This is a genomic window from Lyngbya sp. PCC 8106 (genome assembly GCF_000169095.1).
Taxonomy (GTDB): domain Bacteria; phylum Cyanobacteriota; class Cyanobacteriia; order Cyanobacteriales; family Microcoleaceae; genus Capilliphycus.
On record NZ_AAVU01000005.1, the window covers coordinates 1 to 223,844 of the forward strand.

A 223,844-nucleotide genomic window follows, 5' to 3' on the forward strand; every position below is an offset into this window, starting at 1 on the left:
ACCTCCCTACCTCCCCACCCCCCACAAATCAAGTTTTAGGGCTAGAACGAAGCGGCCCTGCCTACAACGGGGGGAACCCCCGCAACGGACTTCGCGCTCTACGCAGGCGTAACCGCGCTTACCGCACTTTGCGCACTTTGCCCGCAGGTGGTGAGTGCAGTGCGTTGGTGAAGCAGCAAGGGGGCGCGCGGGTTTCCCCCATGAGTGACTGCGAGAGGCGGGTTCCCCGACAATCACGCAACTGCGTGCGCCCGAAGGGCGCGGGGTCTGTCCGCTGCATTGACCGTTGGTCACCTCGGAACCCGTCGCCGGTGTTGGGACGGGTTCTTCCTAAAGATATATTTTTCCAAAAATTAGTTAAATCAACCCACCCAGACTAAAAATTTTTCTCTAATTATGATAGAAATCAACTATTTTTGTTGCAAATAGTCGAGTTTCTTTTTCAGGCGACTTCCTGCTGCTGCTATTGCTAATATACTGAGGCTAACCAGGAAAGAAGGTTCGGGGACGCTTGCAATTTTGTCGGTGATTTTTTCACCATTTAGGAGTGTATCTGTTAGATTAACTCCAATCAGGTTAATTCCTGCTAGGTTAACTCCGGTAAGGTTGGCTTTACTGAGATTAACTCCTATAAAGTTACTGTCGGTGAGGTTAACTCCGGTGAGGTTGGCTTCGCTTAAGTTGACTCCCACAAAGTTACTTTCGGTCAAATTAGCCCCTAAAAAATTGGCTCGTATCAGGTCAACTCCCGCAAAGTTTGTATTACTGAGGTTGACTCCCACAAAGTTAGTATCGGTTAAATTAGCCCCGAAAAAATTAGCATCTATGAGGTCAACTCCGGCAAAGTTCGTATTGGTGAGGTTGACTCCCACAAAGTTAGTATCGGTGAGATTAGAACCGAAAAAATTAGCACCTATGAGGTCAACTCCGGCAAAGTTCGTATTGCTGAGGTTGACTCCCACAAAGTTAGTATCGTTGAGGTTTACCCCTTGAAAATTCGCCCCAATTAAATCAACTCCGGCGAAGTTAGCACCACCTAAATTAACTCCAGAAAAGTTAGTATCGCTGAGGTTTACCCCTTGAAAATTTGCACCACCCAGGTTAAGTCCCGCGAAGTTCGCTCCAGCGAGGTTACACCCTACACAGTTATTCCCGTTTAAGACTCGCTCTAAGTCGGCGGGGTTAAAAGCGTGAGCGGGGGCAAAAAGCCCACCAATAAGGACAGAAAAAACTGTCGCTGATGCTGTTAGTATATTTGGCAGCTTCATTGATTTTATTAAGAAACTTCATCTGGGAATTTTTCAGACCAATCCTTGAAAATTTACCGAAATTTTCCCGATTGTTCAAGAGGTCTTTCTGAGTATAACTAAATTGGGGAAATTTGGCAATATAAAAAAATCGGGGCGTTCATTTTTACCCCGAATTTATATCTTTAGATAGATGATCGCACCCAAGACTATCTATCAATTTTTTTTGTTTAAATGTGGGTTAATTAGTTAAAGATTTCTTTAAGAATCAGTTGGCTAATGTCTGTAGGTAACAGAGGGTTTTCTTCTGAAGCTTCTGCTTTTTGAGTGAGAAAAACGGGGTAATCGCAAGTATTAGGCGGAATACAACCGTGAGACCCTTTAACGAGGTTAGCATCAAGGGGAATAACATCGAGTAAATAACGAAAACCTAATTGCTTGCGTAACAACTTCCAGGCAATTTTGACTTTAGGAAAAGGAATTTTGGGGTCAATAAAAAGCTCAACAGGATCATAACCTGGTTTGCGGTGAATATCAACTGTGCGAGCAAAATCTGGGGCGCGTTTATCGTCTAACCAATAATAGTAAGTAAACCAAGCGTGAGGATGAGCGATCGCAACTAAATCACCGGATCGGCTATGATTCAGATGAAATTCTTTTTGACCTTCCTTGTCTAAAATGTAGTCAATACCATCAACATTTTCGAGGATTGATCGCACTTTAGAAATATTAGCTTTTGATCGCACATAAATATGAGCAATTTGATGATCGGCGACAGCAAAAGCCTCACTAACACCTGTATCGAGCAATTCTAAGCCTAATTCTTCCCGGATGGATAATAAACCGTTTTCTCTCAATAATCTGTTCAGATGAATAGGTTGAGAAACTGGAGTAATACCATATTCTGACAATACCACAATATTGGCATTTTTGGCAGTATAATAGTTAATTAAATCTGCACAAACTTGATCAATCGCTTGTAAATCTTCTTGAATATCTTCGGCTTGAGTCCCAACACTTTGCAAACAATAATCAAGATGAGGAAGATAGATCAGTGTTAGCGTCGGATCTTGGCGAATATCCACCCATTTAGCAGAATCTGCTATCCATTGACTAGATGCAATTGAAGTCGCTGGCCCCCAAAATTTAAACAGGGGAAATTGACCTAAATCGGATTGAATTTGCGATCGCAAATCACCGGGTTGAGTGTAAATATCGGGAATTTTTCGACCATCAGCAGGATACATCGGTCGAGGGGTAATTCCATAGTCTACTGATGAATTCATATTGTACCACCAAAACAGATTTGCGGTTGTACAATTGGGGTTAATCTCTTTAGCCATCTCCCAAATTTTCGGAGATTGTACTAAACGGTTAGACTGTCGCCAAAACTTAATTTCATTTTCATCACGAAAATACCAACCATTCCCAACAATACCATGTTCACTCGGCCATTTTCCAGTTAAATAGGTTGTCTGGGCCGAACAAGTCACCGCAGGTAATACAGGTTTAATTGTATTAACTTGTTTCGCCCATTTCGACAGTTTGGGCATGGCTTTTAACAATGCAGATGTCAAACCTACAACATTAATAACTACTGTTTTTTGCATGGATTAATTGAGAATAAAACTACAATTTTCAAAGGATGCTAACTTGAAGCAGAGGAAACAGTCTGTTGTTGGTTTGAATATAGATTAGAATGATCTTGATAATGCTGAAGTACCCATTCATACTCTCTTTGAATAGAAGTGAGTAAATCAGTTTTGAGGTTTTCAGGAAGAACTTGAAAGGTGTAAGTTTCGATCTCTAGATGTTCACAGGGATAATCTTTCAACAAATCTAATACCGTTAAAATATCGTCTTGGGTAGACTGTAAAACGCCGTAAGTTTTGTTAAATATCGGAATGTGAAAATGAGTCCGCCACTCTTGAGCCGTTGTTTCTCTTAACTCTTGAAGTGCTTCGGGTAAATCAATATAGGATTGGAAAGTACCGTCTGGATGAGCAGCAACGACTTGATGAAGATAAGTAGAATCAACAAATTTATGCAAATATTCAGCGAGGTGATCACGTTCAGATTGATCTTGAGGAAGCTGATTTTTAATCGCTGCACTAATTTGAATTTTGCCAACTAAAATCCCGGCTTGTTTAAACTGTTCAAATACCTGAGATGGCTTTTCATAAACAACAGAAAAATGGCAAGTATCGTAACAGATTTGAATATGTTGTCGCAGAAGTTTCTCGGCTGTATTCAAATCAATCCCCAGTGTATCAGCGAGTTGTTTTCCACCGACAGGTAACAGCCAGTTCTCAAAAAAATCAATCACTTCGGCGGAATTCTCAATTAACCCATTGGGTTCGGGTTCAAGGTCAACATGAATAAATTTACCCGTTTTCTGATGTAAATTAACCAGTTCTACAACAACTTTAACCAGGTTAATTGTACTCTGTTTAAACACCTCATTGATATCAGATGAACTGTTAAACCAAGGCTTATAAGAAAGAGGTAGCGTTGAAATACTCCCATTTACACCTTGAGGTAACAGTTCCGCTAATATATAAGCCAGGTGCTGAGTGTAATTCGTTCGCTCTGATGTTGTCCAGTCTGGTGCATAAACTTGATCTTTCACCACCTGGTTATGAAAGCCACCATAGGGAAATCCATTCAGGGTAAAAACATAAAGATTATGTTTGGCTAACCAAGCTTTAAACTCACTCATTTCTGAGGGCTTAAGTTGGGTTGTTGCTTGATGAGAAAGTCTTAAACCAATCCCCAAATATTCAGAATTTAAGCGACTTTTCAAAGCTGGAATATATTGTTTTAAGTTATCAAAAACTTCCAGCCAAGATTCGCCTGGATGAATATTTGTACAGTAGGTCAAGTGAGTGCTATTTTCAGTAAGCTGCATTATAAATCAGCCTCCTTTAACATCATAATCGCTAGACGATATTTGTCTAAATCAACTTGGTGAACTTCTAAACCTTGACCAACGGTTGCAAGCAGCATTAAAGTCAACTCACCGCCCAAATGTTCTTGAAATTCACTTAACCCTCGAAACAGAGAACGGGAATGTTCAGGTTCAGTGAAATGAGAAGAAAGTTCAGCATCATAAAGACGAAATCCTAATGCTTTAAACAGGTTCAAAATTTCATTCAATTCTTGCTTGGTAATCAAACCTGACAAATAAGAATAAGTGCTGTCAAGACAAATTCCAATTGCTACAGCTTCTCCATGATAAAGACGGTAATTGCTGAGGTATTCTATACGATGTGCTGCCCAGTGACCAAAATCTAGAGGGCGAGAACTCCCCATTTCAAACGGATCTCCACCAGCAATATGATCGAGGTGCAACTTAGCACAACGGTAAACAATTTGCTGCATCGTATCTAAATCTCGGTTCACTAATGCTTCTGTATGATTAACAATAAAATCAAAAAAAGCAGCATCTTTAATCAGTGCAACTTTCACCGCTTCAGCCAAACCTGAACGCCAATTTCGATCATCTAATGTGGTTAAAAAATTGGCATCATTTAAAACCAAAGTTGGAGGTGCAAATGTTCCTAAAAAGTTCTTTTTCCCAAAAGCATTAATCCCATTTTTAACCCCAACTCCCGAGTCACATTGTCCTAAAACCGTTGTCGGTACCCGAATTAACCGAATCCCTCGATGGGCTGTTGCTGCGGCGTAGCCCACCAAATCTAACATCGCACCGCCACCCACAGCGATAACGTAGGAATGACGACAAAGTTCGGCTTCTGAAATTATCTTTTGTAAATTTTCAACGAGTTGAGGATTATTTTTCGCCGCTTCTCCCCCGGCAATTAAAGTTGAACCGGGTTTGAGGTTTAACGCATAGGAATGGCAATTACTATAAGCTTGAATTTGAGCCAGAATTTCCGTCTGTTGAGGAAGTCCACTATCAACAAATGCAATCACTTTTTTAACCCCTTCCCCTTTCGAGAGTAGCACATTTGCTAACATTGGATTATCGGGGTTAAATAAATCGCGAGTAAAGTGTACATCGTAGTTAAATGTAACTTTTACCTCTTGTTTTAGGGAAGCATACTCAGTGGATGAACTCTGGCTAGCGGGTTTAGAAGCGGGCTTAGAAAGTGTAAAAGTCATTGAAGTTTATCCTTTTTAATCTGTTTTTTTATGGTCTGTTGCCTGTAATATTAGGTCACTGCAAACAGACGCGCTAATCCCATTGATAACAGCAAGAGTGCTAACACTAGCAAACCGTAAAGTCCGCCAGCAAAGCAAGAAGCGAGTGTTGCATTGACAATCACTAAAGATAAAATTCCTGCTTGAACAGCACTGCGAATATAGTTAGGTTGGGGAAAAGTTGCCGCTCGTACAAACGGGGGAAAAATGCGCCAAGTCAGCAACCCAACAAACAATAAAGCACTAATTATATGAGCAGATGTAATTGCACAGCCCAATAAAATAGCAATGACAATACCCATCAGTACAACCGAAATTTGTCCAGTGCGACGATTTCCCCCATACACTTCACCTTGACTAATGGCGGTAATTGCACCAATATACAAAATAGGAATAATGGCGAGATAGGTGGGATGAATTAATGAAAACCCATTCTCAAAAATATTGCTAAAGGCTGTTGGTAAAACACTGATACCGAGTAATAAATTCCCCGCCCGACAAAACCCCATTGTTAACGGCCCGAACAAAGCATGATGTTTTGCTGTACTATCATAAATAATTGTCGCCGCAGCAATCAGACTGGCTAATAGGAGACTTAAGCCAGAAACCTGACTCGCTGCAAAAACTCCAACTGTTAACAAAAAACCCCCCAATATTGTCGCCTCTTGAGATGAAACAGCACCCCGAGGAATTGGCCGTTCCGGGCGTTCTTCGGCATCTAACTCTGCATCAAAAACATCATTAAAAACCACCCCGCCCCCGTAAAGTCCAGTTGTTGCTAACAGTAACCACAATAAAGAACTAATAGAGGCGCTACTCCCGGCAATGGCATATCCGGCTAAGATATCCGCCCAAGCTGTAGGAATATTGGGGGGACGCATGAGTTGAAAGTAGCCTGCTGTACGATTGCTTAGAATTGTTGTATTCAAATCAATTACCTTTGTGCTAGGACGAATAAATCTATATTTTTGGGGTTCAATCGGTTATTTTTAAGATGAATCAATTAAGATGAACCTGTCTCTAAAATTGGTGACGATTCAATCTATTTCTACTGAATCACAACTGAATCCCGCAGAGTTTTTGCATCTGGATTTTGCCCTCGCAATACGCTATTGCCATCAAACTGTGCTGTATGATCAACAGGTTTAGGTGTGAGCCAATCGCTTTCTTTAAATTGACCACTTTGACTATAAGCTTTGAGTGCATTTTCATAACAAACTGTTCGCACATCCGCCTCATTAATGCCTTCATCTAACATCAGTTGAGCGGTTTTGGGTACGGCTAAGGGATCACTTAATCCCCAGTCAGCACTACTATCAACAATGATGCGATCAGTACCGTATTTTTTAACAACTTCTACCATCCGAGCATTACCCATTTTCGTCATCGGATAAATGGTAAATGCAGCCCAAAACCCTCGCTCTAGAACTTCTTCAACGGTTTCTTCGTTGTTATGATCGATGATCACTTGAGACGGATCAAGACCATGTTCAATACAGCGATCCATACTACGACTTGTACCCGCTTTTTTGTTGCGATGGGGCGTATGAATCAGTACCAACATATCGAGTTCTTTGGCTAAAGCAAGCTGATCTTGAAAGTATTTATCTTCTGTTTCTGTCATGTCATCGTAGCCAATTTCACCAATTGCTACAACGCCTTCTTTACAGGCAAATACAGGCAACAAATCCATCACAAGTTCAGCAACGGTGGAATTATTGGCTTCTTTGGGGTTCAAACCAATTGTACAATAATGAGCAATGCCAAACTGAGACGCCCTAAACCGTTCCCAACCCACAAGACTGCTAAAATAATCTTTGAAACTGCCGGGGTTTGTGCGAGGTTGACCCAACCAAAAAGAAGGTTCAATCACAGCAACAATGCCATACTCTCGCATCACCAGATAGTCATAGGTTGTCCGTGCAGTCATATGAATATGCGGATCAATAAACATGAGATTGGTAGATTCCATAGTGATAGATGATGATAGTTTATTTGGCTGTATGGGTGGGGTTAGAATCAAGATAATTCTGAGTCCAACTGTTCCAAGTTTGCTGTTGGCTAAATGTTTTTAACTTGGGGCGAGACTCTAGCAATGACTTGATTTTTTCTGAATGGGAAATCATACAGGCGATCGCACCTGCTTCTTGTTGCATCGGATCGGGGTGATCCAACACTTTGATTAAATCTTCAGTCATACTATCGGTTGTGAAAGCACCCATTGCCCGCCACAGTTCAGGGGTAACACTGCGATCAGCAGCCCAACGTTCGTGGGCGTAGTCAATTAACATTTGTGACAAAGCGGGGTTAGTCCGATGATCAAGACTGATAATTTTGTGCAGTGGACTATCAATAAAAATCGCTTTTAAAACCATTTGGTTCCAAGCAAGTTCGGAAAGATAATGGGCAGGATAGGGGTTATGAAGTGCCACTGCATTGAATACAACTGACATATTTGTGCGTATTCCTTCGGCTGCCCGATCTTGGTATTTTTCCGGTGAAGGAAGTAGCGGCAACGCTTGATAAAGGGCGACTAGCTCATCGATATCAGCAGCAGAAAAGAGCTGATCAAGAATGCTTTGATAGTCTTCGGAGTTGCCTTTAATTAAGGATAAAACTAACAATGTTCGAGCCAGCCCGTCAACTCGCCAGTGTTGAGGATGCCAACCGGGGCAAATTTCTATTGCTACTTTTAAATCTTCATCGGTTAGCACCAAATTTGCTTTCCCTAAACGACGAGGAACTAAGCTGAATGCAATAAAAAATGATCTCTGGGTTGCTCCCTTCAACAGTTCAGACTGCTTTTGGGTCAGCCAAGCAAGCTGTTCGTTATCGAGTTGATTTGAGAGCCAGTCAAAGATTAGATTGATTGTCCGATTTAAGTGAGTTGATTGATTGATAGATGCAAGAACCATGTCGCTATTTTTCTGGATTAAGCTGTTTGATCTTTTGATTGTTGTTTATTGTATTGTCTATTATACAAACCTTAAAAGCTTTATTTCAAGGTGTTTTAATGTACAACAGTTTTAACTTCAATGAATAAACATCAAGCTTTCTTTGAAATTAATTTTGACATATTTACCTCCCTAAAAAGACGAAAATCTTCTTAGGTCAAAAGATATATTTGAACATTTGCACTTGACAAAATACTGCTTTTAACAGTCGTCTTGCACTTTTCTCAATATCAATTTTTAATCCCCCAATAACCTTCGGCGATTATTAAGTGATTTAGTTTTTAAACTGTTAAACCATGCCCTGTTTGTACAGTTTGACAAATGGTTTTGACTTCCCCAGACTTAATATAGATATTAACAGTTTTTTTAGATGCTAGCTAGAGATGCTATGTGCCTATTATAAACCAAGTTTATTTGAACAACAAATAAATAGCTCAAAAGCCCACACAATCAAGCGGATTGATGGTGAGTCACAGATTACTCCGCCGTTTTACGACGGAGCCTGTCTTGGACAGCATTCCCTTGCGCCGTCAGGCGCAAGGGGTCTGTCCGCTGCTGTGACCGTTGGTCACAACTTTGAGCAGACTTGGCATTTATACAGAAGTGCCTGAATAACAGCTTGATTAAGTTGTATCTGTCAAACACCTCTGCATAAACAGAACGATTAACGAGTCATTTTACGCTTTTTGAGGATCTTCGTTGCCATCAAACCAACCCCTCCCAAAGCTAAGACTGACATGGGTTCAGGTACTTTTTCAGCATCGTCATAATTAATGCTGAGTACCTGTACACGACCTTGGAAGAAATCTCCCACATAGAGTTTGTCATCATTGATTCCCGTGCCACCCGTCCAGTTAAATGCACCCGGTCGCAGGTCGAGTTCGGGTCCAAAAGGCCCAGTAGAACCATCCGGGGGAGGCGGAGGGATAATCTCACCATCGGGAGTGCGGGCAGGTTCACCAAACACAGTTAACAAATTACCTTCTTTATCAAAAACCTGCACACGGCTGTTGATAGAGTCAGCAACATAAATATTTTCTTCCTCATCGATTTCCAAGCCAATTGGTTGTTCAAACTGACCAGGTTCTGTTCCTTGCATACCAAACGCTAGAAGGGGATTTCCGTCTGGGTCTAACACCTGAACCCGGTTATTAAACTGATCAGCGACGTAGATATTACCACTAACCGAAGAAATGCGGATACCCGCAGGGCCTTGAAACTGTCCAGGTTCGCTTCCCGGAGTGCCGATGGTGTCAATGATTTCACCCGATCCGTTAATTTTCAGAATGCGATCGTTACTAAAGTCGCCAACATAAACATTATTCTCGGCATCAAAAGTAATCCCAGAAGGCCCAAAGAAAGCCCGACCTTCAATCAGTCCGCCAAATTCACCATCAGCGATAGTTTGAATATAGTTACCTTCAGGATCGTAAACATTCACCCGCAGGTTAAAAACATCACCCACATAGAGATTACCCGTTGTCGGGCTAAACTCCAACGCTCCAGGTTCATCAAACTCGCCCGGGCCGGTCCCGCCAGATCCGACCCCACCAATATATTCACCCTCGGGAGTAAAGATCGAAACTTCATTACCCACTTCAAAGTTTGTCGTCCCGTCGGGGTTTCGTCCGCGACCATTGCCGACATAAATATTGCCTGTACTCTCTTGAACCGAGACACCTTGAGGCACAAATAATTGACCAGGTGCAAAGCCAGGTTCACCAATTTGGCGCTCAAATTCGAGAGTAACAGCCTTAACTTCAGTTGCGATCGCACCTAAAGAGATTAACGATCCCGCTAATAGGGGTGTGAGGCTGGCGCCGACTGAGAATTTTTTGAGCTTCATAATAAGTCCTTAAGTTAAATTGACAATGGATGCTAGTTGCTTATTGGTCAATCGTCGTAAAGTTTGCCTGTTTTCGAGCCGTCTTGAAAGCAAAAGAAAGCGTTCCCAGAAGACCCCAAACTAAAACGCCATAGGCTGAATTGGGTTCAGGGATATCAACAGCTTCCCCTTCGGGATCGATTTGAAAGATTGTTGAGTTTGGGCCATTACCCCGACCCGCAACATAAACCAGGCCATCTGTTCCGACGGTTAAGTTTACTAACAACTCAACGCCCTCGACCTCGTTACCATCTAAAATCGTTGTAACTTTGCCATCGTTATCGATCTCGACAACTTTTCCGCGATCGCCCCCTAAAGCCAAAGATTCAGTTGCCAAAATAGTCGCGTAAGCCTTGCCACTGGGCGCAAAAGCAATATCAGTAAGCTGAATAAGACCGTTAGCAAATGTTGTTTGTTGACCGTTGGCATCAATTTGAGTCACTTCTGACTTCCCCTGGGGAAACGGAAACCCTCCAAACTCAGCAACATAAAGATTGCCATCACCACCAACCGCAACGCCTGTCGGCACATATTGGAGAGGAAAGAGGGGTTCTTCCGTTTCCGGCGTCTGAGTGGGATCGTTTGGTGCGGCAGGGGGCGGCCCTAACCCTTCCGGAAACTGGAGACTGTCAAAAGCAACAGTTTCCGGGTCAAAGATGGTATTGAGTTGAAGCTGGTTTTCTCTCCGACTGTAGGCAAACAAATTATTAGCGCCCGAGTCGGTGATATAAAGGGTATCGCCGTTGATCGCGAGGCTATTGGGGTTGCTGTCAATATCACCCCCGGTTGGGTTATTTTCCAGTTCATACCGGGCCAAGTCAGCTAACCGAGTCAGTTGACCTGTGACAAAATTGGCTTGGTAAAGGCTACCCAACTCCGAAGTCCCTAAAATCTCGTTTGCAGAGTAAGGATTACCCGCTAAGGCATTCAACGTTTGATCGCGCCTCGCTGGATCACCCACCGATCCATACAGGACGTAGGGCGTACCAAACGCATCAAATCCAATATCTTGTGGGCCGACAGCGTTGCTACCATCTGCCAAAGCTACAGAACTCAAGCCCGTCAGCACAGGCGTAACAGTGCCATCAGGGGAAACTTTACTGACGGCACCCGTATTGCCCAAATACAGGTCAAGACCAGGTATATTTGGCGAGGGGATAGAACTTGATGAAGTCGATCCTCCCCCAATTCCCGCTTCAGCAACGTAGAGTTCACCATCGGGGCCTTCATTGAGTCCTCTGGCGTTTTGAAGACCCTCAGCAAAGCGAGTAAATGTTGCCGCTTGAGCGGTGTTAGTAATTGAAAAGAATAAACAGGTAACTGCTAAAGAGCAAACCGAGTGGTTGATATTCATCTGCGGAGGAAAAGTCGAGACGGTCAAATCGGGCTAGAAATTGCGACAGGATGCAATTAAAAATCACACCCTAACTGCTTCTAATCCGCTTTTTTCAGTCCGTCTCGCTTGCCTTTTAAACCGAAAATGCTGGCACCGCCAAAGAACAATAGACCCAAAATAGTACCGGGTTCAGGGACAGACTCAACATCGTCAAACCGGATCACAGAACCATTGGTACCGATACCATTATTAGCAACATAGATGCCACCATCGGGGCCAACTTGAATCCCTGTTGCTGAGAAGATGCCTTCTTGAGCGATTGTCGTGCGTTTACCATCCGGCGTGACTTTGACCACTGAACCCGGCAAATTTTTTAAGCTTCCTTCGACACTGTTTTTCCACTGGGCTTCATCGGCAAATTGCAGCACTAACAGGTTGCCATCCGCATCAAAAGTCAAATCAGTAATCTGGGTGAAACCTTCTGCAAAGACTTCTGGAACACCAGCTTCATTAATACGGAGAACTCGGGCTTCGCCTTCAGGATAGGGATAACCCGTCAGTTCAGCATAATAAGCTGCTCCATCAGGCCCAATTGTGATTCCGGTCGGTACCGACTGCAAGTCTAACGGGCCTTCAGGAACCTCAAAAGAAGGCATTTCAGGTTCTTCGCCTTCGGGGGGAAGTTGGCTCGGGTCGCCACCCATCACTGGGGTATCTTCACCCGAATTTTGAGGCGGTTCAAAAGGAGAAGCAGGAGGAAATTCTACGTTGTCAACTAACTGAGTCGGGGCGGCAAAAGCATTCCGCAGTTCGCCATCCGCCAAGCCGATATTGTAGATGACGTTAGCGCCAGCATCAACTACAAAAGCGGAATCTTCTTGAATTGCGATCGCAAAGGGGTTGCTAATGTAGTCGCCACCGTCAAGGTTGTTCAACTGTTCGTATTGGGCAAAGTCAAACAGTTCGGTGAATTCTTGAGTGGCTAAATCGACCTTAAACAGTTTACCCAGGTTAGATACATTTAAGAGTTCGTCGGGATCTTCGGTCGGCGGGGCAATAAAGTCTTGTTCTGGGGGAAGTTCGGCATCTTGACTGAGTTCAAACAGACCGATATCTCGGTTGCCTGGATATCCAGCATAGCCACTAACGAGGTAAGCATTACCCAAGAAGTCAAAGGCAATCTCTTGGGGGCCTGCACCTTGCTCTAGAGTCGGCTGAAGTGCCAAGGAATCAAAGTTATCAATTACTCTTGTCTGAGTGCCACTGATTAGATCAACCTTAGTCAGCGATCCCGTCTGACCCGCACAAATATTGGCAAAAGCAGCACTTGGAGAAGGCTGACAGTTTCCGTCGCCGCCTGTACCTGTTTCTCCGACATATAGGCTACCGTCAGGGCCAAAAGTAATTCCGCTTGGATTGTTGAGTCCGCTAGCAACTGTTGTGAAATTTGCTGCTTTAGCAGGAGTTGCCGAAGCGAATACGGTGGTAATAGTTAGAAGTGTATAACCAATTTGCTTAAGTTTCATTGTTCCCGTGAAATAAATAGTCGTAGCTTGTAACCGATGAGAAGAAGACAAAAAATGACAGGGATAGCCATTGAGTGACTGATCATTAATCAATCCTCAAAACTTGGTAATAAATAGAGAGAAAAGTCTGAACTAATCAGAATGAAAGCTTTGGAGCCATGCTGAAGGAGCAGAGTAAAAAAGTTACTCTATACCACTAAGTTTCTCAGACTCTTTATTGCAATGAAGTCTATCTATATTCAAGCTCTAAACCCGTCTAAACTCCCTGTTAGACTTGGTTTTCTTCTCTGACACCCAGATAACTTTAGATAAGCTAACACAGCAAAAGAGGTCAAAAGGTGTCATTTTTTTCGTAAAGATTTGACTTTTTTTACGAAAATTTACGGAGGGATAGAAAAAAAATGTGATCCGTATAACTGCCTATATTTTAAATTGATTTTCTAAAAAATAATCACAGATATCGTAAAAAATGTCATGGTAAAATTGACAAAAATATGAATCCGCTATAGCCGTTCTTTTCTATTTCTTATTGCCTATTCCTTTTGGCATACTTTAATCCTACACCAGGGAATAGTAATCGGGGTAGGGCGGGTTGATCTAAATTTTTCCTCCCAGACCTGGCTATCGGCAGAACCAGCCCCTACAGAACGATCATTAATCGGATGTGATATGATAATTGTTCAAAAATTGGTGTCATGTTTTAGGTGTCAGGTGTCAAAAATTTCTGATGTTCTAATTTAGACGCCTAACAACTTAATTGATCATTGATAATTCATCATTCATAATTAATCAGCAAATTCCTCAGTTTTTATAATCAACTAAAAAGGCAAAACCTGTTTAGTCGGAAAAACCGAGGAACTAAATTTATTCAACTAATCAATGTTTAGCGAGCAGAGATGATCTTCTCTAAACTTTAGCGAGTGCTTTTTTGGGCTGATAACTCATCCCTTGAGCAAATGTTTCGAGATTGCCTGCTTTAGCCTCTAAGAACCGTTTGATATTCATACTTTCAGCCCCAAAGTCTTGAATTTGCAGCTTACCGTGACGTAGGGGTTTGTCTAAAGGCCAGAACGTGATCCGATGTTGAATAAAGCCTTCAGCATCAGGATCAGCAAACGCATAGGAACAAGGGATAATAATAGAAGGGCTGCGTTGAGTAAAGTTGTGATCAGGGTAATAGAAATCCTGCTCAATCAGATAATATTTGCTGAGAGTATGCGATCGCAACTCAACCTTCACGGTTTGATTATACTCATCTAAAAACTCACCCTCTTTCGAGCTAATTTCACCCGCAGGTCTTAGTAAATGCGCCCATTCATCCATCGTTCGCAGATCGCTGAGATACTCATATCCCATCTCTATCGGCGCATCCACAAAGATAGTATCAGTAACAATTTTATAACGACCGACAGCCGCTTCAGTTCGTCCAGCTTGGCGTTCTAAAATCGCCTTGAGTGAACGACATTCAGAAGTATGAACTGTTTCAATCCCCTGCATAATCATCGGCACTCGTCGCTTCGGATCGACAAAACTTAGCCAGTGAAAATAAACCCCCGACTCATCGGTTCCTGGCTCAATATATTCAGGCGGAAACAGCATCACCGGATAAACCTGAAAATACTCTTGGTATTTAATCCCACAATGCCATTCAATCCCCTTAAAGAAACCATTGTCAATTCGTTTGACATGATAATACAAATTATGTTGATAACCTGAAGCTGTTCCCAGCCAAGTATCTTCATCAACTTGTTCGATCATCCGACTAAATAGCGTCCAGTCATCTAAATTTTTCAGACTGCAAAGATAGTCAAAAGCCGTATCAGTATCTGTCGCAATATAAGCAGACGTAGCAAAGGTATTCTGTTCCATTGTTTCCTGTGGTAAAAATTTTCGGGTGTAGTTTTTCCGTATTTCTATTCGTTGAGGTTATGCACTCACCAACATTTGAGCCTGTTCAGCCTGGGTAATACGTTCTTCAGCAAGCTGCATAGAAGCCTTATGAGTCGTCATTCCGGTCGTTTCAGCTTTCTTGAAAAGTTCTAGCAAAGTATCGTAAATACTATGAACATGACTAATTGCTTTTTTCTCCTGGTAGCCAATCAACTCGTGATAAACATTAATCAACCCCCCCGCATTAATCACATAATCCGGACAGTACAAAATGTCTTGAGCCGTCAGCATTTCGCCATGCACTTGCTCGTCTAAAAGCTGATTATTCGCCGAACCTGCAATGATAGACGCTTTCATCTGAGAAATCGTTTGAGTATTGAGAATCGCTCCCATTGCACAAGGCGCAAAAATATCAACATCAAGTCCATAAATCTGCTCAGGTTCAACCGCAGTCGCCCCATATAACCGAGCAACTTTAGAAACTTTGGCTTGATTAATATCACTGACAAATAGTTTGACTTCATTTTGGTGTAGCCAATCACAAAGATGCTGTCCGACATTACCCAAACCTTGAACGGCTACCTTTAATCCCTTGAGATTATCAGAACCAAAGCGGTATTTTGCGGCAGCTTTCATTCCGAGTAAAACACCGATAGCTGTAACCGGAGCAGGCCCACCCGATTTTTCTTGAGTCCCGACAACATACTTTGTCTCCCGATTAATTTGTCGAACATCCTGCGGCGTTAAATTAATATCTTGACCCGTGATAAATCGACCATTCAGGCGCTCAATGAATCGACCATAAGCCTGTAACAATTCGCAGGTTTTTTGCTCAGGCTTGGCGATAATTACCGCTTTACCGCCACCCATCGGAATATTGGCACAGGCGGCTTTGTAGGTCATGCCTCGACTGAGACGCAGAGCATCGGTTAAAGCCGCAACCTCACTTTCGTAGGGCCAGAGACGAGTTGCCCCCATAGCAGCACCCAGTCGGCTGTCGTGAATCGCAATAATTGCTTTCAATCCAGAGGCTTGGTCGTTACAGAATAAAACCTGTTCATGGCCGGCTGTGGCTGTTGTTTCAAATAGTTTCATTGTGGTTTATTTATGCTTGAGTAAAAGGAATAGAAGTTGAGAGTTGGGAGATGGAAAGGCAAATCAAGTCAAAATGAAAGCACTTCTGACATTTGCCTTTTGCCTATTGGCTGTTCCCTAAAATTCTGTTTAAGTCATCGGAAAAGAGACTTGCTCCTTCGATGAACCATTGTTTGAGGTGTAGTCATCTAACGGATAGCCTTTGGGTTCGGGTTTCGGCTCTGCTTTCTCCGTTGAACGATTCGCTAAACTTTTGGTGCGTCCTTTAGAGGGAGCGTGGCGAGAAGGATCAATTTTGACATCAACCACAATCGGCCCATTGGCAGCCATCGCTTTTTGTAGAGCGCTTTCAAGCTGTGATTCTTCCAAGACCTGAATACTTTGGGCGCCCATACCCTGAGCAATCATGGTGAAATCAGTCTGAGGCATGAGTGCATCGGCTTTGAGTCCCAGCATTGCCATCCCTTGATAGCACATATTGTAGCGGGCATCGTTCAGCACAATCCAAACCGCAGGGATTTGGTATTTGACGGCGGTGCTGACTTCACTATTCATCAACATCGAACCGTCACCAACAATCGCAACGGCTTTATGACCTTGACCGAGAGCCGCACCCAAAACCCCTGTTGTTGCATGACCCATCGAACCCACACCTGTACTAACCCGATAACGATTTGACTCAGAAAAGCGTAATAGGTGAGTAGACCAAGTAAATGAATTACCTGACTCTGCTAGTACGACTGCGTTACTGCCTTCAACGATGACTTTTTGAATCGTCTCCATCAAAATCTCGGGACGCACGAGGGTACTGGTCGCCTCTGCAATCGGTTCACGTTCAGGATTCGGTAAATTAACGATTGAGCGAGGATAGTGCGACAGATAGGGTAATAGTTGTCGCAGAAACGTACCGATATCAGCCTGAACTGGATAGGTTGGAACCGTTGGATAGCTGACTCCAATCACACTCGGGTCAATATCGACTTGAATAAATCCTCGACTCGGTACCAAGTCGGGACTCCAAAATGAGGTCGGTTCACCCATACGAGTTCCCAGTACCAATGTTCTTAATGGCTTCACCGTGTTTAAATAGTTCAACACTGAACTGTGACCGCCTAACCCCGTAATACCGACAAACTGAGGATGGTCTTCTCGAAAGAGTCCTTTTGCTCGGGGTGAACACATGACAGCGGCACCTGTGACCTCAGCAAGCTGCATCACTTCTTGAGTGGCTAAACGAGCGCCATAACCGACCCAAATGGCAAAGGGGCCTTCAGAGAGAAGTTGAACACAGTGAGAAATGACAGAATCGGTGACTGCAATTGCGTTCTCTGTCACCGTTGCTGTGGGCAACTCTTTTGGCATCGGCAATGATTGTACCCCTGTCGGAGTGCTGAGATGAGCGGTAAAGCCTCCAGGCTGAGAGACTCCCTGTGTGAGTCGTCTAGCAATTTGAGGGAGTTGCTCGGGGCAATCAATGATAGTTGCGTAGTTATAGAGCGCTCCAGAGCTAAATAATCCATCCGTTGGCAGTGTTCGAGGGCTTGTTTCTTGAATGGCCCAACGCTCTCGTTGTGATGTTGATGTACAGGCCGACAAGTGAATGACTTTGGCTCCTTCGCCTCGGGCGGCAAATAACCCGGTTAATGTATTGGTAATGCCAGGGCCGGCAGTTGAAAAAACAACCACGGGGCGATTGCTGACGAGAGATGCTTCTAGAGCGGCAAAGGCAGCTCCGGATTCGTGACGACAGTGAATCACTTGGATTTGACGGCTGTTAGATAGGGCATCCCATTGGGTTGCCATTGCGCCGCCGGAAACGCCAAAAGCCCATACAACACCCAAATCTTCCAATAGCTTCACGACCGCTTGAGAGACTGAAGTCTCTTTTTTGACGGCTGACAGGCTGTTGGTTAATGGGTCATGAGAACCATTGGCAGATTCTCTGACAGATTGTTTATGAGCTATTTTTGTCTGTTTCTCTTGAGTGATTACGGTCGTTGATTCAGGTGATTTCTTGATCATTGTTGCGTACTATTCTTGCTAGACTTTTAGCTTTAAATTTTTTGTAGCTGGCTGCATCTGACACACATCATAAAGACATTTTTAAGGACATCGCTATGCACATTATTTCGGACGAGGTATCAATTCTTTAGATTTTTATCAGTTCTATTCAATCTCTTAATCGGCTCTAAGTTCACTCTGACAATACAGTGGTGATGCCGAATTGGACTCTCAATAGCCAGAATTTTTTCTGTATAAACTCTTTTTAACTTTTGCCTCTCAGCGCTTTTATGATTTTAATTACTCTATCCTAAGATAGAGTTTTCTTAATCAGTCGATTTGCTGATATTTCAGGTTTAACACAGTATAAATGATGATTTATGAGAAAATCTAAAGAAATGTAACGACGTACCGAAAAAATATCATTGAACTTTCTCTAGCAAGTTCTTTAAGCTCTAGAACAGTAACCCGTGTTTTCACGGACACCGACCGCTAAATCATGGAGATTTTCAAATAATGACCTACAAGCCCCAACAATATCTAACAGATGGTGGTATCGAAATATTTCGACAGGTCGAACTTCTGCCAATGGAGACCGCTCTGGATCGGATTTTACCGAAGTTGGATACTGTACGGGGTGGATTATTGACCAGCAGCTATGAATATCCAGGACGCTACAGACGATGGGCGATTGGATTTGTCAATCCACCTCTGGAAATAGCAACACGAGATCATTGTTTTACCATCACAGCACTCAATGAACGTGGAGAAATTTTAATCAAACAAATTTCGAGCGCTTTGTATGACTGTACTGATCTAAAAAATATTCAGCATAATCGTCAAAAAATTACAGGAACAGTCGCATCCGCCCATCGATTGTTCTCCGAGGAAGAAAGAAGCCAACAGCCCTCTGCATTCTCTGTTATTAGAGCCATTACAAATACATTTAAAAGCGATGAAGATGAACATTTAGGACTCTACGGAGCGCTAGGTTACGATTTAGTCTTTCAGTTTGAGCCAATCCCTCAAAAAATCAAGCGTCCCGACGATCAGCAAGACTTAGTGCTATATTTGCCGGATGAATTGATTGTCGTAGACTACTACCTCCAACAAGCCTTTCAACTTCAGTACGACTTTAAAACCGCCAACAGTTCAACTGACGGACTTCCTCGAACGGGCGAGGTGATCGATTATCGAGGAAAACGTCAGCCCTTAACTCAAGTTGCTGACCATGCAGAGGGCGAATATGCAGACTTAGTAAAAACCGCCTTTGATTATTTCCGCAGAGGAGATTTGTTTGAGGTGGTGCCTTCTCAAAGCTTTTTTGAGAGTTGTGAAACCAATCCTTGTGAGCTATTCCAAACGCTACAAACGATCAACCCCAGTCCCTATGGGTTTATCTTCAACCTGGGCGGCGAATATTTGATCGGGGCTTCCCCAGAAATGTTTGTGCGAGTAGATGGGCGACGGGTGGAAACCTGCCCAATTAGCGGTACCATTGAACGCGGTGATGATGCGATCGAAGATGCTACTCAAATTCGGCATTTACTGAACTCGCTCAAAGATGAAACCGAGTTGACCATGTGTACAGATGTTGATCGCAATGACAAATCCCGAGTGTGTAAACCTGGATCAGTTCAGGTTATTGGTCGGCGTCAGGTGGAAATGTATAGCCATTTAATCCATACCGTTGACCACGTTGAAGGGGTTTTAGAAGATCAATACGATGCCCTAGACGCCTTTTTAACCCATACCTGGGCAGTAACCGTAACCGGGGCACCCAAACGAGCGGCGATCGCTTTTATTGAACAGCATGAACGCAGCGCCCGTCGTTGGTATGGGGGAGCGGTGGGCTATTTTAACTTTAATGGCAACCTCAATACAGGCTTAGTCTTGAGAACCATTCGCCTCAAAGACTCAGTTGCAGAAGTGCGCGTCGGAGCAACGGTACTTCATAGCTCAATTCCAGAAGCAGAAGCCAAAGAAACGCTCACCAAAGCGGCTGCAATGCTGCAAGCTCTAAAACAAACTCAGCGCGATAAACTCAGTCCTAGCGAGTTGATATCCCCCGCTCAGACAACCCAGCGTCGCCGCCCTAAAGTGTTGATTGTTGATTATGAAGACTCTTTTGTTCATACATTAGCAAACTATATTCGTTACTGCGGTGCTGAGGTTGTCACTCGACGTCACGGCTTTCCCCTCGAAGTTCTAGATCAAGAGCAACCCAATCTGGTTGTACTTTCGCCTGGGCCTGGGTGTCCTGCCGACTTCGGCGTGAGCAATATGGTTAATGCTTGTGTTGAGCGCCATATTCCTCTGTTTGGAGTCTGTTTAGGGTTACAGGGTATTGTCGAAGCCTTTGGCGGTACCTTGGGAGTTTTAGACTGTCCGCAGCATGGTATTTCTTCGCAAATTACGGTTGTAGATTCAGATTCGGTTCTGTTTAAAGACCTGCCTTCAACCTTTGAGGCGGGACGATACCACTCACTCCATGCCTTAACTCAAGCGATACCTGCTCAACTCAAAGTAACAGCATTTTCCTCCGATCAGGTGATTATGGCGATTGAACACCGAGATCTACCGATCACTGCGGTTCAGTTTCATCCAGAATCATTGATGACGATGACAGGTAGTGCAGGTTTGAAGATGATTCAAAATGTGGTTGATGCTTATGGTTCAATATCGGGTGATGGCGAGACCACTCAAGTCGAGAATTCCCGAGAAGAAGTTGAAAACAGCTTTATTGAGGCATTTGTTCGCTGAGGTTTTTGGGGTCAATGCTCAGTTTTTTGACCTCAAATCGATACCGGGAAATTAGAACAAGTAGACTTATGAAGATTCGTCGTTTGACAGAACTAAATACGGGTTATGAGATTGCGCCCCAACACTCAATTCCAGACAATATTCTCGAAAAGATTATTTGGCAAAAAGAAGATGAAGTCTTGCAAATGAAGCAGGCGATGTCATCTTTAAAATCGGGTTCTGATTATGAAACATTGTTAAAGCCTTCTTCTGCTTTTAGTAAACGGAGAGATTTTGCCAAAGCACTCAAAAAAGGATCTCCGGCGCTAATTGCTGAAGTGAAAAAGGCTAGCCCCAGCAAAGGTATTATTTGCCCCGATTTTGATCCCGTGAAAATTGCCCAAGCTTACGAACGAGGGGGCGCTGCTTGTTTGTCGGTTCTCACGGATAAAACCTTTTTTCAAGGGAGTTTTGAGAATTTACAACGGGTCAGAGATAGTGTATCGCTTCCTCTGCTCTGCAAAGAGTTTATCATCGACCCCTGCCAAGTGTTGATGGCGCGATCTGCTGGTGCCGATGCGGTGCTGTTAATTGCTGCGGTGTTGAGTGATGCTGACTTGAGTGCGTTCTCAATATTAGCCGATCGCTTGGGAATGGATTCTTTGGTTGAAGTTCATACTTTAGCCGAATTAGATCGGGTGTTAGCATTGCCGGAAACGGGTAAAAGTATTCGTTTAGTTGGCATTAACAACCGCAATTTAGAAAATTTTACCGTTGATTTGGCGACAACTGAACAGTTATTAGCTTCGCGAGGTGAAGAACTAACTGCAAAAAATATTGTTGTCGTCAGCGAGTCGGGTTTGAAGACATCCGACGATCTGGTTCGGGTACATCAAGCGGGCGCGAATGCCGTGTTAGTCGGTGAATCTTTAGTGCAGCAAACAGAAATTTCCCAAGCCGTGCGAGCGATTATTCCTAAACAATTAGAACTACAAAAATGAAAACCAAGACTCAAAGCATTTCTGAATGTTTCCAAACGTTAAAAGGGCGGGGTGAATGTGCATTAATTCCGTTTATTACCGCAGGCGATCCCGACCTGGAAACAACGGCAAAAGCCTTACAAATCCTCGACCGCAGCGGCGCCGACTTGATTGAGTTGGGAATTCCCTATTCCGATCCGTTAGCCGATGGTCCGGTGATTCAAGCCGCAGCAACACGCGCTTTAGCAAAGGGGGTGACATTTGACCAAGTGTTAGAGGTTGTCTCCGATGTGGTTCCGACTCTGAAAGCCCCGTTGATTTTATTTTCTTATTACAATCCCATCCTTTATCGGGGTATTCGGGCGGTTTTAACTCGGTTTGCCGATGCGGGAGTTAAAGGGCTAGTTGTTCCTGATTTGCCCCTAGAAGAATCTCAAACGTTGCTTGATATTGCTGCTGAGGTGGGGATTGAAGTGATCCTTTTGGTGGCTCCGACAAGCCGCTCTGAGCGCATACAGGCGATCGCCCAGAAGTCGCAGGGGTTCATTTATCTGGTGAGCGTGACTGGGGTAACGGGAATGCGATCGCAGGTTCAGTCCCGGGTTCAAACGTTAATTGGCGACCTGAAAGCCAGTACAGATAAACCCATTGGCGTTGGTTTTGGCATTTCCGAACCGAAACAAGCCCAACAAATTGCCCAGTGGGGAGCAGATGCAGTGATTGTCGGTAGCGCTTTCGTCCGACGTTTGGCTGAAAATTCACCCGAACAAGGACTCAAAGAGATTGAACAGTTAGCGCAAGATCTCAAAACAGCAGTTTCCAGTTAAAAGGCGCTCTTGCAAGAGGCAATCTTGCAATAGGCAATCTTGCAATAGGCGATCTCCTCGCCTCCCCACCTCCCCACCTCCCCATCTCCCCATCTCCCTATCTCCCCACCTCCCAACTCCCAACTCCTAACACCTAGAAAAAAAGGATTTTTTGACAATGGTTAGTTTGAATGAACGTCCAACGGTTTCTAACAACACAAATCAACGACCCGACGCACTCGGACGGTTCGGACGGTTTGGGGGTAAATATGTCCCCGAAACCCTAATGCCTGCCCTAAGCGAGTTAGAAACTCAGTTTCATCGCTACATCGGTGATCCTGAATTTAATGAGCGTCTAGACGGTTTGTTGAAAGACTATGTGGGTCGTCCCAGTCCGCTTTATTTTGCTGAACGACTTTCCGAACGTTATGCCAAAGCTGACGGTACCGGGCCGCAAATCTATCTGAAGAGAGAAGACCTCAACCATACCGGCGCCCACAAAATTAATAATGCTCTCGGTCAAGTGTTGCTCGCTAAATGTATGGGCAAACAGCGGATTATCGCTGAAACGGGTGCAGGTCAACACGGTGTCGCCACTGCCACAGTTTGCGCTCGGTTTGGCTTGGAGTGCGTGATTTATATGGGCGTACACGATATCGAACGGCAATCTTTGAATGTGTTTCGGATGCGGTTGTTGGGGGCGGAAGTTCGTCCGGTAGAAGCGGGAACCGGTACTCTCAAAGATGCCACATCGGAGGCTATTCGCGACTGGGTAACGAACGTAGAAACCACTCACTACATTCTCGGTTCGGCGGCAGGCCCTCATCCCTATCCGATGATTGTCCGAGATTTTCACGCAATTATTGGTAAAGAAACTCGCGCCCAATGTCTGGAAAAATGGAACGGTTTACCCGATATTTTAATGGCTTGCGTCGGTGGCGGATCGAACGCGATCGGTTTATTTAACGAATTTGTTGACGATACTAATATTCGCATGATTGGCGTTGAAGCCGCAGGTGTTGGCGTCGAAACTGATAAACACGCCGCCACCTTAACTAAAGGCCAAATTGGGGTTCTGCACGGGGCGATGAGTTATCTATTGCAAGACTCCGAAGGTCAAATTGTTGAGGCTCATTCGATCAGCGCCGGACTGGATTATCCTGGCGTTGGCCCGGAACACAGCTACCTCAAAGATCTCGGTCGCGCCGAATATTATAACGTCACCGACGAGCAGGCGTTGGAAGGTTTTCAAATGTTGTCTTCTCTTGAAGGGATTATTCCGGCGTTAGAAACGGCTCACGCGATCGCCTATTTAGATACCCTTTGTCCGACTTTAACAGGCAGTCCCCGCATTGTTCTCAACTGTTCTGGACGGGGTGATAAAGATGTGCAGACGGTGATTAAAGCCCTCGAAGATCGTCAACAGTAAACAGTGTAGAGTCCGATGAAATTTGCAAAAGTTGTTGGGCGACTGCCCTAACTTAAAAGCGGTAAAGACACAACAACTCACCGATGATAACTGATCACTGTAAAATCCCATGACCACATTAATCTCTCCTAATACTAATCTTGTCAAACCGCAGAGCGCCCCGGAAGCGGCTAAACAACAAAACTGGCCGGAATTATTGACTCAGCTCTTAGATCGGCAGTCGCTGTCGGTTGAACAGGCATCTGTTCTCATGCGGGGCTGGCTAACTGAGGAAATTCCCCCCGTGATCTCTGGCGCCATATTAGCCGCCATTCAGTCAAAAGGGGTTTCTGCCAGCGAGTTAGTCGGTATGGTGAAAGTTCTGCGCCAACAGGCGCTTAAGTCAAATTCCCCGATCGATACCGTCCCGATGATTGACACCTGCGGTACGGGCGGTGATGGTGCATCTACCTTTAATATTTCCACCGCAGTGGCTTTTGTTGCCGCAGCAGCAGGGGTAAAAGTCGCCAAACATGGCAACCGCTCAAGTTCTAGCAAAGCCGGGTCTGCCGATGTGTTAGAAGCATTAGGCTTAAACCTATCAGCCAGTCCCGAACGGGTAGAAGCGGCAGCCTCGGAAGTAGGCATTACCTTTTTATACGCTCCCGGTTGGCATCCGGCGTTTAAGGCGATTATGCCCCTGCGTAAAACCTTAAAAATTCGCACGGTTTTTAACTTGCTCGGCCCGCTCTTGAACCCGATGCAACCCACCGGACAGGTGATCGGGGTTTATGACTCGTCGTTGGTTGAAACCGTTGCCCTGGCTTTGACTCAGCTTAATATCCGTCGGGCGGTTGTGGTTCACGGACGCGAAGGCTTAGACGAAGTGGGTTTAGCCGATCTCACCGATGCTGCTTTTGTCAGCAAAACCCCAAACGGCACAATTGGCGAACACACGGTTAATCTTACCGTTATTTCTCCGACTGATTCTGGCATTGCTACCGTCCCGACGTCCGCCCTCAAGGGTGGCGATGTCAATGATAATGCTGAGATTCTCAAAGCAGTATTGCAAGGCAAAGGTACACAAGCCCAACAGGATGTGGTTGCCCTCAATGCGGCGATGGCGCTTTATGTGGGTGAATCTGTGTCCTACGCCGAAAGCATCTCAAAAGGTGTTGCGATCGCTAAAGAGGTTTTAGCCAGCGGACAAGCTTGGAAAAAATTAGAAGAACTGAGTCAATTTTTACAGGACTAACTGACCGTTTGATTGACCAAAAAACAACTAGCAAACAACTACAAATTACACGCACAGGAGTAAATTATGATCGTTATTCTCAAACCCGGTATCCCCAGTTCTGAAGTTGAAATCATCAGCGAAGCCCTGTCCGAACAGTGGAATGTCAAAGTTGAAAAAAGTGTCGGTCAGCATAAAACCGTTTTGGGTTTGATTGGTGAAACGGCTTTGCTTCATAAAGACCAAATCCAAAATATGAATCCCTGGATTGAACAGGTTTTACGCATTGAAGAACCTTTTAAACGGGCAAGTCTAGGGTTTCGTCATGGGCAAGCCAGTACGGTAAAAGTGTCTACACCCAATGGTGATGTTGATTTTGGTAAAAATCATCCGTTGGTGATTGTCGCCGGGCCTTGTTCGGTTGAAAACGAAGAAATGATTGTGGAAACCGCCAAACGGGTGAAAGCCGCAGGGGCTAAGTTTCTGCGGGGAGGTGCCTATAAACCCAGAACTTCTCCCTATTCTTTCCAAGGTCATGGTGAAAGTGCTTTGGGAATGTTAGATGCAGCCCGTTCTGCCACTGGGTTGGGCATTATTACCGAAGTCATGGATACGGCAGATTTAGAGGCGGTTGCCGAGGTGGCTGATGTCCTGCAAGTGGGCGCTCGCAATATGCAAAACTTCGCTTTACTTAAAAAAGTGGGCGCTCAAGATAAGCCCGTATTATTGAAGCGGGGGATTGCGGCGACGGTCAAAGATTGGCTGATGGCGGCTGAATATGTGTTGTCGGAGGGCAACCCAAATGTAATTTTATGTGAGCGGGGGATTCGCACCTTCGATCGCCAATATACCCGCAATACTCTGGATTTATCGGTGATTCCCGTGTTGCGAACTCTGACTCATTTGCCGATTATGATTGACCCCAGTCATGGTACGGGTAAGTCTGAGTTTGTTCCTCCGATGGCGAAAGCTTCCGTGGCTGCCGGTACCGATGCGTTGATGATTGAGGTTCATCCCAATCCAGCGAAAGCACTCTCTGATGGGCCGCAATCTTTGACCCCAAATCAGTTTGATGCGTTGGCCGCAGAACTTCTGCCTCAACGAGTTCCGGCTCTGGTTTAATCGGGCTTTTAGGAGTTTCGGAGTTTACAAGTTTAGGAATTTAGGAATTTAGGAGTTTAGGAGTTCAGGAGTTTAGGAGTAAGCGCACCAAACGCGGTTGTTGTGCCGACAGGAATTCAGGAATTCAGAAGGAAAGCAATGTTCAAAAACTAACTTACCCTCTCTGGGTACTGTTTCCTGTTTACTAAACCCTGTTTCCTACTCCGTCTTTTGAGTTTCCTAGATTCTATTTCAACTGAGATAGGAGGTAAAGGATTGTGTTTTGTTCAAAATCCCCATCCAAGTTAGCAGAAATTGACCGTCAGCTTGTCAAGTTGCTCGGAGAACGGATCGCAGCAATGGCTGACTCACCGGATGAGATTGATTCTAAAACGCTCAAAACGGAGTTAGCCCGTGCGGGTGTACCGGAGTTTGTTTGGCGGAGTTTATTAACCAGTGCGGCAGCCGCAGCTACAATTACTCAGTCTGATCAGTTAACGTTCTCCAAAACGGATTCGCCTAAGCGGGTGACGCTGATTGGCGGTACGGGTAAGATGGGTCTGTTTTTTGCCGATCAGCTAATTGATGCTGGACATCGGGTAAAGTTGATGGGTCGCGATGATTGGGATGATGCTGAGGTGTTTTTGGGAAATGCTGATCTGGTGATGGTTTGTGTGCCAACTGATCAGGCGGTTAGTGTGATTGAAAAGGCGGCGCCTTTCCTCAGACAGACGACAGCTTTGACGGACATTATTAGTATTAAAGCACCCATTCTGGAGGCGATGTTGACTCATCATTCTGGCCCGGTAATCGGACTACATCCGATGTTTGGCCCGGGTACTCGTTCTTTTTTATCTCAGAATGTTGTGGTTTGTCCAGGTCGAAAGGTGAGTGCTTTTGATTGGTTGTTGAAGTTGATTGAACGCAATGGTGGTAAGCTGAGAACCAGTTCTGCTGCCGAGCATGATCAGATGATGGCGACGGTTCAGGGGATTCGTCACTTTATGACGTTTGGGTTGGGGGTGTTTTTGGCGACTGAGGATGTTGATGTTGCTCGGAGTTTGGAGTTGTCTAGTCCTCTGTATCGGTTGGCGATCGCGACGGCTAGTCGTTTTTTTGCCCAAAGTAGTTCTCTTTCTCTAGAGATTATGATTGGTTCCGAGCAGAGTCGTCGCATTTTACAGCGATTGTCTACAACTTATGCTCAACTTGCTTCTGCGGCAAGCTGTAATGATCTCGAGTGTCTCAAAAGTGCTTTTGAAACTGCTCATCAAACTTTTCAGACGGTAATGCCTCACTCTCGACAAGAAACTGATTATCTGATCGAAAGCCTGAGTGTCTTTTTGGCGGCTTCCAAAGTTGAACCGCTTGAAGTTAATGGTCAACAGGAATCAATACAATGGTCTAGACCAGTAGACAGAATTGTTAGCTGAATTCTTGACACCTATAGGCTTGAAAAGAAGACGAAGATTGTTCTGATCTAAGGGGTAATAACCCTCCCCCATTTCAGAAAATTTTTTACGTCTAGTTTATTAAAATAAAATAAAATAAAATATTTATTTTTTGGGTGAACAAATCATAAATTCAGTAAATCTTAAATCCAAATCTATATTCGTCTATATCTTAAGCTGTTCTTAACTCTAGCTACTATAAACAATTGTGATTATTTTTTATAGAGTTGACTAATTTATGGGTAAAGCGTTACAATAATTAAGGATTGACTTTAGTCGATAGTTTCTGAAGTATTTTTTTAGAAACTAACAATTATTAATCTATTCAACTGAAAGTCGCTTAATTTGAATTGCCTTTGACAGAATTAAGCCTTACTTTCAGGTGCAAACATCTGTCTTTTTTTGACTAAAAATAAGTCGAATTGACTGCTGTTGTAATTAAGTAACTTACCTGAACCCATGACAACCATCCCAGCCAAAATAAGTGCATCTTCTAAAAGTGTATCTTCTCCAAAGGTTTTAATTGTTGAAGACGAATATTATGCTCGACAGCTATTTGTTAATAGTTTGGAAGCTGAAGGATTTTGCCCCATTGAAGCAGAAAATGGCGTGATTGGGCTTGAGCTTGCTCGTAAATATTTGCCTGAAGTCATTATCTGCGATATCATTATGCCAGAACTAGATGGTTATGGTGTTTTAAACTCTCTGCGAGAATGTCCTGAAACTGCAATTATTCCATTTATTTTTGTGACGGGTAAATGGGAGAAAGATAATATTAGGCAGGCGATGGTGCTTGGTGCAGATGACTACATAACAAAGCCTTTTAAAATTCAAGATCTAATCGAAGCAGTCGTCTCACAAATTAAAAAGCGCTCTATCTTACAGGAGGGGTATGCTCTTAAATTTAATAATACTCCAACTAATACTCCAACTAGCAGTGAATCCCAGGATGGAGAAGAATCAGACGAGATTAACTTAGAAGAAACAACAGCTTTTAATTGTCCTTTTGAAGAATCACTTAACAAGGTCTTTAACTTTATTGAAGCCAACTATTGGCGATCCATTACCTTAGCTGAAGTCGCTGAGTATGCAGGCTATTCACCGGCTTATTTAACCAGCCAAGTGGGATCTTTAACCGGAAAAACAGTGAATCGCTGGATTATTGAGCGACGAATGAAAGCCGCACGTTCTCTACTCCAAGAAACCAGCTATACTGTAGAACAAATTGCTCGCAGGATTGGCTATCAAAGCTCTTGTCACTTTTCTCGACAGTTTCGTAAGCATCATGGAGCTGCTCCACAAATTTGGAGAAATCAGCAAACCAATAGTGATCAGTAAAGTAAGTCTGAGATTATTTTAAAGCATTTTCTTCCGTTTAAAACACAGTTTATACCCAAGTTATAGAACCCGTAATTTATCACAAGTTTGGCGATTCCTAAAATTATAACTCTTATTTAAATAAATTGAATAAGTTTTTGTTGATAGCTGTTTAGAGTCTGAGCAAAAGCTCTATTTTCAATCTCAGAATTAAGCCTGAAAATCAATTTGATTTTTCTTTGACTGTTGAGCTATTTTCTTCTCTATAAATAAAAGCTTTTTTTATAGAAGTTATTTTGGGATTTTTTCGATAAATGAGTCATATAGCAATCCGATCACGGTTGTGTAGAATATTTGCTTGTAAAAGCCAAGAGGTAAAATCATGTCAGACTTTTTATCTGTTTTTAGATTTTTCACGCATCATTTAGGATTGCTATAACCACTCAATCTGCGGAATTATAACAATTCTTTTCTTAATCCAGACTTCCCACCAATTGTGTACCAATATTCCCAATGTCCACCGCTAGCAGTAGACCAATCATTCAAATCAAAAGAACCACTTCCTTCAGGATCACCAGAAATTCGATAAACTTTTACAGCTTTCCCTGAGTTATTCCAAATCATTGGCCAGCCCGGTTCCATTTGTTCAGGTAAGGCTCCATTTGTTTGTAAAAAGTAAGCATCTTGTCCAATATGTGTTCCATTTCCAAAAACTTTAGCAATGCCTTTTTCATCAATTGCCAAAAAAGCTCCTTCTTCTACACCAATAGCATAATGATCGAGTTGACCATTATCCTCATAAATCACCTTGGCGAGTAAGCCCAATAATCTTCCATATCTCGTTTCAGGATTAACCGAATTTATCCTATCCAAATGAGTATCAGTAATCACCCGTTTTAGATAGGGAACTTGAACAAAGTTACTGCGATGAATACTTTGAGTATTATAGTGAAAAGGATCATTGAGAATTTCTGAACTGAGTACCCCCTGATGTTCAGGAGCATAATAATAGTCTCCCAGAATAGCCATTCCAGCACTCGTACCCGCTAGGGGAATTTTCTTTTCATTAATCAAATAATTCAGGGCGTTCTCAGTTTCGGTTCCTTCCCAATATTCTTTATATTTATTTTGATCTCCTCCGGCGATAAACAGAGCATCAGCTTCCTGAATATATTCAATAACTTCTGAGTGATTTGCCGCTTCCCGACTATTAATAGAAAGTTCAGCCGCTGAATGAATCCACTCTCGATAATGACGACAAATCCAGTCAGCTTGACCCCCTATTTTTCCAACCCGAAGCACCAAGTATTTACCCCCTTTTGCTCTTTCTAGAAACCATTGATTCGCTTCATGTTCACCTGATTTGTTCCCTTCGGCTCCCCCAATCAATAAAATCCCGGGTTGAGAATTGATTGAAACCCGTTCTTTACTTCCACAAGCTAAATAATAATCAAAATCGGATCGACTTGACATGATTAACACCCCTTTTTTGTTCAACTTTAAAAAAGTTAATATTTTTATATATCATACTCCAAATTCATAACTCTATATGAGTATATTTTATAAATTTTTATAAATCTGAGACATTGAGTTCAGATCTAAATTGATACTGTATCTCAATTTTTAACTAACCTTGTTCTCATGATTTGATATGATGGGTGACGATGTTCAATTTTCAACCCAGAAAATCGCATGAGCGAAAATAATCAAGCTTCAAAGCCCAAAGGTGTTTTTGGTGTAGGAAATGCCTTACTCGATATTTTGGCATTAGTTGATGATAATTTCATCCAAAACCATAGTCTAAATCGAGGTGCGATGACCTTGATGGATGCCCAAAACCAGGGTAAATTATTACAGGAGTTGGAAAATCAATCTCTAGAATTGCGCTGTGGAGGTTCTGCGGCGAATACGATGATTGCGATCGCCCAAAGTGGAGGAACTGGCTACTACACGGGAAAAGTGGCTGAAGACACCAATGGCGAATTTTACCGTCAGGATATGGCGGCGTTAGGGATTGGGTTTGAAATTGCTCCTCATCTTCACCCAGACAACCCCACTGGAACTTGTTTAGTGTTGACAACTCCTGACGCTGAACGGACAATGTGTACAAACCTGGGTGTTGCAACGCAGTTATCGGTTAGTGATATTAATCTCGAACATTTGAGTCAGTGTCAATATAGCTACGTTGAAGGTTATCTTTGGGATGCAGCCGATCCTCGTAAAGCCTGTATTGAAACGATGGAACAGTCTAAACGTCATGGCGTCAAGGTTGCGTTTACCTTCTCAGATGGGTTTTTATTAGATCGCTTTACTGACGATTTTCACAAGTTAACCTCAGAATATTGTGATGTGGTCTTTTGTAATGCCTCGGAAGTGCGTCACTTTTGTCAAAGTGAGTCTTTAGAAGATTGTGCCAGCAAACTGGGTAAAATTGTCGATTTAGCTTTTATTACCGATGGTGACAAAGGCTGTCTCGTTGTTGAAAAGGGACAAATTACGCCCGTTGCTGGATTTCCGGTTAAACCTGTTGATACTGTCGGTGCAGGAGATGCGTTTGCGGGTGGAGTTCTCTACGGACTAACCAATGGTTTAACATTACAACAAGCCGCCCGTTGGGGAAATTATTTCGGTTCGTTAGTCGTGCAAATTCATGGCCCCCGTTTACCGAAATCTCCAGTTGATCAACTGCAAACCGTAATTGCGGGATAATCAACTACTTCCCCCTCGCTTTCTAGGACATAGGGTTAGGGGGAGAGTTTGAATCTTATTCAGCCTTTACTGCAAAAAAGCTAAAGTGATAGGGTAAGGGTTTCCAAGGATGAGCCTGAACTTCATGGAGTACCGTTTTACCATTCCAGGATAGATGAGGAATGCTGAGTTCGATCACGGTTTTGTTGACTGTCGCAGTCTGCATTAACTGAATTGCCTTTTTTTGATCGAGGGTGAGTTCAATAGACTCCGTACCCTGATGACCATACAAGACAGCCGGAATTAAACCCTCACGACGCAAGGCTTTGGGCTTAGTGCCTTCGGCTCGTTTTTGACATTCGATTGTAAGTGCCATTGTTCAGTAATCTCTATAAGCGTTAACATTATACGGGTCAGCCTGTAAAATTGTTTTCTGCAACGATAACGCGATCGCATTTTATTTCAAACAGGCACAACCTACAACTATATCAACAATAGGGGGTCGGTTGCAAATTTCATCGCGATCTCCAGGTCGGGTAGGTCAGACAAGCAAACGATTGGTTTAACCCGAAGGTTAATGTTCTGACGCACCACAGTATTCTAATATGATTCTGCAAACATTAAGAAAGAAATTTGGTAACTATTCCTGTCAAACTCTGCAAATCATTTATATCGGTCAATGCCAAATCTTTAAAAAGTGTTTTAGCCTGCTTATGATAGGTTTTGAATTTTGACTGTAGCAGTTCTTTTTGTTCAAGTTTAGCGCCCTTAGAAAGTATAGAATTAACAGTTGCTAACATAGCCAGAGTAATAACAACTGCTACACTTGCCGCAGCTACATCAATAATTCCTGTTGGGGGAAGAAACGACTCGACAAACAAAAATAAACTTAAACCCACAGTCTGAGACAAAAATGTAGGAAGAACTGCAATAGCTGCCGTTGGAGAGAGAATCTGACCCGTGTATAGATAATACAAAGATCCAATAGCCGCTGCCTGCGTTGCTGTTATAAAAGCAGCACTACCCGGAAGGAATGCTTCAGCCGCTACTGCTACTAATGCTGCTACAATTATTCCAACAGCATAAGGAGTTTTCTCAGCCATGTGTCTTGCGAGCAATAAGTCCTTTCCCTTTTTTTGGAGGAACTCCTCAATATCCTTACGAAGCCAATAAACCTTTCTAATATCCATTTTTGGGAGGCGACTTCTAGGGTCATAACCTTTTGCACAAGTTGGATATATTTTATCAACTTTCAAGTCATTCTTCCACTGATTTATTACCTCATCAAGAACCGTTGGATCGAGATCATCCCACTCATCAATCTTGTTGAGAACTACAAAAATTGAATCACAATGTTTTCTCAAATCATCTAGATTTTTTTTCTGAGAAGCATCTGATGATCCTGTAACGACAAAAACTCCTACATCAATATGCTTGAGGAATTTTCGAGTTACATCACTATTTTCCGCACGCACATCATCAAGTCCTGGTGAATCAATTAGACAGACTTTTTCATCAAGTTTTAAGATGGTTAAACCTTTTGTAACTCCTGAAATTGCCCCCACTTTTGCCATTTCTAAACCTTCTCTTCGGCTGTGTTGTAATAAAGCATTAATTAAAGAACTTTTTCCCGAGCTAACTTTCCCAATAATAGCAATGTTTAAAGTCTGAGATAAATCGGGTGCTTTTTCAGTAAACTTGGCTTTAACTCTATCAAAGAAACTATTCTCATCTAAACCGTCAAAAGCTGAACCACTCATTTTTTGGTAACTCCTACGACTAATGGGGTAGCAAATGACATCAACTTAATTGCTACCTCTACTATCAAGATTAAACTTCAAACATTTGATAGTCAAGAGAAGAATTACTGAACTTTTAGAAATATTTAAGTATCAAGCTACAAGATTGTTCTCCGTAAAAATACTGTTTTTTTATGTCTAGCTTTTAATATAATGGCTTTACAGTGTGTTAGGAAAACTCAAACTCATTGTTAGCAATATTGCGATGAATTTATTCAATTTCTAACGTGAAGTCACTATCCGTTATTCAATTTCTGATCTCAGACTGAAAAAATATTTATCTTTTTGAGGGGGTTTAGGGGAGCTATGAACGAAATCGTACTTGTACTCAGGTTGGTGTTGGGATACATGGACTCCCCCAGTTAAGTTTAGCGCTCAACGTCCGTAAACTTAACATTTAATGCTGTACTATTATCCAGTAAATCTACTATAATACGAGGATGCTGACACTTACTCACCGTTACCGAATCTATCCAGATGCCGCTCAAGAGCAACAAATCATTGAGTGGATGGAAACTTGTCGCAGTGCATTTAACTATGCGTTGCGAGAGATCAAAGATTGGTGTAACAGCCGTAAGTGCTTGGTCGATAGATGCTCCATAGAAAAGGAGTATATCCTCCCTGCTGAGATAAAATTTCCCGGCGAAATTCAACAGCTTAATAACTTGCCAAAAGCGAAGAAAGAATTCCCCAGACTGGGTAAAGTTCCTTCTCAAGTTCTTCAGCAAACTATTAAGCAGTTGCATAGAGGTTGGGAGTATTTCCAAAACAGAGGATTCGGTTTTCCACGCTTCAAGAAGTACGGACAGTTCAAGTCGTTGCTTTTTCCTCAATTCAAGGAGAATCCAGTAACGAACTTGCACATTAAGTTGCCCAAGATTGGAGCAATCCCAGTCAACCTGCATCGTCCTATCCCAACAGGATTTGTGGTTAAGCAGGTGAGAATTTTGAGAAAAGCTGACCGATGGTATGCGTCTATCTCCTTGCAATGTGATGTCAGCGTTCCTGACCCAAATCCACATGGTCATCCCATCGGAGTGGATGTTGGACTGGAAAAGTTTTTGGCAACGAGTGACGGTGTTCTCGTCAAACCTCCTAAGTTTTTCAAGAAGCTGCAAAGCGAGTTGAAATTACTGCAACGCAGACTTTCTAGAAAACAGAAAAGGTCTAAAAATTACGAGAAACAACGCCTTAAAGTTGCTCGACTTCACCACCAAATTGACAACACGAGAAAAGACTTTCATTACAAACAAGCTCATGCGCTTTGTGACGCGGGTGATATGGTCTTCATGGAAGATTTAGACTACCGAATAATGGCTAAAGGTATGCTCAGAAAACATACTCTTGATGCTGCATTCGGACAGTTTAGAGCTATCGTCAAATATGTTTGTTGGAAACGTGGAAAGTTCTTTGCCCAAGTCGATGCAAGGGGAACTTCTCAAGAGTGTCCTGAATGTGGCAGGGAAGTTAAAAAAGACCTGAGTGTGAGAATCCATGATTGTCCTCGTTGTGGATACAAAACAGACCGCGATATAGCCGCAGGTCAAAACATTAGAAACCGAGGAATTGAGCTAATTAGTACCGTTGGACAGACGGGAAAGGAAACTGCCTGTGCAGACGTTCTACCGGGGGCTGTTAAAAATCAGTCTAGGCAAGTGTCGAAATCCCGTAAGGGGAAAACCAGGAAAACCAAGCTGTGAAGTTTGGAAGCCCACACTGTAATTTTCGATTCAGTGTAGGAGGATGTCACTCGTCTTCTGAGCCTACCATAATTCTTTGAAGTAGATTGAGGCCTTTTTTAACGCGACGAGAAACCGTAACCGCACTAATTCCTAAGCGTTCGGCGGTTTCCTTCTGAGTTAAATCGTAAAGGAAGACAAACTCTAGAACTTTGCGAGTTCCTTCTTCTAACTTTGATAACCCTTGTTGTAAGCGAATTTGATCTTCTTGAGCCAGTTGAAAGCTACGGTAGCGGTTATCAGGAACCAGTTCTCCGAGACAGGTGGTGCCTTCGTTTTCATCTTGGACTGGAGCATCTAAACTCAAAAGGGAACGATTATAACCTGCGAGTTTGACTTGACTCCATTCCGTTTCTGAGATATTCAACCCTCGAGCGATTTCAGTATCAGTTGGCTGTCGTTTCAGTTTCACTTGGAGTTCTTGAGCCAGTTTCATTCCCTGTCGTTGGAGTGTCAACCAATGGCGGGGAACTCGGAGCGGAAGACTCTTATCTCTGAGGTAATGTTGGATTTCTCCGCGAATATACGGAATCGCAAATGAACTAAACGCATGACCCTTTGACAAGTCAAATCGTTCAATCGCCCGAATTAACCCAATACAGCCGACTTGTAGTAGGTCATCATAGTTTTCGGTACATTGATTAACCCAGTGGTGGACTTCTTTGCGAACAAGTCCGATGTTAAGCTGTACAAGCTGATTACGGAGTTCTTTTGAGTTAGAACACTGATAGTCACGCAGTAGTTCTAGAGTTTCGCACTTGATGGTGTTGGTGGCTTTGGCTAACATAGGTAGTCCTCTCGTTGGTAGAGCAGGCTTCTGGTAAAGTTTCCAGATGATTTCAGTCTTGTGATAAAACTGATTGGTAAATTATTATTTTTTTAATGTCCGTAAATTTACGGAGATCAACTTTCTAAAGATTAGAAAATATCCATAAATTCACGTAGGTATAACAGTGTGTATATACAACTGTTCAAAAACGGAGTCCTCGTTGATTCCTCCAATGCTAAGTATAAACCAAAACTTCCTCAGTGACAAGGATTAACCCAAGTTTAACAAATGTACACAAGCTATAATTTGACCTGTAAAATTCATAACCTCAAGGGTTAAATGACCCTGAAAGCCATTGATAAAAGTCTAATTTCAAGTAAAGTTTATTGAATTCTCTCGTCAATGAATGGGCAGTGAACAGATAGCTGAATCTGAAAGACTTCAGAGGATTGGTCGGGAGATGGGGAGAGAGAAAAAAACTTCTGACCTCACGACTGGAGAACTGCGATCAAAAAGAGGGACAACTAATCGTCCCTCCCCAACTTGGATTTGATTGATCTACAGATTGAACAGCCAACCCCTTGCACTGGCGCAAAAGGAAGCTATTCAACCCCACTCAAAGCCTTCTCCGACTAGGATTTAGTCGATTCTATACGACCATAAAACAAACCGCGAATCTTAACTTCAACAGCCTCTTTCGCGCCTAAATCTGAATCTGAAGGTTGTTCGCTTTCAAAAACTCCGGCAATTTCTCCGGTTTCTCCATCCACCTTAGACACTTGTAGAGAAATTTTACCTGCATCAATTTGGGTATCTGCAAGCTTGATATTCGCTTCTGCAAAATCTTCCCCATCTGCGGTTGCGGGGAGAGCCACAGCGTTATCATACCCTGTCGCTAAACCTCTGCCTTTGGGATCAAGGAAAGTAGAACCCCGATAGGAAGGAACATCAAATATGCCTTCTAGGTCAGTAGACGTATTAATGCTCGATAAACCCGCTTGACTTTGGGCGACTAATCCTTTAATCGTAAACAAGAAAGGAACTTGTTCGCCACCGGGAAGCTGAACTGTAATGGGCTGAAAATCAATGCCGTATTTTTCTTGAAAGGTGAGAACACCGTTTTTATCAAACTTTAACGTACCACCAACTTGATCAAGACTATAAGTAAATCGAGTTAACAATCGACCCGGAACAAATTCCGCTTCTTTGCGCTTGCTAGTGGGTTCTTCCTTGACAAAATAACTTGTCGGTTGCAAACATAAACCCGAAATTTCATAGGAAGTGCTAGAATCCAGTGCTATCGAACCCCGAGCTGTTTCCGGTAAACTCGGACAGTTGACTGCTAAACCTGTATTCACGATATCATCGTAGGTCAGTAACTCTGGATTTTTTGTTTCTGGCCCTGACGAGCAAGCCGTTAATACACTCAAGCACAACGCTAAAAGTGTAGCAACTAAAGCACGATATTTCATTTTTAACCTCTATATCCCCAATCAATATGTGACATATATTGAGTGATCTGTCACCGTTGCCATTAACTTCTGAGATCACAATTGACACTCTCACCCCCAGTAGAAGGATCTGTATTTTTAAGCTAGAACACTTCTGGTCTGGTTTTTGCAATTTTTCCCGAACAACGGGGAATCTGATCACAGACTTTATCGCTTGTGCAATCGGGACTTTCAATGATCGCCCAATAGAGAATTGTACATGGCTTGTGACTTTTTTTGTTGCTTAGAGTATGAATTTATAACAACCTGAGCTAAACTACTTAAGTTGATTTACTTAGGGCTTTAGGCTCCCAGAAATTTACGGACAAGCCGATCAAGCTGTCGAGATCTTCCCCAAAAACCTGAGAATTGAGAAATAATTGAGCAACCTGTACCGAATCATGGAACACGAAACCGACTTTGAATCAGAACCCTTTAAGTCTCAGTTAGAATCACTCTCGCTGACGATTCGCGACTTGAGCCAAGAAGTTCAAGGAAATACCGTAGCACTGCTGGGGATACTCCGCACCCTAGAACTCTTGCATCGAGAAATTCGAGAGGGCTGGTTTCGAGACGCTTTACCCGATAATCGTCAGGCTCTCTATGCTTTACTCAAAGAAATCGAAACCTATGGAGGCTGGCCCTATATTCCCCGAGCTTCCTTGCGATCACTCTCAGAAAAGCTTTCAGTTGAACCCGAAGATTCCCCGAGTTCCAATCAATGATGATTCAATTAAACCTCGACTCACTCATTAATTATTAATCGTGAATGTAGACCTGATATTACAACGCTTTCAACGCTTTGGGGTGCATCTGGGCTTAGAACGAATTCAAACCTTACTCGCCTGTTTGGATAATCCTGATCACCAGGTTCCGATCATTCACGTTGCGGGAACCAATGGTAAAGGCTCTGTTTGTGCTTATCTTTCCTCGATTTTGACTCAGGCAGGCTATCGAGTCGGACGCTATACTTCCCCTCATTTGGTAGACTGGACAGAACGGATCTGTATCAATGAACAGCCCATCTCTCTGACGGATCTCGAAAGAGTTCTTTTAGAAGTCGAAGCGGCGATTAATCCAGGTGAACCGTCTCCCACAAAGTTTGAGGTGATTACAGCCGCAGCATGGCTTTATTTTGCCCAACAACAGGTGGATATTGCAGTGATTGAAGTCGGTTTGGGAGGACGACTAGATGCAACAAATGTTTGCGATCGCCCGTTGGTTAGTGCTATCGTTTCGATTAGTCGCGAACATTGGCAACGTTTAGGCCCGACTCTCGCTCATATCGCCACAGAAAAAGCAGGAGTTCTCAAAGCCCAATGTCCGGCTGTGATTGGTCAACTTCCCCCAGAAGCAAAAGCGGTTGTCGAACAGCGTATTAATCAATTAAATTGTCCGGCTGTTTGGGTAGAAGCGGCGACTCCCACTCACCAAAAAAATTCAGACGGGTTAACAACTGCAATTTATCAAGAGATTGAGTATCCTTTACCGTTGTTGGGACAGGTTCAACTGATCAATTCAGCCATTGCGATCGCGACGATAAAATTATTACAACAGCAAGGATGGCAGATTTCACCCGCAGCAATTTGGCAGGGAATGACAAACACTCGCTGGTTAGGGCGGTTACAATGGACAAGTTGGCGTGATCAGCGATTGTTAGTTGATGGCGCTCATAATCCGGCAGCCGCTCAAGTTTTGCGTCAATATGTTGATAGTATAGATGTTCAATTTACCAAAGATGCCAACTCTCGACAACCGATTACTTGGGTAATGGGAATGTTATCAACAAAAGATCATGGGGATATCTTTGAGGCTTTGCTACGTTCTGGAGATCGGTTGTATTTAGTTCCCGTCCCTGATCATAGTAGCGCTGAACCGGAACAATTAGCAGTTTTAAGTCGCAGCATTTGTCCGAATTTAGCGTATTCTCAAGCTTATCCTGATTTGATTGTCGGTTTAGAGGCGGCACTTGAGTCTCGAACATCCTCAAATTTAGTTGTTTTGTGTGGTTCTCTTTATCTCGTGGGTTATTTTTTCAGCCTTCAGAATTCGACTGTTTCTTTGGAAAATAGCTCTAAAACCTGATACTTTTGATTAAGTAGTATTGTGTTTATTTCTCTATTTATCCTCATTCTTGGCATCAGTCCAGCATTTATTTATTGGTGGTTTCGACGACAAATAGAAACCCGAACGATTCGTCAGATTTCAACTGTTGGAACGGGTGTTGCGGTTACTCATTGGCGTAGATCCGACTTACCTCCAGATGCCCAATATGTCGAGGGAGTTGGCTATTTAATTGGTGATCTTTCTTGCCAATATAATGCACGTTCTTCCTATGTTCGTTGTGCTGTGAATCCTTCTGGCCCTTGTGAGAATTGTCGTTTTTATCAGGAAGTACAATCAGTTTCAGACGAAAAAAATAAACCTTGAAAGTTAACAATAACAATCAATTTTCGGAAAAAATTACCTGAATGGCTGAAGTCTCTACCTCTAAAAATTTTGTATTTTAAAAGGTGTTCAGACAAAATACAATTTTAAAAAGCAGTAGAGACAGATGAAGAAAGCTAAATCCATTCTGGTATTCACCATACTTCTCACCCTAGCGTTTGTTCAACCGAGTTTCGCCTCTGAACAAAACAGCAATGAGACTTCTAGAGAAACTACAATCTTCGACATCTTCTGGCGAGAGAGTTCCCATACAATACTATCCGCCTCCAAGACATTATTAATGAGATCATTCAATTCAAATTAACTGGGAATGATGAGATCGATCCATTTGAATAATCGGTTCCCAATTCAGTACATCATGGAGTAAGCTTTGATAACCCATTGTGTTTGGGTGTAAACCATCTACACTCAAACGCGATTTCCACCAAGTTTCACCTTGTTTTAGCCAATGTTGAAAAATATCAAGATAGGGAATATTTCGCTCTAAACACGCTAAACGAGTCGCTTCTTTGTAAAGATATTGGTTTTCGTGATTGTAGTACAAACAATCTTGAAATGGCATTTTCATTTCATCAACTGGAACCATTCCCACAAACAAAACCGGACAAAGATTTTGAGCGCTATCGAGTAAACTATTGATTACCGTTTGAAATTGTTCAAAATCAGTGTAATTGCGTCCTTGGGGAGATTGAATTCTCGCGCAGTCATTCACACCAACCGATAAAATAATCACATCAGGAACCCGGTTTCTCAGTTCACCGCGATGACGAAATTCATGTTCTAAGCGATCGCGAACCTGTACGACTCGATTTCCTCGAACGCCTAAATTATAAACCACATGACCCGGACTACCGGGTGACATCCATTGTCGTCGTAGCCGTTCAACCCAACCTCCACCTTCAGGATCACCATAGCCATAAACTAGACTATCGCCCAAAGCAACAAGCCTGAGAGAATGACGATGGACTTGGGGTAAGCGAATAACCGATGATTGGGAACTCCAAGCGACTGATGCTGGCATAGGTAATTTAGATTCGGGTTTAACTGATATACTTCAGATAGCTATATACAACAGAATTGATCAACAGTCTATTACAAAAAGTTAACACTTGCCAATGCAATCTTAAATTAATCAGGAGTTTCAAAGGTATTCACTGATCAGAAAAGGGGATTGAGGTAGTCCGTATCAAATCCTTTAAGTTGTTCGTTAACATAGAGATGTAATCTAGTATACGATTTGCGTTACTTTGAGTGGCTTCAAGGTATTTTCTGAATGTGATACAATCAAAAAACGCGAAAACCAAGCGATTAAAGCATTTAAGGCTTGACATCCCAGAGAATTCTTGTCTAGTGGGCAGCCTGTAAAAAGGTAACTGAGTAAAGCCATCAGTTTTAAATTTCCTGAAAATAGTGGAGTAGAGATCCAAAGTTGTGATTGAAAACTCAATAATAGGTTGGGTTCCAGCCGATTTTAAGCCTGTGGACAGGGTGCTGGCGACAGTCCTGGTTTGAAACAGGAAGCAAACAGTGCAAAAGTGTTGTAATGCGACGTTTTGTACAGGTTTTGTAGAACAGTAGTATGATGATTAACTCAGAGTAAATCAACTGTATGCAAAAACGTTCTACTATCGATTCTACCGAAATTACTTGTCGGGCGGCTGATTTAGTTAGTGCAGCTTCTAACCGTTATCGCATCACAGTACAAGTCGCCAACCGAGCCAAGCGCTGTCGCTATGAAGATTTTGACAGTATAGACGAGAATATTATGAAGCCAGTGTTGCGGGCGATTATTGAAATGTCTGATGAACTAACTCAACCGGAGATTATTGTAGATCGTTAGCTTCTGCGGCGAGAAGCCTCACACCTGAAAACGAAGTGTCAGTGTAAGACGGGGCTTATAAACGCTGGAAATCAATTCCAGCGACAGCCCAAAGATGAATCGCCGACAAGATCTCTAATTTCTCATAATTCCGTTATAATCAAGTACATTCGCTCTAAGTTGTCCAATGAGAAAGGTAGCAAAAGTCAGACTATACCCAACGGATGACCAGAAACAAGCCCTTGCAAAAGCGTTATTCGAGACGAAGGATTACGAGTCATCGCGGGGCGTATAAACTGCCGAAGTCAGCACCCCGCTCTAAAGAGACGGGGCATCATGCTTCTCTTTTTAGGTAGCTAGTACCCGCCTAAGTCCCTTGAGGGCTACGTTATCGGCAAGAGTTAACGTTCCGACCCGGAGATGCGTGGCCAGTCTCCGGCTCTAGAACCACAGCATTAAACAGTCCTACGAGGGGTAAGACAGTGTGTTGTGGAAAGTACCGACCGATAACTTATGCGAGGCAAACATTACCCCAGAAATGGGTGTTGGGGGCAACCATACCCCCATTAATTTTTTTACAGGCGGTTAAAACCGCTCGTGTCGAGTTTCCTCCCCGGTCTAAAGACACGGGGCTTCCACTCTACCGGACTATTTCCCGTGAATTCGGCAGACAGCTCCTTGCCTCTGGGACGGAGGCGACTGCCAGTGGAGGAGGTGTAAGACCAGCCAGAGGGCGTAAATCTTCTGTGCGGCAACTTCTGATCAATGAACAATCTGTTGATGCTTCGACCAAGACTGTTCAAGAAACTGGAAGCCTACGACCGAAAGCGAAGCGTCGGCGTAGGTAGTTCACCTAGTCCTGAATCAAAATGCTTAAGCATAAATTGATAATGGCGATCATTCAATGTTCTCAGCGATGGTATCGTTCTGTACTCTTGGCGTTAGGTTTTGCTGTTCTAACGGTGTTGGCGAGTGGGATAGAATCAAGTCCATTTCAGGGACTAGCTAAAATCAGTGGGTTAACAACTCCTGTGGCGATCGCCCAACAACCCCCAACTCGCGTTGTCAGAATTCGAGATGTTTGGCAACAAGTTTATCAACAATTGCCCGATCTCCCCAAAGAAAATGAATATGTTTCCTTAGAAAACGGAGAAGTTGCCGCCGAGGATACATTAATCGGACGATTGATTCGCTATCATGTATATGTTAAAGGACGTTCTCCCCTGTCTCGATTTGATTGGAAGCTAACATTAGCTGACTATTTGGGTGTGAATGAAGGAATGTTAGAATCTCAGTATCCAGGAGCGGGTTCATTAAAACAAAATCCTCTCGATGGCGATCGCGAAACCGTAAGAACCTTTAACCGCAGCCAAAGACAGGAGTTAGTCGATACACTTGTTAATTCCTTTGATCCCAACTCCTCGGAAAATGCGTCAGATTCTCCCGACCGTTCATCAGAAGAAACGACTCAAACCTCACCCAAAAATAATGGAAGTTCGCCCTTACCTCCTCTCCCTCAACCCGGAGACGCAGAATTATTGCAACTCTAAACAGTAAGGTCGTGAATCAGATTCTCAAAACGGGAGTAGGTTGGCGTCTAGGTTGGAATCCTAATGCTACAGAATATCACGGATTAGTGGGCGGTGACGACTGGGCGATCGAGTTAACCGAGGCGGAGTTAAATGATTTTTGTCGTCTGCTGACCCAACTAGCTGACACCATGACTCAGATGACGAGTGAGTTAATGGATGAAGAAAAAATTACCTGTGAAGCCGAAAGTGAGTTGATTTGGATGCAGGTTGAAGGTTATCCTGATGATTACAATTTGCAGTTTATTCTCAATACAGGGCGAAGAGGAGAAGGAAGTTGGCCGGCTGAAGTCGTCCCCGCAATAATTCAGACAACAAAAATATTAAATGTTTACTAATCAGTATTTATCATGCTATACTAGATAAGTCTGTTCGGGGCGTAGCGCAGCTTGGTAGCGCACCACTTTGGGGTAGTGGGGGTCGTGGGTTCAAATCCCGCCGCTCCGATTTTGTTTGTAACCTTATATTCACGTTGTTTCAAGCTTTTTACTCAAACCTGAGTTACTTGCTTGAAACAATGTAACTGTAAGGGTTTATGTTGAACGGGACTGGCCGGACTCGAACCGGCGACCTAGCGCTTCAGATTGGTGTAAGTTTCCTCACTCTCTGGACTCTCCCTTCACCATTGGCGAAAAGCCTTTAGGTGGTGGCCGTCGAGTCTCTGCACCTTCTTTATCTTCTTCTGAGATAAAGCTTGGCTCAAGATTACCTTATCCTAACATGAACTTAGGCTTCCTTGAATTTGACCACATTCACGCCCAGAGTTTCCTCTGAGGGTGCCCGATCATTCAGGAGGCGCTTGCTCTATCCATCTGAGCCACAGCCCCAAGTTAGTTCTCTCTACTCCATCTTAACAAATGATGTCGAAGTTTTCAGCTTCCCATTTTACAGCAAGTAATGAGAGATTCAATTCACCCAAACTTCTGTCCAGGGATGACCCCCAACTTCTACGCCACACTGATCACTTTTAGCCTCTAAAATGACCTCTTTACCCTGTTTTAATTCTAAGCTGACTTCCGCTTGCATCGTATCTCGACAAAAGAAAATTAATCCATCTTGGGTGGGGGCGCGTAAGGGAGTTCCGGGTTGGTTTGTTGTCGCGGTTAACGTCACTTGAAACTGTTGATTTTTGGCTTGAACTTGCCATTTTCCCCAAGGTTCAATTTGCCAGGAAACTTGAGAATTCCAAGGAACAAATTCATAAAATTGCCCTTGATAATGAATACCAATCATGGCGACAGATTCCATCCAGGTTAATACTCCCCGTCTTCCTCCTCCTGCGGTTAAGGCTAAATCGGGTTCATTTTCAAAACAATTACAATTAATCCAAAACCATTTTTGTGGAAACGCCCCACCCCAATTTTTCTCACTATAAGCAGGTGCATGATTAAACTCATAAATTGTATCATTCCACTCGATCCAACCTGTGGCTAACCCATGCGCCATTAAAATCTGCCAACCCGGTTCAAAAATCGGCAGAAAAGATAACCATCCGGCTGTAGACTGTTGAGATTGACCTAGATTTCCCCATCCATAAATCGGTTGGGTTGAATATTCCCAACGACAGGTTTGTTGAGTTCCAGGATCATGTAAAATACCCTGATGCCAAGTGGTTGTAACTTGATAACCTTGTTGAATATGATGATTAAAAAGTTGAGGTTCGAGATATCCTGGCGCTGAACTTAAATCCGTTTGACCCCAGTGACCCAATTCTAAGGCTTCTGGAGATGCCCAAAACGTCTTGACATCGGGAAAGGTTCGACAGAGATAACCATCATCTGGGCCTAAAATTTGCGCCCCACCGCCACTGTGAAGATTTCCACCAATGGGGTCTTCGATGGAATACATAAATGCAAAGGTTTGACGGGCCTCAAGTAGGGTAACGCGAAAATACCAACCTTCAAAAAAACGATGTTCACTTCCATCCCAGTGATAGTGACTGTGGGGAGTTTGCAGAGGGTTTTGTTGAGACATACAGATGTGAGGAATCTAACCGATATTAGCTGTTTATTTTTGCGAAGTTCCGTTACGTTTTATTATAGTCGATTTCATCTATAAATTCAAAAAAAATCCTGTTTGTTCTCAATAAAAATAGTTGTTAACCTAATATTTTATCAAAAATTTTTACTGCTTTAATAATTGTTTTATTTTCAAACAAATATGATCATATTGAGTGTCTTCCCAAACCGGAATAGAGTTTTGAATAGAAATCGATTCCTTTAACTCAATCCAAGATCGACAACCTCCATAACTCGAATCATAGGGAATTTCATAAATCGAGGATAGTTTATAGGGTTTTAACAGGAGTAAAAACAAGGGAGTTCGGGGTTTAAACTTGACCCGTTCCTGCACAAAATTTTCATTCCAAATTAGAAAAGGCAGTAAATCAGAAATCAACACTTCTGCTTGTGATGTTTCTATTGCTAAAACATCCGTAATTTCTGCCCAACTGCTAATTTTAATCGTTTGGGGATGCCAAAGTGAGGGAACAGCTTGTACTTGAGACGCATATTCAGGTAAAAGTAAATTAGGCTTTTGGTGTTCAAAAGTCGGATATAATAAAACCTGTTGATATTCTACAGAAAACTGACCCTTTTGTTCTCGAATTCCCCCTTTTCGCAGAAGTAAAATCGTGTTCCCTCTCTCTAAAGCATTAACGGCAATATTCCACTCTTTTAACGCTTGTTTGATTTTAACTTCCATAAGATAGACACAGAATTAGCAATTTGTCCTTACAATAATAGAATCAGCACTATTGAATCAGTTAGGAGTCTACCATGAAACAGCGATCTCTGGGTACATCTAATCTTTCAATTACCCCGATCATTATGGGAACTTGGCAAGCGGGAAAACGAGGTTGGGCGGGGATAAAGGATGAAGAAACGAGCAAAGCAATTCGGGCAGCATTTGAAGCGGGAATAACGACAGTAGACACCGCAGAAATTTATGGGGATGGTCATTCAGAACAAATCGTCGCTAAAGCATTATCCGATGTTCGAGATCAAGTCATTTACGCCACAAAAGTTTTCCCCAACCATCTCAAGTATAATCAAGTAATCGAAGCTTGCGATCGCTCTTTAAAAAATCTAGAGACAGACTACATTGATCTGTATCAAATTCATTGGCCGTCTGGGAATTTTAAAAGCGAATTTGTTCCGATTGAAGAAACAATGAAAGCCTTGAATAAACTCAAAGAACAAGGTAAAATTCTCACGATTGGAGTGTCTAACTTTTCTTTAGAGCAATTGGTAGAAGCCTCTCAGTATGGTCGAATTGACAGTTTACAGCCGCCCTATTCTTTGTTTTGGCGTAAAGTCGAAAAAGATCTTCAACCCTATTGCGTCGAAAATAACATTTCAATTCTGTCCTATTCTTCTTTAGCCCAAGGATTCTTAACGGGGAAATTCGGCCCGGATCATCAATTTGCAGAAGGCGATCATCGATCTTCTAATAAGTTATTTGCGGATCAAGAGAACTACGCCCGAGTTCAAACTGCATTAGAAAAATTGCGTCTGATTGCAGACCGAAATCAATGCACATTAGCCCAGTTATCTCTGGCTTGGTTAATTGCTCAACCTCAAACCAGTGCGATTGTGGGGGCGCGTCACGAGGAACAATCTCAACAAAATGCCAAAGCAGGGACAATCAAACTCTCAGAGCGTGATTTAGAAGAAATTGACCATATTGGACGGATTGTAACTGATCCATTGGATGATGATCTGATGATGTGGAATTTCTAGAATTTCAGGAGTATTTTGGGGGGGTTAAAAGTCGGGAGATGGGGAAAAAGAAAAGCACTTTTTCTCCTAAATTTCACAACAATCCTCGATAACGAATAAAAATCAAAATTGCCGCCCATGATCCTAAAGCCACTTTAATCGCTACCAGGATGTTCAGCAAGGGAATGACTCCACCACTAATCAGTGAACCTAATTGTCCGTGTGGTAGTTCAACTCCGGTTAGCGTGATCACAGCCAGGAGAATAAAAACCAAAACCGAAACCTTTTCCCAGGTCGCGGCTTGCCAACGTTGGTAGATATCCTGCATCCACTGATATGATGAGGTAATAGCCACCAATCCGATCGCGGTTCCTCCAGCAACACCCGCAGCAAAACCCCCACCTGGACTCAAATGTCCGCGAATTGCCAGTTCAATACTGACTAATGCGGCAATTGTAGCGCCCAGACGAGCTAAAACAATCGAGGGTTGATCATTAAACTGATAGATTGTGCAAGATGGGCTTTCATTCGCCAGCAGATATTTAGCCCCCATAATTGCGATCGAAAAGACCACAACTTCAAAGATTGTGTCATACAAACGATTTCTAAAGATAATACCCGAAACGGCATTCGGAACCCCACTATCTTGTACAACTAATTCGAGAATTGACGGATCAGATAACTCCAGTTCAGGGTTCGGTAGAACTAGCATTTTAATATAGAGTGCGATCCCGGCGATAACATAAACCCATTTCATAGAAACCTCTTTTTAATTGGAAAACAAAGTAAAGTCTTTAGGCTGGAGTCCGTCTACACAATCTTAGTCTTTCGCTGTGTCGAGGAGTATTAATTTAATTCTCGTCTCCCTTCCAATGCGCGGGCGAGGGTGATCTCATCAGCATATTCTAAATCTCCACCCATCGGTAAACCAAACGCAATGCGGGTGACGCGCGTAAAAGGTTTGATTAGCTGTCCCAGATACAAAGTAGTCGTTTCCCCTTCCACACTCGGACTAATGGCAATAATCACTTCTTTGACCTGATTTTGACTGACTCGCCGCACTAGAGGTTCAATGGTTAATTGTTCTGGGCCAATGCCATCCATCGGGGAAATGACACCCCCTAAGACATGATATTTTCCTCGATATTCTCGGGTTTTTTCAATAGCTATCACATCCCGAGAATCACTCACAACACAAATAGTCTCATTATCTCGCTGCGGATGGCGACAAATATCACAAATCGGTTCAGCCGATAAGTGAAAACACACTTTACATAAGCCCACCTGTTTCTTCGCATCTAACAAAGCTTGGGCAAGGGCTTCAACTTCTGTCTCTGAACGTTTAATAATATACATCGCCAAACGTTGAGCAGTTTTGGGGCCAACTCCCGGAAGGCGTTGCAATTGTTCGATCAAACGGGCAAGGGGACGAGTATAAACCGTTGGACTACCTCCAAGACTGAAAATTCTATTCTAAGATTGTAACTATTTTAGAACTGATATTCCCCACTTCCTATGAATCTCAAAAGGCAAACGATTGTTGCTTTTGTTTCCCCCGCAATTCCCCTGGCTGCACTGGGTTTGCCGATGGTGGTCTACCTTCCACCCTTTTATGCAGAAGAAATGGGACTCGGTTTGTCTCTAGTGGGTACAGTTTTTATGATTACTCGCTTCTGGGATGTTTTCACCGATCCGGTTCTCGGAATTCTCAGCGATAAAGTCACAACCCCGTTAGGAAGGCGACGTCATTGGATCATTATCTCCGTTCCCATTTTAATGATCTGTGTTTTCAAGATCTTTATCCCTCAACCGGGTGTTGGTGGAACTTATCTCCTGGTTTGGATGATACTGCTGTATGTTGGTTGGACTTTATTGAGTATTTCCCATATGTCTTGGGGGGCTGAACTCTCCTCAGACTATTATGAGCGATCGCGGGTGCAAGGGTGGCGGGAGTTTGCCCTAATTTTTGGGATGTTGGCTGTTTTGATCTTGCCTGCAATGATTGAACACCTCTCCAATGGAGGTGCTTCTCAGCAGGTTGCTGCGATGGGTTGGTTTGTGATCATACTTTTGCCCATTACTGTGGCGATCGCTGTTTCTCTGGTGTCTGAACGTCCGATCCCGAAGTCGTCTCCGATTTGTTGGAAACAGGCAACTGTTCTGCTGTTTAAAAATAAGCTACTGAGACGGGTTCTTTTAGCTGATTTATGTACAGGAATTGCCCCTGGAATCACCGGAGCGCTCTATATTTTCTTTGTGGATTCTGTGATGGATCTCGGTAAATGGTCAAGCTTAATGTTGTTGATCTATTTTATTGCCAGCTTTTGTGGGATACCTTTTTGGATTCGTTTAAGCTATCGTCTAGAAAAACACCAAACATTTACCATTGCGATGTTTATATCTCAGTTACACTTTTGGTAATCCTATTGATTGAACCGGGCAATATTTGGTTTTACGGTTTCTGCAATATTCTATTTGGATTAGCATCGGGTGCCGGAGCTTTTCTATTACGCTCAATTATGGCAGATGTAACGGATCAGGATTATCTCGAATCAGGGACACAACGCACAGGCCTCTACTATTCTATGCTGACCATGACAAACAAAATTGGTTACGCGGTTGCTGTGGGTGTTATTTATCCGATACTCGACTGGATTGGTTTTGTTCCTGGCGGAGTGAATACCCCTGAGACGATCGCAACTCTCAAATATATATTCGTTTTTACTCCAATTCCCATCTGGCTTTTAGCAGCAATAATCATGTGGAACTTTCCTTTAGATAGCAAGAAGCAAGAACATCTCCGTCGTCTCCTCGATGAACGAGAGGAGTTGTTATCGCAAGAGTCAGAGGTTTGAAATTAAACTCGAACTTCACTGAGGTTTGACAGAATTTATCTTTCCTAATTGACTTCAAAACCCGGCTTCTTAAATATTTATAAACCGGGTTTATTTTTAAATCAAATCATGGAGGATTTATCGTAAGGCTGCGTCTCTTAGTTCAGCCGGACGTACAGAAATTTGTTGAGTTTGTTCGCCTCGTTGTACCTTAATATTTAAGGGTTGATTGACCCGACTGAGTTCTACTTTCTGTTGGAGTTGATCGGCTGTTGTAATCGTTTCGTCGTCAATTTGAGTAATCACATCACCGCGACGTATACCGGAACTCGCTGCTGGACTATCAGGAATAATTTCAACGACTAATACGCCTTTGATTTCTGGAACTAATAAAGGTGAATTAGGATTGCGATTAAACTCTTTGGCAATATCTGGTGTCAGCGTCACCATCCGCACCCCAATATAAGGATGAGAAATTTGCTCACCTCGGGCTAATTTGTCTTGAATAGATTTAGCTTTATCGATAGGAATTGCAAATCCAATCCCTTGACCATCTGCCCGAATTGCGGTATTAATGCCAATCACTTCGCCTTGATTATTTAATAACGGCCCGCCCGAATTTCCAGGGTTAATTGCCGCATCAGTTTGAATAAAATCTAAGCGTTTGTCGGGAATACCTACTTGAGAACTCGGACGATTTAAAGTGCTAACAATTCCTAAAGTTACAGTGTTATCTAATCCTAAAGGATTTCCCACTGCAATCGCCCAATCTCCAACTTGAACTTCGTCAGAATTTCCTAAAGGAGCAACGGGTAAATTATTTCCATTAATTTTAACAACAGCTAAATCTGAGGGTTCATCAACACCTCGAACCTCGCCTTGAAATTCTCGTCCGTCTTTGAGAATAACAGTTACTTTATCAGCACCTTTGACCACATGAGCATTTGTTAAAATAATGCCGTTGCTGTCAACAATAAATCCTGATCCTTGTCCCCGTTGTTGATATTCTTGCGGGTTTTGAGGGGCAAAGTCTTCACCAAAAAAGCGACGAAAAAACGGATCATCAAAGAAAGGATCAAAGTTGCGTGTTACCGTGCGTTCAGTATCGAGTCGGACAACCGCTGGCCCCACTTTGTTAACCGCAGCAGTCACAAAGTTACTAACGGCGGGATTTGTTGGGGAAATAGCAACAGTTTGGGGTTGAGGTTGAACCGCGACAACTTCTGTGACAGAACTACTATTTGCATTAGCAGGAGGTAGCACCAAAGCGGGAAATACACGCAAGGAGAGTAGGGTTAAACCTACACTTAAAAGAATTGTCAAAACATAGCTACTAATCTGAGAGACTGAAAAACGGGGTTGTTCATAGGATGGCATAAATTCCTCCTTTTTTGTTTCAAATCAATGGATTAATTTTATCTTTTTTTATTTTAACTTATTTGGGGTTTTTATTTCATTTGCTGACTATGATTTTACTATTCTAAAGCTGCATATTTCCGAAATTGGATCGAGGATTGAATTGACTGATTTGGCTGATATTTTGGTAAAGTTCATGTTCTTGAGGACTCATGTTCTTAGGCGTGACAACTTTTAGTTTAATGATCTGATCACTGCGTCCTCCTTTGGGATTAATCCAACCCTTTCCTCGCAGTCGCAAAGATTGACCCGAATCAATTCCGGCGGGAATTTTTACCGTTACCATACCATCAGGCGTAAGAACTTGAATTTGAACCCCTAAAATCGCCTCATCGGGACGAATTGGAACTTCACAAACGATGTTATCACCGTCAAATTGAAAGAAAGGATGGGGCTGTAAATTCACGACTAAATATAAATCACCTCGTTGTTGATTTGAGGGATTAACTCCTCCTTTTCCTTTGACGCGAATTCGAGTTCCAGGTTTCACCCCGGCAGGAATTCGGACTTTAATTGTCTCATCATCTAGTTTAAATTGTTTTTCAACTCCCTTAAAAGCTTCGGAAAAGGTTAAAGTAATTGAAGCTTCAAAATCCCGTTGAGAAACGCCTCCATAACCTCCTCCTCCAAACAAATCCCCAAACGGATCATTGGGTCTAGAAGAACCCGGAGGTGAAGATGTACGATAGCTGTAAGTTCCTCTAGAACCCCCGCCAGCCCCGCCAAAACGTCCGAGTAATTCGTTAATAAAGTCGTCAAAGTTACTATACTGACCGAAGTCGAAATCAAAACCTCCTCCGGGTACACCGCCTTGTCCAGATTGTCTCCAATATTGACCAAATTGATCATATTTTTTCCGTTTCTCGGGGTCAGATAAAACTTCGTTGGCTTCGTTAATATCTTTAAAACGGAGTTCGGCTTCTGTATTTCCGGGATTTAAGTCTGGATGATATTGGCGAGCCAGACGACGATAGGCTTTCTTAATCTCATCGGCGCTAGCATTTTTATTAATTCCCAGAACGGCATAATAATCTTTAAAGTCAGTTTTAGGCATTCATATTCCTCCTGATTTTATCTAAGATAACAGAATTGGGAACTGGGTTGAGAAAATGACTTTCTGCTTCCCCGTTCCCTTGTGGAAAATTATAGTTTATGCTCTGTGTTCAATCTTTGAGCAATCACTTCCGGATGGATCTAGAAGGATTTAAACCTGGGTAAGTTTAACAGTCTTCACCCAATTATAGCCGTTTTCAATTATCCCAGAGACACTTTAACAACTTTATTTTTTTCTTCTTCGGCTTTGGGTAAGGTGAGTGTTAAAATTCCGTTTTTGTAATCTGCTTTGATGTCGGTATTTTGAATGCGAACCGGAAGGGGAATAATCCGACGGAATTTTCCATAACGAAATTCTGTGCGAGTCATGCCTTTGTTTTCAGTTTTGATCTCAGATTTCCGTTCGCCACTAATTGCAACGGCTTCAGTTGACGCTTGAATATCTATGTCTTCGGCTGCGACTCCCGGAACTTCTAATTTCAAATGAACAGCATCCGATGTTTCGTTAATTTCAGCAAGTGGAACAAAGTTTTCTCGGGTTTGATCGACTGAAGTTTCGTTTGTAAAACTATCAAATAAACGGTTCATTTCTCGTTGTAAGCTATCAATTTCTCGTAATGGTTCCCAACGCATTAAAGGCATAGCTGTTACCTCCTCGTTAAATTTGATCAACTTCTAGACTGAGGGTTAATCATTACCCTATACAACTTAAGAATAGTGAATTTAGCTTGAATTGGGGATTCGGTTTTAACGACTCTCTAACTCGCAATAACCCGACTTTGAGTTGAGATATTTCCGGTGTTTAACCGTCCTGATCAGTTCGGTAAACCTCACTTGAGTTATAGTATGAGAGTCATGAATGAATGTTTAAGATCTGATGATCAACGCTTTACCGATACGCTTAAAACCCAACCAGGATCTCAAACTTAGTTTGCAAGAAATCGCCATAACTCATCGAATTCAAGCCGGATTTATTTTAACAGGTGTGGGCAGTCTTAAACAAGCAACTCTACGGTTTGCGGGTCAAGAAACGAGTCAGTGCTTGTCGGGACGGTTTGAAATTATTTCTTTAGTCGGAACGCTATCAATAGAGGGGATTCATCTTCATATTGCGATCGCAGATGCTCAAGGAAAAACTATCGGCGGACACCTACAAACTGGCTGTATTATTTATACAACGGCTGAGATTGTGATTGGCACAATTGAGGGGTATATTTTTCAACGCACTCCCGATGCTGAAACGGGATATTTAGAGCTAGAAATTAACAGGCTTCTAACTAATTTTGAGTGAGGGATTCTGAAATATAATCGGCAGTTGCTTCGACCAGTGCGATCGCATTTTCATACATCATCCGAGTTGGCCCGAGCATTCCGACACTCCCGACAGGAATATTATTGCGGTAATATTGTCTAGAAATCAAGCTGCAACATTGAATCGGTTCGAGGGGATTTTCAGCCCCGATACGAACAGTAACTCGCTGTTCTTGTTCGGGAGTTTGAAAGATTAACGGCCAGAGTTTTTCTTGTTGATCTTCGAGGAGATGAAGAATAGTTTGTACTTGTTGGAGTTGGGAAAATTCGGGTAAACGCAACACTTCTGATATTCCACTAAATTGAATACGAGTATATTCAGGTTTTTGGGTGCGTAAACTTAAATCATCGAGAAGTTTCCGAATTAAATTCGCATAGCGTTCAAACTTACGATCCAACTCACTCCAGTCCAAAGTAGAAAGTTCATTTAAGGCTTGTCCCCGGAGTTGAGTATTGAGAAAGTTAGACAAAATTTGCAGTTCTTGTTCGAGCAGTTCTTCATCTTCTGATAACGAAGAAATGAGTTCGTTCACTGCAACTTCTAACGGGTGATCAACTTGGGGAAATTCCATGATAATCGACTGGGTTTGATAGCTATCGGTAACGACAACTAGCATAATTTTACCCGGTTCCATAGACACCAGTTGTAAATGTCTTAGATTATCGCTGGTGGTTTGGGGCATGGTAATCAGGGTAATATATCCACTCAGGGTTGAGAGGATTTGCGCTGCTCCCCGTAAAATCGCTTCGATACTCCAGTTTTTGGCATCAAGTTGTTCGCGTAGAAGCTGAGTGACTTGACTGGCGATGGTATCTGAAGGGGTGATCATCCGATCAACATAGATCCGATAGCCGGAGTCTGAGGGAATTCGCCCAGCGGAGGTATGGGGTTGATAGAGGAGTCCCGCTTTTTCTAAAGTACCCATGTTGTTGCGAATTGTGGCTGGACTGACTTTGAGGTTAAACTCCTCCACAAGAGCTTTTGAGCCAACGGGTTCTGCGGTGGCGATGTAATGACGGATTGTAGCCCACAGGATATGGTGTTGTCGCTCTGAGAGATTTACTAGCACAGGCATTCGACTCAAATGGGGTTGAACTAGACTGTTATGCAAAGGTTGAAAAGTAGGAATCTGCTGATCACAGATCTAAAGGAATTTTTTATCTACAAAGATAGCAGATACTCGAAATTTCACCAGAACAATGGTTTCATTCTAGTGAGATTTTTGCCTTTTTCCCTAATTTGAAAAAATAGTTAAATGTTCTGGATTTTGAGCCGAAATTGTGCTATATAAACAACTAAAGTTAGGCGATGGTTTGAATTTCCGTCGAGAGTAACCACTGTTGCAATTTTTCCATTAAGGCTAAAGTGTGGCGAGAGGCAGCAAGATTGCCCTGGTTTGTGAAGCATTGACAGGCGGCTTTGAGATCAGCGATCGCTCCTGCATATAGCCCTTGTTGCTGTCTGAGCATGGCTCGATTAAAGTGAGCGAGGGCATGATTGGGGTTGAGGTGGAGTGTGGCTGTAAACTCTTGCAGGGCGGTGTGAGTATTTCCCTGACGGCTACAGGCACAAGCATGATTATAATGCGCTCTGGGGTTGCTGGCATCGTGGTGAATCGCTGTAGAAAAGTTGGCGATCGCATAGGGGATCTGATCGAGCATCAAATAGGCGATTCCCCGATCAATATAGATTTCTGCTAACTGGGAGGCTTCTAAGGATGCAGTGTAGTTTAAGGCTTGGTTATAATCAGCGATCGCATTTGTATAGTCTTGGAGTTCTGAGTAAGCGAGTCCCCGATTGTAGTAGCCTAACACGGCATCGGCTTGATGTTCGATGAGATGATCATAAGCAGCGATCGCATGGGTGAAATCACCGCTTCTGTAGTAGGCTATTCCCAGATTTAGATAAGTATTGTTGCTGTTGCTGTGGGGTTGCAGTTGAGTGGCGTATAGACAGTCTTGGATGGCTTGTGAGTAATTGCCCAGCTGAACCGAGATCAAACAGCGATCGCGATAAGCCTCGACTAAGGTATTATCTAGGTTGATCGCTTGGTTGAGTGCTTGTAAGGCTTGAGAATAATGTTGCTGTTGAATCTGTTCAATTGCTTGAGAGAGGTAATTTTCTGCCTTTGATGGGGAATTTAGGGGAGTTTGAGCAAAAGCAGAAACTGAGTATCCGATCCAGAAAATTACAGCAATGCTGAGGCTGCACAAAACACGGTACAGTCTATTCATACATACAGAAGTCCGAAAAAGCATGAACAAGAGGCGCAACACTTAAGCGAATTGAAGTCGGTTTCTGACTCTATCTTTCGGCTTAAGAGTTCCACCCCGAGTTAAAGATTGAGTTGATTGTGACAAAACTAGAGAGTCAGAACCGTCACATTGATCACAATCAGAATTTAATCAAGAATTTACCAGCCCTTGTCAGCTTTGGAAAAAACATAAGCCGATACATCTTCGATCTGTTGAGGACTTAAACGTCCTTTAAAAGCAGGCATCGCGTTTTTACCCTTGGTAATTTGGTAAGCGATCGCCGCTTGAGGATCATCATTAAAGCCTTTTAGATATTTGGCGAGGTCGGCTTTACTGAGGGTTTTATTTGACATGATAACATTCTTTCCCCCCATGTGACAGGCGTTACAATTTGCGGCAAAGACTTGGCTACCAGTGGCTGGATCTCCATCTGCTAAAGCGGGAGATGGAATAACTAAGCCCAAGACTGCAAAGGCGACTAAAAAGAAAGCAAATAACTTTTTCAATAGAGTTCTCCTGTTGAGATAGATGAACAACATCAATCGTGATTGAATCCTATTATTCTATTCTCATAAATCTGATCAATCTGTCAAAAGACAGGCCGTCAAATATTAAGACTGATTTTCATGCAATCCGATTTGATCGAAACATTGACTCACCGGAAACAGCGTCGGATTTAGTGAAGATATCCATTGAATTCAACGGCGGATATTGAAAATCAGAGATACCTCAGCAACGAGACGACAGATTGGGTTCAGATGTCAGTTGTAAAATCCTAAGCTACATTAGAACTTGAGTTGCTGTTGTCCTCACCCAGATTTCCCCAAAATCACTTTGAATTGCATAATATTTCTGATCAACTCATCACATGATAGATCTACTGATTAACTGGATAACCTCAGCTTGGCAAGCAATTTTCGCGAATATTGGTTGGATGTCGTGGAATTTATTTCTAGCGTTAATCCCTCTGGCTTTAAGCGTCTGGTTGTTTTGTCCATCTGTGATCTCTAAACCGTCTAAAATGCGATTGCGCGGAGCGCACTGGCGAAGCCAATCGCCGATTTTAATTTGGTGTATTGGGTTACTCCTGGGCTTGAGTTTTCTCCCCAATGCCTATCGAGTTGGGCGACAGTTTCACCGTTTGATCCAAACCCTAGATAGTCGCTATCTGTTGATCGCCTTGGTGATCACAGTTACCTTGATGGGAGTAGATATCTGGCAGCGCCGACAACAGCATCAGTCTCACCGTCTGTCAGTGCGATGGTGGTTAGGTGTTTTGGTATTTATCTTATTTCTGCCTAATGCTCCTTATGTTCTCACAGATGTGATTCATTTGATCGATCAAATTCGTCAAGGGTATTCAGTGTGGATCATTTCGTTAGCTTTGATTCCCCAATATCTAGTCTTTATGTTTATTGGGTTTGAAGCCTATGTGCTTTCTCTGATTTACCTTGATCGCTACTTGTTGGATCAGCAAGGTTGGAAACAGAATCGTTGGATAGCAGAATTGACAATACACGCCCTTTGTGCTGTCGGAATTTATCTCGGACGCTTTTACCGATTCAATAGTTGGGATATTATTACGAATCCAGATGTTTTAATGCGGAGTATGGTTGATAATCTCCTCAATCACCGTCCTTTACTCGTGATGTCTGTAACATTTGTAGTTTTGAGTGTTTTGTATGGACTAATGAAGCTGATTACCCTTGCAGTGCTTCCCCCCTCATCCTCTCCCGAGCCTATGTAACATATTTGACAAGTGTATTTGTCATCACCTACTATCAGACTAGAAACTTGCATACTCAAAACTCTGTAGAGACTTCAACACGCACAGCAAATGAACCGATTTGATAATCAGTTGTGGAAGCGATTTTTAGCGATCGCCCAACCCTTTTTCTATCCCCTGGAACCGGGAAGCAGCAAAGTGTTTCTTGGATTGTTATTATTGCTACTTGTTTTCCTCTTTGCTGTTGTTTTTATACTCGTTGCTGGAGTGACTTTAGGAAGTCAGTATCTCTTTCCTGAATTTTTTAATAGCATTGCCCCAGGGTTACTTGAAACTGTAACAGGTTTAATTGAGTCTCCCTGGATTGTGGTGTTTGGCTTGATGCTAATTCTCCCTTTAATCGCTGCATTTAACTATAAGGAGAAATTACTATTTCGCTGGCAACCTTGGAGTTTTTTAGCGATTCTTTTGTTTTTATCCGTGTCAGTGAGTGGCTTAAATGTAATTATTAGCTATGTTTCTAACTTCTTTACAACCGCTCTTTCTGAAAAAAATGAATCAGAATTTTGGCGATTTTTATTTGTGTATGCAGGTGTTTTTGTTGTCGGGATTCCGATTGTTGCCCTCTATGGCTACACTCGTGATCGTTTAGCCAACTTTTGGAGAAAATGGTTAACGGATAAATTTCTCAATAACTACTTTGAGAATCGCGCCTATTATAAAATTGAATCTCAGCGACAAATTGACAACCCCGATCAACGAGTTTCCGAAGATATAAAATCCTTTACTCGAACGAGTTTAGTTTTTTTACTCATTCTGCTCAATTCGATCATTGATATCATTTCATTTAGTGGAATTCTCTGGACGATTTCCAAAAACCTTTCTGTATTTTTGCTCTTTTATGCTGTTTTTGGTACAGTCATCACTATTTTAATCGGACGACGGTTAATTCCACTCAACTTCAATCAACTCCGACGAGAAGCTGATTTTCGCTATGGATTAATTCATGTTCGTGACCATGCCGAATCTATTGCATTTTATCAAGGAGAAGAACAAGAAAATGTACAAATTAAACAGCGATTTTTAAAGGCTTTTGATAACTTTAACCTGTTAATAGGCTGGCAACGAAATGTCGATTATTTTACTACAGGTTATCGCTATATTGTGATTATTTTGCCTTCGTTGATTATGGCACCGCTCTATTTTTCAGGTGAGATTCGATTTGGAGATATTACCCAAGCAAACTTTGCTTTTAGTCAAGTTTTATCAGCGATTTCGATTATTGTGAGTCAGATTGAATCCCTGAGTGCATTTGCCGCAGGTATTAACCGTTTGGCTACGTTTTCAGAAGCTTTAGAACCGGATAATACAACTCCTCAATCGGGAGAACCTCGAATTGATTTAACGATAGATTCTCCTCTAGCCCTCGAACATATTACCCTCAATACTCCCAACTATCAAAAAATCCTTGTTCAAGATTTATCTTTAGTTTTACAACCGAATCAAGGATTATTAATTATGGGAAATAGTGGTGCAGGTAAAAGTTCTTTATTACGGGCAATTGCAGGATTATGGCGTTCAGGAACCGGACAGTTAGTGCGTCCAGATTTACAGGAAATGCTGTTTTTACCGCAAAAACCCTATATGATTTTAGGAACGCTGCGCGAACAATTATTATATCCCTATACTGAACAAGGAGTAGATGACCAGAAATTACATGAAGTTTTAGAACTGGTCAATTTGGGTTATATCCCGGAACAAGTAAGTGGATTTGATGTTGAATTAGATTGGGCAAATGTTTTGTCTTTAGGAGAACAACAGCGTTTAGCATTTGCACGTTTATTACTCAGTAAACCCAGTTATGTGATTCTTGATGAAGCCACAAGTGCTTTAGATCTCAAGAACGAAGAACGCCTCTATCAAAAGCTACAAGAGACTAAAACAACCTACGTGAGTGTGGGACATCGATTGAGTTTATTAAAGTATCATCACCAGGTTTTAGAGTTGCAGGGAGATACCAAATGGCGAGTCGTTTCAGCCGAAGATTATCAAGCTGATCTGAATGTTTTAAGTTAGCTTCTAAGAGACTTCCTCAGTTGATTTTTTCAATCAGATTGCTGAGTATTATTCGGTTCAAAAGAACGGCATTGACTACAAGGCCCGTCAGGATTCACTGCACAACGAACTAATTCTGAATGGGCATTAAAACGACAAGTTGCATCACCGAGTACCCAACGTCCATCCACTAGGCTTCTTTCTTGGGGACGTTCAGCCGATTGTACATAAAGTGAGATTTGATACAGTCGATAACGACCCGATTTTAACTGATAGCGGTGACGACGTTCTAAGACGGCATAAGTTTGACCTTGAAGATCAAGATAATGACCCGGTTGAGGTGTCCAATCAAAGAAAATATTTCCTAAAGACCGTCGAGGATGAGTTAAAATTACCTCAGTTGGTAAAGAATCAGATTCGAGATTATCCATTGATGACTCCGTAGACAAGTATAACTTTTATTATGTCGATTCAGTCAAGGCTTTGTCAAATTTAGAGTGATTAAGTTAAAACATTCCTGTTGTTGAGTGGAATCAACATAAGCTAGTTCTTCGGGTTCTCAAGTGCTGTAATTCTTGTTAAAGATAAAATTGACTTTAAGTTTATTATTCCTTTGACTCAGAACTTCGAGGTTAATACAATGTTTTTATTTTTATCGAAACTTCTGCCCTTATTTATTTATCCTTTAGGATTGACTTCTCTGCTGATGATTGCTGCTTTGATCTTACTCTGGAAACAGCCTCGCTGGGCCGCAGGTGCGATCGCTTTAGGATTATTGGTTCTTCTGACAAGTAGTAACAGTGGGGTTTCTCAAAGTTTAGTGCGAAGTCTAGAATGGCAAAATATTCCTAATGGTGAACTACCAAAAGCAACAGCAATTGTGGTACTGGGCGGAGGAACGAAAGCCCCGACTCCGCCTCGTCCTTGGGTGGATGTGGGTGAAGCGGGCGATCGCATTTTGTATGGGGCATTATTATACAAACAGGATAAAGCCCCGTGGTTAATTTTAAGTGGAGGTCGCATTCAATGGGACGGAAAAGAACCTCCAGAGTCAGCCGATATGAAAGAAATTGCTGTAGAAATGGGGGTTCGGGAGTCGGCTATTTTGCAAGATCCAGATTCACTGAATACCTATCAAAATGCAGTCAATGTTCGTCAAATTTTAGCAGAAAATAACTTAACCGGAAAGGTATTATTGGTTACATCTGCCCTGCATATGCCCCGATCGCTTTTAGTTTTTCAGCGTCAAGGCATTGAAGTAATTCCTGCACCCACTGATTTTTTAGTTTCCCAGCAGGATCTTCAGCCTTCTACAACGATACAAGGAAGGATTTTAAACCTGATACCCGATACTCAATCTTTACAACAATTTACCCAAGCCTTAAAAGAATATATCGGAATGATCGTTTATCGGTTACGAGGATGGTTGTAGTCAGCAATTGTGAGCCATCGAGGAATTGAGATTAAATATGTTAAATTAAGTAAGAAATTAGCAGGAGAGGTTTGATCTGTAATGGACTTTCAGTGGGAGCAAGGTTTTACAGATATTCAACAATCAGAAATTGAGATTTTACAAGCTTATCAAGTTACTCACGAATTTTATCAAGAGGTTCAATATCGCGAGGACTTTGAACAATATTGTCAATGGTACGCTGAAACCGCAGAACGCCATCAACAAGAACTCCAAAAAATGCGAGGTGATATTAATCTCTTTAGTTGGTTTTTGCGGGGACGAGGGACTAATTAGAGACGCGGGAGAGTGATCCACGCGGGGTAATCTGTGTGACCCTAACGCCCCCCGATTTCTGAGTCTGTTGTTTTCTCCTTTCACCTGTTGATGGGTGTCTATTCTGCAATCACTTCAAGTTCCTCCGATTTCAAATGAACTTTAAATTTATCGCTAAATTTGACCTGAATCGGGAGATTGGGACTAATTGGCCTACCATTCCAATCTTCAATGATAGAGGCAATGTCTCCCTCTAAGCCCTTGAGATCAAATGGCTGATTGCGGTGTTCAGGATGTATATAGACAATAACTGATGTTTTGACGCGAACGCGATCGCCAACTTTCATAGACTCTAACCTAGTATTTCCTCTCAAACAACCTGAACTGCACAGGGGTTGATCACCTGCACTAAATCAGGCAGTTTTTCTATATTGACACAGAAATTGCCTCAAAACTCACCCGTTTAAGGATTTACTGTGGTGAAGATTGGAGATTGACAGATCAACTGCGATCGCGTCTTCTGTTGTGACACTGGGCTATAACTGAAGCCGCTTTAGCCCCAGTATTTGGAACCCTTTGAGGCTGAACCGGGGGATTGAGTTGATATTCAATCCCGGCAACACCTGCTTTAATTTCCGATGGGAATCGGTATTCCCCGCACTCCAACCCCTTGTGAATTGAAGGTGGGAGTTAAGGGCAGAGTTATCCCCTGTTGATCTTGTGAGGATGAATTGGAATCAATCATAACTTCCGCTGTCGGTACCGCTTGATTCAAATATTCGGGTTCGTATGCAAACGGTTTATCGAGTGATGGCCCCCCCTGTGGAAAACTAGCACTAGAGGGTTTTATACCCATATCTAAGCCTTTCCCTTCTAAATCTGATGCGGACACAGAGGGCTGTTGATAGGCATCAAGTCGCTGAACTTCTTCTGCGATTCCTCTCGGTATAAGAGAGAAAAAGTTGACCCCCATCACCACACCCCAGAAAATCCCTTGAGCAATCTTCATGGTGGTTTACCTTTCGTAATTCTAAAGCAATTTGCGCCTGAGCTAAACACCTATACAGGTCGCAAGCCTTGTACCCTAACAACTCTATAAATCTAAAGATATTTGGAGATTATAAAGATAAAATGATCTTTTAAATTACTCCACTTTTAGACTAACATTCCCTCTCTCTCAACAACTGTAACTTACCTTACAAAGTATTTTTGTCTCTATGTTAAGAACCCATTCAAAAGCCTGTATTGCTGGGGTCTTCATCACCGATCCGATTCCTTTTTATTGTCATTAGAAGGTAAACAAACGGTAAACACAGTTCCTTGATTCAATTGAGATTCAACCGTGATTGTCCCTTGATGAGCGTGGACAATTTGCCGACAGAGGTGCAAGCCTAAACCACTTCCTGATCGTTTATGATTCCCTTGATGAAAAGCTTCAAATAAAGTAGCTTGGTCTTCTACAGAGATGCCAATTCCCGTGTCTTTGACTTCTATTTTAATCCAATTTGAAGTAGTATTAGACTTAGATTTATGAACTAAACTTAAATTAACTTCGACTATTCCTTGATCGGTAAATTTAATTGCATTGGCAATTAAATTTGTAAAGACTCGACGCAGTTCTAAACGATCTCCTACCAGTTCTTTTGTTGTCGGTTTAGTGGGTATATTTAACTTGATTTTAAGCTCTTTGTCCTCAACTAAAGGCATCAATTCAGCGATAATTTCTTTCAGGAGAGCGTGTAAATCAAACGGAATAAAACTAAGTGTTTTTCGGCCAATATCATAGGCATAAACAGCCAGAAGTGTATTCAACATATCAAGCAAGTTTTTATTACTGCCAATCATGCTAGTAACGGCTTCACTCATAGAGGAATTCATTTCTCCAAATATTCCTTGCTGGATGAGATTTAACACTCTATCTGCGGCTACTAAAGGAGTTCTTAAATCGTGAGTCAAACAGCGGACAAAGTTTTCCCGTTGATCAATACTTTGTTTGAGGCGTAATAGCGATCGCACTCGGGCTTGAAGTTCATCGATTTGAACAGGTTTACGAATAAAATCATCCGCCCCGGCATCTAAACCTTCAACGACGCTAGATTGTTCATGGGCGGTAATTAGCAGAATCGGAATATAAGGATATTTAGGATTACTCCGAATTCGCTTTGTCACCTCATAGCCATCCATTTCAGGCATCATAACATCCAGCAGCACTAAATTTGGAGGTGAGGCTTCGATCTGTTCTAAAGCGGTTTTTCCGTCTTCAACTAAGACAACATTGTGTCCTTCTTGTTCTAGGGCTAATTTTAACAAAAAAAGGTTATCTGGCAGATCATCGACTGCTAAAATATAGTTGGTTTTTGCTCCGGTGATACTAGACATATTTATTTTATAATAATAAAGAGTTTTATCAAAAAAATGGTTTTTATATCAATCTAATTATATTTCAAATAGCGCGGAAATTCAACCTGAAAAATAGAGCCGCACCCTAGCTGACTCTCTACGGTGACTTGACCGTGCATCAATTTTACCAAAGAATCTACAATTGCCAATCCTAAACCTGTACCATAATGTTTCCGAGTATTCGTTTGATTGATTTGTCGAAAAGCCTCAAAAATTTCTTGTAAGTGATCGGAGGCGATCCCAACTCCAGTATCTTTAACTGCAATTATCAATTGATCATTTGCTTGTTCTTGAACATTAATCCAAACTCCTCCTGAGTCTGTGAATTTAATCGCATTAGAAATTAGATTGACTAAAACTTGTCGAATCGAATTTTGATCATTGATAATCATCGGTTCTTCGAGATTGATATTCACTTCTAAAGTTAACTGTTTCTCGACGGCTAATGATCGCAGTTCTTGGGTGGTTAATTCGACAAATTGAGCGAGATTAAATTCTGTGGGTTCTAGCTGAAAATGACCAGCTTCAATTTTGGAAAAATCTAGCACTTCATTCAACATCGTCAGTAGATGTTGAGCATTATTGAAGATGCGTTGTACCATATCCAATTGTTGAGGCACAAGCGGATCGGGATATTGACGCAACAAAAGTTGAGAAAACCCCATAATTGCATTCATCGGAGTGCGAAGTTCGTGAGACATTGTAGCGAGAAATTGAGATTTGAGGCGAGAAGCTTCAGCGAGTTTACGATTTTGGCGTTCGATTTGTTTACGTTGTCGTTCAAGTTCGCGATTTTTGCGTCGTAAGAGTTCATTACTTTCCCAAAGGCGTTTATTGGCGAGTTCTGCTTCCATTTCCGCTTGATGAACCCGAATTGCATTTCGGAGAACTTGCCATAATCTTTCCGGCGAAACCCAAGATTTGGAGAGATAATCGGATGCACCAGCTTTCATTAAATCAACAGCAATTTGTTCATCTCCTTGACCTGTCAATACAATCAAGGGTACTTTAATATTGAGAGAACGGACTTGTTTAACGAGGTCAAGACCATCTCGATCCGGTAGACGAAAATCTAGAAAGACACAATCAAAAGTATTCTTTTTGAGGAGAGTAATCGCACTGTCACAATCTTGTGCTTCGGTTACTTCTAGTTTGACACCAACTTTCCGAAGCGATCGCTGAACAGCCATTCGATCGACTTCATCATCATCAACAATAAGAATACTTAATAGTTCTTCCATCTCCTTCCGTCTACAAAAGTTATTTGGGTAAGGGATGTTGGATTAAATAAAATAACTATCCCTGTCAGATCATTAAAAAAGCAAACATTTTCTCTAGCCAATTGAGAGACAATTTTAATAAATTTTTGCTCTAGAGCTAGCTTTACTATTCTAATCTTTTTTTTACTAAAATTCATTGATCGCAGTCTATATTTTTTAGAGCTTAAACTTATCACTATCAAATTTATAGTGATTAGGGAAATTCGCACAGAGTCCAGTATTGATTTAAGGTGGTAATCACTGATGCAAATTTGGAAAACGTTACAGGCTTGAGAATATAACCTGCGATATTCAAGTTATAGGCTTCTACCAAATCTCGATCCTCGTCAGAAGTAGTTAACACAATTACAGGTGTTGCTTTCAGTTCAGGATCAGAACGTAATTCACTTAAAAATTCCAAACCTCCCATTTTTGGCATATTTAAGTCTAGTAAGATTAGTCGGCGACTGTCTGGAACCTGGGGAGGTTTTCCAGGAGAAGATCGGAGCATTTCTAAGGCTTCTAATCCATTTCCGGCGATAAAAAGCGGATTATAAATATTACTCTTTTTAAACGCCCGTTTGACATTCATTACATCAACCTCATCATCTTCGACAAGCAGAATATTAATAACTTTTTCCTCCATAATTGAGTTTTTCCTCACAGCTCGCTAATGATTGATCTATCCTGCGATATGCTCATCTTAAACTAACTTTGCATACATCTACCTAATCGAGATTATAAACAAAGCTTTAATAATAAACCTCATCTCTAGGAAGAATTTATCATTTTTGGCTTCTCTATCTTAAGGTAGATAACATTAAACGAGAAGACATCCATGATACATTTTCTCTAGACAGAGATTGAAGCCAGATCGCGATCGCAGGTTAACATTTTTAATTTATTTTGGCCAGTTAAAACGGAATGTTGCTCCTTGATCGAGTTGAGATTCGAGTTCAATGGTTCCGCCTAGAGCTTCAATAATCTTCTTGACAATTGACAAACCAATCCCGGTATTTTCAGCTTCATCACGAGCTTTTAGGGTTTGAAAAATAGTAAACACCTTATCTCGATATTGAGGTGCAATTCCAGGGCCATCATCTGTCACTGAAAACTCATAAAAATTCCCTCGATCTCGGCTAGAAACTTTAACCATTCCATCGGGGCGATCGTGATGCTTAATAGCATTACTAATCAAGTTGCTGAACACTTGTTGTAAGGATAAACGCTGAGTTTTTAAAGTGGGCATTTCTCCCTCTATTTCAATGGTGAACGTTGACGGGGGATCGAGTGAGTCAATGATTTCTTCGAGAAGTTCTCTAACTTGAACAGATTCAGATTTAACTTGCATTCGCCCAACCCGAGAATATTGTAAAAGACCATTAATCAGGTTTTCCATCCGATGCACCCGCCCCCGCAATAAACTCATCTGATGACGAGTCTCATCATCAAGTTTATCTTCAAGATCTTCCTCGATCCATTCTGACAAATTTGCAATTGCTCTCAGGGGCGCTTTCAAGTCGTGAGAAGCAACGTAAGCAAATTGATCGAGTTCTTGATTACGCTTTTCGAGTTGTCCGGTTGTTGCGAGCAAAATCCCATTGAGTTGAAACAGTTCATCGGCTCTAGCTTGCAAGATGGCTTCTGTTTGTTTACGTTTGGTGACATCATTAATCGTTCCCCAAACTCCGATCACTTTGTTATCTGTATTGCGGTTGAGTTGAGCATCGATCTCTAACCAACAAAAATCCCCGGTTTTTTTGAGTGAGCGAAATTCAAAGATAAAATTATCTTGCTCAGTCTCCATCAGTCGTCGAAATTGTTCAGTACAATATTGTTGATCTTCTTCAGCGTAAATGTAGTTCAGTAATGGAGAATCTAGACTTTCAGAAACAGAATATTCGGTGATAAATGTCCAAGCCGGACTCAAGAAAACCAAACGACCTTCAATGTCGGTTTGAAAGATCACTTCTTGGACACTATTGAGAACAGATCGATACAACCGTTCACTCTCAGATAAGGCTTTTTCGATGCGTTTCCGGGTTGTAATATCTTCAAAAGCGACCCCTAAACGTTGATTGGGTAAGGGAAAAGCTTTAACTGCAAATAAACTCTGATTAACTCGCCGATCTCCATAACGCACTTCACTAAATGCACAGGGCTGTTGATGACGAATCACCTGGGCGTAAGCTTGCAACAAAGAAATGTTGGTTTCAGGTATTTTGGGGAAACACTCAACCATTTTTTTACCCACTTCCGAGTTGAGTTGAACTCCCAATAAATCCGATGCTGCGGGATTAGAACTCACTAAGCTAAAACTCTGAAGATCTTCAAGATCCTCGAGATGCCAGACCGTCATACCGATGGGAATATTCTCGACAATATCTTCATAGATTTTAATTTTGGCTTGGGCGGCTTCGGCTTGGGTGCGGGCAACTCGTTCTCGTTCGAGTAACTCGTCTTTGAGTTCGTTTAGCACTTCTAACTGTGCGGTTCGTTCTTGGACTCGCTGTTCGAGTTCATCGTTAAACCGAGCAATTTCTTCTTCGGCTTGTTTACGCAGGGTAATATCTCGGGAAATACATAAAATAATCGGTTCTGCTGTCGATGAACTCGAAGAAATGGCGCGACTGGTGGTTTCAAACCAGACATAATCACCATCGCGACGACGAACTCGGTAAGTTGTGGTGTATTCATCGGGTAACTGACCGACAACGGTATAAGTTCTTTGCCAAGCGGCTACATCAGTGGGATGAAAGAATTCGTAGAGAGAACGTCCGAGAAGTTGATCCGGTTCATAGCCGAGGAGATGGCGACTAGCGGGGGAGACGTAGAGAAATACCCCTTCGCAGGTATGAGTCGAAATCATGTCTTTGGCATTTTCTGCCAGTAACCGATAACGGGCTTCACTTTCGGTGAGAGCGTCTTCGGCACGTTTGCGATCGCTAATATCTTGTTGAGAACCGACCATACGCATCGGTTTACCCTGTTCGTTTCTCTGAGCAAGGCCTCGGGCTAAAATCCACTTATAGCTGCCATCTGCACAACGAAGACGGTATTCTTCTGTATATTTTTTGGTTTTTCCATCCAGATGCTTTTGTACAGTGTCTAGAACGCGATCTCGATCGTCGGGGTGGATACGAGAACGCCAAGCTTCAAAGTTACTTTCTAATTCGTGATCCTTGTAGCCCAGATCGGCTTTCAACTGAGCAGACATGAATAATTCTCCGGTGGAAATCTCCCAGTCAAAAATCCCGTCTCCGGTACCTTTTAAGGCGAGTTGCCAACGTTCTTCGCTTTTTTTAAGCTCAATCTCAATTTGCTTACGTTCTTCAATTTCTTGCTGGAGTAAGCGCATTGACTGTTCCATCTGTTTAGGACTCGGAAACGTTAAAATTGCAGGCATTAACATTGTTAAAGCGATCGCGCTCATCAAAGACACTATTGCTGTGAAGGCTCGAATAAAGCCTGAGATCCAATAATTTGGATGCCACAGTGTCCAAATATCAAAGAGATGACCACAACCGCAAGAGATGATAAAGCCAGCAAACAACAGAATTATCCAGTTAAACGGAATATCCTCTCGCTTGCGAACAAGGTATACCAGCCCGATCGGAATAGAAAAGTAAGACAGTGCAATAATGGCGTTACTGACCAAATGCAATCCTACTAATCCAGGTTTCCAGAGATAGCAACTGCCATGAGGCATGAACGCTGTTGTAGCGAGTAAACTTTCTGTTAGCATATATAGTGGTCTTCTACAGCATAAATTGTCAATCTGTCTTTCGGTCAGTTTTTGATAAGACTATTGACAGATAGACTAAGTGAGGTTTTTTAGGTTAGTCTTATGAGGATATATTAAAATCGCTAATATTTCCTCTATCCTATAGGCAATTTTAGAATGAGTAAAATCCGTGTTGTTCTCGTTGAAGATCATAACTTGAGTCGTGTTGGTTTGGTCGCGGCTCTCAAGCAGGTTGATGATATAGAAGTTGTTGGTGATGCTGAAAATGGTCGCAAAGGCTTAGAAATGTTGCGAACGATGCAGCCAGATGTGGGTATTATTGATATTGGTTTACCGGATATTGATGGTATAGAGTTGACGCAACAGTTGCGAAAAATTCAGGCGAATCTGGAACCTGGCGATCGCAGTAAGGTTCTGATTTTAACCATGCACGAGGAGGAAAATTCGGTTCTAGCGGCTTTTGCTGCGGGCGCTGACTCCTATAGTTTGAAGGATGCGAGTTTAGACACACTGGTACAGGCGATCCGATCTACCTATGAGGGTAATGCTTGGATCGATCCGAATATTGCTCGTATTGTTCTCAAGCAAGCCCGAACCTCAGAGTCAGAGAATTCTGCAACTGCGGTTGATCCAATCACCAGCGACAGCGAAGATTTGAAACAGATGGTTAAGATTGATTCGGCTCAATCTGATGTTCAACAGCTTCTCGATACTTATCCGTTGACGGAGCGAGAATTGGAGGTGCTAGAGTTGATTGTGGGTGGATGTAGCAACGCTGAAATCTCTGAAAAGCTCTACGTTACTGTCGGAACGGTGAAAACTCATGTTCGCAGCATTTTGAATAAGTTGTGTGTCGAAGATCGCACTCAAGCTGCGGTTCGGGCTTTACGTTCGGGCTTAGTGAGCTAAAAGAAGTCATCAGATCAATCTGTTTTTACCTCCCATCTCCCCAATTCTCCCCATTGACAAATTTGAGGAAGACTTAGGCAGAGTATAAATCCATCCCAAGAATCATGTTAGTCTCTCCGTCTCAGTTTAAGCTAATATTAGTTTTGTTTCAATTGTGATCGTTAATCGCGACTAAGTTTACACTACTGTTGAATAACTCAGAAGTTCAGCTTGATTGACTTATGAGCGGTAGTCTAAGTGTTTTGGAGGAAACTGATGAATTATCCGACTCGGGGACAACTGGAACGCCATCTTTCTCAGCAGATTCAAGCTTTATATCGTCAAGAGCTAGGACATCAACCCAGCAAGGTGACTTGTCAACTCTTTGACTGTAAATTAGCTGTTATCGTCGAAAATTCGATTACACCTGCTGAAAAACGGTTAGCAGAAGTCGGACAGGAAGATTTAGCTGAAGAAGTCCGAGCGGGACTCAAAGATGCTACTCAACCTAAACTCAAAGCGTTGATTCAAGAGATTTTAGGGGTTGAGGCGATCGATATTTTGAGTGAAGCGAAGCTGGAAACAGGTCGTCTAGGTATTATTGTAATATTAGCCCAATCTCCTCAAGTTCGTAATCCGGAAGCGATTCCTAAGCATAAAGCAAACAATGGAAGTTAGGTTTCTGAGTTCTTCTGGATGGAATTGATGATGACATTACTAGAGAAACTCTATAATGAAACAAACCAATTTAGCCAATGCTGAAGAACTGATTTGTGAACAAATTCAACATATCTACGTTCAACAATTAGAGCAGGAACTTAGCCAAATTAGTTGCCGTATTTTTGATCGGATTCTAATTTTTGTTTTAGAGGGAGTGATTACTCCCCCAGAAAACTTGTTGAACCAAAATAATCATCTCCGTTTAGTTAGTCAAGTTCGATCCGTATTTGATCGAATGATTCAACCTAAAATTCAAGATTTGATTGAACAAACTCTGAATGTAACGGTTATTGACTTCCTGTGTGATACTACGATTGATACCAGTCGGACTGGTGCTATCGTTATTTTTGAATTTCAGTGTCGCAGATCTGACTTGAACATCTCAGATGACTCAAATTACAATTAGATTGGGTCAAATAACGGCAAACTAAAGCTTCTAAATCGCTGAGTAGATAAGGTTTACTGAGGTAATCATCAAAACCTGCTGCTAACAAACGTTGTCTATCTTGTCCTAAAGCTAACCCCGTGACAGCAACTATTGTGGTTTGGTGAATTCGTTGATCGCCTCGAATTTGACGGAGAAGCTGTAAACCATCAATATCGGGTAAAACAATATCGAGTAAGATCAGTTTAGGTTGATAATGTTGCAAAAGGGACAGAGCTTCTTGAGAACTACCTGCGCTTAAATAAGGATACCCCAGATTTTCTAAGACACAACCGATTAGAATTAAATTGTCTTGATTATCATCGACTGCTAAAACATAGGGCTTCCTTTTAACCGACTGGTGAGCTAAACTCGTTAGAGATTTTGTAGTCATACTCAGTATCGTCCATCTGCAAGGGAATACGAAGCATACCCCCAAGTGGCTAAAAGGCACTGCTCTCGGACTGGTTCGCGAGGCTTGCTCTAGGTCAGCTCCCTTCTGCTGGCGTAAGGCTCAGGAGAGGGTTGCATAAGCTAGTGCAAACTTGTTGTATTATACACTATCTCCAAAAAAATTTAAACATTATTTCAACATTTGATACAAACGGTTGGGAAGCTTAAAAAAATTAAACACAAACTCGTGAATTTCTCGGTATAAGCTGAATCAATCTGATCTTCAGGACAGAAATTAGAAGACTGAATAAGTATCTATACTTATTAAATTTTTTAAAGTATAAATCCAAAGACTTTGATTATTTTGAATTAATATTTTGAATAGAGAAGTCTTTTCTGTAATTTCTGATACTGAGATTAAATAAAATCCTGATTTGAGTAAAAAACGTTCCATCCGTGTTGAAAATATAAAAAAGGATCTAATCTAGATTAGCTCCTTTCTCATTTTTAAGTTAATTTATCAATTAGTCAATTGCCTTCTTGATTTCATCTTTGAGATTTTCTACTGTCTGTTCAACTTCCGCCTCAGTTTGCTTGGCTTTTCCTTCTGCTTTGTCCTGGGGATCTCCGGTAAACTCTCCCATCGCTTCTTGAGCTTTCCCTTCTAGATTTTTAGCTGTTGCTTTGGCACGATTTTCTAAACTCATGGTTAAAATCTCCTGGTTTTAGGTAGTTTTTGAGTATTCTGTCTACCTGACTAAATTCTATCAAAATAACCGCCGATGATCGCTCTATCTAAAGATAGATTAAAACCCATAAAATTTATTAAAAATGTCCAAATTTATCCGGTTTAGTTCTTTCTAAAGGGTGAGGTCAAGTGATCCTAAACTCGTTTATTCTTGGAAGTGAAACGTTGAGTTAAAAAATCAACGATTAATACTGAAACTGTTACTTAATCAACAAAGGAGATTAAATTATGCAATTTGCTCGTAAATTGTTTTCAAAATTGTTAGTATTTGTATCACTAGCTGTGTTTTGCTCAGGTTTAATGACCGCTTCATTTTTACCTGTTAACGCCGTCAATTTAAACAGTAGTTCTTCCATCTTAGCCACAAATTCTTCCATGGTTGATGATGTCCTCGGAGAAGGGACAACAAATAAAGTTGAAGGAATGGCGCGTCAGGGTATGGGAACAGCAGAACAAAATATGAAAGAAGCTCAAGCCAAAGCCGAAGGTTCACTCAAACAAGCTCAAGGAAAAGCACAGGAAAATATGGGCGATCTTCAACGTCAAAGCAGTGAAGCTGGCTCTGATTTAGAAAAAGCATCTGATAATGTCGTTGATGCGGTTAAAGATTTCTTCGGACAGTAAAATTAACCCAAAACAGGTTTGAGTCTGAACTAATGACTTGATTTAATTTCCCAGGTTTATTCCTGGGATTTTAGTTGAATAAAACTTGAAAAGATTAGGAGAAAAAAGCTATAATGAAAGGGTTGAAAGGAAAAAATGTATTAATCACTGGAGCGACTTCTGGAATTGGACAAGCCATTGCAGTTCGCTTTGCTCAAGAAGGTGCAAATGTCGCGATTAATTACCGAGGAAATCCTGAAAAAGCAGAAGATACAGAGGAAATGATTGATCAAGTTTGCAATCAAATTCGGGGTTGTGGGGGTCAAGATTTCCCGGTTGAGGGAGATGTTTCTAATGAGCAAGATATTATCAGGATGTGTGAAGAAGTTGTCGAAAAATTAGGCAGCTTAGATATTTTAGTTAATAATGCTGGAATGCAAATTGCTGAAGCTTCTGATCAAGTCAAAACGGAGAACTTTGATCAAGTGATTTCGGTCAACTTGCGAGGGGCTTTTTTGTGTTCTCGCGAAGCGATTAAACAGTTTTTAAAACAAAATAATGGAGGTGTCATTATCAATATTTCTAGTGTTCATGAAATCATTCCTCGACCGGAATATGCGAGTTATTCGATTAGTAAAGGAGGAATGGGAAATCTGACTAAAACTTTGGCTTTAGAATATGCTAGAAAAGGAATTCGAGTTAATTCTATTGCACCGGGCGCTACAGCAACACCGATTAATTCTTGGACAGAAGACGAGGAAAAAAGAAAAGAAGTTGAACAGCATATTCCGATGGGGCGAGTAGGAACGTCAGAAGAAATGGCTGCAATTACAGCTTTTTTGGCTTCTGATGATGCGGCTTATATTACAGGTCAAACTCTGTATGCTGATGGTGGACTGACGCTTTATCCAGACTTTATGAAAGCTTGGTCAGCCGGAGAATAAGTTAGTTATTCGTTAATTTAATAAAAAAAATTTTGTTTAAATTGCCAGGTTTTTGATGAAAATCTGGTTTGTTTTTGTTTTCCTAGAGAAATATATCGCTGGAAATATTCCTGAAACGTTAATCGTTGAAAGAACAATTGAAAATCACGTTAACTTTTGGAATCATTCTAACAATTTTATTTCCGGTTTTAGGGCTTGAGGGAAGTTCTCTTGATTATTGGGCTGAATCGATCCTTTTAGCTTAATGAATTTTTTGAGTATTGTGATTAAAAAGGGACTGATTTTACCGATATTTTATATTCACCTAAATTTGCTTCACAAAAAAGTAGCTCATGTAAAATTTATAGACTGTCACTTAACATACAGAACTGTATAAGCTAAGATACACAACTATAGCCTTCATCTGAATTCCCAAGATTTTTTAGAGTTAGGATATTATTGATGAAAATTTTCAAACCGTGGTACATTGTATTACCGGGGGCTTTAGTTTTCTCTATCCCCTGGACACCTGCCCAGGCTGCGACTTTTTTTAATGATGAAGACATGAAATTTGATCAACCTGTTGTCACCCAGATGGAATTCACTTTAGACAGCAATACGATGTCTGATGTTGATCTTGATCTCAAGAGTATTACATCTGGGCTGGCTGATGATTTTGACAATGGGAGAAACTTAATCGCAACTAATGAATTGATCGACACGGAACTTGAAGTCGCCCAAGAAATTCCTGAACCTTCCACTTTAGTTACTTTATTGTTTCTGGGTTTATTTCCTAAACTCTGTGGGAAAAAGAAATAATAATCATAACGGTTTTCAGTCTACTTAAGTACAACCTTTTAAGTTTAAATTCCCCCTTTAAAGGTAGGGCTGTGCGCGTTGCCCTAAAACTTAATTTGTGGGGAGATGGGGAGGACGGTCGGTAGGGAGGTAGGGAGGATTTTTATTAATAAAAAGTGATTTTTCATCTCCAAAAAGACCTCTCCCCACCACCCCCATCACCCGATCACCCCATCAACCTCGGCAATTTTTAACTCGGTGAACGGATGACTGAGAATGAAACAGCCCTGCTTTTAAAGGGGAATTCCGGGAATCTAAAATCTGCTGCATTCTTTTATAGATTTTAGAGAATTAAAAGGTTTAAAGTTGGGCAATTGCTTGTGAAATTCCTTCTGAGTCACAAACAAAACCAAAACATTCTTTAACATTATAAAGCGTTGCTTGCCAACAATATTCAGGTGAAGTCGTTGCAGTACAATCTTTAACTAAAATACAGTCATAGCCCAAAAAGTTAGCATCTTGCAACGTCGTCATCACACATTGATCGGCATTTACTCCGGCAAAAAGCAACGTAGTTTTACCTAAATTTCGTAAAATACTATCAAGTGGTGTATCCCAAAACCCACTCATGCGGTATTTATCCACCCGAATATCTTGGGGTTTGTCTTCGAGTTCATCAATGACTGAAGCCGCCCAACTTCCCGCTTCTAAAACAGGTGAATTATTCTTCGGTAATCGATCACCCAAACCGACTCCTTCGCCTGTAGGATTATAAATATGAAGTGTGGCTGGACTTAGATTGAGTAAATCAGGCCGATTTCCCCAGTTAACCCAAATCACCGGAACATTTGCTGATCGCAACACAGGGAGAAGGTTCTGCAAGGGTTCAATGGGTTGACGGGCTGGTGTCACATCGACCCCAATATAGGCTAACCAACCGTCAGGATGACAGAAATCATTCTGCATATCAATGACTAAAATAGCAGTTTTGGCCAGATCTAGTCGTAGGGTTTTGGTTTCAGTGGCGAGGGTGATCGGTTGAGGTTCAACCCCAGGACGAGTCAAATCGGCGATCGCATCATTGACACTCCAAGCGTTGGGAGGAATACCTAATGTTCGGAGAGAGGGGGAATTCATTTCTCTGAGTTTATCAAGGTTTGCATTCTATTTTAGGGGATTATTGCCCCGTTTCAATCTCTTATCGGGATTCTTGTTATTTGTTCTAGAAAGCTGATCAAGAGTCTCAAATGATCGATTGGCAATGGGTTCAGCAATCAAAATTTACAATCTTTCAGACAGTGGTAACTCGGGAAAGTTGGAAGACAAAAAAGGCTCAAGGAATTCAACCTGAGCCACTGAAACTTCAGCAAAAATTAGTGTCATTCAAAACACGATCTTAAACATAATCAAACTATAAAACAGAGAAAAAAATGCGAACACTATAAGCACTTTTAACTCAACTCCAGGTACAGAAATTATGCCATTCCGACTAATTTAGCACTCAATTTCCACAACTTCTCAGCTTTATTGTCATCGAGGGCTTCATTAGAAACTTCTTGCATAAAAGATTTACGACCTTCTTTTTGTCGATTTCCCCAACTCCAATACACACCAGATGTATTATATTCTGGTTCAGCCACAACCATCGCCACCCGTTCCCCGGCGAGTTCTTCCGAGACATATCCGCCTGTAATATTTTTTTGGAACCAAGGAAAAATCTTTTGAAACAGAGGATAATGATTTCTAAACAAAGCTGTTGTGGCGACACAACCGGGATACAGAGAACTAAACACAATTCCCGTTGATTCGTGATAGCGACGATGTAACTCCCGCATGGTTAAAACATTACAAAGTTTGCTGTCTTTGTAGGCTTTACCCGATTTGAACTTTTTACCATCAATCATAGAAATCGGTGCCTGAAAACCCGCTTCTAATCCTTGCATATTTCCTAAATCGGGAGGTGCAGGAATCGGGATTTTTCCGCCTAATTCTTTGGGATTTGCGGTAACAGTTCCGAGAATAATCAGTCGAGGTTCAGAAGTCGCCGAATGCTTCAAATCCTCTAACATCAGGTTACACAGCAGAAAATGTCCGAGGTGATTCGTCGCCACACTCAATTCATATCCATCTGCACTTCGTTGGGGTTCCTTCTCTAGGGGAAGATAAACCGCAGCATTACAAACTAAAGCATCAAGAGACTTACCGCTTTCGCGAAATGTCTTCACAAACTGATGAACACTCTCCAAGGAGGCTAAATCGAGAGGGATGATAGTATAGGTGTCAGCAGGGATTCCGACCGTTTGAGCCGCTTTTTCCGTCTTCTCCAAATTCCGACAAGCCATCACCACATACCAGCCTTTTTTAGCCAAAGCTTTTGCGGCTTGTAAACCCACTCCAGAGGAGGCTCCGGTAATCACGACCGTTGACTTCTGATGTTGTTCCATAGTCTTGAGACTGAGTAGATTGCTGTTGATTTTTGTCAGGATCTAATCCTACTAAATTACGAGATTATATTGTCTCATTCTCAGTCACTGATCACTTTCGATGTTGAGGCGAAGGGTTTAGAAAGCTTGTCTGCTATTGGAAAACAGCAACAGTGAAGAACTATTACAAACTGTTTCCTTCTCTGTTACAGCGTTGACGTTTTAATAATACAGGTGTCCGCTTTCAGGTGTCCAGTATGGAAATAACGGGTGACTCGAAACGAGGATTCACTTTTGTCCTACTTGCGACAGAGAGAGTAAAATTGCAAAGTCTATCTAAAGATAGTCGTGTAACTTAATTGCTCCGTGTGACAATTCAGAGGAATGAATGCGTTTGTTTGTTCCTTATCGACAAGAAAGACTTGAGGGTAGTTTGAAGGGACTGGGTGATTTACTCAGTCCTTATTTTTTGTCTATCTTGTTTGACTACAGGCTGATGAAAATCAAGTCTAGAGTTTGTAATGACTTTAGATTTTTTTGAGTTTAGGTGTCATTGTGCCGAGTTGTCTAACAGTGACACCCATGATCAGAATTAGCTTATTTTTTCTGAGAATCTATCGAACAAGTTTCAAAACTGCATTGACTAAAACGTTGTCTTCGAGAGGCGACAAATGTATAAATTTTAGGGCCAAAAGTCGATGAACCGGGAAGATAGAGAAACAGTCGTAACGGCGACAATATTGGAATATACCGCAAAATTTCTCGAAAGGCAAAAAATCCTTTTCTGACCGATCCATTCGGTAAAATCAAGTGCATTTCCTCTAAACAAGCTTGCAATGAAATTTGAGGATGAGTTTCCGCGAGAGTTTGCCAACGTTTTTCTAAATCACTGTAAATAATACAGTTAAACCAATCAAAGTAACACAAAACTGTCATTGAACGAATGCAGAGAGGACACTGACCGTCATAGAGAATTTCTGGCTTATTGTTTGAAGTCGAAGACCAGGGACGAGTAGTGAAGTTTTGAACAATAGAAGCCCAAGGAATAAACACTGCATAAAGAGCAATAAACTGGAAGAAAGGCGCTCTCTGGGCTAAATAAATACCGATATGAAAAGACGCTCCTAAAGGAATATAAATCCAGACTAGCTTCGGAAAAATAAGCACTAAAAAGAAAGTAGCCTCAAACCAAACAGCCATAAAGGAAGAAAGTACAGCCATAGTATGATTATGGGCTAACCAAACTCCCAAATCACTTCCCCATCTCAAACCATCCGATAGTAAATAGTATTGTAGTGTGTACCCGTTAAACCAATCAAATCCATCATTCGTTAGTTTAGCTAGTCCTGCACTCAGATAAACCAATGCAAACATCCACTGAATGAACAGTAGTGGCCATCGGGAAAAACTGCTATTTTCATTGATGATATTAAAAGTTTCAAACTTCCGTTGATTGTGGTTAAATCTAATCCTTTTTACAATGTCATCAACAGATAAAACTCGACCACATGGACTCAGTGCAAGGACAAATAGAGCCATCATCATTAAAGCTTCAGGATGATGATATTTCCCAAAAGAGTAGAGATATTCTTGCGTCCAGAGACAGCCAAGAGAAAACGGAATTAAACTCCAGTTTGTTTTAAAACCCAATAAGGCAAAAACACCTGTTACCACTGTAATCCCATAAATAATACATAGAAAAATATCCGATGGGGGTTGATTCGAGCCAAAAGGTAAAGTTAGTAATTGAACAAAAGGTAAAGGATTATAAACGGCTCCTGGCCATGAAGCTCGCTCAAAAAGCCCATTTAGATAGTTAGGTTGGAGAATTAGGAAAAGTTGAAAGCTAACAAAAATAATTCTACAAATGGCAAGATTAAACAGGGGAGCTGGCTCAAACCAGTAAGCGTTCCATGCGGCTATAATTGAGTTTTGATGATGTTGTAATCTCATAATTTTTCTCCAGATTATTTTTTAAATATAGTTTTAGTAAGACTTTGAGGAAGAATTTCAATTCCGTCTTTAGTAATTTGATAAGTGTCAATATTTAAAAAGAGTTCCTGAATTTGCTTTCCATTTTTAGCTTCATACATTTTGAGAACTTCCGATAATGTCTTGTCATCTTTTTCTAGATTACCAGCATAGGTTTTAAATTTGTAATCTTTTACTCCGAGTGATTTATGGTCAAAAACTGCTTCTGTTCCATCCGTTAATTTAGCCATAAGCGTATGCTTTTTAACAGTTTCTCCTTCATACTTAGCACTACTATACATTGCATAGGATAAAAAAGGATAAAGTACCGGATCACAACCTACATTAACAACCGCAGGTAAAAATGAAAAAATATTTCCTAAGCAAAATAATCTAACCGCAGCCCCTGCTTGGACAATTATACACAGAAGAATAAAAGGAGAGATAAGCTTCTTTGCATTTTTTTCGAGATTTATTGAGAGTGCTGTTTTCATTGTTGTTTCCTATATGAATACTGTTTTTGTGAAAAATACTTAAATAGAGACAGAACTAAAAAAAGAATGATAGTGCTTTTCTGAATTTAGAAAGTCCTTGTCCTAACTCTTGAGTTAATATTTGAAAGCCTTTTAAGCCTAAGTGTTTTAATCGATAACAAACGACTTCATAACGATGGGAAATTGTAGGCATTCTGAGAAGAATATAAACACATTTTCGACTAAGACAAGCGATAAATCCTGTGAGTTCAATCCCAAAACTAGATACAGTTGCTGCGTGAATTCCTAATGTTAACATTTGTCCTAAATGTAAATAATGGAATGCTCGTAATGGCTGTTTCTCAATTGCTAATTTGAGATTTTTAGCCGCACAATTTCCTTGCTGAAATGCAGCTTGAGCGGTTGTGGGAACTTGTTCGTCTCGGCGATTGCGTATATCTGCTAAATCACCCAAAGCAAAGACTTCAGGATAATCAAGCAGTTGTAATGTAGGTTGAGTCAGGAGTTGTCCTCGGCTATTATGTTTACACTCAAGAAAATACAGCCATTCTCTAGCTTGAGTTCCCATCGTTCCAATCACTAAATCAATAGGAGTAGTATAGATTTGATCGCCTTGTGTCAGAGTCAAAGAATCCTCATCTAACGCATTCACTTTTGTTTCAAACTTGACTTGAACACCACGAGAAATCAGCGATTGGTAGGCTACTTTTTGGCAAGATGTAGAAAAGTTTTTAAGAATTGTTTTACCTCGAATAATCAAGGAAATCTCCCCTCGTTCTCCCAAACGATCTACTAATTTACCTGCTAATTCGACTGCATTTGCACCACCTCCAATAATTCCGACTCGAATTTTAGACTGGATAGAATTTTCAAGAATATGTAGTTTATCCTGCAAACGTATCGCATCTTCTAGGGTTCGGAAAGCATAAGTATAAGTTGGGACACCTGAAACGGTATCAGAATAGCTTCGTCTGCCAACTGCTAACACTAAATAATCGTACAATAAAGGATCGCCATCTTGCAGTTGAATTTGATGTTCTTGTAAATCAATCCCTTTTACAGTTCCTTGATGAAATTTAATATCTGTATCCATCAATAACTTTTGAAAGGAGGGAGCTACTTCCCAGGTTTGGAGTTCTCCGGTAATTAATTCATAGAGAAAAGGAGTAAAGAGAAAGCGATCTTTTTGATCGATTAGAATAATTTCCGGCTTTTTCCCTTTAGACCAAGATAGACGATCTAAGTACAAGGCTGTATATAATCCAGCAAAGCCACCACCGAGAATACAAATTCGGCTTGAAGTTCTGTACTCAGATTTGCCAACTTGCAACATATATACAGTTCCTATCAGGAGAGGATACGAGTCAAAAAGATTAAACAATATAATTGAATGTATCTTGTTAACAGGACTAAATTAAAGGTATTTATGTAAAGTTATCAAGAAATAAATGTAAAGCTTTCGTAAAATTTGTATAAATTGTTTTAAAAGCCAACTATTTAATAGAAATCATCAGAAAATCCTTAAGTATTTCCCCCTAAATCTAGATACTTTAATCTCTAGATAACAGACTATATAAATAAATCATCCTTTTCGTAGAAGGGATTTAATTTTAGCTCAATGGTTTTTCATAAATCATTTTATGATGGTACCTTTTAGAGATGGATTGCGAGTTTTCAATTCGGATAAAACCTTGACTTAATCCTCTCATCAGTAGACTGTCCATCAATCTATTTGTTCGGAATGAGAAGTGATCGCATTTCTCCGCCTGAGACCTTGTGGCTTCAGCCCTTTCTATCTTCCCTCAAATTTATTGCAGCTTATGGACTGAGTTGTGTTATAATAGAATACTAGCAACCAGCGGACGTGGCGGAATTGGTAGACGCGCTAGATTTAGGTTCTAGTACCGTAAGGTGTGAAGGTTCAAGTCCTTTCGTCCGCACTTACCTTAAACCCTTGTAAATACGTTATTTCAAGTTTTTACTCAGTTTGAGTTACTTGCTTTTTACCCAATAATTACCCAGACTACAAGAGTCTTGTCCATTAAAGAATTAATCGTCAGTTTTGCATTATAAGCTAACATTTCTCCCACTCGTTCCAATCATCCAGAAACGGGACGCAGGGGAAGACATCATCTATCAGCTATATAACTTGGTCAAGTGAACGTAGAAGTAACGATATCTGATCTAAGTTTAATACAAATCTGACAATTTTTCAACACTAAAGCGAGTTTTCGCGGGTGTATTAAAAAAATCAAAACACCCACAAAAATTTTATTTTTTCAGTTTTAAAATAACAACTATTCAACTGTTACCGACTTTGCTAAATTACGAGGTTGATCGACATCTAAACCCCGACGAGCAGCAATATAATAAGCCAAGAGTTGTAACGGAATCACGGCTAAAATAGGTGACAACAATTCATCGACAAAAGGAACAGGTAAAATATCATCAAAAACATCCGATTCTTCTAAAGTTTCTTTTGCTGTTACCCCAATTAAATGGGCATCTCTGGCTTTAGCTTCTTGGGCATTAGAAATCACCTTTTCATACACACTTCCAGGCATTGCGATCGCCACAACAGGCACATCTTTATCTAATAATGCGATTGGCCCGTGTTTCATCTCTCCAGCGGGATAACCTTCGGCATGAATATAACTAATTTCTTTGAGTTTTAACGCGCCTTCTAAGGCAATTGGAAAATTAATTCCTCGCCCTAAAAATATAAAGTCTTTCGTATCCGTAAACCGATGAGAAAACTCCTCAATTTTAGTCCCTTGAGTATTTAAAATCAGTTCAATTTGAGACGGCAGTTTTCGCAAGCCTTTAATCAATTCTTGGACGCGAGATTGAGATAACGTTTTACGTCGCCACGCCAAATCAATGGCTAAGAGATAAAAAGCAATAACCTGGGCTGTAAACGTCTTCGTAGCTGCCACCCCAATTTCAATACCTGCACGAGTATTAATCAGATGAGGGACTAATTGACCGAGTGAACTTTCCGTGCGATTTGTAATCCCTAATAATCGAGGTTTAAACTGAGTCGGTGCATTTAAACGACGCTGCTTTTCCATCGATAAAGCCGCTAAAGTATCGGCCGTTTCTCCCGATTGAGTTACACCAATAATGAGTGTATTGGGTCTGAGCGGCGAAGGTGCATAACGCGCTTCAGAAGCATATTCTACAGTTGTGGGTAAATCAGCTAATTGTTCGAGTAAATATTTCCCGACTAAACTAGCGTGCCAACTGGTACCACAAGCAAGAATCTGGACTTGTTCGAGATTTTCTAATAGTTCATCAGGTAAACCCAACTCAATCGGGGATTGGTTTATCTCTACAGTTGCTGGATGTAACTGATCCGTTTTTTGGGGATCAAATTCAATATCCCAATTGTTATTAATATAAGCTTGTAAACAATCTCGCACCACTCCCGGTTGCTCGTGAATTTCTTTGAGCATAAAATGTTTAAAGGAGTGTTTCTCCACCAGAGTTGGACTCACATCCAGAATCCGAGGCATTTTATTGAGACGTTCCCCTGCAAAGCTATAAACCTCAACACCCAAATAGGTTAAACGGGCGAGTTCACCATTTTCTAAACTCAGAACCGTTTGCGTATAAGGAACTAAAGCAGGCGTATCAGAAGCACAGAAAAATTCCCCTTGACCTAAACCAATAGAAAGGGGTGCCTGTTGACGAGCGACAATTAATTCATTCGGAAAATCTGCACAAATAACTGCAATAGCAAAAGCACCTTTGAGTCGGTTCACTACACATCGAACTGCTTCAACAAAAGTAGAAGGAGAACAAACAGCATTCTCAGCAGACGGTTCAGACAGATATTCAGCAATTAAATGAGGAATAACTTCAGTATCGGTATCTGATTTGAACTCATATCCTTTGCTTTTGAGTTCTTCTCGTAATTCACGATAATTTTCGATAATCCCATTTTGAACCACCGCAACTTTACCATCAGGAGAAAGATGAGGGTGAGCATTGCGTTCTTCCGGTTTTCCGTGAGTCGCCCAACGAGTATGACCAATCCCGATATTCGCTAACATTTCTGTGCTGGCGAGTTTGTTACGAAGGTTATAGAGTTTACCTTTGGCTCGAATTTGACGAATTTTACCATCGGAAACCGTTGCGAGTCCGGCGGAGTCATAGCCCCGATATTCAAGTTTTTCTAAGCCACTCAACAGAATTTCAGTAGCGGTTTGAGTTCCGATATAACCAACAATTCCACACATCTGGGTTTGTTAACTCCTACGAAGAATAAATTTAGATACAAATCAAGAAACGGAGTAAACTACAACATCTCGGATTCTGTTTACGCCAATTGTTGCACCAGATGGGATATAGATCAGGAATATGTATTGATGAATCCGTGACCCTGTTGCTTTTTCCCCCGTTTCGATTCAGTTTGGATAAGCCTAGTTCACTATACTGCGGAAATTTCAGGAATCAGGTTTGGACTGATTCTAACTTAAGCTACGGGTTTGATGGTCAAACGTCAAGTTTCTTCATCGCGAAATGCGGTCATCACCGGAGTACCGATGACTTGAGATCTCTTAACATTCGCGACAAATGACTGTTTGGGAGATGGGGAGATCGGGAAATGGGGAGATTTTGACTTCTTATATAAATAGAGAGGAAGTGTATTCTCCCTCTCTATAACTATCACGCCTAGAAATGGCGGATGAAAAATAAGTTCAGATGAACTGTTGGTCAGTTTTAGATGCTTAGTAAGCCAGACCCATACTACGGGTCGTTTCAGGTCCGAGATAGACCCGAATGCTTAGGAAGTCAGTCGGACAAGCTGTTTCACAGCGCTTGCAACCCACACAGTCTTCTGTACGGGGAGAAGATGCGATTTGACTCGCTTTACAACCGTCCCAGGGAACCATTTCAAGAACATCTAGGGGACAAGCCCGAACGCACTGAGTGCAACCAATACAGGTATCGTAAATTTTGACTGAATGAGACATTGAATAAGTTCTCCAAAGGATCTCAAGTTTGACAGAATCTACAACGGTGTAGATTTTATGACAAGTTCTAGAGCTGAATTATCGTATATATTCCGTCACTTTACCCTAGTGTTTAGCACGCAAGATACACAAGGCGATAAAACTTTAGACTCCGTAATATTATGTTCGGGGCGAGGGGCAGGGTCAATCAGAGATCGTGAGGTCAGAAATCAGAAGTTCAGGAATTCACAATCATCTCGGAAACTGATCACTGTTTTCACGGGTGACGGGTGAGTGTTAACGCTTCACTGTCTAAAGTCCTAACTTTTGCAAAACAGGTTGAGTCGAAACCATATGACGGTCTAAACCCAGTTTTTTCGGTTCAATCCCCAGTGCGAGCGCCACGAGTTGGGGAAGGTGTAGAATGGGCAAACCAAGCGATCGCTCAATCACCTTTTCGACTTCGGGTTGACGAGAATCAAGATTGAGATGACACAACGGACAAGGCGTAACCATACAGTCAGCCCCTAAATCAATTGCTTCAGTAATATGGTTCCCCGCCATTTGAAACGATTGGTCAGTAGCGTAACTCGAAAGCGGCCAACCACAACATTGAGTCCGTCCGCGATAATAAACCGGAGTCGCCCCAATGGCTCGAAATACATTTTCCATCGACTCAGGTTGATGAGGATCATCATAGGGGAGAGTCGTTTGAGCGCGTAACAGATAACAGCCATAAAACGCAGCACATTTCAACCCGGATAGCTTCCGCGTCACCCGACGTTGAATTTCCTCTAAACCATAGTCTGCAACCAGCGCCCAGAGTAAGTGTTTAACCTCAGTTGTTCCGGTATAGGGTGAACAGCTTTCTTTGGCGAGTAAATGATTAATTTGTTCTAGAGAAGCCGGATCATTTTCCTGAAAGTCTTTGAGGCGTTCATCAACCCGACCAATGACGCCCTGACAAGTGCTGCAATGAGTCAACAACGGTAATTTTAGTTCTTCAGCTAAAGCAATATTACGAGCATTGACCGTATCTTCGAGAAGTTGAGAATCTTCCTTAAACGTACCTGACCCACAGCAAGAGGCTTTCTTGAGTTCGACCAATTCAATCCCAAGAGTTTGAGTCAAAATCGCTGTAGACTGATAAAGTTCCCGACAAGCCCCTTGAGCGACACATCCGGGAAAATAAGCGTATCTTAATTTTTGAGATTTGGACATGAGGCTAGTGTTCTCCTAATCGTGCCAAACAGGGTACAACCCAGGGCAGGTTAATATAGACTCTGAGTTGGTAACATCTATCTAGATTAAACCCACCCCTACAATCCATGTTCTCTTGCAAATTCCGCGCTCGGCATAAAAAAAGAATGAAGAATGACAAAGCTGACGGGGTAATCGTAAAAACCTAGAAATCATTAACGCAGCGATCGCGCTTTCCGATAATATGGTATACGCGGCATTCAAACCAAGGAAATAACAAGTATGAGTGATACCTTTGAAAAAGTAAAAAAAATCGCAGCCGAACAACTCGGAGTTGAGGACAGCGAAGTCAAGCCTGAAGCCAACTTCGTCAACGATTTAGGAGCAGATTCCCTAGATACCGTTGAACTGGTGATGGCATTGGAAGAAGAATTTGGGATTGAAATTCCCGATGAGGCAGCCGAGAAAATTGAGACTGTACAAGCAGCAGTAGATTATATTGACAAACAAGTCAAAGCCTCTACCTAAGCTATTTTCAAGCCGGATGGCATCACAAACGCTTGCTTTGAGCAACTCGCTCTCGGCGGCACCAGCTTTGACAATTCACCGGACTGACTTCCGGGTTGAACTGTGACCTGCAAGCAATAAACAGTCTCAGAACAATAAGGGAAAAAATCCCAGAGGGAGAAGCTGGTCTTGATGACTCAATAGACTTGATCTGCAAAAGTCTCACCACAGGGTTGAGAGAAAACTCCAACCCCAATACTGAGAATAACTAACTGATAACAAATAATTGTAGAGCGCCAATGTTCTGCATTTTGGGTGGTTAACTGCTTGAAATAAAAATCATGGATAAGATAAACCGCAAGCGCGTTGTTGTAACGGGTCTGGGGGCAATTACTCCCCTCGGAAATACAGTCGCCGAGTATTGGGAAGGATTGCAGGGAGGCCGCAATGGTATCGATACGATCACCTTATTTGATGCTTCACGACACGACTGTCGCATTGCAGGCGAGGTGAAAGGATTTGATCCTTGTGACTACATCACGCGCAAAGAAGCTAAACGGATGGATCGTTTTGCCCAATTTGCTGTAGCTGCAAGTAAGCAGGCGATCACCGATGCGGGATTCGTGATTGATGACTTGAATGCAGAACAGGTTGGTGTGATCATCGGTACTGGAATCGGAGGCCTGAAAGTTCTCGAAGATCAACAAGAAATCAATTTGACTCGTGGCCCGGATCGGTGCAGTCCGTTTATGATTCCGATGATGATTGCGAATATGGCAGCCGGACTCACTGCAATTCATACCGGGGCAAAAGGGCCGAATACTTGCACCGTTACAGCTTGTGCTGCTGGATCAAATGCAGTCGGTGATGCGTTTCGTTTAATCGAGCGAGGCTACGCCCAAGCCATGATTTGTGGCGGAACAGAAGCGGCGGTGACTGCTTTGTCTGTTGCCGGGTTTGCTGCCGCCCGTACCCTTTCTACTCGTAATGATGATCCGGCTCATGCTAGTCGTCCATTTGATCGCGATCGCAATGGATTTGTTATGGGTGAAGGGTCTGGGATTTTAGTTTTAGAAGAACTTGAATATGCTCTCTCTCGTGGCGCTCGTATCTATGCAGAAATTGTCGGTTATGGGATGACTTGCGATGCTTATCATATTACTTCTCCCGTACCGGGTGGGGCAGGGGCAGCACGAGCGATGTCTCTCGCACTTAAAGATGGGGGGCTAACACCCGATATGGTTAGTTATGTGAATGCTCACGGTACTAGCACACCACTCAATGATCCGACAGAAACCGCAGCTATTAAGACGGCTCTGGGTGAACACGCTTATAATATTGCAGTTAGCTCAACAAAATCGATGACAGGCCACTTACTGGGCGGTTCGGGAGGAATTGAAGCGGTGGCGACAGTCCTGGCGATCGCGAACGATCGGGTTCCGCCGACGATTAATTTAGAAAACCCTGATCCTGAATGTGATTTAGATTATGTTCCTCATGTTAGCCGTAGTCAACCTGTGGAAGTGGCTCTTTCTAATTCTTTTGGGTTTGGCGGACATAACGTGACACTGGCATTTCGCAAATTTAAACCCTAGAGTTTGTTCACCTGATAGCGATAGAGAAACCCAGTTTTTCCAGAGTTACTGGGTTTCTTAAAAAGATTAAAAAAATACTGTAGGGCGGGTTCTCTAAACTATCTCTGACTAAAGTTGAATAAATACGCCCCATCCCGATAACTCAACAAAACGTCATCGGAAATCCGGGTGGATAATAGACGTATATTGAGCGAGGGATTAACCTGTTTTCATTGGTGACTGATAATAATAACTTCCGAAAACTAATTAACCAGATTTCAGATCATTTTATTACCATTTTTTGATCATTAAATCGGGCTAACTTTTGACATACTCCCCATTTCTAAAGAAAGGGGATTCTCCAAGCCTCACGACTTTGGATTACTGATTCATTGACAACCCTTACAGCAAGCTAGTTTCCTAACCTACTCCAGAGGGGTTCGTCTCCCCAGTCGTTCATCCCATTTCAGAGATAGTTTCGGTATGCCCTACCGTACTTGAGAAAAAAATGCTTGATTCTCTGTACTTGGTGCTTTAAGGTTTTATATGGCCAAAGCATTCCTGGCAAGAACCCCGTACCTTAAGTTTTCAAGGTTCATTGCATCGATTAGATGCTGGGTTTTTAAACTGGTTGAATACCCTGCCAGTAGAGTTATTATAGCATTAGAAAGAGCCTTATATCCCCCTACCTGAAGGTAGGGGCGTGTGCGGCAATTTTTGGTAACCCGATTTTCCTCTGCGGAAAGTTCACTACAGCTTAAACACTCACAAAGTCACCTGCTGTTAAACTGGTCGCATCCATACCATCTAAGGTTGCCAGCACTTCCGAAGTCGAAGTCACGACAATATTATTACCCGAGAAGGTGAGGTCAGAGAAGCTTAACCCTCCAGATAATCCGATCTCGTCGGGTGTCTCGAAGTCGATAATGGTATCGGTTCCTTCACCTGCGGCTAACACAAAGAGATCCGGGCCATTTCCGCCTGTGAGTTGATCGTCTCCCAAACCGCCTTCGAGTACATCTGAACCGTTATTGCCAAACAATTCATCATTTCCTGTTCCGCCAAGTAAGGTATCTTTACCTTGGAATCCAGTGATAGTATCATCGCCATCAGTACCCGTTAAATTATCTCGACCTGCGGTTCCATTAATAACTTCTCCAGGGGTAATACTTTCGAGATCCAAACCAATAATGACAGGATCATGGTCAGAATTGCGGAATGGGTCTTGACCGTCGAATAGACTGGGATCGCGTCCAAAATCCAGGTTGTAGTCAAAGGCATCCGGTTCATCGGCGTTAACGTGCCATTCTGTTGTACCTGTGACCTGAGACAACAGGGATTGATTTGCTAAACCATAGTCAAGATAGCCAAACTGACCATCAAACACAAAGGAGTAAGCATCATCACCAACAAATTCTTCGATTAAGTCCGTGTAACCTTCTGCTTCTAGGAAAGTAATCGGGTCTTCCTGGGCGTAAGCATTCAAATCACCAACGATGAGGAAATCACTATCTCCACTTCCCGTCGGGTCACTATTTAACCAAGCATCTAGAGCTTCAGCACCCCGCAGACGAGTACCATTGAAGTTGCCCTGACCATCACCAATATCTGCATTGTCACCCGATCCAGTACCACCTTTAGATTTAAAGTGATTAACAGCGAGGGTAAATACTTCACCTGTGCTGAGTTCTTCAAAGCTGACAGCGAGGGGAGCGCGGTTGGTGTCAACTCCGTCAAATACCGTACCACCCAAACCGAGAGCAGGTAGATCGGAATCTGTGAGGATTTCTACGCTTGTTCCGGGAGCAATCTGAACGCTGTTAGTTTTGTAAATTGCACCAACGGAAATCGCATCACCTGTGTCTACAAAAGGAACACCCGGATCGACATAAGCATAAGTTCCGGCACCGACTCGGTTATTAAGTTCATTAACCAATGTATCAATTGCAAACTGACCGTCACCGTTTTGATCACCGCCAAACTCGTTCTCTAACTCAACTAAACCCACAACATCCGCATCAATATCTTCGAGAGTTGTCACCAACTTTTCAAGCTGACGGTCAAACTCAGCTTGGTTATCGGCACCACGAGGTGAAAGGCTATTGGGGCCACTGCCAGGATTACCCGATACATCTAGAGTGGTGAAGAAATTGAGAACGTTGAGACTGGCAACCTTCAGGTCTCCGCCCACATCTTCGGGTGTTGCAGGACGAGGATTGGTGGGTTGGAAGTCAACAGGATCAACAGGTTGAATTCGGTAGTCGCCGAAGCCAAAACTGAGAACACCAGATAAGTTGTTAACAGTATCGCCCCCTCGCAGAGTATTGGTCGCACTCAGGGGATTGCCACCTCGACCATGAATAATTGGATTGGGATTTTGAACGGTTTGACCATCATCTAGAACAATTCTTCGCGTGGCAATTTCATCTTGATAAGCTGCAAAACCTGCGACATCTGGAGCATTAAAATCAGTAAATTGTTCCAGACGACCATCGGTTCCGGCTTCGTTACTTGCTCCGTCAGAAGACAATACGATTTCACCAAACCGATCTAGATTAAAATATTCTGTGACAAATAGGGTATCAGGAATTGTTATTCCCATTCCCTCAAAAGCTTCTAGTTCCTCAACTGCTGTAACGGGGAAATTAACTGTCGCAGGAGTGGGTAGAGGGTTAGTAGAACTAACAATTGTAATACTTGGTGATGCGAGTTGAGTTTGTCCAAAGGCTTCCCCAACTGTTCCTGTGACTTGAACAACGTCTCCGATATTCACGTCTACTGCTGGAGTGCCATCAAAGATAAACAGACCTTCAGAGGTTAAAGGATCTGCGTCTGCATCACTATCTTCTTCTTGAACAAAGAAACCATTCAAATCGCCATTGGTTCCGCTAGTGCCATCCTGGTAGTCTCCTACAACAACCGCTTCAATGGTGACTGTTTGACCAACTATAGGGCTAGCTGCGCCACTCCCTTGAACAGCACTGATGAGTGTAGTTTCACCAATACCACCGCCACCACCATTATCACTTGTTCCAGCAGTCGGGGTATTGTCAGAACCAAGATTGAAATCACCAAAAACCCAGTCATTAACTGTATCAGTATCAACACCATCGACTACACGACGGACACCCGCAGGTAAGAAAGAACCATCAGGGCCTAACACTGGAGCGTTAAAGAAGAAAGAATCTGTAGCGCCACCGTCAGTTACACCCACGGTATCGACAACCACTTCGCTACCAGAAATATTGTTGCCTGTCAGACTGCTGGTTTCTACCAGGGCAATTGTGTAGCTGCTGTTTTCGATGAAGTTAGAATCAATTTCCTGATTAGGCGTTACACCATAAACACTGCTCTCCAGAATTGCGGTGTTGCCAATTAGGAAAAAGCCGTTATCGCCGATCGCATCCTCTGCGCCTAGATCGACCTGGCTATCAATCGTACCATTGCTTGAACCCGCATCACTTTCTACCACGATAATGCTCAGACCATCAAGGGATGTTCCCGCTTCACCAAATAACTCGATGAACTCGACATCAGTGCCAGTGGTGCTACCCAATACTTCATTGATGACGAGGTTCGAGCCACTACCACCCACTGTAAACGAGTCTGTTGGCATGGTTTGTCTGTTGGTATTATCTCCAGACCAATTAGAATTATCGCTAATGGCAGCTAATAATTCTGCTTGTGTACCAGAAGTAATACCTGTATAAATGGCGTTGTCAATTTCATCTAAAGCGACTGCTGTTTCACCATTTACTAAGCCTGTTGGCAGGGCGGATGTATTGGAACTGCTGGAGTCTGGCTGCCATATTCCGGGGTTGCCTTCACTGTTTAGCGCATAAATAAAGCTCGGGTTGCTGTCAGTTCCTTGGTAGGCTAAAATCTGATCGCCATCGGCTGAAAATGCAACACTACTAACGGCAGGATTAATAATTGTTCCGGCAGTAATATCTGTTGATGCTGTCCAAGTAAAGGTTCCTTCATTGGCTCTGAAAGTACCCGCAGCTTGCCAACCGTTATCGGTGAAATTGATTTCTGTGCCTGTGCTGAGGTTGACTAAGGGTGTAAAGGCAAATTCATCTGGGTTGTCAAAATTAAAACCAACAATTGCGATGTCGCCTGGTGAGAGTGTTGTTGCCATTAAATTTTCCTGATTGGTTTGGAAGTGATTTTGAGGGATAATCTGATTAAAAGTCTAAAAAATAAGACTGCTTAACGAGAACTATTTTCTAGTTTTCTCGATATTTGTATACACTTAATTGTGTTGTTTTTACCTTCACCTAGAAAGAATTAATCAGCCCAATTCACAAAAGCAAACTCTGCTTTTTTGGGATTCAACCTTTGAAATCATTGCATTCATTCTGTAAAAGTGAATGAATTGACTTCCGTGAATTCACTAATATTTAAGTTATCGGTTAAAGGTTAATTTGAAGTTAAGGCTTCGTAAACAATATTGATTTTCGTTGATTTTTTACAGGATCTTTATATTGGGTTTAAATTTCAGGAGTTTTTTGAGTCATTTGATCGATTAATTGGCCTGAAATTCCCGCAAAGAATCGGCTTGAGTCAGCAAAGATTCGGCAAATGCGATCGCTTCTTGGGCGGAACGTCCACTCGCCAACTGTGCTAATTCTTCTCGGCGTTGATTATTATTGAGTTGAGTGACTCGGACAACGGTTCTTTGTTCTGATCCTCCGTTAGAAATCTGATCACCAATCACTTCTTTTTCAACATGAAAATGACGATCTCCCATCGCAGCAACAATAGGTTGGTGAGTTACACATAAGACTTGATGGCGCTGACTAAGTTGATGTAACTTTTGGGTAATGGCTTGGGCGACTCGTCCTGAAACACCGACATCAATTTCATCAAAGACCAAAGTTCCTGAACCTGCGACTTCTGAAAAACAAGCTTTTAATGCTAACAAAAACCGACTCATTTCTCCACCAGATGCAATTTCACCGAGAGGTTGTAGAGGTTCGCCAGGGTTCGGACTAAAGCAAAATTCGACTTGATCGGCACCTGTGATCGTGGGTTCAATGGGATGTATTTCGACTTGAAATTTTACCTTTTCCATCGCTAAGGGTTTGAGTTCTTTGATCAGATGAATTTCTAGTTTATAAGCGGTTTTTTGACGAAGTTGAGTTAAATTTTGACAAGCTAAAACTAACTTTTGAGTTGCTTCTTGATAGTCTTTTTCCAGGGCTTCAAGAGACTGTTCACCTGTTTGTAAGTCTTTGAGTTCGGCTTGTATTTTCTGGTAATAAGCAATCACTTCGGCTAGATTTTGGCCGTATTTTCGACAAATTTGTTTAAGCTGTTGAATGCGATCTTCTACTTCTTGGAGTCGTTGCGGATCAGATTCGAGTTGTTCACCATAACTGCTAATTTGTCGTCCGGCTTCTATGACTTGGGCTAACGCATCTTCTACCATTGCTAAAATCGGTTGCAGTTGAGCATCATATTCCACCATATCGGTTAAGATCTTTTCCGCTTGAGAGAGAAGATCTGAGGCGGCTTTTCCCTGATCGTTTTCATACAATCCCTGATAGATTTTATAGCTTTGTTGTTGCAGTTCAACGACATGACTGAGGCGAATTGATTCTTGTTTGAGTTGTTCTAATTCATCCGCATCGGTTAAATCTGCTGCTTCTAATTCTTGGGTTTGATATTGTAATAAATCCAATCTTTGTAAACGTTGCTGTTCAAACTGACGGCGATTTTCTAGGATATTTTGAGCTTGTTTAGCTTGAGTATAAGCAGTAGCAACGGATTGTTTTGCAACGATTAAATCCGTTCCTCCATAGAGGTCTAACCATTCTCGTTGTAAACCGGGTTGACTTAGTTGTAACGTTTGACCTTGGGCGGTGATTTCCACAAAGCGATCGCGAACTTCATCTAATAGTTTTCGACTGATTAAAATGCCATTTAAACGAGAACGAGTGCGAAGTTTTCCAGCAGATAATGTGATTTCTCGAGAACAGACGGCGAGTGTTCCATCGACGAGATCTATTTCTTGTTCAGCTAACCAACTTGAGATCAGAGGTTCAACTTCAAAAGTCGCTTCTAAAATTGCTCGTTTAGCCCCTGTACGAATTACCCGGCGATCTACTTTTCCGCCTAAAACTGCATCAATCGCATCCAGAATAATAGACTTTCCTGCTCCAGTTTCTCCGGTAAAAACATTTAAACCTAATCCCAGTTCTAGATCGAGATGATCAACCAGTGCAAAATTATCAATCCGCAGCGATAGTAGCATTTTAATATTTTACTGATTTTAAGTTTCATCAATAGAGTCTAAAAATTTAGAATAAAAGCCGATCAATTTATTCGCACTTCAAATTTTAGATCAAGAGGTCAAAGATCAGGCTTTAATAAAAATAAAATTAAGGAGTTGAGAACTCCCCCTCTGTAAAAGCTAATTCGACACTACGGCATCTGCTTTTAATTGATCAAGAACACGCCGTAATACACCATTAATAAATCGATAGCTATCCTCATCGCTATAGCGTTTTGCCAGTTCTATCGCTTCATTGAGGGCGACTTGCTCTTGAGTTCCTAAGTACAATAATTCTGTGACCGCAATTCTTAAGATATCGCGATCAATGCGAGGTAAACGGTTGATTTGCCAATCTACCAACGCCTGATTTAAAATTTCATCAATTTCTGTACGACGAGCATGGATTTCTGTTAAAATCTCGATAGCATAAGCCGCAACTTCTTCTTGTCGAGACAGTTGAATTAGTTCGGGAAACTCCGCCGCGATTCCCAAACGATTAATGGCAGTTTGTGTTAGTTCTATTGCTTCTTGAACCATCGCTCTAGCACTTTGGAGATCGTTGGTTCGGAATTGACTTCCCGCCAACCGATCACTTCCTCGTTGCAGTTCAACCATTGCAGTTTCTAAGGATTCTTGACCTTCATTGGCCAGAGTTCGGACAACAGCCAACATGATATCTTGAATTTGTTGAGTGGCGAGTTTTTCAGGGCTACTTGGGAGTTGGCTAATTCCCAACAGAGCCAGTTCACGAGCGCTTCGACGAGCTTGCATAGAATTCCCCAGTAAATAGTAGTGTTAAACGAGCAAATTGAGAATGAATGGAATTTTAAATTTTTCCATTTTGAATTGAGTTTGGAGAAACAGACTCAAGGGTTAATGAATCTATCCTTCTTCATCTAATGGTACAGGTTGTAGTCGGTTCTCGTTTGGGATTAAACGTTCAAGTTTTTCCTCTTTGACCGGAGGGGTCTGGGTGGGTTTGGTCGGTGAGACTGAGTTAACGATTCCTCCCGATACGATTATTTTAAAAGCATCTTCAACGGTTAGCGAAAGGTTGATCACATCATTACAGGGAACAACAGCATACCATCCGCTCGTGGGATTGGGAGTTGTGGGAATAAAAATGCTGATCATTTGTTGAGTCATCAAGGTTTGGATTTCCTCACTGACATTCCCCGTGACAAAAGCGAGTGTCCAAATTCCCTGACGGGGATATTCGACGAGTACGACACGACGAAATTTATCGTTAGAGTCTTTGAGTAGGGTTTCTAAAAGTTGTTTAAGGGTTTTGTAGACTGAACCCGCTAGCGGTATTGCTTGGAGTACCTGTTCTCCAAAATCGAGTAACCACCGACCGACAATATTACGGGCCATTAACCCAATAAACAAAATTCCGAGTAGAGGAACAGCTAATCCAACAACGACATTGAGTAAATTGACTAAAATTGGATGCAGCCCATCAAAGGGATTGACCTGTTTAGGAATTCGCGTCAAAAACTCGATCACCGAACTGGCGATGGTAATTGTTAACCAGATAGTCGTTGCCAGGGGGATAACGACTAATAAACCTGCGATTAGGTCATTTTTGAAGTCTTGTTTTAAGCGTTGGAACACAGAGCGTCCACTCTCCTCTTGTTGTATTGGGTCTATCGATGGTTGATCTATTATTGGTTTTCGAGACTCTATAGGGCTTTTAGTGGACATCATCTATTATTTTAGTGGGTTTGATAATATCCTTAGCTCAAGTTTGCGGTTGGATTGGGATCATAGACTTGAGTTATACATATTACTTTTAACAATTGTAAAGAATTATTGCAACGTTGATCAGACTCCTAGAAGTCTGGTGACTCTCGATTTAGCTTCCGAGGTCGTTGATATCCGTTGATGTAGCCTCGAACTCGCTTTAAGTCGATTTAATCATTGTATGCTAGCTAACTGTATCTTGGGAAACAGTCTTTAAGGTAACCCGTGACCCATTTTTTTCATCTCCCGACTTCCCCTGAAATTTAGGGACAATTTTTCCTTAAACTAGAGAGTGTGTTTTTGACATCACAAACGAACATGATCCTATCGTCCTCTAGTCGCTATCAATTTACGGATGATTTAAACATCTGTCGCATTTTAAATGGGATGTGGCAAGTTTCAGGTTCTCACGGACGCATTAACCCCTCATCGGCGATTGATAGTATGTTTCAGTATCTCGATGCTGGGTATACAACTTGGGATCTGGCGGATCATTATGGCCCGGCTGAAGATTTTATTGGGGAGTTTCGCAAACAACTGCTTCATCAACGGGGTGAAGATGCTTTATCTAACCTACAAGCCTTTACAAAATGGGTGCCTCGACCCGGTAAAATGACCCGATCTGTTGTTGAAAAAAATATTGATATCTCTCGTCAACGTATGGGAGTAGACAGCCTCGATTTATTACAGTTTCATTGGTGGGATTACCGCGATAAAAGTTATTTAGACGCGCTACAACACATGAGCCAATTGCAAACTGAAGGGAAGATCAAACATCTGGCTTTAACTAACTTTGATACTGAACATTTAAAAATTATTGTTGAGAATGGGATTAAGATTGTTTCTAATCAAGTTCAGTTTTCTTTGGTAGATCGTCGCCCCGTAAATCAGATGATTGAATATTGTCAAAAACAGGAGATTAAACTTTTGCCTTATGGGGTTTTGTGTGGAGGATTTTTATCGGAAAAGTATTTAAACCAACCGGAACCGCAAAATTTAAACCTAGAAACTGTTAGCTTGAAAAAATACAAAAATATGATTGATGCTTGGGGCGGTTGGAGTCTTTTTCAGGAGTTATTACAAACTCTCAAGGTGATCGCAGATAAACATCAAGTTACGATTCCGAATGTAGCTGTTCGTTATATTTTAGACCAACCAACGGTTGCTGGAACAATGATCGGGGCGCGTTTAGGAATTTCTGAACATCTCAAAGAAAATGCTCATGTCTTTGAATTGAGTTTAGATGCAGAAGATCATCAAAGCATTCAGACAATAACTGACAACTCTCAGGATTTATTTCAAATCATTGGAGATTGTGGAGATGAATATCGCCGCTAAGGAAATGTGGAAATTTTTTGCACTCTATTTGTGAGTGTTGTATTATAGATAAAACGAAAAGTGAGGCGAAGTTAAACCATGTCAGCAGAACCGATTACCCCTGAAATTAGCGATCGCATTTGCGCTCATATGAATGATGATCACGCCGAGGCGATTTTACTCTATGCTAAAGTCTATGCTAAAACTCCGAATGCAACTTCTGCTCGTCTGGTTTCTATTGACCCAGAAGGGATGGATCTCACCGCTTTAGTTGAAGCCAAATCAACCCCGTTACGAGTTTCATTTGATCACACGCTAGAAAATTCGGAAGATGCTCATCATACCCTGATTGAGATGGTTAAACAAGCTCGAAAAATGTCTAAGTAACAGGGTAAAATTTTTCAATGATTTAGAATAAAAATATTAGTTTTTTTGAGTATTTTGTAGTTTGTCGATCGCTTTCGTTAAACGGATCAGATAGGGTTTGACCACATCTCGATTTTGCTGATCGAGTTTCACGATTTGTCGATGAAGCTGATTGATTTTGACATGAAGTTTCCCTTCGTGATCAGAAGATACGAGAGGAGTAATATCGGACTCTAGAGGGTCTGTAGAGTAGTCAGAAGTCAGAGGGACATGATCAGAAACAGGAGTTTGTTTCACCGCTTCTACCGCTTCTTCTATGAGTTTGAGGCGAACATTTATCACTTCCCAATCTTGCTGTCGAATCACATCATGTTCTAAACTTTGGGTCACACGCTGTAACTCTGTTAAAACTTCAGTAATGGGATCGAGTTCAGTCGGTTCAGCAGGTATATTTTGCACCTGTTCCTGTAGAGATTGGACAACTGTATGCACATCGGCGATCGCAGATTCGCTATACTGTCGAACTTGTTGTTCAAACCGTTGTCGATTAATTAAATTTAACCATAATGCAGCGCTGATTGGAGTTGCAGCATATAAAATCTGCTTATACCATGCAGCAGTAACGATAGAACCGATGGTTGAACCGACGACAGCACTGTATTCGGCGATTTTCCACCAATCTGTTGATGTTTGTGAGGGTGTTGAGGAAGTTTCTCTATTGTGCATGGCGATCGCTAGAGCAAACAGTAACAAAGCAATGCTAACCTAAACGGGGACTGATCACTAAAATTGATGCCAAAATCAGGATACAGTCTATTTGGGTGACTTTTTCGGTGTTCGTCTTTTTTAATAATACTTCACATTTTTATTTCCGTTTAACAGTTGGGAACTGTCCCCAATCGTCCTAAGATGATCTCAGGGACATTTGCAGACACAGCAAGCCAGACTTCAGGATTTGTTTGTTTCATCATCATTTGTTCCGCTTGTCAAGTATTAGGCGATTGTGTAATGCGTATAAGAATTGTAGAAAATTTTGATGCTGATTTTATCCTCGATCCGCAAGTAAAAACCATATTATTTAACTTACTCACAAGTGAAAGTTTTCTCAATCAAGTTAGTCAGCCAGTGAATGGAAAAGCGGTAGAATTTACCGAACTTTTATTTCAACCCATTCCTTACAGTGTGCAAACTCCGAAAGGAATGCCCAGGGAATTTGAACAATATCACGAATCTGAAGATTATATTATTGTCAACGTTCCACCTAACTTTATGTTTCAAGCAAAAATTTTCCAGCCCAGTCGTTTATGTGCGATTTATCGCCTCGTTTAAAGTTAATAAAACTTAGCTCAATTTCTCAAACGTAAATTATTTTTAACCTGATCTCAAAATGACAACTCAAGCCGAAATTCCCACCTTAGCCAGTTTAGACTCTATTTCCTATATTAACGAACAAGGTCAACTTCCAGAAAGTTTACAAGGAAAAATCGGAGTTTATGCTATTTTTGATGCTGATCAAGTCTTGCAATATGTCGGATATTCTCGCGATATTTATCTCAGTTTAAAACAGCATCTCGTGCGGCAACCTCAAGGCTGTTATTGGGTAAAAGTTCAAACGATTGACCGTCCAAGTCGGACAATCTTAGAAGAAATACGACAAGCTTGGATCACTGAAAATGGTTCAGTTCCGGTTGGAAATGGAGAACAAATCGAACAATGGAATCAACCGATTAATGTGAAACCATTGATGAGTGAGGAGGAAAATAAAACCTATAATCATCTTGATGAAATTGACAAAGAAAAGCATTTAAAAAAAGTTTCGAGACGAATTGAAGCTCAGATTTTAGACCAACTCAAAGAACGGGGTTTACAAGCAGAAATTCGCTTTAATCCCAAACTGAAAACAAGTGGTTTATTAGATTTGAAATAAAGGAGATCAATATGGGATTTCAACTCAGTAATATTATTCCTTGGGGACGTAGTTTTGAAGATTATCTAGAAATGTTTGCCTTGACTCCCGAGGATTTAGAACGTTCAATTTTAGACTGTGCGGGTGGCCCTGCTAGCTTCAATGTAGACATGAAACGGCGAGGATATCGGGTTATTTCTTGTGATCCGATTTATCAATTTTCAGCCTCTAAAATTAACCAGCGTATTCAAGAAACTTACTCAATAGTTGTCGAACAACTCCATCAAAATAAAGAAAATTATGTTTGGAATAATATCAAGTCTCCTGAACATTTAGGAGAGTTGAGAATGGAGGCGATGCAAAGATTTTTAGAAGATTTTTCTCTGGGAAAAGCAGAAGAACGTTATGTCACCGCCGAGTTACCCAAATTACCCTTTAATTCTCAACAATTTGATCTCGCCTTGAATAGTCATTTACTGTTTAGCTATTCTCAACATTTATCAGAAGATTTTCATCTCGAATCTGTGTTAGAATTGTGTAGAGTCGCGCGAGAAGTTAGAATTTTTCCGTTGTTAGAACTTAGTGGAAATCTTTCTCCTTTTTTGAGTCCGGTGATCAGCAATTTACAGCAGCAAGGATGGAGGGTTGAAATTGAACCTGTTGCTTATGAGTTTCAAAAAGGTGGAAATCAGATGTTGAGACTATTTAAAACAACTATCGATTAAAAATTATCCTGTTTTTTCAGTAGCCAATAAGTATTCATTTTACCTTTACCTTTGATCTCAACTAAACCCCGTTTTTCCAAGTAATATTCATCCTTTAACCGTTCATAAGTGGCTTCAGTAACTTGAATACGTCCAGGTGATCCAGAAGACTCCATCCGGGATGCAATATTAACTGCATCTCCCCAAAGATCATAAATAAACTTCTTAATTCCAATCACACCTGCGACAACCGAACCTGTGTTAATTCCGATCCGAATTTGAAAGTTTTCGAGTCCATCTATTCCTAAAATTGAAGTAGTTTGAAAGCGACTCATTTCGGCTTGCATTTCCAAAGCCATATCGGCAATAGCTTCGGCATGATTAGCTTGAGGTAAAGGTAATCCTCCGACAACCATATAAGCATCACCAATTGTTTTGATTTTCTCTAATTTATATTTTTCTGCCAATCGATCAAAAATAGAAAAAACTTCATTCAGTAAACTCACCAATTCTATCGGGGGAATTCGTGCAGATAAAGGTGTAAACCCGACAATATCTGCAAATAAAATTGTCACTTCTTCGATAGCAGAAGCAATCGCTTTTTGGTCTTTTTTGAGTTTTTCAGCAATGGCTTTTGGTAAAATATTTAGTAAAAGCTGTTCAGATCGTTCTTTTTCTTGACGGAGTTCAGCAGTTCGTTCTTCAACTCGTTGTTCTAAGGTAATAAAAGATTCCTGTAGTTGTTGTGTCATCGTATTAAAAGAACTGGCTAATATCCCTAATTCTTCGATGGATTCAATAGTTACTTTTTGATGAAGTTCACTACTAGCCTTTGCTGATTTTGCACCCCTGGCAATGGCTTGACTGGCTTCACTGAGTCTTAAAATCGGTTTAGCTATCCAACGAGTCGTTAAAATTCCAAATCCAGTCGCTAAAATCAAAGCCACAATACAGAGTAAAATAGTGAGGCGAGTATTTGCATTAATTTGTTGCATAAAATCTGATTCCGGAACAACCATCACAATCAGCCAATCAATTCCTCGGGAATCAGAAAGCGGAGTCACTTGTAAAAATTCTCGCCGTCCATTGAGTTGAAAAGTAAGTTGAGTTTGAGTCTGAATATTCTCTAAACTGCCAAAATGTTCGATCAGGTATTCAGCCGTTGCATGAGTTAATAAATTTCGACTATCAACCGCTTTGAGTCGTTGAGGTTCGGAGTTTTTTGAAATCACTGTAAAAGTCTCTTCTAAGGTAGAAGTCGCAACTAAAACCCCGTTGCGTTCCATCACAAAAGTTTGTCCGGTTTTGCCAATTTTTAAACGACTCAAAAATTCGCTAATTCGTTCTAAGGTTAAGTCAGTGCTAGCAACGCCTAAAAGATTTCCCTGTTGATCATAAATCGGTTGATTTGCAGAAACGACTAAAGCTTTAGATCCAAAGTAAGCATAAATTTCACTCCAAACCTGTTTTCTAGAATAAGTTGCAGACTGATACCAGGGTCGATTTCTCGGGTCATAGTTGTCTTGTTCACTGACTAATTCGGTGCGATTTCCTTGACTATCTGCTAGCCATTTTTGCAGTTTTTGATCGGTATTTTCTGTCAAAACATCAAATTCTATCGAGCCATCATCATAACGATTTGCACCAACATATTCACCCTGACTGGTGCCAATCCCGACATAACTTGCTGTGGGAAATTGCTGCATTTGGTTCCAAAGATAACCTTCGAGACGGTCAACTTGGTCTAAATTAATTAAATCTTGACGAATCGCATCAACATTAATTTTATTAATTAAATGTGGCATTTCTAGATAAGTATTCAGTTCTTGTTGAATCCGATGATTGAGTTCAACTTGTAACTGAGTTGCCAAATCGTTAACAGCACTTGATCCATTTCTAAATGAAAGCCACCCCGTTAACCCGACTGCGGCAAAAATCTGGATTAAAAAGGGAACAACCAGTACAAAACGCAGAGGTAATTTAGGTATACCATTGGCAAATTGACGAAAAATTAGCTTGGATGGCATAGGTGAATATTTCGGAGTTGTTAATTGAGAACCAGCATTCCGATGTTGGCTAGAGTCAAAATTCGCCTCCCTAAATTTTGTGAACATTGTTGGAATGTCAAGAAATGTCAAAATTAGTCTATCTATTTTACTGTATCGAAATTTTAATCGTTGTGTGTCACTCACCTGGACAGTCTGAAAACTGGATGGGTCTAAGAGAGTTGAGTAGAGTTATTCACAGAAAAAAGGACTATTTTGATTTTCTCTCTCACTAAAAATTGTACAAATATTTGATTTGAGATCGGACTTAATTAATTTGTTGTCTATGAAGCGATTTTGTAGCTTTTTTGGGAAATTTGTATAGATTTAGAAGCTTGATTGAATTATAAATTTAGTGTTATAACAAGTGATAACTGCTCGCTACAGATAGATTAACGCAGTAAACATTTGTAATGTATTTTAGGTGAAGATACCCCTGATGTATTGATGTCTTGATGGGTCACTCCCCACTTCCCAAAAAGGGAAAACCTGATAGACAATAAGGTGCAGAACCGAAAACTTTTTTGGTTTTTGCTAAGAGTTTAGTTGAAAGTAAGCATAACCCGCAATGACAATACCAAACAATTTTTTTTAATACAAGCGGGTTATTGCAATCACCCACTTTCAATCCGAAAACAGGGTTAAATATCCTTCGCATTTGTAGAGATCAGGGTTCATCCATGAAAAACACAGTTCTATTCAGCTCGTTAATTTTATCGGCAAGTTTGACTCTGAGTCAGGCTATAAGTTGGAGTAGCAATTCTACCCGCTTTTCTCTCAATCAACTGACCTCAAACGGTGAGATTATTGTCTATGAAGCAACAGATGAAGATGGTAATCGTGAGGATGTCAAAACAAAGCAAAACAGTTAGTCACACCGTTAATTTTCTCCGCCCATCATTAATTGACTCGTCAGAAATGATGCAACCCAGTGAGTTGTGATCGAAACGAAACATAAAATCTGGGGTGATTAACTTCACTTGTTGCTGCTGTACTGCTAATCTGACGAAAAGAACGTTAATGTGTCTGAAAAGGCGTGAAATTATTGTGTCTGAGTAACGGTCATGGGGAGGATGCGATTGCTGTTCGCATTTTACAACAATTGCAGCGTTTTCCCAACCCTCCCCAGTTAGCTGCTTTACCTTTAGTTGGAGATGGCATTGCCTATCGTCAACTGGAAAATGTGACAATTGCCGGACCGGTTCAGCAAATGCCTTCCGGGGGTTTTATTTATATGGATGGCAGACAATTGTTGCGAGATGTACAGGGGGGTTTGTTGCAGCTAACCCGCATTCAATTTCAAATTATTCGGAATTGGGCAAAACAGGGTGCATTTATACTCGCAGTTGGGGATATTGTCCCGCTCCTATTTGCCAAACTGAGTGGTGCCAATTATGCTTTTGTCGGTACCGCCAAATCAGAATATTATCTGCGAGATGAACAAGGGCCATTATCACGTCAGTCTTGGATGCAGCGTTGGGAAGGTTGGTCGGGTTCAGTTTATTTGCCTTGGGAACGTTGGTTAATGAGTCATCCTAACTGCAAAGCGGTTTTTCCCCGAGATCGTTTGACCACTGAAACCCTCTTAAAATGGTCAATTCCAGCTTATAATCTGGGAAATCCGATGATGGATGATTTGCAACCTCAGACCCCTGCTCTTTCTAAGAGCAACGAAACGCTGACCATCGCCCTTTTACCCGGTTCTCGCCCACCAGAAGCCTATGAAAATTGGCAACAGATTACTGCTGGTGTCACTGAGTTAGTCGAAGCTTTTTCTGGGGGAAAAGACCGACAACAGCCCAAAAATTTGGTCTTTTTAGCCGCGATCGCTCCTTCTTTGGACTTGAATCCGTTGGGTGAGGGTTTGATCGCTTTAGGATGGAATAAGACAGATGTACAGACCGATTTAGACGTTGAATATACCTATAAAAATGCGATCGTGATTTTGACGCAGCGCTTTAGTGATTGTTTGCATCAAGCAGATCTGGCCATTGCAATGGCAGGCACCGCAACCGAACAGTTTGTGGGTTTAGGAAAACCAGCGATCGCCCTAGAGGGTCGAGGCCCACAATTCACCCCAAGATTTGCAGAAGCCCAAAGTCGTCTGCTCGGGCCTTCATTAATTTTAGTCAAACATCCGAGCGATATTCCGAATATTGTGCGATCGCTGATCGGGGATCAAAATCGGTTAAAATTAATTGCAGAAAATGGTCAAAAACGAATGGGACAACCCGGAGCTGCTGACCGAATTGCCCAATGTTTAATCAAACAGTTAATTGAATAAGCCTTAAATTAACCGTGCCGCTTTTGATGCCATTGCCAAGCATGAGAAATAATCGTATTCAAGTCAGAATATTGAGGATTCCATCCTAAAATCTGACGGGCTTTTTCCCCACTTCCGACTAAAGCCGGAGGATCTCCGGGACGGCGATCGCATTCAACCGCAATAATATCCCGTCCTGTAACTTGACGAGCCGTTTCTATCACCTCTTTAACCGAAAATCCATTGCCATTTCCGAGATTAAAGACATCAGTTTTTCCGCCTTTGATCAGATACTCTAGCCCTAAAACATGAGCCGTCGCCAAGTCAGTCACATGAATATAATCTCGGACACAAGTTCCATCAGGAGTTGGATAATCAGTCCCAAAAATGGATAGAGACTCTCGTTTACCCAAAGCCGCCATTAAAGTCAGAGGAATCAAATGAGTTTCGGGCTGATGATCTTCTCCTAAAGACCCATCTGGATCAGCTCCCGCCGCGTTAAAATAGCGAAACCAAACCGATTTAAAATCATAAGCATGATCAAAATCTGATAATATTTTTTCGACCATGAGCTTCGTCATCCCATAAGGATTAATGGGATTTTGGGGATGATCTTCAGGAATGGGAACTTGTTGAGGAATACCGTAAGTTGCACAAGTTGAAGAAAAAACAAACTTATTAATAGATGCGTCTTTCATCGCTTCTAATAGCGTCAGCGTACCGACGACATTATTGCGATAATACTTATCAGGAGCCGATACAGACTCACCCACATAAGCATAGGCGGCAAAGTGCATCACCGCATCAATTTTACGCATCGAAAACAAATTATCCAGCAGTTGGCGATCATTGGTATCTCCAACAATCAATTCTACTTTGAGGACTTGTTCAACGACATCGCGATGACCATAAACGAGGTTATCTAAGATCACAACCTCATAACCTGAACGTTGCAGAGCTAAAACCGCATGAGAACCGATATATCCGGCTCCGCCCGTTACTAGAACTGTTGGCTTGACTTGAGACACGTTAACTCTTAACTCCTATTTGAGCCGAACTAAAGTTTTATTTTTCTCTCGGTCAGCATTCCCTAACTCCGTACAACGAAGCGAGATCTGACTCCCTTAAATCAATCGTCCAATGTCTGAGCTGAAATATCTACCGCTTTAATATCAATGGTTCCTGGCGGGGTTAAGCGACTAAAATGACCCTGTTCGACTTTAAGGGGTTCACCACAATTAGGACATTGGCACTGAGTTTGATTAAGAGCAGTAAATTCAAAGCCACAAACTGGGCATTCATCTTGTATGATATTGCGGCTCAACCACCACTGCGTCCCAAAGAACAAAACAATCGGAAGCAGTAGTAAAATCCCGATCAAGATAATAATCGAATTAATCAGCCACCCCAAACCAATCGAAGTGAGCAACCACAACACTGCCAGGATAATCAGCCAGTTGCTTACCTTAGAAAAATTAAATTTGAGGATTTTAGGCCGTTCCTGGTTCACAGCGATCTCCTTAAGCGTTCATCGGTGAGTAATCATCCCTTTGTTCTATGATACTACCGACAAATTCAGTAGTTTTTGTAGTTGCACCCGAAAAGCATCTTGACCAAACTGAGCTAAACTCTGTTGTCGTAGCCATTGACCTTGACAACGTTGGTCGTTTCCTTGCAAAATTTCCATACAAGCTTTAGCGACCGCATCAGGATCTCGATGAGGCACTTGCCACCCTAACTTTCCATCTTGCACGGGATCAGCCGAACCATCCGCATTACCAGACAAAACTGGAATACCACAAGCCATAGCTTCTAAATACACGATACCAAATCCTTCCTGCGATGGCATGATATAGGCATCGGCAACGCGATAATGATCCACTAAATCTTCTGTGGGAACAAATCCAGCAAAGACGACTTGATCTGCTACGCCTAATTCTTGGGCTAAATTGGCTAACCGGGGTTGATCGTCTCCCCGTCCGATGACTAAATATTTAACATTAGGAATCGTTTGGGAAATTTGGGGTAAGGCTCTAATCGTGACATCAACTCCTTTGTAGATATCACCTGACCATAAACGAGCAACCGTCATTAAGATTTTAGAATTTTGTAGATTGTATCGCTCGATCAGGTGTTGGGGTTTTGTACCGGGAGTAAAGCGGTTTCCATCCACCATACAGGGTAACAGGCGAAATTTTTCTGGGTTTAACTGATTGGCTTGACAGGCTCGATCTCGACTATAGCGGCTAATTGTCCAAATTTGATCGGCTTGTTGTAGGGCGTTACGATATTTTGGGGGAAGGGGTTCCCAGACTTCTTTTCCATAGGTGAGTACAGTATAGGGGACTCCAAACGGTTGACAGGTGACTTGGACTAAACGTGCTAAATTGATATGACCGCAAAACACCCGTTGAGGACGGTTTGTTAGTAAACATCTAAGTAGGGTTAAAGCCAGTCGAATGCGTCCTAAAGCGGGCGGTTTGGTTTGCAGATAATCAAACTTAATGGCGCTGTTCTCGTAGGGGTTAGGACAGCCGGGAGCATCTCGCAATAGTAATATTTCACTTTGGAAGTCTGTTGGGGGGTGAAACTTTGCCCCAGGCTCGATCAGATCTAAATAAGCATCTAAAATATCCTTAACATAAGACTGAATGCCTCCCTCACAGGAGAAAATCTCCAAGAAGCACCACAAGAACCGGGGATTGAGATCTGTTTTCTTGTTCAAGTTTTGTGATTAATCTTGTAATACAACTCTTTTTTACTCTATTACAGCAAATCTTGAGTTGAGTGACATCAAAAAGAAAACAAAAATAATGATACCTGTGAAAGTTTCAGTGATAGACTCTAGTACAGCCTATATAGAAACCCACAGGTATCTAATCCGTCAGAAAATGCGGACAGTTTGAAAGTTTAGAACAAACCTTAGAACAAGCCCAAGGTCAGAGACGTATCAATCGGCAAAGTTGCTCCGATACCCAACCAAAGGGTTGCAAATGTTCCAAATAAGAAAATAGCAGTCGCGACAGGACGACGGAAGGGGTTTTGGAACTTGTTAACGTTTTCAATGAAAGGAACAAGAATCAAACCCAGAGGAATTGCAGACATCAAAGTAATGCCTAACAATTTGTTGGGAACCACCCGTAGCATTTGGAATGAAGGCCACAAATACCACTCGGGTAAGATTTCCAAGGGAGTTGCAAACGGATCAGCAGGTTCGCCGATCATTGCTGGATCAAGTACCGCTAAACCGACAACCAGGGCAAAAGTCCCTAAAATTACCACGGGGAAAGTATACAGCAGGTCATTCGGCCATGCAGGTTCGCCGTAGTAGTTGTGGCCCATGCCCTGGGCAAGTTTGGCGCGTAATACGGGATCACTAAGATCCGGTTTCTTTAATGTTGACATCGCTATACTGAGTCTCCTTTTTCAAGTCTTGCAGTCGTTAATGGTTCTAATTATGGTTTTCCGAGATGCTGATTAACGTAGTCAAAGCTACTTAACTTCGCCTTACAAGGGACCAGAGATACCTTGCTTACGAATCATCAAGAAGTGCATCAGCATGAATACAGCAATCAGCCAGGGCAATACAAAGGTATGTAAGGTGTAGAAGCGGCTTAAAGTTGCTTGTCCAACTGCTTCACCGCCCCGCATTAGCTCAACCAAAGTTGAACCAACCACGGGAATAGCTTCGGGAACACCAGAAACGATTTTCACCGCCCAATATCCCACCTGATCCCAAGGCAGAGAGTATCCAGTTACCCCAAAGGAAACAGTGATTACCGCTAAAACCACACCTGTTACCCAAGTCAGTTCACGAGGCTTTTTGAAGCCACCTGTGAGGTAAACTCGGAAAGTATGCAGAATCATCATCAATACCATCATACTGGCAGACCAGCGGTGGATAGAGCGAATCAGCCAACCGAAGTTGACATCCGTCATAATGTACTGTACAGACTCAAAAGCTTCAGTCACTGTGGGTCTGTAGTAAAACGTCATCGCAAATCCAGTCGCAAACTGAATCAAGAAGCAAACCAGCGTGATTCCACCCAAACAATAGAAAATATTGACATGGGGAGGAACGTACTTGGTGGTAATATCATCTGCGATCGCCTGGACTTCAAGGCGTTCGTTAAACCACTGAAATGCTTTTGATTCTTCTATTTCCTTTGAAAACATGAAACTAGAATTCCTAAAAATGAATTGCGGTCTGGGTTTGGGTGTTGATCTCCTTCCCAAGCCTACTCCCAGAGAGGCTGAGGATTTTTTTCGGCACGAATGTAGATGAATTAAAGCTCAAAGCTTGTTTCGATCTAGCTGTGCTATCAAACAGTTGACTCTCGATTCGTTTAGATCTTCTAAGTTAGCATGGAGACTACTAAATCTCAGAATTAGAGAAGTCATCTTTAGTTTACAAGAGGGAGTGAGACAATGGTACAACTCTCTTAAGCTAGCAAGTCGATTGCTCTAAACTCTGTTGCCCATCATTCAAAAATGTAACATAACTTTAACTATAATTTCACAAAACCTTGGAGAATCAAGCGGTCTTCATCTGGGGGTTGATTACGATCTGCCAATCGGTACATCATTCAGCCTGCACTTGATTGAGCCGTTTGTCCCCGAAATCAAAAACAGCTTGCTCAAAACGTTAGGAAAACCTTAAAATTAGGTAATATGCACAAAAGAGTTTTTCAGATTGTACTGGCAATTATTCTACAACTGACCCTGCTCATCGGTGGATGGACTGCCCCGGCAATGGCAATCACAGAGGAACAAAAGCTCGTCAGTGAAACCTGGCGTATTGTCAACCGAGCCTATTTGGATGAAACTTTTAACCATCAAAACTGGTGGTTCATTCGGGAAAAAGCGATTCGCCAAAACTTAAAAAACCGTGAAGAAACCTATAGCGCGATCGAGAAAATGCTCGCGAGCTTGGATGATCCCTTTACCCGGTTGCTCAAACCCAATCAGTATCGGAGTTTGCAGGTAAGTACCTCCGGAGAACTGACTGGTGTGGGATTGCAAATTGCTCTGGAGGCTGAAACCGGACAGCTAACGGTTGTGGCACCCATTGATGGTTCTCCTGCGGCGGAAGTGGGAATTCAACCTCGCGATCGCATTCTCAAAATTGATCAATTCTCGACGGATGAACTGACTCTCGATGAAGCTGCAACTCATATGCGAGGGCCAATCGGTTCGACGGTAACGCTCACAGTTCAACGATTTGATACCAAAGAAATTGAGGAAATTGAACTGGTTCGCGATCGCATTGCTTTAAATCCAGTCTTTGCTCAACTGCGATCCGAGTCATCTGTCGCCCCTATTGGTTATATTCGCCTCAGTCAGTTTAGTGCCAATGCAACTGAAGAAGTAGCCAATGCCATTCAAACCCTTGACAAGCAAGGGGCAAAAGCTTATATTCTTGATCTGCGAAACAATCCAGGTGGACTTTTACAAGCGGGTGTAGAAATTGCTCGACTGTGGTTAAACGAAGGAACGGTTGTCTACACCGTTAATCGTCAAGGAGTCTTAGGAAGCTTTGATGTGGTGGATTCTCCCTTAACTCAAGCCCCACTTGCGGTATTAGTGAATCAAGGAACAGCCAGTGCGAGTGAAATTTTAGCCGGAGCATTACAGGATAACCTTCGCGCTCAACTGGTGGGTGAAAAAACGTTTGGTAAAGGCTTAATTCAGTCGTTATTTGATTTGCCGGATGGTTCAGGATTGGCGGTAACGGTTGCTAAGTACGAAACCCCCAATCATCACGATATTCATAAGCTCGGGATTAAGCCGGATAAAATCGTTCCCACGAAAGCTTTAACCCGAAATCAAATCGCCACTGAAGCCGATCCTCAGTATCAAGCGGCGGTTGAATTACTCAGGTCTGAGTTTGCCTTAGCAGACGCAGCTTAGTTGGATGCAAAGAGTTGGGGAGCAGGGCCGCGAACGCTCGTCGGACTAAAATTTGATTTGTGGGGAGGTGGGGAAGTGGGGAGGTAGTGAGTCCACCCCCGTGCGCGGGTTCCCCGCGTTGAGGGGAGTGGCGAACCCGTGCGCGGGAGGTAGGGAGGTAGGGAGGATTTTTATTAATAAAAAGCTATTTTTCATCTCCAAAAAATCTTCTCCCCGGAACCCCCGGAACCCCCGAAATTTTTAGGGAGAGAATCGAATCAAATCTCTCTGCTCTCTAGTTCCAGCCCAAACCTAGATATTCTGAACCCTCCTCCGACTCCGGTTGTTCAGTCGTATAGTCTTCTAACCAAATGACTTGTCGCTGTCCGGGAGCAACTCGATTGCTATACTCTTGCATGATACTCGACGTTTGTTGGGGATCGAAATGACGATTAAAGTCGGCTTGCTCAGATGCGACTCGCTCACGAGTAAGCTTGACTTCTGACTGAATCTGACTCAGTTTTTCTTCGGTTGAGCGATAATGGGGCAGAATTTGCACAAAGGCAGAAAGCACACATACCGACAGCATGACATTAGTTGCTAACTTAATGCTCGCCTCCAATGCGATCGCGCGGTGACGTTGAGAACGTCGGTGTTGTACAGCTAGACGACGGGGATGGTGTCGCTGTTTGATTTGAGGCTGATGAACGGTTCTAACGGGCTGAATCGCTTGCATATTCTTTCTCTATAGCAGTATAAATTTTTACGAGTCTCCCCAGGTTGATCTCTGGGAACCTCAATACCAGTTAAGCATACCAGTCTAAGAACTGAGAATATTCAGTTGATGAACTTAAACAAAAACTGTCCTGACCGTTAAACTGCGTGAGTTAGACCCTGAACAACTCTTTATAAAGTTCTATACAGGTCTAGTTCAGTTTAACAGTGAGAACAGCTTAATCCCTCTATTGGAAAGCTGAGGATCTACTCAAGTCGGATCACAACATTCAGGCTATAAACGACTGAGTTGACTAGGCTTTAGATTGTCGGGAGATCAATTGACAAGACTTACTTGTACAGTTCTGTTGCCAAGCGGAAAGCCATGATTCCGGGAAATAAAGCAATCACCAAAGCAACCAGGACTTGAGTATCTGATAAAGACATCGTTAAAAAACTCCTTCATCTAATTTGTCGATTGTTCACAAATTTCAGCTATATTGACCTTTTTGGGAAGGGTTTGTAATAAGATTAAACAAAGTCTCTGGCCCATCTTCGCTAAACTGCTCAATCTCAGTCGTGTGTTTCAGTGAATTGGGACTGTTTTCCCCCTGAACCCAACCGACCTCCGAAAATTGTCAACAACTTACGTTAAGATAGTTAAAGTCTATTCTCATTTATCTTGGGTAGATGCAAAAGTTCTGAGCCGAGAGTTGAAGATTGTTACACTCGCGATTGGGGAAAAAGTGACAGCTCAATAAGTGGTCTAAATCTACCTGCGGTAAAAAAAAATACATAGTATCATAGAATCAATAACATCATAAATGTGGGATCAAGTGTTAGAAGTTTCTTCGCCCGAAGTGGGTCTGAACGTTTTTTTTCTGTTGTTCATTCTGGTTGCTCTAGAAGCGGTGTTATCGGCTGACAATGCTATTGCCTTGGCTTCAATTGCAAAAACCTTAGAAGATAAGAGAATGCAACGCAAAGCCCTCAACATCGGTTTAATATTAGCTTTTGTGCTGCGAATTGCTCTGATTATTGCCGCAACTTGGATTATTCAGTTTTGGCAATTTGAGCTAATTGGAGCCTTGTACTTATTGTGGTTGGTGTTTAATTACTTTACCTCAAAAGAAGATGAGGAAAACTCATCAAGTGGCAAAAGCTACTCATCGCTATGGCAAGTCATTCCCTTGATCGCGATGACAGACTTAGCCTTTTCTCTCGATAGTGTCACCGCCGCGATCGCTGTTGCTGATGAAACTTGGCTGATTATCATTGGGGCAACACTGGGTATTATTACCCTGAGATTTCTCGCCGGATTATTTATTCGCTGGTTAACTGAATACACTCATTTAGAAACCGCAGGTTATCTCACGGTTGGCTTAGTGGGAATGCGACTACTGGTGCGAGTGATTAATCCTGAATATATTCCCCCAGAATGGATACTGGTTGTGTTCACAGTCGGTTTATTTGTCTGGGGATTTTCAGAGCGTCGAGTCTCTCAAAGGTTTGACTAAATTTACATTAAACAGAAAATAGCGTTTTTCGGGGAAGAAGGAATTGAGCGGAGGTAAGTCACGCATAATCACCTTTTCAATTCCCCACATCCCCTAATTTTTTTTCAATTACTCAACGAGCCAAGACATAATGCTCGGTTCCCAACCGCTCAGATCTTCTTCTTTGAACCACAAGCTGATCTCACGGTTGGCAGTTTCAATCGCATCAGAACCATGAATGAGGTTGCGACCCACACTCACAGCATAGTCACCCCGAATTGTACCGGGTTCTGCGGTTAGCGGGTTGGTTGCACCAATCATTTTACGAGCGGCTGCCACAACACCATCACCTTCCCAGACCATCGCTACAACGGGGCCAGAGGTGATAAACTTCATCAGACCATCAAAAAAGGGCTTCCCTTTGTGAACCTCGTAGTGATTTTCCGCCAGTTCTCGACTAACACTCATCAGCTTCAAACCGACGAGGGTAAATCCTTTTTCTTCAAAACGGCTAATAACTTCACCCACTAAGCGGCGTTGAACACCATCGGGCTTGATTGCGATAAATGTGCGTTCCAAACCAGTCTCCTCAAATTTGCTCGAAACCTACATCATCCAGATTAACCCGAGATTGATCGTTTATTGGAAATCATTTGGGGAAATAGGTTTTCACTCGGACAATTCAAAGATTGCCTCTGTCTGTGCCTCAATGTCCACTAACCACGTTAAACTGTCTAATCGAGGCTTAAACGCGAGGATCGCAAATAATATGGAGTTGCAGTCTATTAACTCTGAAGATCAACCTAGAAAATCATCTCCCTCTGGAAAGTTAAAATCGACTAACCCTAACCCGAATTCTGTTGAATCATCGACTCAAAAATCTTGGACAATAGAAGATAGTGAAAAATTGTATCGCATTTTGGGGTGGGGTGAGCCTTATTTTGCGATTAATTCTGCTGGTCATATTACCGTTTCTCCCAAAGGAGATCGGGGCGGTTCTCTCGATTTGTTTGAACTGGTAGAATCCCTCAAACGCCGCAATTTGGGCTTGCCTTTATTAATTCGTTTTCCAGATATTCTTGAAGACCGGATTGAACGTTTAAATGCTTGTTTTGCGAAAGCGATCGCCCGTTACAAATATCCGGGAAATTATCGAGGGGTTTATCCCGTAAAATGTAATCAAGAACGACATTTAATAGAAGATTTAGTTCGGTTTGGTCAACCCTTTAAATTTGGCTTGGAAGCCGGATCTAAACCGGAATTATTAATTGCCTTAGCCATGCTACAAACGCCCGGTTCTCTGCTGATTTGTAATGGTTACAAAGACCGGGATTATATCGAGACGGCAATGTTGGCGCAACGGTTAGGGCATACGCCAATTATTGTTATGGAACAACTCGAAGAAGTTAATATTGCTATTGAAGCGAGTCGTCATTTAGGCATTCAACCGATATTAGGAATTCGAGCAAAACTGAGTACAAAAGGCATGGGTCGCTGGTGCGGAACAACAGGCGATCGCGCTAAATTTGGCTTAACTATTCCTGAAATGATTCAAGTCGTTGAGGCGTTAAAATTAGCCGGATTATTAGAGTGTTTACAACTGCTGCATTTTCATATTGGTTCCCAAATTTCTTCGATTAGTGTAATTAAAGATGCAATTCGAGAAGCCAGTCAAATTTATGTCGAACTTTCCCATCTAGGGGCAAACATGAAATATCTAGATGTGGGTGGAGGTTTGGGGATTGATTATGATGGATCTAAAACCAATTTTCAGGCCTCTAAAAACTACAATATGCAAAACTATGCCAATGATATTGTAGCAGAAGTCAAAGAAGCTTGTGAGGAACGAAAAGTATCCGTTCCGACGTTAATTAGTGAAAGCGGACGGGCAATTGCATCTCATCAATCGGTTTTAGTTTTTGATGTTTTAGGAACCAGTGAAGTTGCGAAAAATGCTCCCCCTTCTATCACAAAAGAGGATCATTTAATCTTAAGAAATCTGACAGAAACCTATCAAGCGATTAACCCGGATAACTATCAAGAAGCCTATCACGATGCAATTCAATTTAAAGAAGAAGCAATCAGTTTATTTAACTTTGGATATCTGAGTTTAAGCGATCGCGCTAAAGCTGAACAACTTTTTTGGTCTTGTTGTCATAAAATTCAGAGTATTGTTCGGGTGGCAGAGTATGTTCCTGAAGATTTGGAAGACCTAGAAAAAATGATGGCCTCCATTTATTATGTGAACTTATCTGTGTTTAAATCAGCGCCCGATAGTTGGGCAATTGATCAATTATTTCCCATTATGCCAATTCATCGTTTAGATGAAGAACCGACTCAACGGGGAACATTAGCCGATTTAACTTGTGATAGCGATGGTAAAATTAGTCAGTTTATTGATTTGCGAGATGTAAAACCTGTTTTAGAGTTACATCCTTTACGAGAAATTGAAGCAACATCAACCCTAAAAAAATCAATTGAACCCTATTATTTAGCCCTATTTTTAGGAGGTGCATACCAAGAAATTATGGGGAATTTACACAATTTGTTTGGCGATCCTCATGTGGTTCATATTAAACTCACACCCCAAGGTTATCAAGTTGAACACGTTGTTAAAGGGGATACAATGACCGAAGTTTTGGGTTATGTTCAGTATGATGCTGAAGATTTAGTTGAAAATATTCGCCGTCAAGCAGAACTTGCCTTACAACAAAATCAAATCACCATCGAAGAATCTCAACGGTTGCTACAAAATTATGAGAGTAGTTTGGGGCGATATACTTATTTGAGTTAATCTGAATTGATCAAAAGCTGTAGGGTGGGTGACATAAAAGGTTTTACAATTATCACAGTAAATTCTGGGTTGTCACCCATCCTACATTTCTTGATTTTCTTCTAATTGTCAAGTTTTTAATTCTACCTACCCGACTTTGGTGAAGATAATGAGATCATGTTTAATTTAGAATCCAATAATAAACAAGTTAAAAAAGCTGTAATTCCCGCAGCAGGTTTTGGGACTCGGATGTTTCCCGCAACGAAAGGATTAAAGAAAGAGTTTTTTCCGATTATTGACAGGGACGGACGGGCGAAACCGATAATTTTAGTAATAGTTGAAGAAGCAATTCAAGCGGGTATTGAAGAAGTAGGGATTATTGTACAACCAACGGACAGAGAAATTTTTGAAGCTTTTTTTAAACATCCCCCCAAACCGGAATTATGGAACAAACTCTCAGAAGAACGACGAGACTATAGTGATTACTTACAAACAATCGGAGAAAGAATTACGATTCTAACTCAAACTCAACAAGAAGGATATGGTCATGCGGTATTTTGTGCGGCTGAGTGGGTGAATAATCAACCTTTTTTATTGATGTTAGGTGATCATGTTTATCGTTCAGATTTAGAGATTAATTGTGCGCGTCAATTATTAGAGATTTACAAACAAGTTCAACAGAGTGTGATTGGGTTGAGAATAACACCCGGAGAGATTATTCATCATTATGGTTGTGTTGCGGGAACTTTTCAAGACACAGAACAAATCTTATCTCTGACTCAAATTTATGAAAAACCGAGTTTAGATTATGCGTCTATTCATCTTCGGGTTGAGGGGTTGAATGAGAATCAATTTCTCTCGATTTTTGGTTTATATGTGTTGGAACCGCAGATTTTTGAGATATTAGCCGCCCAAATTCAAGCCAACAAAAGAGAAAAGGGAGAATTTCAGCTTACCTCTTGTCTGGAAATTTTACGACAACAACAGCCAATAACAGGGTATATTATTAAAGGTCAATGTTTGGATACCGGATTACCGGAAACTTATCGTCAAACCATGATTGAGTTTGGGTCGAGAGTATAACTTTTATTTTTCCAGAATCAAAAAGAGACTCGGATCGCACTATACCGATCTGATTAAAATCATTTAAGTGTTAACAGGACAAGAATTCTGATGCTGGCTAAACGAATTTTACCGTGTTTGGATGTCAACGCAGGTCGAGTGGTGAAAGGGGTTAATTTTGTTGATCTCAAAGACGCTGGAGATCCGGTTGAACTCGCGTCTATTTACAATGAAGCGGGCGCCGATGAGTTGGTGTTTCTCGATATTACCGCCACTCACGAACAGCGAAATATTATTTTAGATGTGGTTTATCGCACCGCCGAACAGGTATTTATACCCCTCACCGTTGGCGGGGGTATCCAAAACTTAGAAATGATTAAAAATTTGTTAAGAGCGGGGGCCGATAAAATTAGTATGAATTCGGCTGCGGTTCGTGATCCAGAGTTTGTCAGTCGGGCTAGCGATCGCTTTGGGGCGCAGTGTATTGTTGTAGCGATTGATGCTCGTCGCCGTTGTGATCCAGATAACCCTGGGTGGGATGTGTACGTGCGGGGAGGGCGTGAAAACACCGGAATAGATGCGATCGCCTGGGCTGTGGAAGTGGCGCAAAGAGGCGCTGGAGAACTTCTGGTAACGAGTATGGATGCAGATGGCACACAAGCGGGATATGATTTAGAATTGACTCGAACGATAGCGGAAAATGTCGAAATTCCGGTGATTGCTTCAGGGGGCGCTGGAAATTGTCATCACATCTACGAAGCATTGACAACAGGACGAGCAGAAGCGGCGTTATTGGCTTCCTTACTACATTACGGCCAATTGAGTGTAACAGAAATTAAGTCTTATTTGACCCAAGAGCAAGTTCTGATCCGAAATTCTTAAATTCCGCTAAATAGCGATTCATTGTGATTGTCGGGGGTATTGCTGATTATACAGGTTAATAAGATTAATATTTATCTCCAAATAGTTACAAAACTCCTGTTAGAATAGAGGAAATGTTACGAAACGTAACTTATGCTGATTCCTATTCTAATAATTGACGTTGCTTTGGTCGCTTGGTCTGTGCATCTGATGCAACAAGCTGCTCGTTATCGCGAATTCTCCTTTGTCTTGGCAGGTATCTTGGTTGCTATTTCGGCAGCCGCGATGATACTGGTTTACTTTTTAATGGGATCTTGCGTGGAACACCTTTTTCAAATTTCTAATCACTCCTATTCTTACTCCTCTTTTTAGGAGAGGATGGTCATTCTAGGTTATCTGAGTGGGGGTTAAACCAGTCTTGTATTTTCTAAAGCTGAGTAAGTTGGGCGAGATGATTGACAAATTGATCTCAACTGAGCTATAGTAATAAACTGTGCAAGGGGCTATAGCTCAGTTGGTAGAGTGCCTCAATGGCATTGAGGAAGTCAGCGGTTCGAACCCGCTTAGCTCCATTACCTTGCGTCTCTTAACGAACGTTGTGGCGATCGCTATTTCAAACGGCCTGAACGTAAAATACTGACGATCAGCCATAACCCAAAGAAACTCGCCACCCCAAACAAAGCGTTTGTCAAGATCGTCACTTGAGGAGTTTGTGCGCCTGTGGTGACAATGGCGGCTCCAATAATGAGAGCAGCAACGACAATACTAAACGAAAGTCGATTAGCCGAATCATCTAAACTGCGACGTAGAGGGTCTAACTCAGTCAGAGTTAAATTCCATTTCAGCGTTTCAGACGTGACTCGATCTAATAACTGTTCAACTTGACGGGGAGACTGCAAAGATAAACTTTTCATATCTAAGGCAGTTCTTAATACAGTTTCTAAAGGATTATCTCCCAACAATTGACGTTGAAATAAATCTGTCATTAACGGTTTAATTTCTTCCAACAAATTCAACTGTGGATCAAAAGTTCGAGCGACCCCTTCTAAATTGGCTAAAGTTTTAGAATATAATCCTAAATTACTGGGAAGTTTGATTTTATTATTACGAGCGAGTGCTAAAATCTCATAAAACACTTCCGAAAACTTAATTTCAGACAGGCTCAAATTATAGTATTTCCGTAGCATTTTAGCATACTCATTTTCCACCTTTGCCAAGCTGGGAGGACGAGCCGACTCAGCAATTCTGAGAGTCAATTGAGTGCAACGTTGAGCATCGAGATCGACAATAGCAAGCAGCAATTCTGTCAAAGTTTGTTGACTACGGGGGTCAAGACGACCGACCATTCCACAGTCAAGTAAAGCGACTCGACCATCATCAAGATAAAACAGATTACCCGGATGAGGGTCAGCATGAAAGAAGCCATCAATATAAAATTGTTTAAAGAATACTCGACACACTAAAGTGCTAATTGCTTGACGTTCGGCTTGTACATCTCCGTGATAATTTTTACCTTCTATTTGTGCCGTTAAAATCGGTTTGCCAACCAGCCATTCTAAGACTAATAACTTGGGTGTTGTCCTCTCCCAATAGACTTTGGGAACCATAATTTTTTCAGGGTCAAACCACCGACTGTCAGCCAAATTTTTTCGTAATATTTCTGTATGTTGAGCTTCTTTGGTAAAATCCAATTCGGCTCTCAGCGCATTCCCAAATTCATCAGCCAAAGCTGAAATATCATAATCTTCGCCAAAGTCCGTTAACGCGACTAATTCTCCTAAGCCTTTGAGAATGCCAATATCTTTTTCAATGATTCTATCAATACCCGGACGCTGAACTTTTAGAGCCACTTCTTGACCACTGTAGAGAGTCGCACGATAGGTTTGAGCAATAGAACCTGCGGCGACAGCTTGGGTGTTAATTTCAGCAAATACATCCTCTACAGGTTGTTGTAACTCTTGGCGCAGTAAGGTTTCCATCTGTGACCACGGTACTGGCGGAACTTGCGCTTGCAGGCTGGATAACGTTTCAATGTAGTCGGCGGGTAAAATATCGGGGCGAGTGCTGAGTAACTGTCCTAGCTTGACGTAGACCGGGCCTAACTCGATTAAAATATTGCGAAGTACCTCAGGGGTTGGTAAGTTAGGTTTATCAGTTTTGCCTCCAGTCAGGAGACCTCGCATATAATCCCAACCGTTGCGGAACACAACTTCAGCAATTTGAGCTCGGCGAGAACTGGTTTGAGTTAGATTAGAGATCACGATACCTTTCCAATAGATGGGGTCTATATCTTCTGTATTGTAATCGTTTGTAAAAAAGATAGACAGAGCTGATTTTTTGTGTTAACCCGTACACAGGGTATCCTCTCGCAGAGACTTCATATTCAACATCCCTAACTCAGTCATTTTAGAACTCAACGAACTTACATGAACTGGCGATATCTCATTCCCTTTTTTGACCCCACAGTAGAACATTGGTCGATGGAAGCCCGCCTCTTGCGCTGGTTAACTTTTTTGTGGCTGAGTGTAGGGTTAGTTGTGGTTTTTTCTGCATCCTATCCCATCGCCAATATTGAACATGAAGATGGACTGTATTATTTCAAAAGACAGGTTCTTTGGATGTTCGTCGGCATGGTGGGATTTAATATTATTGTTAGAACTCCTATTCCTTCGATTTTAAGAAGCGCACGAATTGGTCTTTTTTCCATTTTAGGGTTACTGGTTTTGACGCTGGTTCCAGGTTTAGGAACAACAATTAATGGAGCAACTCGTTGGATTTCTCTTGGCCCGTTGCTGCTACAACCGTCTGAGTTGATGAAGCCTTTTTTAGTTCTACAAAGTGCTTGCTTTTTTTCTCAATGGAATCGTCTAGTTTGGAAAACGCGACTGATTTGGTTAGGTATTTTTTCACTGATTTTGTTAACAATTTTGATTCAACCGAACCTCAGTACAACCGCTTTGTGTGGAATGACGCTGTGGTTAATTGCGTTAGCAGCAGGATTACCTTTACTTTATTTAGGCGGAACTGCTTTTGGCGGGATACTGTTAGCAACAATTAGTATTAGTTTAAATGAGTATCAAAAACTTCGGGTTTTGTCTTTTATGAATCCTTGGGCTGACCCGATGAATGATGGCTATCAATTGATTCAAAGTTTGTTAGCAGTGGGTTCGGGCGGTGTTTGGGGGACAGGATTAGGATTGTCTCAACAAAAGCTGTTTTATTTACCGATTCAATATAGTGATTTTATCTTTGCCGTTTATGCTGAGGAATTTGGTTTGATTGGCGGTATTTTATTACTTTTGTTGCTTGGAACTTATGCTACAATCTCATTGAGAGTGGCTTTAAATGCTGATCGAATTGAACATCAATTAGTCGCCATTGGGGTGATGGTGGTGATGGTTGGTCAGTCAATTTTAAATATTGGTGTAGCGACGGGGACATTACCCACGACAGGTTTACCTTTACCGCTATTTAGTTATGGGGGAAGTTCAATGATTGCGAGTCTAGCTTTGGCTGCATTATTGATTCGAGTTGCCCGAGAAAGTAATACAGCAGAAGTTGTTTCGCTTGAAAAACCTCGTTTAGAAACTCGACGAAGAAAATCACTTTCTCAAAACAATTAATCTGAAATCAAAAAAATAACCTTATAAAAGGCAGAATTCAGAATTTATGTTCTCTCTGCCTATAACTCTATTCATTATCTAAGATGAAGTTAATGTACCTCACTTAATCGTTTAAAATTCACTAAAAGTTCATCTTTGGGATGAGGAGTCGGTGAAACAGTCATCTCTAAATTTTGGTTGGGAAGCAATTCCCACTCATATTCTCGTAATAACATTGTCGCTAATACTTTCATCTCCAATTTAGCAAATTCTTTCCCCAAGCATTCTCGCATTCCGCCCCCAAACGGAATATAACCATAGGGTTTTTCCTCCGTTCTTTCGGGAGAAAATCGATCTGGATCAAATTTTTCGGGTTGATTATAAATGCTATTATCTTGATGGGTTTTTCCGATTTGATAGAGAACAGTCCAACCCTTCGGAAATGTATAACCGTTAAACTCGCAAGTTTCGATAACTTCTCGAAATGCACCCCCCACAGGTGGAATAAACCGCAACACTTCTTTTAAAACTTGATCTAAATAGGACATCAATTTCAACTGTTCAAAGCTGAGAGGTTCTGTGAGTTGAATTTGTTGTTGTTCTAATCTTGCTTTTGCTAAAACATCGGGATGTTGGGCGAGAAGAAAACAAAAAGCAGTAACGCTAGAAGTTAGGGTTTCGTGTCCCGCAAATAACAACGTTAAAATTTGGTCTTTGAGTTCTTCAACACTCAGACTATTTCCGTCTTCATCTTTGGCTTGCAATAATAAACCTAACGCATCTTCACCCGGTTCGGCTTGTTGTTGACGTTGACGAATAATTGTTTCAATTTGATTCAACAATTTTTTGCGACAATTTAACGCTTTATTAAACTTCGTTCCCGGTAAACGCAAGGGAAGCGTAAATAATCCTTGACACCAGGTTTCAAACCATTCGCCCATTTCCGTTTCAGAAGCCTTTTCATCACCAACAAATAGCTTACAGGCGACATCAAAGGTATATTTTCTTAACTCTGGATACCAAGCAAACGTTTTCTGCTGTTCCCATTTTTGCAAGTAGCGACGAGTCATTATTTCCATTGTAGGAACGTACCCCGCCAACACCCTCGGTTGAAAGGCTTGGGCTAATAATTTGCGGCGAGATTTATGAATATCTCCGGTTTGAATGGTTAAAGATGCTGGCCCTAAAAGGGCTGTTGTACTCGGTGGCCAACTATTTTCAAAGTATTTCTTTTCATTCGTAAATATAAACTGATTGGCTTCAGTTCCAATCATCATAATTGTGGGGTTACCAAAGATATTTGTTTTGAAGACTGACCCATATTTTTGATGTCGTTTTGTCGCAAAATCTCGATCTCTTAGAAAACTAAGGGTTTCGCCAATTAACGGTAAACCGAGACTTCCGGGGGGAGTTGGATAAGATTGTTTTTTTTCTGAAGTTGTCATGGGGTTGAGTTTGAAGTTCTACTGTGAGTTAGTTTAACAAGTTTTTAAATAGTCTGTTTGAGTTTCATCTAATCAAGTGTTTACTGGAAAATATCCTAACGCATTTAACGCTAATAACCCCGCCCCAAAAGCAGGTTCATAACGGGGTAAAATCACGTTAGCAGTCGGGGCGACAATTTGGAGAGATTGAATGTATTTTGAACGAAAGTTGTTCATTCCTTGAAACACTCCGCCTATAGTTACTATTTCAACGGTTTCATCGGGTTTAAATAAACTGTCTATGGCTATTTTTGTGGCGAAGACTAATTCTTCGATAGCTGTATTAATAATGTGATTGGCGATTTCATCTCCCTCGTTTGCAACGTTATCAACAATTTTAGCTAAATTAGCAATTTGTGAAACCGTCCATCCCCGTCTATAAACAACTTCGATTAAAGATTCTATATTACCGAGGTTTAAATGTTGTTTGAATGCTGAGATTAATTGAGTTGAACCCAACCGCCCATCATAGGATTTTAACGCCGCTTTCAACCCCGAAATGGCGATATAATACCCGCTTCCTTCATCACCCAATAGATAACCCCAACCCCCAACTCGCTTGGTTTTTCCCTGGCTATTTTGTCCGAATATTTGTGAACCTGTTCCCGCAATCACAACGATTCCAACTTGATGACCTAAACCTCCAACTAAAGCAATAATACTATCACTTTTAATGATTGTAGAATTTGTTGTTAATTCCCAATTTATTGATAAGTTTGAGTTAATTTGAACTTGTTCAATTAAGTTTTTAATACTGTTAAAATCTTCTTCTCGACCCACACCAGCGAGTCCAATTCCCAATCCTTGAATCGAAATATTATTGTAATTTTTGGAGTCTAAAAAAACAGAAATTGCTTGATTAATAGCAGTTTCAATGGCATTTTTAGCAGAATCAATCCCTACAGTTTGATAATTTGATGACCCGGCTTGTCCGCGACTGAGAATATTACCAGCTTCATCGATTAACAAACAAACTGTTTTCGTACCACCTCCATCAATACCGAGTACATAAACCATGAGAAATTCAGAAGTTCAAAAAAAACCAAGACACAGAAAACACCAAGCAAAGAATGAACCTTCGTGTCTTTATGTCTTGGTGGTAAATTTATCTATAAATCAATAGATTTTCCCAGTTAATTTAAGAAGCGATAATCAATTTTTTCGCTCGTTCAGCCCGGGCTTCTGCTGAGTCCATCACTTCGGGGAATTTCTCAACAATTTCCCCTGGATAATTTTCTAACAGTCGAGTGGATAAAGAAACGCGACGTCGCCCTTCTTCAAGATCAATCACTAATGCTTTAACCGCTTGACCCACGGGGAATAAAGTCGGAAGCGACTCAATATATTTCTGACTGACTTCCTTAATATGAATCAATCCGGTCACGCCATCTAAATCAACAAACACACCAAACGGTTTAACGCTACTAACTTTCCCTTCAATTAATTGACCGACTTCTAGCTGACCAAAACTAACAGATTCTGAAGCTAAACGTTGAGAGAAAACCAATTTATTGCGATCGCGATCTAGCTCTAAAATATGAACAGTAAGTAACTGATCGATTAAGCTATTTAAGTCTTCCTTTTCACTCAAATGAGAGCGAGGAATAAATCCCCGTAGCGAGTCAAAATCTACTGTTACTCCCCCTCGGTTCATTCCAGTGACTCGAACTTGAAAGCTTTGAGCTTGCTGTTGAGATTCATTTAACCGATCCCAGACTTTTTCGAGTTCAAGTTGTCGAATTGAGAGGAGAACTTGACCCTCGGCATTTTGTTCACGAATGACTAAAAACTCTCGTTCTTCTTGGAGGGGTAAAATCTCAGACAAATCTTCAACATCGGCTAAAGAAGCTTCTTTTCGGGGTAAAAAACCAGGAGACTTTCCACCAAGAATGTCAATGTATACACCATCGCTCGTATATTCAAAAACCTGACCTCGGACAACTTGGCCTTTCTGGAGATCATAATCATGTTGCTCTAATGCTCTAGCAAAATCATCAAGAGAAAAAGACGTATTTTTCGTATTCATAGGAGTTCACAAGAAAACAAAGAATCAATTGATTGGGCTAATTTTTTTTATACTGACCCCCTTCTCAACTACCCAATTTCTGCGACTAATGTGTCTGGACTTTCCAATATAACCAATTCTTTCATCAGTCGGGAGCTATTGTTGCTAAGGTTGAACTGGATTGACATCCTCCCTCCGCTAAATCAGAGATTATAGGGGGGGATTCCTATCTTCACAGACAGGGTTTCCTGCTTCATCCACACGACTTACATCAAAACTGTCTCCAGTTTCAGTGCAGTGGTCGTCGTGTCCACAGGCTTGCGTTCCCGTATGCCCTACGGTACGGAGTCCCAGCTCCAAAATGTTTAGCGCAGCATTATGGTCACGGCAAAAGCTGCATCCGCACTGGCAAATATGAGTTCTCTGCGAGAGCGTTTTCTGAACAACCGAACCACATGAACTACATTTTTGGGAGGTGTACTGGGGTCGAACCGCTACCGTGACCACACCAAAGACTTTGCCTAAATATTCAATCCATTGCCGAAACTGATACCAAGCCGCATCAGAAATGGACTTAGCAAGGCAATGATTTTTAACTAAATTAGACACCTTCAAGTCTTCGTACGCCACCACGTCTGCCGACATGACCACGCACCGAGCTAGTTTTACTGCCCAGTCTTTACGCTGGCGTTGGACTTTTAGGTGTTTGCGTCCTAGACGATTTCTTGTCTGTTCACGGTTTTTAGACCCTTTTTGCTTTTTAAATAATCGTCTCTGTTCTCGTTTGAGTTGTTTCTCAGACTGTCTTAAGTATTGGGGATAATCAATTTGATTGCCGTCAGAGTCGGTGTAGAAGTGGGAAATTCCAACGTCTAGACCGACAGTGCGATGAGTTGGTTTTTTGGTGTTAATCCGTTCTTGATCAACAACAAATTGGCAATAATATCCATCGGCACGGCGAACAATCCTTACTCTTTTAATCTGAGAAGGTTGGTAGTAGTTTAGGTCACGACCACCCCGCATTTTGAAAGTTCCTGCTTTGAAACCATCGGTAAAAGTAATTTGGTCTTTCGTCTCCGATAGTTTGTATCCGCTAGTCTTATACTCTACGGATAAGCGGGTTTGATAGCGTTTGTATTTGGGGTAGCCTTTCAGGCCGCTTTTCCCAGATTTACAATTGTCGTAGAACCGAGAAATAGCTGCCCAGGTTCGTTCCGCCATTGCTTGACGTGCCTGAGAATTGAGTTGTTTTGCCCAAGGGAACGATTTAGCCAAAGTCTTGCAATAGCGATACAGGTCGTTTCGAGACTTAGCTTGCTGATCTTCCCAGAGACGCAAACATTTATTACGGATAAACGTAGCCGTTCTTAGAACTTCGTCCAAGATGGCAAACTGTTCTTTTGTTCCGTACAACTTAGCCTCGAATACTAACATTTATCACGTTTAACTCATGCTCTAATCATCACACGCCGTTCAAGGATAAGGCTGCCCTATCGGGCTTTTGTTTATTTGACGACGATTGATCACATCGCCAAATCAGAGATTGTGGCGAGAGCCTTCTCGTCGCAACCAGGTAAAGCCCCAATACCTAGTTTACTCGGTTGCTTTCAGTTCGTGACTAAAAAGCTGTTGAACCTGTTGCCAGGCGTCTGCTGCTGCTTTTTGATCATAACTCTCCCGTTGATCACAGAAGAACCCATGAGTCGCCGAGTAGCGGAAAATTTGATGAGAAATTTGATGCTGTTTCAACGCCGCTTCAATTTGATCAACCTGTTCGTTGGGAATTAAAGGATCTTCGGTCCCAAAGAACCCGTAGACGACCCCTGTAATATCGCCTGTACGGTTAACAGTGGGTTCACCCCCACCCGGAGTTCCGGTGACAATTCCCGCCCCATAAAACGAAGCCGTTGCTTTAATCTCCGGTAAAGTCGCCGCCAAATAAACGACATGACCCCCAAAACAAAATCCAATCGAACCAAACCCCTCGGGCTGAACTGATTTTAAACTTTTCAGGTAGTCAATTGTTGCTTGTACATCACTTAAGAGTTCCGATGCGATAGTTTGCTCCTTATATTTTCGACCCAATTGTAAATCTTCTGAACTGTAACCCACTTCAAAACCGGGAGCCTGACGTTGATAAATAGCCGGAGCGATCGCGACATAGCCCAATGCAGCAATTCGTCGAGTCACATCACGAATGTGATCATTGACTCCAAAGATTTCTTGAATAACAACAACACCTGGAAATGCTCCCTCGCCAACAGGTTCAGCTAGATAAGCGGCGATCTGTAAGTCCCGGCTCGCCACTGTAATATTAGCCGTGCGAATTTCTAAATCTGACATAATTCTCATTCTCGTGGAGCTTCTATATCAAAATATTTTTGCCAAACATAATTTCTCACTAAACTATTCTATAGTACAGGTCATTGCCCCTAAATAGACAAGTGACTCACCAAAACTCGTGATAAATTTATTAGTGATGCCCAAAAAGCAAAAACACTCCTATCCGAAAAACAGCTCTGTAGTACAGCCAAGAGATGGCGCGGATCTCACAAACCTGTTAAGAGCCGTGATAGTGTCCAGTTTGGCTGGGATGACTCAAGGATATCGGGGCGGTCGGTGAGTTCATCGGCACAGGAGAGTAACCCGTCGGTGCAGCAACACGACCCCTGATCAAAAACAACTCATATCGTTTTTCGTTTTTGGTCGCGTTGGGTGTGTAGTCGCTCAAGAAAGCCTCTCGCTTTTAGGCAGAGGTAGGTTACATTCCTATACAGACCCATGAAGCACAGAGGTTTCGTTTTTAAACTTCTGGGGCTGACTTAAGGAGATTTGTTATGGTTCAGTTCTATATTCAGCCAGATAGTGACATTCCTGCCTCTAACCAGTTATTTAACCAAATTCGGTTTGCGATTGCCTCCCGACAGTATCCACCGGGACATCGTTTACCCAGTACCCGTCAACTCGCGATGCAAACCGGACTGCACCGTAATACCATTAGCAAAGTCTACCGTCAGCTTGAAGATAGCGGTCTAGTCGAAGCTCAGGCGGGTTCCGGAATCTATGTGCGAGCTTTGGGTCACGAAGGAGGTTCTCGGCTGAATTCGCCGATCCTAGAGCATTATCCAGAAGCCAACAAAATCATTCAACGGGGTTTAGATGAACTTCTCTCTCAAGGTTGTACCCTTAGCGAAGCCAGAGAACTGTTTTTAGCCGAGATAGACTGGCGTCTGCGATGTAGTGCTAGAGTTTTGGTGACTGCCCCCATGCAAGATATTGGGATTGGTCAGTTGATGGCTCAGGAACTTGAACAATGCCTGCGGATTCCTGTACAGTTAGTCCCAGTCGAACAACTCGCTGAAACGATTGAGCAAGTCCCATCGGGAACCATTGTCACCAGTCGTTATTTTATTGGCCAAGCCGAAGCGATCGCAGCACCCAAATCAGTTCGGGTGATTCCCATTGATATTTATGACTACGCTCGTGAAATTGAACTGGTTCAAGATTTACCCAAAGGCACCTATTTGGGAATTGTCAGTCTTAGTTCTGGGTTGCTCCGAGCCACAGAGGTGATTATTCATAGCTTACGAGGTGAGCAAGTCTTGGTGATGACCGCTCAACTGACGGATACTTACAAAATTAACGCGATTGTTCGCAGCGCTCGGGTGATTATTTGCGATCAGGCGAGTTTTGAAACGGTGAAAGAATCTGTTCAAGGAAACCGAGATGAAATTATCCGTCCCCCGCAACTGCTCTGCTGTGAAAATTATATCGGTGCCGAGTCAATTAATCTACTGAAACGGGAGTTGGGATTGAAATAGCAGAAATTGACAACAACTTCCCTTAAAATAAATGGCAACTGGTGTTTAATGCTTCCGTCTCCTGTCCTGTGATCAACTCATCAAACTCAAACAACTATCATGGAACCTTCTATTAATCTCAGACAAGCGATCGAACGGCGACGGGCGGCTCGCGCTTTCAAAAGCGATATGATTCCCAGCGTGATCATACAGGAAATTCTCCGACTTGGCTTACAAGCTCCTTCTGGATACAACCTGCAACCCTGGCGGTTTATCGTTGTTCGCAGTCAGGAAAACAAACAAAAGTTGAAAGCTTGTGCGTTCGATCAGCGTCAAGTCGAAGAAGCACCTGTGGTGTTGATCTGCTGTGGCGATCGCCGGGTTAATCAATCTGATTATATTGAATCTGTGATTGAACTGGGTAAAGAGCAAGCGGCGATGAATGATGCCTATGCTGATTTTATCCGCTCTAGTGTTCCGGCGTTATTTGAAAATCGTCCCAGTTTTGACTCTCTCGAAGCTTGGACAAACCGCCACACGATGTTATCCGTTGCTTATCTGATGATTGTGGCTCAAAGTTACGGGGTTGATAGTTGTCCGATGGAAGGATTTGTGACGACTCAAGTTAAGGAAGCCTTTAAAATTCCCGAGGAGGTGGATGTTTGTTGTATCGTAGCGATGGGATATGCCTCGGAACCGTTTAAAAAGTATGGCGGACGCTTTAGTATACAAACGGTCTGTTATGGAGAAACCTATGGTGATTTTTTTGAAATTTAACGAAATTAGTTTTCAAAATTGTAGCCTTGAGGATGAATAATTTTTTCTGTATCGAACACTTTTATCAAGCACAAATCGGGTGTGTTTTAGCATCAGAGGAAAATAACCCATGAAAACTACACTTATTAAAGAAAAGTCAGGACAATTACAAAAAGATAACGCCCAAAATACTGCCGATGTTCGTCAAGATTCGTCGGTTGATATTCAAGAAAAACGCGAGGAACTCGAAACACTCAATCCATTTTCAGATTGGGAAGATAATCCTTTTGATCCTCAAGATCTCCAAGAAATTGACGCGAAACCCCAATCGGGATCTGAGAACCCCCAGTCAAAATCATTACGGGAAAGCCTCGATGAACAGCCAGAGGTTCCCGCCGAAAAGACACCAAAGAATTACTTACTAACTCCTCAAGTTGGCATCAGTTTATTGGCGATTTTTGGCTGTGTATATGTGATAACTCGCCCTTGTGTGATTGGTGAATGTCAGGTGATTGATACCGCCAAACAACAAGCTCAAAAGTCGGAAGAAACCATTAGAAATGTAACCACTTCTCAAGCACCTGGAATTGCCAAAGAACAGCTAGATGGAGCAATCAAACAACTCCAACAAATTCCTTTTTGGTCGCCCTATCATCGCCAAGCCCGAGCGCTTTTCTCGACTTATAAACAAGATTCTAAAGAGTTAGAGGCAGTCGTCAAAGCCTTATGGATGGCGGGGTTAGCCTCAGAAGAAGCCCAAAACCCTCCCTATGAAGTTGAGGAGTGGGATCAGATCAAAACGCGCTGGGAACAAGCGATCGCTCAACTCGAACAGGTTCCCCCAGAGAATACCATTTATCCTTTTGCTCAAAATCGACTCGAACAATATCGGGCAAATTTAGCCGAAGTTAGAGGACGCCTCGCTCTCGAACGTCAAGCCGGCCGTACCCTCGCCGAAGCCAAAAAAGTCGCTCAAGTCGCTCAAGCTCGTCAGGGAGTCGCCAGAGGCGTGGAAAGTTGGCAATTGGTTTATGATACCTGGCAGAGTTCGACCAATACATTCGCTTCTGTTACCCCCGGAACTACAGCTTATCAAGAGGCGCAACTGTTGCTAGCGCGATATCAGCCTCAGTTAGAAGATGCTCGAGATCGCAAAACGATTGAACAAGTTGGACAAGATGCTTACAACCGAGCGGTGAATAATGCCGATCGAGCTAATATCTTCGCGGAGCGGGGGGCTTGGTCAGAAGCGGTAAAATACTGGAGTCAGGCGATGACTTATGGGAAACGAGTTCCGGTGAGTAGTTCCTATCATGTGGAAATTCAACCGTTGATGACGTCTTATACTGAGTCTTGGAAGCAAGCAGAAGCGGAAAATAAGGTCGCTTCTCGGGTGAATAAAGCCCGTCAAGATTTGAAAACTGCTTGTACAGGTTCTCCGACTATTTGTAGTTATAGTGTGAGTCGAGATTTGATTACGGTTCGCCTCGCTCCTAACTATGTGGAGAAAATTGAAAATACTGCAATTACAGGCGATCGCAGTGGAAACCCCCAAAAACGCAATGAGGCGGAAAAACACGTTCAAACGTTGAAAATTGCCCTAGAATCCATTAGTGATAATGCTAAGATTCCTCTAGAAGTTTATAAGCCGGATGGTCAAAAAATTGGGGTTCATATCCCCCAATAATTAACCGAAGAATTCACTCAGGGGCGCTGCGGTTTGCGCCCTCTAAACATGGGTTGGATAATTTTGAAATAATCACGATCCGTGAAGTTAGGCATAATTTTTCTGATTAATAGACTCAACCTTTACCCTAAAATACTAAACTATGATTCAACCTTTACGTGAAATTCAAACCGCTCAAGGTGCGACATTAGAAGACTCTACAACGGTTCCTCTCAGTTTTGGAAATGATAGTGAAGCGATCGCGGCGACTCAAACCGGGGTAGCGTTATGTGATCGGAGTCATTGGGGACTTCTCCAGATTTCTGACGATGATCGACTGCGGTTTTTACACAACCAAAGTACCAATAATATTCAATCTCTGCAACCGGGACAGGGATGTGATAGCGTGTTTGTTAGTTCTACAGCCCGTACAATCGATTTAACCACGTTTTATGTCACCGAAGATGCGGTTTTAATATTAGTTTCACCGAACCGTCGTCAGATGTTAATCGACTGGCTAGATCGATATATATTTCCGATGGATCGAGTTGAATTAAAAGATATTAGCGATCAAAATGCTATTTTTAGTTTAATTGGGCCGCAAAGCCATCAACTTTTAGAACGCTTAGGAATAACCCCTCTAAGTGATCAACCTTATGCAACCCATCAACAGGTTGAAATAGAAAATATTCCGGTTCGAGTCGCCGTTGGGAGCGGTTTAACGACAACAGGATATACATTAATAGTATCCGTTGATCATGCCGTTTCGATCTGGAAAACCTTGATCGCATCAGGAGCGATCGCCATGGGAAATCGCACCTGGGAACAGCTTCGGATCGAGCAAGGAAGACCTGTACCTGACTCTGAACTAACTGATGATTATAACCCTTTAGAAGCGGGATTATGGAAAACAATCTCTTTTGAAAAAGGCTGCTATATTGGTCAAGAAACAATCGCTCGGTTAAACACTTATAAAGGGGTTAAACAACAACTTTGGGGACTGAAGTTAGAGGCGGCTGTCCCCGTCGGAACAGAAATTAAAGTTGAGGATAAAAAGGTTGGTAAACTGACCAGTTTTATTGAAACTAAAGCCGGATTTTTAGGGTTAGGTTATATTCGCACAAAAGCAGGTGGAAAGGGTTTAAAAGTGAAAGTCGGAACAGTCGAGGGTGAAGTTATAGAAGTTCCATTTTTAACCCATCCTGCGGAGTAAAAGGTCGGGAGGAGAAAGAAGGAATGACGAAGGAAAATCAATTCTTTCTCCCCGCAAGTTTAGGACGAATGGTGTGGAGCAAATTTTTGATAGAGCAAAGTTTGAACAGGTTCTCCACCATACAAATGATATTCAACAATCGTCGGAACTTCTTCGGGTTGAATGCGATTGTACCAGACTTCTTCCGGTAAAATTATCACCATCGGCCCATTACCACATTGTCCTAAACACCCTGTCGCTTCAATCCCAACATCAGGAATAGGTTCCGCTTGAAAAGCAGCTAAGACTTGAGCCGAACCTTGTTTACGACAGGTGCGATTTTGACAAACAAGAACCTTTTTTGAACATAAATGTGCCATAACCAAATAATTATAATCAGAATTTAAAAAGCAGCTAAATGAATGATTGCATCGCCTTGATTGACTAAAGGATTTTGTTGAGTACAAATCACCAACCCATTAATTGGAGCGCGTATCCGAACACTCGCATCTCCAAACGCATCAGAGATTACCCCTAGAATTTGTTTTTCGTAGACTCTTTCCCCGAGTTTAACACTCAAGAGTAAAATTCCACTGCTAGAAGCCCGTATCCATCGAGTCTTGCGGATTTCCACCGGCGCCTTTGGTCGAGAATGAACTTTCGGTTCGTACATTCCCAAAGCAGTCATCACCCGCAACACCCCTTCTACCCCAACCCCAATCGCATGAGGATCGAAGCGTAACGCCTCTCCCGCCTCGTAGAGTAACACCGGAATTCCCTGTTGAGTCGCAGCTTGTCGCAGAGAACCATCACGGGTTTGAGAGTGAATAATCACAGGCGCACCAAAAGCTTTAGCACATTCGTAGGTTTGGGGATCATCAAGGTTGGCGCGAATTTGAGGTAAATTATTGCGATGATCAGAAGCTGTATGTAAATCAATACCATGGGTACAACGGTTAACAATTTCTTCCATAAATAACAATGCTAACCGTCCTCCCAAAGATCCCCGTTTAGAACCTGGAAAAGATCGATTGAGATCACGACGATCCGGAAGATACCGAGATTGATCGATAAACCCAAATACATTTACAATGGGAACTGCGATCACTGTTCCTCGCAATTCTTGCGGCGAAATTTGTTGGAGAACTCGGTGAATAATTTCCACGCCATTGAGTTCATCCCCATGAATTGCAGCACTTAACCAGAGTCGCGGCCCCTTAGTCACACCGTTAATCACAACGACAGGTAACGACAACATTGTTTGTGTAGGTAGACGAGCGACTGGAATTTCAATGCGTCGTTTGTGTGCAGGGGGAACGGAAAATCCGCCAATTTCTATCATGCTGGTCAATTCACTATAAAATTAGATCGTAACGCCGAATTGATCGGGTAGAATAATCCGAGCAACGACACGCAAGGTTTTCTTCATGGTTTGTCGAGAGGGGAAAAGGCTTTTAAAATCAAAGGTTTTATTCGTTTTTTAGTTTAAATGACTTAAGAGTTCAGAGGCGACTCGACGATAATCAGAAGCGGCTTCACGGGCGTTGTTGCTTTTGGCTTGGGTAATGGGTACACCGTCGAGGGGACAGCGTTCGTGGGCTTTGTAGGAACGAATGAAATTTCTAAACACTGGAATTCCGGTTTCTTGCAAGGATTTTTGGGCTTCGAGTGCATCCCCCAAACTCCGAGGATCGACTTTCGTGAGGAGAACCCGATAAGCGACTTTTGCCGGAGCGATAGTGTGTCTAACGGTTTCAATTAAAGCCACTAAATCCATAGGTGCGGCTTGACTCGGGAGAACTAGAAAATCCGCAATGGCGATCGCTGTTAGTAGAGAACTTGATTGTAAAGCAGGTGGGGTATCGATCACAACTAAGTCAACGTTTTTGATTTGTTTGAGTTGTTGTAACAGTGGAGGACGGGTTTCACAAGATAACTCGAAAGGCATTTCACCCCGCTTAACCCACCAGCCCGCCGAATTTTGCGGATCAGCATCGACTAATAGCGTTGAGAAGCGTTTGGAAAGGATTGCGGCTAAGTTGACTGCGGTTGTCGTTTTACCCACGCCACCTTTGCCGTTGGTAATAACAAGAATTTTGGGCATAGTCTGTTTAGAAGGTGGAGAAAAAGGAGACTCTTAATTTTTAGGTTCTCCGAAAAGGAGAAAAGGGAGTCACAGATTACTCCGCCGTAAAACGACGGAGCCTGCTGTGACCGTTGGTCAACCTCTGAACAGACTTTAGTATATAGTAAACTTCTCCTATTAACCCTTGTCGCTCTCAATTATTAACTTAAATCATCTCTGAGGATTATTTTTTTTAGATAAACTCCCAAAGAAATCTCTAAATGAAGCCTTCGGGAGTTAGAGGTTTGAGGAGAGTTAAAGTGATTTATTCGACACTTACCCTTTCTCCAATTTGGTTATTTTAAAACCGTTTGCGAGAGTTCCGCATACGTCGGCGTTCCCGATGTCTCGCGATTTCTTTCCGCTTTTGTTTTTGAGCCAGTGTTTCAAAGTGACGGTTCTTTTTCATGTCTGCAAAAATACCTGCCCGAGAGACTTTTTGCTTGAACCGACGCAAAGCTGATTCTAGTTGCTCACTTTCACCGACGATAACTTGAGCCATTCGATCTCCTCTCCTGTAAATTTTTGCCGATCTTGCTCAACAGATCGCCTTTCATTCGACAGCAGCAAGACGGGTTTTATCCCGTCGCATACTGTCTAAATTTGATCTCCGTCAATCTCGGAACTTAATAGCGGTTAGAGAAACGATCTCCTCTACCTCCTTGACCAAAGGAGGAACCTCGATCTTCGCGAGGTCTTGCTTTATTAACTTTGAGGTCACGTCCCATCCATTCCGCGCCATCGAGCTTCTCAATCGCTGCTTGCTCTTGGGTATCCGCATCCATTTCGACGAACGCAAAGCCCCGAGGACGACCTGTTTCGCGATCCGTGGGGATGCTCACTTGCTTAACAGTGCCATATTCAGCAAATACCGATCTTAAATCTTCTTCAGTTACCTGGTAAGAAAGATTACCTACATAAACGGACATACAATTGACCTCCCAAATCGGATGAATGTAGAGACAGAGATTTCGGAAGGTGAGCAATGCCAAGTAAAACAGAACGAAACTGTCAGCACTGAAAGCAACAACTGCAACCGATATCCAATTCTCAGTCTTAATTGTAGCACGGCTTGTTTAGTCATCAATGCTGTTCCTACAAAACTGAGTGAAGGTGATTTACGGTGACTGTCACATCTGTCCTCTTTTGATAGCACTACCCATGAACATTAGGACACAGTTCAAATCTATCTTGATCTTGATGTTCTCTATCTAAACTGATTAACTTTGCAAAGTTATACCAATTCTTGATACCGTTGTACTTAATATAGACTGGGTTAGATTATCCTATTTAGTTCAAGAAACGATCCTGTACCAGTTATAATCCATCCCTTTAAATGAGAAAATCGGTTCTCCTTTGAATTTTAGTTTTCTGAACTCAATCTATATCTTTCTGAACTTTTACAATATCCGTTTCAAGTCTAAAATAAACCCCGGTAAAACATCCTCACCCGAAAGATGAGTTGGATTAACTAAAACTTCGATATTCCGATCTTTTCGATAAATTTCTACCTGTTTATTTTGCGGATCAATTAACCATCCAAGTTGAGCGCCATTATCCATATATTCCCGCAGTTTGGCTTGAAGTTTGGAAAGACGATCCGATTCAGACCGTAATTCTACAACAAAGTCAGGACAGAGGGGAACAAAACCTTTTTGTTGTTTTTCGGTTAACATTTCCCAACGGTTTCGACTCACCCAAGACATATCCGGAGAACGATTAGCACCGTTCGGAAGTCTAAATCCTGTCGAAGAATCGAAAGCTTCTCCTAACTCTTGATGTTCTTCATACCAGCGAGCAAGTTGTCCAATAATACTAAAGTTCCGCTTACCTGATTCGCCACCCGTGGGAGGATTCACAATTAACTCTCCAAGTGAGGTTCGTTCTAGTCTTAAATCCCGGTTAGTCATGGCGATCGCTTCAAACTGTTCTGGGGTGACATGGAGAACGATTTCACGAGGTATTTCTAAAGATAGAGTTTCTGATTCAAATGATATGTGCATGAGCAATCATCTCCACCTAAAATTTGAGTAAGTCAGCCTTGAACTCAATTATGAATGTAGAATGATCAATCCTGAAAAGAACTCCCGAATCGGAAAACAAAAATCTCTATCTTCTAAGAATCAATCTTTTGATCATTCATAATTTATAATTCTGTTCCTTGTCCGATATACTTTAACTTCCATAAACAACCGGAGATAAAGTTGGTAAAAACATGAGCTACAATCGGAACAAATACATTCCCTGTGATGATCGCACTATATCCCAAAATCAATCCAACCACGGTTGCCCAAATTACATAAGGCCATTGTTGAGAACCGCTAAAATGCAACACCCCAAAACAAACACTAGAAATCACTAACCCCATCGGAGTAAAGCCAAATGCAGCTAAAATCACACCTCGAAAAAGCAATTCCTCACTTAAACCCGGTAACAATCCTAACCACAACAAATCCGGCCACAATAGCGGAGTCAGTACCAACTTCAAATATAAATCAGCACTGCGACTATAAGCTGGCCAAAGGCGATAAATGACCGAACTAGCAAGAGTAATAGCGATCCCAATGGTCAAACCCCAAAAGAGATCAAGAGGGGTAAAATGCAGAGGTAACATCTCGATGTTCCCCAAAGAAAGCCACAATTTAGCGACAATAAACAGCAACGTCGCTGTTCCCCCCATCGCCACAAGAACTTGGGTGCGCGTTAACGATTCAAACTCGGGATTTTTAGGACTATGTTCTACCACGATATTCCCACAAAATTCAAAAACAAAAGACCAGTCTAACAACTAGAACTCGAATTAATTTTAGCGATCGCCAGCAGGTTTGGACGCAGAGTATTGGGATCAATTCCGGCTCTAAAAGCCGCCAAAACCCCTAAAGCTTCCAGATAAGAATTCACCGTGATAGCTTTTATTCCGAGTGATTCTGGAGAAACTTGCATCTGAGTTTGATTTTCCTCCACTGCAATAATCTGAGTCTGGTGATGACTAAAACTTAGAATAGCACTCCCACCGCAGGCTGTGGCAGGAACAACAACCGCATCGACAGTATTTCCCCAGATCAGATCCGATGAAAAATGGGAACCCGGAGTCTCGAATGCAGGAGTCACAAACTGCGGCGCCCGACTCAACCCCACCAAAACACAGGGAAGAAAAGTATACCCTAATTCTTCTGCGGCTGAACGGGGCGATAAATCGGGATCGAGCGGTAAAGTCGATAAAGCCGGAGCATGAGCGCAAGGAATGTTAAACTGGCGGACAATTAAGTGAGAGATCACGGCTTCTGCTCCCGCTAAAGGATCGACACCTTGGCCATGTCGGTACTGTTCGAGGGCGAGACTTTCTTGATCTTCAGGAAATCGAGTCACAACTGCGATCGCATTGGCTTTGGCTTTTTTAATCAAGACTTCGGCGCCGCGTAGCAAGCTACCAGGGTTGCCAATCGTCCCCCAGGAGGCTCCTGAAGCCGTCGTTCGTAGCTCAACCTCTATTGGGGCATCTGTAACGACATAATCGGTTAAACTTAAACCTAGCGTCGCTCGTGCAGCATCAGCTACTTGCAGATGGCGTTGGCGTAACTCGGGTTCAATGGCCTGATCGAGAAGTAACCCCACACGGTTCTGATGAACGGGTTGTAACCCCCAAGAGCCTTTTGCAAACTGATCGAGTGCATAGCCTTCGACATAAAACACATTTGACAAAGGCCAATAGAGTTGAGCGCCATTGAGAACGTTAGGATGAGTAATCAGGCGATCGCAAACTTGACTCATCGCCCGCGCTACAGGTAAAGCATCTCCAGCATACCCTCCAATGGCGGCACCGACTCCGGTTGGTACGATTAAAACTACAGTGTATGGACGAAACATAATTATTTCAATTCCGCAGACAACAACAGCGATTGCTCATTCCTGATAAATTGTGCCTTAGAATGGAAGTTTGTAAGCCCAAAACCCAAACGCGATTTTATCGCTCTAGGGAATCGAGTTATGCTGGTTTGTCCTCAATGTCTGTTTGAAAATCCGAGTCATCACAAGTTTTGTCAGAAATGCGGCTATAGTTTAACGCAGCGTGTTTGTGGTGAGTGTGGTTCTACGGTTTCTCTGAGTGTGCTTGATTGTCCTGATTGTGGTACAAGGACAGGTACGGTTTGGTTGGCGGTTGTTTCTCGCTTACCTGTTGAGTGTGAGCATGATATTCTTGATCGAGTTGAAAATCCTTCCTCTTCACCAGAACGAGATCGACTCGGTGGCGCGATCGCTGAAATCTCTGAAGAAACTCAGACACAAACTGATAAAATTCAAGCGGCTTGGGTTAAATCTGAGCCAGAACTGACTCCTGATCAGATGGCATCTTTGAGTGAAAATGGTGTAGAAATTGATTCGGTGGCTTCTGATCAGATTTGGGGTTCAGAGGCTTTTGATGCAAGTGAAATTCCTGTTTGTGACGCTCTCGATCCTGATGCAAGTGATGACTCTAATGACTCTGTTGAGTTAAAATCAGATGCCTCTTGTCTTCCGGGCTTAGACAAGGGAATGTATTTAGATGAAAATCAGCGATATCAACTGATTGAACCCTTAGAGACGTTGAAACCGGATGAAACGGTAACGGTAGAAGTTCTTGATACTCAGCCGCTTGAGATGTCTCCCTTAGAAGCCGCCCAACTTAACCTACTGTCGTCATCCGAGAAGATGGATACTTTTGTGATTGCTGCGGCGCAAGCTTATTTTATTTTACAATCTCAGTTTCAAAACCATTTTCCCAAACTTAAAGATGCGTGGAAATCGGATCTCTACACGGTTGTTCTTCTGGAAAATTACTCTAATTTTCCGATGTTACTCGAAAAGTTTAAGGATTCACAAACCACACCTCAACAAATTCTTTCTGGGTTTCAACAAATGGCGGATTTATGGGAACCTTTGGAGGAGTTTCAGTGTCGTCAAAGTTTACTTGAATTAACGAATATTCTGGTTTCTCCGACTTTTCCCCACGAGATTTGTTTACAAAAGTTGTATCGGGATTTTCGAGCGGATACTGTTTCTCTCTCGGATTTAGGTAAAGCTTGGAAAACGTTAATCCAACAGTCACAGCGGACTTTGTTTGGTTCTTTGACTCAATTACTTCGAGATCTAAATGAAGGTGAAATTAAAACGATTACTCAACTCCAAAATCAGTTAGCAGAGGTTGAACAAGAACTGAATTCTTCTTCGACTGAAACCCCGGTTATTCCTATTTCTTCCCCAACTCGTATTCAGGAAGATGTTGATGACGACATCACTGATGTACCCACTGGGGGTAGCGTTGCACCCACGATTCCTCGTCTTAGTCAATTGTTGCATTTAGAGGCAGTTGGAGCAACTGATATTGGTCGCCGACGTCAACGCAATGAAGATTCGTTTGGGGTACAAACTACAATACACGAACAACAAACGCCTCAAGGACGAGTGGTAGAAGCCAAAGGATTGTATATTTTGTGTGATGGTATGGGAGGACACGCCAGTGGTGAAGTAGCGAGTCAGTTGGCTGTCGATACACTCAAGCAATATTTTCAAAGCCAATTGACGGGTGAACTCCCCACCTCGGAGATGATCAAAAATGCGATTATCCAAGCCAATACTACAATTTATGAAGCCAACCAGGAAGCGGTTCGTTCTGGAGTTGGACGCATGGGGACAACCCTAGTGATGGCAATTGTAGCTGAAAATCAAGTGGCGATCGCTCATGTCGGAGATAGTCGGCTGTATCGTTTAACTTCTCGGGGGATTGAACAAATTACGGTTGATCACGAAGTCGGACAACGGGAAATTCAACGGGGAGTGAGTCCAGATGTGGCTTACGCTCGTCCTGATGCTTACCAACTGACCCAAGCGTTAGGCCCGCGCGATCGCAATTTCGTTAAGCCCGATATCCAGTTTTTGGAAGTACAAGAAGATACTGTCTTTATTTTAGCATCGGATGGGTTAACAGACAATGATTTACTCGAAATCTATTATGCTACTCATCTTGATCCTCTACTCAATCCCAAAACCGATCTTGATGCTGGAGTGAATCAGTTAATTGAGCTAGCAAACGAACACAATGGTCACGATAATATCACGATTATTGCGATTCGGATGTTAGTCTCTCCCAGTCGGAAATAGGGGAGATGGGGAATAGAGAAACAATGATGACAAATGATTGGACTCCCGCAGTTGAGTGACAAGACAAGTCAGATCACTTGATCTCTGCTATCATTGATTCGTAATTTTCTGTAAAGTTTTAGAGGTCAACTCAAATGGTATGCTCATTAGAGAGGAGCTAGAGACATTCCCCTAGAACGTTTCTACCCCTTTGTACTGAATTCTCTACAAAAACATCTATGAGATTGCCTGATGGCCCCAGGCTACCTGCGTTACTCCAAACTTTACAAATCATCGCCCAACCTACTCAATTTTTAGAACGGTGTGCGAACCAATTTGGAGATTGTTTTACGTTACGGGTACTGGGTTTTAACTCACCTCCAATTGTCTTTTTTAGCAATTCTGAAGCCATTGAAGCCATTTTTACCACCGATACGGATAAATTTGAACTCGGCAAAATTACACACGTCTTTCAACCGTTAACGGGATCTCAATCGTTAATTATGCAGGATGGAAAACGTCATCAACGTCTGCGTCAATTATTGATGCCATCTTTGCATAGTAAACAACTTCCTGCCTATGGTCAAACTATTTGTAATTTAACCCTAAAAGCGACTCAAAATTGGTCTCCAGGTGATTTTATTTCAATTCGAGATTATACCTCAGAAATCGCCCTAGAAGTGATTTTGCAAGTGGTCTTAGGGCTGAAAGAAAATAGACGTTATTTTCAACTCAAGCATCTGATTGAACCCTATTTAGAAAGCGTCAATAAACCTCTCAACTCAATTCAGTTTTTCTTACCGCCTTTACAACAAAATTTGGGTCAGAAAAGTCCTTGGGGAAAGTTTCTAAAACAACGAAAAAAAATTGATGATTTAATTTACGCTGAAATAGCTGAACGTCGAACAAAACCCCTCGGAGAAGATGTTCTTTCACTACTCATTTCGGCGAAAGATGAAGCAGGTCAACCTCTAACTGATCAAGAACTCAGAGATCAACTCATTACATTATTACTCTTAGGGCATGATACCACAGCATCAGCTTTAGCTTGGGCATTTTATTGGATTCATCGCTATCCAAAAATTGTCAATCAATTAGTAGAAGAATTAAACAGTTTGGGAGAAAATCCTGATCCGATGGATATTGTCCAACTGCCTTATCTCAATGCAGTTTGTCAAGAAACTTTGCGAATTCATCCCATTGCGTTAATTTCTCAACCGAGAGTCGTTAAAGAAAGTATCAAAATTGAGAATTATCAGTTTAAACCCGGTACAATATTAGTCCCTTGTATTCATCTGGCGCATCATCGTGAGCAAATTTATCCCAACTCTAAACAGTTTAATCCAAATCGTTTCCTAGAACAAAAATTTTCGCCCTATGAATATTTACCCTTTGGAGGCGGAAATCGTAGCTGTATTGGGATGGCACTTTCTTTATTTGAAATGAAGCTAATTTTAGCAACAATTTTGTTAAACTATCAGTTAGCTTTCAATCAAAGTCATGTCGTTAAACCTGTTAGGCGAGGAATTACAATTGTTCCTTCGATTAATTTTAGACTCACAGTTTTGACGAGAAAGCAAGCAGGAATTGCTAGTAAAAGTGTCAACCACTAAACTCAGATTAAGCAACTAAAATACTGATTATGACAACAAAACTGATTACAGACACCAATCAAAATAAACTCTGGTTAGCCGCCATTAAACCCCCAATGTATAGCGTTGCTATCATGCCAATTTGGTTAGGGACAGCAATTGCTTGGTTTGAACAACAATCCATCAATTGGGTAATTTTTACAACGTTTATGAGTGCGGCTATTTTAATATTAGCTTGGGAAAATATTCATAACGATGTATTTGACTCAGAAACAGGAATTGATAAAAATAAAGCTCATTCTTTAGTTAATTTAACCGGAAAAAAGAATATTATTTTTGCGATTGGTTTACTCTGTCTAACGATAGGAATTGTTGAAATATTTTTAATTTGTTGGTGGCAAAAAGACTTTACTGTAATTAGTTTAATTCTGGGTTGTTGTTTCCTGGGATATCTTTATCAGGGGCCGCCTTTCCGCTTAGGTTATCAAGGTTTAGGTGAATTTCTTTGCTTTTTTGCGTTTGGGCCGTTGGCGGTTTCTGCGGCTTATTATAGTCAGACTCAGAGTTGGTCAAGTATAACTTTTGCGGCTTCAATTATTCTCGGAATTTCCACAACTTTAATATTATTTTGTTCCCATTTTCATCAAGTCAAAGATGACTTAGCTGCGGGAAAATATTCCCCAATTGTGCGTTTAGGAACTAAAAGAGGCGCCCAACTTCTGCCCGTTTTTTGTGGTATAATCTTTGCAATTATAGGAGTCAGTGTGATTTTAGGAACGTTTCCCATTTGGACGTTATTGAGTTTTGTGGGTTTACCTTCTGCAATTAAACTTTGTCGTCATGTGGGTTTAAATCACGATAAACCAGAGTTGGTGAGTAATTGTAAATATATTGCGGTTTCTCTACATTTTTGGAGTGGGTTGCTGTTAGGATTGGGGTTTGTAATTCCTTTCTAGATTCATCGGTGTAATTTTCCCAATTCTTCTAATTTTTCCGAAACAATTGATTCAAAATAGAGTCATAGTAATAATCTGCCGAATGTACCTCATCAATAGGCAGTTTAATGGAGAATCTGGGAGAAAAGCACCATGAAAACTATCTTTAAATGTAGCTTGGCGTTGTTATTGTTTGCGAGTGTATCTGCTTGTACTCCCCAATCTTCTGTGGGTAATACGAATGGAGAAACAGTCCCCTCTCAAACCCCTGAAACTGAAACCAATTCATCTAATATAAAGCCTGTAACAGAAGTTGCAACTGTTCCCCAAGTCGAAGGGTTTACGATGGATGAGTTATTCGATAATGGTGGTGGAGGTTGTGGGATGAGTCTCTGGAAATCTGGAAGTAACCCTCCTGAAACAATACTCTTTTTTAATGGAACCGAAGCGAATTCAACTCTAATGAAAATTAACGGTGAATTTGTTAAATTTCAGCGAACCGAAGCAACGGGAGAAGATTTTTACGGACAAAAAAACTCACAAATGTTTATTAGTGAAGATGGAGAAATTGAGGTAACGGTTGATGTGGAACTTGGGGAAAAAGGAGAAATAGAATCTGTTGGAATTCCCCAGGGAACTCTACAAATTGAACAAGCGGGGGAAACGGTAGAAATTCCCGTTGTTGGGGATGCGGGATGTTAGATTAACCCCAAAATAAATCCTCTGACTAAAGTTTTAAGTCCTCTGGAGAGGACTACTTTATCTGTCATTTTAAATACAGCAAATAATCTCTAAAAAACTTTTATTTTTATTTAGTTTGATCGTCATCAAAGTGGTAATTGGATAGCTGAATATTTAGTCGAAACACATGGAAAGTGACCTACAACCCTTCAGAGTCTCACTAATCTTAACTGAAGGTAAATTAAATGACTGTTTCTCTAAACTCCCATTCCATCAACACCAACCTGTCAACCGAGTTTGATCTCAATAATATTAAGGAGTTGTTGTCAAATTTTCACGGCTTTGAAAGTGGCGAGATTAGCAATGAATACGAAATGACTGTGATGGATATGTTAGAAGTAATTTTAGGCGATCGCTTTCGGTATTGTCCGCAAGTACCCTTAGAAATTATTTGTTCTCGTTCAGAGTTTTGTCACCTACCCAATGACATTTGGAAATTTTGGGTTAATTCAAAAGTCGATATTGCATTAATGGAACGAACTTTTCCTGCTAATCGTCAAGCAAAACTTGTGGTAGAATGTCAGTCTTATTTTCATAATTTACCTGATGTTCAAAAACGCGATCGCCTGAAAGCTGAACTTCTTTCTGTAGTAAAAGTTCCTCTTATTTATGTGCGACGAGTTGATGAAGATGGACGATTTTATCGCTTTTTTACTCCCGATGAACGAGACGAAATCTATTATAGCGCTACTTGAATCGGGAATAGGGAACAGGGAACAGCGCTTGCCTTGCGGCCCGGCGCGGTTTCCGGCGAGACTTAGTTGGCAATCTTAGGGAACAGCAGACTATGAAAGCGGTGTGACCCTGCGGCTTTGTAAGCCGCCAAGGAATGCACACGCCTGAGAGGGTTTCAGAATTTAGAAATGTCCTAACCAATTTGCGTAGTGCTATACAATCCCATTACCCAAGTCGGACAAACGAAACTGAAAACATTTTTGGAGGTTTATCTGTAAATCATCAATTTATGTTCTCTTAACTCCCCTTTCCTCATCGGAGAGGGGTTGGGGGAGTGGAAATCCTATGTCGAGATCGCTCTAGCCGCCTAACCCCATTTTCAGGTTTGGAAATTCTGTGATGGGAATAGATCACTCTCAGGCAATGTTTCCCTCATCTGAGGCGAGGACACTTCGACTAAACCAGTTGAAAGGATAAAGATAAAATACAAGAAACTATCAATGGCTGATCTGATCCTGGAGCCTCAAAATCAAATTTGCTTTAAGTAATCTTTACAGAAATTACTTGCCAATCGTGAATTAAGTAGGATATAGTTAGACTAAAGCTATAAGCTACTGTCATTATAATTAAACTCGGGTATGAATAATACAGATATGAAAAGACTTAAAATCATTATGATGGGGCCTTGTCTGGAAGAAAAAGGGGGAATGGGTAAAGTCTCAAAATTAATCTTAGAAAATACTTGTAAATCAATAGAGATTCGACATATATCTACGTGGAATGGTAAAAGGTCTAGCCAATATTTAGCTTCTTATGTCAAGGTTTTTCTGCAAGCAGTGATTAACTTTTTAATTCAATTAATTCAAGGAAAAGTAGACTTAGTTCACCTTCATCTGTCAGAAAAGGGGAGTTTTATTCGTAAATCTATTCTAATTTTAATCGCTTGGGCTTTCCATAAACCTATAATATTACATACTCATGGAGCAGAATTTCATATTTTTTATAATCAACTTTCTACCCCCTTGAAAAAAATAGTAAACTTTATTTTAAAACAATGTACATATGTGATTGTCTTATCCGAGAGTTGGAAACAGTTCTACATCAAAAATTGTCATCTCAGCGAAGATCGAGTCATCTTGCTCTATAATCCTGTTAGCATTCCATCCCAAATCCCAAACCGTAGCAATAGTCCTCTATTGAATTTTGTATTTTTAGGTAAAATTGATCAGCGAAAAGGGATTTACGACTTACTAAAAGCATTTGCTACTTTACCTATTCAGCAGCAAAATCAAGTCAATTTAATACTCGCAGGAACTGGAGAAGATGAGCAAGCTAGACAGTTAGCAAAAACTTTAGGGATTGAAAAAAATGTTCAATTTCCCGGATGGATTAATGAGAGACAGCGAGATAATTTATTAGCTAAAGCTCATGTCTTTCTTTTACCTTCTTACCAGGAAGGTTTACCAATGGCATTGCTAGAAGCCATGAGTTGGGAACTTCCATGTATTACAACTCCAGTCGGTGGAATACCCGAAGTTATTACCGATGGAGAGACGGGTTTGCTCGTTGAACCTGGTAATATTGAGCAATTAGCTACAACTATCTGCTCTCTGACGACTGATGAGTCCTTGAGGCTTAGATTGGGTAAAGCTGCTAGAAATCAAGTCAAGTGCTTCGATATTAAGATCTATAATCAATCTTTGTTCAAGTTGTATTGGGCAGCATTTCAACAAAATCAAAAGTCTAACACTGTTAGCGTTGAACCCATCTCGAACAGTATTAATACCGAGAAGTTGGTAGAGAAATAACTTGACATCTGATGTTTTGAATTTATGATTGAGGTGTAGATGCTTCTTAACTTGATAAATAATCCCTATTCGTCGCCCATGCAATCTCAAGAATACCCAGAGGATATTGATCTCCAAAAGTATTGGTTAATCCTCAAGCGGCATTGGCTACCTGCAACATTAGTTTGGTTGCTAGCTATCGGAGCAGCAGTATATGCCGCATTCTCAATAGAAGAAGAATATGCAGCTTATGGTAAATTGCGCCTGAAGAAGCAAAACGCAATTTCTGCCTTAGTTACAGATGCCGGAGAGAAAATTGGAACATTAGATTCTCTGAATATGCAGGATTCACCGCTAGATACAGAAGCGGAGGTACTTCGTTCGAGTCCTATTATTAAGCAAACCATAGAATCCTTAAACTTAACCACAGACGAAGGTGAGTTAGTGAATTACGAAGATTTCGTTAGCAAGTTGGGAGTAAAAGGTATTCCGGGGACTGACGTTTTAACGATTTCTTACACCAGTACAGATCCCCAAGAAGCAGGTGATATCGTTAATACCCTAATAGAAGTTTATATCAAAAACAACTTGCTAGTTAATCGTGCTGAAGCTGTTTCTGCACGAGAATTTATTAGTGAAAAACTTCCAAAAACCGAGAGAGAACTTCTAAAAGCTGAGGAAGATATGCGTCGTTTCAAAGAAAAAAACAATATTATTGATTTACAACAAGAATCTACATTGGCAGTACAAACAATTGAGCAACTTGATAGTCAGATTGAAGCGACTCAAACTCAGATTGAAAAACTAATGGCTCGAACGGTAGAAGTTAAAAATAAATTGGGTCTTTCTTCAGCCGAAGCAATTAATCGTAGTGCTTTAAGTGAATCCGATTCGGTTCAGCAGGTACTTAGTAAACTGCACGAGGTAGAAGATCAATTAGCTATACAACGAACAGTTTTCGTTGATCTATCTCCAGAAGTTAGAATCTTAGAGAATCAAAAAGTAGCTCTGGAACAACTTCTTCAAGATAGAGTCAGTCAAGTTGCAAGAAGTCAAAATATTTCTCAAAGTGACTTCTCTTTGGGTGAAATCGAAAAGGGATTAGCTGAACAACTGGTTTCTTCTGAAGCAGAAATAGAAGGTTTAAGGAAACAGCTTGAATCACTCTATGCAATTCATGCAGAACAACAACAAAGAGCTAAAATTTTACCTCAACTTGAACAGACTCAACGAGAGCTAGAACGTAAGGTAGAAGCTGCTCAAGCCACATACACGACTCTAGTGGATCGTCTCCAGCAAGTTCAAATTGCTGAAAATCAAAATGTAGGGAACGCTCAGATTGTTAGTCCAGCTATTATTTCACAATATCCTGTTTCAACCAGTAAAAAGATCGTCGTAGCAATGGGAATAATCGTCGGGGGTGTCTTGTATGTAATTGTATCTTTTGTTTTAGAACTCTTAGATCGTTCGATCAAAACCAGTAAGGAACTACGAAATATTTTTAATTCCTACACCTTACTGGGGATGATTCCCAATTCTAAAAAGAAAAAAGTTTCCTTTCCCGGTAAACGCTTGGAATCAGTTATTCCGGAACATCAGGCTATAAAAGATCCTCACTCAATTATTAGTGAAGCCTATAGAATGCTACAAGCTAATCTCAAGTTTATTAGTCCTGATCATGAACTCAATTTTATTGTTGTTACCAGCGCTGTTTCTCAAGAAGGTAAATCTACAATTTCAGCTAATTTAGCCGCAGCCATGTCTCAAGTTGGCAGTAGGGTTCTATTAATTGATGCCGATTTACATCATCCTCAGCAACATCACATTTGGAATTTAACGAATGAAGTTGGATTGAGTGATGTCATCGTTAACAAAGTTGAATTAAATAGTGCAATTAAGCGGATTAGTTATAATCTAGATGTTCTTCCGTCAGGAGTCATTCCTCCTAATTCTTTGGCGCTTCTTGAGTCCAAACGAATGAATAGCTTAATGAAAGATTTACGAGCAATTTATGATTTTATCATCGTCGATACTTCTCCCTTATTATTAGTTGCTGACGCTTTAACTTTAGGAAAAAAAAGTGATGGCATTTTATTAGTAGCTCGACCCAAAGTGATTGATAGTGTTAGTGCTATTGCTGCCAAAGATTTACTTACAAAATCAGGTCAAAAGGTTTTAGGTTTGGTGACCAATGGCGTGGTCGTGGAGAATGAGCCAGACAGTTATTTTCATTACGCGAAAAGCTATTTTAAAAACGATACTAACGTTACATATCTACAAAATGAAGATTGTCTACAGTCCCACCTCTAAGAAATTCATCTAAAAAATAGCAATCTACTCAAATCATAGATTAAATCTCTAAGATTTACCGAAGAACTACATTAAAAAATATAAAACAAAATCTAAAAATTTATGATTAAGATTATAGACCGAATAAAAAAACGTAAAAAAAACAAAAGTTCCACAAATAATTTACATCGTTTTTTATTAAAATCAGCGACAGGAACTTTTGGGTTTAAAGTAGCTAATGCTTTTTTAATATATGCTAACAGTTTGCTTTTAGCTCGTGTTTTAGGTTTCCAAGAATTTGGAAGCTATACTTATGTTACAGCCTGGGTAAATTTATTAGTCATTCCAGCAGTTCTTGGGTTGGAAGGATTGCTCACTCGTGAAGTTGCCATTTATCAAACTCAATCCAAATGGAATTTATCTCACGGTTTAATTCAATGGTCAAATCGTATTGTTTTATTAAATTCTGTTGGTTTAGCTTTACTCACAACTTTAATTATTTGGGGATTAACATTAACTTCTAATTCCCAACAACTCTTGGTTTTTGCGATCGCCATGATCTCATTACCGTTCATGGCTCTTTCACGACTTAGACAGTCAACCATGCAGGCTCTACGTCATATTGTGGTTGGACAAATACCAGAAATGCTAGTTCGACCGATTATATTAATTACAAGTCTGGGTGGAATAGCATTTTTTTTGAATAAAAATATAACGGCATCGGGAGCGATGGGTATTTACCTAGTCGCCAGTATTACGACTTATTTAGTGGGCGAATGGCTGCTGCGAAAACACCGTCCCAAAAGCATCAAGCAGGCCCTACCAGAGTACCAATCCAAATATTGGATTAAAAGCGCATTACCAATGTTGTTGATTGGGAGTATGTATCTGATTAATAATCAGACCGATACCGTCATGTTAGGAATTCTAAAAAATTCTGAAACCGTAGGTCTTTACACAGTTGCAAATCGGGGTGCAGGATTAATTTCTTTTGTTTTAATTGCAATTAATACAGCAATAGCTCCGACTTTTGCCAGCTTATATGCAGAAGGAGACCTAAAAAAACTACAGAAAGTTGTGACTAATGGTTGTCGAGTTGTATTTTTTGCTGCGCTAATAATTGCTACAATTTTAATGGTCTTTGGCCAGCATTTTTTACTTTTATTTGGTGCGGAATTTATTCAAGGAAAAACTGCTTTAATTATCCTGTGTTTGGGACAACTTATTAATGCATCAACTGGTTCAGTTGCACTTCTTTTACTAATGACAGGTCACGAGCGTGATACTGCAATAGGAGTAACCATTAGTGCCTTGCTAAATATTTTATTAAATGTTATCCTAATACCAGAATGGGGTGCAGAAGGAGCAGCAACAGCAACCGCTGCTAGTATGATGGTTTGGAATATAATTTTAGCAGTATTTGCTTACAAAAGACTGAAAATAAATTCAACAATTTTAGCTATAAAATAACCAAAACAAGGATTATGATGAATCAGCCAAACTTTTTTATCGTCGGCGCACCCAAATGTGGAACTACTGCTCTCAGCGATTATCTCAGTGAACATCCTAATGTCTACATTTCTGCACCTAAAGAGCCTCGGTTTTTTGCAGAATACTTCCAACTTCCTAATATTAAAACTTGGGATCAGTATCTCAGTTTATTTCAAAATGCAGAGGGAAAGCTAGCCATCGGAGAAGCATCTGTTCATTATCTTTGTTCATCTACAGCAATTGAAAAGATATATCAGTACAAGCCAGATGCTAAGATTATTGCCATGCTTCGTAATCCAATTGATTTAGTTTACTCTTATCATTCTCAACTCTTTTTCAATCAAGATGAAGTTGAAGTTGATTTTGAAAAAGCCTGGCGTTTACAAGATGCAAGAGAAAGAGGAGAAAATCTTCCTCCCTTAGCTGAAAATCCAAAAGCCTTGCAATATAGAATGATTGGTCAATTGGGATCTCAAGTTGAAAATCTCCTGTCATTTTTTAAACCTCAACAGGTTAAAATTATCTTGTTTGATGATTTTAAGACTTCAACTCAATCGATTTACGAAGAGGTACTATCCTTTCTCAATGTTCCCTCGGATCACAGAAGTCATTTTCCTCGAATTAATGCGAATAAGAAATACAAAGTTGCTTGGCTTGCACTCTTAACAGATAGAACTCCAAAAGTCGTGTTAGATGGAGTTAAGATTGCCAAACAAGCGGTTGGAGTCAAAAGTTTTGGAATCGCTAATGCGGTGCGTCAAATCAACAATCAAGAGTATCAGCGACCCCCTTTAAGTCCTCATTTTCGTTCAGAATTAATTAAAGAGTTTCAAGAAGAAATAGACAAACTAGAAAAAATCTTGAATAGAGATCTCAGTCACTGGAGGAAATAGATCAAATGATTTAATTGTCATTTTTTGAATTGACTTTCTTTAAGTTATCAAACTCATCATGGAAAAAAAATGTTAGTCAGCATTCTGATCAATAACTATAACTATGGACATTTTGTGTCCGATGCTATCGATAGTGCCTTAAGTCAAACTTATTCAGATGTAGAAATTATTTTAGTTGATGACGGTTCTACTGATAACTCTTGCGAAATTATCACATCTTATCAAAATAAAATTACTACAATTTTTAAAGAAAATGGAGGTCAAGCATCAGCTTTTAATGTAGGGTTTGCTAAAAGTCAAGGAGATATTATCTGTTTTCTGGATGCTGACGATGTATTTCTACCTGAAAAAGTTACCCAGATTGTTAACTGTTTTGAACACCATCAAGAGATTGGATGGTGTTTTCATCCTCTGAGGTATGCAACAGAGGATTTGTTAGCGTATAGCGAAACAACAATACATACAGGGAAATCAGGAGTCTACGATGTCAGGCCTTATATTCAGCGAGGGAAATTAAGGGATTATATCCCCTTTCAAGGAACGGTAACTTCGGGACTTTGCTTCACTCGAAAGCTATTGCAGCAAATTCTACCTATGCCTGAAGAAATTAGAATCACCAGTGATGATTACTTAAAATATTCAGCTTTTGGAATTAGTCCAGGTTTTATACTGTTGCAGGATTTAGCTTTGCAAAGAATACACGGTAACAATGCTTATACGATGAGAAAAGACAAACAGGAACTCCGGGCAAAAATAGAGATGTTAACCGCTTATCATCTCCGGGAAAATATCCCTTATATTTCAAAATTTTCTCACAATATATTTGCAATGGGATTGAGTAAATACCAGCCTTTAAAGTTGGACAATGAAAGCCATGAAATTCTGATTAAAAACTATTTTTTAAGCTTATCTTTTTATGAAAAACTAGAAATTAATTTGAGAAGTCTATATCATCGAATGAAACAAGTGAACCTCCGGAGAAATAGCGGTGAAAAAGTTACCTAAATCTTTTGAGCATCTATTTACAATTTGCGCTTTGCTCTTTTTTACTCGTTCATTGGATGCCGAAAGTTTGTTTAGTGCTTCTGAGGGCGAAGAGGGAGTTATTTTAACTTATAATCCTTTTTCACCCCTTCTTTCACTGATGCAACATGGAATCTTCCTAATTACTCTATTTTTACTCTTTGAACGATGGAAAATGACGATAAGAACTGTCCTCAGAGGGCGATTTGTCTGGGGCTTAGTGATACTTATTCTTCTTTCCTTTCTCTGGTCTGATTTTCCAGATTTAACTCAGCGTCGTTCAATTGCATTTTTGGAAACAACTGTATTTAGTATCTATCTGGCATCACGGTATCCCTTACCAGACCAACTGCAACTGATTACACGAGCGCTTGGAATTGCCTTATTACTCAACTTGTTATTTACTTTAGCTGTCCCAGGAAGTGGAATAGAGTATGGAATTCATGCAGGAGCTTGGCGAGGTTTACTGATTCAGAAAAATCTTTTAGCTCGCTTGATGATTTTAGGATTTATTGTTTTTTTAGTCACAACACCAAAAAATAAAAGGCAGTTTTATCTTAAAAAGATATTTTTATTTTTATTTGTTGCTTTAGTCTTGCTTTCGACTTCAAAGACTGCTCTAATGTTGCTAATATTATTGTTCATGCTTTATTCATTATACAAGGCTCTACGATGGTACTCTCTCAGAGCAATTCCTTTCTTCCTGAGCGGTATATTAACCATTGGATGTGTGATTACATTTGTGGTGAGTAATGCAGAAAGATTGGTGTCAGCCGCCGGACGAGATTTAACTCTATCTGGTCGTACAGTAATTTGGTCTGCCTTGTTTGATAAAATTCAAGAAAGACCGTGGTTAGGATTCGGATATATGGGATTTTGGCATGGTGTTTATGGGGAATCTGCCTATGTGGGTAAAGTTTATGGAACAACATACATTCCACCTCATTCTCATAATGGGTTTATTGAGTTAGTTCTTGGTTTTGGCTTTGTGGGTGCATTACTCTTTGGATTAAGTTTTTTGAGTGTGGTAAGAAAGTCCTTTATTTTAATTCGGATAACAGAAACATCAGAAGGGTTGTGGCCCCTGCTCTACTTATCCTTTCTGATTCTTTATAATCAAACAGAGATGACTCTGATTGAACATAATTCTATTTTCTGGGTTCTCTATGTAGCACTAGCTCTATCTCGGTTTTCATACTTCAATAAAGAGAAGATAGAACCTTCCTACGGCGCACACTCAAAACCACTATTGTTACCTTAAACTTGGGAGATGATCATTAATGACTAAAATCGCAATTTTTTTAACCTCTTTAGATGGAGGAGGAGCCGAACGAGTGATGATTAACTTGGCTAAAGGCTTTGCCGAACAGGGTATGAGCATCGATCTCATTTTAGTGAAAGCTGAAGGCCCCTACTTATCTCAAATCTCATCAAAGGTTCGGGTTATTGACTTTCAGAAAAAACGACTTTTAGAGAGTTTACCCAAATTAATTGATTACCTTAAAACTGAACGTCCAATAGCCTTACTTTCCGCCTTAGAAGATACAAATGTTGTCGCTCTTATTGCTCATCGTTTGGCTCAAGTTCAAACTCAAACAATAGTCACTGTTCATAACAATCTTTCCCGCGAGTCTCAGAACGCAACTCAACTCAAACGAAAGTTATCTCCTCTGATGGTACGCTGGTTTTATCCTTTGGCAAATACCGTAGTTTCTGTTTCTAAAGGTGTAGCTGAAGATTTAGTCAAAATTGGTTTAGACTCCCCAAAAATTCATGTTATTTATAATCCTATTTTTACTCCTGAACTTCTTAAAAAAGCTCAAGAACCTATCGTCGAACACGAATGGTTTTTACCAGAACAGCCTCCCATTATTTTGGGAGTTGGACGCTTAAATAAACAAAAAGATTTTCCAACATTAATTCATGCCTTTGCAAAAGTTAGACAGCATAAATTGGTTCGATTAATCATACTGGGTGAAGGAGAAGAACATTCTTATTTAGAATCTTTGGTACAAAAGCTTGGTATTACAAAAGACGTTGCTTTTCCTGGATTTGTCCCAAATCCCTATGCTTACATGGCACATTCAGCAGTTCTAGTTCTTTCATCTGCCTGGGAAGGATTTGGTAATGTTTTAGTGGAGGCAATGGCTGTAGGAACTCCGGTAGTTTCTACAAATTGTGAAAGTGGCCCAGCAGAGATTTTAGCAAATGGTCAGTATGGTCAGTTAGTTAAGGTTGGAGATAGCGATGAAATGGCAGAGGCAATTCTCCAAACAATAACTACACCCACAGATTCAACATTACTACAAAAGCGATCTCGAGACTTTTCTTTGGAAAATTCAGTCTCTCAATATCAAAAGTTATGGCTAACCACCTCAATTTAAAAAACTGCCTTGCTCAATTATGTTTTGTAATATAATAAGAATATCTTCTTGAATAGGATTTTTTTCAAAATGTTGGATCTATTTGAAGCTTTAAAAGTCGATATTGATCGATATGTTTATACTGATAGTTACTCTTGGCTGATGATTGTTTTATTTAAGCAAGGAATATGGGCAACGATACAATATCGATTTAGTCGATGGGTACATATTAAAGTTCATGTTCCTGTAATTCGACAACTTTTGAAAGCTTTTTGTGCAATCTGGCAAAAATTAATCGAAATTATAACTGGAATGGAAATTCCTAATCGAGCTGAAATTGGCAAAGGTCTTTATATTCCCCATACGGGCGGAATCTATATTCATTGCGATGTCAAGATTGGAGACTATTGTAATTTAAGCCAAGAGGTAACGATTGGTGTCGGTGGACGAGGAGAAAAAAAAGGTTGTCCTCAAATCGGGGATCAAGTTTATATTGCCCCAGGTGCGAAAATATTTGGTCCAATTACAATTGGAAATGATGTTGCCATTGGAGCCAATGCTGTTGTTACAAAAGATCTGCCCGATAATGCAGTTGCAGTTGGAATTCCGGCTAAGGTAATTAACTATAAGGGGTCTCAAGATTTCATTAAATATCGAGATAAACCTGAAAGTTCAGTGAATACACCGATGGAAAAATTAGAGTGTTAAAAGATTTCTTGATTCTTGATTTTTAATCAGTATGATGGGTGAGAAACCAGGACATCATACTGATTAAAAAATATTATTTCATGTTTTGAACAATAGCACTTTTTGGCATATAATTAACTTGGGATTTTGGAAATTATTAATATGAAAATTAGCATCGGTATTCTAGCGTATAATGAGTCTGAGTTTATTGTCAAAATGCTGCATTCTCTCTTACAGCAGAGTCTATTTCAGGAACCCAATCCAGAATGGATTATCGAAATTATTGTTGTTCCCAATGGATGTACAGATAATACCGCAGAAATTGCAAAAAAAACTTTAGAAACTTCAATAGGTGTATTGAACAATCCGAATATCGATTGGCAAGTTTCTGAAATTCAACAACCGGGAAAATCGAATGCTTGGAATGTCTATACCCACTCATTATCAGCAACAGATGCTCAATATCTTTTTCTCATGGATTCTGACATTGAATTGCTCGATCCTAAAACATTAGAATCAATGATTGCCGTCTTGGAAGCTAGACCAGAAGTGTGGGTTGCTGTTGATAAACCGATCAAAGATGTCATGCTCAAAGAGCAAAAAAGTCTGATGGAAACGCTTTCTGCCAATGTAGCAGGTTTATCCGGAAATAAAGCAGTAGAAGGTGGTGCAGCATGGATTTGTGGTCAACTCTATTGTGGGCGAGCAGAGGTACTCCGTCAAATCTGGCTTCCAATATCAATACAAATGGACGACTCCTTTATCTATGACATGATTACAACAGAGGGATTAACGGCTTCTATGAAACCGGAACGAGTGATTCTGTCTCCCTCAGCATCTCATGTTTTTGAAAGTTATATTGGCGTGCGTAAGATCTTACGCCACGAGAAATGGCTAATTATTGGAGCTACAATTAATAAGCTGCTTTATCATGATCTTGTGCCTCATGTCAGCAATTTCCAAGAAACGGGCTTATTGATTAAGCAACGTAATGAGCAAAATCCATTATGGCTAAATGAACTGGTTGAGAAAGTAACCCAAGAAAAAAGCTCATGGTTAATTCCTCAAAATATTCTGACTCGTCGATTCCAAAGTCTATCGAATAAATCTATATTCAAATCAGTTTTATTTTTTCCTTTAGCTACGTTGGCATTTTTTGTTGATATCAGTCTCTCCATACAAGCAAATTTTGAGCTTCAGAAAGGAAAAGCCATAGGATATTGGGGAAAGTCAACGGATTAATTTCTTGGAAGAGTTAATCATAATTATTCTATATTTTTATGTATGTGAAAATTCAGAAACTTTTTCTCTCTATCAAGTCATGTAGAAATTTCCTTTCTGCACGAATTATGTACTGTTTACTGACAACATCTGTTGTCTTCTTGGTTATACTCATCCAAAGTCCCTTGACTTCTCTAATTGCTCCAGAAAAATGCTCTCAGTTAGCAGGGGATGATACCTTTATAACCTCTACAGAAGAAACTTATGAGTGGGGAGGAGTCAAAATTGGAGCAGGTGGATTTGTTACAGGTATTGTGATCCATCCTCGTACACCTGATCTCATATATACTCGTACAGATGCAGGTGGAGCTTTTCGCTGGAATCCCACTAACCAAAGCTGGATGCAACTCCTAAGTGCTGATTCAGTTCCTGGAAATATTGACTATAACGTAGAGAGTATAGCACTTGATCCCAATAACCCCAATATTGTTTACATTGCATTAGGCGGTTACACCCGTTCAAAAAAACAACTTGTCTCTGGATTCTTACTTAAATCTACGGACCGAGGAGAGTCTTGGAAAACTTTGGACTTATCCTTACCGATGGGAGGGAATGAACCTTGGCGATGGACAGGAGAACGCCTAGCGGTTGATCCAAATAATAGTGATATTGTCTACTTTGCTTCTCGTTTGAATGGGTTATGGCGAAGTACAGATGGAGGAACATCTTGGAGTCAAGTCAACCCGGAACTTGTTCCCATTGGTCAACCGAACCCTGACACTGATAAACAAGCCGGAGTCACTTATGTTGTCTTTGATGGTTCTTCAGGACTAACTGATAACAGAACAAAGGTGATTTATGTTGGCGTTTCCGGTGAAGGGATATACCGCACAACTGATGGAGGAACAACTTGGAAACACCTAGAAGGTGGCCCAGATACAGAATTAGTCCCTCAGCAGGCTGTTGTGAATACTCAGGGAGAATTAATTACTACTTTTTATCGCACAGAAAAAGATCCTCGCGGATCGGTTTGGAAATTGACCTCAGAAAAATGGCAAGAAATTACTCCAAAACCGAATCGAAATTATTCTGCGATCGCTATTTCTTCTAACCCAAGTGATACTCTGTTTGTTGTTAGCTATCCGATGACTCCTGATGATATATACCGATCTGACAATGGAGGTCAAACTTGGGTTCAACTCCACAACAAAATTGATAAGCTTTCATGGTGGCCAGAGTGGAGTTTTTATACTCTAACAGGGGGTATTGCAGCCTCTCCGTTTAATTCCGGTGAACTGTGGTTAACCAATGGAGTTGGGGTTTGGAGAACCAATTCAGCCCATGATAGACAGGTGAAATGGTCAGCAACAGTTGATGGTATTGAAGAAACAGTAACCTTTGATGCAATTAGTCCTCCTGGGGGAAAGTTGATTACTGCGATCGCTGATTTTGATGGATTTTATCATGACAGCTTATGTTCAGTACCCATCAGAAATCATGGAAATGGTAACTTTATCACCACAACCAGTTTAGCCTACAGCAGCACTCATCCTAATTTTATTGTTTCTGTTGGAGCAAGTCATCACAATCCCCAAGAGATACGAGCAGGTTTTTCTGAAAATTATGGCAAAACCTGGCACAACTTTCGCTCAATTGAAAATAAAACTCATCCCAGTGACCTAGTATTCGGTAATATTGCCGTTTCTGCAACCGATACTCGAAATATTGTTTGGCAACCTAGTAATGGAAAAACTCCATACTTCACCAAAGATAGAGGAAGAACTTGGCAACAGATTTCTTTTTTTGAACAGAAAGAAATAGAAAGGGGATCTCATACTCATCTGTGGAACCGACAACAGGCATTAGCGGCTGATTCTGTGAAAGCAGGAACATTTTATATATATCATCATGTAGGTGGACGTTTTCTCCGCAGCGATGATGGAGGGGAAACTTGGAAAATTGTTAATGAAACTCTACCTGATGAGGTTTGGCAGGGTGCTAACGTGAAAACAGCACCCGGTATTAAAGGCGAGGTTTGGGTAAGTCTGAGTGAAAAAGGTTTATACCGTTCTAGTAATTTTGGAGAAGACTTTGTTAAACTTGCCGTTGAGGAAGCGAATGTTCTCGGTTTTGGTAAAGCCGTACCCAACACAACTTCTCCAACTGTTTTCCTTCAAGGTAAAATCAATGGCGAAACAGGTGTTTTTCGATCAACAAACTTAGGTCAAACTTGGGTTCAGATTGCAGACTATCCAATGGGTTATTTTGGAAAGTTAAGAGTAATCACAGGTGATATGAATGTTTTTGGACGAGTCTTTCTGGGAACAGGAGGAAATGGATTTATATACGGACAATTGTTAGAAACAAATCAGGATAGGTGACAAATCAGGAGAGAAAAAAAGTAGGGGATAACTGAAGTTCTATTTAAAGCAAAGAAAAAGGCGCAAAATGCGCCCCTAACTGATTGTATTTGTTCAAATTTTCTGGAGTCTAACTAGAGTTAAGAAGCAGTAACCGCAACCTTTTCTGTAGACCCTTCTGCACTCGCTTCTGGAGTATTCTCCTCTGAAGGCGGTACCACTTGCCAGAACTTCGGCAAATATTCAGACCAATTGGCTAAAATTGTCTGTGCTTTTTGGCTACCTGTGCGTTCGCCGTGTTGTTCGATCAATTCCTTTAACTGCTTTTCGCCAGCCGGAGTACAAACCCGTTGAATCTTGACAATTTCCCCATTCAACCGTTCTGGCAACTGGTTATTTTCATCGAGGAAATAGCCAATACCACCCGTTTGACCTGCCGCCACGTTACGACCAACAGCACCCAACACCACGACAACACCACCTGTCATATATTCACAACAGTGATCGCCAGCGCCTTCTATTACCGCCCGTCCCATCGAGTTCCGCACCGCAAACCGTTCGCCCGCTTGACCCAAAGCATACAGGGTTCCTCCTGTTGCCCCGTACAAACAGGTATTACCAATAATCACGTTTTCCGACGGATCATAACTCGCCTCTGGGGAAGGCTTGATAATCAACTCTCCGCCGTGCATTCCTTTACCGACGTAATCATTCGCTTCCCCAGTCAACGTTAGCGTCATTCCCGGTAAATTAAACGCCCCAAAACTCTGACCGGCTGAACCCGTGAAATTGAGAGTAATTTGCCCTGAAAATCCGGTATTACCGTACCGACCCGCAATTTTTCCAGCAATTCGCGCCCCCACAGTCCGATCAGTATTCACCAGTCGAACCGTTTTATTAACAGTCCCCTGGTTACGAATCGCCGCCGCAATATCTGCATCTTCGAGTAACACATCATCCAAGACTGGGCCGTTACTGTGAACTCCCTCATGGTTCAACCAATCGCGATCACTTCGGGTATCGGGCAAATTGATCAAACAATCGAGATTAATCGCGCTTGTCTTGGTCAGTTGTACCCCTTCGCGCATCTTCAGTAGATCAGAACGGCCCATAATATCGGTTAGCGAACGATAGCCCAAACGCGCCAATAACTGTTGCACTTCCGAAGCGATCAAGTAGAAGAAATTCACCACATGATCCGGCGTACCCGGAAAACGTTTGCGTAAATCTTCCCGTTGAGTCGTCACACCCACCGGACAACTATTGGTATGACAAATCCGCGCCATAATACAGCCTTCTGCAATCATGGCGATGGTACCAAAGCCAAATTCTTCAGCCCCCATCAACGCCCCCATGACCACATCCCAGCCGGACTTCAAGCCGCCATCGACCCGTAGCCGCACGCGATCGCGAAGTTTATTTTCCATCAACACCCGATGAACTTCAGTCAATCCCAATTCCCAAGGTGTACCGGCGTGTTTAATCGAAGACAAGGGACTTGCCCCAGTACCGCCATCGTGACCAGAAATCTGAATATAATCAGCATTTGCCTTTGCCACCCCAGCAGCGATCGTACCGATGCCAATTTCTGCCACTAACTTCACCGAAACCAACGCTTCGGGGTTAATCTGATGAAGGTCAAAAATCAGTTGGGCTAAATCCTCAATCGAATAAATATCATGGTGAGGAGGCGGTGAAATCAGCGTTACACCTGCCTTAGATCGCCGCAGCATAGCAATGTATGCACTCACTTTTTTACCCGGTAACTGTCCACCTTCTCCGGGTTTTGCCCCTTGGGCGATTTTAATCTCAATCGAGTGGGCATTCATCAAGTATTCTGGCGTCACCCCAAACCGTCCCGAGGCAACTTGTTTAATCGCGGAACTCGCACTATCTCCGTTGCGTAAGCCTTTTAAATAGGGACGACTGGCTGAATTCCCCTGGTCATCAACATCTTCCAAGGCTTTAAACCGGGCTGGATCTTCTCCGCCTTCACCCGAGTTAGACTTTCCGCCGAGGCGGTTCATAGCGATCGCTAAAGTTTCGTGGGCTTCCGGCGACAACGCCCCCAATGACATCCCCCCTGTACAAAAGCGTTTGACAATTTCGACAACAGATTCAACTTCTTCGAGGGGAATGGATTGGCGATCGCTCTGAAAATCAAGCAAATCTCGTAAAGCCGAAATCGGGCGACCTTCTAGATATTTCTGATAGGCTTGATAATGGTCATATCCCGGTACATCCGAACCATTTTGATTACCATTAACACTCTTGAGAGCCTGATGTAAAACTTTAGCCAATTCGGGGTTATTGCTATGATATTCACCCCGTTTGAAGAAGTTTACAAAGCCGTAATTTTCCAGTTTTTTCTGTTCAATTTCAGGGAAAGCTTTCACATGAAATTGGTAAACTTCTTGACTAAGTTCGTTAACCGTTAACCCCCCAATCCGAGAAGTTGTGCCTTTAAAGCCCAATTCCAATAAATCACCACCAATGCCAATCGCTTCAAAAATTTGAGCGCCCTGATAGGAAGACAGCAGGGAAATTCCCATTTTGGAGAGAATCTTTAACAAACCGCCTTCAACTGCGGTGCGATAATTTTTCTGAGCATCGCTTAAACTCAGAGACAATTTCCCTTGTTCAATTGCCTTTTGAGTCTTGGGTTGTGACCACCACCCGCGTACACTTGCAAAAGCCAAATAGGGACAAACCGCAGAAGCCCCATAACCAATTAAACAGGCAAAATGATGGGTACTCCAACATTGAGCAGTCTCAACCACTAAAGAAGCGCTACAGCGTAACCCCGTTGTAATCAAATGATGGTGAACTGCACCGACAGCAAGTAGAGGCGGAATATAAGTCAATTCTGCACTCAGATTGTGATCGCGATGCGTCTCCCCAGAAGAATCGCTTAAAATGACAATTTTTTTGCCTTGGCGAACTTCATCTTCAGCCCGTCCGCAGAGTTGCTTAATGGCTTGTGCGAGTCCATCTGGGCCTGTCGAAACGGGATATAAAGTTGAGAGTTTAATCGTTTCAAACCCACTTTGACAGAGTGCTTCGAGTTCAGCTTCATTGAGAACAGGAGACTCTATTTTCAGCATCCGGGCATTTTCGGGCTGCGGATCGAGTAAATTTCCCCGCCCGCCGAGTTGCATATTCAACGACATCACGATCCATTCTCGCAATGGATCTATCGGGGGGTTGGTGACTTGAGCAAACCGTTGTTTGAAGTAGTCGTACAGCAAATGAGGTTTGTCTGACAGCGCCGCCAAGGGAATATCATCCCCCATACAAAAAGTCGGTTCTTTCCCCAAACTTGCCATATCCGCGATCACCATGTCCAGATCTTCTGAACCATAGCCAAAAGCCGTTTGTAGGCGCAACTGGGTTTGGGGATCGAGGTTAGAAGTCTCATCCTCGAAGGGTTGAGGTTCTAGGTTAACGCGATAGTTCTCCAGCCATTCGTGATAAGGTTGGCGACGGGCAATCCGTTCTTTGATTTCCCAGTTTTTGAGAACTTCGTGACTTTCGAGATCAACCGCTAACATTTGCCCTGGCCCTAAACGGCCTTTTTCAACAATCTCGGATTCGGGAATATTTACAACCCCTGCTTCTGAGGCGACTATCACGAGATTATCTTTGGTAATGCAATACCGCGCCGGACGCAAACCATTACGATCTAAAGTGGCACCGACTTGTTTACCATCGCTAAACACCAGCAATGCCGGCCCATCCCACGATTCTTGTAAGCCGCTGTAATATTCGTAAAAATCGACAATTTCTGGACGCGATTGCAGATCCGGTTGATTTTTGTAGGCTTCCGGCACCATAATCATCAAGGTTTCCAGAGGAGTTCGTCCGGTTCTCACCAATAACTCCATGACATTATCGAGGTTAGCCGAGTCGCTATTGGTCGCATCAACAAACGGTTTTAAGGTTTCTAGACGTTCTCCCCAAGTGTCCGAGGCTAGCTTACCTTCGGCTGCCCGCATCCAGTTAATATTACCCAGAAGGGTATTAATTTCGCCGTTATGACCCAATAAGCGCATCGGTTGAGCTAGAGGCCATCGGGGCATCGTATTCGTGCTGAAACGTCGATGATAGACTGCAAAGGCACTCTTGTAAGCCGGATTTTTTAAGTCGAGATAAAACTCTCCCAACACTGCCGAACGCACCATACCTTTATAGACAATTGTGCGACAGGAGAAGGAACAAATATAGACATTTTGCCCCCAGATAAACCCTTTAGCTTCTAAAGCATAACCAACTGAACGTCGCGCTAGATACAATTGCCGTTCGAGAGCATCTCCCGTTTGATCGGTCTTGGAGGAGACAACGACCTGTTCGATCAAAGGCTGATTTTCTCGAGCTTGTGGCCCTAAAACATCGGGATTAACGGGAACTTTGCGCCATCCCAGATTCGTCAAATTTTCTGCCGCCAATACCTCCTCGATCACTTGCCGAGTTTTAGCGGCTTGTTGTTCGTCGGGGGGTAAAAACACCATCGCTACCCCATAAGCTTGATGCAATTGTTCTGGGGATAACTGCTGAAGGCTAGAGAGTTCGGGGGACTGTTGCAACAATTCCCAGGGAATAGCACTCATTAACCCGGCTCCATCTCCGGAGTCATAGTCAGCACTACATCCGCCTCGATGTTCTAAACAGGTGAGTGCAGGTAATGCTTTTTCGATAATGTCATGGCTGGCTACACCGGATGGATTGGCAATAAAACCGACTCCACAGGCATCTCGTTCTTCAACGAGCCATCGTTGACCCCCGTAGGGAGTCCCTGAACTTGTTTGACTCTGTGTTGTACCCTGACTCGAAAAACCTTTGATTGCAGAGGCTTCCGCCATTTTTTCCCCTGTCATCGGTTGATTTTGATTCTCGCTTGTGTTGATGTGATCCATTTCGTAAATGTCGATTAAACTAACTGTGGAATCGCTCGCTGCGCCAAAAATGGCTACAGATGGCAGTTTTACAGGTGGGTTGAGGAACTATTTCAGTCAAACCCGATACCTCAACGCCTTGATAGACTTATTGCTCCGTAACCAGTTGATCCGTTTTTTCCGACAACAATACCTGCGCGGAACTTGCGATCGCAGTCTCGACACCGGAAGGTTGATAGAAATTGTAAGTAATTTAGGATTAAAGAAAAACTGGCAAAATTTCCAACAGCGTAGTCACTAAAAATATATCTATTTAAGTGTCAATTGCAGTTGGTATAGACTCAGAGTTGAGCTGGAAATTACGGGTTTAATTTCCTTCACCTCAGAATATTCCTCTCTTAAAAGGCGATGTTGCCACAGGAATAGCTCATCGGTACCGAAAAAAGACGTAATCTAAGATGATCTAAACCGATCAACCTCAATTGATTATGTAACCTAGAACACGCCCTCAACAAGCTGCATAAATGCTTTAAGCCACCATAATTGTGTAGTCACTAGGATACACTCAAGAATTATGTAGAGTAAGCATCGACTCTAACCTCTGAGTTGGTGTCTGTTGTGTCTTTAGAGGTCTGTGGCGTTTGAAGGTCAGACTTCTCAAAAATTTAACCTTTAAGCCGAACTGAACTTTATTCCTATGTTCCAATCATTCTGGCGTTTGACTCAGTACATTGCTATCTGTACTGTTTTATCTGTGCTATTCGGCTTTGAGAATTCTTCTTCACAAGCTTCTCAATCGCCGCTCAAAATTATTCGACAGGGTTCCTTAATCGAATTGAACAACCAAGAAGTTGATTTGGCTTGGGTTCAATGGCAAAGCACAGAAGCTCAACCGCTACGAGTTGGAATTCGGGATCTGGGATTAATGAGGCTTTTAGGCCTAGACCTACTTAACACAAATGATAGCGCTCAACAACCTGTCGAGTGGTTTTCTTCCGCCGACTCCTCCCCTCTAACATTATTCGCTTTTTATCACTCACCGAATCGATATCTAGATGTTACCGCTTTTGCCCAAAAGGGACAATGGGATTTGTCTGTTGTCGGAACCCGCCTCAAAATTGTTACACCTCCAGCAACAATTAAAGCCATTCAACAACACCCTCTTTCCCCTTCGACTAATTTACCGATTTCTCCTGAACTGCTTGCTGCTTACCGAACATTACAAATTGAATTGGATCAGCGAGTTCTATGGGAACATCCTCAAATCGCGCCTCAACCAGCAACCGTTACTTCAAAACCTCTACCAGACGACCCCAATTCGCCCTCTAGCCCGGCGTTAACTCCCTGGATGATCCGTTTAGCCGCTCAACTTGATCCGGCTGCGATCGCCCCGTTTTCTTCTCTCTCGGAGCGCCCTCTTGATGGACTCGAACAGGTAAGTGATCGCCACCAAACCACGCTCACGTTTAATGTTCCCGTCGGTTGGCGTCCGGTGGTTTCAACTTTCAGTGATCCTCATCGTCTGCTGATCGATATTCGACCTGATTTTTTAGTGGAACGGAATATCCTCTGGATGCCGGGATTACGTTGGCGACAACAATATATCGAAATTCCTAATTCTCAACCCACTGCTTCATCGCTTCCTAACCGTTTTCCGGTCTTCTGGCTGGAAATTGATCTGACTGCGCCTCAACTTTCCCTAAAACCTATTCTCAGCCGTAATACTTCGCGAGTCGGATTGGCACCTTTATTGAAAACTGCTTCGCGATCGCAAGCCCTAGCCGCGATTAACGGAGGGTTCTTTAATCGCAATACTCTGTTTCCCCTGGGAGCTATTCGTCGCCAGGGACGTTGGCTATCGAGTCCTATTCTAAATCGAGGTGCGATCGGTTGGACAGATCAAGGTGAGATTTATCTGGATCGCTTGACTCGTTTTGAAACTCTAATTACGGCGACTGGGAACCGTTTTCCGATTCAGCATCTTAATAGTGGATATGTGGAAGCCGGAATTTCTCGTTATACCTCCGACTGGGGTTCTACCTATTTTCCGGTTCTTGATCGCGAATGGGCAATGATTACCCGTAATCATCGCATTATTGAGCATTTATTTCGAGAAAGACCTATCAAGCTTCCAGTTCCCATTTTGGATGATGATTATCTACTGGTTGTCCGTAATCATAAGGAAAAAGTGACTCAACTCCCGATTGGAACAGAAGTGAAAATTGAGAGCCAAACTGACCCCCCAATTTGGGAGACTTACCCGCAAATTTTAGCCGCAGGGCCGTTATTGTTACAATCCGGTGAAATTGTATTAGATGCTCCCTCAGAACGCTTTAGTGAGGCGTTTAGCAACCAACAGGCGATTCGTAGTGCAGTTGGTCGCACCCCAGACAACAAACTGCTTTTGGTTGCTGTTCACAATCGCCCTTTGGGATCAGGGCCAAATTTAACTGAACTGGCTCAAATTCTACAAAAACTTGGGGCTGTAGAGGCTTTAAATCTAGATGGGGGGAGTTCCACCAGTTTGTATCTTGGGGGTGAATTGATTGATCGTCCTGCTCAAACCGCAGCCCCGATTCACAATGGGTTAGGAGTGTTTGGGCAACCTGAAATCTGAGCCAAAATTGCTGTGAAGTTTTCGTAAACTGAACTGTACTTAAGTAAAGATTGCGTAAAGATTATCCAAATTCCGTAGAATCAGGGATGACAATTGCCTAGATCAATTTGTTATGTTGGTTCATAGCGTTTAAGAGGCGGCAGGTTAGAGAACTTATTTTCCAGCCTGAGTGCTTCTGGAGATCAACTGGTTAGTTTTAGCGAGTTGATGTCAGATTAGCCGCGAAAAGAAGCAACCCGTTGATGGCAAGCTCAAACCTGATGTTGGTATTGAGGATTCTCAATAACCCCCAAAAGTGTAGAGCAGAATGCCTAGACGAGTGCATTTACTACAATCCTTCTATCAACAAACTATTCTTCAAGGACAGATTATTATGGTAGCTATTCAAGAAAAGCCTCAAACTGCCACCCAACTTAAGACTTCTTCTCAAGGTATTGCGTCTACGGAGTTGCGTCCTTGGGGATCTTTTACGACTTTAGAAGAAGGCCAAGGTTATAAGATTAAGCGGATTGAAGTGAATCCTGGACATCGCCTCAGTCTACAAATGCACCACCATCGTAGTGAACACTGGATTGTAGTTTCTGGAACTGCTAAGGTGACTTGTGGAGATCACGAAGAAGTGCTATTTGCGAATCAATCGACTTATGTTCCTCAGTGTACTTCTCACCGCTTGGAAAATCCTGGCGTGATTCCGTTGATTTTGATCGAAGTTCAAAACGGAGAATATTTGGGAGAGGATGATATCGTTCGTTTTCAAGATGATTATTCTCGCGCTCCCGCTCAAGCAAAATAAAAAGAAATTAGGATAATATCACTATTAGATCACTAGGGATTAGAAACGGGGGATGTGGGGTAAGAACCTTTCCTTTTCTGATCTCTAGTTGTAGTCTTGAATTGTGAACTACTGATTTACCGTTCTAGTCGTTATGATACAAGTCACCCCAGCTGCAACCCGTGAAGTGTTTCGTCTAAAATCAAAGCAAAAGAGTGCCAATGCTTTGTTTCGCGTACGTGTGCAGCCCGGTGGATGTTGTGGTTTGTATTATCAAATGACGTTTGACCAAGCCTTACAACCCGATGATGTGGTTTACAAGTGTGGTGAGATTCAGGTTGTGATTGATACCCAAAGTTTGAGTCAACTTGAAGGTTTGACTTTGGACTACTCAGAGGATTTGATGGGCGGAGGATTTCGCTTCAATAACCCTAATGCTGCTCAAACCTGTGGTTGTAGTCATTCATTTGTGGCGAGAGTTTGAGAGATCTTAACAATATTTTTTTAAACTACACTTGACAAATTGTAGTTTTATTACCTATAGTAACAATTTGGGTATCAAAATAATTAAAGAATTCAGTCTAGTATCCTGTCGCCAAGGGGTCAAGGGATTCTCTGCTCAATTGAGCAGGAGCGTGAATCTTTAAAGAGCGTAAAGTCAGAAAAAGGTGAAATTCCCAGAGATTCTCCTGTCCACGCCAGACGACTGACATCAAACAGCCTCCAGTCATTGGAAAAGCCAAGCCTAAGCAGCTTATGTTGTGAAGGGATGAAGTGTCAGTTCATCTAGAGTTATTCAGGAAAACAATCACTCAAATTCACCAGATAGACAGAATTTTGCAGGTCTCCCCAATTGACCCGCATCGCCGGAAAATTGGTGTCCTCGTAGAGTTAGAGATCTCAAATCAAGCTCTCTTTAGATGAGAGTTGAAGTCGGTAGACTCAGTAGATAACGGGGAATGACTAACTGCGGTTAGTGTTCTACGCAACGGTGAATCAAGCCACTAACGTAACTCGTGAGGCTAGGCTAACCAATCCTTCTCCAAGAGTAGAGAGGGAAAACTTTCAACGGAAGTTGATTCAGACAAAGACTCTAAAACCAGAAAATGCCGATTTGAGGAAATATGTGATAACTCATGCCCACTATACAGCAACTTATTCGATCTGCACGAGAAAAAGCACTGAAAAAGACAAAATCGCCAGCGCTTAAGAGTTGTCCGCAGCGCCGAGGCGTTTGTACAAGAGTCTATACAACCACACCCAAAAAACCCAATTCAGCCCTGCGTAAAGTCGCCCGGGTTCGATTGACTTCCGGCTTTGAAGTCACGGCTTACATTCCTGGAATTGGTCATAACTTACAGGAACACTCAGTTGTGATGATTCGTGGAGGTCGGGTTAAAGACTTACCGGGAGTCCGATATCACATTATCCGGGGGACTCTAGATACAGCCGGAGTAAAAGACCGTCGCCAAGGACGATCAAAGTATGGGGCCAAACGTCCTAAGTAAAAGTATGAAGTTAAGTCATCAAATGACCGATCTTGGATGAAATGATTAATAATCAAAAGCAATTAGGGTAAAAATTAGGTATGTCTCGTCGTAGAGTAGTTCAAAAACGTCCTGTTCCCCCAGACTCGGTGTATAATAGCCGCCTAGTGAGTATGATGGTTCGTCGCATTATGAGGCATGGGAAAAAATCTCTAGCCTACCGAGTTATCTATGATGCGATGAAAATTATCGAAGAACGAACCGGGTCTGAACCGTTAGAACTGTTTGAAAAAGCAGTACGAAACGTGACTCCGTTAGTGGAAGTTAAAGCTAGACGGGTAGGGGGCGCAACTTACCAAGTACCGATGGAAGTTCGCTCAGAACGGGGAACCACCCTGGCGTTGCGTTGGTTAATCAATTATTCCAGACAACGAGCGGGTCGGACAATGGCAATGAAACTGGCTAACGAGCTAATGGATGCTGCCAACGAAACCGGAAGTGCTGTTCGCAAACGCGAAGAAACCCACCGTATGGCAGATGCAAACAAAGCCTTTGCCCATTATCGGTACTAAAATGAATGAGGTGGGGATAGCAGTGATTTCCGCAAACAGATAGAATCTTAATGAAGGCTTAAAAAGGAGGTAGCTGTGGCACGTACTATCCCGCTTGAGAGAGTACGTAATATTGGTATTGCAGCCCACATCGATGCGGGCAAGACAACCACAACTGAACGGATTTTATTTTATTCAGGTGTGGTTCATAAAATGGGTGAAGTCCACGATGGTACTGCGGTTACTGACTGGATGGCTCAAGAGCGGGAGCGTGGTATCACGATCACGGCTGCCGCTATCAGTACCAGTTGGAGAGATCATCGCATCAATATCATTGACACTCCGGGTCACGTTGATTTCACGATTGAAGTCGAACGTTCAATGCGAGTGTTAGATGGAGTAATTGCCGTCTTTTGCTCTGTCGGTGGTGTTCAGCCCCAATCCGAAACCGTTTGGCGACAAGCAGAACGCTACAAAGTTCCTCGGATTGCATTCGTGAACAAAATGGATCGCACAGGCTCCAACTTTTTCAAGGTTTACGAACAAGTTCGTGATCGCTTGAGAGCCAACGCCGTTCCGATTCAAGTTCCGATTGGTAGTGAAAGTGACTTCCGGGGACTTGTAGACTTGGTGGCGATGAAAACATACATCTACACCAATGACTTAGGTACAGATATCCAGGAAAGTGATGAAATTCCCGATGAGGTCAAAGATCTCGTCGAGGAGTATCGCGAAAAAATGCTGGAATCTTTGGCTGAATGTGATGAAGCCATGATGGAAAAGTACCTCGGTGCCCTAGAAGGTGGCGAACTCCCGACAGAGGAAGAAATTCGCGCTGCAATTCGTAAGGCAACTATTGCCGGAACCATTGTCCCAATCTTGTGCGGTTCTGCCTTTAAAAACAGAGGCGTACAACGGTTGTTGGATTGTGTGGTCGATTACCTACCGGCTCCGACCGAAGTACCAGCGATTAAAGGTACACTTCCAAGTGGAGAAGAAGAAGAACGTCCGGCCAATGACGAAGCCCCCTTGTCTGCACTCGCTTTCAAGATTATGGCTGATCCCTATGGTCGTTTGACCTTTGTGCGGGTCTACTCTGGAGTTCTTCAGAAAGGAAGTTATGTTTACAACTCATCTAAAGACAAGAAAGAACGTATTTCTCGTCTGATTGTGTTGAAAGCAGATGATCGCATTGAAGTTGATGAACTGCGAGCAGGAGACTTGGGAGCCGCTTTAGGTCTTAAAGATACCCTGACTGGAGATACGCTATGTGATGATAGCTCTCCGATTATTTTGGAATCTTTGTTTATCCCAGAACCTGTAATTTCGGTGGCGGTCGAACCCAAAACCAAACAGGATATGGAGAAGCTATCCAAGGCTCTGCAATCTCTGTCAGAGGAAGATCCCACTTTCCGAGTGTCTATTGATTCGGAGACCAACCAAACCGTAATTGCGGGGATGGGAGAACTCCACTTAGAGATTCTAGTAGACCGGATGTTACGGGAGTTTAAGGTCGAAGCGAACGTGGGCGCCCCCCAGGTTGCCTATCGGGAAACCATTCGCAAAGCCGTTAAAACTGAGGGTAAGTTTATCCGTCAGAGTGGAGGTAAAGGTCAATACGGCCATGTCGTCATTGAACTTGAACCGGGTGAATCGGGAAGCGGCTTTGAATTTATTTCCAAAATTGTCGGGGGTTCTGTTCCGAAAGAATATATTAACCCGGCAGCAGAAGGAATGAAAGAAGCCTGTGAATCGGGTGTAATTGCCGGATATCCATTGATTGATGTCAAAGCGACATTAGTCGATGGTTCCTATCACGATGTAGACTCCTCTGAAATGGCTTTTAAGATTGCAGGTTCGATGGCAATCAAACAAGGAGTTCAGAAAGCCTCACCTGTGCTGCTTGAGCCAATGATGAAGGTCGAAGTAGAAGTCCCAGATGATTTTATCGGTACTGTCATCGGTGATCTCAACTCCCGTCGCGGCCAGATCGAGGCTCAGGAAACGGATCAGTCACAAGGTCTGGCGAAGGTAACGGCAAAAGTTCCTTTAGCGGAAATGTTTGGTTATGCGACTGATATTCGGTCAAATACCCAAGGACGAGGAATATTCTCAATGGAATTTAGCCATTATGATGAAGTTCCTCGCAGTGTGGCTGAAACTATTATTGCCAAGAGTAAAGGGGAATAATAGTTGAAAGGGGGCAAGAAGTGCAGGTGAGGAGATAAAATACAGATTAACTCCTTGTCGCCTTCTGCTCCCCCAGACTCAATCTAGAGTGATCAGGTTTTAGCCTCAATTATTCAACATCTAACATCTCGAATCAAAGATCAAGTAGGATATGGCACGCGCAAAATTTGAACGGAACAAACCTCACGTTAACATTGGTACAATTGGTCACGTTGACCATGGTAAAACCACTCTGACTGCTGCTATCACCATGACATTGGCAGCAGGTGGTGGAGCCAAAGCCCGTAAATATGAAGATATTGATGCGGCTCCTGAAGAAAAAGCTCGGGGAATTACCATCAACACTGCTCACGTAGAGTACGAAACGGGCAGTCGTCACTATGCTCACGTAGATTGCCCCGGACACGCAGATTATGTGAAAAACATGATCACGGGAGCAGCTCAAATGGATGGAGCGATCTTGGTGGTTTCTGCGGCTGACGGCCCCATGCCTCAAACTCGGGAACATATTCTACTTGCTCGGCAGGTGGGTGTTCCGAGCCTTGTGGTTTTCCTCAATAAGCAAGACCAAGTTGATGACGAAGAGTTACTCGAACTGGTTGAATTAGAAGTGCGGGAATTGCTGAGTTCCTATGATTTTCCAGGCGATGATATCCCCATTGTTTCGGGTTCGGCTCTGCTGGCTGTAGAAGCGATGGTTGAAAATCCTAAAATCGCCAAGGGTGATAATCAGTGGGTTGATAAGATCTACGCGCTGATGGATAACGTCGATGAATACATCCCCACACCCGAACGTGCGATTGATAAGCCTTTCCTAATGGCGGTAGAAGATGTCTTCTCTATCACAGGTCGGGGTACTGTCGCCACGGGCCGGATTGAACGGGGTAAAGTCAAGGTGGGTGAAACCGTTGAGTTGGTCGGCATCAGAGATACTCGTAGCACAACTGTAACGGGTGTAGAAATGTTCCAGAAAATCCTCGACGAAGGAATGGCTGGAGATAACGTTGGATTGTTGCTACGGGGTCTGCAAAAAGCCGATATCGCTCGGGGTATGGTACTCGCTAAACCCGGTAGTATTACCCCTCATACTCAATTTGAGTCTGAGGTTTATGTTCTCAAAAAAGAAGAAGGTGGTCGTCATACACCCTTCTTTTCTGGCTATCGTCCTCAATTCTACGTGCGAACCACGGATGTAACGGGTACAATTGACAGCTACACTGCTGATGATGGTTCCAATGTAGAAATGGTCATGCCGGGAGACCGGATTAAAATGAACGTGACTCTAATTACTCCAATTGCAATTGAGCAGGGAATGCGCTTTGCAATTCGTGAAGGAGGACGGACTATCGGTGCGGGAGTTGTGTCGAAAATTGTGAAGTAGGCACGGCCTATAAACACTGATCAAAGAAAACAGCTCGTCTTTAACCAATTGCGTTAATTCGTACAGTGGTAACTCAGGCGGGCTGTTTATCCCCGTGAGGTTCTACTCGATATTGTGAAAATATTAAAATGGAATGATTTTCTTCAATTTGGAAGTTGATCGGTTGTTAACTTAAACCGTTTTAAACCGATGAATTAGACCAGAAGAAAACGATTCTGATCACTATTTCTGACTTCAAAAGCAGACAAAAAAACTGTCATGCTTGTTAACAAGTCAGAGCTTTGTGTGGTCAGAATACTCAAATGTTCTAGGGATGAGTATTTTACCCGTTTTGGGTAACATCTTGAAAACAGAAGTCGCTAAAAACTTAAACCGAACCTGGAAAACTCAAAACCCAATGGCTACTATTCAACAGCAAAAAATTCGTATCCGTCTCAAAGCATTTGATCGTCGTCTGCTGGATACATCTTGTGAAAAAATTGTCGATACAGCCAACCGCACAGGGGCAACCGCAATCGGCCCTATTCCTTTACCAACAAAACGACGCATTTATTGTGTGCTTCGTTCTCCTCACGTTGATAAAGATTCACGAGAACATTTTGAAACTCGTACTCATCGCCGCATCATTGACATCTATCAGCCTTCTTCTAAAACCATTGATGCTTTGATGAAATTGGATTTACCGGCGGGTGTGGATATTGAAGTCAAGCTTTAGGCCCAATCCGTCAATTTTACAGTACGCTGCTCGAAAATATAGCCATCACGGAGGAACAGGGGAAAGAAATCCGTTAAAGTAAAATAAAAGAAGCGCACACCATAAACGGACAATGGCATCATCTTCCTCAATAGCAGTTCGAGAACTTCCCCTGTTTCCACTCCCAGAAGTGGTTCTATTTCCCGCCATACCTCTGCCGTTGCATATTTTTGAGTTTCGTTATCGGATTATGATCAACACTATCCTCGAAAGCGATAGTCGCTTTGGGGTTGTGATGTTTGATCCGACTCAAGGTAAAGTCGCTTCTGTCGGGTGTTGTGCTGAAATCATTCAGCATCAGCGTTTACCCGATGATCGCATCAAAATGATCACCCTGGGACAGCAACGATTTCGCGTTTTAGAAGCTGTTCGAGAAAAACCCTATTTAGTTGGGTTGGTTGAATGGATAGAAGACGTTCCCCCCCAACAAGATCTTAAACCTTTAGCAACGGAAGTTGAAGGCTTGCTGCGAGATGTCGTTCGCCTCTCTAGTAAGCTGATGGATCAAAGCATCAAGCTCCCAGAAGATATTCCCAGTTTACCAACAGAACTGTCCTACTGGGTGGCGAGTAACCTCTATGGTGTACCCGCAGAGCAACAAGCTCTTTTAGAAATGCAAGATACCTCAGCTCGTTTAGAACGGGAAGCGGAAATCTTGGGTTCAACTCGTAGTCACTTAGCGGCTAAAACCGTTCTCAAAGATACCTTTGAAAATCCTGTCGATCCCAACTAAGTGAACTCCTGAAAACTTGTTAATTTTGTGAGACTTCACAATTCCAGAGCTTGTACCAACTTTGGACTGCTAACCAACCTCCGGATAGCAGTCCTGCTAAACTTAGGGTTAAGCCGCTGTAGGGAATCAATAAACCGAATATTGGTAAAGCGACCCCTGCGATCGTGCAAATCACAGCCGCTAGAGATGCTTGACGATGTTTTCCAAGTCCCCAGACCAAAACGATTAAAATCGGATAAATCAGAGCAAAAGCCAGTTTAGCATCGATCAAACGACTGCTGTAGGTCAGAGTCAGTAAACAAGCAAAGAAAATACCCGCTGCGATCGCAACATCTCTCAAGCTCAAGGGTAATGACAAATTCAACAACAGAATCCACCACAAAAAGATTGCCGGAGCTAACAACAGCAGACGCGGTAAAATTCCTGTATCCGTCACCGGATCAGTAGCGGTAAAAACACCTAACGGATTACGCACAGAAACATTTCCCTCAAAAATCCAAGTTAACTCTCGTAAACGTTCCTTATCCTGGGTCACTGTCGGGAGAACTCCCGCAAAATCAGCATTGGGAAAATTGGCGTTTACGGTTAGGCGAAAATTAGACAACAGTTGTCCCATCGGTTCATACACCCAACGAGGCGCACCTTGGGCTTGATACGTTACCCGAAACCGAGTTGTTTCTCCAGGCGCTAAACGAAATGGAAACCCATAGTCTCCCGGATTAACCGATACCAATGCTTTTCCCTCTTTTTCGACTTGAAAATTTTGGAGGATCTTATATCCAAAAGGGGGACGAACTTCAAAGAAAAACTGCTCAATATCACTGAGTCGGTTTACAACTTGATATTCGGCTTCAAAGTCCACACTATACAACCATTGACGAGTCGCCGGATCCGTTGCTTGATCAATTTTAACTTGAATTTGGGAACCTGCGATCGCCAAAAACCGATCCACTTTCCGGGTTGCTTCTTCCTCAATTTGTTGATTATCAACCCAGCGATAGTTTGTATAAGTTTCTTCTACCTGATAACGCACTTGAGGCGCTGCTTGTTCCAGCCGTTCACCTGAAACCGTTGTCACTACTTGAGCCACTTTTTGTTGTTCCCAGTGATGATATCGATTGGCGAGCGTTGAACACAAAAAAAATCCCCCCACCAAAATCACTAAAATCAAACCAAAATGAGGTAACTTTTGAATCACAAAAATATAGCGTTCTAATTCTCCTTGAAGAATAGCGGCGACAGAGGGTTCAGCTTGACGAGAATTCGACCAAGTAATCACCGCCATCACCAAGCCAAACGCCAAAACTAATAACGCCAACTTCCAAGAAAATTGAACGATTTGAGAGCCAAAATTAATTAACTCATTCGGATGGGTTAAATCGGGTAAATTCGGAATGCCTTGAAATGAAGGATACATCTCTAAAATCCGACGATAAAATATGTACAACTCTACTTATATTCATCCGCTCAGTCTCTACTCAGGTCTAGATAAAAAGAATTACAAGCTCATACCCAGACATTCCTGATTTTTGACTCCAATCAAAATCAATCCCACTTCACTTTAATTAACGGTTCACAATCGAATAGCTGCCAAAAATTTTCAGCGTTTTCGTATAAGTTGCTAATTCAGCTAAAGCCGATTTTACAGATTGATTACAAGTATTAGCTTCCAGATCAATAAAAAACAAATAATCTCCGAGCAATCGCTTTGTGGGACGAGACTCAATCCGACTCATATTAATCCCTTGTTCTGCAAAGACCTGTAACGGTTTAACTAAAATACCTGGCTTATTTTCCGGCACACTAAAGGCTAAAGAGGTATAATTTCCTCCGGGTGATGGTTGTAAACTAACCACCCAAAAGCGAGTACAATTATCGGGATAATCATTAATCGGATGAGCTAAAATCGGTAACTGATATAAACTAGCAGCTCGTTCTGATGCAATGGCTCCGGTAGTTGTCTTCTGGTTTAAATGTTGTAGGGCTTCTGTGGTTGAATTGGTGGCAATTTGTTGGACTTGGGGAAGATTTTGATTTAACCACTCCTGACATTGAGCGAGGGCTTGAGGATGGGAATAAACGACTTCTATCTCTTGTGGATGTTTCGCTAGAGAAATCAAAGCATGGGAGATGGGTAAGACTAAAGCTTGCTGAATTTGGAGTGTATCGATTTGCCAGAGTGTATCTAAAGTCATACTGACACTACCTTCAATGGAGTTTTCTACAGGTACTACTCCTAAATCAACTTCTCCCCTTGCCACTGCCCACAGGGTTTGAGCAATGCTGGGATAGGGATAAAGTGAAGATTTTAAGCCTTTAGTCTCAACTAGATGTCGAACGTAGGCTGTAGCGGCAGCTTCTGCATAGGTTCCCGCAGGGCCTAAATGGGCGATAGAAAATTGCATTTTGATCAATTTGATAACAAGAAATAGTTAAGCTACGAATTCACTTGAGTTTTCGATTGTCAGCTGAATCTGTAATGGGAAAAGCAGACGTTAGCTCACGAAAAAGTCTTTACTCCATTTTTCTCCCTTCCTTGTCAAACTACAATTTGAATTGATCAAGTCAGACTTTCAGATATTCCTCCGAAAGGTGGAAATTATTTCTATTTTCTCCAGATGTTGGTGATCAGTTGATAGAAGACGTTATAATTCTTTACTTTAGACTGATTATCTATACCCATATGATGAGACAATTAACTGACCGAATTAAGGATTTATAAGGTTTGATTATTGAATGGTCTTTTTCTTTTGATCCGGATCACATCACAAATTGTTAAAATTAATTAAAATAAGTTTACAAAGTTTTCAATTTTAAGAGTTCTATGGTAATTAAATTTAACGCCACTCAGTCTGTTGAAATGGCTGTACCGCAACAGCAGATTCCGATTCAACATTATTTGCGTCAACCCAGACGTTTAATGAATGCTTTAGCCGATCCAACTCGGTTAGAACAACTCAGCAAAGATACTTTTCGGCTCAAAATGCGCCCTCTGTCGTTTCTAATGCTAACGATCCAGCCGACAGTAGACCTAAAAGTTTGGGCTTTAGCAGACGGAACAATTGGCTTAAAATCGGTAGGCTGTGAAATTCGCGGAGTCGAATATATTAATCAACGTTTTTCTCTAAAATTAGTCGGACGTTTATCCCCAAGCCAGAAAGAAGGTACAACTCACCTGACGGGTCAAGCCAACTTAGAAGTTCAAGTAGAATTACCCCCTGCCTTAAAATTCACACCGCTATCGATTTTAGAAACAACTGGGAATGGCTTACTCAAAAGTGTTCTGATGACGATTAAACAAAGACTGATGCACAACCTGCTGTGTGATTATCGTCAATGGGCTTCTGAACAAAATGAAACTTCAGTCAATCAGCCTGATTCTGTTCTCTCGGGTGAAGGTCAAACCATCTGATTAGGGCAAAGTTAAATCAAGAGGAAGTGAGAGTTGACAGGGAGCAAATGAAAGTCGATGTTGACGACTCGGGCCATAGCGTTGTAAAGCTTGTCGGTGTTTTTTTGTTCCATATCCCTTGTTATTACTCAGATCATACTCCCGATATTTGTCCGCTAAACGCACAATTAATTCATCTCGCCACACCTTCGCCACAATACTGGCAGCGGCGATTACGGTTGAAGTCTGATCCCCTTTAATCACCGTTTGTTGGGGAATCAATAAATCCCGAATCGGTTGATTCCCATCAATCAAACATAAGTCTGGAGGCGGTTTTAACTTCAGGATTGACCGCTTCATCGCCAATAAGGTCGCCTGGAGAATATTAAGCCGATCAATTTCTTGTACGGAGGCTACCGCCACTTGACAAGATAACGCCATCGCCCGAATCTCTTGCGCCAATCGCTTTCTCATGGGAGGCCGTAACTGTTTGCTATCTCGCACACCTGCCGCAGTTAAGGCTGTAATAGCTTCATCTGATAAAATTACAGCCCCTGCTACAACCGGGCCAAATAAAGCTCCCCGCCCAACTTCATCAATACCAGCAATCAATTGAGGCATAGAATTTTGCGATTTGTGAGAACTTCACCTGCCCAGTTTCCTTCCCGAGTAGAAGCCACTGATCATCATCCTAATCGGAGGTTGCAGAAGAACGGCGACGGCGACGACGTTTTGGGGAAGACTCTTCTTCAGAATCATCCTCTAAATCCATCCCTTCGTCTGAATCCTCTGAAATCGCGAAAGAGAGAGTTGGGGAAAATTCTTCTTCGACAGGAGACTCTTCGATAGACTCCTCGATAGACTCCTCGATAGACTCTTGGCTTACCTCTGTCGGAGAATCTAACTTCAGTATTAACTCCACAGGGGCAGGTACAGGTGGACTCGGTGGACTGACCTCAATTAATTCTTCTTCATTTTCCTCTAAAATATCTTTGGGTTCGGGCGGTTCTTCTCCGGGTAAACAGACGGTTACGATCACATTTCTAGAATTTTTCGGGGTTTGACTAGAAAGCATCAGGGGAGAAATACCCATCATCGCGTACATCTGCTGTTCATCAGTGGTCATTTCAACAGAAACCACTTCTGGCGGTTCGGTTGTGGGTTTGAGAGTCTCTGATTTCGCCGTGCGACTTCGTTCTGCTAATCCGCTCCTCGAAGGTAATCCCTCCGATAATTGAATTTCAGACCGATTTTCGTTGTATCCACTGGTTGGGGTTAAGCGCAAATTATTACGACTGGGTTCATCTTCGCGAACCAAAGAATCCAAGTCTCCAATTCGCCGCCGTCGCCGCCGCCGAGCATTACTTCCGGTATGATCTTGATAACTCGGATGGTTAATTAGCTCTAATTCTTGTAAATTGCTGACCGCATCTAGCTCGACTGTTTCCGGTTCTGAGCGAGTTTGGGGTGCATCCAAGATCACGGTTTTTGCAAGTTGCTGTTCTGTTGTCTCGGGTGAACTGACAGACAAGCTATTACGAGGCGTTAGGACAATTCGTTCTGCACTACTGCTACTGTTGCTACTGCTACTACTACTAATACTGCTTTCTGGAAGTTCAACTTCTGCCAACTCACCCGGAAGGTGAACTAAATGTCCCAAACCGCTACAAGTCGGACAAGGACGACCAAATAACTCGTAAATATTTTGTCCTTGACGTTTGCGAGTTAACTCGACTAATCCTAACTCTGACAATTGAGCAATTTGGGGTCTAGCTTTGTCGGCTTTGAGAACTTTATTAAAATGTTCTAGCACTTGCAACTGATCGCGGCGTGAATCCATATCGATAAAATCGACAATAATCACCCCAGCAATATTGCGTAAGCGTAACTGACGGGCAATTTCGGTCGCTGATTCACAATTAGTCCATAACACCGTTTCTCGCGAAGTCGCCGAACGAGTAAATGAACCGGAGTTGACATCAATCACCGTTAAGGCTTCGGTGGGTTCAATCACAATATAACCCCCGGAAGGCAAATCAACCCGAGGTCGCAAAGCTTCGCGAATTGCCGCATTCACCCGAAAATATTCTAGAATCGGAATGCGTTCTCGGTGGTGATCGATCAAAACGCCCTGGGGTGCTTTACCGACACTCCAATTCATCAAGTGTTGCTTGACGCGCTTAATCCCGGTATGAACATCAACAACAATGCGATTGACATCGCCACTGTACATATCGCGCAATACCCGTTGAATAAAGTCATCATCGCGATTGAGTAAAGCGGGAGGTCGAGTGGAACTGGCTTCCTGCTGAACATTTTCCCACTGTTTTTGCAAGCTTTCTAGGTCTTCTAAAATGGCATCTTCTGCCATACCTTCGGCTTCTGTTCGCACCAGTAAACCCATTCCCGAGGGTTTAATTAAAATTGCCAGTGCTTTCAGGCGATTTCGTTCGGTTTCTGAGCGAATCCGACGGGATAAATTGACACCCCGTCCATAGGGCATCAGAACTAAATACCGCCCCGGTAAGGTGATATTTCCAGTCAATCGCGGGCCTTTGGTTCCGGTGGGTTCTTTCATCACCTGCACCAACACTTTCTGTTGAGGTGCTAATAATTCGGTGATGGAACCGGAAGATTTTTTCAGTCGTAGGGGTCCGAGATCAGAAACATGGATAAATCCATTTCGTTCTGCATCCCCAATATTGACAAAAGCGGCATCAATTCCAGGCAAGACATTTTCAACAACTCCCAGATAAATATCACTGACTTGGTGACTTCCTGTAGCAACAACGAGTTCTTGAATTTGATCTTCGGAAAAAACAGCCGCAATTCGATGCTGTTCGGCAATGATAATTTGTTTTGACATCTAATTTCCTCAAAACTTTGCAACACAAGAGGCAGCTACGCTGCGTGTACCTCGGATGTTGACTTGAGTTGTTCTCGAAGCGTCTCCGCAGGAGAAGGGTTGATAAATGATGTTTCTTCTAATGGATTGAGTCGGAACGGGAGAATAACCCATTTGAATCGGCTCACAGAGCATTTCCACAATAATAAACTGAAACAGATATTGAGCAGGAAAAACGGATTAAGCCCAGTTAAAGCAGCATAGATTTTGACGAACAAGCGTACAAAGTGAATCCGTTAAAACTGAAAAATCACTCAACTGAGATCTCACCGCGACAGTCGCTTTTCTTAGGCAGATCCCAAGACCACGCTGTTTCCTGATCTCCGATTTTCGCTTTTTCTGCTCACTATTCATCTTTGTCTCTTGACAAGCAAAATGGTGCAACTGAGGTACTTCCTTGTGATCTAAACTAGCTTGTTGACATGAGATAAACGGTAATCATTTTTTGTTAATTGAGATCCGGTTGACAATTCACGGTTCTGAACATCTGTTTAAATCTGCTGCCATCAGAAAAGAATACTACTTTGCAAGGGTTTGTGGCAAAAAGAATGATTAACATTAATTAACATTACAATCATTCCTGAGTTTGCTTAACTGATCCCTTAACGATCTGTTGCTCATTCCTTGTTCGCGGAGTGAGGTGAGTTCGTTTGGCTTTAAGGACGCTTAACAGGTCACTCACTCAATATACTGCTTACCCTACGAAAAAATTTTGCCCCATCATTATTAAGCAAATTTAACTCGAGTTTCAGCAATATAAACCCGGTTTCTCATGAGGGTTAAAGGTTTGAAAGTTTGATATTCTCTGCTGACGAAGTTGCTCCACTCGAGAAAATCCCAAGACTCTCCGGTACTCTGACGAGAAGGGCTTCGCGCTTAAGAAACTAAGTTTCTCAAGAGGCTAGTCTAGAAAACTCAAACATTCCCTATTTTAGGCTCAAGACTACTTCTTTTGCTACTGACTCTACGATTGATCATCGATTCCCTTAGCTACCTCTTGCCATGATCAATGATCGGATGACCGACTCTTTGGGCGTAGTAATTTAGGTAAATTTCAACGCTTTAAGATGAACCCCAGTTTCAGTAGAGACGTGCAATCGCGTGTCTGTATACTGGAAAAATCCGACCAGCACTGAGAAATTCTACAACGATCAACTGAACCCTTTAACTAGAATTTTAGACCTATCTGTTGGTTCAATCCTCAAAGTTTTGACGAATCGCTCCAAACAGAATAGTTCTGTGGGGTTCTGACCTCAACCCCTATGAAGTTCTCCCATCAGAGGTTGCTTGGATAAAACGGTGTAAAATTTTTCCCAGGTGATATACCGATTAAACTGACCCACTCTAAGTAGGAGGGCAGCTTTTTTCCAGAACCTTCCCAGTTGAGTTCATCTTCGTCTCGGTTGTCTCACCGATCTAAACAAGCGACTCTAGCTAAAGATTGTCACCGCTTGTAGCCTTAGCCCTAAATTTTATAATAACATCTATTTTGATTCAACAAAAGAGATGCTATTTTCCAAAGGGAATAAAATCTAGTTAACAGCCCTCCGAGATAGACCCCCAAAGGCACTCTCGGAGTTTTGCTCTACGCTATTATTACTGAAGGATTAAGCGCCTCCGGTGAATGTGCAGCAGTTGAAATTCCTCCTGGCTAACCTGTTCTAGCATATAGAGAATCTGTTCTGGACGGAGTTGAGTGCCATCATTACGACAACCTCCGACAGATCGTAAAGTTACCGTTTCCGTGTCCTCGAGATTTGGTATTCCCGGATGACAACGAGTAGATGAATCAACTAACTCTAACTCAAACAATTGTTCGCGTAAATTAATGTATCGAGTTTTACCAGATTTTGTGATTTTCTCGTAAATCATCTCCTGACTGTCAAGAATTGCAGCTAGCCATCCCCGCCATTGCTGTTGATCTAAGCCAGAACGACTCGAACTGAACGTTAACAAATACTCCGCCTTTTCTAAAAACTGAGACGCAGTTGGCGACTTCACATCCAAGCATTCTGTTTGATAAATCGGTAAATCAGCCGGTAAATGAGCCTTTAAGATCTCTGTAAACACTGACTTTTCCATAGATTCCGTCAGATCAAATTCGATAATTTCTCCACTACTGGTTGCACCCAAAGCTAAAGCATTCGCAGAATAAATCCGAGGACTCGGATGATATCCCCCCGTAAACGAAATCGGAAGCGATGCCCGACGGGTCATGCGATCCAACAGTTTCATCAAATCGAGATGACCCACTAAAGCCATATCCCCCTGTTTCCCCATAATCACCCGTATTCGTTCAACTCGTTGAGAGTCGGGTACAAAATGACCGGAAAACTGGGGAATGGGTGGCGGTTCTATCACAATATTGTGACCAAAATCGACCCCACAAACCCCACAATGAGAACACCCTTCAAAAGAACAATCCGGGACAGTCGCTGCTTCTAAAGCCCGTTGTAAATCAGTTTTTAACCAATTTTTGTCAATTCCGGTGTCAATATGATCCCAAGGCAGAGGTTGATCGAGTAACTGTTGAGAGTCTGTTGTTTCAGAGTCAGCCAACTCCATCACATTCCACTCGCCATTTTCAATTTGTCGGTATTTCCAACTCATACCCGCTTCTGCGATCGCCTCTGTCCAAGCAGCAAACGCCCGATCTTGGCTTTCCCACCAAGCATCCATTCCGGCACCAAGTTCCCAAGCCCGGCGTATAACTGGGGCTAAACGGCGATCGCTGCGTCCGACAAAATCTTCCATGGCGGAAATGCGGATATCAGTAAAATTGGCTTTGATGCCTTTCATGCGGCGAAATTCGGCTTTAAGTAACTGTTGTTTGCGTTCAAACTCAGCCGTAGAAACCGAATGCCACTGAAATGGTGTGTGAGGTTTCGGGGTAAAGTTAGAAATGGTCAGGTTAATATTTAGCCGTCGTCGCTTCGGTGCAGTACATTGACGTTGCAACCATCGCACGGTTTCGGCTATTCCCAACACATCGGCATCCGTCTCACCCGGTAAACCAATCATAAAGTACAGTTTCAGCTTATCCCAACCTTGTTCGTAAGCCGTTTTTACCCCTCGTAACAGTTCTTCATTGGTTAACCCTTTGTTAACAATATCGCGCATTCGTTGGGTACCGGCTTCTGGAGCAAAGGTCAGGCTACTCTGCCGCATCCCACCGATAATATTGGCAATATTTTCATCAAAGCGATCAACCCGTTGACTGGGTAAAGACAGAGAAACACTTTTATTTTTAAGGCGGTTTTTCACCTCCAAACCTAAAGCGGGCAAGGCTAAATAATCAGAACAACTCAGCGAGAGTAAGGAAAACTCATTATATCCGGTTGCTTTCATGCCTTTTTCAATGGCATCGACAATTTGTTCCGGTTCCACATCTCGCGCCGGACGGGTTAACATTCCGGGTTGACAGAAGCGACAGCCTCTTGTGCAGCCCCGTCTAATTTCCATTGTGAGGCGATCATGGACAGTCTGGATGTAGGGTACCATCGTAATCGAGTAGGCAGGCATGGGAGTCGCTACCCGTCGGAGAATACGTTTGGGGACATCAGGACGGTTCGGATGTACAGAACCATCGGCTGCCATGTCGTAAAATTGCGGTACATAAACCCCAGGAACTTGAGCCAAGTCGAGGAGTAAGTCTTCACGAGTTAAACCGCTAGCCTTGCCTTCTTCGATAATTAAGCCAATTTCGGGTAATAATTCTTCACCATCCCCCAAAGCGATGAAGTCAAAAAAGTCGGCGTAGGGTTCCGGGTTGGAAGTGGCGGTTTGTCCCCCGGCAAAAATCAAGGGATATTCTCCAAGGGGAGTTTTGCCGTCAGTGTTTTGGCGTTCTTTCCAGGTGAGGGGAATGGCGGCTAAGGCGAGCATTTCCAGGATGTTTGTGGCCCCGAGTTCATAGCTGAGACTAAAGCCTAGAATGTCAAATTCTTGGAGTTCTCGACGGGACTCTACGGCAAATAAGGGAGTTTGGGTTTGACGGAGTTTATCGGCGAGATCGGGGGCGGGTAGATAGGCGCGATCGCAAAGTTGCCGAGGTTGAGTGTTGAGGATATTGTAGAGAATAATATGTCCTAAATTCGAGGCGCCCACTTCGTAGATTTCGGGATAGGTCAATGCCCAATGGACTTGGGCTGAGTCCCAGGGCTTATGTTTCGCACCTAACTCGTTTCCTAAATAGCGAGCGGGTTGATTAATTTCGGGGGTAATGAGCTTTTCGACTGCTACTGGCACTGTAAACCTCGTTTTACATCACTTTCGGGTATCGGACGGGGGAATTGAAAATTCCTGAGTCAACTTTAGCGGAGCAATCTTTTGGGTGAAACTCTTTGTTGACTTTGATTGATTACTTAACGATTCTTCATTATTATCTTATCGAATATTTGAACGTTGACATCCTCTCCGTCGTAAACAACGGAGATTCCAAACATCACTGTCTGGGCTTCCTCTTTCCACGAGCTGACTTACTAGGTTGAGTTTCCCCAACAAAGCAGAGGACGTTCTCTCGGGAGGCGTTAATTTCCGTCTGCCCGACGGTATTTGATAGCTGTTTTAATGCAGATTTCAATATGTTTCTGGCGGCATTTTCATCTCGGTCAGCAATATACCCGCAGTGAGGGCATTCGTGGGTTCTCGTGCTGAGAGTTTTTACAACTTTCTCACCACAATTTGAACAGCTTTGGGAAGTATACGCGGGTTCAACAGCAATCACCGGAACCCCATAAACCCGCGCCATATATTCTAACCATTCTCGAAACCTGTACCAAGCTGCATCGCTAATTGATTTGGCTAGATGATGATTTTTAACCATGTTGCGAATCCGTAGGTTTTCAATCGCTACCAAGTCGTTAGACTGTATGACGTGTTGGGCTAATTTACAAGCCCAATCATTACGCCTGCGTGAAACCTTGAGATGCGCTCTACCTAATTTGTTTCTGGCTTTTTGGCGATTTTGACTGCTCTTTTGAGTTCGAGATAACCGACGTTGCAGCTTTTTCAGCTTGCGTTCATCCTTTCTCAAAAATCGGGGATTATCTATTTGATTGCCAGAACAATCTGTGTAGAAATAGTTTAAACCTACATCTAGCCCTGTTTGTTTTCCTGTTAGTTCTTTTTTCTCCTCTCGTTCATAATCTATTAGAAATTGAGCATAATACCCGTCATGTCTTCTAATTACCCTCACTCGTTTGATTTGTTTTAACTGATAATAGTGCAGGTTTCGGCTTCCCCAAAGCTTAAACGTACCCGCTTGAAACTTGTCAGTAAACGTTAAATAACGTCTGTCTCCCGAAAGTTTCCATCCTGATGTCTTGTATTCAACAGATGCTCTGACTTGATACTTTTTAAACTTTGGGAACCCCTTCTTGCCTGGTGTTTTCTGCTTACAATTCCGATAAAATCTTTCAATTGATGCCCAAGCTCTTTCTGCGTGTGCTTGTCGTGCCATTGAGTTTAACCTTGATGCCCAAGGAAACTCTGGGTTGTCTGACAACAGCTTGCAGTGCTTGTAGGCATCGTTGCGACTTTTAACCTGACCGTCTAACCATGCTCTGATAACGCTGTTGCGAACAAATAGACCTGTCCGAATGGCTTCATCCAAGCTTCGGTACTGGCAATATGTTCCTTGCAGCTTCATTTCATATACGAGCATAATTTGTCGTCGTCGCTGACGATAAGCCATCGTAGCACAAACATAATCCGTCGTGAACGACGGGGCTTTTGACCCGCTTTTTTTGGTAAGGTTGGAGCGGATCTCAGTAAAAGTGGTAATTTAGAGTCAGGGAGTTTAGACTCTAACCAGGCTGGAACAATTTGCTCTATCCAACACTCTAAGTTGATGAAAGAGACGAGAGTTTGATTCTGTGGGGGAGTGGAGTTTCAGCTCTGAAAGGGTAGTTGATCGAGAAACAGGGTTGAGTGATACAGATCACTTTAAAGTTTCCTTTACGATCACAAGCATCAAACAGTATTCGTTAGAGAATTAATATAAGCAGAGTTACCCCAAATAGCAATTATGGCAGCTACCAACGTAATTCGCCAACTTGTTTCCAAGGCACTTTATTTCAAACGCCTAACACCGGAGATCGAAAATGAGATCAACACCGAACTCAGTCGTCTCGGCTATATTTCGGATACGGACTACGAAGCTCTTGAACTGTTAATGGAAGAAATGGATGCAGGTCGCGTCCAACTCGTTCCCAGTCCTTGACGAAAAAACCCAAGCCCAGATGAATCGGTGCATCTATAGGATCAGATATGGAATCCCGACTCGAAGGGTTTTGACTAACATTTTAGGTTGAATTCGGACAAACAAATTTTATAGAATTGAAGTAGCTCTTTGAGTGACAATTTACCGCGAATTTTTACGTTCTGATTTTTATCAAACAAAAATAAACTTAATCCGCTTGAAACCTATAAGTTCCCAAATTTTTTCAACGTTTGATCTGAACCTCTAAAACTCAACTTTTTTGGTATGATCTCTAGGCTATGCCCACCGACTGTTTTTTGCGCTCATGCAATTTGCTAAACGTCTAGAGAAGATTCCCCCCTACCTGTTCGCTGCAATCAGTCGCAAGCGAGAAGAATTACTCGCCCAAGGAATCGACCTGATTAATTTGGGAGTGGGCGATCCTGACTTACCGACACTAACTCCTGTGTTGCAAGCGATGCACGCCGCAATAGATGATCCTCAAACTCACAACTATCCCCCCTATCAAGGTTTAAGTGAATATCGCCACGCCACAGTCAAATGGATGGAACGTCGGTTTGGGGTAGTTGGACTCGATCCACAAACGGAAGTGATTTCTTCGATCGGGTCAAAAGAAGCCATTCACAACACGGCTTTGGCTTTTGTCGAACCGGGAGATCTAACCTTAATTCCCGATCCGGGTTATCCCGTTTATCGCACCTCAACGCTCTTTGCAGGGGGTGAACCTTATCCGTTACCCTTGAAACCTGAAAATCGATTTCTCCCCGATTTAAGTTTAGTTCCGGAAGCGGTCGCGCGTAAAGCTAAATTACTTTGGATCAATTATCCCAACAACCCCACGGGTGCGGTGGCTTCTTTAGAAGATTTAGCAGAAATGGTGGCTTTTTGTCGAGAGTACGATATCTTACTGTGTCACGATCACGCCTATTCAGAAATTGCCTTTGAGGGCTACCTACCGCCCAGTGTTTTGCAAGTGACTGGGGCGAAAGAAACAGCCATTGAGTTTCATAGCTTATCGAAAACCTACAATATGACGGGTTGGCGAATTGGATTTGTTGTGGGTAATGCGATGGGAATTAAAGGATTAACTCAAGTTAAGAGTAATGTCGATTCGGGTGTTTTTAAAGCGATTCAACAAGCAGCAATCACAGCTTACTCGACCTTAGACATAGACCGTCAACCGATACTTTCTATCTATCAAAAACGCCGAGATATTTTGGTTGAGGGTTTAAAATCAATGGGATGGTTAATAGAACCTCCGAAAGCAACGCTTTATGTCTGGGTTCCCGTGCCATCGGGTTATACTTCTACAGAATTTGTAACTTTACTACTCGAAAAATGTGGGATTGTTGTTGCTCCCGGTAGTGGTTATGGTTTGGCTGGAGAAGGGTTTATTCGGATGGCAATTACGATTAGTGAAGCGAGAATTCAAGAAGCAATTGATCGGATGAAAGATGCGGGAATTTATTACTGTTAATCACCTCAAATTCGGGTTCACTTTGGAGTGTTTATAAGTCTTAAGCAATAGTCATTGTCTCCTCTAGAGTATTGCCTATATAGCGCTACTTGAATCGGGAATAGGGAACAGGGAACAGCGGTGCGACTAGGCGCGATTCTCAATCCGCTCTGCGTAACGCGCACCAAGAGAGGGAACAGCGCTTGCCTTGCGGCGGGCGCGGTTTCCGGCGAGACTTAGTTGGCAATCTTAGGGAACAGCAGACTATGAAAGCGGTGTGACCCTGCGGCTTTGTAAGCCGCCAAGGAATGCACACGCCTGAGAGGGTTTCAGAATTTAGAAATGTCCTAACCAATATGCGTAGTGCTATACTGTTGTAATTGATCGTTCCTGGCGATCGCAATGGGGAATTTATCCATTTAGAATTAATTATAATTAAATGGGAGTTATAAATCATTAAATTCGATTTAAGCAGGGAACAAAAGAGTATAAATCAGTCAAACGAGGAAGCTTTAACCTGCCCGTTAAATTAGATTTTATTGGGGAAACGCATCGGGATAAGCTTGCCAAACCTGACGAATAAAAGTACGCAGTTGTTGATGTGCAGTGGTCTGAGTCTCAGAGGTTTTTCCGTCAGGTGAGTCTAACTGAACTAATAAGGGAATCACTTCTGTATCTAAAGCGGGTTGAAATAATTTTAGCGGCCAAATGAGGTCAGAACTTTCTCGCAAATTGTATAGATTTTGGGGTAGCGGACTTTCCCACAACGGAGGTTCAGGAGAATGATGTTCACCTGAAAATTCGAGCAACATTAATGGCCTAACCCAACACACTTGACGAGTCGTGACGACTTGAATAACTTCTGCATAGAGACAATGATGATCATGGTCGAGTTTAACAATTTGACCAGATTGAAAGGGAGAACTAGAGTCCATTGTTACTCGGGTAAACAAAAAAAGATCAACTTGGTCAATTGTGGATAAACATCTCAGCACTGATCAAGTTCAGTCATTGCAGTGGTCAAATCAGAGATCAAATGTTTAGCATTTTGTTTAGCTGAACCCTGACAATAGTTGCTGACAGATAGTGGAGTCCCAATATTAACTCTAACCCGACAACGCCAGCGAGGAACAATCGGAGTGTAATGCAGGGAGATGGGTACAACTTTGACATTGAGATTGGGTTGACTGGATTCGGCTTGTACAGCTAAACGAGCGAGTCCTGCTTTGAGAGGATGAACTTCATTATCCTGAAAAATATTGCCTTCGGGAAAGATCACCATCATTTCTCCCTGACGTAGCAATTCTACCCCATAGCGCAGAGTCGCGATACTCGGATGCCGAGGATTGACCGCAAATCCTCCTAAACGCCGGATAAACCACCCCTGAACACCCTTAATTTCGTCTTCTGTCACCATGAATCTTAAATCCCGTCCGGAAACACAACGGCCTGTAGCGTAGGGCATCATTAAGGCATCCCAACGAGAACGATGGGTTGGTGCAAGAATCACAGGCCCAGTTCTGGGAATATTTTCCTGGCCAACGACCTCAATTTTGCGAAAGTAAGACGGCAATATCAAGTGACGACCAAGCGGATAAGATAAAGCGGCTAACCAGGGGGACACCTTAGAAATTGTGAATTTTCCCTTGGGAGAGGTTGGCATTTTGAGGAGTGATGCTTTTAAGTCAAGTGTCATCATAAGTGGATTGGTGTTGCATTGATTTCTTAACTCTAAGGTAAAATTTTTATCCTTCGCTGTCGTTCATCTGAATGACACTTCTCACACTGTCTTGGGTTGAATTGCGAGGCGGTGGCTTTGGGTCTCTTGTGAGACGACAGCAGATATTAATCTTTTTTTAACTTTTGACCCTTGAATGATCCTCACGCCGTTGAGCAAACCATGATTGTAATTGTTGACGACAAGCCGACTCCAATATTCCCCCTAAAACCTGTAAACGGTGGAAGGAATAAGCACTATCGGGAATGTTAGCAACTGTGCGAATTGTACCAGTCTTGGGATCGTCTACCCCATAGACGAGAAGCTGAATTCGGGCTTGCACTATCGCCCCGGCACACATGGGACAAGGCTCTAAGGTAACGTAAAGGGTACATTGATTGAGATGCCAATCTTTTAACTTTTGGCCAGCTTGTCGCAAGACTAAAATCTCTGCATGAGCAGTGGGGTCATTGTCCCGTTCTCGTCGGTTTTCCGCTTCAGCAAGTAACTGACCTTGAGGATTGATAATAACGGCTCCGACGGGTACTTCTCCGGCTTCTCCAGCAGATCGGGCCAGTTCTAAGGCTCTTTTCATCCAGTGACAATGAGTGGTGTAGCCATTCATATTTTTTTCTTGAAAAAATCAATATTTGATCAAACTCAGGCTCTGTGAAAATGACAGATAAGTCTCTACAATTCCATCAAGTTTTACTGTTATATGCTGATTGTGTTGGAGAGTATAATGATTTGGGGAAAGTGGATCTAAATTTCTGCGAAACTGAGTGTAAATTCCTATCGATATCATCAGTTTTTTGAATTAATCAAAACTTAATCTTAAGCCTCAGACAAAATTTTTAAAATAGAAATAGATAGGCTGTTGTTCTTTGAGTTGTGAGTGAGGCGTTCGATCAAAAATAGCCTGAAAGCTAGTGAGTAGAGAATCTAGCTTCAAAAAACCGAGGATTGGGTGAGGAAGTGAGTATAAATTGTTACCTAGAGAAAGGGTGAGGTGTAACTTTTCTCTATTTATTCTGAAGTTTTCACTGCATTGTAGAACATCAATAGAACTTCCCAATTAAAGAGTTAGGAGAATTTCATGCTGAATTTTTTTGAAGATGGCTTTGTTTTAGAAGACAGAGCTAATCTATTTAGAGTTGACTCCGGCTTATCTACCCATCTAGAAAGTTTATCTACAGGTAGTGATGATCATTGGATAGCGAGTTCAATCGTTCCTGATTTTCCAGTAGATAATATAGGAAATAATGAGCTTGTTGGGAGTGATTTGAATGAGAGTTTGAGTGGTGGAGAAGGAGATGATATTCTCACTGGAAATGGAGGAAATGATGCTCTTTCTGGGGAACGGGGTAATGATACATTGTTAGGGGGTTTAGGGGATGATTTTCTCGTTGGACAAGAGGGAAATGATTGGTTAGAAGGGGGTGTAGGGATAGATTTTGTAGTCGGGGGTTTAGGAGAAGATACTTTGGTTGTCATGGATGCAACCGCAGCGAACTCTATGCCTTTTGCTGATTCAATCGTTGATTTTGATCCGTTATCTGACTGGATTAAATTACCGGATAATTTAGCAGAATCTAATATTTTTCTAGAACCTGTGTTTTTGGAATCTGGAGAAATTAATACTTTAATTGGAAGTCGTCTCAATAATACTATATTAGCTTCAGTATTAAACACGATACCGACACAATTAGAGGGGCGTTTTATCGCGACTGCTACTGCATCGGATTCTACTTTAGGTCAAGCCCTAAACTTAGGAACAGTTGGAAATATTACCGTCAGTGAATTTGTTGGAGATTTAGCGCCCGAGGATATTTACCGCTTGGATTTAGAGATTGATAGTGATATTAATATTGTGCTAAATGGTTTAAGTGCAGATGCGGATATTGCCCTGTTACAAGATATTAATAATAATCAAGAGATTGAGATGACTGATATTATTAATACTTCTCAGGAACCTGCTAACTTCTCTGAATCTGTGTCGATTAATGCTTTACTTGCGGGAACTTATTATGTTTTGGTTTATCAATATGAGGGCGATACTGCTTACAATTTAAGTATTTCTGCAACAGCCAATCCTCAATTCAATAATCCCGAAACACTTGAGAGTTTTGATAGCCGTTTTGGGTATGGTTTAGTTGACGCTTCAGCAGCAGTTTCTCAGAGTGCTGGTGTCCCTGATTTTCCAGAAATTCTCGACTTGGGTGGAAATAATTGGGGACGAGATTTAATTCAAGCCCCGGAAGTTTGGACACAGGGAATAACTGGAGAAAATGTTGTTGTAGCAGTCGTTGATAGCGGTATTGATTACAATCATCCCGATCTATTTCCTAATATTTGGAATAATCCAAGTGAAATTGCAAATAATGGGATTGATGATGATAATAACGGCTATGTAGATGATAGTCGAGGTTGGGATTTTGTCAATCAAGATAATGATCCGATGGATTTGAATAGTCATGGGACTCATGTCACCGGAATTATCGCCGCTACTGAGGATGGAGTCGGAATTACAGGAGTTGCTCCTAATGCTACAATTATGCCTGTACGAGTCTTAGATAAAAATGGTTTTGGTAAGATTAATGATGCTTTAATGGGGATTCGTTATGCAGTTGAAAATGGGGCGGATGTGATTAATCTGAGTTTAGGTGGAAATGATTATATTAGTGAAGTTTTAGAGACGATTAGTTGGGCGGTGGAACAGGGTGTTGTTGTGGTAGTTGCAGCCGGAAATGAAAGCAGCAGTTTTCCCTCTTATCCGGCACGTTTTGCAAATCAATTTGGGATTGCTGTCGGATCAGTTGATGGTAAAAATCAACTTTCTAGTTTCTCAAATCGAGCGGGAATTTTACCTTTGAATTATGTCGTTGCGCCTGGAGGAGATGGAGGTTTTTCAGATGTTGGTGATATTTATTCAACGATACCTTTAACATCTTCTGCGGTTCCCTATCGATTCCTTTCTGGAACTTCTATGGCAGCGCCACACGTTGCTGGAGTTGTGGCATTGATGTTACAAGCCAATCCCAATCTGACGCCAACTCAAGTCGAAGATATTCTCAATCAAACAGCAGATCATTCTACAATTGTGGTTTAAACTGATCATAAAATTCCCCCAGTAAAATAACCAGGGGAAATTGGGGGAACTCAATCAACCTTTGATCGTATTTTCGGTGAAAGAGGTCGTTTATGGCTTCATCCTAAAGGATTAAATTTTCTGAAATGTCATTAAATTTCATCCCAACCGCCTACTCCGGAAGACATGACATAACTGGTAACACTGGCTTCAAAGAAGTTCGCTTTGGTGTGGGCTTCTTTTTTGGTATCTGAAAATCGTTCTAGATGAGTGTAAGGGCTTTTGCTATATCGAGGGTCGGTATATAGGGGTTTTAAACCAATTGAACGCAACCGAGCATTGGCGAGATATTTGGTATATTGTTCGGTGCTAGTCTCAGTAATTCCTAAAATATTACGACCGACAATATGATTAGTCCAGCGACATTCATGTTGTACTGCGGTGTCAAACATTTCATAAATTTGTTCAACGGAATGAGGAAAGGTTTGCATTGCTTCGGGAATCAATTTTTGGTACAAACGGACATGAGAGAGTTCATCCCGGTTGATCATTTTGAAAATATCTGCTGATCCCGGCATTAACATTCGAGAGGCTAAGTTATAGAAGTAGATAAACCCATTATAAAAGTAGAGTCCTTCAAGCAAAAAGTCTGCAAGTAAAGCAACAAAATAGTTCTCAGAGGTGGGATTATCAATGTAGTTTTGATAAAATCGGGCAATATATTCACAGCGATTATGTAAGACTGAATCAGTGCGCCAAAATTCATACACAAAACTTCTGCGATCTGAAGGAATGATTGTTTCTATCATGTATTGATAGCTTTGGTTGTGCATGGCTTCTTGAGAGACTTGTTCAGCCATACACAAACTAATTTCGGGTGCTGTAATACTACTTTTTAGGTGAGGAATGTTGCACGTTTGAATGGAATCTAAAAAGGTTAAGTAAGACAAAATTCCATCAAATGCGCGACGTTCATCTGTGGTTAAATTCCCATAATCGACGACATCTTGAGTAATGTCTAATTTTTCGGGAACCCAGAAGTTTTCCCGCATTTGTTTGTACAAACCAACCGCCCAAGGATATCGAACATCATTCAATTGCATCAGGTTGGTTGTATCTCCAAACCAAATTGAACGGTTTTCGACATGATCATTACCCTCTGGATTAAAGATAGGATTAATCGGCATTTTTGAATCAGATTTGCTGTTGAAAGTGTCTAGGGTTGTTGTCATTTTTTTCAGTTTGTTTGAGTGGTTTTTGTGAGAGTTGTCGCGATTCTGTTTGAGTTTAAAACCGTGACAACTAACGACAATTTACGGATTAATTAGCACAAGCTGTACAGGTTTCGTCGGCTTCTTTGAAGCTGTCACGCTGTACTGTTCTAATATAATAGATCGCTTTACAGCCTTCTTGCCATGCCATGACTAAGGTGTCAAAAATATCCTTAGCTTTGATAGAACGTTCCGGTTCATCGGGAAAATAAACCCCTTGATTTAAGTTGAAAATCAACTCCATAGAAATTCCCGTATCAATCCATTTTTGAATTGTTGCTACAGCTTTAACTACAGTTTGTTGATTTAAGGTTTTATTTTCGGGATAAAACCAAAAACTATCTCTGATAAAAGGAGGTGCAATAGGAACAGTTCCTTTCGCCCATTTATCATAGAAAAAGCGACTATAGCAAGGTAAAATACTAGCCGTACAACCTTGAACCAAGGAAGAAGAAGTATTGGGGGCAATGGCGGTAATATGAGAGTTACGAATGCCGTATTTTTGGATATCTAAACTCAGTTGTTGCCAACGTTCTTTAGAGTGTGCATTCTCCAAAAACCATTCTACAGGTTTCGCCCCAATTAACTTTCCTTGACTCCAAGAACTTCCCGCAAAAGCTGGATATGATCCCCTTTCTTTGGCGAGTTCCATTGAGGTTTTTGTGCAGTAGTAGCCAAGATCTTCAAACAGGTGACTAATGGTGTCTAAATCTCGGTAAGATCGTTTATTTTTAGCTAACCAATCGGCTAACCCCATCGCACCAACACCAATAGTTCGGTATTTGATATTGTGAACCTTACTATCTTCAAACGGAGGACAAGTTAACTCAATAGTATTGTCTAACAAACGCACAGCGATTTCGCAAATTTCGGCTAATTCTCCGTCTTCGAGATTGGCTAAATTTAAACTATTGAGGTTGCAAGTATGGGCTTCTTTTCCCGGTGCAACATTTGACCAACTTTCTTGACACAAATTTCCTCCCGGAATATAACCTTCATGGGAATTTGGGTTGGCGCGATTTGAAGTATCTTTAAACCAGAGATAGGGCATTCCGGTTTCGACTTGCGATCGCATCATCGTTTTAAACAGTTCCCTAGCATTAATTTTCTTGTAGAGTGTTAAGGTTTTGTCTAAGCTTTGTTCGATTTCTTGATAAGCAAACTCAAACTTTTCACCCCACAATTCTGCCAGTTCAATCCCTAATTTAGTTCGCACCTCAAAAGGGTCAACCAGCGTCCATTCTTCTTTAGCAATCACCCGACGCATAAACTCATCCGGTATTACTAATTGGGGAAAGATATCATAAGCTTTACGACGTTGATCCGTTAATGTTCATCTTGATTCGCGACTTCAAGACTGTCTTCATTGTAACTTCTCTGTGAGATAAGAAGTGATTATTTTGTAAAGCTTAAACTCAGGCAGATTGAAGACCACTTACACTTTCATGTAAGACCAGACTATATCTTTATCCTGTAATAATTTAGAGATTTGACTACAGGATACCTCCTACTTCCACTCGCTTGAGTGTACTTCCGTTTGGAATAGTCGTTGAACCTGATTCATTTAACAGAATCTCGGCTGCTGATCACCCATTGTTTCATCTGTTTTATTTTTAAACGTTCACACTGACTATTTCTAGTTATGTTGTCGTTAAAACAGCTTTAGGGTTTCCCAGCAATTCAGGAGGTGCATTTATATCATTACTGATATAAAGGGCTAATATTAACCATTTTCCGTCTGCATTTCTAGAAATTCTGGTACGTCTAAATGCCACACATCTAAACTAACCGTAATTGCTCCGGCCCGACGGCCGCCCTGGTTAACTGCGATCGCCGTATCATTTAATAATTTAATCCAAGGAATCACCCCACCTGACGTATTTTCTTTACCCATTACCCAACTTCCAGTCGCCCGAACTCGGCTGACATTTGTACCAACACCGCCCCCATTTTTTGAGATTCTAGCAGCATCTTTGATGGCGTCAAAAATACTTTCTAAGTTATCATCCATGCTGGTAATAAAACAGCTACTCAAAGAACCATTCGGAATTCTAAGATTGCCTAAAATGGGTGTAGCTAAGGAAATTTTGCGCTTGGCAATTGCTTCATAAAATTGTCGCGCCCAAAATAATCGATTTTCTGGTTTTTCGACTACTGCTAATAGCAGCGCACAGGTTAATAGGGCTTCTTGCGGCAATTCATTCGTCAACAAATAGCGCTTTGTTAGCAACACCGCCCCGGCATAATCATAGTCTTTATCCCATTGCGGATCGATCCAGGTTCCGGCTTGCTGAAGTTCTTCTGGGTTGTAAGTTAAGATTCGTGAATCATATTCGTGATTCTTGACTTTAGATTCAACGGTGCGGGCATAGTCTTCGTAGCGATAGCCTCGGTTAGCGAGTGTATCTTTCCACAAACTCCAGATGTGTAACCTCCCCGCCACGTAACGCCAGTCGGGTTCTGAGGGGCTACACAACTCTAATGCACAGTTAATCAGGTTGTCTTGAATTTCACGGGTTGTTACCCCATCTCGCAGACGAGTGGTTAGCCCCGCTTCCAAGGTTATGGGGTTGGCGTCTAAGCCCTCACAAGCCCAATTCACGACGTTACGGATTTTTGAGATGTCCAAGTCAGCCCGTGATCCATCTCGCCGGATCACCTGAATTTCACTCTTGGTTGAGGGAATGGCCGTTGGGTATAAGGTCTGCATACTCAAAGTTCTTCAATTTAATGACATTTTTCCAATGTACTCTATAACTAGATATAGTTGTAGTCGTTGACAAACTTTCAAATTTACGCTATATTTGGTGTAATTTAAAGTATAACTAAAGATAGATTTTTTTAAGATTCTGTATACTAATATACATAAAATCAGCCTTGACTTATGAATCAAGATTGTTGATAGAACTCTATTTTAGCGATCGCAAAGGGTGTAAATTACTGTTTTAAAATTGACAGATAGATTTAGGTTGTACCGGACATTCTTTTTTCTCAATGGGATTTTCTTGTAACCCCAAATAGGTGAGATTATCCAACGTAGAAAGTGATTCTATCGTTTTAATTTGATTGTTCCAGAGGTTAAGTTCGGTGAGGTTAGTTAGATTAGACAAGGGTTGAACTTCGGTAATTTTATTTTCATCTAAATACAAAATCACCAGTTTACTTAAATCAGATAAAGGTTTAAGATCACTAATCTGATTTTTACTTAATCCAACTCGCGATAAATTTTTGAGGTTAGATAGCGGTTTAATATCACTAATCTGATTATCAATTAAGTTTAAATCCTCAGTCAAGTTGGTGAGTGAACTTAAGGCTTTGATATCGGAGATTTGATTACTTCTCAGTTGTAAGGTGATCAAGTTTTCTAGATTAGAAAGAGGTTGAATATTAGTAATGTTGTTTTCACTCAGACTTAAGGTTTCGAGTTGAGTCAGAGAGGATAAAGCACTAACATCAATCAGTTTGTTGCTGTCGAGGTTGAGTTCTTTTAAATTACTGAGATTAGACAAAGAACTCAGATCTTCAATTTGGTTGGTTTTGAGATTTAATTTAGTTAGATTTTGGAGTTCAGAAATCAAGCTAATATCATTAACTTTATTTCCATTTAAACTCAGTTGAGTTAAATTTTCAAGATTTGCAATAATACTTAAGTCCTGGATTTGATTTTCACTCAGACTCAAATTTGTTAAATTATTCAGTTCAGAAAGGGAACTAATATCACTGATTTTATTACTATCTAAACTGAGTTCAGTTAATCCGGAAAGGTTAGACAGGGGGCTGAGAACTTCGATTTCATTTTTATAAAGAAGTAAAATTTGAAGATTGGGTAACTCCGAAATAGGACTTAGATCTTGAATGAGATTACTACTGAGGTTAAGTCGTGTTAAATTGGTTAAATTGGATAAAGGTGTTAAGTCTGTGATTTGATTTTCACTGAGGTTCAGGCGAGTTAGATGTGGTAAAGTAATTAATGGAGAAAGATCGCTAATTTTGCTGCGACTGAGATCGAGTTCGATCACTTGTAAAAGACTTTTTTGAGCTAATTTACAATCTGTCACTCCGGCGACTTGTAATAAAATATTTACCGTTTGTTGAGTTTCTAATGCTAAATTTTCCCGACTTGAACACCAATCTGCAAAAGTTCTATAGTCTTTAACCTGGGGTGAAGGATTTACTGGGAGATCAGGCTCTGAAATGGGAGGTAACATCGTTTCAAGTACCGAACAATTGGAGATTCCGACACCCAAAGTCAGCATCAAAGACAGTTTTATCCCTGCTTTGAGAGGTTTTGATTTCAACATTTTGACCTCCAGACCCATTCATTTTGATTCACCATTTGCTTAGACATCCTCACTCAACACTTGATTACTGTACTTACTATTATTCCATCTTTTTTACAAATTATGTCTCTCTCCTCGGGTTATTTTTTTCTCCAGTTGTAAATATTCCAAGTGTTTAAATCCCAAGGGGTTAATTCAACGCCTGTAATTTGATTGTTGACTCCAATGATATCGGCTCGATGTACTAGGGGAATTACCATCGCATTTTTCACTAACAGATCATTCATCTGAATCAATAATTGTTGACGTTTCTGGGAATCGAGTTCAATTGTAGACTGTTTCCATAGATTATCATAATTTTGATTGCAATAGCGAGAAGTATTATCTCCCGTCCAATTATTGGCTTTTTGGGGAATTTCATCACAAGTGTAGGTTTTTAAATAGGAAGTCGGATCAGGGCTAGTATTTCCTGTAGTAAACATTTGTAAGTCAGCATAAAAGTGTTCTACGGTATCAGAGTTGGCTGGATCTCCCGAAAAATAAACACTAGGATCGATACTTTTGAGTTCAACAGCAATCCCAATTGATTCTAGCGATTGTTTAATCACTTCTTGGGTTTTTTGTCGCAAAGGATTGACTGAAGTTTGAAATAAAATCTTCATTTCTATTCCATTTTTATCTCGAATTCCATTATTATTGCTATCTTTCCATCCGGCTTGATCTAATAATATTTCTGCTTTTTTGGGGTTAAATTCATAGTCCGTATTTTCAGAAACAAATTGTTGAGGTGCGACAACAAAATTTGCGGTAGCCTTTCCAGTCACACCATAAAGTTGATTGGCAATTGTTTCTCGATCTATAGCTAAACTAAAGGCTTGACGAACTGATTCATCGGTGAAAAAAGGATGAGGGAATTTTAAGCTAGAACGTTCACCTTCGGGAGTAGCTTGATTGGGATCTGTTTGATTGATTAAAACTCGTTCCATTAATGATCCAAAGTTAGAAATTATCTTTCCTTTTCCGCCTGTTTCTAATTGTTTTAAAACTGTTGCTTCGACTTGTAAATTGTACGCAAAATCAGCATCTCCTGTTTGTAAAACCGCTCTGGCTGATGATGTTGCATCCCCTCCGCCTTTGAGTTCAATGCGTTCAAAACTGACTGTTTCTGCTTCTCTAAAATTAGGATTGGGTTCATAAATAACCACATCTCCCGGTTTGAATTCTACCACCTGATAAGCACCTGTTCCCACTGGGTTCAAATTGGCGGGTGCTTGACGAGAATTAACACCCTGATAGTCTTGAAATTTATGTTTCGGTAAAATCATCCCTTCGGTGCCAACGAAGACTAAAAACCAACCAGGAGTTACATCTTGAAAGTTTATTTTAACAGTAAAATCGTCTATTTTTTGAACAGTTTCAATAATTTTATAGGTTCCCGCAGTAGAAGAACCCACGTCAGGATTGCTAATAAATTCATAGGTAAAGACAACATCATCAGCCGTAAAAGGGATTCCATCTGACCATTTTAGATTTTGTTTTAATTTCCAAGTGACTGATTTTCCATCTTTAGCAATTCCTCCATTTTCTATCGTAGGAATTTCAGCAGCTAAAAAGGGAATGAGTTCGCCTTGGTTGTTAAAGCTGGCTAAAGGTTCTAAGGTAATTCGACTGGCTTCTGAGTCTTTAAAACCTGTGGATAAATGGGGATTTAAAATAGTCGGTGCTTGCCAATATAATAATCTTAAAGTGTTATTTTGAGCAGATATAGATTGGGAATTTTTAGATTGAGTTTGAGATGTGCAAGAACTAATACAGAGTAAACTAAAAAGGATAAAAAGTGAGGTTTTAATTAAAATTCTAGAGTGTTTTTTCATTGAAAGGTATCTAGCCAAGATTGATGATTTTAAACAATCATACCCTGATTAGACAAGGTTGATCAATTTTCTGTTAAAATTAACTGCATTGCTTGATTTAAAATTTCATCTTGACTCACCAATTGTTCTAATTCTTCTGATTCATAATGTCCTTCTTTGACTTCGAGAGAGGCTTTGTTAATCGCTTGAGGATAAGCTTCTTCTAGGGTATTTAAAAGTTCTTCAGGAGGTAAATAAACCCCTCCAGATTTACGACGCTTATTTTTGGCTTTAATTTCTAAAATGGAATTACGAATTGAGACATCCCAAGAACGAGTCGTGCGATTTTCTACTGTTTGTTTGATTAAATGAAGTAATAAAATTACAGCATAACTCCGAATATTACTAATAATGTCATCTCTACTCATTTCTTCTAATTCATTCACAATAGCCAGTGACCCTTGAATGTCACCTTGCAGGAGGAGTTCTTTAAGTTTAAGAATTTCTTCCATAACTCAGATTAAAATTAATCAAGTTTTACCCTATCTTATCAAATTCTTGAGCAAAAACACAGATTAACTTCTAAATCTGTTAAAATAAAATCCCACATATTTTGTTAATATAACGGAATCAAGCTCTAAACATAAATTTCAACTCACCATGCACAATTTTATTCCACCTGAACGCTTTTTTCCCTATCTAACCTGGACAGAAATCAACGCCATGTCCGACAAAGAAAATATTGTCATTATTCAACCTATTGGTTCTATCGAACAACACGGCCCCCATTTACCTTTAATAGTTGATTCTGCCATTGCAACTGCGGTAACAGGTGAAGCTTTAGCTAAACTTAATACTGAGATTCCTGCCTACGCCCTACCCACATTATATTATGGCAAATCTAACGAACATTGGCATTTTCCTGGTACAATTACCCTCAATAGCAATACCCTTTCATCAGTATTAATCGAAACAGGAGAAAGCATTTATCGAGCCGGATTTCGTAAATTAGTGTTTATAAATGCTCACGGTGGACAACCGCAAATATTAGAAATGGTGGCGCGAGATTTGCATCAAAAGTATGAAGATTTTATGCTCTTTCCGTTGTTTGTCTGGCGAGTTCCCAATGCAGCAACCGAATTATTAACCCCCAAAGAGTTAGAATATGGAATCCATGCCGGGGATGCAGAAACCAGTGTCATGCTGTCAATTTTGCCCGAACAAGTCCGAAAAAATCAAGTGGTTTGTGAATATCCTCACGATTTACCCAAAAATAGTATGCTGAGTATGGAGGGAAAATTACCGTTTGCTTGGGTAACACGAGATTTAACCAAAAGTGGAGTTTTAGGAGATGCAACAGTTGCCACAAAAGAAAAAGGGGATAAAATTCTAGAATCTCTAGCCGAGAGTTGGGTAAAAGTAATTACAGATATTTACAAATTTCGTCAACCGCAACGTTATCATTTAAAAGAATAAAACAGAGACTCACCCCGTTCAACTCCATCCAAAATTTCTCTGTATCACAGGTGTCTATAATCACCCTAAACTATGTAACAATGAATTTTACAAAAGTCTAGGCTGAGGTATTAATATGCTCAACAATTCTCCGATCAAACAAGCAATCAACCAAAGTAAAGCGCTAAAGGTGATTAGTGGCTTGATGAATTTTGATACCCAACGGGTTGCAGCAACCGTAAAAGCGGCGACTCAGGGGGGTGCAACCTTTGTTGATATTGCGGCGGATGTCAGTTTAGTCCGAATGGCGCGAAATCTAACTCATCTCCCCATTTGTGTTTCAGCCGTTGAACCCGTTAAGTTTGTTCCCTGCGTGGAAGCGGGTGCAGACTTAATTGAAATTGGGAACTTTGATGCGTTCTATGCCCAAGGACTGCGGTTTGAAGCCGAAGATGTGTTGCGACTCACCGAACAAACGCGATCACTGCTTCCTAATATTACCCTGTCTGTCACTGTTCCTCACATTCTTGAACTGGACAAGCAGGTTCAACTCGCCCTCGAATTAGTCGAAGCGGGTGCCGATATTATCCAAACCGAAGGCGGTACCAGTTCCCAACCCGTTCATTCGGGTACATTGGGTTTAATTGAAAAAGCGTCTCCCACCTTAGCCGCAGCTTATGAAATCTCTCGGGCGGTATCAGTCCCCGTATTGTGTGCGTCTGGACTGTCCAACGTCACCGCACCTTTGGCGATTGCAGCCGGGGCTTCGGGTATTGGTGTGGGTTCAGCTATCAACCGCCTCAATGATGAAGTCGCAATGGTTGCAGCGGTTCGCAGTTTAGTTGAAGCGTTAGCCACTGTCAGCCACGCAGGTGTGCGAGTATAGACTCGAAAAACCCTCGAAGACACACAAGACAAAAATTCCAGAGAAAATCTGAGGTGTCTTTGTGTCTTTGGGGTACATTTCCCTAAACAAATTCAAGCTGATTTTGAAGGGTTTGCAGATTGGTTTACATATAGTTCAAAAACCACATTAAATAATCTTCAATCAGTTTGTAATTTGGGGAATTTTCATCCGTTACTTCCAAGTCAGCTAGGGGCAGAACAAACATTTTTTTATCACTGACTCGCTGAACTTCTACAAGTAAACCATCCACATCTGAGAGGGTTTCTGAAAATTTGACTAACGTAAAAACATCGGTATAAGAAGGCTGAGTCTTTTTGAGATTTTCATACTTTTTCTGAGAACCTTCTCCAAAGAGGTAATCTTCCTCCCATAAAAATTCTTCAGTTCCTGTCAGATAGCAAGGTTTTTGAATATTTTTTTTGAGATATTGGAGATATCGATTTAGATTCGGTTCATCAACTTCAATAATTTGAGTTTTTAGAATCGTTTTAATTCTATCTTCAAATTCTTCGCGATCAACCTCTCCAAATTCTTGCATTAACTTTTCGGGATCAAGTAAACCTAATGTCTCCATTTGTTCGAGAACATTTTCCATAGACAACATTAAATGTTGTTGTGGATTTCCTTTACTTCTGTTCGTCGATCCCGTTAAAATAGTTTCATCAATTTGAATCGGTTGGATATCTTCAGGTGCTAGCTGTGGCTGACGTTTGTGATTTTTCTGATCAGATTTAGACATTATGTTCTCACCTGAAACAAGTTGAGTGACTGAGCATATTATGATAGACGCGCTGATTGCATTAACCCGTAGGAGACAACGATGACACAACAACTGCACTCATTACAAACCCAAGTCTATCAAGGGCAGTTTGGCGAATATACCATTACCGATCACGATCGCATCGGTGTTCTGATTTACCGTACTGGCTTAATGATAGCAGCCCTATGCTTCGCAGTCGGTACAGGATTAGTCTTATGGCAAAGCAATAATCCCCTCGTCCTGCAAGCCTTAACCCCTCTCTATTTTTGTTTTTGGTTCGCCCTGGGTGTCAGTTTATTCACCATTCATATCTATCTTGCTATTCTACACCGAGTCTTACAACTATTTTGGTTAATAGGAGGTATAGCTTCTATAATTGTAGCGTTTCAAAGTCCAGAACCGTTAGCCCTAACTGTCTACAATCAACCTCTAACTTTACTGGGAATTGGCTTTAGTTTTGCTGCAATTACTGGAATTTACTTTAAAGAAGCATTTTGCTTCAACCGCATAGAAACTAAGCTATTAACCCCTCTCGTTCCCTTACTTCTGTTAGGATTTATGGTGGGAATGTGGTCAGTGATGAATCTAAAGTTTTTACTGTTTTTCTGGGCAATTCAATTTTTAGTTTTTGCTGTTCGTAAAACGTTTCAAGATATTCCTGCTGATATCGGAGATAAAAGTGTATTTGACTATCTCCACGCCCAACAGGCTAAAGCTTAAATTCCTCTACCTGAATTAAGTGATTCAAATGCCCTCGCTTTTCCCTTGCAAAACACTTCAGAAATTGCACCTCATTCAGCGTCAAGAAATTTGGACACTCACCCTCAAAGGGTGGGGTCTTATTTTGTTGTTTATGCTGACAACAACTTTGGTTTTTGGTTTAAATCTCTATTCTTTTCTCGCTGTTAACAGCCCCATACAAGCGGATGCTTTAGTGATTGAAGGATGGATGCCTGATTATGCCTTAAAATTAGCTTTAGTTGAATTTGAAAAAGGTAGTTATCAAAAAATCATCACCACTGGAGTTCCGCTACAAAAAGGATACTATTTAGCCGAATACAAAGACTTTGCTAACCTCACCGCAGCCACTTTCATTAAACTGGGTTTAGATAAAACTCAAGTGATTGCTGTTCCCGCTTCTTCTGTTCTTCGTAATCGTACAGAAGCTACTGTTATTGTACTCCAAGAATGGCTACAAACAACTGAGTTAAACATTAAATCAATTAACCTTTATTCATTAGGGCCTCATGCGCGTCGCAGTTGGATAACGTTCCGAAAACACCTTCATCCCGAGATTCAAGTGGGGATTATTTCTATTCCATCTGAAGACTACAATGCCAATCGATGGTGGCGTTCAAGTGAAGGATTTCGGAGTGTAATTTCAGAATTGATTGCTTATATTTATACGATATTATTTAATGTTTTGAGTGAGTTTTAAAAACTCTAATTTTACTTAATCAAATCATCTAACTCTTGATAATTGGGTAAAGTTGTATTAATTTCTTTTCCCTTCCTCAACACAATTCTATCATGCTGAGAACGAGATAATATTTCACTAAAATAACGACCCTGAAAAATTATCAAATCCGCAGGTAATCCGACACCAATTCGACCAACTGTTGATAATCCCATTAACTCCGCAGAAGTTCGAGTCACGGCTTGGGGCCAATCTCCAAAGGGATGATCTAAATGGGCAATTCTTACCGCCATTTTAAACACTTCTAAGCCATCATGATCGCCAAAACCATAAAACGGATCACGACAATTATCACTCGCTACTGCAACGGGAATTTCTGATTGTTTGAGTTCATGTAATAACGTTACCCCTCGCCAACGGGGAGTTTGAGTTAAATTTAATGGTTGCTGGTATTGCCGATCTTGTAAATACAAATTACACATCGGTAAACTAATAATTCCAATTCCCGCCTGTTTAACTAACGCAATCGTTTCTGTTACCTGTTCGGGAGATTGAACGGCTAAACTACAACAATGACCACATATAATTTTACCATAAAACTCAGACTTTAACGCAGTTTCGGCGACTTTTTTTAAGGTAATAGAATCTGGATCACCATTTTCATCGGTATGGAAATCTAAATCTAAATTTCGGTCTTTTGCTAGTTCAAACACTCGTTCAATTTGGCGATCAATCTCTGGATTCATATAAGCAACACCGCCCAAAATCCCCCCAAACTCTGCAACTTTATCGGCTAACTTTTCTCCAGCAGGAGTGAGGTATTCTTCTAACGTTACCAAAGCAACCGCCTGTAAAATTAGCTTGTCAGACCATTCTTTTTGTAAACTTCTAAACACTTCCCAACTAATATCCGTTAACCTTCCCCCAGAATCTAAATGAGTTCTAATTGATGATGTTCCATGAGCATAACTACATTTTAAACCAAACTCCATACGGCGATAAACATCGTCTGAATTCCAAACCTCTATATCCTCCCAAGCCGCTTTTAACGCCCCTTGAAATGTGCCGTCTGGGTTGGGCGTTCGTTCCCAAATATGACCTTTATCTAAATGAGTATGAATATCAACAAAACACGGCCATACTTGTTTTTTCTGTAAATTAACTCTGGGAATTTCTCCGGTTTTAACTGTTCCACTCGCCACAATTTGACGAATAACACCTGATGCAATTTCTAAATCAACATTAACCAATCCTTCTCGGTTCGGTGTTTGTTCTAGAACAACGTCACTCAACAAACAAACCGGAATTTGAGCATTTTCAAGCCAATAGTTAGATACAGTTGGAATCATTATAAAAAGTTATCTGGGATTTAGTTTGGCTTAGGTAATCAGTCCTTTGAGTAATATCAAATACGGCTTCACCGATGCTACATATCTTTCTCCCCACCTCCCCCTGCACCCCATCTCCCCATCAATATTTACAGATATCGTCAACTCCAAGCAAATATCTGTCCCGAGGTCTGAGTCTTTGGGTTTATGTAAAAAACGCATTTTTTATATTCTAAAACTTCATATAACTTAAAATTTTGTAACTTTTGCTACGATTAAACTCAAATTTTCCTTCTACTGTAGGTAGTAATCCTAAAGGCCCCGGCTCGAAAATCCAGTGTTTAAGGGAGTTTGAAGTTAATTCTTCTCTCTAGCGAAATAGATGTGAGCAAAAGTTAACAAAAATTCTCCAGAATGTTAAATCTAATACAGACTGAAAGAAACTAATTTGTTAACGTTTGGCCAAAAGGGGAACTAGAATTTTTAATCAACTGCTTTTGAAAGCGAATGGAAAAGAGGAATATTGAATGACAAGTGCAGCAGAAGCAAAAACAAAGCTCAATAAATTTGAAAAAATAAAAGCAGCAAAAGATGGTTTAGCCGTTAAAACAGAAATCGAAGAATTTGCCCAAATCGGTTGGGAAGCAATGGATACTGATGATCGCGATCATCGTTTAAAATGGCTAGGGGTATTCTTTCGGCCTGTAACACCGGGTAAATTCATGTTACGCCTGAGAATGCCTAGCGGGGTGATCACCAGTGAGCAGATGCGAGTTTTGGCAGAAATCGTTCAACGCTACGGTGATGATGGTAATGCTGATATTACCACAAGACAGAACCTTCAGCTTAGAGGAATTCGCCTCGAAGATGTACCCGATATCTTTAACCGGATGCAACAAGTCGGGTTAACGAGTGTTCAGTCGGGGATGGACAATGTGCGAAATATCACAGGTTCCCCCGTTGCTGGACTTGACGCCGATGAACTCTATGATACTCGCCAATTGGTACAGCAAGTTCAAGACATGATCACGGGTAACGGAGAAGGAAACCCCGAGTTTACCAATTTACCGCGAAAGTTCAATATTGCGATCGCTGGATGTCGGGATAATTCGGTTCATGCTGAAATTAATGATATTGCTTTTGTTCCCGCTTTTAAAGATGAAACTTTTGGCTTCAATGTATTAGTGGGGGGGTTCTTTTCTGCCAAAAGATGTGACGCGGCTATTCCTTTAAATGCCTGGGTAAAACCAAATCAAGTTGTGAGTTTGTGTCGGGCTATTTTAGAAGTTTTCCGCGATAACGGGTTGAGAGAAAACCGTCAAAAATCTCGCTTAATGTGGTTAATTGATGAATGGGGAATTGACAAGTTTCGCCGTGAAGTTGAAACCCAAATGGGTGAGACTTTAGAAGCAGAAGCGGAAAAGGATGAAATTCTCTGGGATAAACGGGATCATATTGGGGTTTATACTCAGAAACAAGCGGGATTTAATTATGTTGGGTTAAACGTTCCAGTTGGACGGTTGTATGCAAACGATATGTTTGAACTCGCGCGTTTAGCTGAGGTTTATGGTCAAGGTGAACTGCGTTTAACCGTTGAACAAAATCTGATTATTCCTTATGTTTCAGATTCTCGTCTAGAGGCTTTGTTAACTGAACCTTTGCTAGAGAAATTTAGCATTAATCCCGCCCCTTTAACCCGTGCATTAGTATCCTGTACAGGCGCCCAATTTTGCAACTTTGCTTTGATAGAAACAAAGAATCGCGCTTTAGCGTTAGTTAAAGAACTCGAAGCCGAATTAACCTTCACAAAACCTGTAAGAATTCATTGGACAGGCTGCCCAAATTCTTGTGGTCAACCACAAGTTGCAGATATTGGTTTAATGGGAACAAAAACCCGTAAAGACGGTAAAATGGTCGAAGGCGTTGACCTGTTTATGGGCGGAAAAGTTGGGAAAGAAGCCGAGTTGGGAACCTGTGTTAAAAAGGGAATTGCCTGCGAAGATCTTAAACCTTTGTTGCGAGATTTGTTAGTTGATAAGTTCGGCGGAACAGCTAAATAAATTCTCTGAGTTTCGATACTAAGAATCAGACAAACATCAGCCCGATAAATCAAAGTTTCAAGTCCTAACTGGTAAGTCCTAGTAGGTAAATTTCATCCAGCCTAAAACTCAAAATTCCACCTAAGTAGCAGCATCAAACTTTCGATATCGTGATGAGTGAAAAAGAGTTAGTGCATTTGATACACCCTACAACTAACTCAAAATTCCACCTAAGTAGGGTACATCAAACTTTCAATATCGTGATGGGTGAAAAAGAGTTAGTGCATTTGATACACCCTACAACTAACTCAAAATTCCACCTAAGTAGGGTACATCAAACTTTCAATATCGTGATGGGTGAAAAAAAGTTAGTGCATTTGATACACCCTACAACTAACTCAAAATTCCACCTGAGTAGGGTACATCAAACTTTCAATATCGTGATGGGTGAAAAAAAGTTAGTGCATTTGATACACCCTACAACTAACTCAAAATTCCACCTGAGTAGGGTACATCAAACTTTCAATATCGTGATGGGTGAAAAAGAGTTAGTGCATTTGATACACCCTACAACTCGATCCAATTTTCAGAAATTCCACTCAACAATACAACAAGGATAAACTCAAAAATGACAACTCAAGAAATCAATTCCAACTCTCAAGAAGCTTCTTTGATAATCAAATCAATTACTGCTGTTGGTGTTGCCGTTTTCAGTGGTTTCATGTTTATGAATTGGCAACATACATTATCAGAAGCAAAAGTTGCCGAAGAAGCTAAAAAAACAGTTGCAACTCAAGCCAATACCACAACTTCTACAACTCCCGTACCCACTCAACCCGTTGTCATCAATTCAACTCAAACCCCTTCTCAAATTCCCGTCGTAACAACAGCCAGTAATACATCTGTGACTCCAACAGTTGAGACAACTTTTGTTGAAACAGAAGCCGAAATTACCGACCCGAATTTAATTGCAAGTTTGAATGAAAAACTCTATAATGAAGTCGATCAAGCTTGGCAACAAACCCCTACATTTTCCGATAACTTAGTTTATCAAGTCGAAGTTCAGGAAAACGGAGAAATTGCCGATTATTCCCCTCTAAATGCAGCCGCATCTGACTATTTATCCGAAGTTCCCATCGATGAATTACATCAAGAAAAAGCCGCAGAATTGTCTAAAAAAGTCGCTAAATTCTTAGTCGTTTTAACTCCCAGTGGCAATTTACAAGTTAATCCTTGGTTGGGAAAAAGCTAAACTCTAATTTCTCATCTCTAATTTTCAATTTTTAGGGAGAGTTAAACGTTAACCTAGATTTTTGATTGTAAAATTTAGGAGTTAAAAAAATAGGTGTATTCCTCTTAACTCTCATTATTCATCACTTAAATCTTTCAAGGAGAATCATTAATGCTTTCAGAATTATGGTCATTACACGGCAGATACAAAATTCTGCATATGACTTGGTTCGCTTTCTTCCTCTCTTTTGTAGTGTGGTTTAACCTCGCCCCTCTCGCCACCGCCCTGCAAGAAGAAATGGGTTTAAGTGTGGCACAAATTAGAACCCTGGCTATTTGTAACGTGGCTTTAACCGTTCCCGCCCGAATTATTATTGGGATGGTTTTAGATAGATTCGGCCCTCGAATTACCTACACTTGTTTATTAATGTATGCTGCCATTCCTTGTATTGGGTTTGCAATGGCGCAAAACTTCAATCAACTGGTAATTTCTCGCTTGGCTTTAAGTATTGTTGGGGCGGGATTTGTAATCGGAATTCGGATGGTTGCTGAGTGGTTTCCGCCCAAAGAAATTGGTTTAGCCGAAGGAATTTATGGCGGTTGGGGAAACTTTGGTTCAGCCGGTGCCGCTTTTACACTCCCAACCATTGCGGCAATATTAAGCTTTAGTGGCGGTAGCCTAATTAACTGGCGTCTAGCCATTGCCGGAACTGGAATTATCGCTGCACTTTACGGAATACTTTACTACTTCAACGTACAAGATACCCCCTCTGGGAAAGTCTATCAACGCCCCGTTAAAGCCACCGGAATTGAAGTTACAACTATCAAAGACTTTTGGTTCCTGATGTTGATGAACGTGCCTTTAAACGTGATTTTGGGTGTACTCGCTTGGCGTTTAAGCAAAGTTGGATTCTTAACAACCGGGGGAATGTATCTCGTTTGGTTGGGTTTAGTTGGGTTATATTTATTCCAAGCTTACGGATGTTGGAATGTCAACAAAGACCTACTGACTGGACAAAAACGTTACGCACCAAACGAACGCTATAACTTCACTCAAGTCGCCCTCCTAGAATGCACCTACTTTGTGAACTTCGGGTCAGAACTTGCTGCTGTTTCGATGCTTCCTTCCTTCTTTGAAATGACTTTTGGCTTAAACAAACAAGCCGCCGGAATGATAGCCGCCAGTTATGCTTTTATGAACCTCGCCGCCCGTCCCGGTGGAGGCTTAATTTCCGACAAACTCGGTAGCCGCAAACTCACCATGACTGTATTAACCGCAGCAATGGCTATTGGTTATCTGATGATGGGTCGAGTCACAGGCGGTTGGTTCCTTCCCTTTGCAGTTTTATTAACAATGACTTGTTCCTTCTTCGTACAAGCGGGTGAAGGGTCTACCTTTGCAATTGTACCTCTGATTCGACGTCGTGTAACCGGACAAATTGCGGGAAACGTTGGGGCCTATGGAAACGTTGGGGCGGTGGCTTATTTAACCTTATTTAGCCTGTTACCCGAAGGCGATGTTGGCAACCGAATCTTTTTTGAAGTGTTGGGTGTAGCGGGGATGATTGTGGCTTGTTTGTGTTGGTTTTTCCTCAAAGAACCCAAGGGTTCCTTTGCCGAACATCACGAAGGTGAAGAAATACCAATTATCAATCAAGAACCAATATTTGCCTCAGAAACTAAGCAATTATAAACGTTAAGAATAAACTCCCTCCTTTCTCAGCTTGGGGGGATTCAATAGATACAACTTTACAAAGAATTGGTATCAGGAAATCCCTCTTAGGCTGCAAACTAAAGCGCCTCTACAGTACAAAATAATTGAAGAATTGATAACTGTTTATGACTGAACCGACGAAAACTCTTTGTCCTTACTGCGGTGTTGGCTGCGGTTTAGATGTTTTACCCCCTGCGTTACCGGGAAAAGCCACCAACCGAGATAAACAAGGAAATCCGACTTGGCAAGTTAGAGGCGACCGCAATCATCCTTCAAGTCAAGGTAAAGTCTGTGTAAAAGGGGCAACCGTTAGTGAAGCCCTAGATAAAGACCGCCTAACCCATCCGATGATGCGAGAGTCTCTCGATGAACCTTTTCGACAGGTGAGTTGGGATGAAGCCTTTGACCGCATTGTTAACCAAATTCAAACCGTTCGGGTAACACAAGGGCCGTCTGGGATTTGTATGTATGGGTCGGGACAGTTTCAAACTGAAGATTATTATATTGCTCAAAAACTATTAAAAGGGTGTCTAGGAACCAATAATTTTGATGCCAATTCTCGGCTTTGTATGTCTTCGGCGGTGTCGGGATATATCCAAAGTTTTGGTACAGACGGGCCGCCCTGTTGTTATGATGATTTAGAACAAACCGACTGTGCGTTTTTAATTGGTACAAACACAGCCGAATGTCATCCGATTATTTTTAACCGTTTGCGGGTTTATCACAAGAAAAATAAATCCGTAAAAATGATTGTGGTTGACCCGCGTTGTACCCAAACCGCAGAAGCCGCAGATTTACATTTAGCCATTAAACCCGGAACTGATATTGATTTACTCAACGGGATTGCTCATTTATTAATGAAGTGGGGTTTCTTTGATAGTTTATTTATCGACGATTGTACAAAAGGTTTTTCCGATTATGCCGAAGTCATTCGTCACTATCAACCAGGATTAGTTGCCCGAAAATGTGGAATTCGGTTAGATGATTTAGAAACAGCCGCCCGGTGGTGGGGAGAGTCAAACCGGGTGCTTTCGTTGTGGTCGATGGGGATGAATCAATCCTCTGAAGGGACTGCGAAAGTGAGAACGTTAATTAACTTGCATTTAATGACCGGAAATATTGGTAAACCGGGGGCGGGGCCGTTTTCTCTGACAGGTCAACCGAACGCCATGGGCGGACGAGAAGCGGGCGGACTTGCCCATATTTTACCCGGTTATCGAGTTGTTAAAAATCCCCAACATCGCGCAGAAGTCGAGGAATTTTGGGGATTAAAACCCGGTAGTATTTCACCTCATCCCGGTTTAGCCGCTTGGGATATGATACTCGGTTTAGAACAAAATAAAGTCGGATTATTGTGGATAGCGGCAACCAATCCGGCGGTGAGTATGCCCGATTTAGAACGCACAAAAGCTGCCTATAGAAAATCTCCGTTTACCGTTTATCAAGATGCCTATTATCCCACAGAAACAGCCGCATTTGCTCACGTTGTTTTACCTGCGGCCCAATGGGGTGAAAAAACGGGAACGATGACCAATTCTGAACGCATGGTAACATTATGTCAGGCGTTTCGTTCGCCTCTGGGAGTTGCTAAAGCCGACTGGGAAATCTTTGCAGAAGTGGGGCGACGTTTGGGGTTTGCAGAACAGTTTGATTTTGCGGACTCTGCTGCGGTGAGGCGAGAATTTATTCAACTCACCCGCAACCAACCCTGTGAGATGAGCGGAATTACCCACGAAGCGTTAAGTCAGTTTGGGCCGATACAATGGCCTTGTGCTGAAAATAGCCCCGATGTAGCAGTTCATAATAAACGCCTCTATACCGATTTTCGGTTTAATACCCCCGACGGACGGGCGAAATTTGGCGCTTATCATTCGCGAGGGTTAGCTGAACCCCCCGACCCCAATTATCCGTTTGTCTTGACAACGGGGCGGCTTTATGGTCAGTGGCACACCCAAACTCGGACAGGGCGGATTGAAAAAATAGTAAAGATGCACCCAGAACCGTTTATTGAAATTCACCCTCGGGATGCGATGAAATTGAGTCTTCAAGAAGGGGAAATCGTCGAAGTGCGATCGCGTCGGGGAATGGCAAGATTTCCTGCTAAAATAACAAAAAATATTACACCCGGAACTGTGTTTGTTCCCATGCACTGGGGGAGTTTATGGGCAGAACTTGCTGAAGTCAATAATCTCACTCATCCTGAATCTTGTCCTGATTCTTTACAACCGGAATTAAAAGCCTGTGCAGTGCAATTGATTCCAGTAAAAGAAATACGCCAGACTGATTTTGAATCCAATAATTTAGTCAACCAAAAACTATTTGCAATTCGTGAATAAGTATCGAGTTAACGGTGAGATGGGCGTTACTTATGTGATTTGAAAAAATCAAAGGATTAGAGGTTCAATAACCCCACTGGAACTAAATTCTTCAACGGTTGTACTTTGAAGAATGGCAAGAGTTTCACCTGTTGAACGCAGAATAATTGACATATCGATGCCAGAACCTTCAACAATATCAGCTTCTACAAAATCTAAGTCGGCTTCAGTAATGCCACCTTGTAGGAGAATACGGTCAGTGCCATTTCCGTAGTCAGAAATAACGTCTGTTCCAAACCCTGAACCAATCACAAACTGATCGCTTCCACCTCCTCCTCTCAATCTATCATTTCCAATATCACCAAAAATCAGGTCATTCCCAATACCTGCATCAATGTCATCATTTCCCTGACCTCCAAATATAGTATCATCCCCATTACCTGCATTGATCTGATCCTGGTCATTGTTGCCAAAGATTAAATCATTTCCTGCATTAGCGTTAATGATATCATTTCCAATATCGCCGAAGATTGTATCTGCTCCAAATCTCCCCTCAATAATATCATCCCCTTTTCCCGCAAAAACCCAGTTATTATTCCCATTCACAAACAGAAAATCATTGCCGAGGCCACCAATTAGGGTATCACCTCCCTCCTGACTTCCCTGAAGTGTGTCACCGCCATCTAGACCAAAGATAGAATCGGGTTCGCTAGTTCCAACCAAACTATCTGCACCTTCCGTTCCAAAAATTTCTGCCATGACTTGTTTTTTAAGTTTGGATAAGTACGCTACCAACCCTAGCAAATTGATCGCCATAACGACAACAAATTTTTTTCAAAAACTTGGATTGATTGAATAAACGACTATACTACACTTGCTCTAACCCTGTTTTCGAGGAATTTCAATAATAAATTCTGCTCCTGCTTCGAGTTTACAATTACAGTACAAGTTTCCTTGATGTTTTTCGGTGATAATTTGATAGCCGATGGATAACCCTAAACCCGTTCCTTTCCCAACAGGTTTAGTTGTAAAAAAGGGATCAAATAAATGGTCTTGAGCGCTTTCGGAAACTCCATAACCGTTATCTTTGATGCGAATTTGAACCTGATTATTTTCTAGGAGTTCTGTCGAAATCTCAATTGTAGGTACAGTACCTTGCGCTGCTGATAGCGATGGCTGATTGTATTTTTCTTGTATGGCATCAATCGCATTAATTAATAGATTCATCAACACTTGATTTAACCGCCCTGGATAACACTCAACTAGAGGTAAATTTCCATAGTTCTTAATCACTTCTATCTGAGTTTGACTTCCCATCAAATTTAAACGACTTTGTAAAATCATTAACGTGCTATCAATTCCTTCGTGAATATTCACCTCTTTTAAGTCGGCTTCATCCATGCGAGAGAAGTTTCGCAAGGAAACAACAATATCTTCAATTCGTTTTGCTCCATTTTTCATGGATTTTAAAATTTTGGGAAAATCTTCTTCAATAAACTCTAAATCAACCACTTCTATTTCATCTTGAATTTCGGGTGTTGAGTCGGGATAATTGTCTTGATAAAGATGCAGCAAATTTACTAAATCCTGCATATATTCTTCTGCATGAGTGAGATTTCCATAAATAAAATTAACCGGATTATTAATTTCGTGAGCCACACCTGCAACGAGTTGACCTAAAGAAGACATTTTCTCATTTTGAATCACTTGAGCTTGAGTGCGTTGAAGTTCAACTAATGTGGCTTCGAGTTGAGTCGCTTTTTCTCGGAGTTTAGTTTCTGAATAAGCTAAGGCAATTTCTGCGGCTTTTCGTTCGGTAATATCACTATTAATTTCTAAGATTGCATAGGGATTTCCTTGCTCATCTCGTTGTAAAGTCCAACGACTAAAAGCAACAATATTCTGAAAATCTTTTGTCTGATGTTGTAGTTCACCAGTCCAAGTTCCTTCTTGAAGAAGTTGTTCCATCACTTCTGCTTGAGAAGTTGGAAAAATCGTTGTTAATAAACTGTGTATATTTTTGTCCATAACTTCGGCTTTTTTCCAGCCATAAATATTTTCTGCTCCTTGATTCCAATAAGTAATTTTATGACCCATATCTCGGATGATAATTCCATTACTACTACGATCTAACATTTCCATTTTCTGCTGGAGTTGTGCTTGAGCTTCTAAACGTTCATCTAGGGTTTGATTGAGCAATTCTACTTTTTCTTTGACTTGTTTGTAGAGGTTGGCTTGAGTAATAGCGATAATCAGTTGACCTCGTATTGTTTTCAGCAATTTAAGGATAGCTTTCTCATTTGAGATCGGCGCTGAACTTAATCCAATGAGATAACCCTTTTGATTGCTATTCACCTGAATTGGTAAAGCAAAATAACAGCTAATTCCTGCTTTTTTAAGATCTGTTTTGTTGGCATCGCTCAACTGTGTTTTTTCTAACTGATCCCAACTGATCATTTCTGCTGAAGCAATGGGTGACGAAACCAAAAAGTTAGTAAAGTTTTTTTCAATAAAAGTATTAATTTGAGGAAAGTTTCGAGAAAATTTTAACTGAGATGAGCTACAGACAATTTCTAAATGTTTCTGTTCTGTTTGATACCAACTAAATCCCACCCAACTTAAACCTAGAACTCTCATTACTTCTTGTACTGTGATCTGTAAAAGAGTATTCAGATCTAAAGAAGCTCTAATTTGCTCAGTTAGTTGATTAACGAGAGTTTCGCGTGCGGCTTGTTCACGAGTTTCTTCAAATAATTGAACCTGCCAAATAGCGAATATTGTTGCTAAAGTGAGTAGTATTCCAATAACTGTCGCCAGTAAATTTAAGGGTCTAAGTTGCACTTCTAAACGGTCTTGAGGAATCACTAAACCAATAGACCAGTTAGCTTGTTGAGTAGGATTATAAGCAATATAAACCCAGGAGTTATTCAAATAAATAAGTTCTATTCCCTCCTGAGAGTTGACCATTTTTTGCGCGAGGGTTGCTTTGGAACTATTAGAATTTGCTAAAAAGCTTTTTCTCTCTTGCAAAATCTGAGGGTCAGGATGAACAATGGGAATGCCGTCTTTATCTAAAACAAAAGCATAAGAATATTGAGGAATATTAGAGATTTTTTCAACAATTCTAGAGATTTTTTCGATAGATACTGATGCACATAAAACCCCTCGAACAGTGTTTTTTTGTAGGGAATTATCAGGAAGATTTAAAGACTGTAAACTTTGAGTACGGATAGAGGTTTGTTCTGCGGAAAGCGATTGACGATTTAAAGGCGAAATTGACCAGATTGGAGAACAAACGCTAATTTGATAGACACCTGTACTTCGAGAAATAATGGGTTGAGAAACCGTTGTTTCTCCAGCTAAGGCTTTTTGAAAGTGAAGTCGATCACGCAGATTTTGACCTTCAACAAATCCGGCTTTTGTTGTGTAGTAAGAACCGTCAACATTGACTAACGAAAGCATATAATAGTTGGGTAAGCGATCTAATTCTAGTTGTAAAAAAGGTTCTGCTTGTGACCAATTCATTGAGCGAACATTGGAATTATTTGCTATACTTTCAGCTTGCGATCGCAATTCAGTTAGCCACTGATCAATTTCTAGACTGGCTTTTTGGGCTTCTTTCAGTGCGTTTTCCTGAGAACTGGTTAGAATGATGCTACGAACTAGCCCATAACTCGTTCCTGAAATCAAACCGACAGCGAGAATTGCACTAGCAATAACAAGTTTAGAAATTACCTTTTTGAGAGGCTTTTTTCTCAAGGAAAAATAGACTTTACTTAAAGATTTTTTTCTCAAGGTTTGGAGAGGATAATGATTTTCCACAGTATTTTTTGTTGTCGTCAGGAGTGAAAATTGGATCAGTTGTCATTTGTTCTAATATATCGCTAACTGAATACTTCTATCTTTGAATTTAGATAATTCGTTAGAAGTTCAGAAGTTCAGTTATTCTGTCTCAAATTATTCAGTGTATTTATTCATGGTTGCATTGAGGCTAGTAACAGTTTTACCCTCATCAAATAATTTTAACAATTTATTTAGAATTTGAACAGAGCTAAACACCTCTATCTACCTTTAGACAGATGCTTAGTGACGAAACGTTATTTAAGGGAGTTATTGGTCTGAAATTCTTCAGTATATTCACTTAGAATTTTGCTAGAGTTTGCAACAGCTTGATGATGACTAAGTTTATTTGAGTAGATTGAGCAATAATTTTATACAAAAAATCCGGTAACTGATCGGAAACCGGATTTTGAGAATGTTCCTAATTTGGGAAACGAGTTTCAGAGATCTATTAACTCAAGTTTAAACCTGTTTATTTCTGTATTGATTGTAACTTTTTTTAAAAATTTAGGCGAGGGAGTCGATGTTTGAAACCACATAATATTTCCCAAGAAATAGTATCTAAATCCGCCGCCCAGTCCTCGGCTGAAATCGTATTTTCTCCTTCTTGTCCTAACACCGTTACCACTTCACCCACTTGTAAATCCGGCATTGAAGTCACATCAATCATCAATTGATCCATTGTAATTGCACCAATTTGAGGTAAAAGCTGACCTCGAACTAAGACTTTCATTTTGTTAGAAAGATTACGAGGAATTCCATCCGCATAACCAATCCCAACAACAGCAACCCGAGTTATTTTTTCGGCAACATATTGATAGCCATAGCTGACACCCGTTCCGGCTTCAATCATTTTAATTTGGGTAACTTTTGCCTTAACTTGCATTGCAGGTTTGAGGTCAATCGTTGCAGCTAAATGAGGGGCGGGATATAAACCATAAATCGCCAAACCCACTCGAACCAAATCATAATGTAATGCCGAATCAGTTAAAGTAGCGGCAGAATTAGAAATATGTAAACAAGGACGAGAAACAGTCTCTTTCGTTAAACCATTTTGAGGATTAACCCCAATTTTTTTGATGACGTCTTGAAAGCGTTGATGCTGTTGTCTCATCAAGGTTTGATCAGGACTATCTGCTGTCGCAAAATGAGAATAAATTCCGGCAATTTTTAAATTAGGAAGTCGCTGCACTAACTGTACAAATTCGACAGCGTGTTGCCAAGACGTTCCTAAACGTGACATCCCCGTATCAATATTGAGATGAACTTCTAAAGTTTGGTTGAGTTGACTGAGTATTTCTGAAAATAAAAGTGCTTGTTGAGGAGTACAAAGAGTCGGCTGAAGTTGCCAATGAGAAATAGCTTTGACTTCATCGGGAGTATAAGCCGCCCCTAAAACTAATATGGGTTGTTTAATTCCCGCTTCACGCAGTTCGATCCCTTCTGGAGTCGTCGCCACCGCAAAAGCACCCGCACCCGCTTGAGAGACCGTTTTCGCGACAGAAACCGCCCCATGACCATAGGCATCCGCTTTCACCACCGCCATGAGTGTTGTTTGGGGAGAAAGCAGAGTTTTGATTTGCTCAACATTGTAAGCGATCGCTGCTAAATTAATTTCAACCCAAGACCGTTGACAAATTTCATCATAAATCCCTCGCCCTCTCAACGCTAAAATCAGGCGATCTTTTTCCGAGGTTGGTTTTTGAGTTACCATATTTTCACTCACTCCTGACATCTTCACAACATTGGTTGACTATAAAGCTTAGATCGTGATCGCACATTTGTATCGGGAAAAAATCTTGCAGATCAGGAGTTGCGAGTCGTCAAGTCAGAAGGTAAGAGTTGATTTGGCAAGAGAGTTTACAAGGGACAGGGAGAGAGGGAAGATTGTAAATGATCAATTCTCCATTCATCATGGGTGAGTGTTAACTGTCAAGTCTCCCTGTCCCGGAAAGCGTTAAGCTGTGTTAATATCGTTCAAATACTATAAATCGCAACAGATCGTCAATGGGCAACGTTCTAGTATTGAACGCCTCCTATGAACCGCTAAATATTACCAGTTGGCGGCGGGCGGTGGTCTTGTTACTTAAGCAGAAAGCCGAACAGGTTGAGCATAACGGAAAGTACCTTCTACCCGACTTTCCTCTACCGACGGTGATCAGATTACGCCACTATGTCAGAGTTCCTTACAAAGACATTCCTCTAACGCGCAGGAATATCTTGCACCGGGATGGTCACACTTGTCAATATTGTAGTTATATCGGAGATGAGCTAACGCTCGATCATGTGATTCCGCGATCGCGAGGCGGTGGCGAAACCTGGGAAAATTTAGTCGCTGCTTGTGTTCGCTGTAATGTCAAAAAGGGGAGTCGCACGCCCAGAGAGGCAAATATGATATTGCGTCATCCCCCACGAAAACCTTACAGTAGTCTTTACTTTGAAGTGACGAAACACTTAAAAAGCGGTATGAATCAAGAATGGCAGAAATATATAATTGGTCTTTAACCCCTGTTGGCTGAAAAAACAGGGGTTTTGTTATTTCTGTAGCTGTTTTAGCTATTTCTTCAGTGAACTCTGTTCTCTGTAAAATTCTGTTATGCTAAAATTCCAAGTTGAATGAGAACTCTTGCGATGACCCATCTTTACTTGATTCGTCATGGCATTGCCGCAGATCGAGAACTGTACGAAATAGACGAAGAACGTCCTTTAACCAAAGACGGCGATCGCAAAACCCGAAAAATTGCCCAAAAGCTGAAGTCATTAAACCTAAAATTTGATATCGTGCTGTCAAGTCCGTTAGTGCGGGCGCGTCAAACGGCTGAGATTCTCAAATCTGTCGGTTTAACGGATCACGTCGAAGAATTTCCCCCACTCGCACCCGAGGGAGAGATTAACTTTTGGTTGGACTGGTATCGAAACTGGAGTCAAACGGTCGGGGAAAGCCTCGCCCTCGTCGGACATGAACCGGATCTCGGAAATTGGGCGGAAGTGTTGATTTGGGGAGATATCCGAGATGCCCTGATCGTCAAGAAAGCGGGTATTATTGGGATAACTTTACCGGAAACGGGTTCACTGGTTGGCAATAGTCAACTGTTTTGGCTGACTCCGCCCAAATTTTTGTTGAGTTAGTCAACACTGTCAGAATAATTAAATGTTGTCAAAATAGCAACTGGATTAGTTGTTCTGATAATGTACCCTGAATAGGTTATATGTACATTGAGAAACGGCTATGACTTTCGTCGGCGAATACAAGCCTGGTTTAGAAGGTGTTCCTGCAACCTTGTCCAGTATTAGCTACGTCGATGGGCAAAAGGGAATACTTGAATATCGAGGCATTCGGGTTGAGGAACTGGCCCAAAAGAGTTCCTTTTTAGAAGTGGCTTATCTGCTGATTTGGGGGAAACTTCCAACTCAGGAGGAAATCGATAGCTTCGAGCATGATATTCGCTACCATCGTCGGATTAAATATCGCATTCGAGATATGATGAAATGTTTCCCAGAAACGGGTCATCCGATGGATGCGCTGCAAACCTCTGCCGCTGCATTGGGTTTGTTTTACTCCCGGCGTGCTTTGGATAATCCTCAGTACATTGGAGAAGCAGTCGTGCGACTGTTAGCAAAAATCCCGACGATGGTTGCTGCTTTTCAACTGATGCGGAAGGGAAATGACGCGGTACAACCGAGAGATGATCTCGATTATTCGGCAAATTTTCTCTATATGCTCAATGAACGAGAACCCCATCCGCTAGCGGCTAAGGTGTTTGATGTCTGTTTGATGCTTCATGCTGAACATACCATCAATGCTTCGACCTTTTCGGCAATGGTAACCGCTTCGACGTTAACTGATCCTTATGCAGTGGTGGCGTCTGCGGTGGGAACGTTAGCCGGGCCTTTGCATGGCGGGGCAAATGAAGAAGTCTTGTTTATGTTGGAAGACATTGGTTCGGTGGAGAATGTTAGACCTTACCTGGATGGACTTTTAGAACGGAAAGCTAAAATCATGGGGTTTGGCCATCGGGTCTACAAAGTTAAAGATCCTCGCGCGACTATCTTGCAAAAGTTGGCGGAGGAATTATTTGAGCAGTTTGGCCACGACAAATATTATGAAATTGCGGTGGAACTTGAAGCGGCGGTTCAAGACAAACTCGGACATAAGGGCATCTATCCCAATGTAGATTTTTACTCGGGTTTAGTCTATCGCAAGTTAGGGATTCCGACGGATTTATTTACTCCGATTTTTGCGATCGCTCGGGTGGCGGGATGGTTGGCGCATTGGAAGGAACAACTCGGTAAAAATCGCATTTACCGTCCCACTCAAATCTATACGGGTTCTCACGGTGAACCTTACATTCCGATCGATGAACGGGCGGTGCCTCTCGGCGATCCACTCGAACAAGAGGGAAACTAGAGAAAGTCAGGTGAAATGAGGTGAAATGATCATTTCTCCTCCTGGAAAAAACCGCTCAAATTTTTCGTCTGTGTTAATTTGGCTGCGGTCGAACGTTATACTGAATCTGGAGTAAGGTTTTAAAGAATCTTTACAAACAAGGGCAGATTAACGCTCGTTTGATAGAGCGCTGTCACAATGTCTAGGATAATTGAAGTTTGAGTCTGGATAAATGAACCCAGGAATTGACTTACAAGGAAGTTTTGTCCAAGCCTTGATGGATTTTGGTATACCCCCAGGTACAGCTAAACTCATCTGGATGCCCTTACCAATGGGATTAATGTTGGTGGCTGCAACAGTGGGTGTACTCGGTTCGGTTTGGTTGGAACGAAAAATCTCCGCCGCCGCCCAACAACGGATAGGCCCGGAATTTATTGGGCCATTGGGAACGTTGGCTCCGGCTGCCGATGGGTTGAAGTTGCTCTTTAAGGAAGATATTGTTCCGGCTTTGGCTGACCCCTGGCTTTTTACCTTGGGGCCAATCATTGTGATGATTCCCGTGTTTCTGTCCTACCTGATCGTCCCGTTTGGGCAGAATCTGATCATTAGCGACTTGGGAACTGCAATTTTTCTGTGGATTGCCTTATCGAGCATACAACCCATTGGCTTGCTGATGTCTGGTTATGCCTCGAACAATAAATACTCGCTCTTAGGAGGGTTGAGAGCGGCAGCCCAATCAATTAGTTATGAAATCCCTCTGGCTTTAGCGGTTTTGGCGATTGTGATGATGTCCAATAGCCTCAGCACCATTGATATCGTTGAACAACAATCCGGTTACGGTATCCTGGGCTGGAATATTTGGCGCCAACCCGTGGGTTTTCTGATTTTTTGGATCGCCGCTTTAGCAGAATGTGAACGTCTACCCTTTGATTTACCGGAAGCTGAAGAAGAATTGGTGGCTGGATATCAAACCGAATATTCCGGGATGAAATTCGCCCTGTACTATTTGGCTTCTTATGTGAATTTGCTGCTCTCGTCGCTGTTGGTGGCGGTGCTGTATTTGGGCGGTTGGGATTTTCCGATTCCGGTTGAGGCGATCGCCGGTTGGCTAAATCTCAGTGAAACGACACCCTGGTTGCAGGTGATTACAGGTTCTTTAGGGATTACCATGACCCTACTGAAAGCCTATGTGTTAGTCTTTACTGCCATTCTGTTGCGTTGGACTTTACCTCGGGTACGGATTGACCAATTGTTGAATCTCGGTTGGAAGTTTTTGCTTCCAGTCGCGTTGGTGAATTTACTCCTCACCGCCGCCTTAAAATTAGCCTTCCCGATCGCATTTGGGGGATAATTGACGCTAATTTTAAAGACGTGAGCAAGCGAAGGCCGGAAAGACTGAAAGTTTGAGGAGATTTAGCGTTTCCTTGGTTCTTCTGTCCTTTGCCCTCACCAGAATGATTAAATTCTGTAGTCAACGTTGAGTCTGATCCCGACTCAAAAATTGCGATCACTATATTGTTACAACTTGAGAGAGAATCCCATGTTAAAGTTTCTAAATCAAGTCACAGACTACGCTAAAGACACTTTTCAAGCCGCTAAATATATTGGTCAAGGGTTATCTGTAACTTTTGATCATATGCGTCGCCGTCCGATTACGGTTCAGTATCCTTACGAAAAATTGATTCCTTCTGAACGGTTTAGAGGTCGGATTCATTTTGAGTTTGATAAGTGTATTTCTTGTGAAGTTTGTGTGCGGGTTTGTCCGATTAACTTGCCTGTTGTAGACTGGGAGTTTAATAAGGCAAATAAGAAAAAACAACTGAAGCACTACAGCATCGACTTCGGGGTTTGTATTTTCTGCGGAAACTGTGTAGAATACTGCCCGACAAACTGTTTATCGATGACAGAAGAATATGAGTTGGCAGCTTATGATCGCCATGAGTTGAACTATGATAATGTTGCACTCGGACGTCTACCCTACAAGGTGACTAATGATCCGATGGTGACTCCGATGCGAGAACTGGCCTATTTACCGAAGGGAGTGATGGACCCTCACGATCTTCCGAAGACTGCACGTCGGGCAGGTTTGCGTCCAGAAGAAATTCTGGAACAAATGGAAGAACAACAAGAATCAAAAGATGAGAATTAGGCAGTTCTCAAGAGAAGATAGGCAATGGATTTAGTTTCGCTTGTCTTCTCAATTTTTCCATTGTCAATTCAGCACAGAAATAAGGAAAAAAGAATTGTGAATTTAGCCGAAGGGGTTCAAATTATATCGTTTGGTCTGCTCACTGTGATGATGCTGGGAGGGGCTTTAGGGGTAGTTTTGCTGGAAAATATTGTCTACTCTGCCTTTTTGTTGGGCGGGGTATTTATGAGTATGGCAGGGCTGTATATTCTCCTGAATGCTGATTTTGTAGCAGCCGCGCAAGTTTTGATTTATGTCGGTTCCGTGAATGTCTTAATCCTGTTCGGGATTATGTTGGTGAACAAGCAGGAAAGCTTTAAAGCCTTGCCAAATCCTTGGGTTCGCAAAGGGGCGACGGCTTTGGTTTGTTCGGGGTTATTTGCCCTACTGAGTACGATGGTATTATCTACTCCCTGGATGTCGCAAGCTACTGTTAGTGTTCCCCCAGAAGAAAGTTCAATTATGATTATTGGACAGCACTTTTTCACTGACTTCTTGTTACCTTTTGAGTTAGCCTCTGTATTTTTGTTGATGGCAATGGTCGGTGCAATTATTTTAGCCCGTCGAGATTTTATCCCCGATCTAATCCCCGAAGAAAAAATTCAAACTCCAGGTTGGACTTTACAAGAACGTCCGCGCGAATTGCTTTCTGTTTCGAGTCAACAATCTTCTTCTGAACGTTAAGATTTTTGTAGATTTCCCCGACTCGACAGAGAGAAATTACTATTTTTAACTCAGTAATAAGTTAGGAGAGACAAGCCATTCATGGAATTACAATTAGAGTATTTTTTGGTCGTTGCAGCCGCTTTATTCTGTATTGGAATTTATGGATTAATTACCAGCAGAAATGCAGTCCGAGTCTTGATGTCAATTGAGTT

Annotated in this window: 187 protein-coding genes, 3 tRNA genes and 2 pseudogenes; 97 read left to right on the top strand and 95 right to left on the bottom strand. The window is 41.7% G+C overall.

Annotation, left to right across the window (positions count from 1 at the left end; all coding sequences use genetic code 11):
- Positions 1 to 410 precede the first annotated feature (410 nt).
- The 13 genes from L8106_RS04715 to scyA all read right to left on the bottom strand — a co-directional run bounded on the left by L8106_RS04715 (position 411) and on the right by scyA (position 18,119).
- Positions 411 to 1,268, bottom strand: coding sequence for a pentapeptide repeat-containing protein (locus tag L8106_RS04715; protein WP_009783067.1), 858 nt, complete (start codon positions 1,266 to 1,268; stop codon positions 411 to 413).
- Between the two features lie 224 nt (positions 1,269 to 1,492).
- Entirely contained in the window at positions 1,493 to 2,857 is a 1,365-nt protein-coding gene (locus L8106_RS04720; protein ID WP_009783068.1) for an alkaline phosphatase family protein, read from the bottom strand.
- Positions 2,858 to 2,895: 38 nt separating this feature from the next.
- Complete coding sequence (gene eboE / locus L8106_RS04725; RefSeq protein ID WP_009783069.1) at positions 2,896 to 4,155, bottom strand: metabolite traffic protein EboE; 1,260 nt, start codon at positions 4,153 to 4,155, stop codon at positions 2,896 to 2,898.
- Positions 4,155 to 5,372 carry a 3-dehydroquinate synthase gene (locus tag L8106_RS04730; RefSeq protein ID WP_009783070.1) on the bottom strand — a complete coding sequence of 406 codons (1,218 nt, stop codon included), beginning with the start codon at positions 5,370 to 5,372 and terminating at the stop codon, positions 4,155 to 4,157. Before L8106_RS04730 ends, eboE begins: the two co-directional genes overlap by 1 nt.
- Before the next feature lie 50 nt (positions 5,373 to 5,422).
- Positions 5,423 to 6,340, bottom strand: coding sequence for a UbiA-like protein EboC (gene eboC, locus L8106_RS04735; protein WP_009783071.1), 918 nt, complete (start codon positions 6,338 to 6,340; stop codon positions 5,423 to 5,425).
- A gap of 119 nt (positions 6,341 to 6,459) precedes the next feature.
- Positions 6,460 to 7,383: a TatD family hydrolase gene (locus L8106_RS04740; protein ID WP_156803589.1), complete on the bottom strand. Its 924-nt coding sequence runs from the start codon at positions 7,381 to 7,383 to the stop codon at positions 6,460 to 6,462.
- Positions 7,384 to 7,402: 19 nt separating this feature from the next.
- The gene (locus tag L8106_RS04745) at positions 7,403 to 8,326 is read right to left on the bottom strand and encodes an EboA family metabolite traffic protein (protein ID WP_009783073.1); all 924 of its coding nucleotides are present in this window, start codon (positions 8,324 to 8,326) and stop codon (positions 7,403 to 7,405) included.
- A gap of 703 nt (positions 8,327 to 9,029) precedes the next feature.
- Positions 9,030 to 10,211 carry a scytonemin biosynthesis PEP-CTERM protein ScyF gene (scyF, locus tag L8106_RS04750; protein ID WP_009783074.1) on the bottom strand — a complete coding sequence of 394 codons (1,182 nt, stop codon included), beginning with the start codon at positions 10,209 to 10,211 and terminating at the stop codon, positions 9,030 to 9,032.
- Positions 10,212 to 10,251: 40 nt separating this feature from the next.
- The gene (locus L8106_RS04755) at positions 10,252 to 11,604 is read right to left on the bottom strand and encodes a ScyD/ScyE family protein (RefSeq protein WP_009783075.1); all 1,353 of its coding nucleotides are present in this window, start codon (positions 11,602 to 11,604) and stop codon (positions 10,252 to 10,254) included.
- 80 nt (positions 11,605 to 11,684) lie between these two features.
- Positions 11,685 to 13,112: a ScyD/ScyE family protein gene (locus tag L8106_RS04760; protein WP_039895551.1), complete on the bottom strand. Its 1,428-nt coding sequence runs from the start codon at positions 13,110 to 13,112 to the stop codon at positions 11,685 to 11,687.
- A gap of 906 nt (positions 13,113 to 14,018) precedes the next feature.
- Positions 14,019 to 14,981, bottom strand: coding sequence for a scytonemin biosynthesis cyclase/decarboxylase ScyC (gene scyC / locus L8106_RS04765; protein WP_009783077.1), 963 nt, complete (start codon positions 14,979 to 14,981; stop codon positions 14,019 to 14,021).
- A gap of 57 nt (positions 14,982 to 15,038) precedes the next feature.
- Positions 15,039 to 16,097, bottom strand: coding sequence for a tryptophan dehydrogenase ScyB (gene scyB / locus L8106_RS04770; protein ID WP_009783078.1), 1,059 nt, complete (start codon positions 16,095 to 16,097; stop codon positions 15,039 to 15,041).
- Positions 16,098 to 16,226: 129 nt separating this feature from the next.
- A complete protein-coding gene (gene scyA, locus L8106_RS04775; RefSeq protein WP_009783079.1) occupies positions 16,227 to 18,119 on the bottom strand; it encodes a scytonemin biosynthesis protein ScyA in 1,893 nt (630 codons plus the stop codon).
- A 495-nt stretch (positions 18,120 to 18,614) separates the two neighbouring features.
- On the opposite strand from scyA, the gene L8106_RS04780 reads away from it, so the two are divergent.
- The 8 genes from L8106_RS04780 to L8106_RS04815 all read left to right on the top strand — a co-directional run bounded on the left by L8106_RS04780 (position 18,615) and on the right by L8106_RS04815 (position 29,158).
- Complete coding sequence (locus L8106_RS04780) at positions 18,615 to 20,861, top strand: anthranilate synthase (protein WP_009783080.1); 2,247 nt, start codon at positions 18,615 to 18,617, stop codon at positions 20,859 to 20,861.
- A gap of 68 nt (positions 20,862 to 20,929) precedes the next feature.
- Positions 20,930 to 21,841 (top strand): indole-3-glycerol phosphate synthase TrpC, encoded by a 912-nt coding sequence (trpC, locus tag L8106_RS04785; protein ID WP_009783081.1) that lies wholly within the window; start codon positions 20,930 to 20,932, stop codon positions 21,839 to 21,841.
- Positions 21,838 to 22,647, top strand: coding sequence for a tryptophan synthase subunit alpha (gene trpA / locus L8106_RS04790; RefSeq protein ID WP_009783082.1), 810 nt, complete (start codon positions 21,838 to 21,840; stop codon positions 22,645 to 22,647). The genes trpC and trpA overlap by 4 nt, the downstream gene beginning before the upstream one ends.
- A 157-nt stretch (positions 22,648 to 22,804) precedes the next feature.
- Positions 22,805 to 24,055, top strand: a complete 1,251-nt coding sequence (trpB, locus tag L8106_RS04795; protein ID WP_009783083.1) for a tryptophan synthase subunit beta — start codon at positions 22,805 to 22,807, stop codon at positions 24,053 to 24,055.
- A 109-nt stretch (positions 24,056 to 24,164) separates the two neighbouring features.
- Positions 24,165 to 25,289, top strand: a complete 1,125-nt coding sequence (trpD, locus tag L8106_RS04800) for an anthranilate phosphoribosyltransferase (protein WP_009783084.1) — start codon at positions 24,165 to 24,167, stop codon at positions 25,287 to 25,289.
- A gap of 66 nt (positions 25,290 to 25,355) precedes the next feature.
- Positions 25,356 to 26,390 (top strand): 3-deoxy-7-phosphoheptulonate synthase, encoded by a 1,035-nt coding sequence (gene aroF, locus L8106_RS04805; protein ID WP_009783085.1) that lies wholly within the window; start codon positions 25,356 to 25,358, stop codon positions 26,388 to 26,390.
- 257 nt (positions 26,391 to 26,647) lie between these two features.
- On the top strand, positions 26,648 to 27,802 hold the full coding sequence (locus L8106_RS04810) for a prephenate dehydrogenase/arogenate dehydrogenase family protein (RefSeq protein ID WP_009783086.1): 1,155 nt from the start codon (positions 26,648 to 26,650) through the stop codon (positions 27,800 to 27,802).
- A 477-nt stretch (positions 27,803 to 28,279) separates the two neighbouring features.
- Positions 28,280 to 29,158 carry a response regulator gene (locus tag L8106_RS04815; RefSeq protein ID WP_009783088.1) on the top strand — a complete coding sequence of 293 codons (879 nt, stop codon included), beginning with the start codon at positions 28,280 to 28,282 and terminating at the stop codon, positions 29,156 to 29,158.
- Between the two features lie 435 nt (positions 29,159 to 29,593).
- Here the strand turns inward: L8106_RS04815 and L8106_RS04820 are convergent, their stop codons facing one another.
- On the bottom strand, positions 29,594 to 30,610 hold the full coding sequence (locus L8106_RS04820; protein WP_009783089.1) for a cyanophycinase: 1,017 nt from the start codon (positions 30,608 to 30,610) through the stop codon (positions 29,594 to 29,596).
- A gap of 219 nt (positions 30,611 to 30,829) precedes the next feature.
- Here L8106_RS04820 and L8106_RS04825 point away from each other — a divergent pair, with 219 nt between their 5' ends.
- A complete protein-coding gene (locus L8106_RS04825) occupies positions 30,830 to 31,846 on the top strand; it encodes an adenosine kinase (RefSeq protein WP_009783090.1) in 1,017 nt (338 codons plus the stop codon).
- A 55-nt stretch (positions 31,847 to 31,901) separates the two neighbouring features.
- On the opposite strand, the gene rplY is transcribed toward L8106_RS04825, so the two are convergent.
- Positions 31,902 to 32,201, bottom strand: coding sequence for a 50S ribosomal protein L25 (rplY, locus tag L8106_RS04830; protein WP_009783091.1), 300 nt, complete (start codon positions 32,199 to 32,201; stop codon positions 31,902 to 31,904).
- Between the two features lie 244 nt (positions 32,202 to 32,445).
- The gene (locus L8106_RS04835) at positions 32,446 to 33,585 is read right to left on the bottom strand and encodes a GTPase (protein WP_009783092.1); all 1,140 of its coding nucleotides are present in this window, start codon (positions 33,583 to 33,585) and stop codon (positions 32,446 to 32,448) included.
- Between the two features lie 479 nt (positions 33,586 to 34,064).
- Between L8106_RS04835 and L8106_RS04840 the strand changes: the two genes are divergently transcribed.
- Positions 34,065 to 35,324: an RNA-guided endonuclease TnpB family protein gene (locus L8106_RS04840; protein WP_009783093.1), complete on the top strand. Its 1,260-nt coding sequence runs from the start codon at positions 34,065 to 34,067 to the stop codon at positions 35,322 to 35,324.
- A 46-nt stretch (positions 35,325 to 35,370) separates the two neighbouring features.
- On the opposite strand, the gene L8106_RS04845 is transcribed toward L8106_RS04840, so the two are convergent.
- On the bottom strand, positions 35,371 to 36,150 hold the full coding sequence (locus tag L8106_RS04845) for an RNA polymerase sigma factor SigF (RefSeq protein WP_009783094.1): 780 nt from the start codon (positions 36,148 to 36,150) through the stop codon (positions 35,371 to 35,373).
- A gap of 614 nt (positions 36,151 to 36,764) precedes the next feature.
- Entirely contained in the window at positions 36,765 to 37,604 is an 840-nt protein-coding gene (locus tag L8106_RS04850; RefSeq protein ID WP_009783095.1) for a photosystem II manganese-stabilizing polypeptide, read from the bottom strand.
- 419 nt (positions 37,605 to 38,023) lie between these two features.
- Between L8106_RS04850 and L8106_RS04855 the strand changes: the two genes are divergently transcribed.
- The 3 genes from L8106_RS04855 to L8106_RS04865 are packed head-to-tail and all read left to right on the top strand — an operon-like array spanning position 38,024 to position 40,052.
- A complete protein-coding gene (locus L8106_RS04855; RefSeq protein WP_009783096.1) occupies positions 38,024 to 38,347 on the top strand; it encodes a hypothetical protein in 324 nt (107 codons plus the stop codon).
- 40 nt (positions 38,348 to 38,387) lie between these two features.
- Positions 38,388 to 39,707, top strand: a complete 1,320-nt coding sequence (locus L8106_RS04860; RefSeq protein WP_009783097.1) for a folylpolyglutamate synthase/dihydrofolate synthase family protein — start codon at positions 38,388 to 38,390, stop codon at positions 39,705 to 39,707.
- A gap of 21 nt (positions 39,708 to 39,728) precedes the next feature.
- Positions 39,729 to 40,052, top strand: coding sequence for a DUF6464 family protein (locus L8106_RS04865; protein ID WP_009783098.1), 324 nt, complete (start codon positions 39,729 to 39,731; stop codon positions 40,050 to 40,052).
- 313 nt (positions 40,053 to 40,365) lie between these two features.
- Here the strand turns inward: L8106_RS04865 and L8106_RS04870 are convergent, their stop codons facing one another.
- Positions 40,366 to 41,091 (bottom strand): GDSL-type esterase/lipase family protein, encoded by a 726-nt coding sequence (locus L8106_RS04870; RefSeq protein ID WP_009783099.1) that lies wholly within the window; start codon positions 41,089 to 41,091, stop codon positions 40,366 to 40,368.
- Positions 41,092 to 41,679: 588 nt separating this feature from the next.
- Between L8106_RS04870 and L8106_RS04875 the strand changes: the two genes are divergently transcribed.
- The 6 genes from L8106_RS04875 (at position 41,680) to L8106_RS04895 (ending at position 43,925) form a co-directional block, all read left to right on the top strand.
- The gene (locus tag L8106_RS04875; RefSeq protein WP_009783100.1) at positions 41,680 to 41,910 is read left to right on the top strand and encodes a DNA-directed RNA polymerase subunit omega; all 231 of its coding nucleotides are present in this window, start codon (positions 41,680 to 41,682) and stop codon (positions 41,908 to 41,910) included.
- Between the two features lie 166 nt (positions 41,911 to 42,076).
- Positions 42,077 to 42,184: a helix-turn-helix domain-containing protein gene (locus tag L8106_RS34405; protein ID WP_156803590.1), complete on the top strand. Its 108-nt coding sequence runs from the start codon at positions 42,077 to 42,079 to the stop codon at positions 42,182 to 42,184.
- 187 nt (positions 42,185 to 42,371) lie between these two features.
- Positions 42,372 to 42,737, top strand: a complete 366-nt coding sequence (locus tag L8106_RS04880; protein ID WP_156803591.1) for a hypothetical protein — start codon at positions 42,372 to 42,374, stop codon at positions 42,735 to 42,737.
- A 21-nt stretch (positions 42,738 to 42,758) separates the two neighbouring features.
- Positions 42,759 to 43,439 (top strand): hypothetical protein, encoded by a 681-nt coding sequence (locus tag L8106_RS04885; RefSeq protein ID WP_156803592.1) that lies wholly within the window; start codon positions 42,759 to 42,761, stop codon positions 43,437 to 43,439.
- Positions 43,440 to 43,450: 11 nt separating this feature from the next.
- Positions 43,451 to 43,816, top strand: coding sequence for a DUF1818 family protein (locus tag L8106_RS04890; RefSeq protein ID WP_009783103.1), 366 nt, complete (start codon positions 43,451 to 43,453; stop codon positions 43,814 to 43,816).
- A gap of 35 nt (positions 43,817 to 43,851) precedes the next feature.
- A tRNA-Pro gene (locus L8106_RS04895) sits at positions 43,852 to 43,925 on the top strand.
- Between the two features lie 459 nt (positions 43,926 to 44,384).
- Here the strand turns inward: L8106_RS04895 and L8106_RS04900 are convergent.
- Both L8106_RS04900 and L8106_RS04905 read right to left on the bottom strand, forming a co-directional pair.
- The gene (locus L8106_RS04900; RefSeq protein ID WP_009783104.1) at positions 44,385 to 45,452 is read right to left on the bottom strand and encodes a tocopherol cyclase family protein; all 1,068 of its coding nucleotides are present in this window, start codon (positions 45,450 to 45,452) and stop codon (positions 44,385 to 44,387) included.
- Between the two features lie 150 nt (positions 45,453 to 45,602).
- Complete coding sequence (locus tag L8106_RS04905) at positions 45,603 to 46,181, bottom strand: DUF1802 family protein (protein ID WP_009783105.1); 579 nt, start codon at positions 46,179 to 46,181, stop codon at positions 45,603 to 45,605.
- A 74-nt stretch (positions 46,182 to 46,255) separates the two neighbouring features.
- On the opposite strand from L8106_RS04905, the gene L8106_RS04910 reads away from it, so the two are divergent.
- The gene (locus L8106_RS04910) at positions 46,256 to 47,218 is read left to right on the top strand and encodes an aldo/keto reductase (RefSeq protein ID WP_009783106.1); all 963 of its coding nucleotides are present in this window, start codon (positions 46,256 to 46,258) and stop codon (positions 47,216 to 47,218) included.
- Positions 47,219 to 47,291: 73 nt separating this feature from the next.
- Here the strand turns inward: L8106_RS04910 and L8106_RS04915 are convergent, their stop codons facing one another.
- Positions 47,292 to 47,954, bottom strand: coding sequence for a Na(+)/H(+) antiporter subunit B (locus L8106_RS04915; protein WP_009783107.1), 663 nt, complete (start codon positions 47,952 to 47,954; stop codon positions 47,292 to 47,294).
- Between the two features lie 89 nt (positions 47,955 to 48,043).
- Positions 48,044 to 48,664: a recombination mediator RecR gene (recR, locus tag L8106_RS04920; protein ID WP_071941367.1), complete on the bottom strand. Its 621-nt coding sequence runs from the start codon at positions 48,662 to 48,664 to the stop codon at positions 48,044 to 48,046.
- A 120-nt stretch (positions 48,665 to 48,784) separates the two neighbouring features.
- Between recR and L8106_RS04925 the strand changes: the two are divergent.
- Positions 48,785 to 50,052 (top strand): annotated as a pseudogene (locus L8106_RS04925) (MFS transporter).
- A 117-nt stretch (positions 50,053 to 50,169) separates the two neighbouring features.
- On the opposite strand, the gene L8106_RS04930 reads toward L8106_RS04925, so the two are convergent.
- The 3 genes from L8106_RS04930 to L8106_RS04940 form a co-directional block, all read right to left on the bottom strand.
- Positions 50,170 to 51,408 carry an HhoA/HhoB/HtrA family serine endopeptidase gene (locus L8106_RS04930; protein ID WP_009783111.1) on the bottom strand — a complete coding sequence of 413 codons (1,239 nt, stop codon included), beginning with the start codon at positions 51,406 to 51,408 and terminating at the stop codon, positions 50,170 to 50,172.
- Between the two features lie 103 nt (positions 51,409 to 51,511).
- A complete protein-coding gene (locus L8106_RS04935) occupies positions 51,512 to 52,501 on the bottom strand; it encodes a DnaJ C-terminal domain-containing protein (protein WP_009783112.1) in 990 nt (329 codons plus the stop codon).
- A 200-nt stretch (positions 52,502 to 52,701) separates the two neighbouring features.
- A complete protein-coding gene (locus L8106_RS04940; RefSeq protein WP_009783113.1) occupies positions 52,702 to 53,142 on the bottom strand; it encodes an Hsp20/alpha crystallin family protein in 441 nt (146 codons plus the stop codon).
- Between the two features lie 235 nt (positions 53,143 to 53,377).
- Here L8106_RS04940 and L8106_RS04945 point away from each other — a divergent pair, with 235 nt between their 5' ends.
- Positions 53,378 to 53,791, top strand: coding sequence for a PPC domain-containing DNA-binding protein (locus L8106_RS04945; protein ID WP_009783114.1), 414 nt, complete (start codon positions 53,378 to 53,380; stop codon positions 53,789 to 53,791).
- Here the strand turns inward: L8106_RS04945 and hrcA are convergent.
- The 3 genes from hrcA to petJ all read right to left on the bottom strand — a co-directional run bounded on the left by hrcA (position 53,778) and on the right by petJ (position 56,573).
- On the bottom strand, positions 53,778 to 54,881 hold the full coding sequence (hrcA, locus tag L8106_RS04950) for a heat-inducible transcriptional repressor HrcA (protein WP_369747907.1): 1,104 nt from the start codon (positions 54,879 to 54,881) through the stop codon (positions 53,778 to 53,780). The two genes, L8106_RS04945 and hrcA, sit on opposite strands and share 14 nt — an antisense overlap.
- A 232-nt stretch (positions 54,882 to 55,113) precedes the next feature.
- Positions 55,114 to 56,046, bottom strand: a complete 933-nt coding sequence (locus tag L8106_RS04955; RefSeq protein WP_009783116.1) for a tetratricopeptide repeat protein — start codon at positions 56,044 to 56,046, stop codon at positions 55,114 to 55,116.
- Between the two features lie 179 nt (positions 56,047 to 56,225).
- Complete coding sequence (petJ, locus tag L8106_RS04960) at positions 56,226 to 56,573, bottom strand: cytochrome c6 PetJ (RefSeq protein ID WP_009783117.1); 348 nt, start codon at positions 56,571 to 56,573, stop codon at positions 56,226 to 56,228.
- Between the two features lie 362 nt (positions 56,574 to 56,935).
- On the opposite strand from petJ, the gene L8106_RS04965 reads away from it, so the two are divergent.
- Together L8106_RS04965 and L8106_RS04970 are read left to right on the top strand one after the other, a co-directional pair.
- The gene (locus L8106_RS04965) at positions 56,936 to 57,814 is read left to right on the top strand and encodes a DUF1361 domain-containing protein (RefSeq protein WP_009783118.1); all 879 of its coding nucleotides are present in this window, start codon (positions 56,936 to 56,938) and stop codon (positions 57,812 to 57,814) included.
- Positions 57,815 to 57,904: 90 nt separating this feature from the next.
- Positions 57,905 to 59,869, top strand: a complete 1,965-nt coding sequence (locus L8106_RS04970; protein ID WP_009783119.1) for an ABC transporter ATP-binding protein/permease — start codon at positions 57,905 to 57,907, stop codon at positions 59,867 to 59,869.
- 29 nt (positions 59,870 to 59,898) lie between these two features.
- On the opposite strand, the gene L8106_RS04975 is transcribed toward L8106_RS04970, so the two are convergent.
- Entirely contained in the window at positions 59,899 to 60,279 is a 381-nt protein-coding gene (locus L8106_RS04975) for a DUF6464 family protein (protein WP_009783120.1), read from the bottom strand.
- Positions 60,280 to 60,488: 209 nt separating this feature from the next.
- Here L8106_RS04975 and L8106_RS04980 point away from each other — a divergent pair, with 209 nt between their 5' ends.
- Together L8106_RS04980 and L8106_RS04985 are read left to right on the top strand one after the other, a co-directional pair.
- The gene (locus L8106_RS04980; RefSeq protein WP_009783121.1) at positions 60,489 to 61,280 is read left to right on the top strand and encodes a YdcF family protein; all 792 of its coding nucleotides are present in this window, start codon (positions 60,489 to 60,491) and stop codon (positions 61,278 to 61,280) included.
- 81 nt (positions 61,281 to 61,361) lie between these two features.
- The gene (locus L8106_RS04985) at positions 61,362 to 61,595 is read left to right on the top strand and encodes a hypothetical protein (RefSeq protein WP_009783122.1); all 234 of its coding nucleotides are present in this window, start codon (positions 61,362 to 61,364) and stop codon (positions 61,593 to 61,595) included.
- Positions 61,596 to 61,693: 98 nt separating this feature from the next.
- On the opposite strand, the gene L8106_RS04990 is transcribed toward L8106_RS04985, so the two are convergent.
- From L8106_RS04990 to L8106_RS31270, 6 genes are all read right to left on the bottom strand, one after another.
- Positions 61,694 to 61,921, bottom strand: a complete 228-nt coding sequence (locus L8106_RS04990) for a ferredoxin-thioredoxin reductase variable chain (RefSeq protein WP_009783123.1) — start codon at positions 61,919 to 61,921, stop codon at positions 61,694 to 61,696.
- 281 nt (positions 61,922 to 62,202) lie between these two features.
- Positions 62,203 to 62,583 (bottom strand): hypothetical protein, encoded by a 381-nt coding sequence (locus tag L8106_RS04995; protein ID WP_009783124.1) that lies wholly within the window; start codon positions 62,581 to 62,583, stop codon positions 62,203 to 62,205.
- A gap of 251 nt (positions 62,584 to 62,834) precedes the next feature.
- Positions 62,835 to 63,953 (bottom strand): hybrid sensor histidine kinase/response regulator, encoded by a 1,119-nt coding sequence (locus L8106_RS05000; protein WP_009783125.1) that lies wholly within the window; start codon positions 63,951 to 63,953, stop codon positions 62,835 to 62,837.
- A 53-nt stretch (positions 63,954 to 64,006) separates the two neighbouring features.
- A complete protein-coding gene (locus tag L8106_RS05005; RefSeq protein WP_009783126.1) occupies positions 64,007 to 65,215 on the bottom strand; it encodes a hybrid sensor histidine kinase/response regulator in 1,209 nt (402 codons plus the stop codon).
- Positions 65,216 to 65,447: 232 nt separating this feature from the next.
- Positions 65,448 to 65,879, bottom strand: coding sequence for a response regulator (locus L8106_RS05015; protein WP_009783128.1), 432 nt, complete (start codon positions 65,877 to 65,879; stop codon positions 65,448 to 65,450).
- Between the two features lie 255 nt (positions 65,880 to 66,134).
- On the bottom strand, positions 66,135 to 68,978 hold the full coding sequence (locus L8106_RS31270) for a PAS domain S-box protein (RefSeq protein WP_009783129.1): 2,844 nt from the start codon (positions 68,976 to 68,978) through the stop codon (positions 66,135 to 66,137).
- A 156-nt stretch (positions 68,979 to 69,134) separates the two neighbouring features.
- Between L8106_RS31270 and L8106_RS05025 the strand changes: the two genes are divergently transcribed.
- The 3 genes from L8106_RS05025 (at position 69,135) to L8106_RS05035 (ending at position 70,992) form a co-directional block, all read left to right on the top strand.
- Positions 69,135 to 69,887 (top strand): response regulator transcription factor, encoded by a 753-nt coding sequence (locus L8106_RS05025; protein ID WP_009783130.1) that lies wholly within the window; start codon positions 69,135 to 69,137, stop codon positions 69,885 to 69,887.
- 255 nt (positions 69,888 to 70,142) lie between these two features.
- Positions 70,143 to 70,544 carry a DUF2294 domain-containing protein gene (locus L8106_RS05030; RefSeq protein ID WP_009783131.1) on the top strand — a complete coding sequence of 134 codons (402 nt, stop codon included), beginning with the start codon at positions 70,143 to 70,145 and terminating at the stop codon, positions 70,542 to 70,544.
- A gap of 55 nt (positions 70,545 to 70,599) precedes the next feature.
- Positions 70,600 to 70,992 carry a DUF2294 domain-containing protein gene (locus L8106_RS05035; protein ID WP_009783132.1) on the top strand — a complete coding sequence of 131 codons (393 nt, stop codon included), beginning with the start codon at positions 70,600 to 70,602 and terminating at the stop codon, positions 70,990 to 70,992.
- Here the strand turns inward: L8106_RS05035 and L8106_RS05040 are convergent.
- Together L8106_RS05040 and L8106_RS05045 are read right to left on the bottom strand one after the other, a co-directional pair.
- Positions 70,928 to 71,404, bottom strand: a complete 477-nt coding sequence (locus L8106_RS05040) for a response regulator (protein ID WP_009783133.1) — start codon at positions 71,402 to 71,404, stop codon at positions 70,928 to 70,930. The two genes, L8106_RS05035 and L8106_RS05040, sit on opposite strands and share 65 nt — an antisense overlap.
- A gap of 523 nt (positions 71,405 to 71,927) precedes the next feature.
- Entirely contained in the window at positions 71,928 to 72,110 is a 183-nt protein-coding gene (locus tag L8106_RS05045) for a CsbD family protein (RefSeq protein ID WP_009783135.1), read from the bottom strand.
- Positions 72,111 to 72,451: 341 nt separating this feature from the next.
- Here L8106_RS05045 and L8106_RS05050 point away from each other — a divergent pair, with 341 nt between their 5' ends.
- The 3 genes from L8106_RS05050 (at position 72,452) to L8106_RS05060 (ending at position 74,496) form a co-directional block, all read left to right on the top strand.
- Positions 72,452 to 72,775 carry a hypothetical protein gene (locus L8106_RS05050; RefSeq protein WP_198012899.1) on the top strand — a complete coding sequence of 108 codons (324 nt, stop codon included), beginning with the start codon at positions 72,452 to 72,454 and terminating at the stop codon, positions 72,773 to 72,775.
- A 113-nt stretch (positions 72,776 to 72,888) separates the two neighbouring features.
- Positions 72,889 to 73,698: a glucose 1-dehydrogenase gene (locus L8106_RS05055; protein WP_009783137.1), complete on the top strand. Its 810-nt coding sequence runs from the start codon at positions 72,889 to 72,891 to the stop codon at positions 73,696 to 73,698.
- 441 nt (positions 73,699 to 74,139) lie between these two features.
- Entirely contained in the window at positions 74,140 to 74,496 is a 357-nt protein-coding gene (locus L8106_RS05060; protein ID WP_009783139.1) for a hypothetical protein, read from the top strand.
- 339 nt (positions 74,497 to 74,835) lie between these two features.
- Here L8106_RS05060 and L8106_RS05065 read toward each other — a convergent pair whose 3' ends face one another.
- The 5 genes from L8106_RS05065 to L8106_RS05085 form a co-directional block, all read right to left on the bottom strand.
- Positions 74,836 to 75,612 carry a cysteine hydrolase family protein gene (locus tag L8106_RS05065; RefSeq protein WP_009783140.1) on the bottom strand — a complete coding sequence of 259 codons (777 nt, stop codon included), beginning with the start codon at positions 75,610 to 75,612 and terminating at the stop codon, positions 74,836 to 74,838.
- A gap of 338 nt (positions 75,613 to 75,950) precedes the next feature.
- A complete protein-coding gene (locus L8106_RS05070) occupies positions 75,951 to 76,919 on the bottom strand; it encodes a protochlorophyllide reductase (RefSeq protein WP_009783142.1) in 969 nt (322 codons plus the stop codon).
- A 576-nt stretch (positions 76,920 to 77,495) separates the two neighbouring features.
- Positions 77,496 to 78,851, bottom strand: a complete 1,356-nt coding sequence (locus tag L8106_RS05075; RefSeq protein ID WP_009783143.1) for a DCC1-like thiol-disulfide oxidoreductase family protein — start codon at positions 78,849 to 78,851, stop codon at positions 77,496 to 77,498.
- Positions 78,852 to 78,865: 14 nt separating this feature from the next.
- Positions 78,866 to 79,363 carry a hypothetical protein gene (locus L8106_RS05080; protein ID WP_009783144.1) on the bottom strand — a complete coding sequence of 166 codons (498 nt, stop codon included), beginning with the start codon at positions 79,361 to 79,363 and terminating at the stop codon, positions 78,866 to 78,868.
- 55 nt (positions 79,364 to 79,418) lie between these two features.
- Positions 79,419 to 80,696, bottom strand: coding sequence for an NAD(P)/FAD-dependent oxidoreductase (locus L8106_RS05085; RefSeq protein WP_009783145.1), 1,278 nt, complete (start codon positions 80,694 to 80,696; stop codon positions 79,419 to 79,421).
- A 525-nt stretch (positions 80,697 to 81,221) separates the two neighbouring features.
- Between L8106_RS05085 and L8106_RS05090 the strand changes: the two genes are divergently transcribed.
- A tRNA-Leu gene (locus L8106_RS05090) sits at positions 81,222 to 81,303 on the top strand.
- A 357-nt stretch (positions 81,304 to 81,660) separates the two neighbouring features.
- Here L8106_RS05090 and glmS read toward each other — a convergent pair.
- From glmS to L8106_RS05105, 3 genes are all read right to left on the bottom strand, one after another.
- Positions 81,661 to 83,604, bottom strand: coding sequence for a glutamine--fructose-6-phosphate transaminase (isomerizing) (glmS, locus tag L8106_RS05095; protein WP_009783146.1), 1,944 nt, complete (start codon positions 83,602 to 83,604; stop codon positions 81,661 to 81,663).
- A gap of 492 nt (positions 83,605 to 84,096) precedes the next feature.
- Positions 84,097 to 84,342, bottom strand: coding sequence for a photosystem I iron-sulfur center protein PsaC (psaC, locus tag L8106_RS05100; RefSeq protein ID WP_009783147.1), 246 nt, complete (start codon positions 84,340 to 84,342; stop codon positions 84,097 to 84,099).
- 291 nt (positions 84,343 to 84,633) lie between these two features.
- A complete protein-coding gene (locus L8106_RS05105) occupies positions 84,634 to 85,542 on the bottom strand; it encodes a CoB--CoM heterodisulfide reductase iron-sulfur subunit B family protein (RefSeq protein WP_009783148.1) in 909 nt (302 codons plus the stop codon).
- Between the two features lie 261 nt (positions 85,543 to 85,803).
- Here L8106_RS05105 and acpP point away from each other — a divergent pair, with 261 nt between their 5' ends.
- Both acpP and fabF read left to right on the top strand, forming a co-directional pair.
- Positions 85,804 to 86,049, top strand: coding sequence for an acyl carrier protein (acpP, locus tag L8106_RS05110; RefSeq protein ID WP_009783149.1), 246 nt, complete (start codon positions 85,804 to 85,806; stop codon positions 86,047 to 86,049).
- Between the two features lie 320 nt (positions 86,050 to 86,369).
- On the top strand, positions 86,370 to 87,623 hold the full coding sequence (gene fabF / locus L8106_RS05115) for a beta-ketoacyl-ACP synthase II (RefSeq protein ID WP_009783150.1): 1,254 nt from the start codon (positions 86,370 to 86,372) through the stop codon (positions 87,621 to 87,623).
- Positions 87,624 to 88,359: 736 nt separating this feature from the next.
- On the opposite strand, the gene L8106_RS29380 is transcribed toward fabF, so the two are convergent.
- From L8106_RS29380 to L8106_RS05135, 4 genes are all read right to left on the bottom strand, one after another.
- Complete coding sequence (locus L8106_RS29380) at positions 88,360 to 91,743, bottom strand: ExeM/NucH family extracellular endonuclease (RefSeq protein WP_009783151.1); 3,384 nt, start codon at positions 91,741 to 91,743, stop codon at positions 88,360 to 88,362.
- A 387-nt stretch (positions 91,744 to 92,130) separates the two neighbouring features.
- Positions 92,131 to 93,861, bottom strand: coding sequence for a DNA repair protein RecN (recN, locus tag L8106_RS05125; protein WP_009783152.1), 1,731 nt, complete (start codon positions 93,859 to 93,861; stop codon positions 92,131 to 92,133).
- Between the two features lie 159 nt (positions 93,862 to 94,020).
- Complete coding sequence (nusB, locus tag L8106_RS05130; protein WP_009783153.1) at positions 94,021 to 94,653, bottom strand: transcription antitermination factor NusB; 633 nt, start codon at positions 94,651 to 94,653, stop codon at positions 94,021 to 94,023.
- A 111-nt stretch (positions 94,654 to 94,764) separates the two neighbouring features.
- Positions 94,765 to 95,496 carry a DUF502 domain-containing protein gene (locus L8106_RS05135; protein WP_009783154.1) on the bottom strand — a complete coding sequence of 244 codons (732 nt, stop codon included), beginning with the start codon at positions 95,494 to 95,496 and terminating at the stop codon, positions 94,765 to 94,767.
- A gap of 447 nt (positions 95,497 to 95,943) precedes the next feature.
- Between L8106_RS05135 and L8106_RS05140 the strand changes: the two genes are divergently transcribed.
- The gene (locus L8106_RS05140) at positions 95,944 to 96,963 is read left to right on the top strand and encodes an aldo/keto reductase (protein ID WP_009783155.1); all 1,020 of its coding nucleotides are present in this window, start codon (positions 95,944 to 95,946) and stop codon (positions 96,961 to 96,963) included.
- Between the two features lie 78 nt (positions 96,964 to 97,041).
- Positions 97,042 to 97,329, top strand: a complete 288-nt coding sequence (locus tag L8106_RS05145; protein WP_009783156.1) for a DUF2470 domain-containing protein — start codon at positions 97,042 to 97,044, stop codon at positions 97,327 to 97,329.
- Between the two features lie 36 nt (positions 97,330 to 97,365).
- On the opposite strand, the gene L8106_RS05150 is transcribed toward L8106_RS05145, so the two are convergent.
- Positions 97,366 to 98,061 carry a hypothetical protein gene (locus L8106_RS05150; RefSeq protein WP_050779073.1) on the bottom strand — a complete coding sequence of 232 codons (696 nt, stop codon included), beginning with the start codon at positions 98,059 to 98,061 and terminating at the stop codon, positions 97,366 to 97,368.
- A 255-nt stretch (positions 98,062 to 98,316) separates the two neighbouring features.
- On the opposite strand from L8106_RS05150, the gene L8106_RS05155 reads away from it, so the two are divergent.
- The 3 genes from L8106_RS05155 to L8106_RS05165 are packed head-to-tail and all read left to right on the top strand — an operon-like array spanning position 98,317 to position 99,939.
- The gene (locus L8106_RS05155; RefSeq protein ID WP_009783158.1) at positions 98,317 to 98,637 is read left to right on the top strand and encodes a hypothetical protein; all 321 of its coding nucleotides are present in this window, start codon (positions 98,317 to 98,319) and stop codon (positions 98,635 to 98,637) included.
- 58 nt (positions 98,638 to 98,695) lie between these two features.
- On the top strand, positions 98,696 to 99,235 hold the full coding sequence (locus tag L8106_RS05160; protein WP_009783159.1) for a GIY-YIG nuclease family protein: 540 nt from the start codon (positions 98,696 to 98,698) through the stop codon (positions 99,233 to 99,235).
- A gap of 11 nt (positions 99,236 to 99,246) precedes the next feature.
- Positions 99,247 to 99,939: a hypothetical protein gene (locus L8106_RS05165; RefSeq protein WP_009783160.1), complete on the top strand. Its 693-nt coding sequence runs from the start codon at positions 99,247 to 99,249 to the stop codon at positions 99,937 to 99,939.
- On the opposite strand, the gene L8106_RS05170 is transcribed toward L8106_RS05165, so the two are convergent.
- On the bottom strand, positions 99,936 to 101,945 hold the full coding sequence (locus L8106_RS05170; protein ID WP_009783161.1) for an adenylate/guanylate cyclase domain-containing protein: 2,010 nt from the start codon (positions 101,943 to 101,945) through the stop codon (positions 99,936 to 99,938). The two genes, L8106_RS05165 and L8106_RS05170, sit on opposite strands and share 4 nt — an antisense overlap.
- A gap of 698 nt (positions 101,946 to 102,643) precedes the next feature.
- On the opposite strand from L8106_RS05170, the gene L8106_RS05175 reads away from it, so the two are divergent.
- Positions 102,644 to 102,835, top strand: coding sequence for a hypothetical protein (locus L8106_RS05175; RefSeq protein ID WP_009783162.1), 192 nt, complete (start codon positions 102,644 to 102,646; stop codon positions 102,833 to 102,835).
- A 164-nt stretch (positions 102,836 to 102,999) separates the two neighbouring features.
- Positions 103,000 to 104,247, top strand: coding sequence for a lipid-A-disaccharide synthase-related protein (locus L8106_RS05180; protein ID WP_009783163.1), 1,248 nt, complete (start codon positions 103,000 to 103,002; stop codon positions 104,245 to 104,247).
- Between the two features lie 8 nt (positions 104,248 to 104,255).
- Here the strand turns inward: L8106_RS05180 and galE are convergent, their stop codons facing one another.
- The 5 genes from galE to petB form a co-directional block, all read right to left on the bottom strand.
- Positions 104,256 to 105,254 (bottom strand): UDP-glucose 4-epimerase GalE, encoded by a 999-nt coding sequence (galE, locus tag L8106_RS05185; RefSeq protein WP_009783164.1) that lies wholly within the window; start codon positions 105,252 to 105,254, stop codon positions 104,256 to 104,258.
- 101 nt (positions 105,255 to 105,355) lie between these two features.
- Entirely contained in the window at positions 105,356 to 105,736 is a 381-nt protein-coding gene (locus L8106_RS05190) for a DUF2614 family zinc ribbon-containing protein (RefSeq protein WP_009783165.1), read from the bottom strand.
- Between the two features lie 45 nt (positions 105,737 to 105,781).
- Positions 105,782 to 106,951 (bottom strand): glycosyltransferase family 4 protein, encoded by a 1,170-nt coding sequence (locus L8106_RS05195; RefSeq protein ID WP_039895547.1) that lies wholly within the window; start codon positions 106,949 to 106,951, stop codon positions 105,782 to 105,784.
- A 197-nt stretch (positions 106,952 to 107,148) separates the two neighbouring features.
- Positions 107,149 to 107,631 carry a cytochrome b6-f complex subunit IV gene (gene petD, locus L8106_RS05200; protein ID WP_009783167.1) on the bottom strand — a complete coding sequence of 161 codons (483 nt, stop codon included), beginning with the start codon at positions 107,629 to 107,631 and terminating at the stop codon, positions 107,149 to 107,151.
- 102 nt (positions 107,632 to 107,733) lie between these two features.
- Entirely contained in the window at positions 107,734 to 108,402 is a 669-nt protein-coding gene (gene petB, locus L8106_RS05205) for a cytochrome b6 (protein WP_009783168.1), read from the bottom strand.
- A gap of 495 nt (positions 108,403 to 108,897) precedes the next feature.
- Here petB and ctpA point away from each other — a divergent pair, with 495 nt between their 5' ends.
- On the top strand, positions 108,898 to 110,136 hold the full coding sequence (gene ctpA / locus L8106_RS05210; RefSeq protein WP_009783169.1) for a carboxyl-terminal processing protease CtpA: 1,239 nt from the start codon (positions 108,898 to 108,900) through the stop codon (positions 110,134 to 110,136).
- A gap of 274 nt (positions 110,137 to 110,410) precedes the next feature.
- Here the strand turns inward: ctpA and L8106_RS05215 are convergent, their stop codons facing one another.
- Together L8106_RS05215 and psaM are read right to left on the bottom strand one after the other, a co-directional pair.
- Positions 110,411 to 110,851: a hypothetical protein gene (locus L8106_RS05215; protein WP_009783170.1), complete on the bottom strand. Its 441-nt coding sequence runs from the start codon at positions 110,849 to 110,851 to the stop codon at positions 110,411 to 110,413.
- Positions 110,852 to 111,180: 329 nt separating this feature from the next.
- Complete coding sequence (gene psaM, locus L8106_RS05220; protein ID WP_009783171.1) at positions 111,181 to 111,276, bottom strand: photosystem I reaction center subunit XII; 96 nt, start codon at positions 111,274 to 111,276, stop codon at positions 111,181 to 111,183.
- A gap of 377 nt (positions 111,277 to 111,653) precedes the next feature.
- Between psaM and L8106_RS05225 the strand changes: the two genes are divergently transcribed.
- The gene (locus L8106_RS05225) at positions 111,654 to 112,346 is read left to right on the top strand and encodes a TerC family protein (RefSeq protein ID WP_009783172.1); all 693 of its coding nucleotides are present in this window, start codon (positions 111,654 to 111,656) and stop codon (positions 112,344 to 112,346) included.
- Between the two features lie 108 nt (positions 112,347 to 112,454).
- On the opposite strand, the gene ndk is transcribed toward L8106_RS05225, so the two are convergent.
- Complete coding sequence (gene ndk, locus L8106_RS05230) at positions 112,455 to 112,904, bottom strand: nucleoside-diphosphate kinase (protein WP_009783173.1); 450 nt, start codon at positions 112,902 to 112,904, stop codon at positions 112,455 to 112,457.
- Between the two features lie 190 nt (positions 112,905 to 113,094).
- Here ndk and speA point away from each other — a divergent pair, with 190 nt between their 5' ends.
- The 5 genes from speA to L8106_RS05255 all read left to right on the top strand — a co-directional run bounded on the left by speA (position 113,095) and on the right by L8106_RS05255 (position 117,593).
- Positions 113,095 to 115,119, top strand: a complete 2,025-nt coding sequence (speA, locus tag L8106_RS05235) for a biosynthetic arginine decarboxylase (protein ID WP_009783174.1) — start codon at positions 113,095 to 113,097, stop codon at positions 115,117 to 115,119.
- Positions 115,120 to 115,275: 156 nt separating this feature from the next.
- Complete coding sequence (locus tag L8106_RS05240; RefSeq protein WP_009783175.1) at positions 115,276 to 116,181, top strand: sugar phosphate nucleotidyltransferase; 906 nt, start codon at positions 115,276 to 115,278, stop codon at positions 116,179 to 116,181.
- Positions 116,182 to 116,271: 90 nt separating this feature from the next.
- The gene (gene hisF, locus L8106_RS05245) at positions 116,272 to 117,042 is read left to right on the top strand and encodes an imidazole glycerol phosphate synthase subunit HisF (RefSeq protein ID WP_009783176.1); all 771 of its coding nucleotides are present in this window, start codon (positions 116,272 to 116,274) and stop codon (positions 117,040 to 117,042) included.
- A gap of 132 nt (positions 117,043 to 117,174) precedes the next feature.
- Entirely contained in the window at positions 117,175 to 117,393 is a 219-nt protein-coding gene (locus tag L8106_RS33470; RefSeq protein WP_009783177.1) for a hypothetical protein, read from the top strand.
- Positions 117,394 to 117,520: 127 nt separating this feature from the next.
- Positions 117,521 to 117,593, top strand: a tRNA-Ala gene (locus L8106_RS05255).
- Between the two features lie 36 nt (positions 117,594 to 117,629).
- Here the strand turns inward: L8106_RS05255 and L8106_RS05260 are convergent.
- The gene (locus L8106_RS05260) at positions 117,630 to 119,282 is read right to left on the bottom strand and encodes an AarF/ABC1/UbiB kinase family protein (protein ID WP_009783178.1); all 1,653 of its coding nucleotides are present in this window, start codon (positions 119,280 to 119,282) and stop codon (positions 117,630 to 117,632) included.
- Between the two features lie 165 nt (positions 119,283 to 119,447).
- Between L8106_RS05260 and L8106_RS05265 the strand changes: the two genes are divergently transcribed.
- A complete protein-coding gene (locus L8106_RS05265; protein WP_009783179.1) occupies positions 119,448 to 120,644 on the top strand; it encodes an FtsW/RodA/SpoVE family cell cycle protein in 1,197 nt (398 codons plus the stop codon).
- A gap of 89 nt (positions 120,645 to 120,733) precedes the next feature.
- On the opposite strand, the gene L8106_RS05270 is transcribed toward L8106_RS05265, so the two are convergent.
- The 5 genes from L8106_RS05270 to L8106_RS05290 all read right to left on the bottom strand — a co-directional run bounded on the left by L8106_RS05270 (position 120,734) and on the right by L8106_RS05290 (position 126,455).
- On the bottom strand, positions 120,734 to 122,068 hold the full coding sequence (locus tag L8106_RS05270) for a cytochrome P450 (protein WP_009783180.1): 1,335 nt from the start codon (positions 122,066 to 122,068) through the stop codon (positions 120,734 to 120,736).
- A gap of 72 nt (positions 122,069 to 122,140) precedes the next feature.
- A complete protein-coding gene (locus tag L8106_RS05275; protein WP_009783181.1) occupies positions 122,141 to 123,124 on the bottom strand; it encodes an N-acetylglucosamine kinase in 984 nt (327 codons plus the stop codon).
- A 121-nt stretch (positions 123,125 to 123,245) separates the two neighbouring features.
- Entirely contained in the window at positions 123,246 to 124,133 is an 888-nt protein-coding gene (locus L8106_RS05280) for a S1 RNA-binding domain-containing protein (protein ID WP_009783182.1), read from the bottom strand.
- A gap of 189 nt (positions 124,134 to 124,322) precedes the next feature.
- Positions 124,323 to 125,546, bottom strand: a complete 1,224-nt coding sequence (locus tag L8106_RS05285; protein WP_009783183.1) for an RNA-guided endonuclease TnpB family protein — start codon at positions 125,544 to 125,546, stop codon at positions 124,323 to 124,325.
- Between the two features lie 159 nt (positions 125,547 to 125,705).
- On the bottom strand, positions 125,706 to 126,455 hold the full coding sequence (locus L8106_RS05290; protein ID WP_009783184.1) for a dienelactone hydrolase family protein: 750 nt from the start codon (positions 126,453 to 126,455) through the stop codon (positions 125,706 to 125,708).
- 494 nt (positions 126,456 to 126,949) lie between these two features.
- Between L8106_RS05290 and L8106_RS05295 the strand changes: the two genes are divergently transcribed.
- The 4 genes from L8106_RS05295 to L8106_RS05310 all read left to right on the top strand — a co-directional run bounded on the left by L8106_RS05295 (position 126,950) and on the right by L8106_RS05310 (position 131,547).
- On the top strand, positions 126,950 to 127,933 hold the full coding sequence (locus L8106_RS05295; protein ID WP_009783185.1) for a GntR family transcriptional regulator: 984 nt from the start codon (positions 126,950 to 126,952) through the stop codon (positions 127,931 to 127,933).
- A gap of 99 nt (positions 127,934 to 128,032) precedes the next feature.
- Positions 128,033 to 128,689 (top strand): nitroreductase family protein, encoded by a 657-nt coding sequence (locus L8106_RS05300; protein ID WP_009783186.1) that lies wholly within the window; start codon positions 128,033 to 128,035, stop codon positions 128,687 to 128,689.
- Between the two features lie 109 nt (positions 128,690 to 128,798).
- On the top strand, positions 128,799 to 130,355 hold the full coding sequence (locus L8106_RS05305) for a hypothetical protein (protein WP_009783187.1): 1,557 nt from the start codon (positions 128,799 to 128,801) through the stop codon (positions 130,353 to 130,355).
- Between the two features lie 142 nt (positions 130,356 to 130,497).
- Positions 130,498 to 131,547 carry a folate-binding protein YgfZ gene (locus L8106_RS05310; protein ID WP_009783188.1) on the top strand — a complete coding sequence of 350 codons (1,050 nt, stop codon included), beginning with the start codon at positions 130,498 to 130,500 and terminating at the stop codon, positions 131,545 to 131,547.
- Positions 131,548 to 131,606: 59 nt separating this feature from the next.
- Here the strand turns inward: L8106_RS05310 and L8106_RS05315 are convergent, their stop codons facing one another.
- From L8106_RS05315 to L8106_RS05350, 8 genes are all read right to left on the bottom strand, one after another.
- Complete coding sequence (locus L8106_RS05315; protein WP_009783189.1) at positions 131,607 to 131,906, bottom strand: ferredoxin; 300 nt, start codon at positions 131,904 to 131,906, stop codon at positions 131,607 to 131,609.
- 23 nt (positions 131,907 to 131,929) lie between these two features.
- Positions 131,930 to 132,868: a succinylglutamate desuccinylase/aspartoacylase family protein gene (locus tag L8106_RS05320; protein ID WP_009783190.1), complete on the bottom strand. Its 939-nt coding sequence runs from the start codon at positions 132,866 to 132,868 to the stop codon at positions 131,930 to 131,932.
- A gap of 138 nt (positions 132,869 to 133,006) precedes the next feature.
- Positions 133,007 to 133,630 carry a ParA family protein gene (locus tag L8106_RS05325; protein ID WP_009783191.1) on the bottom strand — a complete coding sequence of 208 codons (624 nt, stop codon included), beginning with the start codon at positions 133,628 to 133,630 and terminating at the stop codon, positions 133,007 to 133,009.
- A gap of 322 nt (positions 133,631 to 133,952) precedes the next feature.
- On the bottom strand, positions 133,953 to 134,153 hold the full coding sequence (gene rpsU, locus L8106_RS05330) for a 30S ribosomal protein S21 (RefSeq protein ID WP_009783192.1): 201 nt from the start codon (positions 134,151 to 134,153) through the stop codon (positions 133,953 to 133,955).
- Positions 134,154 to 134,277: 124 nt separating this feature from the next.
- Entirely contained in the window at positions 134,278 to 134,580 is a 303-nt protein-coding gene (locus tag L8106_RS05335) for an RNA-binding protein (RefSeq protein WP_009783193.1), read from the bottom strand.
- A 471-nt stretch (positions 134,581 to 135,051) separates the two neighbouring features.
- Positions 135,052 to 135,654 carry a Uma2 family endonuclease gene (locus L8106_RS05340; protein ID WP_009783194.1) on the bottom strand — a complete coding sequence of 201 codons (603 nt, stop codon included), beginning with the start codon at positions 135,652 to 135,654 and terminating at the stop codon, positions 135,052 to 135,054.
- Positions 135,655 to 135,797: 143 nt separating this feature from the next.
- Positions 135,798 to 136,397, bottom strand: a complete 600-nt coding sequence (locus L8106_RS05345; protein WP_039895561.1) for a CPBP family intramembrane glutamic endopeptidase — start codon at positions 136,395 to 136,397, stop codon at positions 135,798 to 135,800.
- Between the two features lie 35 nt (positions 136,398 to 136,432).
- Positions 136,433 to 137,518: a DUF3326 domain-containing protein gene (locus tag L8106_RS05350; protein ID WP_009783196.1), complete on the bottom strand. Its 1,086-nt coding sequence runs from the start codon at positions 137,516 to 137,518 to the stop codon at positions 136,433 to 136,435.
- 120 nt (positions 137,519 to 137,638) lie between these two features.
- Here L8106_RS05350 and L8106_RS05355 point away from each other — a divergent pair, with 120 nt between their 5' ends.
- The 15 genes from L8106_RS05355 (at position 137,639) to L8106_RS05425 (ending at position 157,846) form a co-directional block, all read left to right on the top strand.
- Complete coding sequence (locus L8106_RS05355) at positions 137,639 to 139,789, top strand: serine/threonine phosphatase (RefSeq protein WP_009783197.1); 2,151 nt, start codon at positions 137,639 to 137,641, stop codon at positions 139,787 to 139,789.
- 218 nt (positions 139,790 to 140,007) lie between these two features.
- Positions 140,008 to 141,381, top strand: a complete 1,374-nt coding sequence (locus tag L8106_RS05360) for a cytochrome P450 (RefSeq protein ID WP_009783198.1) — start codon at positions 140,008 to 140,010, stop codon at positions 141,379 to 141,381.
- A 29-nt stretch (positions 141,382 to 141,410) separates the two neighbouring features.
- Positions 141,411 to 142,316 carry a 2-carboxy-1,4-naphthoquinone phytyltransferase gene (menA, locus tag L8106_RS05365; protein ID WP_009783199.1) on the top strand — a complete coding sequence of 302 codons (906 nt, stop codon included), beginning with the start codon at positions 141,411 to 141,413 and terminating at the stop codon, positions 142,314 to 142,316.
- Between the two features lie 132 nt (positions 142,317 to 142,448).
- Positions 142,449 to 142,997: a hypothetical protein gene (locus L8106_RS05370; protein ID WP_009783200.1), complete on the top strand. Its 549-nt coding sequence runs from the start codon at positions 142,449 to 142,451 to the stop codon at positions 142,995 to 142,997.
- Between the two features lie 224 nt (positions 142,998 to 143,221).
- Positions 143,222 to 143,731, top strand: coding sequence for a hypothetical protein (locus L8106_RS05375; RefSeq protein WP_009783201.1), 510 nt, complete (start codon positions 143,222 to 143,224; stop codon positions 143,729 to 143,731).
- Positions 143,732 to 144,364: 633 nt separating this feature from the next.
- A complete protein-coding gene (locus L8106_RS05380; protein ID WP_071941368.1) occupies positions 144,365 to 145,519 on the top strand; it encodes a glycosyltransferase family 4 protein in 1,155 nt (384 codons plus the stop codon).
- A gap of 78 nt (positions 145,520 to 145,597) precedes the next feature.
- Positions 145,598 to 147,808 carry a GumC family protein gene (locus tag L8106_RS05385; protein ID WP_009783203.1) on the top strand — a complete coding sequence of 737 codons (2,211 nt, stop codon included), beginning with the start codon at positions 145,598 to 145,600 and terminating at the stop codon, positions 147,806 to 147,808.
- A gap of 102 nt (positions 147,809 to 147,910) precedes the next feature.
- Entirely contained in the window at positions 147,911 to 149,257 is a 1,347-nt protein-coding gene (locus L8106_RS05390) for a flippase (protein ID WP_009783204.1), read from the top strand.
- Positions 149,258 to 149,271: 14 nt separating this feature from the next.
- The gene (locus L8106_RS05395) at positions 149,272 to 150,171 is read left to right on the top strand and encodes a sulfotransferase (RefSeq protein WP_009783205.1); all 900 of its coding nucleotides are present in this window, start codon (positions 149,272 to 149,274) and stop codon (positions 150,169 to 150,171) included.
- Positions 150,172 to 150,240: 69 nt separating this feature from the next.
- Positions 150,241 to 151,176 (top strand): glycosyltransferase family 2 protein, encoded by a 936-nt coding sequence (locus tag L8106_RS05400; protein ID WP_009783206.1) that lies wholly within the window; start codon positions 150,241 to 150,243, stop codon positions 151,174 to 151,176.
- Positions 151,160 to 152,455: an O-antigen ligase gene (locus tag L8106_RS05405; protein ID WP_009783207.1), complete on the top strand. Its 1,296-nt coding sequence runs from the start codon at positions 151,160 to 151,162 to the stop codon at positions 152,453 to 152,455. Before L8106_RS05400 ends, L8106_RS05405 begins: the two co-directional genes overlap by 17 nt.
- Before the next feature lie 19 nt (positions 152,456 to 152,474).
- Positions 152,475 to 153,578 carry a glycosyltransferase gene (locus L8106_RS05410; RefSeq protein ID WP_009783208.1) on the top strand — a complete coding sequence of 368 codons (1,104 nt, stop codon included), beginning with the start codon at positions 152,475 to 152,477 and terminating at the stop codon, positions 153,576 to 153,578.
- Between the two features lie 69 nt (positions 153,579 to 153,647).
- Positions 153,648 to 154,265 (top strand): serine O-acetyltransferase, encoded by a 618-nt coding sequence (locus tag L8106_RS05415; protein ID WP_009783209.1) that lies wholly within the window; start codon positions 153,648 to 153,650, stop codon positions 154,263 to 154,265.
- A 141-nt stretch (positions 154,266 to 154,406) separates the two neighbouring features.
- The gene (locus L8106_RS05420) at positions 154,407 to 155,486 is read left to right on the top strand and encodes a glycosyltransferase family A protein (RefSeq protein ID WP_009783210.1); all 1,080 of its coding nucleotides are present in this window, start codon (positions 154,407 to 154,409) and stop codon (positions 155,484 to 155,486) included.
- Positions 155,487 to 155,650: 164 nt separating this feature from the next.
- On the top strand, positions 155,651 to 157,846 hold the full coding sequence (locus L8106_RS05425; RefSeq protein WP_156803593.1) for a hypothetical protein: 2,196 nt from the start codon (positions 155,651 to 155,653) through the stop codon (positions 157,844 to 157,846).
- Between the two features lie 119 nt (positions 157,847 to 157,965).
- On the opposite strand, the gene gltB is transcribed toward L8106_RS05425, so the two are convergent.
- A complete protein-coding gene (gltB, locus tag L8106_RS05430; RefSeq protein ID WP_009783212.1) occupies positions 157,966 to 162,738 on the bottom strand; it encodes a glutamate synthase large subunit in 4,773 nt (1,590 codons plus the stop codon).
- Between the two features lie 676 nt (positions 162,739 to 163,414).
- Here gltB and L8106_RS05435 point away from each other — a divergent pair.
- The 9 genes from L8106_RS05435 to L8106_RS05475 all read left to right on the top strand — a co-directional run bounded on the left by L8106_RS05435 (position 163,415) and on the right by L8106_RS05475 (position 173,202).
- Positions 163,415 to 165,334: a phosphodiester glycosidase family protein gene (locus L8106_RS05435; RefSeq protein WP_083798369.1), complete on the top strand. Its 1,920-nt coding sequence runs from the start codon at positions 163,415 to 163,417 to the stop codon at positions 165,332 to 165,334.
- 373 nt (positions 165,335 to 165,707) lie between these two features.
- On the top strand, positions 165,708 to 166,127 hold the full coding sequence (locus L8106_RS05440) for a phosphomannose isomerase type II C-terminal cupin domain (RefSeq protein WP_039895566.1): 420 nt from the start codon (positions 165,708 to 165,710) through the stop codon (positions 166,125 to 166,127).
- A gap of 133 nt (positions 166,128 to 166,260) precedes the next feature.
- Complete coding sequence (locus L8106_RS05445; RefSeq protein WP_009783215.1) at positions 166,261 to 166,590, top strand: iron-sulfur cluster assembly accessory protein; 330 nt, start codon at positions 166,261 to 166,263, stop codon at positions 166,588 to 166,590.
- Positions 166,591 to 167,242: 652 nt separating this feature from the next.
- Positions 167,243 to 167,614 (top strand): 30S ribosomal protein S12, encoded by a 372-nt coding sequence (rpsL, locus tag L8106_RS05450; RefSeq protein ID WP_009783216.1) that lies wholly within the window; start codon positions 167,243 to 167,245, stop codon positions 167,612 to 167,614.
- Between the two features lie 80 nt (positions 167,615 to 167,694).
- Positions 167,695 to 168,165 carry a 30S ribosomal protein S7 gene (gene rpsG / locus L8106_RS05455; protein WP_009783217.1) on the top strand — a complete coding sequence of 157 codons (471 nt, stop codon included), beginning with the start codon at positions 167,695 to 167,697 and terminating at the stop codon, positions 168,163 to 168,165.
- Between the two features lie 75 nt (positions 168,166 to 168,240).
- A complete protein-coding gene (gene fusA, locus L8106_RS05460) occupies positions 168,241 to 170,334 on the top strand; it encodes an elongation factor G (protein ID WP_009783218.1) in 2,094 nt (697 codons plus the stop codon).
- A gap of 151 nt (positions 170,335 to 170,485) precedes the next feature.
- On the top strand, positions 170,486 to 171,715 hold the full coding sequence (tuf, locus tag L8106_RS05465; RefSeq protein ID WP_009783219.1) for an elongation factor Tu: 1,230 nt from the start codon (positions 170,486 to 170,488) through the stop codon (positions 171,713 to 171,715).
- A 406-nt stretch (positions 171,716 to 172,121) separates the two neighbouring features.
- Positions 172,122 to 172,430, top strand: a complete 309-nt coding sequence (rpsJ, locus tag L8106_RS05470; RefSeq protein ID WP_198012903.1) for a 30S ribosomal protein S10 — start codon at positions 172,122 to 172,124, stop codon at positions 172,428 to 172,430.
- A gap of 112 nt (positions 172,431 to 172,542) precedes the next feature.
- Positions 172,543 to 173,202, top strand: a complete 660-nt coding sequence (locus tag L8106_RS05475) for an LON peptidase substrate-binding domain-containing protein (RefSeq protein WP_009783221.1) — start codon at positions 172,543 to 172,545, stop codon at positions 173,200 to 173,202.
- A 19-nt stretch (positions 173,203 to 173,221) separates the two neighbouring features.
- Here L8106_RS05475 and L8106_RS05480 read toward each other — a convergent pair whose 3' ends face one another.
- Positions 173,222 to 174,619: a hypothetical protein gene (locus tag L8106_RS05480; RefSeq protein ID WP_009783222.1), complete on the bottom strand. Its 1,398-nt coding sequence runs from the start codon at positions 174,617 to 174,619 to the stop codon at positions 173,222 to 173,224.
- A gap of 148 nt (positions 174,620 to 174,767) precedes the next feature.
- Complete coding sequence (pheA, locus tag L8106_RS05485) at positions 174,768 to 175,607, bottom strand: prephenate dehydratase (protein ID WP_009783223.1); 840 nt, start codon at positions 175,605 to 175,607, stop codon at positions 174,768 to 174,770.
- Between the two features lie 419 nt (positions 175,608 to 176,026).
- Here pheA and L8106_RS05490 point away from each other — a divergent pair, with 419 nt between their 5' ends.
- Complete coding sequence (locus tag L8106_RS05490; protein ID WP_009783224.1) at positions 176,027 to 176,614, top strand: DUF1997 domain-containing protein; 588 nt, start codon at positions 176,027 to 176,029, stop codon at positions 176,612 to 176,614.
- On the opposite strand, the gene L8106_RS05495 is transcribed toward L8106_RS05490, so the two are convergent.
- The 4 genes from L8106_RS05495 to L8106_RS05510 form a co-directional block, all read right to left on the bottom strand.
- On the bottom strand, positions 176,615 to 177,214 hold the full coding sequence (locus tag L8106_RS05495) for a ribonuclease HII (RefSeq protein WP_009783225.1): 600 nt from the start codon (positions 177,212 to 177,214) through the stop codon (positions 176,615 to 176,617).
- A gap of 70 nt (positions 177,215 to 177,284) precedes the next feature.
- Complete coding sequence (locus tag L8106_RS05500) at positions 177,285 to 179,459, bottom strand: Rne/Rng family ribonuclease (RefSeq protein ID WP_009783226.1); 2,175 nt, start codon at positions 179,457 to 179,459, stop codon at positions 177,285 to 177,287.
- Positions 179,460 to 181,094: 1,635 nt separating this feature from the next.
- Complete coding sequence (locus L8106_RS05505; protein WP_009783227.1) at positions 181,095 to 183,746, bottom strand: TIGR03960 family B12-binding radical SAM protein; 2,652 nt, start codon at positions 183,744 to 183,746, stop codon at positions 181,095 to 181,097.
- A 196-nt stretch (positions 183,747 to 183,942) separates the two neighbouring features.
- On the bottom strand, positions 183,943 to 185,163 hold the full coding sequence (locus L8106_RS05510; protein WP_009783228.1) for an RNA-guided endonuclease TnpB family protein: 1,221 nt from the start codon (positions 185,161 to 185,163) through the stop codon (positions 183,943 to 183,945).
- A 363-nt stretch (positions 185,164 to 185,526) separates the two neighbouring features.
- Between L8106_RS05510 and L8106_RS05515 the strand changes: the two genes are divergently transcribed.
- Both L8106_RS05515 and L8106_RS05520 read left to right on the top strand, forming a co-directional pair.
- Positions 185,527 to 185,721, top strand: coding sequence for a hypothetical protein (locus L8106_RS05515; RefSeq protein WP_009783229.1), 195 nt, complete (start codon positions 185,527 to 185,529; stop codon positions 185,719 to 185,721).
- Positions 185,722 to 186,025: 304 nt separating this feature from the next.
- Positions 186,026 to 187,198, top strand: a complete 1,173-nt coding sequence (locus tag L8106_RS05520) for an LL-diaminopimelate aminotransferase (protein WP_009783230.1) — start codon at positions 186,026 to 186,028, stop codon at positions 187,196 to 187,198.
- Positions 187,199 to 187,713: 515 nt separating this feature from the next.
- Here L8106_RS05520 and L8106_RS05525 read toward each other — a convergent pair.
- From L8106_RS05525 to tadA, 3 genes are all read right to left on the bottom strand, one after another.
- Positions 187,714 to 188,112, bottom strand: coding sequence for a hypothetical protein (locus tag L8106_RS05525; protein WP_009783231.1), 399 nt, complete (start codon positions 188,110 to 188,112; stop codon positions 187,714 to 187,716).
- A gap of 53 nt (positions 188,113 to 188,165) precedes the next feature.
- Complete coding sequence (locus tag L8106_RS05530; protein ID WP_009783232.1) at positions 188,166 to 188,876, bottom strand: 1-acyl-sn-glycerol-3-phosphate acyltransferase; 711 nt, start codon at positions 188,874 to 188,876, stop codon at positions 188,166 to 188,168.
- Between the two features lie 157 nt (positions 188,877 to 189,033).
- Positions 189,034 to 189,519, bottom strand: coding sequence for a tRNA adenosine(34) deaminase TadA (tadA, locus tag L8106_RS05535; protein ID WP_009783233.1), 486 nt, complete (start codon positions 189,517 to 189,519; stop codon positions 189,034 to 189,036).
- Positions 189,520 to 189,990: 471 nt separating this feature from the next.
- Here tadA and L8106_RS05540 point away from each other — a divergent pair, with 471 nt between their 5' ends.
- Positions 189,991 to 192,003, top strand: a complete 2,013-nt coding sequence (locus tag L8106_RS05540; RefSeq protein ID WP_009783234.1) for a S8 family serine peptidase — start codon at positions 189,991 to 189,993, stop codon at positions 192,001 to 192,003.
- A gap of 131 nt (positions 192,004 to 192,134) precedes the next feature.
- Here L8106_RS05540 and L8106_RS05545 read toward each other — a convergent pair whose 3' ends face one another.
- The 6 genes and pseudogenes from L8106_RS05545 to L8106_RS05570 form a co-directional block, all read right to left on the bottom strand.
- A complete protein-coding gene (locus L8106_RS05545) occupies positions 192,135 to 193,214 on the bottom strand; it encodes a ribonucleotide-diphosphate reductase subunit beta (protein WP_009783235.1) in 1,080 nt (359 codons plus the stop codon).
- A gap of 88 nt (positions 193,215 to 193,302) precedes the next feature.
- A pseudogene (locus L8106_RS05550) lies at positions 193,303 to 194,565 on the bottom strand (ribonucleoside-diphosphate reductase subunit alpha); the annotation flags it as partial.
- A gap of 411 nt (positions 194,566 to 194,976) precedes the next feature.
- A complete protein-coding gene (locus tag L8106_RS05555; protein WP_009783237.1) occupies positions 194,977 to 195,963 on the bottom strand; it encodes a ribonucleotide reductase N-terminal alpha domain-containing protein in 987 nt (328 codons plus the stop codon).
- 235 nt (positions 195,964 to 196,198) lie between these two features.
- Positions 196,199 to 197,554 carry a leucine-rich repeat domain-containing protein gene (locus tag L8106_RS05560; RefSeq protein ID WP_198012900.1) on the bottom strand — a complete coding sequence of 452 codons (1,356 nt, stop codon included), beginning with the start codon at positions 197,552 to 197,554 and terminating at the stop codon, positions 196,199 to 196,201.
- Positions 197,555 to 197,673: 119 nt separating this feature from the next.
- On the bottom strand, positions 197,674 to 199,407 hold the full coding sequence (locus L8106_RS05565; RefSeq protein WP_009783239.1) for a peptide ABC transporter substrate-binding protein: 1,734 nt from the start codon (positions 199,405 to 199,407) through the stop codon (positions 197,674 to 197,676).
- 62 nt (positions 199,408 to 199,469) lie between these two features.
- Positions 199,470 to 199,898 carry a DUF29 family protein gene (locus tag L8106_RS05570; RefSeq protein WP_009783240.1) on the bottom strand — a complete coding sequence of 143 codons (429 nt, stop codon included), beginning with the start codon at positions 199,896 to 199,898 and terminating at the stop codon, positions 199,470 to 199,472.
- Positions 199,899 to 200,046: 148 nt separating this feature from the next.
- Between L8106_RS05570 and L8106_RS05575 the strand changes: the two genes are divergently transcribed.
- Positions 200,047 to 200,862 (top strand): creatininase family protein, encoded by an 816-nt coding sequence (locus tag L8106_RS05575; protein ID WP_009783241.1) that lies wholly within the window; start codon positions 200,047 to 200,049, stop codon positions 200,860 to 200,862.
- Positions 200,863 to 200,977: 115 nt separating this feature from the next.
- Positions 200,978 to 201,727 (top strand): DUF561 domain-containing protein, encoded by a 750-nt coding sequence (locus L8106_RS05580; RefSeq protein ID WP_009783242.1) that lies wholly within the window; start codon positions 200,978 to 200,980, stop codon positions 201,725 to 201,727.
- A gap of 124 nt (positions 201,728 to 201,851) precedes the next feature.
- Here L8106_RS05580 and L8106_RS05585 read toward each other — a convergent pair whose 3' ends face one another.
- Positions 201,852 to 202,487, bottom strand: a complete 636-nt coding sequence (locus L8106_RS05585; RefSeq protein WP_009783243.1) for a hypothetical protein — start codon at positions 202,485 to 202,487, stop codon at positions 201,852 to 201,854.
- Between the two features lie 81 nt (positions 202,488 to 202,568).
- Between L8106_RS05585 and L8106_RS05590 the strand changes: the two genes are divergently transcribed.
- Together L8106_RS05590 and L8106_RS05595 are read left to right on the top strand one after the other, a co-directional pair.
- A complete protein-coding gene (locus L8106_RS05590) occupies positions 202,569 to 203,228 on the top strand; it encodes a DUF2301 domain-containing membrane protein (protein ID WP_009783244.1) in 660 nt (219 codons plus the stop codon).
- Between the two features lie 64 nt (positions 203,229 to 203,292).
- The gene (locus L8106_RS05595; protein WP_009783245.1) at positions 203,293 to 203,946 is read left to right on the top strand and encodes a hypothetical protein; all 654 of its coding nucleotides are present in this window, start codon (positions 203,293 to 203,295) and stop codon (positions 203,944 to 203,946) included.
- 11 nt (positions 203,947 to 203,957) lie between these two features.
- On the opposite strand, the gene L8106_RS05600 is transcribed toward L8106_RS05595, so the two are convergent.
- Entirely contained in the window at positions 203,958 to 205,274 is a 1,317-nt protein-coding gene (locus L8106_RS05600; protein ID WP_009783246.1) for a cytosine deaminase, read from the bottom strand.
- A 506-nt stretch (positions 205,275 to 205,780) separates the two neighbouring features.
- On the opposite strand from L8106_RS05600, the gene L8106_RS05605 reads away from it, so the two are divergent.
- The 4 genes from L8106_RS05605 (at position 205,781) to L8106_RS05625 (ending at position 212,572) form a co-directional block, all read left to right on the top strand.
- Positions 205,781 to 207,313 carry a ferredoxin--nitrite reductase gene (locus tag L8106_RS05605; RefSeq protein WP_009783247.1) on the top strand — a complete coding sequence of 511 codons (1,533 nt, stop codon included), beginning with the start codon at positions 205,781 to 205,783 and terminating at the stop codon, positions 207,311 to 207,313.
- Between the two features lie 607 nt (positions 207,314 to 207,920).
- Positions 207,921 to 208,544 carry a hypothetical protein gene (locus L8106_RS05615; protein WP_009783249.1) on the top strand — a complete coding sequence of 208 codons (624 nt, stop codon included), beginning with the start codon at positions 207,921 to 207,923 and terminating at the stop codon, positions 208,542 to 208,544.
- A 150-nt stretch (positions 208,545 to 208,694) separates the two neighbouring features.
- Positions 208,695 to 210,215 (top strand): MFS transporter, encoded by a 1,521-nt coding sequence (locus tag L8106_RS05620; RefSeq protein WP_009783250.1) that lies wholly within the window; start codon positions 208,695 to 208,697, stop codon positions 210,213 to 210,215.
- A gap of 146 nt (positions 210,216 to 210,361) precedes the next feature.
- On the top strand, positions 210,362 to 212,572 hold the full coding sequence (locus L8106_RS05625) for a molybdopterin oxidoreductase family protein (RefSeq protein WP_009783251.1): 2,211 nt from the start codon (positions 210,362 to 210,364) through the stop codon (positions 212,570 to 212,572).
- Between the two features lie 48 nt (positions 212,573 to 212,620).
- On the opposite strand, the gene L8106_RS05630 is transcribed toward L8106_RS05625, so the two are convergent.
- From L8106_RS05630 to alr, 3 genes are all read right to left on the bottom strand, one after another.
- Positions 212,621 to 213,310 (bottom strand): calcium-binding protein, encoded by a 690-nt coding sequence (locus L8106_RS05630; RefSeq protein WP_198012905.1) that lies wholly within the window; start codon positions 213,308 to 213,310, stop codon positions 212,621 to 212,623.
- A 120-nt stretch (positions 213,311 to 213,430) separates the two neighbouring features.
- Positions 213,431 to 216,373, bottom strand: a complete 2,943-nt coding sequence (locus L8106_RS30340) for an ATP-binding protein (RefSeq protein ID WP_009783253.1) — start codon at positions 216,371 to 216,373, stop codon at positions 213,431 to 213,433.
- A 517-nt stretch (positions 216,374 to 216,890) separates the two neighbouring features.
- Complete coding sequence (alr, locus tag L8106_RS05640) at positions 216,891 to 218,105, bottom strand: alanine racemase (RefSeq protein ID WP_009783254.1); 1,215 nt, start codon at positions 218,103 to 218,105, stop codon at positions 216,891 to 216,893.
- A gap of 293 nt (positions 218,106 to 218,398) precedes the next feature.
- Between alr and L8106_RS05645 the strand changes: the two genes are divergently transcribed.
- The 7 genes from L8106_RS05645 to L8106_RS30345 all read left to right on the top strand — a co-directional run.
- Positions 218,399 to 218,896 (top strand): HNH endonuclease, encoded by a 498-nt coding sequence (locus tag L8106_RS05645; protein ID WP_009783255.1) that lies wholly within the window; start codon positions 218,399 to 218,401, stop codon positions 218,894 to 218,896.
- Between the two features lie 126 nt (positions 218,897 to 219,022).
- Positions 219,023 to 219,520: a phosphohistidine phosphatase SixA gene (sixA, locus tag L8106_RS05650; RefSeq protein ID WP_009783256.1), complete on the top strand. Its 498-nt coding sequence runs from the start codon at positions 219,023 to 219,025 to the stop codon at positions 219,518 to 219,520.
- A 100-nt stretch (positions 219,521 to 219,620) separates the two neighbouring features.
- A complete protein-coding gene (locus L8106_RS05655) occupies positions 219,621 to 220,799 on the top strand; it encodes a citrate synthase (RefSeq protein WP_009783257.1) in 1,179 nt (392 codons plus the stop codon).
- 211 nt (positions 220,800 to 221,010) lie between these two features.
- Positions 221,011 to 222,129: an NADH-quinone oxidoreductase subunit NuoH gene (gene nuoH, locus L8106_RS05660; protein ID WP_009783258.1), complete on the top strand. Its 1,119-nt coding sequence runs from the start codon at positions 221,011 to 221,013 to the stop codon at positions 222,127 to 222,129.
- 189 nt (positions 222,130 to 222,318) lie between these two features.
- Positions 222,319 to 222,927 carry an NAD(P)H-quinone oxidoreductase subunit I gene (ndhI, locus tag L8106_RS05665; protein ID WP_009783259.1) on the top strand — a complete coding sequence of 203 codons (609 nt, stop codon included), beginning with the start codon at positions 222,319 to 222,321 and terminating at the stop codon, positions 222,925 to 222,927.
- Positions 222,928 to 223,023: 96 nt separating this feature from the next.
- Entirely contained in the window at positions 223,024 to 223,650 is a 627-nt protein-coding gene (locus L8106_RS05670) for an NADH-quinone oxidoreductase subunit J (protein WP_039895573.1), read from the top strand.
- A gap of 81 nt (positions 223,651 to 223,731) precedes the next feature.
- A partial coding sequence (locus L8106_RS30345; protein ID WP_009783261.1) for an NADH-quinone oxidoreductase subunit K occupies positions 223,732 to 223,844 on the top strand: 113 nt, incomplete at its 3' end.

Bases quoted from the DNA above. Each gene is read 5' to 3' on its own strand.
- L8106_RS05490 (WP_009783224.1), top strand. From the start codon at position 176,027: ATGGTAATTAAATTTAACGCCACTCAGTCTGTTGAAATGGCTGTACCG.
- L8106_RS05160 (WP_009783159.1), top strand. From the start codon at position 98,696: ATGACAACTCAAGCCGAAATTCCCACCTTAGCCAGTTTAGACTCTATT.
- L8106_RS05070 (WP_009783142.1), bottom strand. From the start codon at position 76,919: ATGGAACAACATCAGAAGTCAACGGTCGTGATTACCGGAGCCTCCTCT.
- fabF (WP_009783150.1), top strand. From the start codon at position 86,370: ATGGATAAGATAAACCGCAAGCGCGTTGTTGTAACGGGTCTGGGGGCA.
- L8106_RS05225 (WP_009783172.1), top strand. From the start codon at position 111,654: ATGTGGGATCAAGTGTTAGAAGTTTCTTCGCCCGAAGTGGGTCTGAAC.
- L8106_RS04885 (WP_156803592.1), top strand. From the start codon at position 42,759: ATGCTTAAGCATAAATTGATAATGGCGATCATTCAATGTTCTCAGCGA.
- L8106_RS04985 (WP_009783122.1), top strand. From the start codon at position 61,362: ATGGACTTTCAGTGGGAGCAAGGTTTTACAGATATTCAACAATCAGAA.
- sixA (WP_009783256.1), top strand. From the start codon at position 219,023: ATGACCCATCTTTACTTGATTCGTCATGGCATTGCCGCAGATCGAGAA.
- L8106_RS34405 (WP_156803590.1), top strand. From the start codon at position 42,077: ATGAGAAAGGTAGCAAAAGTCAGACTATACCCAACGGATGACCAGAAA.
- speA (WP_009783174.1), top strand. From the start codon at position 113,095: ATGGAGTTGCAGTCTATTAACTCTGAAGATCAACCTAGAAAATCATCT.
- rpsL (WP_009783216.1), top strand. From the start codon at position 167,243: ATGCCCACTATACAGCAACTTATTCGATCTGCACGAGAAAAAGCACTG.
- L8106_RS04945 (WP_009783114.1), top strand. From the start codon at position 53,378: ATGATCAACGCTTTACCGATACGCTTAAAACCCAACCAGGATCTCAAA.
- L8106_RS05400 (WP_009783206.1), top strand. From the start codon at position 150,241: ATGTTAGTCAGCATTCTGATCAATAACTATAACTATGGACATTTTGTG.
- gltB (WP_009783212.1), bottom strand. From the start codon at position 162,738: ATGGATCACATCAACACAAGCGAGAATCAAAATCAACCGATGACAGGG.
- scyA (WP_009783079.1), bottom strand. From the start codon at position 18,119: ATGATCAAGAAATCACCTGAATCAACGACCGTAATCACTCAAGAGAAA.
- L8106_RS04745 (WP_009783073.1), bottom strand. From the start codon at position 8,326: ATGGTTCTTGCATCTATCAATCAATCAACTCACTTAAATCGGACAATC.
- L8106_RS33470 (WP_009783177.1), top strand. From the start codon at position 117,175: ATGCTGATTCCTATTCTAATAATTGACGTTGCTTTGGTCGCTTGGTCT.
- L8106_RS05555 (WP_009783237.1), bottom strand. From the start codon at position 195,963: ATGCAGACCTTATACCCAACGGCCATTCCCTCAACCAAGAGTGAAATT.
- L8106_RS05030 (WP_009783131.1), top strand. From the start codon at position 70,143: ATGAATTATCCGACTCGGGGACAACTGGAACGCCATCTTTCTCAGCAG.
- L8106_RS04995 (WP_009783124.1), bottom strand. From the start codon at position 62,583: ATGAAGATTGCTCAAGGGATTTTCTGGGGTGTGGTGATGGGGGTCAAC.
- L8106_RS05305 (WP_009783187.1), top strand. From the start codon at position 128,799: ATGAAAACTACACTTATTAAAGAAAAGTCAGGACAATTACAAAAAGAT.
- L8106_RS05215 (WP_009783170.1), bottom strand. From the start codon at position 110,851: ATGCAAGCGATTCAGCCCGTTAGAACCGTTCATCAGCCTCAAATCAAA.
- L8106_RS04935 (WP_009783112.1), bottom strand. From the start codon at position 52,501: ATGCCTAAAACTGACTTTAAAGATTATTATGCCGTTCTGGGAATTAAT.
- L8106_RS05000 (WP_009783125.1), bottom strand. From the start codon at position 63,953: ATGTCTAGTATCACCGGAGCAAAAACCAACTATATTTTAGCAGTCGAT.
- L8106_RS05630 (WP_198012905.1), bottom strand. From the start codon at position 213,310: ATGGCAGAAATTTTTGGAACGGAAGGTGCAGATAGTTTGGTTGGAACT.
- L8106_RS05435 (WP_083798369.1), top strand. From the start codon at position 163,415: ATGTTCCAATCATTCTGGCGTTTGACTCAGTACATTGCTATCTGTACT.
- L8106_RS05175 (WP_009783162.1), top strand. From the start codon at position 102,644: ATGAAAAACACAGTTCTATTCAGCTCGTTAATTTTATCGGCAAGTTTG.
- L8106_RS05560 (WP_198012900.1), bottom strand. From the start codon at position 197,554: ATGTTGAAATCAAAACCTCTCAAAGCAGGGATAAAACTGTCTTTGATG.
- L8106_RS05520 (WP_009783230.1), top strand. From the start codon at position 186,026: ATGCAATTTGCTAAACGTCTAGAGAAGATTCCCCCCTACCTGTTCGCT.
- L8106_RS05515 (WP_009783229.1), top strand. From the start codon at position 185,527: ATGGCAGCTACCAACGTAATTCGCCAACTTGTTTCCAAGGCACTTTAT.
- L8106_RS05040 (WP_009783133.1), bottom strand. From the start codon at position 71,404: ATGACTACAAAATCTCTAACGAGTTTAGCTCACCAGTCGGTTAAAAGG.
- L8106_RS05395 (WP_009783205.1), top strand. From the start codon at position 149,272: ATGATGAATCAGCCAAACTTTTTTATCGTCGGCGCACCCAAATGTGGA.
- L8106_RS04910 (WP_009783106.1), top strand. From the start codon at position 46,256: ATGAAACAGCGATCTCTGGGTACATCTAATCTTTCAATTACCCCGATC.
- rpsU (WP_009783192.1), bottom strand. From the start codon at position 134,153: ATGGCTCAAGTTATCGTCGGTGAAAGTGAGCAACTAGAATCAGCTTTG.
- L8106_RS05165 (WP_009783160.1), top strand. From the start codon at position 99,247: ATGGGATTTCAACTCAGTAATATTATTCCTTGGGGACGTAGTTTTGAA.
- L8106_RS05585 (WP_009783243.1), bottom strand. From the start codon at position 202,487: ATGTCTAAATCTGATCAGAAAAATCACAAACGTCAGCCACAGCTAGCA.
- L8106_RS04850 (WP_009783095.1), bottom strand. From the start codon at position 37,604: ATGAAATATCGTGCTTTAGTTGCTACACTTTTAGCGTTGTGCTTGAGT.
- L8106_RS04970 (WP_009783119.1), top strand. From the start codon at position 57,905: ATGAACCGATTTGATAATCAGTTGTGGAAGCGATTTTTAGCGATCGCC.
- L8106_RS04965 (WP_009783118.1), top strand. From the start codon at position 56,936: ATGATAGATCTACTGATTAACTGGATAACCTCAGCTTGGCAAGCAATT.
- eboE (WP_009783069.1), bottom strand. From the start codon at position 4,155: ATGCAGCTTACTGAAAATAGCACTCACTTGACCTACTGTACAAATATT.
- L8106_RS05310 (WP_009783188.1), top strand. From the start codon at position 130,498: ATGATTCAACCTTTACGTGAAATTCAAACCGCTCAAGGTGCGACATTA.
- L8106_RS05385 (WP_009783203.1), top strand. From the start codon at position 145,598: ATGCAATCTCAAGAATACCCAGAGGATATTGATCTCCAAAAGTATTGG.
- trpC (WP_009783081.1), top strand. From the start codon at position 20,930: ATGAAGATTCGTCGTTTGACAGAACTAAATACGGGTTATGAGATTGCG.
- L8106_RS04990 (WP_009783123.1), bottom strand. From the start codon at position 61,921: ATGAAAGTTGGCGATCGCGTTCGCGTCAAAACATCAGTTATTGTCTAT.
- L8106_RS05530 (WP_009783232.1), bottom strand. From the start codon at position 188,876: ATGATGACACTTGACTTAAAAGCATCACTCCTCAAAATGCCAACCTCT.
- L8106_RS04855 (WP_009783096.1), top strand. From the start codon at position 38,024: ATGGAACACGAAACCGACTTTGAATCAGAACCCTTTAAGTCTCAGTTA.
- nuoH (WP_009783258.1), top strand. From the start codon at position 221,011: ATGAACCCAGGAATTGACTTACAAGGAAGTTTTGTCCAAGCCTTGATG.
- L8106_RS05360 (WP_009783198.1), top strand. From the start codon at position 140,008: ATGAGATTGCCTGATGGCCCCAGGCTACCTGCGTTACTCCAAACTTTA.
- L8106_RS04715 (WP_009783067.1), bottom strand. From the start codon at position 1,268: ATGAAGCTGCCAAATATACTAACAGCATCAGCGACAGTTTTTTCTGTC.
- L8106_RS05105 (WP_009783148.1), bottom strand. From the start codon at position 85,542: ATGTCCAAATCTCAAAAATTAAGATACGCTTATTTTCCCGGATGTGTC.
- menA (WP_009783199.1), top strand. From the start codon at position 141,411: ATGACAACAAAACTGATTACAGACACCAATCAAAATAAACTCTGGTTA.
- L8106_RS05370 (WP_009783200.1), top strand. From the start codon at position 142,449: ATGAAAACTATCTTTAAATGTAGCTTGGCGTTGTTATTGTTTGCGAGT.
- rpsG (WP_009783217.1), top strand. From the start codon at position 167,695: ATGTCTCGTCGTAGAGTAGTTCAAAAACGTCCTGTTCCCCCAGACTCG.
- L8106_RS05065 (WP_009783140.1), bottom strand. From the start codon at position 75,612: ATGAATTCCCCCTCTCTCCGAACATTAGGTATTCCTCCCAACGCTTGG.
- L8106_RS05035 (WP_009783132.1), top strand. From the start codon at position 70,600: ATGAAACAAACCAATTTAGCCAATGCTGAAGAACTGATTTGTGAACAA.
- L8106_RS05495 (WP_009783225.1), bottom strand. From the start codon at position 177,214: ATGCCTCAATTGATTGCTGGTATTGATGAAGTTGGGCGGGGAGCTTTA.
- L8106_RS05060 (WP_009783139.1), top strand. From the start codon at position 74,140: ATGAAAATTTTCAAACCGTGGTACATTGTATTACCGGGGGCTTTAGTT.
- L8106_RS04930 (WP_009783111.1), bottom strand. From the start codon at position 51,408: ATGCCATCCTATGAACAACCCCGTTTTTCAGTCTCTCAGATTAGTAGC.
- L8106_RS05140 (WP_009783155.1), top strand. From the start codon at position 95,944: ATGATCCTATCGTCCTCTAGTCGCTATCAATTTACGGATGATTTAAAC.
- L8106_RS05320 (WP_009783190.1), bottom strand. From the start codon at position 132,868: ATGATAGAAATTGGCGGATTTTCCGTTCCCCCTGCACACAAACGACGC.
- L8106_RS05340 (WP_009783194.1), bottom strand. From the start codon at position 135,654: ATGCACATATCATTTGAATCAGAAACTCTATCTTTAGAAATACCTCGT.
- L8106_RS04820 (WP_009783089.1), bottom strand. From the start codon at position 30,610: ATGTCAAGTCGATCCGATTTTGATTATTATTTAGCTTGTGGAAGTAAA.
- L8106_RS05050 (WP_198012899.1), top strand. From the start codon at position 72,452: ATGACCGCTTCATTTTTACCTGTTAACGCCGTCAATTTAAACAGTAGT.
- L8106_RS04975 (WP_009783120.1), bottom strand. From the start codon at position 60,279: ATGGATAATCTCGAATCTGATTCTTTACCAACTGAGGTAATTTTAACT.
- L8106_RS05420 (WP_009783210.1), top strand. From the start codon at position 154,407: ATGAAAATTAGCATCGGTATTCTAGCGTATAATGAGTCTGAGTTTATT.
- L8106_RS05600 (WP_009783246.1), bottom strand. From the start codon at position 205,274: ATGATTCCAACTGTATCTAACTATTGGCTTGAAAATGCTCAAATTCCG.
- L8106_RS04980 (WP_009783121.1), top strand. From the start codon at position 60,489: ATGTTTTTATTTTTATCGAAACTTCTGCCCTTATTTATTTATCCTTTA.
- L8106_RS05615 (WP_009783249.1), top strand. From the start codon at position 207,921: ATGACAACTCAAGAAATCAATTCCAACTCTCAAGAAGCTTCTTTGATA.
- L8106_RS31270 (WP_009783129.1), bottom strand. From the start codon at position 68,978: ATGCTAACAGAAAGTTTACTCGCTACAACAGCGTTCATGCCTCATGGC.
- L8106_RS05500 (WP_009783226.1), bottom strand. From the start codon at position 179,459: ATGTCAAAACAAATTATCATTGCCGAACAGCATCGAATTGCGGCTGTT.
- L8106_RS05655 (WP_009783257.1), top strand. From the start codon at position 219,621: ATGACTTTCGTCGGCGAATACAAGCCTGGTTTAGAAGGTGTTCCTGCA.
- L8106_RS05350 (WP_009783196.1), bottom strand. From the start codon at position 137,518: ATGTTTCGTCCATACACTGTAGTTTTAATCGTACCAACCGGAGTCGGT.
- L8106_RS05075 (WP_009783143.1), bottom strand. From the start codon at position 78,851: ATGAGATTACAACATCATCAAAACTCAATTATAGCCGCATGGAACGCT.
- L8106_RS05335 (WP_009783193.1), bottom strand. From the start codon at position 134,580: ATGTCCGTTTATGTAGGTAATCTTTCTTACCAGGTAACTGAAGAAGAT.
- L8106_RS04760 (WP_039895551.1), bottom strand. From the start codon at position 13,112: ATGAAACTTAAGCAAATTGGTTATACACTTCTAACTATTACCACCGTA.
- L8106_RS05380 (WP_071941368.1), top strand. From the start codon at position 144,365: ATGAAAAGACTTAAAATCATTATGATGGGGCCTTGTCTGGAAGAAAAA.
- L8106_RS05565 (WP_009783239.1), bottom strand. From the start codon at position 199,407: ATGAAAAAACACTCTAGAATTTTAATTAAAACCTCACTTTTTATCCTT.
- tadA (WP_009783233.1), bottom strand. From the start codon at position 189,519: ATGAATGGCTACACCACTCATTGTCACTGGATGAAAAGAGCCTTAGAA.
- L8106_RS05270 (WP_009783180.1), bottom strand. From the start codon at position 122,068: ATGACAACTTCAGAAAAAAAACAATCTTATCCAACTCCCCCCGGAAGT.
- L8106_RS04955 (WP_009783116.1), bottom strand. From the start codon at position 56,046: ATGAATAGACTGTACCGTGTTTTGTGCAGCCTCAGCATTGCTGTAATT.
- L8106_RS29380 (WP_009783151.1), bottom strand. From the start codon at position 91,743: ATGGCAACAACACTCTCACCAGGCGACATCGCAATTGTTGGTTTTAAT.
- L8106_RS05155 (WP_009783158.1), top strand. From the start codon at position 98,317: ATGCGTATAAGAATTGTAGAAAATTTTGATGCTGATTTTATCCTCGAT.
- L8106_RS05280 (WP_009783182.1), bottom strand. From the start codon at position 124,133: ATGAATACGAAAAATACGTCTTTTTCTCTTGATGATTTTGCTAGAGCA.
- L8106_RS05295 (WP_009783185.1), top strand. From the start codon at position 126,950: ATGGTTCAGTTCTATATTCAGCCAGATAGTGACATTCCTGCCTCTAAC.
- scyC (WP_009783077.1), bottom strand. From the start codon at position 14,981: ATGGAACAGAATACCTTTGCTACGTCTGCTTATATTGCGACAGATACT.
- ndhI (WP_009783259.1), top strand. From the start codon at position 222,319: ATGTTAAAGTTTCTAAATCAAGTCACAGACTACGCTAAAGACACTTTT.
- L8106_RS05480 (WP_009783222.1), bottom strand. From the start codon at position 174,619: ATGTATCCTTCATTTCAAGGCATTCCGAATTTACCCGATTTAACCCAT.
- L8106_RS05545 (WP_009783235.1), bottom strand. From the start codon at position 193,214: ATGACAACAACCCTAGACACTTTCAACAGCAAATCTGATTCAAAAATG.
- L8106_RS05055 (WP_009783137.1), top strand. From the start codon at position 72,889: ATGAAAGGGTTGAAAGGAAAAAATGTATTAATCACTGGAGCGACTTCT.
- L8106_RS05510 (WP_009783228.1), bottom strand. From the start codon at position 185,163: ATGCTCGTATATGAAATGAAGCTGCAAGGAACATATTGCCAGTACCGA.
- L8106_RS05620 (WP_009783250.1), top strand. From the start codon at position 208,695: ATGCTTTCAGAATTATGGTCATTACACGGCAGATACAAAATTCTGCAT.
- L8106_RS05375 (WP_009783201.1), top strand. From the start codon at position 143,222: ATGACTGTTTCTCTAAACTCCCATTCCATCAACACCAACCTGTCAACC.
- L8106_RS04845 (WP_009783094.1), bottom strand. From the start codon at position 36,150: ATGTTAGCCAAAGCCACCAACACCATCAAGTGCGAAACTCTAGAACTA.
- L8106_RS04870 (WP_009783099.1), bottom strand. From the start codon at position 41,091: ATGCCAGCATCAGTCGCTTGGAGTTCCCAATCATCGGTTATTCGCTTA.
- L8106_RS05580 (WP_009783242.1), top strand. From the start codon at position 200,978: ATGCTCAACAATTCTCCGATCAAACAAGCAATCAACCAAAGTAAAGCG.
- L8106_RS05355 (WP_009783197.1), top strand. From the start codon at position 137,639: ATGCTGGTTTGTCCTCAATGTCTGTTTGAAAATCCGAGTCATCACAAG.
- glmS (WP_009783146.1), bottom strand. From the start codon at position 83,604: ATGTGTGGAATTGTTGGTTATATCGGAACTCAAACCGCTACTGAAATT.
- L8106_RS05540 (WP_009783234.1), top strand. From the start codon at position 189,991: ATGCTGAATTTTTTTGAAGATGGCTTTGTTTTAGAAGACAGAGCTAAT.
- L8106_RS04730 (WP_009783070.1), bottom strand. From the start codon at position 5,372: ATGACTTTTACACTTTCTAAGCCCGCTTCTAAACCCGCTAGCCAGAGT.
- L8106_RS05240 (WP_009783175.1), top strand. From the start codon at position 115,276: ATGTTTAATTTAGAATCCAATAATAAACAAGTTAAAAAAGCTGTAATT.
- L8106_RS05085 (WP_009783145.1), bottom strand. From the start codon at position 80,696: ATGTTGCAAGTTGGCAAATCTGAGTACAGAACTTCAAGCCGAATTTGT.
- L8106_RS05575 (WP_009783241.1), top strand. From the start codon at position 200,047: ATGCACAATTTTATTCCACCTGAACGCTTTTTTCCCTATCTAACCTGG.
- L8106_RS04905 (WP_009783105.1), bottom strand. From the start codon at position 46,181: ATGGAAGTTAAAATCAAACAAGCGTTAAAAGAGTGGAATATTGCCGTT.
- hisF (WP_009783176.1), top strand. From the start codon at position 116,272: ATGCTGGCTAAACGAATTTTACCGTGTTTGGATGTCAACGCAGGTCGA.
- L8106_RS04840 (WP_009783093.1), top strand. From the start codon at position 34,065: ATGCTGACACTTACTCACCGTTACCGAATCTATCCAGATGCCGCTCAA.
- aroF (WP_009783085.1), top strand. From the start codon at position 25,356: ATGATCGTTATTCTCAAACCCGGTATCCCCAGTTCTGAAGTTGAAATC.
- tuf (WP_009783219.1), top strand. From the start codon at position 170,486: ATGGCACGCGCAAAATTTGAACGGAACAAACCTCACGTTAACATTGGT.
- L8106_RS04900 (WP_009783104.1), bottom strand. From the start codon at position 45,452: ATGTCTCAACAAAACCCTCTGCAAACTCCCCACAGTCACTATCACTGG.
- L8106_RS05590 (WP_009783244.1), top strand. From the start codon at position 202,569: ATGACACAACAACTGCACTCATTACAAACCCAAGTCTATCAAGGGCAG.
- L8106_RS04940 (WP_009783113.1), bottom strand. From the start codon at position 53,142: ATGCCTTTAATGCGTTGGGAACCATTACGAGAAATTGATAGCTTACAA.
- L8106_RS05005 (WP_009783126.1), bottom strand. From the start codon at position 65,215: ATGGAAGAACTATTAAGTATTCTTATTGTTGATGATGATGAAGTCGAT.
- L8106_RS05525 (WP_009783231.1), bottom strand. From the start codon at position 188,112: ATGGACTCTAGTTCTCCCTTTCAATCTGGTCAAATTGTTAAACTCGAC.
- L8106_RS05415 (WP_009783209.1), top strand. From the start codon at position 153,648: ATGTTGGATCTATTTGAAGCTTTAAAAGTCGATATTGATCGATATGTT.
- L8106_RS05285 (WP_009783183.1), bottom strand. From the start codon at position 125,546: ATGTTAGTATTCGAGGCTAAGTTGTACGGAACAAAAGAACAGTTTGCC.
- recN (WP_009783152.1), bottom strand. From the start codon at position 93,861: ATGCTACTATCGCTGCGGATTGATAATTTTGCACTGGTTGATCATCTC.
- trpB (WP_009783083.1), top strand. From the start codon at position 22,805: ATGGTTAGTTTGAATGAACGTCCAACGGTTTCTAACAACACAAATCAA.
- L8106_RS05645 (WP_009783255.1), top strand. From the start codon at position 218,399: ATGGGCAACGTTCTAGTATTGAACGCCTCCTATGAACCGCTAAATATT.
- L8106_RS05445 (WP_009783215.1), top strand. From the start codon at position 166,261: ATGATACAAGTCACCCCAGCTGCAACCCGTGAAGTGTTTCGTCTAAAA.
- L8106_RS05145 (WP_009783156.1), top strand. From the start codon at position 97,042: ATGTCAGCAGAACCGATTACCCCTGAAATTAGCGATCGCATTTGCGCT.
- trpA (WP_009783082.1), top strand. From the start codon at position 21,838: ATGAAAACCAAGACTCAAAGCATTTCTGAATGTTTCCAAACGTTAAAA.
- L8106_RS05080 (WP_009783144.1), bottom strand. From the start codon at position 79,363: ATGAAAACAGCACTCTCAATAAATCTCGAAAAAAATGCAAAGAAGCTT.
- scyF (WP_009783074.1), bottom strand. From the start codon at position 10,211: ATGAAGCTCAAAAAATTCTCAGTCGGCGCCAGCCTCACACCCCTATTA.
- L8106_RS05025 (WP_009783130.1), top strand. From the start codon at position 69,135: ATGAGTAAAATCCGTGTTGTTCTCGTTGAAGATCATAACTTGAGTCGT.
- L8106_RS05440 (WP_039895566.1), top strand. From the start codon at position 165,708: ATGGTAGCTATTCAAGAAAAGCCTCAAACTGCCACCCAACTTAAGACT.
- L8106_RS05625 (WP_009783251.1), top strand. From the start codon at position 210,362: ATGACTGAACCGACGAAAACTCTTTGTCCTTACTGCGGTGTTGGCTGC.
- L8106_RS05045 (WP_009783135.1), bottom strand. From the start codon at position 72,110: ATGAGTTTAGAAAATCGTGCCAAAGCAACAGCTAAAAATCTAGAAGGG.
- alr (WP_009783254.1), bottom strand. From the start codon at position 218,105: ATGGTAACTCAAAAACCAACCTCGGAAAAAGATCGCCTGATTTTAGCG.
- L8106_RS04720 (WP_009783068.1), bottom strand. From the start codon at position 2,857: ATGCAAAAAACAGTAGTTATTAATGTTGTAGGTTTGACATCTGCATTG.
- nusB (WP_009783153.1), bottom strand. From the start codon at position 94,653: ATGCAAGCTCGTCGAAGCGCTCGTGAACTGGCTCTGTTGGGAATTAGC.
- L8106_RS04825 (WP_009783090.1), top strand. From the start codon at position 30,830: ATGAGCGAAAATAATCAAGCTTCAAAGCCCAAAGGTGTTTTTGGTGTA.
- L8106_RS04755 (WP_009783075.1), bottom strand. From the start codon at position 11,604: ATGAATATCAACCACTCGGTTTGCTCTTTAGCAGTTACCTGTTTATTC.
- pheA (WP_009783223.1), bottom strand. From the start codon at position 175,607: ATGCAATTTTCTATCGCCCATTTAGGCCCTGCGGGAACCTATGCAGAA.
- L8106_RS04835 (WP_009783092.1), bottom strand. From the start codon at position 33,585: ATGAGTGGTTCAGCTTTTGACGGTTTAGATGAGAATAGTTTCTTTGAT.
- rplY (WP_009783091.1), bottom strand. From the start codon at position 32,201: ATGGCACTTACAATCGAATGTCAAAAACGAGCCGAAGGCACTAAGCCC.
- psaM (WP_009783171.1), bottom strand. From the start codon at position 111,276: ATGTCTTTATCAGATACTCAAGTCCTGGTTGCTTTGGTGATTGCTTTA.
- trpD (WP_009783084.1), top strand. From the start codon at position 24,165: ATGACCACATTAATCTCTCCTAATACTAATCTTGTCAAACCGCAGAGC.
- L8106_RS05170 (WP_009783161.1), bottom strand. From the start codon at position 101,945: ATGCCATCCAAGCTAATTTTTCGTCAATTTGCCAATGGTATACCTAAA.
- L8106_RS05315 (WP_009783189.1), bottom strand. From the start codon at position 131,906: ATGGCACATTTATGTTCAAAAAAGGTTCTTGTTTGTCAAAATCGCACC.
- L8106_RS05300 (WP_009783186.1), top strand. From the start codon at position 128,033: ATGGAACCTTCTATTAATCTCAGACAAGCGATCGAACGGCGACGGGCG.
- L8106_RS05390 (WP_009783204.1), top strand. From the start codon at position 147,911: ATGATTAAGATTATAGACCGAATAAAAAAACGTAAAAAAAACAAAAGT.
- petB (WP_009783168.1), bottom strand. From the start codon at position 108,402: ATGTTTTCAAAGGAAATAGAAGAATCAAAAGCATTTCAGTGGTTTAAC.
- L8106_RS05015 (WP_009783128.1), bottom strand. From the start codon at position 65,879: ATGGAGGAAAAAGTTATTAATATTCTGCTTGTCGAAGATGATGAGGTT.
- L8106_RS04915 (WP_009783107.1), bottom strand. From the start codon at position 47,954: ATGAAATGGGTTTATGTTATCGCCGGGATCGCACTCTATATTAAAATG.
- L8106_RS05325 (WP_009783191.1), bottom strand. From the start codon at position 133,630: ATGCCCAAAATTCTTGTTATTACCAACGGCAAAGGTGGCGTGGGTAAA.
- L8106_RS04875 (WP_009783100.1), top strand. From the start codon at position 41,680: ATGCAAAAACGTTCTACTATCGATTCTACCGAAATTACTTGTCGGGCG.
- petD (WP_009783167.1), bottom strand. From the start codon at position 107,631: ATGTCAACATTAAAGAAACCGGATCTTAGTGATCCCGTATTACGCGCC.
- L8106_RS05290 (WP_009783184.1), bottom strand. From the start codon at position 126,455: ATGTCAGATTTAGAAATTCGCACGGCTAATATTACAGTGGCGAGCCGG.
- scyB (WP_009783078.1), bottom strand. From the start codon at position 16,097: ATGAAACTATTTGAAACAACAGCCACAGCCGGCCATGAACAGGTTTTA.
- L8106_RS04780 (WP_009783080.1), top strand. From the start codon at position 18,615: ATGACCTACAAGCCCCAACAATATCTAACAGATGGTGGTATCGAAATA.
- L8106_RS05275 (WP_009783181.1), bottom strand. From the start codon at position 123,124: ATGGTTTATGTACTCGGTATTGATGGAGGTGGTACGAAAACAGTTTGT.
- L8106_RS05410 (WP_009783208.1), top strand. From the start codon at position 152,475: ATGACTAAAATCGCAATTTTTTTAACCTCTTTAGATGGAGGAGGAGCC.
- L8106_RS04815 (WP_009783088.1), top strand. From the start codon at position 28,280: ATGACAACCATCCCAGCCAAAATAAGTGCATCTTCTAAAAGTGTATCT.
- L8106_RS05265 (WP_009783179.1), top strand. From the start codon at position 119,448: ATGAACTGGCGATATCTCATTCCCTTTTTTGACCCCACAGTAGAACAT.
- L8106_RS05605 (WP_009783247.1), top strand. From the start codon at position 205,781: ATGACAAGTGCAGCAGAAGCAAAAACAAAGCTCAATAAATTTGAAAAA.
- acpP (WP_009783149.1), top strand. From the start codon at position 85,804: ATGAGTGATACCTTTGAAAAAGTAAAAAAAATCGCAGCCGAACAACTC.
- L8106_RS05570 (WP_009783240.1), bottom strand. From the start codon at position 199,898: ATGGAAGAAATTCTTAAACTTAAAGAACTCCTCCTGCAAGGTGACATT.
- psaC (WP_009783147.1), bottom strand. From the start codon at position 84,342: ATGTCTCATTCAGTCAAAATTTACGATACCTGTATTGGTTGCACTCAG.
- L8106_RS05475 (WP_009783221.1), top strand. From the start codon at position 172,543: ATGGCATCATCTTCCTCAATAGCAGTTCGAGAACTTCCCCTGTTTCCA.
- ctpA (WP_009783169.1), top strand. From the start codon at position 108,898: ATGCACAAAAGAGTTTTTCAGATTGTACTGGCAATTATTCTACAACTG.
- L8106_RS04740 (WP_156803589.1), bottom strand. From the start codon at position 7,383: ATGGAATCTACCAATCTCATGTTTATTGATCCGCATATTCATATGACT.